The organism is Kitasatospora sp. NPDC088264, from assembly GCF_040685715.1.
Classification (GTDB): domain Bacteria; phylum Actinomycetota; class Actinomycetes; order Streptomycetales; family Streptomycetaceae; genus Kitasatospora.
In genome coordinates this window covers 57,672-282,882 of record NZ_JBFBIR010000001.1, presented here as the reverse complement: position 1 = coordinate 282,882, position 225,211 = coordinate 57,672, and the positions used below count along the sequence as shown (strand labels likewise).

Sequence of the window (225,211 nt, the reverse complement as noted above, 5' to 3'; positions counted from 1 at the left end):
ACTTGTACGGCAGTCCGCGCAGCGCGCAGCCGGTGAGGAAGGCGGCCAGCTCCTCCTCGTCCGGGAACGCCTCGGCCACCACCCCGCCGGTGCGGAACTTCGCCCGGTAGGGGCTGTCGACGAGCACGTCCAGCACTTCGCCCAGGCCGTCGCCGCGCAGGAGTTCGCGCGGCAGCTCGATGGCGGCCGGGACGTCCGGCGGCAGCAGCCGGTCCAGGGCGGCGACCGCCTCGGCGGCGTCCCGGACGGCGAGTTCGACGCCGGCCACCTCGAAGGGCGCGGCGGCGAGCGCCGGGCCGAGTTCGGCACTGCCCCCCGGCAGTACGAGCCCGACCCCGAGCGGCGCACCGCCCGCCACCGCCGCGGCCAACTCGCCCAGCCGGCCGGCCCCGCACAGGAGCGGGCCGACCGCCTCGGCGTACCAGGCCGCGCGGTGCCCGCGGTGCGCGGGCACCGCCTCGGCGACCGGCAGGTTCCCCGGGGGGAACACCGCGGCGTCGTCGAAGAGCCCGTGGAACAGCTCGGGGATCGCCCCGGTGGCCGGTGAGTCGGGCGCGGCGGACGAGGCGGCGCTCATCGCCCGGGCCCCCGCCCGGCCCAGGTCCAGGCGTAGTTGCCGTCCTCGCCGGCCCGGCCGCCCTCGCCGAGCTCCAGCGGGCGGAACGTGTCCACCATGACGGCGAGTTCGTCGAAGAACTCCACGCCGATGCTGCGCTCGTACGCGCCGGGCTGCGGCCCGTGGGTGTGCCCGCCGGGGTGCAGCGAGATCGAGCCCTGGCCGATGCCCGAGCCCTTGCGGGCCGCGTAGTCGCCGCCGCAGTAGAACATGACCTCGTCGCTGTCCACGTTGGCGTGGTAGTACGGCACCGGGATCGACAGTGGGTGGTAATCCACCTTGCGGGGAACGAAGTTGCAGATCACGAAGCCGTTGCCCTCGAACACCTGGTGGGCCGGCGGCGGCTGGTGGACCCGGCCGGTGATCGGTTCGAAGTCCCGGATGTTGAAGGCGTACGGGTACAGGCAGCCGTCCCAGCCGACCACGTCGAAGGGGTGGTGCGGCACGGTGTAGCGGGTGCCCGAGACGCCGTTCGGGCCGCGGTGCTTGACCAGCACGTCGACGTCTCCGGCGGCGTCCCCGGTGGCGTCGACGACCAGCGGGCCGACCGGGCCGCGGAAGTCCCGCTCGCAGTACGGCGCGTGCTCCAGCAGCTGCCCGTACTTGGAGAGGTAGCGCTTGACCGGGGTGATGTGGCTGTTCGCCTCGATGCAGTACGCGCGCAGCGGTTCGTCCCCGGTCGGCACCCAGCGGTGGGTGGTGGCGCGCGGGATGATCACGTAGTCGCCCTGGCCGACCTCGATCGAGCCGAAGACCGTCTCGACCGTGCCGGAGCCGGACTCCACGTACACGCACTCGTCACCGAGTCCGTTGCGGTACAGCTCGCTCGGGGCCCCGGCGGCGACGTACGAGATCCGCACGTCGCCGTTGCCGAGGACCAGTCGGCGGCTGCCGACGACGTCCGCGGACTTCCACTCCTGGTCCGCGAACAGCTCGTGCAGCTTGAGGTGGCGGGGGAGCAGGGGGTGGTTGGGCACCGTGGACTGGTCCGGCAGCTCCCACGGCACCGCGTTCACCACGGCCGAGGGGATGCCCCGGTGGTAGAGCAGCGAGGAGTCCGACGAGAACCCCTCCTCGCCCATCAACTCCTCGTAGTACAGCCCGCCTTCGGGTGTGCGGTGCTGGGTGTGCCGCTTGGGCGGGATGCTGCCCAGCTGCCGGTAGTACGCCATCTCCCTGCTCCTCCTCGACCGTGCTCAGCCGACCGTCCTCACGGTACGCCCGACCGTGCTCAGAGTTCCCCAGCACTCACAGGTTGCCGCGGGCGTCCTGCTCGCGCTCGATCGCCTCGAACAGCGCCTTGAAGTTGCCCTTGCCGAAGCCCAGCGAACCGTGCCGCTCGATGAACTCGTAGAAGACGGTGGGGCGGTCGCCGATCGGCTTGGTGAAGATCTGCAGCAGGTAGCCGTCCTCGTCGCGGTCGACCAGGATGCCGCGCGACTTCAGCTCGTTGATGTCCACCCGCACCTTGCCGATCCGGGCGCGCAGCTCCGGGTCGTCGTAGTACGAGTCGGGGGTGTCGAGGAACTCCACGCCGCGCGAGCGCAGCACGTCGACGGTGGTGAGGATGTCGTTGGTGGCGAGCGCCATGTGCTGGCAGCCGGGGCCGGTGTAGAACTCCAGGTACTCGTCGATCTGCGACCGCTTCTTGGCGATGGCCGGCTCGTTGAGCGGGAACTTCACCCGGTGGTTGCCGCTGGCGACGACCTTGGACATCAGGGCGGAGTAGTCGGTGGCGATGTCGTCGCCGACGAACTCGGCCATGTTCACGAAGCCCATGACCCGGTTGTAGAACGACACCCACTCGTCCATCCGGCCCAGCTCGACGTTGCCGACGGCGTGGTCGAGGGCCTGGAACAGGCGCTTGGGCGAGCCCTCCGGGTGCTGGACCTTGCTCTGCGCGGTGATGTACCCCGGCAGGTAGGGGCCGTGGTAGCGGGAGCGGTCGATCAGGGTGTGGCGGGTCTCGCCGTAGGTGGCGATGGCCGCGCGGCGCACGGTGCCGTTCTCGTCGGAGACGTCGTTCGGCTCCTCCAGGACGGTGGCGCCGGTCGCGCGGGCGTGCGCGATGCACTTGTCGACGTCCGGGACCTCCAGGGCCAGGTCGACGACGCCGTCGCCGTGGCGGCGGTGGTGGTCCAGCAGCGGGCTGTCCGGCAGCACCCCGCCCTTGATCACGAAGCGGCAGGAGCCGGAGCGGAGCACGAAGGCCTTGCGGTCACGACGGCCGGTCTCCGGGCCGGAGTAGGCGACCAGCTCCATGCCGAACACGGCCTGGTAGAACTGGGCCGTCTGGGTGGCGTTGCCGACCACGAAGACGACCGCGTCCTGCGCGGTGACGGGGAACGGGTCGGTGGCCGGGTCGTGCTCGACGAGGCCGACGAGGCGGCGCAGCTGGTCGGCGTCGAGGCCGGCCTCGCGCTCCTCGGGGGTCAGCTCAAGGGCGTGGGACTGCGGGGTCATCGGTCGTTCCTCCACTTTTGGCCTCGGCTCTGAGGCGTCCGCTTGAGGCGGCCGCGCCGCGAACGGGTGGGCGGTGCGGCTGGCGGAGAGCTTGCTCCTGTCCGGGTGGCTGGGCAACAGGTCGGGATTTCACTGTTCAATGTGTACAAGCTGATCAGGAAATCCCGCATTCGGCTGCGCAAAATGTGCTGCCGATCGGGACCGGTTCACGGGGCCCGCGACACCGGGTCCTGGGCGGTCCCGAGCGGGGGGAGGTGGCGCAGGAACCAGGCCCCGGCGAGCTCGGCGACCTGGTCCAACGTGCCCGGCTCCTCGAACAGATGGCCCGCACCCGGCACCACCGCCAGTTCGCTCACGCAGTGCAGCCGGGCCCGGGCCCGCCGGTTCAGGTCGATCACGGTGGTGTCCAGGCCGCCGACCACGAGCAGCGTCGGGGCGCTCACCCGGCCCAGGACGTCGGGACCGGCGAGGTCGGGGCGCCCGCCGCGGGAGACCACCGCGCCGACGGCGGGCCCGAGCGCGGCGGCGGTGTGCAGGGCGGCCGCGGCGCCGGTGCTGGCGCCGAACAGGCCGAGCGGCAGGCCGCGGGTCTCCTCCAGCCGGCTCAGCTCCTCGGCGACGGCGGTCAGCCGGTCACCGAGCAGAGCGACGTCGAACACCTTGCGGCGGTCCGGCTCCTCGGCCTCGGTGAGCAGGTCGAACAGCAGCGTGGCCAGCCCGGAGCGGTTCAGGTACCGGGCGACGTGACGGTTGCGCGGGCTGCGCCGGCCGCTGCCGCTGCCGTGCGCGAAGAGCACGATGCCGCTCGGTGCGGCGGGGACGGTCAACCGGCCGGCGAGGCGCACACCGGCGGCGCGCAGGACCAGCTCGCGGTCCACGTCCACCGGCCCCGGCGCGCGCCGCCCGCCCGCGGCCTCGGCGAGCAGCCGCAGGACCTCCTCGTCGCCGGTCTGCGCGAAGTCCCCGTAGAACTCGCCGATCGCGAAGAACGGCGACGGTGTGCCGACGCAGACCAGCTCGTCGGCGACCTCGGACAGGCGCTCCGTCCAGTCCGCCGGGGCCACCGGGACGGCGAGCACCACCCGGGCCGCGCCCCGGGCCCGGACGATCCGGCAGGCGGCCCGGGCGGTGGAGCCGGTGGCGACGCCGTCGTCCACCACGATCACCGTGCGGCCGCGCAGGTCGGTGGGCGGGCGGCCGCCCCGGTAGCGGCGGGCCCGGCGCTCCAACTCGGTGCGCTCGCGCCGCTCCACGGCGGCCAGCTGGTCGTCGCCGACCCCGGCCAGCCGGATGACCTGCTCGTTCAGCACCCGGACGCCGTCCTCGCCGATCGCCCCCATGCCCAGCTCGGGCTGGTAGGGCACGCCGAGCTTGCGGATCACGCAGATGTCCAGCGGCGCGCCGAGCGCGGCCGCCACCTCGGCGGCCACCGGAACCCCGCCCCTGGGCAGCGCCACCACCACGGTGTCGGCGCCGCCCAAGTGGCCCACGCGGGCGGCCAGCCGCCGGCCCGCGTCGGTCCGGTCGGTGAAGTGGGTCCCGGTGCCGTGCATGACGCGCCCTCCGTGTTCCACGGTACGTCCGGGCGGCGTCGGGCGGGGCACCGAGGGGGCGGGGCCCCGGGGGCGTGGGCCGGAGGTGCGGACCGGGGGTTCAGGCCCGTGCCCCCGGTCCGCGCCCCCGGGGTCGTTCCACGTTCCGCGCGGCGGCTACGGCCGCATCTCGTACGCGCCCGACAGCTCCTCGACCCGGGCCCACACGGCGGCGGCCCGCTCCGCGTTGGCGACCGGCCGGCGCACGTTCGCCAGCGCCCAGGCGGCCTGCTCCGGGGTCGTCGAGGCCTTGCCGTGCAGCTCGGTCGCGTGCGCGGAGAAGTCGCGGACCAGCGCGTCGAAGATCTGGTCCAGGACGTCCTCGTCCAGGCCGGTCAGCTCCGCCTGCTCCAGCACCAGCTGGCCGTAGACGATCAGTGCGAACAGCTGGCCGATCTCCAGCAGGAAGTCCAGGTCCGCCTGCTGCTCCTTGCTCGGCGCGTGGCTGAGCAGCAGCTCGCAGAAGCCGTCGGCCTGTTCGCGGAAGCGGGCGACGTTCGGCAGCTGCGTGTGGCGGTCGTACGCGGTGCGCCAGTCGTGGAAACGGATCGCGCCGAGGCCGCGGGCCGCGCCCTGGCGGAACAGGAAGGCGTCATCGGCGGCGTCCAGCCGGGTCGGCACCGGAGCGTAGTCGCTCGGGGCGAACAGGTAGTTGCCCATGAACTTGAGGATCAGCGCCAGGTTGACGTGGACGGTGCCCTCCAGCTTCGGCAGGCCGCGGATGTCCTTCGCCGCCTTGTCGAAGTAGGTGTCCGCCTCGAAGCCCTTGGCGGCGATGACGTCCCACATCAGGTCGATGACCTTCTCGCCCTCGGTGGTGACCTTCATCTTGGTCATCGGGTTGAACAGCAGGTAGCGGCGGTCCTCGGGGGAGGCGGTGCGGAAGTAGTCCACGGCCCGCGCGCTGAACATCTTCATCGCCACCAGACGGGCGTACGCGTCGGTCAACTCCCGTCGCACGTGAGGGAAGTCGGTGACCTTCCGGCCGTACAGCACCCGGTTGTGGGCATGCGTGACGGCCTCGTACATCGCGTGCTCGCAGATGCCGACCGAGGCCGTGCAGAGGTTGAACTTGCCGACGTTGACGGTGTTCAGCGCGGCGTCGAAGGCGGCCTGCCCGGTGTGCAGCACGTCCTCGGCGCGCACCGGGTAGCCCTCCAGCCGGAACTCGCTGACGTACATCTGGGCGTTCACCACGTTCTTGACCAGGTGGTACGCGTCGTGGCGGCTGTCGGCGGCGAAGAAGACGTAGCCCTCGGGGCCCTCGACGTCGGAGCGGCGGCCGAACACCGAAACCAGGCCGGCCACGTTGCCGTTGCCGATGTAGTACTTGGAGCCGGTCGCGGTGAAACCGCCCTCGCCGTCCGGGGTGAGGATCATGTCGGTGGAGTAGATGTCGGCGCCGTGGGTGCGCTCGGAGAGGCCGAACGCCATGACGTGACCCTCCGTCAGGAGCTTTGCGGCGCGGGCCCGGACGGCCTCGTTCTTGCTCTGCCAGACCGGCCCGAGGCCGAGGATGGTGACCTGCCAGGTGTACCAGTAGCCGAGGCCGTAGAAGCCGAGGATCTCGTTCAGCTCGGCGATCCGGGAGGTGTCCCAGCGCTTGCCCGGGTCGGCCGCGGACGGGGTCAGGAACTCCGCGAACAGGCCCTCCTTGGCGGCGAATTCGAGGAAGTCGGCGTACCAGGTGCGGTCGACGTAGGTGTCGATCAGTGCCTTCTTGCCGCGGGACTCGAACCAGTCCACGGTCGCGCGCAGCAGCCGGCGGGCCGGCTCGTCGAACTGCGCGGGGTCGTACGTACGCGGGTTGAAGAGCATCACGGGCTCCCGGGGGTCGAGGGTGAGGGGTCGAGGGTGAGGGGTGGCGGGTGAGGAGGCGGCGGGTGGTGGCCGGCGGGTGACGGCGAACAGTGAACAGATGACAACTGACAGATTTCAGATTTCAGCGTTCAGATTCTGTTATCTGTCACCCGTCATCTGTGACCTGTCATCCACGGCGAGGCGGTGCAGGGTGGCGAGCACGTCGTCGAGCCAGGCGAGGGTCATCCGCTCGTACTCGATGCCGCCGCGCAGCACCACGTGCTGGAGCTCCTGCTGGGTGTCGAGCGCGGTGAGGTCGGGGAAGTCGCGCTGCTCGCCGTGCAGGTAGCGGGCGAGCAGGGCGGCGTGGCTCTCGCGGTGCCGTTCGACCTCGGAGATCAGCGCGGCCGGGTCGTCGAAGGCGGCGGCGCGGATCTTGACCGCGAGCTCGTGTCGGACGGACTCCGGCTCGACCGGTTCGCGCAGCCAGCCGGCGAGCACGGCCCGTCCGGCGTCGGCCGCCGAGTAGACCTTCTTGTCCGGTCGGCCGTCCTGGGCGACCTCTTCGGCGGCGACCCAGCCGTCGGCCTCCATCCGCCGCAGCACCTTGTAGATCTGCTGGTGGGTGGCGGTCCAGAAGCGCCCGATGGAGCGGTCGAAGCGCCGGGCCAGTTCGTAGCCCGAGCCCGGCTGCTCCAGCAGTGAGACGAGGATCGCGTGCTCCAGTGCCATGTCCGGCATCCTGCTATGCAACGAATTGCATAGGCAATGGGGGGCCGGAGTGGTGAGACGCAGGTCACCGCCGTGATCGGATGGTTGTCGAGCATTTACGGCCAAAAGGCGCAAATCATCGGAGAAGCGCCAGAATGGGTACGGGGCAAGAGCCCTCCATGTTCCGAACCATAGGAGGTGGTATCGGTGTCTACCCAGATTCCGATGGGCATGGAGCATCACCCGGACATCGTCGAACTACGGGAGCACTACGAGCGGATCACCTCGACCCCGCGCGCCCAGGCCACGGAGGCCCTGGCCGTGCTGGCGGGCCTCTTCCTGGCGGCATCGCCATGGATCGTCGGCTTCACCGCCTTCAACACGCTGACCGTGACCTGCCTGATCGTCGGCCTGGCCTACTGCGTGCTGATGGCGGGATACGGGTCGGCCTACGAGCGCACCCACGCGAGGGCCTGGGCGGCCACCGTGCTCGGCGCGTGGACGATCGTCTCTCCCTGGCTCGTCTCCGGATCGGCCGCGCAGGGCAGGAACATCGTCACCTGCGTCATCGTCGGTGCCGTGATGTTCCTGCTCGGTCTCGCGGCGATCTCGATGGCCACGATCACGGCGAACGGAGCAGCGATGCGGCTCGGCCGCGCCGGCCGCGCCAAGGGCTGACGTCACTGACAGCCCGCGTCCGGGGCGTGGAGGGCCGAACCGTCCTCCGCGCCCCGGCGCACGTCGTCAGGGAGCCGCGGCCGTCACGGGCGGGTCGGTGGCCGTCACGGGCGGGTCATCCGCAGGACGTCGAGGGCTTCGTCGAGCTGCTCACGGGTGAGCTTGCCCTGTTCCACGTAGCCGTGCTCCAGCACGACCTGTCGGATCGTCTTCCGCTCGGCCAGCGCCCGCTTGGCGACCTTCGCCGCCTCCTCGTACCCGAGGTAGCGGTTCAGCGGGGTGACCACCGAGGGGGAGGACTCCGCGTACTCCCGGGCCCGTTCGACGTTGGCGGTGATGCCGTCCACCGTCCGGTCCGCCAGCAGGCGGGCGCTGTTGGCGAGCAGCCGCACCGACTCCAGCACGTTGCGGGCGAGTACCGGGAGCATCACGTTCAGCTCGAAGTTGCCGCTCGCGCCGGCCAGGGTGACCGTCGCGTCGTTGCCGACCACCTGGGCGGCGACCATCAGCACCACCTCGGGGAGCACCGGGTTCACCTTGCCCGGCATGATCGACGAACCGGGTTGCAGGTCCGGCAGGTTGATCTCGCCGAGGCCGGTGCGCGGGCCCGAGCCCATCCACCGCAGGTCATTCGCGATCTTCGTGAATCCGACGGCCACCGTGCGCAGTTGCCCGCTCAGCTCGACCAGGGAGTCGCGGGCGCCCTGCGCCTCGAAGTGGTCCCGCGCCTCGGTGAGCGGCAGGCCGGTGGTGCGGGCGACCTCCTCGATCACCGCCGCCGGGAAGCCCGGCGGGGTGTTGATCCCGGTGCCCACCGCCGTGCCGCCGAGGGGCAGTTCGGCGACCCTGGGGAGCGTCGCCAGCAGCCGCTCCCGCCCGTGCCGGACCTGGGCGGCGTAGCCGCCGAACTCCTGGCCGAGGGTGACCGGCGTGGCGTCCATCAGGTGCGTCCGGCCCGACTTGACCACCTGCGCGAACTCGGCGGCCTTGCGCTCCAGCGCCTCCGCCAGGTGCTCCAGCGCCGGGATCAGGTCGTGCGTGACGGCGGCGGTGGCGGCGATGTGGATCGAGGACGGGAAGACGTCGTTGGACGACTGGCTGGCGTTCACGTGGTCGTTCGGGTGGACCGGGCGGCCCAGCCGCTCGGCGGCCAGGGTGGCGATCACCTCGTTGGCGTTCATGTTGGACGAGGTGCCCGAACCGGTCTGGAACACGTCCACCGGGAACTCGTCGTCCCACCGCCCTTCGGCGACCTCCTCGGCCGCCGCCGCGATCGCCGCCGCCGTGTCCTCGTCCAGGACGCCGAGGCGGGCGTTCACCCGGGCCGCTGCGGCCTTGATCCCGGCCAGCGCGGCGATGTGCGCGCGCTCCAGCCGCTGGCCGGACACCGGGAAGTTCTCCACCGCCCGCTGCGTCTGCGCCTGCCACTTCGCGGCGGCCGGCACCCGGACCTCGCCCATCGAGTCGTGCTCGACGCGGTACTCCCGCTGGTTCTCCTGCTCGTCACCCATCACGCGCTGCACCTCCTGAACGGGCCGGTGGTCCGGCCCCGAGCGGTCTCCGATCACCACAGCCGCGCGTGGGCCCCGGGTATTTCCGCCCGGCCGCATCCGGTTGTCGCAGCCCGGCCACGCTCGCCGTTCCGGCCCGGTCGCGTCCACGGTGACGGTCGGGCCGCGTCCGCCGGGCCGCCTCCGTCGTTACCGCCGGGGCAGCTCGGCGCGGACGAGTTCGCCCGGCGCGGTGCCGGCCTGGGCGATCAGGGCGCCGCCCGGCGCCCAGAAGCCGGAGCCGCCCGAGGTCTGCGGCTGCTCGCCGCTCGCCCCGGCGGAAGTGGCCAGCACGGTCCACACCCCGTGGGCGGCGGCGCGGTCGCGGAGGTGCCCGTCGCGGCGGGCGGCCTGCGCGGGCCCCGCGCCGTACAGGGTGGAGGCGACATAGGCGTCGATGCCGAGCGCGGCGGTCTCCTCGGCGTGCGTGGGATCGGCGGCGTCGGCGCAGATCGCGAGGCCGAACCGCAGGCCGTCCAGCTCCAGGGCGGCGGGCCCGTCGCCGGGGGTGAACCGGTCGTTCTCGGCGCCGTGCAGCCGCGTCTTCCGGCACACGACGACGGCGCCTTCGCCGGTGACGGCCAGGGTGGCGATGGACTCGCCCCCGTCGGGCTCGGTGACCGGCGCGCCGACCAGGGCGGTCGTGCCGGTCGCGGCGCAGGCGGCGACCAGCGGGGCGAGGCGCGGATCGGCCGGGCCGAGCGCGGGCGCGGCCAGGTCGTACCCGGTCAGGGACAGCTCGGGGAACACCACCAGGCGCGCGGCGGCCTCCCGTACCGCCTGCGCGTGCCGTTCGACGTTCACGGCCACGGTGTCCGGGCGGCCGGCGTCGGCGCAGGCGGGCTGGGCGACGGCCACGGTGACGGTGGCGGCGGCGATCAGGGGTGCGGGCATGGCGGTGCCTCCGGGCGCGAGGTGGAAAAGATCAACGTATGCGCAGGTCCGGGCGGTGGACAAGGGTTTCGCGTGGCAGCCGGGAGGGAGGCGGCCGGGGCGGACGCACGTACCGCTCCGCGTTGTGCCGGGAGCGGGCGCCGGCCCGGGGCATGATCACCCGAATGGATGAATAGCTGCGTGGAGTGCTTCAAACTGCCGTACGCCACTTCGTACGCTCCTGCCTGGGCCGGATTCACACCGGCCCCACCCTGATCGCCGCTGCTCGGCATCATCGCCGTGCGGCATCACCGCCGCTCGGCGCGGGTGACCGGCTAGTGGGGGCGGACTCATGACGACGACAGGGCGGGGCATGGCCGGGGGCACGGAAGACCGCAGGGGGACCGACCCGGGGGTGGAGTCGAGGGCGGCCCCGGGCGCGGCTCCGCAGACGGGCCACGGGAAGCGCCGTGGAAACGCCAGGGGCGGCGGGCTCACCAGGCGGCAGATGCTCGGCGCCTCGGCCGCCCTGGGCGGCGCGGCCTGGCTGCTGCGCGGCACCATCGGCCCGGACAGCGCCGAGGCGGCCACCCCGGTGCCGCCCGGCCTGCCCGCCGGCACCGAGCTGTACCAGCGGGTCTTCCAGAACTGGTCCGGCGAGATCCGCACCGACCAGCTGTGGACCTGCGCGCCCCGCACACCGGAGGAGGTACCGGCGCTCGCCGACTGGGCGCACGCCAACGGCTGGCGCCTGCGCGCCACCGGCTACCGGCACACCTGGGCGCCGCTCACCGTCGCCAACGGGACCCCGGACAGCGCCCGCGTCCTGCTCGTGGACACCAGCCGCCACCTCACCGCGATGACCGCCGACTCGCCGACCACCGTCCGGGTCCAGACCGGCGCCACCATGGAGGACCTGCTCGCCCACCTGGCCGACCGGGGCCTCGGCCTGACCGCGTGCCCGGCACCCGGCGAACTGACCGTCGGCGGGGTGCTCGCCATCGGTGGCCACGGCACCGCCGTACCCGCCGCCCACGAACTCCGGCCGGAGGGGCACGGCTACGGCTCGGTCAGCAACCAGGTCGTCCGGCTCACCGCCGTCGTCCTCGACCCGGCCACCGGCCGCTACACGCTGCGCACCTTCGAGCGCGCCGAGGCCGACAGCGCCGCCTTCCTCGTGCACCTGGGCCGCGCCTTCCTCACCGAAGTCGTGCTGCGGGCCGGCGCGGACCGGCCGCTGCGCTGCGTCAGCCGTCTCGACATCCCGGCCGCCGAACTGTTCGCCCGCCCCGGCACCGGAGGCGGCGGCGGTGGGCTCCTGGGTGGCCTGCTCGGCGGTGGCGGCCCGCGCACCCTCGCCGACTTCGTCGAGCGCGACGGCCGGGTCGAGGCGATCTGGTTCGCCTACACCGAGTACCCCTGGCTGAAGACCTGGAGCGTCGCCCCGGCCAAACCGCTGGGCTCCCTGCCCGTCGACCAGCCCTACAACTACCCCTTCTCGGACAGCATTCCGGAACCGGTCGCCCGGCTCGCCGGCCAGATCGTCGCCGGCGCCTGGGGATCGGCCCCGCTGTTCGGCCAACTCCAGTACCTGATCGCCAAGGTGGCGCTCACCGGCGACCTCACGGACGTCCTCCTCTCCGGCGGGCTGCTCCGCGACCTGCTCAGCGGCGACCTGATCACCCACCTGCTCGCCGGCGGCCTGCGCTCCGACCTCTGGGGCCCGTCGCGCAGCCTGCTGCAGTACGTCCGGCCCACCACCCTGCGGGTCACCGCCAACGGCTACGCGGTCCTCGCCAAGCGTGCCGACCTCCAGTGGGTGGTCAGCGAATTCGCCGCCTACTACCGGAAGTTGCTCGCCGACTACCAGGCCCGAGGGGAGTTCCCGGTGAACGGCGCGGTGGAGATCCGGGTCACCGGCGTGGACGACCCGACCTCCTCCGGCGTCCCCGGCGCGCGGCCGCCGCTGCTGTCCGCGCTGCGTCCTCGGGCGGACCGTCCGGAGTGGGACACCGCGGTCTGGCTCGACGTCCTGGCCTTCCCCGGTACCCCGGGGCTGGAACGCTTCGCCCGCGACCTGGAGCAGTGGCTGCTGCGCACCTTCGACGGCACCCGGGCGGGCCTGCGGGTCGAGTGGTCCAAGGGTTGGGCGTACACCGCCGACGCGGCCTGGTCCGACCCGGACCTGATCGGTCGGGTCATCCCCGCGAGCCTGCGCGACGGCGGCGGGCCGGGCTGGGATGAGGCGGTCGCCGTCCTGGACCGGCACGACCCGCACCGGGTGTTCGGGAACCCCTTCCTGGACAGGTTGTTGAAGTAGCGGAGCGCATTCGACGGATCGTCAGATGTGCTCCATGACGATCACCGCGAGGGTGTCCGGCGCCAGCGCGCGGAAGACGTGCGGGGCGTCGCCCGGGTAGCTCACGTAGTCGCCCGGGCCCAGCTCGACCGGGGCCTCCGCCGGCCCGGCCAGCGCCCGGCCCGAGCCGACCAGCACGTGCTCGACGGTGCCGGGCATGTGCGGGTCGGAGGCCCGGGTCTCGCCCGGCTGCGCCTCGATCCGGTAGATGTCGCGCCGGGCGTTCGGCGGGCAGGAGGACAACACGGTCGCCGCGTAGTCGGCGCGCTCGGAGTGGGTCACCGGGCCCTCGCCGGCCCGGATCACCTTGACCGCCGGGCGCGGGGGGTCGACCAGGCGGCTGAACGGCACGTTCAGTGCGACGGCGAGGGCCCAGAGCGTCTCCACGCTCGGGTTGCCCGCGCCCGACTCCAGCTGGGAGAGCGTCGACTTGGCGATGCCCGCGCGCCGGGCCAGCTCCGCCATCGACAGCCCGCCGCGTTCGCGCTCGCGCCGGATGGAGACGGAGATCAGGCCGATCAGGTCCGCGCCGGAACCCGCGCTCGGGGTGGTCCGGTCACTCATGCTTGCCACTCACGCTCTCCTGGCTCCTTCTCCGGCTCCCGTGCGGCTGGTGCCGTTCATGCTGCCACTCGTGAGGGCGGCTGTCCGCATCCGCCCGCCGTTCGCCCTGCCGGTCCAATCGTTCGCCTTGACGAACGGCGGGCGATGGGTTCAGGCTGGTGGACATGCGTTCGATACTCCGAACACTGGAGCGTGCCACCCTTCGGGACATCGCTCTCGTCTGCCTCGCCGACGCGCTCGTCGGCGCCTCCTTCGGCGCGATCAGCGCCTCCGGCGGCCTGCCCCTGTGGGTGCCGGTCGCGCTCTCCGTCCTCGTCTTCGCGGGCGGCTCCCAGTTCGCGGCGGTCGGCGTGGTGCTGTCCGGCGGCGGTGCGCTCGCCGCCGTCGCCACCGGACTGGTGCTCAACGCCCGGCTGCTGCCCTTCGGCTTCGCCGTGGCCGACGTGCTCGACGGCCCGTGGTGGCGGCGGGTGTTCGGCGCGCAGCTGATCACCGACGAGACCGCCGCGTTCGTCCTGCGGCAGGACGACGGGCGACGGCGACGGGCCGCTTTCTGGCTCTGCGGACTGGCGTTGTTCGTGGTGTGGAACGTCTCGGTGGTCCTCGGGGCCCTGGCCGGCGGGCTGATCGGGGACACGGACGCGCTGGGCCTCGACGCGGCCTTCCCCGCCGTGCTGCTCGCGCTCGTGCTGCCCTCGCTCGCGGACCGCCGCGTCCGTACCGCCGCCGTGGCAGGCGCCGTCGTCGCGGTCGCGGCCACGCCGTTCGTCCCGGCGGGGCTGCCCGTCCTGCTCGCCCTCGTCGGGCTGTTGTTCGCCGGGCGGCCCGGAACGCGCGAGGGTCGCGAGGGCCGTGACGGTCGCGAGGGCCGTGACGGTCGTGAGGTGCGGGAGGGTCGTGAGGTGCGGGAGCCGCAGAACTCGCAGAACTCGCAGAACTCGCGGAACTCGCGGGAGTCGCGGGAGTCGCGGAAGGGGGCGTCGGTCGAGGAGCCGGGCGTCCCGGTGATCGAGCGGGAGGAAGCCCGATGATGCCGTTGTACGCCGTGCTGCTGCTGGCCGTCGGGACGTACGCCTTCCGCCTCGCCGGGCCGCTCCTCGGCCACCGGCTCGCCCTCTCGGAGCGCGTGCGGCACCTGCTCGCCGTCGCCGCGGCCGTCCTGCTGGTCGCCCTGGTCGCCACCGGCGCCCTCACTCAGGGCCAGGGCTTCGCCGGTTGGGCCCGCCCGGCGGGCGTCCTGGTCGCCGGTGTGCTCGCGCTGCGGCGGGCGCCGTTTCCGGCGGTGGTGGTCGCGGGCGCGGCGGCGACGGCGCTGCTGCGGCTGTGCGGGGTGGGGTGAAGGGCGGTCCGTCAGCCGCCCAGCGCCTTGAAGAAGATCGTCGTCGGGTGCGCGCGCCCCGAGGGGTCGGTCGCGTAGTCCGGCACCGAACCGACCCGCGTCCACCCGGCCGCCTCGTACAGCCGCTCGGCCGGGCTGTCCGTCTCGGTGTCCAGCACCAGCAGCCGAAGCCCCAGCTCGGCCGCCCGCTCCTCCAGCACCGCCAGCAGCCGCCCGGCCAGCCGCTGCCCCCGGTCCGCCGGGTGCACCATCAGCTTGGCGACCTCGCCCCGGTGCCGCCCGTTCGCGGGCACCGCCGGGCGCAGCTGGATCGTCCCGGCGAGCCGCCCGTCGGCCTCCGCCCGGACCGTCCACAGCAGCAGCCGCTCCGCCGCGACCTCCGGGGCGAGCGCCCGCCACCACGCGACGGCCTCGGCCCGCCCCAGCGGTGCGAGGAAGCCGAGCGACCCGCCACCGTGGACGGTGTCGACCAGCAGCCCGGCCAGTTCCTCCGCCGCGCCGTCCAACTCCTCCGCCGTCACCTGACCGACCGCGTACGCCTCGCCCGCCATGTCGTCTTCCTCACTCGCTCGCGCCCGCCCACCGTCCGGGCGGTTGCGCCATACTCGCCGGTACCGCGCCGAGACCGGGATCCCGTCGATATCCCGCCGACACTACAAGGAGCTTCGATGACGAAGCCGACCCGGATCGACCCGTCCGACCTGCTCGCCGTCGGCGACCTGCTCTCCGACGAGGAGCGGCTGATCCGTGACACCGTCCGGAGGTTCACCGAGGAGCGGATCCGCCCGCACATCGGCGACTGGTTCGAGCGCGGCGTCTTCCCGGCCCGCGAACTCGCCCCCGAACTCGGCGCCCTCGGCGTGCTCGGCATGCACCTCGACGGCTACGGCTGCGCGGGCGCCGGCGCGGTGGCGTACGGGGTCGCCTGCATGGAGCTGGAGGCGGCCGACTCCGGGCTGCGCAGCTTCGTCTCGGTGCAGGGCTCGCTCGCGATGCGCTCGATCCACGCCTTCGGTTCCGAGGAGCAGAAGCAGCGTTGGCTGCCCGGCATGGCCGCGGGTGAGCTGATCGGCTGCTTCGCCCTCACCGAGCCGGACTTCGGCTCCGACCCGGCGAACATGCGGACCCGCGCGGTGCGCAAGGGCGGCGACTGGGTGCTCTCCGGCAGCAAGATGTGGATCACCAACGGCAGCATCGCCGACGTCGCCGTCGTCTGGGCGCAGACCGAGGAGGGCGTGCGTGGCTTCCTGGTCGAGCGCGGAGCGCGCGGCCTGACCGCCACCGACGTGCACGGCAAGCTCTCCCTGCGCGCCTCCGTCACGAGCGAACTCGCCTTCGACGAGGTGGTCCTGCCCGCCGACGCCGTCCTGCCGGGCGTCACAGGCCTGCGCGGACCGCTCTCCTCCCTCAACGAGGCCCGCTACGGCATCCTCTGGGGCACCGTCGGCGCCGCCCGCGACTGTTACACCGCCGCCCTCGACTACGCGAAGAGCCGGATCCAGTTCGGCCGCCCGATCGCCGGATTCCAGCTCACCCAGCACAAGCTCGTCGAGATGATGCTGGAGGTGGAGAAGGCCTACCTGGTCGCCCTGCGGATCGGCCGGCTCAAGGAGGAGGGCGCGGCCCGCCCGCCGCACGTCAGCTTCGGCAAGCTCAACAACGTCCGCACGGCGCTGGAGATCGCCCGCAGCGCCCGGACCGTCCTCGGGGCCAACGGCATCACCACCGAGTACCCGGTGCTGCGGCACGCCAACAACCTGGAGTCGGTGCTCACCTACGAGGGCACCAGCGAGATCCACACCCTGATCCTGGGCGAGGCCATCACCGGCGAGTCCGCCTACCACTGACGGGCCGTCCACCTCGGGAATTCCGGTGGCCGGGGCCGTCGCGGCCCGGCTACCGTGCCCACCGTGAACAGCAAGCCCACCACGCCCGGCACCGCCCCGACCACCACCCTCTGGCGCCCCACCGGCCCCGAGGAACTGGCCCTGGTCGAGGCGTCCGGCCGGCGCGCCTGGCCGCCCCGGCTGCCCGAGCAGCCGATCTTCTACCCCGTCCTCAACGAGGACTACGCGATCCGCATCGCCCGCGACTGGAACGTCCCCGCCTCCGGCGTCGGCTACGTCACCCGCTTCGAGGTCGACACCGCCTTCCTCGCCCGCTATCCGGTGCAGCGGGCGGGCGGCCGTACGATCCTCGAACTCTGGGTCCCGGCCGAGGAGTTGCCGGAGTTCAACCGGAACATCGTCGGCCGCATCGAGGTCGTCCACGAGTTCCGCCCCCAGCCGTGACGCGCCCCGCCGCGCCGCGCCCGGGTGAGGTGCGCCCCGCCGCGCCGCGCCCGGCTGAGGCGTGCCAGGGCGGGGCGCCCGCAAGCGTGCCCCACTCGGCAGCGACGGCGCGCGAGGTGCGCTCGGACCACGTGCTGCTCAGCTCCGCCCAGCGGACCAGCACCACCGCGCTGCTCACCCAGGCCGCCGCCCGGCGCGGCCTCGACACCGCCGTCCTGGACGGCCCGGCCACGGTCGAGCGCCTCGCGGGGCGGCCCGTCCACTGGTACGGCGGCCCGCTCTCCGCGGCCCGGATCGCCGGACCGCTCGGCCTCGCCCTGCTCGAACCCGACGACGACTGGCTCACCCGCCTGCCCGAGGAGTTCACCCGGCGCCGGATCGAGCTCACCACCCTCGCCGAGGCGTGGACGCTGCGCCGCCCGGCGTTCGTCAAGCCACCCGCCGACAAGTCGCTCCCGCCCGCGGTCTACCCGGACGGCACCCGCCTGCCGCGCACCGGCGACCGGATCGGCCCCGACATGCCCGTCCTGGTCAGCGAGCCGGTGACCTTCGCCGCCGAGTACCGGCTGTTCGTCCGCGACGGCGAGGTGCTCACCGGTAGCCGCTACGCCCGCTTCGGCCGGCTCGACCCGGCGCCGCTGACCGCCGAGGCCGGCGCCTTCGCCCGGCGCCTGCTCGCGGCAGTCGGCGACACCCTGCCCAGCGCCGTCGCCCTGGACGTCGGCCCGATCGCGGACCCCTACGACCCGGTCGAGCACTGGGCCGTCGTCGAGGCGAACCTGCCGTGGTTCGCGCACTGCTACGCCGCCGACCCGGACCGCGTCCTGGACGTCGTGCTGCGCGCCGCCGGACCGGTCTCCCAACTCGCCCGGGCCGACCGCCGATTCGTCCGTACGGCCGCCTGACACCCGGCGGACACCCCGCGTTCGGCGGGCGGATGCCGGACGGTACGGCGGGCGGTGGAGCATGGCGCGGTCGGCGGCGCCCTCGGCGGGCGCGGCCGGGTGTGCACGACCGAAAGGAACCCCCGCCATGTCCGCTGCCCAGTGGCCCCGCCCCCGGGTGCTCGTCGTCGGGATCGACGGCGTCCGCCACGACTACCTGGAGCACGTGCCGATGCCGCGCCTCCAGGAGCTCGCCGAGGCCGGGTTCCTGGTGCCGGTGACCGTGGCGGACACCACGCCCACCATGTCCGGGCCGTGCTGGGCCACCATCGTCACCGGCGTCGAGCCCGCCAAGCACGGTGTCTGGGGCAACCACCTCGGCGGCAACCGGCTCGACGTGTTCCCCGACTTCGCCACCCGGCTCGCCCGCGGCGACCGCCGCCGCACCTTCGTCGCGGCCGGCTGGGACCCGCTGATGATCAACGAGTCCGGCGGCCCGCTGTTCCGCGCCCCCGGCCGGCTCTCGTACATCGCCCCGGCCGAGGACACCCCCGAAGCCTGGGAGGCCGTCGACGAGGAGGTCACCCGCGAGGCCGTCCACGTCCTGGGCACCGCCGACCCGGAGGCCTCCTTCGTCTACCTCGGCGCCGTCGACGAGACCGCCCACTTCCTCGGCTGCGGCGACGAGTACCGGGCGGCCATGCGCACCGCCGACGAACGGCTCGGCCGACTGCTCGACGCCGTCCGCGGCCGCGCCGACCGCGCCGACGAGCAGTGGACCGTCATCGTCGTCACCGACCACGGCCACGTCGACGCCGGCGGCCACGGCGGCCGCACCGTCGAGGAGCGCACGGCCTGGGTCGCCTGCGCCGGGCACGGCATCCCGGCCGGTCCGCCCACCGGGGAGATCCGCCACCCGGACGTCGCCGCCCAGGTGTACGCCTCGCTGCTGCGCCCCATCGACCCGCACTGGACCCTCGACGGCCGGCCCTTCCCGGTCGCCCGTCCGGTGCCGGAGACGGTGTCGGCGCCGATCTGACCGGTGCTCTGATCGGCGGTCCGGTCGGTGCTCTGACCAGCGATCCGACCAGCTATCCGACCGGGGCCGGCACCGTCGCCGACCCCGGGACCGACGACGCCTCAGGGGCGCGCTGATGCATCCGGGTGCAGCAGGCCGGGCTGCGCCGGAGGCCGGCTTGAGTGACGCTCGATCGAGGCCCGGGCGGCACTCGAAGACGGTGTGCCAGCCTGGGCGCCCCACCGTGTAACCCCGAGACCGGGTCGCTGGACATACCTCTGAAGGTGGAGACGGTACCCCGTGGGATGGAGACAAGATCGCGACCTCGTGGTGACGCTCCGGAGGGACGGCAAGGGCCACGATGGATACACCCGGACGGCAGACCTCGCCGACCGGACCGGAACCGGAGACGGAGAGGACAGGCGGGCATGAAGGGCATCGTGAGCAAGGTCGCACTGGGAGTCGCGGGCACCGGCATGGCCGTCGCCGTGGCGGCCGTGGCAATCGGCCCGAGGGTGTCCGAGTGGTACGACGGACGCCACCAGGAGCAGGCCACCTACGACACCGGCAGCCAGGCCAAGGCCGAGCGCCGTTCGATGCCGACCTGGCTGCCCGACAACGCCTCTTCGGTGAAGTACCTGATGTCCACCACCGGCGACGACCGCCTGCTGCGCGCCACCCTCCCGGAAGGCCGGCTGCCCGTCGGCTGCAGCACCGGCCTGCCCGGCAAGTCCGCGCACTCGGTGCCGCTGTCGCTCAAGGCCGGCTGGTTCCCCGAGGGCGTCGCGGCCAAGGCCAGTGGCACCTGCGGGCACTACAACGTGACGCTCACCGGCAACCAGCTCTACGCGTGGCAGGACGGCGCGGCGGTGCAGGCGGCCCTGCGCGCGGAGCGGCCCACCAAGCACTGAGCCGGGTTCCGTGCGCTGAGCCGGGCACCCTGCACTGAGCCGGGCACCAAGCGCTGCGCCGGGTTCCGTGTACCGCGCCGGGTGCCCGCACCGAGCAAGCCGTGAGGCTCCGAGAACGCCGTCGGGCTCCGACCGGCCCGCCGGGCACCGACAGGTGCGGGCGGGCCGTCGTCGTGCGCGGGTGCCGCCGGTGTGGCCGACGGTGGACCAGCGGGAGGACCCCCGCTGTCGGAAACGGCCGGGGCTGCGATAGGACGGAGCGTGGACAAACCCGTCCCGCCCCCGTCCCGTCCCGTTCCCCGTTCCGTGAGGAGCCCCATGCCCGGCCCGACCGTCGGCCCTGCCGGCGACACGTCGACCGCTCCCTCCGCCGCCCCCACCACCGGCCAGTCCCGCCCCGGCCGGGCCACCATCGCCGTCCTGGGCGGTCTCGTGGCGCTCGGCCCGCTCACCACCGACCTCTACCTGCCCGGGCTGCCCGAGATCGCCGACGACCTGGTCGCCGAACCGGCCGCCGTCCAGCTCACCCTCACCTTCTCCATGTTCGGGGTCGCGGCCGGGCAGTTGCTCTTCGGACCGCTCAGCGACCGCTACGGCCGCCGCCCGCCGCTGCTCGCGGGGCTCGTCCTCTACACCCTGGCCAGCGTCGTGTGCGTGATCGCGCCGAGCCTGACGGTGCTGATCATCGCCCGCTTCATCCAGGGCGCGGCCGGATCCGCCGGGCTGGTCATCGGCCGGGCCGTCGCCCGGGACCGCTTCCAGGGCGTCGCGATGCTGCGGTTCCTGGCCTCCATCGCGCTGATATCCGGGCTGGCGCCGATCCTCGCCCCGATCCTCGGCGCGCAACTGATGCGGTTCACCTCGTGGCGCGGCACCTTCGGCGCGCTGACCGCGCTCGGGCTGCTCCTGACCCTGGCCGCCTTCGGGGCGCTGCGCGAGACCCTGCCGACGCAGAACCGGGGCACCGGCGGGGTGGGCGCGGCGCTGCGCACGATGGGGCGGTTGCTGCGCAACCTGCCGTTCCTCGGGCTGGCGCTGACCAGCGCCTTCGCCTTCGGTGCGCTGTTCGGCTACATCAGCGGGTCGTCCACGGTGCTTCAGCACGTGTACCAGGTCTCGCCGCAGACCTACAGCCTGCTGTTCGGGGCGAACTCGCTGGCCATCGTCGTCATGACGCAGTTGAACGGACGGGTGCTCGCGCGCCGCTTCGCCCCGCGGGGGCTGATGCTGGCCGGGCTGGCGACGGCGGTGGTCGCCGGGGTGGCGCTGGTGCTGCTGACGGCGGTCTGGGACTTCGGGCTGGTCGGGTTCTGCCCGCCGTTGTTCGTGATGATGGGCAGCATGGGTGTGGTCCTGCCGAACACGGCCGCGCAGGCGCTCAGCCTGGTCGAGCCGCGGGCGGCCGGGACGGCGTCGGCACTGCTCGGCACCGGCAACTTCCTGTGCGGGGCGGTGGTCGCACCGCTGAGCAGCCTCGGCGGCCGGCCGTCGTCGGTGCTGCTGGCGGTGGTCGTCCTGGCGAGCGGGGTGCTGGCGATGGTGGCGTACGTGACGCTGTGTCGGCCCGGGCGGATGAGAACGGCGGAGGTCGAGGTGGTGGCCGGGAGCTGACGGCCGCCGACCGGCGACGAACAACAAACAGAAAACAGATAACAGCTGACAGATGATGAAATCTGTCAGCTGTTATCTGTCATTCGTTCCCTGTCGGCCGTCAGCCGTCAGCCGTCAGCCGTCGGGCGCAGCTCAGGCGATCGAGAAGTCGTCGCCGAAGACGTTGCCCTGGCCGTACCAGCCGTGCAGGTACACGGTGACGGTGCCGGAGGCGCCGGTGGTGAAGGGGACGGTCAGCTTGGTCCAGCCGGAGGCGTTGGTCCAGGAGCTGGCGGTGGCGTCACCGCTGACGCCGAGGTACGCGTAGTTGCCCTGCACCCAACCACTCAGCGTGTAGCTGGTGTTGGCCTTCAGCGTGACGGTCTGCGAGCACTCGCCGGTCTGGCCGGCGGTCGCCGCCGCCTGGAGCGCGTAGGAGCCGGAGTGGACCGGGGTGGAGACCACGGCGCCGCCGCTCTGGCAGGTCCACGGGGCGAGGCTGCCGGTCTCCAGACCGCCGTTGACCAGACCGGTCGGCGGCGGGGTCGTCCCGGTGATGGTCAGCGCGTACGTGGCGGTGTGGGTGCCGGACGGCCCGGTGGCGGTCACGGTGAGCGGGTAGCTGCCCGCCGTGGTGGCCGAGGTGGTGGCGATGTTGAGGGTGGCGCCGGTGCCGGCGGTGACGCTGCCGGGGGTGACGGTGGCGGTGACGCCGGCCGGGGCGCCGCTGACCGACAGGTTGAGGTTCTGAGCCGAGCCCGCCGTCACTGCCGTGGCGATGGCCGCGGACGTGGACGAACCAGCGGCCAGGGTGCCGGAGTTCGGGTTCACCGCGACCGAGAAGTCGTTGCCGGGCTGGGTGCCCGTGACGTTCAGGGTGAAGACGCCGGTGTGACTGCCGGAGGCCGCGCTGCCGGTGACCGTCAGCTGGTAACTCCCGGGCGCCACCGCCGAGGTGGTGGTGACGTTGAGGGTGGCGCCGGTGCCGGCGGTGACGCTGCCGGGGGTGACGGTGGCGGTGACGCCGGCCGGGGCGCCGCTGACCGACAGGTTGAGGCTCTGCGCCGAGCCCGCCGTCACTGCCGTGGCGATGGCCGCCGACGTGGACGAACCAGCGGTGACCGTCGCGGAGTTGGGGTTGACGGCCACGGAGAAGTCGTTGGTCACCGTCGAGCCGCTGGTGAACGGCGCGAAGATGTGGGTGAAGTCCCAGGTGTTCTGGCTGATGCCGGAGCAGGAGTCGTCCCCCGCCTTGCCCGGGCAGCCGCCGTTGTCGCGCTGGAGCGCCCAGAAGGACAGTGTGTTGATGCCCTTCGACACCGCCCAGTTGTAGACGGTGGTGGCGTTGGCCACGGTGAAGGTCTCGGCCGCGCCGTAGTCGTCGATGCCGGGCATCTCGGTGATCCCGATCGAACCCCACAGCTGGGCTGGGGTCTTGGACGGGTAGAGCTTGGCGAGCTGGTTGTAGAGGCCCTGCGCGGAGGTCTGGGTGTCGGCAGCCATGTCGTGGGTGGCGCCGTCGTAGTAGTCGAAGGTCATCATGTTGACGACGTCGATCCGGGCGTTGTTGCTGACCGCGTTCTTCAGCACGGCGAGACCGCTGGAGGCGAGCCCGGTGGTGGTGGTCGGCAGCGTGTAGGAGAACTGGACGTTCCGCCCGTTGGTGGCGGCCCAGTCCTGCACGATCTTGATCGCCTTGTTGCGACGGTCGATTCCGGCCGTGTTGGTCAGCGAGTTGTCCTCGATGTCGAGGTCGATCCGGCTGACGTCGTAGGTGGTGACGAGGTTCTCGAAGGCTGCTGCGATCTGGTTGACGTCGGTGCAGCTGTCGGCCAGTTCGGTGCCGGTGTTGTCGGCGGTGTAGCCGCCGAAGGAGGGGATCACGTCCCCGCCGTTGGCCCGGATGGTGGCGATGTCGGCGCCGAAGGTCGAGGAGGAGACCGGCTTGGAGGTGTCGCCGTTCCAGTACGGGGTGCAGGAGCCCTTGGTGGCGGCCTGGAGGAACGCCATCGTCAGGTGCTTGGCCCCGGACTGGGCGGCCAGGGCGGCGGGGCTCTGCCCGGTCCAGGACTCGAAGTAGGGGGCGAAGACCCGGCTGGGGAGCGGGGTCGCGGCCTGGGCGGAGCCCGTCCCGGCGGCGACCAGGCCGGCCGAGGCGGCCAGCGTGGCACAGGCTGTCAGGGCCGCCTGGATGGTTCTGCGTAGACGCATGGATTCTCCAACATACGTGGTGGGGCAGGACGTTGGGGATACGCGCATGATCGGGGCGCGACGGCCGTGTGGGGTCGGCTGCGCGGGCCCGGACGTGCGGACGTGTGGGTGTGCTGACGTGCGGGACTGCTGGGTGTCCGGATGTGCGGGCGCGCGGAAGCCCACCGACTCGCGCGGAGGCGGGTGGCGGGTACGCGTGTGCGCACGCCGTACGGAGCGGGGGTGGTGCGGGACAGGGCAGGGCAGGGCAGTGCCTCAGCCGCCGGTGGTCACACCCCCACAGTGCATCCCGGTCGGATCGACATGCTTATGGTTGGACTAGACCACTGGTCTGTCAAGAGACCTAACAGTTCGTCGACACACCGCCCTCGTGGCCGAAGGGCCGTCCGATCGGCCGGGTGTGCGCGGTGCGGCCGGGGCTGTGGAGGTGGGCGGTGCGGCGGAGGTGGCCGGTGGGGCGGGGTGGCCGCGCTGCCGAAGGGCGGATGCACCGAAGGATGGATCCGCCGAAGAGCGAAGGCGCCGAAGAGCGAAGGTGCCGTGGCCGCGCGCCCGTCGGCGGGAGCGCGGCCACGGCGGCCCGGTGCTCAGGACACCGGGCGGTTCGGGTGGACGCTCCGGGTCACGCCGGCGGCGGGCAGAGGGTGGTCCGCAGCGCGTCGTTGATCTTCGCGGCGGTGTCCGGTCCGAAGCCCTGCGGGTGGTCGGGCGAGGTGAAGCGCTGGTTGGCCAGCTCGACCAGCTTCGACTTGTCCTTGGGGAACTGGAACAGCGCCTGGCACTGGTTGCGGGCCCGGTCCACGGCCTGGTCCGGCTTGCCGCCGACGATTGCAGGGTCGATCGCGTCCAGCGCGGCGACCAGCTTGCCGGTCAGGTCGGTGCCCGGCTTTCCGGGCAGGCCGGCGTCGCTGGGGGGCGTGGGCTTGGCCGGGGCGGGGGCTCCGGAGGAACCGGAGTCCGGGGCGGGGGCTCCGGAGGAACCGGAGTCCGGGGCGGGGGCCGAGGGGCTGTCGGGCGCGGGCGCCGAGGGGGCCGCGGGCACCGAGGGGGAGGCGGCCGGGTCGGGCGCGGAGGCCGAGGGCGACTCGGGCGCCGACGGCGTCGAGGCGGTGCCGGGGGCGGGAGCCGAGGCGGCGGCCGGGGTGGTGGGGGAGCCGGCCGCGGCGGTGGCCGGGTGGGGGCCCGGTCCGGAGCTGGAGCAGGCAGCGAGGCTCACCGCGGCGAATGCCGTGAGGGTGGCGGCGAGGAGACGAGTGCGCATGGCGTCACACTGTCATGTCCGCGGCGTCGAAGGGAAGATCCTCCCGCGAGCGCGGACGGCCCGGGAGGGGGACCTCCCGGGCCGCCGACTCGCCGCGTTCGCAAGACACGGGCGAGGCGCCAGCAAGGCACGGCCAGGGCGCGGGCGAGGCGCCAGCAAGGAACGGCCGGGGCGCGACCGGGCACGGCCAAGGGGCCGGCCGAGGCGTGGTCAGCCGAGGCCGTTGGCCTTCAGCCAGTCCTTGGCCACCGCCGACGGGTCGTCCTTGTCGATCGCGACGCGCTTCATCAGCGCCGTCAGCCCCGCCGTGTCGAGCTTGGCCGACACCGCGTTGAGGGCCGCCGTCGCGGTGGGGTTCACGCTCGCCTTGTTGACCAGCGGGGTGACGTTCTGCGCGCCGAAGAGGTTCTTCGGGTCGGTCAGCGGGACGAGCTTCAGCTGGACGATCTTCGGGTCGGTGGTGAACACGTTGCCGACCTGGATGGTGCCGTCCTTGAGCGCGTTCGCGGTGGCGTCGCCGGTGGGCTTCCACTCCTTGAAGTTCAGCCCGTAGACGTCCTTGAGCTGCTGCTCGCGGCGGGACTTGAACTCCGGCGGACCGCCTATCGTGAACTCGCCCGCCTTGGCGGCCAGGTCGGCGATGCTCTTGAGGCCGTACTTGTCGGCGTTCTCCTGGGTGACGCTGAGCGAGTCCTTGTCCTCGGCGGGGGAGGAGTCGAGGATCCCCAGCGCGGCGGGCAGCGTCTTGGCCAGCGCCGCGTTCACCTCCTCGGTGGTGGCGGCGGTGGACTTGGCGTCCAGGTAGGCGAGCAGCGAGCCGTTGTACTCGGGCAGGACGCTCAGGCTGCCGCCTTGGAGCTGCCCGTAGAGCACCTCGCGGCTGCCGATGTTGAACTTCTCCTCGACCTTGACGCCCTTGGCCTTGAGGGCCTGCGAGTAGATCGAGCCGAGCAGCACGTTCTCCGGGAAGTTCGCCGAGCCGACGACCACCGTCGAGCCGGCGCCGGCGCCCGAGGCGGCGGGGGAGCCCGCCGCGGAGCCGCCGCCGAGCGGGTCGCCGCCGCCGGAGGAGCCGCAGGCGGTGGCGCCGAGGGCGAGTGCGGCGAGCGTGCCGAGGACGACGGCGCGCCTGCTTCCGTGGTTTGTCGACATGGTGACAGATGTCCTTCCGGAGAGGATGGGGAACGAGGTTCAGCGGGCCCGGCGCTGGGCGCGCATCCCGGGCGGGAGCGCGTACCGGGCGAGCAGGGCGAAGAACAGCTGGGCGCCGACCGCGAGCAGCACCACCAGCAGTGCGCCGCCGACGGTGACGGCGTACTTGCGGGTGGCCAGTCCGTCGATGACGTAGCGGCCGAGGCCGCCCAGCCCGACGTACGCGGCCACGGTGGCGGTCGCGATCACCTGGACGGTCGCGGTGCGAAAGCCCGCGAGCAGGGTCGGCGCCCCGGATGGCAGGCAGACCTGCCACAGCACCTGCGGGTGGGTCAGCCCGATGCCGCGCGCCGCGTCCCGGACGTCCGGGTCGGTGCCGCGCACCCCCTCGACGGCGGCCACCAGCAGCGGTGGCGCGGCGAGCGCGACCAGCGGGATCAGCACGGCCGTGTCCCCGACCCCGCCGAGCAGCACCGCCAGCGTCACCAGGCCGAGCGTCGGCAGGGCGCGGGTGGCACCGGCGAAGGCCGTCACGAGCGTGACGCCGCGCCCGGTGTAACCGATCAGCAGCCCGAGCGGCACGGCGAGCAGCGCTGCGAACAGCAGGGCCTCGCCGGAGAGCACCAGGTGCTCGGTGATCCGGTGCACGATCGAGTCCGGGCCGCTGCGGTGGTCGGGGGCGGAGAAGAAGTCGCCCAGCCAGTTCAGCCAGTTCACGAACCGGCTCCCTTCTCCCGGACGGCCCAGGGCGCGAGCAGCCGGCGGGCGCCCACCAGCAGCAGGTCGACGGCCAGCGCGAGGGCGGCGATCAGCGCGATGCCGGCCACGATCGGGGTCGGGAACGTGCGCTGGAAGCCGTCGATGAACAGGTAGCCGAGCCCGCCGCGCCCGATCAGCGCGCCGACGCTGGCCAGCGAGATGCTGGACACCGCCGCGACCCGCAGCCCGGCGATCAGGTACGGCACGGCGGCGGGCAGCTCGACGGAGGTCAGCCGGTGCCACGGCCCGTACCCCATCGCGGTGGCGGCCTGCCGGACCGGGTCCGGGACGGCGCGCAGGCCGTCCACGGTGGTCGGCAGCAGCACGGCGAGCGCGTAGAAGGTGAGCGGGATCATCACGGTGGCCTGGGTGGCGAGGCCGGTGTAGGGGATGAGCACCACGAACACGGCCAGCGAGGGCAGCGCGTAGACGATGTTGAAGACGGCGGACAGCGGTTGGTACAGCCGGGGGAAGCGGGTGCAGGCCAGGCCCAGCGGGACGGCCAGCAGCAGGCCGATGAGCACCGGAAGCAGGGAGATCACGGCGTGGTCGGCGAGTAGGTCGCCGAGGTAGCCGAGGTGGTCGCCGATCCAGTACCAGCGGACGATCGGTTCACCGTCCACCGGCCGCCCCGTCCGTGAGGTCACCGGCCGCCGCGCCGGCTGCCGCACCGCCCGCCGCGTCCACAGGGCCACCGGCTCCCGCACCGCCCGCCGTGCCCGCTGCGTCGGCCGCCGCGGCGGCCACAGGGGTGGACAGTGCGGCGAGGACGGCCTCGCGGCTCGCGGTGCCGGTGGCCCGGCCGTCGGCGTCCAGGGCCACGGCGGCCCCGGCGGGGGAGAGGACGGCGGCGTCCAGCGCGGTGCGCAGGGTGTCGGCGTCCGGCCGGTAGCCGGAGACCGGGTGCAGCTCGGCGGTGGCGGCGTCGCGGTCGATCCAGCCGATCGGGCGGCGCTCGTCGTCCAGCGCCAGTTCCCAGCCGCCGTAGCGCAGCCCGTCGGCCACCGGGCGGACGGCGACGGTGGTCGCGGGGCGCAGGGCGAGGCCGCGCAGGCCCCGGTCGCGGCCGAGGAAGGCGGCCACGCCGTCGTCCGCGGGGGTGGTGAGCAGGGTGTGCGGGTCGGCGAGCTGGGCGATCCGGCCGTGTTCGCGCAGGACCACCACCTGGTCGCCGAGCCGGACGGCCTCCTCGATGTCGTGGGTGACGAACAGCACCGTCTTGTGTAGCTCGGACTGGAGCCGCAGCAGTTCCTCCTGGAGCCCGGCGCGCACCACCGGGTCGACGGCGCTGAACGGCTCGTCCATCAGCAGCACCGGCGGGTCGGCCGCGAGGGCGCGGGCCACGCCCACCCGCTGCTGCTGGCCGCCGGACAGCTGGAACGGGTACCGCTTGCCGGTCTCGGGAGCGAGCCCGACCAGTTCGAGCAGTTCGGCGGCCCGGGCGCGGGCCTTCTTGCGGTCCCAGCCGAGCAGGTAGGGCACGGTGGCGACGTTGTCGATCACCTTGCGGTGCGGGAACAGGCCGGCCTGCTGGATCACGTAGCCGATGCCACGGCGCAGCTTGGCGGGCTCCAGTTCGGCGACGTCCGTGTCGTCCAGCAGCACCCGGCCCGAGGTCGGCTCGACCATCCGGTTGACCATGCGCAGCAGGGTGGTCTTGCCACACCCGGACGGTCCGACCAGGACGGTTATCCGACCGGTCGGGACGTCCAGGTCCAGGCCCTCGACGGCGATGGTGCCGTCGGGGTGGCGCTTGCCGGCGCCCTCGAATCTGATCACGGGGAGTTTCCTCGTCAGGGCGCCCCGGGGAGGCGGCGCCTGTTTCGGTCGTACGGTTGATGGCGGTTCGTCGACAAGCGGCGACGGCGTGGGCCGTACCGGCCGCTGCCGTGACGGCGTCTGTCGGATCGACCGCCCGGGCGTTCTTCCGCCCGCGTGGCTGCCCAGCTTCGGACCGGCGGAAACTCTGATCAGACTATGACCTGCATCATCTCCTGTCTCTCACTTACCACCCGGCACGGGGCCCGGACCCCGCCTCCGGACGGCCGGGGCCGACCGGACGCCCGACGTTCCGGCAGGTCAGAGGGGCGGGACACGGACACCCTGACGGCGGGTCGAGGGCTCGGGCCCCGGACGATCAGCCCGTCAGCCGCCGAGCGCCCCGGCCCTCCAGACTCTCAGCCGCCCCGGCGCGTCGGCAGCCCGGAGGCCGCCCAGCCGACGAAGCCGCCGTCCAGATCGGTCGCCCGGTGCAGCCCCAGCTCGCGCAGCGAGGCCGCCGCCAGGCTGGAGGCGTACCCCTCCGAGCAGACCACGATCACCTCGACGTCGTAATCCGACGCCTCGGGGATCCGGTGACTGCCCGTCGGGTCCAGCCGCCACTCCAGGACGTTGCGCTCGATGATCAGCGAGCCGGGGATCTCCCCCTCCGCCGCCCGCTGCGCCGCCGGACGGATGTCCACCAGCAGCGCGCCGTCCAGCTGCGACTGGTACGCCTCTCGGGCGCGCGGACGGTGGACGCCCTCGCGGGCCCGCTCCACCAGGTCGTCGATCGTGGTCACCATTGCTCCGGTCCTTCCTCCGAGGTACGGACGAGCCCGCCGGCCCGCAGGTCGTAGTGCGCCATCGAGCCCAGCGGGGGCGAGTAGGCGTGCAAAGTCACGGCCGGGCCGGACGCGGTGTTGCGCACGTCGTGCACGTACTCGGGGCCGAAGGCGCGGGCGGTGCCGGCCGGGACCCGGCGGATCAGCAGGCCCTGCTCCGGCCCGCCGAGGGACAGCTCCTCCAGCTCGCCGAGGGCGACGGTGAACGCGCCGCGCGAGCCGCCGTGGTCGTGGAAGCCGGTGGACTGGCCGGGCAGCCAGCTGATCAGCCACACCTCGTGGTCGTCGTCGGCCACCAGCCGCCGGTACCAGCGCTCCTCGGTGGAGAGCCGGACGAGGTGGATCCACTGGTCGGGCTGTTCGGCCAGTTCGCGGACGACGGTGCGCAGGGCGCTCGGGGTGAGCGGCGCGCGGGTCTCCGCGGTGGCGGTGGCGGTGGCGGTGGCGGTGGCGGTGGCCGTGGCCTTGGCTGTTCTGGCCGGTGCCGGTGCCGGGGTCGGGGCTTGGGCGGCAGCGGGTTCGTCGGGGGCGAGGTTCAGGCTCATGGGGGCGTCCTCGGGTGCAGCGGGAACGTCGGCGGGGTGCGCCCTGGTCCGGCGGCGGGCGAGGGCACGGGCCGACGGAGCGGCACGGCACGCGCGGATGCGCCGGGCGGGGCGGGAATCAGAACGCTGGGTGCGGGTGTGCGGCGCGGGCCCTGGCGGACGTCACAGGGCGGGGGCAGCGCGGAGAGCCAAGGTCAACAGGCACAGATGGAACTCGCCTGGCGTCGCAGATCGACGTGCAGGCGGCAGACCAGAGTGGTGCCGGTGTCCATGCGCCGGATCCTTCCCGAGCCAACCGGACGAAGTCAAGCCGGATGGGGCCGGATCGCCCGGCTCCGCCGCCGGTCGGCTCGCCGCCGGCTGCCCGTTACCCCTCGGCCGGCCGCCTTCGGCTGCGCCGCGCTAATCCACCCCCGGCCGACCGGCCGACCGGCCGTCGAGCCGTTCTGGACCGGAACCGCCGAACGGCACTCGCATGCGTAAGGACCCCACTCGCGGGGTAAATGATCGTTTCATCCCATCCAGGACCCTCTGCGTGTCCGCGTCACGAGATCGCCCCAGATGCGTTACCGCCAACGTATTGTCAGGCCACCGAGGCCCGGCCTACGGTCTACAGACCGCTTTCTACGCACGTAGACCCCTGCGGATCCCCGGCGGTCCGCAGACGAGACCCGCCCGCCCCGTCAACCCTCAGACCGCAGGCCCGACCCCATGGCCGGGCGGCGGAGTTGCGGAGGTATCCATGTCGCAGATCGTCCGTGCCGCGCTCGTCCAGACCCGCTGGACCGGCGACCAGGAGAGCATGATCGCCCTTCACGAGCGGTACGCCCGCGAGGCCGCCGCCCAGGGCGCGAAGATCATCGGTTTCCAGGAGGTCTTCAACGCCCCGTACTTCTGTCAGGTCCAGGAAGCCGAGCACTACCGCTGGGCCGAAGCCGTCCCCGACGGCCCCACCGTCTGCCGGATGCAGGACCTCGCCCGTGAACTCGGCCTGGTGATCGTCGTCCCGGTCTACGAGGAGGAACAGGCCGGGGTCTACTACAATACCGCCGCCGTCATCGACGCCGACGGCAGCTACCTCGGCAAGTACCGCAAGCACCACATCCCGCAGGTCAAGGGCTTCTGGGAGAAGTACTACTTCAAGCCCGGCAACCTCGGCTGGCCCGTCTTCGACACCGCCGTCGGCAAGGTCGGCGTCTACATCTGCTACGACCGCCACTTCCCCGAGGGCTGGCGCGCCCTGGGCCTGGCCGGAGCGCAGATCGTCTACAACCCCTCCGCCACCAGCAGAGGCCTCTCCGCCTACCTCTGGCAGCTGGAACAGCCCGCCGCCGCCGTCGCCAACGAGTACTTCGTCGCCGCCATCAACCGCGTCGGCACCGAGGAGTACGGCGACAACGACTTCTACGGGACCTCCTACTTCGTCGACCCGCGCGGCCAGTTCGTCGGCGACGTCGCCTCCGACAAGGAGGAGGAGCTCGTCGTCCGCGACCTCGACCTCGGCCTGATCGAACAGGTCCGCCAGCAGTGGGCGTTCTACCGGGACCGCCGCCCCGACGCCTACGGACCGCTCGCCGAGGCCTGAGGAGCAGCGCGATGACCACCCGCGACCCGCACCAGCGCACCATCGTCCGCGGCGGCCTCGTCATCACCGCCGCCGACGAACTCCACGCCGACGTCCTCATCGAGGGCGAACGCATCGCCGCCCTCGCCACCACCGGCAGCTCCACCGCCGAGGCCTGGAGCGCCGACACCGTCATCGACGCCACCGGCCACTACGTCATCCCGGGCGGCGTCGACGCCCACACCCACATGGAACTGCCCTTCGGCGGCACCTCGGCCTCCGACACCTTCGAGACCGGCACCCGGGCCGCTGCCTGGGGCGGCACCACCACCATCGTCGACTTCGCCGTGCAGTCCGTCGGCGGCTCGCTGCGCGAGGGCCTGGACACCTGGCACGCCAAGGCCGACGGCAACTGCGCCGTCGACTACGCCTTCCACACCATCGTCTCCGACGTCAACGAGGGCGTCCTCAAGGAGATGGACGCCCTCGTCGACTCCGGCGAGTCCACCTCCTTCAAGCTCTTCATGGCCTACCCCGGCGTCTTCTACAGCGACGACGGCCGCATCCTGCGCGCCATGCAGCGCGGCGCGGTCAACGGCGGGCTGATCATGATGCACGCCGAGAACGGCATCGCCATCGACGTCCTGGTCGAACAGGCCCTCGCCGCCGGGCACACCGCACCCCGCTACCACGGCGAGGTCCGCCGCGAACTCCTGGAGGCCGAGGCCACCCACCGGGCCATCAAGCTCGCCCAGGTCGCCGGCAGCCCGCTCTACGTCGTCCACGTCTCCGCGGCCGCCGCCCTCGCCGAGCTCGTCCAGGCCCGCGACGCCGGGCTCAACGTCTTCGGCGAGACCTGCCCGCAGTACCTGTTCCTCTCCACCGACAACCTCGCCGAGACCGGTGCCGACGGCTTCGAGGGCGCCAAGTACGTGTGCAGCACGCCGCTTCGGCCGCGCGAGCACCAGGAGACGCTCTGGCGCGGACTGCGCGCCAACGACCTCCAGGTGGTCTCCACCGACCACTGCCCGTTCTGCTTCACCGGGCAGAAGGAACTCGGCCGCGGCGACTTCTCGAAGATCCCCAACGGCCTGCCCGGCGTGGAGAACCGGATGGACCTGCTCCACCAGGCCGTCGTGGACGGGCACATCACCCGTCGGCGCTGGATCGAGATCGCCTGCACCACGCCCGCCCGGATGTTCGGGCTGCACCCGCGCAAGGGCACCATCGCGCCCGGCGCCGACGCCGACCTCGTCGTCTACGACCCCACCGCCGTGCAGACCGTCTCCGCCGCCACGCACCACATGAACGTCGACTACTCGGCGTACGAGGGCCGCCAACTCGCCGGCCGCGCCCGCACCGTGCTCTCGCGCGGCACCGTCGTGCTGGACGGCGAAACCTGGCTCGGCCGGGCCGGCCACGGCACGTTCCTGCGCCGCGACACCTGCCAGTACCTGACCTGACCACTCTCCCGCGCCGCCGCCCGGGCCTGTGCGCACGACCGCCCGGGCGGCGGAACCACCCTCCCCGGAGCCACCATGGACATCGGCCTCGTCCTGCAGACAGACCCGCCCGCCCGCCTGCTCATCGACCGGATGATCCGCGCCGAACAGGCCGGGTTCAGCCACGGCTGGACCTTCGACTCCTGCGTCCTGTGGCAGGAGCCGTTCGTCATCTACAGCCGGATCCTCGCCGAGACACGGCGGTTGACCGTCGGACCGATGGTCACCAACCCCTCCACCCGGACCTGGGAGGTCACCGCCTCCCTGTTCGCCACGCTCAACGACATGTACGGCAACCGCACCGTCTGCGGCATCGGCCGCGGCGACTCCGCCATGCGGGTCGCCGGACGCCACCCCGCCACCCTCGCCCGGCTCTCCCAGGCCATGCACGCCATCAAGGAGCTGGCCGAGGGGCGGACGGTCGAGGTGGACGGCACCGAGATGCACCTGCCGTGGGTCGGCCCAGGCGCCCAACTCCCCATCTGGATGGGCGCATACGGGCCGAAGGCGCTCGCACTGACCGGTCGTCAGGCCGACGGATTCATCCTCCAGCTGGCCGACCCGTACCTCACCGAGTACATGGTCAAAGCGGTGCGGTCCGCCGCGGCCGAGGCCGGCCGGGACCCGGACGCCGTCACCATCTGCGTCGCCGCCCCCGCCTACGTGACCGCCGACGACTCGCCCGCCGCGCTCGCCCACGCCCGGGAGCAGTGCCGCTGGTTCGGCGGGATGGTCGGCAACCACGTGGCCGACCTGGTCAGCCACTACGGCGCACACTCCGAGCTCGTCCCGGAGGCCCTCACCGACTACATCAAGGGCCGCCAGGGCTACAACTACAGCCACCACGGCCGGGCCGGGAACCCCGACACCGCCTTCGTGCCGGACGAGATCGTCGACCGCTTCTGCCTCATCGGCCCGCCGCAGGCCCATCTCGCCCGTCTGGAGCACCTCCGCTCCCTCGGCGTCGACCAGTTCGCCGTCTACGCCATGCACGACGCCGTCGAGGCCACCATCGACGCCTACGGGACCGACGTCATCCCGCACCTGTCCCGCCCACCCCAGACGTAACGCCATTCACGCGGAGGGGAGTTGACCATGGCCGACACCGCGACCAGCGGCGGCGGGCAGCGGCATCACTCCGACGGCCGGGTCGAACTCGAACCGGCCGCAGGAGAGTTGCCGTCCAACGGCTTCACCAACGACGACCTGCGGCCGGTCCCGGTGGCACGGCGCACCTGGACCACCTACAACTTCCTGGCGCTCTGGGTCGGCATGGCCCACAACATCCCGTCCTGGACGCTCGCCTCGGGGCTCGTCGCGCTCGGCATGGACTGGAAGCAGGCCGTGCTGACCATCGCGCTCGCCAACCTCGTGGTGCTCGTGCCGATGCTGCTCACCGGGCACGCCGGGACGAAGTACGGCATTCCGTTCCCGGTGTTCGCCCGGGCCGCGTTCGGACTGCGCGGCGCCAACCTGCCCGCGCTCATCCGGGCGGCGGTGGCCTGCGCCTGGTTCGGCATCCAGAGCTGGATCGGCGGCGAGGGGATCTTCCTGCTGGCCGGCAAGCTGCTGGGAGAATCCTGGCGCACGGCAGCGGAGTTCGGCGGCTATCCATGGACGCAGTGGGTGTCGTTCCTGCTGTTCTGGCTGATCGAGATGGCCATCATCGCCCGTGGGATGGAGACCCTCCGGCGGTTCGAGAACTGGGCCGCGCCGTTCGTGATCGTCGGCGCGCTGGCGCTGCTGGCATGGATCACCGTGAAGGCGGGCGGGTTCGGTCCGTTGCTCGACCAGCCGTCCGAACTGGGCTGGGGCGGCGGGTTCTGGAAGGTCTTCTTCCCAGCGCTGATGGGCATGATCGGGTTCTGGTCGACCCTGTCGCTCAACATCCCCGACTTCACCCGCTTCGGCGGCAGCCAGCGCGCCCAGATCCGCGGGCAGGCGCTCGGCCTGCCGACCACGATGACGCTCTTCGCGCTGCTGTCCGTCCTCGTCACCTCCGGCTCGCAGGCCGTCTACGGCGCACCGGTGTGGGATCCGATCGAACTCGCCGCGAAGATGGAGAACCCGGTCGGCATCCTGTTCGCGCTGCTGACCGTCCTGATCGCGACGCTGTCGGTGAACATCGCCGCCAACGTCGTCTCGCCGGCCTACGACCTCGCCAACCTGCTGCCCCGGCTGGTCGACTTCCGTACCGGGGCGCTGATCACCGGCGTCGTCGGGATCGCGATCTTCCCGTGGAGGCTGATCTCCGACCCGCACGTGTACATCTTCACCTGGCTGGGTGTGGTCGGCGGCCTGCTCGGGACGGTGGCCGGGGTCCTGATCGCCGACTACTGGGTGCTGCGTGGCACCCGGCTGCAACTCGCCGAGCTGTACCAGCCGGGCGGGGCCTACTGGTACGCGGGCGGGTGGAACTGGCGGGCGGTGACGGCACTGCTGGTCGGGGGCGTCCTGGCGATCGGTGGCTCGTACGGCGGGCCGTTCCCGGCGGACGGGCTGCTGCCCGTGTTCAAGCCGCTGGCCGACTACGGCTGGGCGGTCGGCTTCGGGTCGGCCTCGGTGCTGTACCTCGTGTTGGGCGCTGTCCCGGGTGCCCGGCGGGTGGGCGGGCGCCACGGGCGGACGGCGGCGGACGGCTGACAAGTGACAGCGGACGGATAGCAGCGAACAGATAACAGCGGACGGATGACAGCGAACAGATAACAGATTTCGAAATCTGTTATCTGTTCGCTGTTACTTGTTCACTGCCGTTTGCCCGCTGTCATTCGCCAGTCGCTGCCCGGTCGACGGCCGCCAGCACCTTCGCCGCACCGTCCTCGGCCGCGAGCCTGGCGGCCGCCGCCCGGGCCTGGTCGCGGTAGCGGGGGTCGTCGAGGGCCTGGCGGATGGCGGCGGCGAGGCGTGCGGCGGTGAGGGCGTGCAGCGGTACCGGCCCGGGGGAGGCGCCGAGGCGGGTGAGCCGGTCGGACCAGAACGGGGCGTCGAGCTGTGCGGGTACCGGTACGGCCGGCGTGCCGCAGCGCAGGGTGGCGGCGGTCGTGCCGGCGCCGGCGTGGTGGATCACGGCGGCCATGCGGGGGAACAGCCAGTCGTGCGGGGCGTCGCCGATGGTCAGGACGTCCTCCGCCTCGCCGGCTCCGAGGTCGCTCCAGCCCGACTGCAGGACGGCCCGGACCCGGGCGGCGCGGACCGCGGCGACCACCGTCGCGGTGAGCCGGCCGGGGTCGGGGACGACCAGACTGCCGAAGCCGACGAAGACCGGAGGCGGTCCGGCGGCGAGGAAGTCGAGCAGTCGGGCCGGGGGGTGCCAGCCCGGATCCCGTACCGGCCACCAGTAACCGGCCACGTCCAGCCCCGGGCGCCAGTCGGCGGGCCGCGGGACCACGGCGGGCGAAAACCCGTGCAGGACGGGGTACTTGCGCCTGGCGTGGGCGGCGCCGAGCGGCGGTAGGCCGAGGCGGCGCCGCAGCCCGCGTACGGCGGGGGCGAAGAGCTGGTCGGTCGCGACCTGGACGGCGTGCCCCGCGAGCAGGTTGCCCGGGCGGCCGAGTGAGCGGGCACCGGTGACAGCGGGCGCGAACTCCCTGGTGGGGGAGAGGGGTTGGAGGTGTAGGCCGATGCTGGGAATGCCCGCAGCCTCGGCGGCGACCTGGCCGAGCGGGCTGGTGGTGCTGGTGGTGAGCAGCAGGTCGGTGCCGAGTGCCGTGGCGTCGGCGATGCCGTCGGCGAGCTCCGGCATGAACTTCCGCCCCAGCTGTAGAAGTTGCAGGACGGCGCGAGGTCCGGTGCCGGCCTGGAGCAGGCGCCGCCCCTCGGCGGAGGCGAGTTCGGCGCGCGGGTCGACCGGCAGCGGGCGGAACTCCAGCCCTGCGGTCCGCACCGAGGCGGCGAAGGTGGCGTGGGTTGCGACGGCCACCTGATGGCCGGCCGCCTGGAGGCGGGCGCCGAGCCCGGTGAACGGGGCCACGTCGCCCCGGGATCCGGCGGTGGCGATCAGGATGCGCATGGCCGCAGTATCCCGGCGCGGGCGCCCCGCCGGAAAGGTGCCGTGCCCGGAGCGGCCCGGTCCGGGGTGGCCGGTTCGGGCCGGTGCTTCCGCGGCGCCGGAACCGGGCGGTGGTGGGCGGCGTCCTTCCTGGCAGAGCGGCGGAACGGGGCCGCCGCGCCGTGGACGGGAGGGACAGATGAGCATCGTCGCGTGGATCGTGCTTGGCCTGCTGGCGGGGGCACTGGCCAAGCTGCTGCTGCCGGGGAAGGACCCGGGCGGCCTGATCGTGACAACCCTGATCGGTATCGCCGGCTCCTTCGTGGGCGGTTGGATCGCCTCGCACTTCCTGCACAGGTCGGTGACGGCGCACTTCTTCGACATGGCGACCTGGGTGTCGGCGATCGGCGGGGCCCTGGTGCTGCTGATCATCTACCGGCTGGTGTTCGGCAGCTCCCGACGCTAGCCCGAGCGCCGGGAACCGGCCCCGCGCCGACGCGGACACGGTGTCGCACAGCCGAGCCGGCCAGGCCCACGGGGCGGCCGGCTCGGCTCAGCGCGTCGGTGCCGACGCCTCCGCGACCCACTCCGGCAGGTCCTCGCGGGCGGCCAGCCAGGCGGTCGGCACCTCGGCGAGGCCGGTGCGAGCGGCTACCGCCCCGGCGGCGATCGCGCAGGTGGTGTCCATGTCGCCCCAGCCCTCCAGGGTGTGCCAGATGACCTCGGGCAGTGAGTCCAGGTGCCCGGCGGCGGACCAGAGGGCGAACGGGACGGTGTCCGGGGCGGAGATCATGAACCCGGAGCCGAGTACGTTGGCGGCCTGCCGGACGCTCGTGTGTCCGGGCAGCCGGGCGGCGATCCGTAGACCGGAGCGCACTTCGCCGTCCGGCAGACGCCCGGCCACCTCTGCCAGCAACTCGGCACGGTCGGGCGGGTTTTGGCCCCGGCTGCGGACAGCGAGTGCCGTGGCGAGGGCGACTGCCACCGCGCCCGCGACCGCCTCCGGGTGGAAGTGCGTGGTGAGTGCCTGGAGTTCGGCCTGCCGGGCGACGGCGTCCAGGTCGTCCGCGAACCAGGCGCCCAGTGGGGCGACCCGCATCGCGGCGCCGTTCCCGTACGAGCCCTGACCCTCGAACTGAAGCGAGGTGATGGCGCGCCAGTCCCCGCCGGCGCCGATCTCACGCAGTACCCGGTGCATCGACGGGCCGTACTTGCGCCCGTACTCGCGGGCGTACTCCTCGGCGAACTCGCCGGCCAGCGCATCCTGTCGGACCTCGCCCCAGGAGGCCAGGTGGCGGACGAGGACCAGCGCCATCGCGGTGTCGTCGGTCCAGTGCCAGGGCGCCGGGCGGAGCCGGCGGGCGGCCAGCGCGGCGGGCGCCTCGTCGAGCGGGGCCGAGAACCAGCGGTCGCCGAAGGCGTCGCCGAGGGCGAGCCCCTGCAGACTGTCCAGGGTCGGACGGGCCGGAGGGGTCGGACGGGCCGGACGCATGTCGTCCTCCAAGTGAGATCAACCGTGCGCGGCAGTCTGCCGGACGGCCGGGCCCGTCGGCGACCGGGTTTCGCTCCGGTGCCGGCGAGCCCGGCCGTCGGTGTCCGGGTTCAGGGGCGCCCGGGGCTTCGGAGGGGCGTCACTTGGTGAGCAGGCCGCCGAGGATGAGCTTCCAGAGGGCCTCGAAACGGTCCTCGATGGTCGGCTCGGACCACGAGGACGCGTACGCCGGGTCGTGGAAGGGGCCGGTGGCGTCGAAGACGGCGCGGGCCGTGGAGAGGATGTGGGCGAGCTTGAACTCCTTGCTCTCCATGCCGTCCTGGACGATCTGGGCGATCTGGGTGACCAGGGTGTCGATGTGCGCCTCGACGATGCCGCTGTTCTCCTCGACCAGCACCATGTAGGTGGCGAACAGCTCCGGGTCGTCCAGCGCCTTCTTCCGCTTGGCCGCGAACAGCGTCACCAGCCAGCGGTGCAGCCGCTCGACGGCCGAGCCGGCCTCGGTCGAGATGAAGGCGAGCTGGTGGTGCGCCTGGTCGAGCCAGCGCTGGGTGACCGCCTCGCGCAGCGCGGCCTTGCTCGGGAAATGGCGGTAGACGCTGCTGTGGCTGACGCCGAGGATCCGGGCGACGTCCACGACGGTGGCCTTGGCCGGGCCGAACCGCCGGAGGACGTCCTCCGCCGCGATCAGGATCTGCTCGGCGGTGAGTGTGGTGTCCGTGGTCACGGGGAGGTCCGTCCTTAGGGTCGTGCGGTCGAGGGTGGTGCTGCCGTCCCCGGCCGTCGGGCCGGTTCCGGTGGGTCAGTGCTCGCTGTCCAGGTGCTCCATCTGGGCGGCAGCGTAGCGGTCGCCCGCTGCGGAGCCGGCGGGGACGGCCGCCTCGATGGCCGCGAGGTCGGCCGCGGTGAGCGTGACGTCCAGCGCGCCCAGCGCCTCGGTGAGGCGGTCGCGGCGGCGGGCGCCGACCAGCGGAACGACGTCCTCCCCGCGCGAGGCGACCCAGGCGATGGCGACCTGGGCGACGCTCGCCTCCTTCGCGGAGGCCACCGCGCGCAGTGCCTCGACGAGCGCGAGGTTGTGGGCCAGGTTGTTGCCCTGGAAGCGCGGACTGTGGCCACGGAAGTCGGTGCCGGCCAGGGCGCGGCCCTGGTCCCAGTGGCCGCTGAGCAGGCCGCGCGAGAGCACGCCGTAGGCGGTGATGCCGATGCCGAGCTCGCGGGCGGTGGGGAGGATGGCGTCCTCGATCGAGCGGGAGATCAGTGAGTACTCGATCTGCAGGTCGCTGATCGGGTGGACGGCGGCGGCGCGGCGCAGGGTGTCGGCGCCGACCTCCGACAGGCCGATGTGACGGACGTAGCCGGCCTTCACCAGGTCCGCGATGGCGCCGACGGTCTCCTCGACCGGGACGTTCGGGTCCAGGCGGGCGGGGCGGTAGACGTCGATGTGGTCGGTGCGCAGTCGGCCCAGCGTGTAGGCGAGGGCGGTCTTGGTGGCGGCGGGGCTCGCGTCGTAGCCGAGCCACTGGCCGTCCGGGCCGCGCTGGGCGCCGAACTTCACGCTGATCTGCACGCTCTCGCGGGCGCGGCCGCGCAGGGCCTCGTGGATCAGCAGCTCGTTGTGGCCCATGCCGTAGAAGTCGCCGGTGTCCAGCAGGGTGACCCCGGCGTCGATCGCGGCGTGGATGGTGGCGATGCTCTCGGCCTCGTCGGCCGGGCCGTACAGGTCGGACATGCCCATGCAGCCGAGGCCGAGGGCGGAGGTGACCGGTCCGGAGGTGCCGAGGGTGCGCTGCGTGGGGCGGGAGGTCGTGGCCACGGGGACTCCAGGGGTGGGTGCGGCGATGGGTGGGGTGACCCGGGGTCCACTATGACACGACAGCGAACAGATTTCAAAATCTGTTCGCTGTCGTCTGTTATCTGTTATCTGAAAGCTGTCACCTGTTATCTGTCACCCGCCGACTCGATCGGCCGCCCGGCTGCGGTTCTCGTACGCGAGTGCCTCGCCGGCCGCGGCCTCGCCGGCCGGGGGCTCTGGCGGCGAGGCCGGACCCCAGTCCTCCCGCCCGCCCAGTGACCGCAGCAGGTAGGCGCGGGCCGGCGGCAGGTTGCGCCACACCGTGCGCTCACCCAGCCCGTACGCCGCCTCGAACCGCCGCAGCAGTCGCACCACTGCCCGGTGGCGGGCGCTCTGCCGGGGCCCCGAGGACAGGGTGCGGGCCGTCGTCGTGCCGAGGTAGCCGAAGTACGTCAGCTCGCCCCCGGGCAGAAGCAGCCGCAGGTAGAGGTCGAGGAGGTGGCGTACCTGGGCCGGCTCGAAGTTGGTGAACGGCAGGCCCGACACGATCACGTCGTACCGCTCGTCCGTCTCGCCGGCTCGGCCCGTCACGTTCGTCTGGTCCTGGGGCAGTTCCTCCACCCGGCAGGCCGACAGCCGCAGGGCGACACCCGGGCGTCGTGCGGCCAGCACCGGGTCCTCGCGCAGCCGGTCGGCGAAGCGCGGGTTCGCCTCGACGACGTGCAGCCGGTCACCCGGGAGCAGTACTTGGGCCAGCCGGCGGGTCACCACGCCCGTCCCGGCGCCGACTTCCAGCACCGAGATCGGCCGATTCGGGCGGCTGGTGGCCGGAACCACCAGGGCGTTCACGAGGTCCTCACCGCTCGGGGCCAGCGCTCCGGTGTCGTGGAAGGTGCGCAGGGCCTCGGCGAGGAACAGCAGGTGGTCCCCGGCGGACCGTGAACTGCGCTGCGGGGTGAGGAAGTCGGGGCGCGGGCGGAGCTGTTCGGTGGTCATGCCTTCGACGCTAGGCAGCCCCGCCGCACCCCGAATCGGCCGACGAGCGACGCGTACCCCCGACGAAAGTCGAGGGTGCGGGTACCCGGGAGAAGGGGGCACCCGCCCGCCGCCCGCCCGTAACATCGAGCCGGACGGACGGACGGACAGGCGACGGACGGACGGAGCGAGCGCGGAGGGAGCCCGATGCGAGAGGACGGGAGCGGCCCGATGCGCGCAGGCCTGTTGGGCTGGTACGGCCCGGGCCGCCGGCTGTGGAGCGAAACCCTGCTGCTGCTCGGCATCCTCGCGCTCACCGCCGAGGAGGGCCTCTCCCAGTGGGTCCACGCCGATGAGCCGTTTCGGCTGCCCCGGACCGTCGTGGCCGTCCTCGCCTCGCTCTCCCTGCTGTTCGCCCGCCGCTACCCGATGGCCTCCGCCGTCCTGCCGGTGCTCACCGGCGGCCTGTTCAACCGCGCCTTTCCCGGGCTGTTCAGCGTCTACTACCTCGCCTCCCTCGGCCGGACCGGCCCGGCGGCGGCCGGCGGCGCCCTCATCGCGATGGTGGGCGCGACCCGAGCCGATTCGCTGGTCGGCTGGGCGGGCACCACCGGATCCCAACTCCTCGTTCAGGCGGCGACCTTGTCCTTCGGCCTGTGGCTGCACGGCCGCAGGGTGCTGATCCGCACCCTGCACGAGCAGGTGGACGCGCTGCGCCGGGAGCGCGAGTTGCGCGCCGAACGGGCCCAGGCCGCCGAACGGGCCCGGATCGCCCGGGAGATGCACGACGTGCTCGCCCACCGCCTCAGCCTGCTGGTGCTGCACGCCGGGGTGCTGCGCGACCAGGCCCTCGCCGGTACCGTCGCCGCCGACCCGGACCGGCTCACCCACCGCCTCGAACTGCTGCGCACCACCGCCGCCCACTCGCTCGACGACCTGCGTGACGTCCTCGGCGCCCTGCGGGCCGACCCGCCGACAGCACCGGCCGCCGAGGAGGTGCCGGCCGCACCGCCCCGGGTGGCGCGCGTCCCGGTGCCCGTCCCGGCGCGCGTCCCGGCGCCCGCGCTGCGCGACCTCACCGAACTCGTCGGTGAGGCCACTTCGGCCGGGCAAGAGGTCGAACTGGCCCTCTCCGGCGACCCGGAGACCGTCCCCACCACCCACCGGCTGGCCGTGCACCGCCTGGTCCAGGAGGCGCTGACCAACGCCCGCAAGTACGCGCACGCCGCGCCCGTCACCGTCCGGGTCCGCTACGGCGCCCCGGCAACCACCGTCGAGGTCCGCAACGGTCCGGGGGAGGCGTCGCCGAACGGGCCGGGCACCGGCGGCGGGTACGGTCTGGTGGGGCTCGCCGAACGGGTCGACGCGCTCGGCGGCTACCTCGACGCGGGACCGGACGGTGGTGGCGGCTTCCGGCTCGCAGCCCGCCTGCCCGCACCGGAGCGCCCGCCGCGGACCGTGCCAGGACCCGTGCCAGGACCGGGACACGGCCTCGGATCCGGGCCTTCTCCGGCCCTTGCCCCCTCCCCGACCCCGCAGCCGAAGGACGCCGCATGATCCGCACGATGGTGGTCGACGACGACGCGCTGGTGCGGCTCGGCCTCGTCGACCTGCTCGCCCAGGACCCGGCCCTCACCGTGGTCGCCGAGGCCACCGACGGACTGCAGGCCGTCGAACTCGCCCGCAGCCAGCGGATCGACGTGGCGCTCATGGACATCCGGATGCCCAGGCTCGACGGCATCGCCGCCACCAGGCGCCTGCGCGAACTGCCCGACGCCCCGCGCGTGATCGCGCTCACCACCTTCGACCTCGACGAGTACGTGTACCAGGCGCTCGCCGCCGGGGCCGACGGCTTCCTGCTCAAGGACACCCCGCCCGCCGAGATCGCCCGGGCCGTCCACGTCGTCGCCGGCGGTCAGGGGATGCTGCACCCTGCGGCCGCGCGGCGACTGATCGACCGCTACCACCGCACCGGTGCGCCCCGGTCGGTCGCCGCCCGCAACCGGGTCGCCGGGCTGACCCCGCGCGAGACCGACGTGCTGCGCGAACTCGCCGACGGGCTCTCCAACGCGGAGATCGCGGGCGTCCTCGGGATGCGCGAGAGCACCGTGAAGGCGCACGTCAGCCGGATCCTGACCGGGTTGGGCGTCGGCAACCGGGTCCAGGCCGCGCTGCTCGCGCGCGATTCCGGGCTGGTCGGGGACGGCGCCTGAGCCGGTACCGGGCGCTGTGGGGCGGTGCGGTGGTGCGATGCCGTCGTGGCTCGTGTGGTCGCTGGTCCTGCCGATGCGCGACGCCCGGTGGTGCGCGCGCGGTGGTGGGTGGGGTGTCATGTCGTCCGGTGTTCACGCGAGTGTTCCCGGGGCGTCGGACCGGGCTCCCCCTGAGCCGGTCGCGTGCTCCCGGTTCGTACCGCGCGCTGAGCCGTTGTCACCCATCCGGCGTGGAAATCCCGCGCCTTGGCGGTTTGCGCTGCCGAACCCGGGCGGCGGGTCCATGGTGGAGATGGGCGCGATCCGGCGACCGCGCCCGCGCGCCGATCCAGGCCCGCGCGCCGCGTGCCCGCCGCTGTTCTCCGACGGGTGTCCGAGGCTGAGGGCCCGGTCCCGGCACGCTGGGAGCAGGGCCACCTCGCAGGAAGCCGAACGGTTCTTCTAGGCTCACATCTCGGCTTCCCTGCGGCGGTCCGGCCCGTTGCGCCCGCCGTCAGGAAGCCGCCGTCCACGGGGCCCCGGGCGGACCGGGGCCACCGGATCGAGCGAGGAGGACGCAATGCCAAGCACGCCGCCCAGCCGTTCCACCGCACTTGGGCCAGACGGTCCGTTCCGAAGGGCCGGGCACCATCCCGGTCGATCGGCGCGGTCCGGCCGGGCCTGGCAGCCGGGTTGGGGTGGCCGGCCGGTCCGGCCGCTGAATACCGGCAGCGGCCGCGGAGGCGAACGTTGAGTCCCCAGATCGTCGGGTTGCCCGCCGCGCCGAGTGCCGCCGCCCCCGACGGTGACTCCGCCCCCGCGCCCGCCCCTGCCTCGGACCGCGCCCCCGTCGACCTCCCGGCCGCTGCTGACGGTGAGGCCCTCACCGCTACCGCGACCGCTCATGCCACGGCCACGGCCACGGCCACCGTCACAGCCTCGGCCACCGCTGCCGCGACCGCCGCACTCCCCGGCCTGCCGCAGGCCCTCAGCACCCGCGCCCGTACGCTGGCCGGGGCCGTCCGGCGCCGGTGCACGGACCTGGCCCGGATCGAGTCGCCCAGCGGAGACGTGCCCCGACTCGACGCTCTCGCCGAGGAGTTGAGCGCCGGGTTCAGCGCCACCGGTGCCACCGCGCGGCGCGAGCCCGGGCCGGCCGGTGACCACCTGGTCCTGGAGTGGGAGGGGCAGGACGAGACCCTGCCGCACCTGTTGATCGTCGGCCACCACGACACCGTCTGGCCGGTCGGCACCCTCGCCGACTGGCCGGTCACCGAGCAGGACGGTCTGCTCAGCGGCCCCGGCGTCGTCGACATGAAGGGCGGACTCGCCATCCTGGAAGGCGCGTTCGCCCTGCTCGCCGACCTCGGGCAGCGGCCGCACCGCGCCGTCCGGCTGGTCGTCGTCTCCGACGAGGAGGTCGGCAGTCCGGACGGACGGCGCCTGGTCGAGCGCCAGTTGCGCGGTGCGGCCGCGGTCCTCGGGCTCGAACCTCCGCACCCCGACGGCCGGTTGAAGACGGCTCGGCGCGGCAGCACCCGGGTCCGGCTCACCGTCACCGGGCGTGAGGCCCACGCGGGCAACGACGCCCACGACGGGGTGTCGGCAGTCGACGAACTCGTCGACCAGCTCGTCGTCGTCCGCGGCCTCGCGGGACAGCCGGGGACGGAGCTCAACGCCGGTCGGATCAGCGGGGGTTCGCGGGCCAACGTGGTCGCGGGCCGGGCCGAGGCCGAGCTCGGCCTGCGGTTCTCCACCGTCGAGGCGCAGCGCCGTACGCTCGACAACCTGGCTCGGCTCACCGCGCTGCGCCCGGGGGCCAGGGTCCGGACCGAGGTGCTGTCCAGCCGTCCGGCGTGGCCCGAGCGCACCGGCAACCCGCTGCTGCGGCACGTTCGTTCACTCGCCGCGGTGCTCGGGCAGCAGCTGGACGGCGGTCCGGCGGGCGGCGCGGGGGACACCAATCTGCCGGGCTCGCGCGGGCTGCCGACGCTGGACGGCTTCGGCGCGGTCGGTGCCGGTGCTCACGCCCGGCACGAGCACATCCGGCTCGACCAGCTGGCACCCCGGATCGCCCTGCTGGCCGCGCTCCTCGCCGTACCGCTGCCGAGGCTGCGCGACCGCACGGAGGGTTGAGCGGGCTGCCGGCGGCCGGGGGCTGTCGGCGAACAGGGAGCAGGGAGCAGGGAACAGAGAACAGAAGACGGATGACAAGTAACAGCTGACAGATAACAGCTAACAGATAATGAAATCTGTTAGCTGTTATCTGTTTGTTGCCCACCCGCTCGCGGCAGCCCGCCCGTCGACGACTGTCCGCCGCCCGAAACCCCGCCCCTCACCCGCGTCCCTTGCCATCCCTCCACCTTGCCGCGCAGAATGGTACCGACCGAACGGTCAGTCGGTTGGCGCCGCGGGCGCCGGCGCGGGACACGAGAGGTGATCGTGGTGACAGCAGAGGTGGCCGAGGCGGTCCCCGCGCAGGCGCTGGAGGACCGGTTCGAGGCGGTCGTCGCCGCCGAGCAGCGGATCGAGCCCAGGGACTGGATGCCCGACGCCTACCGGGCCACGTTGGTCCGCCAGATCGCCCAGCACGCCCACTCCGAGATCATCGGCATGCAGCCCGAGGGCAACTGGCTCACCCGCGCCCCCTCGCTGCGCCGCAAGGCGATCCTGCTCGCCAAGGCCCAGGACGAGGCCGGCCACGGCCTCTACCTCTACGCCGCCGCCGAGACCCTGGGTGTCGACCGCGCCGAGCTGACCGAGAAGCTGATCTCCGGCCGGCAGAAGTACTCCTCGATCTTCAACTACCCGACCCTCACCTTCGCCGACGTCGGCGTGATCGGCTGGCTGGTCGACGGCGCCGCGATCTGCAACCAGGTCCCGCTGTGCCGCTGCAGCTACGGCCCGTACGCCCGCGCGATGGTGCGGATCTGCAAGGAGGAGTCGTTCCACCAGCGGCAGGGCTACGAGCTGCTGCTGACACTGATGCGCGGCACCGAGGCGCAGCGCCGGATGGTCCAGGACGCGGTGGACCGCTGGTGGTGGCCGTCTCTGATGATGTTCGGGCCCCCGGACGCCGACTCGCCGAACACCGCCCGCTCGATGGCCTGGCGAATCAAGCGGCACACCAACGACGAGCTGCGCCAGCGCTTCGTCGACATGACCGTCCCGCAGGCCGAACACCTGGGCGTCACGCTCCCGGATCCCGAGCTGCGCCGGAACGAGGAGCGCGGCGGCTGGGACTTCGGCGAGCCGGACTGGTCCGAGCTGACCAGGGTCATCCACGGCCAGGGCCCGTGCAACGCCCAGCGGGTCGAACGCCGCCGGACGGCGCACGAGGACGGTGCCTGGGTCCGTGAGGCGGCCGTCGCCTACGCGGCCAAGCGCCGCGCCGAACAGTCCGCCGAACCCGGGCAGCCCACCGGATCCGAACCGCCCGTCGAAGCCGGGCAGCCCGGGCGTACGGGCGAGCCCACGGAACAGGAGAACGGAAAGTGACCGAGTCCAAGGCCGGCTGGCCGCTGTACGAGGTGTTCGTGCGCCCCCGACGCGGGCTGAACCACGTCCACGTCGGTTCGCTGCACGCGGCCGACGACCGGATGGCCCTGCTCGCCGCCCGCGACCTCTACACCCGCCGCAACGAGGGCGTCAGCCTCTGGGTGGTCCGCTCGGACGCGATCACCGCCTCCACCCCGGACGAGCGCGACCCGTTCTTCGAGCCCAGCGGGGACAAGGTCTACCGCCACCCGACCTTCTACGACATCCCCGAGGATGTCCCGCACATCTGACGGGGGAACCGCCATGCAGGACCACAGCACGCAGGCCGGCGCTGACGTCGACGCCGACGACCACGTCTACCTCGGCCTCGCCGAAGCCACGCCCGGCCCCGAGGGCGAGGGCCGCTGGGCGTACGGGACGGGCTTCGCCGACCCGCTGCTCGGCGTGGACACCGCCGTGCCCGCCGGAGTGGACGGCGCGGACCTCGCCGCCTACTGCCTGATGCTCGGAGACGACGCCCTGATCCTCTCCCAGCGCCTGATCGAGTGGTGCACCCGGGCGCCCGAACTGGAGGAGGAGGTCGCGCTCGCCAACCTGGGCCTCGACCTGCTCGGCCAGGCCCGGCTGCTGCTCACCCGGGCCGGCCAGGCGGACGGCTCCGGCCGCACCGAGGACGACCTGGCGTACTGGCGGGAGGACCACGAGTTCCGCAACGTCCGGCTGGTCGAGGCCCCGAACGGCGACTTCGCCCACTCGATCGCCCGGCTGCTGCTGTTCGCCACCGCGCGCTGCGCCCTGTACGAGGCGCTGAGCGCGCACCCGGACCCGGTGCTGGCGGCGGTCGCCGCCCGGGGCGTCAAGGAGCTGGCGTACCACCGCGAGTACGCCACCGCCTGGACGCTTCGGCTCGGTGACGGCACGCCGTACTCCTCGGCGCGGATGCAGGCCGGGCTGGACGCGCTCTGGCCGCTGCTGGAGGAACTGTTCACGGCCCACCCGGTGGAGCTGCGGACGGGCGCCGATCCGGCGGTGCTGCGCGAACCGGTGCTGCGCTCGCTCGGCGCCGTTCTCGCCGAGGCCGGGCTGACCGTACCGGACGTGCGGCCGCTGGCCACCGTGCTCGGCCGGGCCGGCCGGGACGGCGTGCACACCGAGGCGCTCGGCCCGCTGCTCGCCGAATTCCAGGTGCTGGCCCGCGCGCACCCGGGGGCGACGTGGTGAGCGCGGCGCTGACGGAGCGCGGGACGGCCTGGGAGGTCGCGGCGGCCGTGCCGGACCCGGAGCTGCCCATGCTGACCCTGGCCGACCTGGGCGTGCTGGCCGAGGTGGCGGTGGACGACGGCGCGGTGACCGCCTGGCTGACCCCGACCTACTCGGGTTGCCCCGCCGTGGCCGAGATGGCCGCCGACGTGGACCGCCGGTTGCGCGCGGCCGGGTACCGGGACGTCCGGGTCCGGCTGCGGCTGGATCCGCCGTGGTCGACCGATCTGATCACCGCCGAGGGCCGCCGCAAACTCGTCGAGGCGGGTATCGCCCCGCCGCGTCCGACCTCCGCCGCCGACGTGGCCGGACCGGTCCCGCTCGCGCTCGGTCCCACCCGCACCGCCGCTCCGGCCGGCACCTCCGCTGCCGCTTTCGCCTCCGCAGCCGCCCCCGTGTCCTGCCCGCGCTGCGGCGGCGCGGACACGGAGGAGCTGTCCCGCTTCGGTTCCACCGCCTGCAAGGCGCTCTGGCGCTGCCGCGCCTGCCGGGAGCCGTTCGAACGCGTCAAGGAGATCTGAATGCCCGCCGCTTCGCCCGCCGCGTCCCAGCCCGCCGCGTCCCAGGCCGACGCATCCCAGACCGAAGCCTCCGCCGCCGCGCACGCCGACACTCCCGCTGAGGCCGCGGTGTCCACGCTGCGCCCCGCCCGCCGCCCGACCTTCCACCGGCTGCGGATCGAGCGGGTCGAGCGGCTCTGCGACGACGCCGTGGCGGTGACCTTCGAGGTGCCGGACGGGCTCGCGGCGGACTTCGTATTCCGGCCGGGGCAGACCCTGACGCTGCGCAAGGTGGTGGACGGCGTCGACGAGCGCCGCTCGTACTCGATCTGCGCCCCCGCCGACGGGCCGCTGCGGATCGCCGTCCGGGAGGTGCCCGGCGGGCTGTTCTCCCGGTGGCTGGTCCGGGACGCGGGGCCGGGCGAGGAGGTGGACGTGCTGACGCCGTCGGGCCTGTTCACCCCCGACCTCGGCGTTCCGGCCGAGCACGTGCTGCTCGCGGCCGGTTCCGGCATCACCCCGATGCTGTCGATCGCCGCGTCCGTCCTGGCCGCCGACCGCAGCTCCACCGTCACCCTGCTGTACGGCAACCGGCGCAGCGACACCGTGATGTTCGCGGACGAGCTGGCCGACCTGAAGGACCGCTACCTCGGCCGCTTCCAGCTGGTCCACGTCCTGTCCCGGGAGACCCGTGACGCCGAACTGCTCAGCGGGCGGCTGGACCCGGAGCGGGTGGGGGCGCTGCTGGGGGCGCTGGTGGATGTCGGGAGCGTCGGGCACTGGTGGCTGTGCGGCCCGTTCGGGATGGTCGCGGGGGCGAAGGAACTGCTCGCCGGGCTGGGCGTGCCGGGCGAGCGCGTGCACCAGGAACTGTTCCACGCCGAGGACGAGCCGGTGTCCGAGCGACCGGAGGACCGGGACGGCGCGGCGGGAGCGGCCGACGGCCCGCACAGCGAGGTCACCGTCGTCCTGGACGGGCGCGGCAGCACGCTCTCCCTGCCGTGCGACCGCTCGATCCTGGACGGCGCCCAGCGCTCCCGCCCCGACCTGCCGTTCGCCTGCAAGGGCGGGGTCTGCGGCACCTGCCGTGCGCTGGTCACCGAGGGCGAGGTCGAGATGCGCCGCAACTTCGCGCTGGAGGAGAAGGAGCTGGCTGCCGGCTACGTCCTCACCTGCCAGGCCCGCCCGATCACCGACCGGGTGACGGTCGACTACGACCGCTGAGCGGCCGACCGCCCCGCCCTTCCCCTCCCGACTGCTTCAGACCACGGCCGGGGCGGGCAGCCTGGCCGGGTCGCCGAGCAGGTGGACGAGGTCGCTGACGGCGGCGCGACCGGCCCGGTTGGCGCCGATGGTGCTGGCGGACGGGCCGTAGCCGACCAGGTGGACGCGCGGGTCGGCGGTGGCACGGGTGCCGGTGAGCGCGATGCCGCCGCCGGGGGAGCGCAGCCCGAGCGGGGCCAGGTGGCCGACCTCCGGGCGGAAGCCGGTGGCCCACACGATCGCGTCCACCGCCAGCTCCTCCTCCCCCCAGGCGACGCCGTGCTCGGTGAGCCGGTCGAACATCGGGCGGCGGTGCAGGGCGCCCAGTTCCTCGGCACGCTGGTAGGCGACGGACGGGCCGAGCCCGGTGACGCTCACCACGCTGCGCACCGGCAGGCCCTGCCGGACCCGTTCCTCGACCTTGGCGACCACCGCGCGTCCGTACTCGGGGGTGAACGGCCCCTCGTGGTAGACGGGCGGGGTCCGGGTGACCCAGACCGTCTCGCCGACCGCAGCCACCTCGGACAGCACCTGGATCGCCGAAGCGCCCCCGCCCACCACCAGGACGCGTCGGCCGGCGAACTCCCCGGGGCCGCGGTAGTCGGCGTAGTGCAGTTGGCGACCGGCGAAGTGGCCCGGGTAGTGGGGCAGGAACGGGCGGGTCCAGGTGCCGGTGGCGTTGATCAGCGCCCGCGTGGACCAGGTGCCGTGGTCGGTCTCGACCAGCAGCCGGGAGTCCGGGCGGTCCGACTCGGCGCGCACCGCGCGAACGGCGACGGGGCGTACGACCGGGAGCGCGTGCCGGGCCTCGTACGCCGCGAAGTACCCCGGCACGACCTCGCGCGCCGGGGCCTCGGGGTCGGGCGCGGGGAGTTCGGCGTCCGGGAGGTCGTGGAAACCGTGCACGGTGGCCATCCGCAGGGACGGTGAGCGGTGCGCCCAGGCGCCGCCCGGCGCGGGGTTGGCGTCGAGCACGACGAAGCCGCCGTCGGCGTCCGCCCGGTAGGGGGCGAAGCCGCGGCGGCGGAGGTGGTAGGCGGCGGACAGTCCGGCCTGTCCGGCGCCCACCACCAGGACGCCCACCACCAGGACGTCCACCACCAGGACGTCCACCACGTGGACGTCCACCACGTGGACGTCCACTACCAGGACGTCCGCGTGCCGCTGCCCGCCATTGGTTGCACCGTAAACAGTCACGCCGGTGAAACATCGGGGGTGCGGCGGGTGTTCCCGCGTCCGCGGGTGCTTGCGGTCCCGCCGCGTGGCGCCCCGCGCGGGCGACGCGTCAGACGGCCGGGGAGATCACCGCGGCCGTGCCGTAGGCGCAGACCTCGGTGCCGACGTCCGCCGCCTCCGTCACGTCGAAGCGCATCATCAGCACCGCGTTCCCGCCGCGCGCCTTGGTCTGCTCGATCAGCCGCTGCATCGCCTCGTTGCGGCTCTCGACCAGGGTCTTCGTCAGGCCCCGCAGCTCGCCGCCGATCAGCGACTTCAGTCCGGCGCCGATCTGGCTGCCGAGGTGGCGGCTGCGCACGGTCAGCCCGAAGACCTCGCCGATCACATGATCGACCCGGAAGCCGGGGATGTCGTTGGTGGTCACGACCAGGACGTCGGCGTTCGGGCCCTGCCCGCCGCCGTACTCGTTGATGTCAGCCATGGGTCCATCCTGCCGTGTCGTACGTCCGAGTGATCGAGGCGGGGCCGGGCGATGGCCGAGAAGGGGTCCAGAAGCTGGTTCAGACCGGTGATCGGGCGGCCGAAAGGCCGTACCGTAGCCCCATGGGCGAGCGAAGCGATCATCCACAGGGGCCGGGCGCGGCGGAGGACTCCGGCGCGCAGGAGATCGAGGCGACGGTGGTGCTGGGCCTGCGGATCACCGACTGGCCGGCGCTGCGCGCCGCCGCGATCAGGGCCGTCGAGGAGCTGGTGTTCGAGGGCGTCGACCCGGCCGGCCAGCGCCGCGAGCTGCTGCGCGAGGTCTCCGAGGACGCCAACGCGGCGCTCGGCGCACTGCTGCACCCGGACCGGCTGGTGGCCGCGATCCCCGGGGTCGAGGCGATCGGCGGCACGCTGGAGATCAGCGTCACCGAGGACTTCGCGCCGGACTTCGCCGAGCTGTTCCCGCTGGAGGGCGACGAGGACGAGGACGGCGGCGCCGGCGCGGACTGGACCCTCACCCCGCGCACCGCCTGCCTCCTGCACGCCCAGCTGATCGGCCTGGCCGACGCCGCCTACGACGACTTCGACGAGCACGGTGACGACCCGGTCGTCGACGGCGAGGACGCCGACTGGGCGGTCTACGCCCGCCTGCCCCAGCGCACCTGGCGGCTGCACCGGAACTGGCGCCGCGCCATGGCCCGGGCCTTCGACGACCTGGCCGACGACCTCGCGCTCGGTGAATGGCCGCTGCCGCGATGTCTGGCCGAGGACATCGGGCTGCGGATGGCCCTGGTGGACGCCCGGGCCCTGCTCGGCGCGCAGCCCGAGTCGGTGGCCGACATGATGGGCGACCTGCCGGCCGACCTGTACGACTACGACTGGGACGGCTGTCACGACGAACTGTTCGGCGTCTACGGACCGGACGACGGCGACCCGGAGCTGGGCGCCGAGCAGCGCACCGAGGTGCTGCTGGCGGCCACGCACCCGGAGGGCTGGTTCCTGACGTACGAGGACGCGGAGGCGCGGGACCCGCAGCGCGGCTACCGGCGCTGACCGGCCGTCGGGCCGGGTCGGCCCTGGTCGGGATGGTGCGAAGTGCTCTTCGGGCGCTGCGACGGGTGGGCGACTAGGCTGCGGGCATGTCCGATACGTCTGATGTGCGTGCGGTACCCGGGGGACCGGACGGGGCGGACGGTCCGGCCCGGGCGGACAGTCCGGCGGGCCGGGACGACCAGGTGCTCACCCGGATCGCGCTCGGACTGGACGGCGTGCAGGCCGCCCAGCGCGGGCGGACGGCCGAGGCGCGGGCCAGCTTCGAGGCGCTCTGGGCGGCGCTCGGCGAGCGGGGCGACGTCTTCCACCGCTGCGTCCTCGCCCATTACCTGGCCGACCTACAGGACCATCCGCAGGACGAGCTGGAGTGGGACCGGCGGGCGCTGGCCGCCGCCGACTCGCTGACCGCCGAGCGTGCCCAGACCTACGAGTCCGCCCTCCAGGTGCGCGCGTTCTACCCCTCGCTGCACCTCAACCTGGCCTCGGACCACCTCAAGCTCGGCGAGCCCGACCTCGCGCGCGAGCAGCTGGAACGCGCCGTGCGCAGCCTGGACGCGCTCCCCGAGGACGCCTACAGCGCGGGCATCCGGTCGGCCGTCGACGAACTGCGGCAGCGGCTGCGCTGAGCGGCGGTGTGCGGGGGCGGGGGTGTGCAGGGGCAGGGGCGTGTAGGGACGGGGGTGGAGATGGCGGCGGCTCGGGTGGTTCGGGGCGGGTCGTACGGGCTCCCGGCACCGCGTGATCACCGGGGTGGCGGGGCTGGCATGCTGGACGGGTGACTTCTCCGTTCGACACCCCTGCTCCCGATGCCGCTTCCGATTCCGCTCCGGCGCCCGTTTCCGCTGCCGACGACGCCCCGGCCCCGGCGGACCGTGACGCGCGGCCGCAGTACGTGCTGCCGCTGCTCGTCCGGCTGGAGAAGGCCACGCCGCCCGGGCGGACCGACGCGCTGGAGACCTCGGCCCGGGCGGTGCTCACCCTGCTGTCCGACTCGCGGGTGACCGACACGGACGGCGAGTGGGCGGAGCGGGTCGAGGCCTGGGAGGACGCCCGGATCCGCAAGGTGGTCCGGCGGGCCCGGGGCGGGGAGTGGCGCCGGGCGGGCGAACTGCCGGGGATCACGGTGAGCGGACGGGAGGCCGAGGTGCGGGTGTTTCCGCCGGTGCCGTTGGATGGCTGGCCGAAGGACCTCGCCAAGCTCCAGGTCTCCGGGACGGACTTGGAGGAGACCACCGAGGTCGGCGCTCCTGAGCCCGGGTTGCCGGTGCTGTGGCTCAACCCGGAGCTGGAGATGAGCGCGGGTAAGACGATGGCGCAGACCGGCCACGCCGCCCAGCTGGCCTGGTGGCGGCTGGACGAGGCGCAGCGCAAGGAGTGGGCCGAGGCCGGATTCGCGCTCGCGGTGCGGACGGCCCCGGCGGAGGCGTGGGAGGGGCTGGTCACCAGCGGTCTGCCGCTGGTCCGGGATGCGGGCTTCACCGAGATCGCGCCGGGTAGCTGCACGGTGATCGCGGACCACCCGGCATTGCGGGGGACTGCTGAGGTCTGACAGCGAGCTCGGCCCTGCCTCGGCTCACCCGCCACTGGGCCGTGAACGGGCATGGTGGCGTCCCGACGGTTTGACGACGGAGAGCACGACGTTGGCGACGTACACCGACAGCGCGACGATCGGGATGATCACCAGGTTGTAGCGGGTGAATCCGAGGTGCATGTCCGCGATGGTGCCGGTGGGGTGCTGGTCCACCAGGTGGGCCGCTTCGTGCAGCCGGGCGGTGAGTTCGAAGATCGAGGCGGCGGTGGCGGCCAGGGTGAGCCAGAACTTGACGGCAACCCAGCGGTACCTGAACAGGCGCCAGGGGGTGCCGAGCGCGAGGAGCAGTCCGGTCAGCAGGGAGAGCAGGCTCAGCGGGAAGACCAGCGCGTCGCCGAGGACCGGCATCATCCGGTAGGCGCTGCGCAGGGTCTCCGCGCTGTCCGTCAGCAGCCCTGTCACGCCGAGTGTGAGCAGGCAGAGCATCAGGCCCAGCCAGCTGACCGAGCTGACGATGTGCACGACCACCGCGCTCTTGCGGGCAGTCGGTGAGAGGCGGAAGTTCTTGGGCTGCCGGGTGCCCGGACGGGGCGTTGCCGCGGAGGACGCGGCGGGGGTGGTCATACGGGGTCCTTCGGGAGACGACGGGGGAGGGGGCCTGCGTCAGGCTCTCGTGGCGAGCGCCGTGGTCGCCGGCCTGTGGCTGCGGCCGGCCACCGGCGTCAGAGCATGATGCGCCCGCCGGCCACGTCGATCGTCAGGCCGGTCAGCCAGGACGACGACTCGGACGCGAGGAAGAGCGCGGCGTGAGCGACATCGGCGGGCACTCCTGCGCGGCCCAGCGGGAACTGCCTGACGATCAGCGGGAGCTTTTCGGCGGGTATGCGCTCCTGCTGGCTCTCCGTCATGATCAAGGACGGAGCGAGGCAGTTGACCCGCACGCCGTACCGGCCCACCTCCTGTGCGACCTGGCGGGTGAACATCAGCACGCCTGCCTTGGCCGCCGCGTAGGAGGCGGCGGCACCGCCGGGAAGCCGCCCGGCGGTGGACGCCATGGTGATGATCGAACCGCCGCCGCGCTCGATCATGCCGGGCAGGAAGGTCTGCACGGCCAGGAAGGTGGTGGTCAGGTTCAGGTCGACCACCGAGCGCCAGTGCTCCAGGCTCATCTGCTCGATCGGCACCGGGTCGCCGCCTCCGCCGACGAACGCGCAGAGCACTTCGATCGGACCGACGGACTGCTCGGCCTGTGCACGCAGCCGCACGAGGTCGGCGGGATCGGTGCAGTCGGCCGTCATCGCGACCGCCGTTCCGCCTGCCGCGCGGATCTCGCCGACCGTCCGGTCGACGGCACTCCGGTCGCGGCCGACGACGGCTGCCTTGACACCGTTGGCGGCCAGGGCCTTTGCCGTCTCGGCTCCGATGCCCCGGGAACCTCCGGTGACGAGGGCCGCCTTGCCCGCGAGATCGGGATAGGTGGGCAGTGGCGTGGTCATCAGTGTGGCTCCGTGGATTCTCGGTTGACGGTGAATCGGCCGGCGGGCGGCGTGGTCTCGTCAGACATGGGAGGGGGCCGTGGCGTCATCGGCTTCGGCCGGGCGTCGCGCCGGGTTGAGGGCGCCGGCCTGGCGGCCGGCGCGTCGCCCCGGACTGATCCGCCGATGCGGGCACCTGCCGCCCGTGCCGACCCCAGGAATCCTCGTCGCCGCGCCTGCACGCCGTCGTCGTCCGAGCGGCGGCCGTCGGGATACTCCTGCTGACGTAGCGTCGCGTCCCGGTGGTACGACGTTGGGAGGAGGCCGAAGTGCCAGTCTCAGACCAGCTGCTGACACGACACAAGGACAATGCTCTCTTGGTGGCCGAGCCCTTGGTACGACCCGCGGCCGAAGCGCCAGGCCTGTGTGAGGGCGGCCGGTGATCCGGTACCTCCGCGGGCGTACGGCGGAAGCCTTCCTCCGGAGGACGCCCCGGCGCGGCCGGCGCGGTGAACTGAACCGCGCCGGACGTGGGCCTTCCAGCCGGCGCCGTCCCTTGCCTGGAGGCTGTCGACCTTGTCGTCCTTCACCTCGCCCCGCCGGTCGTCCGCGGGAGCGCTCAGCGGCATCCTGTACGTGCTCCTCTTCGTGGCCAGCCTCGTCATCAGCGGCATCACCGCGCCCTCCGGGCCGTTCGCCACCCCGTACTCCAGTGACGACGTGGTGCGGAAGTACCTGCTCGCCGATCCGGTGGTGCTGCACCGCTCGCTTCAGGTGGGAGCCCTGTTCCAACTGCTCTCGGCACTGGCGCTGCTGGCGTTCGTCCCCTGGCTCACAGAGTTCGTGGGCCGCTACGGCACCCCGGTGCGGGCGGGTGTGGTCCGGGCGGCGGGCAGTGCGTCCGGGGTCCTGCTGGTGCTGTCCGCGAGCGCGGGTTGGGTCCTGTCGCTGCTGGGCACCGCCGCGGACCTGTCGGTGTCCCGCGCCCTCATGGACCTCGCCTTCATCACCGGCGCTGCGCCCGCGATCGGTACGCTCGGCGTGGTCCTGTGGCAGGTGTCGCGCACCGCGCTGGTGAGCCGGGCGCTGCCCGCCTGGGTGGCCTGGTCCGGACTGGCCCTGTCCGCCGCGAGCACGTTGTCTCTGCTCTCGCTGGTCGCCGAGCCGGCCACGCTGCTGATCCCGGTCGGACGTTACGTCGGCTTCCTCTGGTTCGTCGCGGTGAGCCTGACGCTGTGGCGTCGGGACGGCGGCACCCCCTCCACGGGCCAGTCGCGTACTACGGCGGGAGTAGCTGCGCCCGCACCCGCGAGCTGATGCCTGGGTGTGGCGCGCCGCACTAGCCTTCCGGCATGAACGAGTTGCGCCCGTCGTGGAAGCCGCCGTGGAACCGGTCCGGCCGGGCGGGCCTGCCCGTGCTCTCGTCGCTGGCCGTCGCCTGCTTCCAGGTGGCGGGCACGGTCGGCGCAGGGCACCGGCAGCCCGACCGCGTCCAGCTCGACGCCCTCGGCTACGCGCTGCTCCTGCTCGGCCCCGCCGCGCTGCTGCTGCGCCGCCGCCACCCGGCGGCGGTCATGGTCGGCACCACAGCGGTCACCATCGGCTACCTGCTCGCCGGGTACCCGTACGGCCCGGTCTTCGTCAGTCTTGGTGTGGCGTTCTTCGTCGCGGTCCAGTGCGGGCGACGGCGGGCGGCCTGGGCCTGCGGCGGCGCCTTCTACGTCGGTCAGCTGCTGATGAGCTACGCGGTTCCGCACGACTGGCTGCGGGCCAAGAGCTGGCAGGCCAACGCCTGGCAGGAGTTGGGCGTCACGGCGGTGCTGCTGCTCATCGCGACCGGTGCGGAACTGGCCCGGACCCGCCGCGAGCAGTCCGCCGCCGCCAGAGCCGCCGCGGAGGAGGCGCAGCGGCGCCGCGTCGACGAGGAGCGGCTGCGGATGGCCCGCGAGCTGCACGACATCCTGGCGCACAGCATCTCGTTGATCCACGTCCAGGCCGGGGTGGCGCTGGAACTCATCGACACCCGCCCGGAACAGGCCAGAAGCGCCCTGGCGACGATCAAGGCCGCCAGCAAGGAGGCCCTGGGCGAGGTCCGGCAGGTCCTCGGCACGCTGCGCGGACCGGGGGCCACCGCGCCGCGCACTCCCGCCCCCGGCCTGGACCGGCTGGACGAACTGGTCGACCAGGCCGGCCGGGCAGGCCTGACCGTCAGCGTCCGTTCCGAGGGCATCCCCGGGGAGGTTTCGGCCGCCGTCCAGCGGGCCGCCTTCCGGATCGTCCAGGAAGCCCTGACCAATGTGATCCGCCACTCCGCCGCCCGGACGGCCACCGTGCTGCTCTCCCGGACGGCCGACGGCCTCACCGTGCGGATCGACGACCCGGGCCCGGTGGGCGGCGGCGACGCGGGTGGCTCGGGAGCCGGATTGATCGGGATGAGGGAGCGGGTCGCCGCCTTCGGGGGCACCCTGGAGGCGGGCCCGTACGACGCGGGATTCCGAGTCCGGGCCCGCTTGACGAGGGGTGACTGATGATCAGGGTGCTGCTGGTGGATGACCAGATGCTGGTCCGGGCCGGTTTCCGGGCGTTGCTCGACGCCCAGCTCGACGTCGAGGTGGTCGGCGAGGCCGACGACGGCGAGCAGGCCCTGCGTCTCGCCGTCGAGCTGCGTCCTGACGTGGTGCTGATGGACATCCGGATGCCCCGCCTCGACGGCCTGGAGGCCACCCGGCGGATCGGGGCCGACCCGGAGCTCGGCGGGGTGCGGGTGGTCGTACTGACCACCTTCGAGCTCGACGAGTACGTCTTCGAGGCGCTGCGGTCCGGCGCGGCAGGGTTCCTCGTCAAGGACGCCGAGCCGGCCGAATTGCTCCGGGCGGTCCGGGTCGCCGCCGCAGGTGACGCGCTGCTCTCGCCGGGCGTCACCCGGCGCCTGATCGGAGAGTTCGCCGCCCGCTCGAAGGAACCGCAGGCGGTCGGCCTTGAGATGCTCACCGAACGCGAACGCGAGGTGCTTGCCCTGGTCGGGCTCGGGCTCTCCAACGAGGACATCGCCCGCCGCCTGGTGGTCAGCCCGCTGACCGCCAAGACGCATGTCAGCCGCGCCATGGTCAAGCTCGGCGCCCGCGACCGCGCCCAACTGGTCGTCCTCGCCTACGAGTCTGGCCTGGTCCGCCCTGGCTGGCTCGGGTGACGAGTGACAGATGACAGCGAACAGATAACAGCAAACAGATAACAGATTTCGAAATCTGTTATCTGTTCGCTGTTTGTTGTCATCGGCCACCGGCCCACCGGCCCGCCGCCCGCCGTCGGGCGCTACTCGCCGGAAGCCTGGTGCCGCCGGATCGCCCGCAGCCCGCCGTAGGCGGCTGCGGCCGTCCAGAGGGCCATGATCAGCAGTCCGGTCCAGTGGCCGTAGTGGATGCCGGCCTCGGTCCGGGTGTGCATCGCGTACAGGCCGGCCCGGTCCGGCAGGAACTGGCCGACCTCGCGGACGCCGGGGATGGCCGCCAGCCAGGTGGTGCCGAGGAACACCATCGGGCCGAGCAGGCCGAGCGCGGCGCTGAAGTTGCCCAGCATCGTGGTCAGTCCGAGGCAGAGCAGTACCAGCAGCGGGTGGTAGAGCACGCCGGCCACGAAGCTGCGGGCCAGGCCGGGGGTTGACCAGTCCAATCCGACGGTGGCGTCGACGGCCAGGAACGAGCCCGCCGTCGACGCCAGCCCGAGCAGCAGGCCCAGCCCGGCTCCGAGCGTGAGCTTGGCGCCGTACAGCCGAGCGCGCCGGGGGACGGCGATGAACGAGGTGCTGATCATGCGGGTGTTGAACTCCTGGCCGATCAGCAGGATCCCGAGGCAGGCCACGGCCACGTGCCCGAAGAGCAGCCCGTAGTAGATCCCGTTGGCCGGGTCAGTGCCGGGGGCCACGGTCTTGGGGTCTGAGGCGGCGCTGACGGCCGCAGTGACCCCGACGGTCAGGACCAGGGCGACCAGCGGGGCCGCCCACTGGGAGGGCAGGGTGGTGAACTTGATCCGTTCGGCGCGCAGGGCGTGGGCCGCGCTCATGGTCATCTTCCCTTCGTTCGTGGTCACTTGGCGCGCCGCAGGGCGAGCAGGCCGCCGTAGGCCGCGGCGCCGGCCCACAGGGCCATGATCAGCAGTCCGGTCCAGTGCCCGTACGAGACCTGCGGGTCGTCGGCGTAGTGCATCGCGTACTGGCCGGCCCGGTCGGGCAGGAACTGGGCCACCTGCCGCACCCCGGCCACGCCGCCGAGCAGCGGCGAGAGCAGGAAGAAGACCGGGACCAGCAGTCCCATGGCGGCGGTGAGGTTGCCGAGCAGCGCGGTCGCGCCGAGGCAGAACACCACCAGCAGCACCGGGTAGAGCACGCCGGCGGTGGCGCTGCGGACGAAGGCGGGGCCGTCCCAGTCGCCGGGGACGGTGGCCGCGTACCCGGCGAAGGCGCCCGCCGTGCCCGCCGCGCCGACGCCGAGGCCGACCAGCGCGCCGAGCGTGAGCTTGGCGCCGTACAGCCGTCCGCGCCGGGGGACGGCGGTCAGCGAGACGTCGATCATGCGGGTGTTGAACTCCTGGCCGATCAGCAGGACCGCGAAGCAGACCAGCGCGGCCTGGCCGAAGTTGAGCCCGTAGAAGACGCCCACGCCGGGGTCGTCGGTGAGGTTGTGCTCCGAGCCGCCGAGGGCCGCACCGATCGCCGTGGTGGTGCCCACGGTGAGCGCGAAGGCGAGCAGCGGGGTGATCCAGAGCGAGTGGAGGGTGGTGAGCTTGATCCGCTCGGCGTCGAAGGCGCAGAGGTGGTGCCGGAGAGTTGAGTCGGGGCTCATGCGGTGGCCTCGGCGCGGTACTCGACGCTGTCGGCGGTCATCCGCATGAACGCCTCCTCCAGCGAGTCCTGTTGGACCGCGATCTCGTACAGGACCACGCCGTGTGCGGCGGCGAGCGCGGCGATCTGCTCGGGTTCGGCGCCGGTCACCTCCCAGGCGCCGTCGTCGACCTCGGTCGCGGTGAGGTTGCCGGCGGTGTCCGACTGCCGGAGCAGGTCGCCGCCGAACAGGGCGGCGAGCTTGGCCGAGTTGACGGCCCGGACGCGGATCCTGGTCCGGCCGTGCTGGTCGATGAACTCGGCGGTGGCGGCGTCCGCGAGCAGCCGACCACGGCCGATGACCACCAAGTGGTCGGCGGTGAGCGCCATTTCGGTCATCAGGTGGGACGACACCAGCACCGACCTGCCCTCGGCGGCCAGTTCGCGCAACAGGGTGCGGATCCAGCGGATGCCCTCCGGGTCGAGACCGTTGACCGGTTCGTCCAGCAGCAGCACCGGCGGGTCGCCGAGCAGCGCGGCGGCCACCCCGAGGCGCTGGCGCATACCGAGGGAGAAGCCGCGGATCCGCCGTCCGGCGGCGTCCGTCAGGCCGACCTGGGCGAGCACCTCGTCCACCCGGCGCGGCGCCAGGCCGTTGCTCGCCGCGAGCCAGCGCAGGTGGCCGGCGGCGGTGCGGCCGCCGTGCAGGGCGTGGGCGTCCAGCAGGGCGCCCACCTGCCGTAGCGGCTGGACGAGTTCGGCGTACCGGCGGCCGCCGACCAGGGCGCTACCGGCGGTGGGGCGGTCCAGGCCGAGGATCAGGCGCATGGTGGTGCTCTTACCGGCGCCGTTCGGGCCGAGGAAGCCCGTCACCAGGCCGGGCCGGACCTCGAAGGACAGGTCGTCGACGACGCGCCGACCGTCGTACTCCTTGGTGAGGCCCTGGATCTCGATCACGGCCGCGCTCCCCTCTCGGTGCTCCGGTGCCGGGTCGTCCGGCTGGTGGTCACATTCGACCGGAGCGGGCCGTACCGGCGGATCCCGCCGGGGTCGGGAGCCGTCTCCCTCCCGGGAGGGAGACGGCGGCAGGCCGGCGGGGGAGCCCGGGCCGACCGCTGAGCTGGCAGGATGGTGGAATGCCCAGGATCCTCGCGCCGCTGCTGGCCGGCGCCACGTACGCGCGCCTGCTGCATCTGCTGGTCGGGTGGATCTTCGTGGGCGTCGTCCTGATGATCTACCCGGGGACGTACCACAAGAGCCTGGGCGAGATCGTGGTCGCCGGCGCCGCGGTGGACACCGCCCTGCTCGCCCTGGTCGCCCTCGTCCCCGCGACGCGGCGCGCCGAGGGGGTGCAGGCGCGACTGCTGCTGCTGCCCGACCGCGAGGAGGACATCGCCGCCGAGTCCTCCCGCACCTGGGCGGACCGGCGGCGCACCGCCGGCTGGCTGATCGGGCGGGTCGTGCTCGGCTCGGTGGTCGGGTTCGCGACGGCCTTCGGCCTCACCAGCGGCTACGACCTGCTGACCGGACCGGACTCGTTCTGGTACCTCCCGCTCGCCCCGGTGCTGGTGATCGGCTACGGCTGGCTGGTGGTGTCCGCCGGGCGCCTCCAACTCGCCATGGCTGTAAGGCTTCTGGGGCCATCCCCGGCGGAGCGGCTGGCGGAGGCGGAGCTGCGCGCCGAACGGCTGCTGGAACGCAACAGGTTGGCCCGCGAGCTGCACGACTCCATCGGCCACGCACTGACGGTGACGGTCCTTCAGGCGGGTGCCGCGCGGGAAGTCGGGGACCAGGTGTTCACCGCCAAGGCGCTCGAAGTCATCGAGGAGACCGGCCGCCGGGCCATGGAGGACCTCGAACGCACCCTCGTCCTGCTCCGCGAGACGCCGGAGGGCGCGGCCGGCAACGGAACGGCCACCGAACAGCCCGGTGTCGACCAGTTGCCCGCACTGTTCGACACCGCCCGGTCGGCCGGGAGCCCGGTCGAGGCGCGGATCGAGGTGTCGGCGGGCGCGCTGCCCGGGGTGCTCTCCCGCGAGTCCTACCGGATCGTCCAGGAGGGTGTCACCAACGCGCTCAAGTACGCGCCCGGCGAGCCGGTCAGCGTCCGGATCGCCCTTCAGGGAGGGCAGTTGGAGCTGCGCTGCGCCAATCGCCCGGCGGTCGGCGGCGTTCCGGCGCGCCTCCCGGGCGGCGCGGCGGGCAAGGGCGGCAAGGGGCTGCGCGGCATCCGGGAGCGCGCCACGCTGCTCGGCGGGGAGGCCACCGCCGGGGTTTCGGGCGACGGGGGCGGGGAGTGGGTGCTCGCCGTCCGGTTGCCCCTACGCTTGGGCTCGTGACGAACGATCTTGTGGGCGACGGACCGTCGAGGGGCTCCGCCGGGATGATCGACATCCTGCTCGCCGACGACGAGGAACTGGTCCGGGCCGGGATGCGGGCCGTCCTGGAGGCACAGGGGGACCTACGGGTGGTCGGTGAGGCCGCCGACGGCGCCGACGCGGTGGCGCTGGCCCGCACGCTGCGCCCGCACGTCGTCCTGATGGACGTCCGGATGCCGGTGCTGGACGGCCTGGCGGCCACCCGCGAGCTCCTGCGCCCCGGCGCGCCGGGGGACCAGCCGCCGAAGATCCTGGTCGTCACCACCTTCGAGAACGACGACTACGTCTACCAGGCGCTGCGCGCGGGCGCCGACGGCTTCCTGCTGAAGCGCTCCCGAGCGGCCGAGATCGCGCACGCGGTACGGCTGGTGGCGGCGGGCGAGTCACTGCTGTTCCCGGCCACGATCCGCCGCCTCGCGGCCGGCCACGGCAATCCCGCCGCCCGCGCGACCATGGAGCGGGCGGCACTGACCGAGCGCGAGGCGGAGGTGCTGCGGCTGGTCGCGCGCGGCCTCAGCAACGGGGAGATCGCCGAGCTGCTGTTCCTCGGCGTGCAGACGGTGAAGACCCACGTCAGCAGTGTGCTGGCGAAGCTCGGGGCGCGGGACCGCACCCAGGCGGTGATCGCCGCGTACGAGTCGGGCTTCGTCGAGCCGTCGGAGTAGCGCACAGCGCACCGGCGGTAGCTCGGCGGGGACGCGGGGCGGCCCGGCGCGGTGTCGGGGTCAGGCCGGGTACGCATGGGTCTGGGTGGCTTTGACGGAGGCCCAGACCTCGGATCCGGGCGCCAGCCCCAGCTCGGCGACGGCGGCCGGGGTGAGATCGGCGGCCATCGGGAGTTCGCCCGCGAGGTCGGCGCGCACCTGGTCGCCGTGCAGGTCCAGGCCAGTGACCTCGGCCTTCCACACGTTGCGCGCGCTGGACTGGGGCCGTTCGCGGTGCAGGGTCACGGCGGACGGCGGGAAGGCGACGAAGGCCGGGCCGGACAGCTCCTCGGTGGTGGCCAGGACCGTGCCGGCCGTGAGCGTGACCTGGTGGCCGTCGGCCACGCCCTGGTACAGGTTCAGTCCGACCAGGCGCGCGATGTAGTCGGTGCGCGGCCGCCGGGCGACCTCCGCCGGGCTGCCGGACTGCACCTCGTGCCCGCCCTCGATCACCACCAGCCGATCGGCGAGTACCATCGCGTCCAGCGGGTCGTGCGTCACCAGCACCGCCACGGCCTCGAACTCGGCCAGATGGCGCCGCAGTTGGGCGCGTACGTCGAGCCGGGTGCGGGCGTCCAGAGCGGCCAGTGGCTCGTCCAGCAGCAGCAGCCGGGGGCGGACGGCCAGCGCCCGGGCCAGCGCCACCCGCTGGGCCTGGCCGCCGGAGAGGCTGCCGGGTCGTACGGAGGCGTGGTCGGCCAGGCCCATCCGCTCCAGCCAACCGGCCGCCTCGGCCCGGGCGGCACGCTTGGGGCGGCCCTGGCAGCGCGGGCCGAAGGCGACGTTGTCGAGCGCGCTGAGGTGCGGGAAGAGCAGGTAGTCCTGGAACACCACACCGACGGGACGCTCCTCGGCGGGGGTGTGCACGCGCTGCCCGGGCTCCTCCAACAGGCGTCCGTCCAGGCGCAGGTGGCCGCCGGTGAGCGGGAGCAGCCCGGCGAGGGCGCGCAGGGCGGTGGACTTGCCGGCGCCGTTCGGGCCGAGCAGCGCGATCACCTCGCCGGGTGCGGCGGTGAGGGCGAGGTCGAGGGTGAACGCGGCGCGCTCCACCCGCAGCCGGGCGTCGAGGGCGGGTGCAGGTGCAGCCGCGGCGGCCGTGGAGGCGGGGTCGGCCGAGTCGGTGGGGTCGGTGGGGTCGGTGGGGGAAGTGCTCATCGGGGCGGCGTCCAGGGGGTCGGGGCAGCGGTGGCCGGGCTCCGGCCCGGGGCTCGCGGGGCCGTCACGGGGTCGACATCCAGCGGTCGCGCAGGCCGACCAGGACCGCGACGGAGACCACCAGCAGGACCAGCGACAGCGCGATCGCCGCCTCGGGGTCCGATTCCATGGCGAGGTAGACGGCCAGTGGCATGGTCTGGGTGCGGCCCGGGAAGTTGCCCGCGAAGGTGATCGTGGCGCCGAACTCGCCGAGCGCCCGGGCCCAGGCGAGGACCGCCCCGGCGGCGATCCCCGGGGCGATCAGCGGCAGGGTCACCCGGCGGAACGCCGTCAGCCGGGAGGCGCCCAGGGTCGCGGCCGCCTCTTCGTAGCGGGGGTCGGCGGCGCGCAGCGCACCCTCCACGCTGATCACCAGGAACGGCATCGCCACGAACGCCTCGGCGATGACCACTCCGGTCGTGGTGAACGGCAGCGTGATGCCGAAGGCCGAGTCCAGCCAGGAACCGACGATGCCGCGCCGTCCGAGGACCAGCAGCAGTGCCACGCCGCCGACCACCGGCGGCAGCACCAGCGGCAGGGTGACCAGGGCCCGGATCACCCGTCGGCCCGGCAGCTCGGTGCGGGCGAGCAGCCAGGCCAGCGGGACGCCGAGGACCAGCGAGACCGCCGTGGCCGCTGTCGCGCAGATCAGCGACAGACGCAGGGCGTCCCAGACGGCGGCGCTGGTGAGCTGCTTGGACAGGCCGCTCCAGGGCGCCCGGACGAGCAGGCCGACCAGCGGCAGGATCAGGAACGCCAGCCCGAGCAGCGCCGGGAGCAGCAGCGTGACCGGGACGCGGTGGGTGCGCCGGCGCCGGCGTGGCAGGGCTTTCGCCGTTCCTGCCACGCCGGGCCCGGTGCCGGTGGCGCGCTCGGTGGTGCGCCCGGTGTCGGTGGTGCGCTTGGTGGTGCGGTCGCTCACGGCGCCTGGAAGCCCGCCGCGGTGAGCACCTGCTTGGCCTCGGGCGACTGGATGTACGCGACGAAGGCGGCGGCGCCGTCCTTGTTCGGGGCCTTGGCCAGGGCGGCGATCGGGTAGTCGTTCACGGCCTTGTCGGCCTCGGGGAAGTCCACGCTGTCGATCTTCCCAGCGTCCGCCTTCACGTCGGTCTTGTACACGAGCGAGGCGTCGACCTCGCCGAGCTCGACCTTGGTCAGCGCGCCCTTGACGTCCTGCTCCAGGGTGACCGGGGTGAGGTTGACGTTGGCGGCCTTGAGCGCGGTCAGGGCGGCGGCGCCGCACGGCACCTCCTTTGCGCACAGCGCGACCTTCACACCGGAGGCGGTGAGGTCGTTCAGGCCCGCGACGTGCTCGGGGTTGCCCTTGGGCACGGCGATGGTGAGCGTGTTCTTGACGAAGGTCTTCGGGTCGCCGCTCGCGCCGCCCGCGTCGGTCACGGTCTTCATGGTGGCCGGACTGGCGGCGGCGAACACGTCCGCCGGGGCGCCCGAGTTGATGCTGGTGGCGAGGCTGGAGCTGCCGCCGAAGTTGAACTTGACCTTGGCGCCCGGGTTCGCGGCCTCGAACTTCTTGCCGAGGTCGGTGAACGTCTCCTTGAGCGAGGCGGCGGCGAAGACGGTGATGTCGCCGGTGGCCTTCGGGACGCTGCCGCCACCGGCCGCCGACGAGGCCGAGGAACCCGCCGTCGAAGCGGCCGAGGAGCTGCCAGACTTGCCACCGCCGTCGCTGCCGCAGGCGGTGGCCCCGAGGCTGAGGACGAGGGCCGCCGCGGCGGCGACGGCGAGTCTGCGGGTGGTCGTACGGGTGCTCATCGGGGCTTCCCCTCCAGGGCGCGCGCCGGAAGGGGCGCGGAGTGAGGCCGCAGGTGCGGCCATTAAGGTGATCATAGTGCCGCAAATGCGAGTGATAAGTCCTCTGTCGCTTCGCACGGGCGGGGTGTGGCGGCGCTCTCCGCCCGGCTGTGCGAAGGCTCAAACGTGCACGGACGGCGCCGGAGCGGGAGTGCTGCGGGGGTCGGCGTGATGGCCTGTGTGAGGGCCGGCGTGAGCGTGGTGCCGGGGAAATTACGTCGCGCAGGGGGCGGCCGGGCGGACAGAGTGGGGGCGATTCGTACGGCAGTCCGTACACACCACCCGGGCCGAACGGCCCAGAAGAGGAGGGGGGGTCCGTCCATGTCCACGTTGCGCGTCACCGCGGAGAAGCTGGTCGTCCTGGAGCACCCGAACGCCGACGCACTGGAGCTCGCGCAGGTCGGCCTCTACCGGGCGGTGGTCGCCAAGGGCAGGTACCGGACCGGCGACTACGCCGTCTACATCCCCGAACAGTCGGTCCTCCCGGTGAAGTTGATCGAGGAGCTGGGCCTGACGGGCAAGCTTGCCGGCAGCAAGTCCGACCGGGTGAGGGCCGTCCGGCTGCGCGGTGAGCTGTCCCAGGGCATCGTCTGCCTGCCGGCCGCGCTCGCCGGCACCGACCTGGCGGACGCCGCCGGGCGCGGCGAGGACTTCGCCGAGCTGCTCGGAGTCGTCAAGTGGCAGCCCCCGGTACCGACCTCCATGAGCGGCGACGTGCTGAGCGCGCCCGACCTGCTGCCCTGGGTGGACATCGAGAACCTCAAGCGCTACCCCGACGTCTTCGAGCCCGGCGAGCCCGTGGTGCTGACCGAGAAGCTGCACGGCAGCTGCTGCCTGATGACGTACACCGCCGCCACCGGCGAGGTCCGGGTGTCGTCCAAGGGCATCGGGGCGCAGGGGCTCTCACTGGTCGAGGACGAGCGCAACCTGTACTGGCGGGCCGTGCGCGCGTACGACCTCCCCGCCGTGGCGGCCCGACTGGCCGAGCGGCTGGGCGCCGAGCGGGTCGGCGTCTTCGGCGAGGTCTTCGGCGCCGGTGTGCAGGACCTGACGTACGGAGCCTCCGGCCGTGCCGAACTGCCCGGCTACGCCGTGTTCGACGTGTCGGCCGTGGTGGACGGGCAGCTGAGGTGGTACTCCGCCGCCGAACTGCTCGCCGCCGAACTGCTCGACGGCGAACTGCCGCTGGTGCCCGAACTGTGGCGGGGGCCGTTCGACCCGGAGACCGTGCTGGCCTTCGCCCAGGGCAAGGAGACCGTCTCCGGGCGTGAACTCCACCTGCGCGAAGGCGTGGTGGTCCGGCCGGTGACCGAGCGCTGGAGCCCGGTGGTGGGCGGACGGGCGATCGCCAAGGTGGTCGGTGACGCCTACCTGACGCGCAGGGGCGGCACCGAGTACGAGTGATCCCCGCCCCGTCGCGCCCTCTCGCGCCCTCCCCCGCGCTTTCACGCCTTCCGCAGCTGATGGATCGTCAGCTAGGTTGGTGGGTCGCCTGCGGAGAATGGAGTGCCGATGACCGCCGCCACCGCCCTCATCCCCGGGCCGGCCGGAAACCCCCTGGTCGGGTCGCTGTTCGACCTCACCCGCCGCCCGCTGCGCACCTACCTCGCCGCCCGCCGCGACCACGGGGACGTGGTCCGGTTCCGGGTCGGGCCGCCCGGGCTGCGGGTCGAGTTCTACGGGGTGTTCTCCCCGGAGGGCGTCCAGCAGGTGCTGGGCGGTGAGGCGGCCAACTTCCGCAAGGAGAACGCCTTCTACGACGAGTTGCGGACCAGCGTCGGTAACGGCCTGCTGACCAGCCAGGACGGCGACTACCAGTGCCAGCGCCGGCTGGTCCAGCCGCTGTTCACCCGCCGCCGGGTGGACGGCTACGCGGGCGCCGTCGCCCGGGAGGCGCGGGCGCTCACCGAGCGGTGGAACGCGATCCCGGTCGGGGTCGTGGACGCGGCGGAGGAGATGTCCCGGTTCGCGCTGCGAGCCGTCGCCCGGATCCTGTTCGGCGCGGACGTCGAGGAGGCGGTGGCGGTGGTGGACCGCAGCTTCCCGGTGCTCGGTGAGTACGTCTGGGACCGGGGCTTCGCGGCGATCCGCATCCCGCGCACCTGGCCGACCCCCGCGAACCGGCGCGGCGCCGAGGCCCAGCGCGCCCTGTACGCGGTCTGCGACCGGATCATCGCCGAGCGGGCCGCGCGCGGCGACCTGGACGAGGACGCGGACGACCTGCTCACACTGCTCGGACGGGCCCGTGGCGAGGACGGGGAGCAACTCGACCCGGCCGAACTCCGGGACCAGGTGCTGGTGTTCCTGCTTGCCGGGCACGAGACCACGGCCACCTCGCTGGCCTTCGCGCTGCACCTGCTCGCCAAGCACCCCGAGCAGCGGAAGCTCGCCCAGCAGGAGGCGCAGACCGTGCTGGCCGGCCGGGAACCGACCGCGGCGGACCTGGAGTCGCTGCCGTACATCACCCGGGTGCTGAAGGAGGCGATGCGGCTCTACCCGGCGGCGGCCCTGGTCGGGCGGCGGGCGGTCGCCGAGACGGTCATCGACGGGTACGTGATCCCGGCGGGTGCCCAGGTCGTCGTCTCGCCACTGGTCACCCACCGGCACCCGGCGCACTGGCCGGACCCGGAACGCTTCGACCCCGACCGCTTCCTGCCCGAGCAGGAGAAGGACCGGCACCGCTACGCCTGGTACCCGTTCGGTGGTGGTCCGCGGGCGTGCATCGGGCAGCACTTCGCGATGCTGGAATCGGTGCTGAGCCTGGGCGTGCTGCTGCGGGACTTCGAGATGGAGGCGGTGGACGAGCGGGTGGCGCTCGCCCAGGGCATCACGCTCCGCGCGGCGAGCCCGATGCGGATCCGGGTGACGGCGCGGGGAGCCGCAGGGCTCGCCGGGTAACGGCTGACAGCGTTCAGATTTCAGATGACAGAGGATGAAATCTGTTATCTGTCATCTGTTTGTTGTTATCTGTTCGCTGCCTCTCCGGGTGTGTGGCCGGCCGGCGCCCACCGGGGGGTGCGGGTGCGCGGCGGGGGCGCCGCCCCGGCGGGACAGCGCCCCCGATCGGCTCTGCCGGTGCCTCAGCCCCGGCTCTGGAACACGATCCTGGTCCAGGTGGAGCCCGGGCAGTTGCCCCAGACGTCCCAGGCCTGGGATCGGGCGCCGATCCACAGGCCGGTGGTGCTCGTGCCGTTGGCACAGTAGGTGATGGTGCGCAACTCGCCCGAGTAGACGTTGCAGTAGCCCTCCCAGCGCCACCCGTAGTTCGCGGTGATGACGCAGTGGTAGGAGGCGGCGGCCACCTCGGGCGAGGCTCCGATGGCATTGGCGGTGATGGTCTGGTCGGCGACGGTGGGCGCGGCGGCGGCGGGCAGGGTGGTGGTCCCGAGCACGCCGAGGGTGGCCGCGGCGGCGGCCCCGAACGTGGCGATCTTCCTGGCGATGCGACCTCGCATGGCGGTTTCTCCTCGCTCAGCGGTACGGATCGGGCGGTGCGTCCCCGGCCGTCCAGATCCACGGGGTGGGTGAATTCCGGCTTCCCGTCCGGCCGATGACGTATTGCGCACGAATGACTGCGTACAGTGAGACGACGGCCTATGATGTGAGCTGTGTCACAACCTTTTCTTTGGGTTGTGACCTGCCCAACTGGGCTTTCGGAGTGCCGATTTCCGGGGAGAGCGGCATGGCGGAATGCGGCGGTAGGTGTGGTGGCGGACGCGGGGGCGGCGGTGGGAAGGACTTCGGTCCGAGGCCTGCCGATCGTCAATCGGACGATTTCAACCGGGTGTTCACGGAAATGCTGCCGAGGCTCCACCGGGCGGCCGCGTCGCTCACCGGCGGGCTCGCCGCCGGGGACGTGGTGCATGACGCGTATCTGCGGATCGCCCGCAGGCCGGAGCGGTTCCTGAGCCATCCGCAGCCCTACGCCTACGTGTTCACCACGATGGCGAACATCCTGCGCGACCAGTGGCGCCGGGATCGGCGGAGGGTCGTGCTGCCCGATCCGTGCGAGACGGCCGAGCGGGAGCGGGACCGGCCGCCGGTCGAGTCGCCGTCGGGCGGGATGGCTGAGCTGCAGGCGCGCTGGGAGGTGCTCCGACTGCTGGGCTGCCTGACGGCGAAGCAGGCCCGCGTGGTGGTGCTGGTGGACCTCGACGGCTACACCGTCGACGAGGCCGCCGAACTGCTGGGCCTGCATCGCAGCACGCTGGCCGTCACCCGTCGCCGCGCCCACGGGAGGCTGCGCGCGGTCCTCGCGCGGGAGCGGGAACATGAGCGGGAGGGCGAGCGGGACCATCGGCCGGGGCCCGCCCTCGAAGCGGCGCCCGGCGCGGGGTCCGCTGCGGGGTCCGCTGCGGGGTCCGCTGCGGGGCCCGGTGCAGGCCCTGGGGCGGCGCCCGAAGCGGCACCCGACGCACCGAGCTGACGCCAAGTCAGCTGATGCGCCGCCCCGGCCCGTACGCTGAAAATCGTGATCACGTACGAGGACCACCGCCTCCGCGCCCTGGCTGACGACGGCCGCTGGCCCGAACTGCTGACCGCCTACCGGCAGGGTCGGGCGGCAGCCGTGGAGCGCGCCGGGGAGGAGCCCGCGGCGGCGCTGACCGCGCCGCTCGGCCACCTGATCGCCTACTCGGCGCCGCCGGAGCTGGCCGTCCGGCTGTTCGACCGGGACGGCGGCCCGGGGACGGTCGCCGGGGTCGCCGACCATGACGCCGGTCCGCTCTGGGAGGTGCTGGCGACCCGGCATTCCTGGCTGCGGCTGGCCCCGCTGCTCGTCCCGGCCCCGGTGCGCCGACTGGTCGCGCAGACCCGGGTGCTGCTCGGCGAGGACCTCTCGTACGGGGCCGAACCCGACCCGGAGGGCGTGCCGCTGCTGCTGGCGCCGTGGGAGGCGGCCGGATGGGACGAGGGGGCGCGGGTGCGCCAGTACCTGCCCTGCGGGGGCGCGCGCAGTGCGCTGCTGACCCTGCCGGCCAGCCGGGAGGGTCTGGGTGACGTGACGCTGCCCGCATCGGGCGTACGGCTGGGCGGGCAGCGGGCGACCCGGGCACTGGCCGCACTGGCGGACTGGGCGGAGGTGGTCTGCGTCCGGGGCCCGGCGCCGCAGGCGGCCGCCCAACTGGCCCGTAGTTCCCGGGTCACCGGCGGGTACCTGCCGTTCGCGCTGGTCTATCCGGCGCTAGTACAGGCCGCCGTCGTGGACCGCGGACGGGGCTCGGCGCACGGACGGCTGGCGCTCTGGCGGGCGCTGGTCGAGATGGCCGGCGCGAAGGGTACGGACGGGTCGGACCGGGCGGAGGTCGACGCGCTGGTGGCCCGGATGCGCTGCTTCATCTGGCACGAGCCGACCGCCGGGCTGCGCCATCTGCACGTCGCGCTGGAGGACCCGGCCTGTGGCCTGGCCTGGGCGGTGAGCGGCTCCGAGGACCTGTGAGGACCTCCGAGGACCTGCGAGGACCTGTGGGGACCCGCGAGAACCGGTGAGGACCGGTGAGGGCCTGTGGCGAAGGCCCGTCGGACATGCGGAACCCCCGGTCCGGCGCCGTTTCCGGGGGAGGTGGTGGCGCCGGACCGGGGGCGTATGAGGGGGCCGCTCAGGCGGCCGCGGCCGCGCCGCTCTGGACGGGGACGGCTTCCGGAGTCGCCGGGACGGCCTCGGGGGCCTCGACCGGCCCGCCGTGCGCGTCGACCAGGGTCCGCTCGTCGAACGGCTCCTCGCCGGCCAGCACCCGCTGGGCGCGGTCCGCGTCGAGTTCGCCGGTCCAGTGCCCGATCAGGACGGTGGCGACGGCGTTGCCCGCGAAGTTGGTGAGCGCACGGGCCTCGGACATGAAGCGGTCGATGCCGACGATCAGGCCGACCCCGTCCACCAGCGCGGGCTTGTGCGACTGCAGTCCGCCGGCCAGGGTGGCCAGCCCGGCGCCGGTGACCCCGGCCGCACCCTTGCTCGCGATCACCATGAACACCAGCAGCGAGAGCTGCTCGCCGATCGACATCGGCTTGTCCATCGCCTCGGAGATGAAGATCGACGACATGGTGAGGTAGATCGCGGTGCCGTCGAGGTTGAAGCTGTAGCCGGTCGGCACGGTGATGCCGACGACCGGGCGGCTCACGCCGAGGTGCTCCATCTTGGCGATCAGGCGGGGCAGCGCGCTCTCGGAGGAGGAGGTGGAGAGGATCAGCAGGAACTCGCGGCCCAGGTAGCGCAGCAGGGCGAACACGTTGACCCCGGCGACCAGTCGCAGCAGCGCGCCCAGGACGACGACGACGAACAGCACGCAGGTCGCGTAGAAGCCGATCATGATGACCGCGAGGCTCTTCAGCGCGGCCGTGCCGGTCGCCCCGACGACGGCGGCCATCGCCCCGAAGGCGCCGATCGGCGCGACCCACATGATCATCGACATGACCCGGAAGACCAGCCGCTGCACGTGCTCGATCCCGCGCAGCACCGGGGCACCGGCCGGGCCCATCGCCTGGAGGGCGAAGCCGGCGAGCAGTGCGACCAGCAGGGTCTGCAGCACCTTGCCCTCGGTGAGGGCCGAGAACGTGGTGGTGGGGATCATCCCGAGCAGGAAGTCGGTCGTCGACTGGGCGCCGCCGGCGACGGCCTGGGCGTGGCCGGACTTCGCGAGCGCGGCGGTCAGGTGCAGGCCGCCGCCGGGCTCCAGCAGGTTGCCGATGGCCAGGCCGATGGCCAGCGCGACGGTCGACATGACGAGGAAGTAGCCGAGGGCGAGGCCGCCGACCTTGCCGACCTTGGCGGCCTTGGTCACCGAGCCGATGCCCAGCACGATGGTGCAGAAGATCACCGGGCTGATCATCATCTTGATCAGGTTGACGAAGCCGGTGCCGACCGGCTTCAACTCCACGGCGAAGCCGGGGGCGGCCAGCCCGACCGCGATGCCCGCGACCACGGCGGCGATGACGGCGAGGTAGAGGTAGTGGGTCCGGTCCCTGCGTCTGGATCCCCCCGCCGGTGCGGCTCCATCGATCGACATCTGCGGCTCCTTCGCCGTGCGGTCCTGGCGGCCCCGGGTGGTGGGCCGCTCTGACTATCGGTCCTGGGCGTGACGGAGGTCACGTTTGCGTTCATAGAGTTCACGGCCGGGTGCCGCTGGGACGTGGGGTGCGACGGGGCTGGGGGGCGTTCGTCGACAGGTCGTCGGCAGGCCGCCGACCTGTCGCGGGCCCCTGGGGGACCCCGGGAGTGTGGTGCACACTGGCAGGCATGTCCGTGCGCACCGCCCCCACGCCCTCGCGCCGACGGCTCCCGGCACCCCGCGGGCTGGTCCGCAGCCTGGCTGGGCAGCTCTTCGTCGTCCAGGTGGTCATCGTCGCCGCCGTGGTGGCGGGCGGTGCGGTGCTCGCATACCTCTTCACCGCGGACCGGGCCGAGGACGCGGCCCGCCGTCAGGTCACCACTGTCGCCCACGCCGTCGCCGACTCGCCCTCCGTGCGGGCCGCCGTCACCACGCCGGACCCGACCGCGGTGCTCCAGCCGTACGTCGAGCAGGTGCGGGTGGACACCGGCGTCTCCTTCATCACCGTCATGGACACCGAGGGCGTGCGCTGGACCCACCCGCTGCCCGAGCAGATCGGCAAGCGCTTCCTCGGACACATCGACTGGGCACTCGCGGGGGAGACCCGCAGCGAGACGTACACCGGCACGCTCGGGCCGTCCGTGCGGGTGGTGACGCCGGTGCTGGACGACCGGCACCAGGTGATCGCGCTGGTCAGCGCGGGCCTCACGGTGGAATCCATCTCCGCGCAGTTGAGCGGCCCGCTGCTCGCCCTGGTCGGGGTGGCGGTGGCCGCGCTCGGGGTCGGCGGCGTGGGCACCTACCTCGCCAACTCCCGGCTGCGGCGGCACACCCACGGCATGGGGCCGGCCGAACTCAGCCACCTCTACGAATACCACCAGGCGACCCTGCGCTCGGTGCGCGAGGGGCTGGTCCTGCTGGACCGCGCGCACCGGGTGGTGCTCTGCAACGACGCGGCCCGTGAACTGCTCGGACTGGGCGGCAACTTGGAGGGCCGCCTGATCGTGGAGCTGGGACTGCCGCAGGCGCTGGTCGCGGCCGTGCTCGGCGACGAGCCGGTCCGGGACGAGGTGCACCTGACCGCCGAGCGGGTGGTGGTGCTCAACACCTCCACCATCGGCACCGGCCTCGGCCGGGTCGTCACCCTGCGCGACCACACCGAACTCCAGTCGCTCAGTGGAGAGCTGGATTCCGTACGGGGCTTCACCGAGGCCCTCGGGGCGCAGGCGCACGAGGCGGCCAACCGGCTGCACGCCGTCGTCTCGCTGATCGAACTCGGCCGCCACGAACAGGCGGTGGAGTTCGCCACCGCCGAGCTCGCGCTCGCCCAGCAGCTCACCGACCGGGTGGTCGCGGCGGTCGGCGAACCAGTACTGGCCGCGCTGCTGCTCGGCAAGGCGGCCCAAGCGGCCGAACGGGGAGTGGAGTTGACCCTCACCGACGACAGTCGGATCGACGACGGGCTGCTGCCGCCCGGGCTCTCCGCACGGGACCTGATCACCGTCCTCGGCAACCTGATCGACAACGCCGTGGACGCCGCCATCGCCGGAGCCGCGCAGAGCGCGGTGCCGCCGGAGGTCACCGTCACCGTGCGGATCGATGGCGGTGGCGTGGGTGGCGTGGGGGGCGGCGACGCGGCTCCGGGTGGCGGCGATTGCCTGCTGCTGCGCGTCGCCGACACCGGGGCGGGGATCGACCCGACCGCCGTCGAGGACGTGTTCCGGCGCGGCTGGAGCACCAAGCAGGACGTGCGCGGGCACGGTCTCGGGCTGGCACTGGTGTCCCAGGCCGCCCGGCGCAACGGCGGCAGCGTCGAGGTCGGGCGCGACCGGGGTGCGGTGCTCACCGTCCGGCTGCCGCTCGCCGGGCTGCCGGCACGATCCGGTGAGCGGCAGCCGGGGCAACTCGGGAGCCCGGAGCAACTTGGCCAGCCAGGCCAGCCAGGCCAGCCAGGCCAGCCGGGGCAGCCGGGCCGACGGGAAGGGGTGTCGCGATGACCGAGGTGACCGCCGGGCCGGGGATCTCCGTGCTGGTCGTCGAGGACGACCCCGTGGCCGCCGCCGCGCACACCCTCTACGTCGAGCGCGAACCCGGCTTCCACGCCGCCGGGACGGTGCACAGCTGCGCCGACGCGCTGCGCTTCCTGGACCGCGCCCGCGCTGCCGGGAGGCCCGTCGACCTGACCCTGCTCGACCTCTACCTGCCGGACGGCCACGGCCTCCACCTATGCCGCTCGCTGCGTGCCGCCGGCCACACCACCGACGTCATCGCGGTGACCTCGGCCCGCGACCTGGCGATGGTGCGGCAGGCCGTGTCGGCGGGCGTGGTCCAGTACCTGCTGAAACCGTTCAGCGCCGCCGCCCTGCACGACCGCCTGGAACGCTACGCCCGCTACCGCGACAGCCTCGGGCGCACCGGCGAGGCGACCGGGCAGGACGAGGTCGACCAGGCGTTCGCCCTGCTCCGCACGCCCGAGCGCAGCAGCCTCCCCAAGGGGTTGAGCGCGCCCACCCTGGACACCGTCGCCGCCGTACTGCGCGAGACGGCGACGGGTCTGTCCGCCGCCGCCGCGGGCGTCGCCGCCGGGGTCTCCCGGATCACCGCGCGCCGCTACCTCGAACACCTCGTCGACACCGGGCGGGCGGTGCGGGAACCGCAGTACGGGAGCGTGGGGCGGCCGGAGCTCTGCTACCGGTGGAAGGGTGGCGGGGCGGCTCCGGGTCGGCGGGGGTGAGGGCCGTGACCTTTTCGCCGGTGGCTCGTTGGCAGGACCGGGGGCGGTTCACTCACTCGGGTGGTTCTGGGGGTCCCTGGGGTATCCCGCCAGGTCAGGGGCGGTAAAGTTAGGCTTACCTAACTTCTTCTGGGGGTTTGCCTTGTCGCTCGCCGCCGTTCCCGCCCAGGTTCCGGCCTCCTCCTCCGGAACTGTCGGAGCCGCCGGAGCCGTCGGAGGTGTCGAATCCGCCGGTGTCGCTGGAGCCGCCGGTGCCCCGGCCTCCGGCGAGGCCATCCTGCGCCGCCAGCGCGTACGCGAGTCCGCCGCCCGTACGTACGCCCGGTCCTTCCCGATCGTGCCGGTACGGGCCCACGGCATGACCGTCGAGGGCGCCGACGGGCGGCGCTACCTGGACTGCCTCTCCGGCGCCGGGACGCTCGCCCTCGGGCACAACCACCCGGTGGTGCTGGAGGCGATCCGCCGCACCCTCGACAGCGGCGCCCCGCTGCACCTGCTCGACCTCGCCACCGCCGAGAAGGACGACTTCACCAGCGCCCTCTTCGAGAGCCTGCCCGCCGACTTCGCCGCCGGCGCCCGGATCCACTTCTGCGGGCCGGCCGGCACCGACGCCGTCGAGGCCGCGCTCAAGCTGATGCAGACCGCCACCGGCCGGTCCGGCGCGCTCGCCTTCACCGGCGCCTACCACGGCATGACCGCCGGAGCCCTGGCGCTCACCGGAAACGTCGCCGTCAAGGAACCGCTGCCGAGCGGCGGCGAGGTCGTCCGGCTGCCCTACCCGTACGGCTACCGCTGCCCGTTCGGCGTCGGCGGCGAGGCCGGCGCCGACCTCGCCGCGACCTACGTCGAACGGCTGCTCGACGACCCCTCGGGCGGGGTCGTCCCGCCCGCCGCGATGATCCTGGAAGCCGTCCAGGGCGAGGGCGGCGTCGTCCCCGCGCCCGACGGCTGGCTGCGCGAGATGCGCCGGATCACGGCCGAGCGGGGCATCCCGCTGATCGTCGACGAGGTGCAGACCGGCGTCGGGCGCACCGGGGCGATGTGGGCCGTCGAGCACAGCGGCATCGTCCCGGACGCCATGGTGCTCTCCAAAGCCATCGGCGGCAGCCTGCCGCTCGCCGTCGTCGTCTACCGGGAGGACTACGACGGCTGGCGCCCCGGCGCCCACACCGGCACCTTCCGCGGCAACACCCTCGCCATGGCCGCCGGCGCCGCCACCCTGCGCCACGTCGCCGCCCACGGGCTGGCCGAGCGCGCCGCCGTCGTCGGCGAGCGGATGACCGCCCGGCTGCGCGGGCTCGCCGCCGAACTGCCGGTGATCGGCGACGTGCGCGGGCGCGGCCTGATGCTCGGCGTCGAACTCGTCGACCCCGCCGCCGAACCGGACGCCTGCGGGGCCAGGCCGGCCGACCCGGCGCTCGCCCGCCGGGTGCGGGAGGCCTGCCTGGCACGCGGGCTGATCGTCGAACTCGGCGGGCGCCACGACGCGGTGCTGCGACTGCTGCCGCCGCTGACCATCACCGACGAGCAGGTCGCCGCGGTGCTCGACCGGCTGGCCGACGCGATCGCGGCCGCTGCGGCCGTCGATCCCGTCTCTGCGGCGAGCGCCGCGGCTCCCGCGGCCCGGGGCGCCGAATGAGCGCGCGGCGAGGGGGCGATGGCGGTTCAGGGGAAGGCTCGGGAGGAGGCTCGGGCGCCCGAGCCGGGGCCGGTGGTGACTCCGGTGCCGAGGGCGGTTCCGGGGCCGGAGTCGGGGCCGGTTCTGGAGTCGGGGGCGGTTCGAGGGTCGGAGGCGGTTCGAGGGCCGGCCGTGGTTCCGATGCGGGTTCCGGCTCGGGTTCCGGCGCCGCAGCCGGACTGCCCGGCGGGCCCGCCCCGTTGGACGCCCTCGCGGGCGGCGTCGGCGGGCCCGGCGCGCTCGGACCGCTGCTGGCCACCGTCCTCGACGCGCTCGACCACGGCATCGCCCTGCGCGGCGGGCCGCTGCCCGCAGGCAGTCCGGCCGAGCTCGGTGCGCTGGTCGCCGACGGTCTGGCCGGCGCCCACGGGCCCGGCGCGCTCGCCCGCCTCACCGAACTCCTCGCCTACGGCGCCGCCGACCCCGCCGACCCGGCCTGCGCCGCCCACCTGCACTGCCCGCCGCTCGCCGTGGCCGCCGCCGCCGACCTCGTGGTCAGCGCCCTCAACCCCTCCCTGGACTCCTGGGACCAGGCCCCCGCCGCCACCGCCCTGGAGACCGCCCTCCTCGCCGAACTCGCCGCCCTCGTCGGCTACGACCCGGCCCGCGCTGCCGGCGTCCTCACCTCCGGCGGCACCGAGTCCAACCTCATGGGACTGATGCTGGCACGGGACCAGAAGCTGGACGGCATCGTCGAATTGGACGGCATCCCGGCCGGAGTCCGGCCGTGCGTCGTCGCCTCCGAGGCCGCGCACTTCTCCGTCCAGCGCGCCGCCGCCCTGCTCGGGCTCGGCGAGCGCGCCGTCACCACCGTCCCCGTCGACCGGCAACTCCGGATGGAACCAAAGGAGTTGGAGCGGACCCTGGCCGAGGCCAGCTGGGCCGGACGCACCCCGATCGCCATCGTCGCCACCGCCGGCACCACCGACACCGGCGGCATCGATCCGCTGCACGTCGCCGCCGACCTGGCCGGCCGCTACGGCGCCTGGCTGCACGTCGACGCCGCGTACGGCGGCGGCGCGCTGCTCTCCGACCGGCTCGCCCCGCTCCTCGACGGCATCGATCGTGCCGACTCCGTCTCCCTCGACTGGCACAAACTGGGCTGGCAGCCCTCCGCCGCCGGCGTCTTCCTGGTCCGCCGCACCGAGACCTACGTCTCGCTCGCCCGCCGCGCCGAGTACCTCAACCCCGTGGACGACGAGCAGGCCGGCTACCCCAGCCTGCTCGGCCGCTCGCTGCGCACCACCCGGCGGGCCGACGCCTTCAAACTCGCCGTCACCTTGCGCACCCTCGGCCGCGACGGGCTCGGCCGACTCGTCGACGCCTGCCACGAACTCGCCCGGTCGGCCGCCGAGGCCGTCCGCGCCGAACCGTCGCTCGAACTCCACGCCGAACCCGCGCTGACCGTCGTGCTGTTCCGCTACCGGCCGCCGGGCCTGACCGACGAGGCTGCCGTCGACGAACTCAACGGCAGCCTGCGCCGGTTGCTGCTGCACACCGGGCGGGCGGTGGTCGGGCGGACCGAACTCCCGGGCGAGGGGCCGGGCCGGGTACGGCTCAAGCTCACCCTGCTCAACCCGCACGCCACGGCGGGGGAGGTCCGTGTACTGCTGCGCGAGGTGGTGGGCGCCGGGCGGAAGGCCGAGGGGGACCGGGCCGGCTAGGCGCGCGCTGCGGGGAGTCGGTCATCGCCGGTCATCGCCGGCCGACCGGCGCCCGGGCAGGCCCCGTTCGGGACCGAGGACCAGGGCGCCGAATCATGACCGCGACCGGATGACCACGGTTGCCGCGGTGGCGGTGGCGGTGGCGGTGGCGGTGGCGGTGGCGGTGGCGGTGGCGGCGTGGCTGTGGTTGCGGTCGGTCAGTCGCTCAGGAGTGTGGTGCGGGTGAGCTCCCAGGTCTCCGGGTCGGCGGCGACCAGCAGGCCGTTCTCGCAGCCGGGGGCCTCGGGGCGGTAGGGGGTGCCGTCCAGCCGGGCGGACACGCCGCCGGCCTCGGTGACGAGCAGGGAGCCGGGGGCGTGGTCCCAGGGGAGGGTGCGCCAGTAGAGGAGGAAGTCGAAGCGGCCCTCGACGACGTCCGGGTACTCGATTCCGGCGGCGTGCCGACCGGGGGAGACCTCGCCGAAGGCCGACTCGTTGGCCTGCAAACGCCGGCGGTGTTCCAGGTCGAGGTAGCGGCTCTTCACGGATCCGCGCAGCTTCGCGGCGTCGCGCGGTGCCGGCGGCCGGGTCAGGCGCACGCCGTCGCGCCAGGCCCCGGAGCCCAGTTCGGCACAGTAGGCGGTGGCGGTGGCGGGCTGCCAGATCCAGGAGGCGACGGTCTCTCCGCCGCGGACGAGCGAGCACATCACGGCGTACTCGGGGCGGCCTGCGACGAAGTTGGCGGTGCCGTCGACCGGGTCGACCAGCCAGGCGGCGGGCTCGTCGTGGAGGGCCTGGGCGAGTTCGGGGTCGGCGGAGACCGCCTCCTCGCCGACCACGGGGACGGGCAGCAGCTCGCGCAGGCGGCGGGCGATGATCACCTCGGCCTCGCGGTCGGCGACCGTCACGATCTCGCCGGGCGCCTTCTCCATCACCTCGCCGGCGGCCAGCGCCCGGAAGCGTGGCTCCACCACCTCGGCCGACGCCTCGGCGAGTATCTCCGCCACCTTGTCCATCAGCACGTTCGCGCTCCCTTCGCTGCCTACCACTGTCGCACGAGTGTGCGGAGGCGACCTGCGGCGACCCCTGGGGCGGGCGGGGCCCGCGGGTGGGGTCCGGCGCGCGGACGGGCGGGCGGCGGGGCTCGAACAGGGAACGGCGAACAGATAACAGCTGACAGATTTCGAAATCTGTTATCTGTCAGCTGTTATCTGTTACCTGCTGCCCGCCCTCCCGGGGGTGCCCTCAGTCGCCCAGGTAGTGGAACCCCGGGCGCGGGTGCATCAGGAACTCGTGGTGCGAGATGTTCCAGGCGTACGCGCCCGCCATCGCGAACAGCACCCGGTCGGCTGCCCGCAGGCCGTCGGCGTCGGCGGCGGCCCGGGCGAGGACGTCCTTCGGGGTGCAGAGCTGGCCGGCCAGGGTGGCGCGGCCGGTGGCGACGGCGGGGCGCGGCCACGGGTGCGGCCAGGCGTCGACCGGGAGCACCTCGAAAGGCTGGGAGTGCCCCCGGGTGGCGGGGGTGCGCAGGTGGTGGGTGCCGCCACGGACCACCGCGAAGTCCTCGCCGTGGCTCTGCTTCACGTCCAGCACCTCGGTCGCGTACCAGCCGCAGTGGGCGGTCAGGGCCCGGCCGGGTTCGATCCGCAGGGTCAGACCGGGGTGGGCGTCCAGCAGCTTGGCCAGCCCTTCGCCGAAGGCCGTCCAGTCGAAGTGGTTCGCCGGGTCGTCGTAGTCCACGGCCATTCCGCCGCCGACGTTGACCTCCGCCAGCGGGAAGCCGTGCCGCTCGGCCAGCGCGGCCGACCAGGCCACGATCTGCTCGGCGACGGCCAGTTGCTCAGCCGCCGCGAGCCCGCTGGCCAGATGGGCGTGCACGCCGCGCAGACGCAGCCGCCGTCCGAGCGGGCCGGTGCCGTCGCCGGTGAGCTGGCGCACGCACTCCTCGGCGCGGTCCGGGTCGAGCCCGAAGGGCGTCGGTCGCCCACCCATCGCGAGTGCCACCGCGTCGAGCGCACCGGTGGCGACCGGCAGGTTGACCCGTAGCAGCACGTCGACCACCGTGCCCGGCCGGTCCGCGAGGACGGCGTCGAGCCGGTGCAGTTCCTGCTCGCTCTCGATGTGCCAGCGGTGCACCCCGGCGTCCACGGCGGCGGCGATCTCGGCGGGCGTCTTGCCAGGGCCGCCGAAGGCCAGCGGCGCGTCCGGAACGGCCGCCCGCACGTGCGCCAACTCACCTCCGCTGGAGACCTCGTAGCCGTCGACCGCGTCGCGCAGCGCGGCCAGCAGCGGCGCCTCCGGATTGGCCTTGGCGGCGTAGTACAGCTCGACCCGCGCGGGCAGCGCGGCCCGGACGGCGGCGGCGTGCGCGCGCAGCGCCGCCAGGTCGTAGACGTAGGCGGGCAGGGCGTCGGGCGCGAGGGCGGCGACGTGCCGGCGGACGATCTCGGTCATCGGGCGGCGCTCCCGAGGGAGAGGGGGGTAGCGGTGCGGGCGGCCTGGGCGAGGACGGATCCGGCGAGCGGCGAGGGCAGGCGGACGTAGCCGGCCTGTCGGTCGGCCTTGCGCTCCCAGCGGGTGAGCAGGTTGGCCTTGGCCGGCAGCGGCACGCCCGCGAGCAGCGCCCGCAGCCGGGGCGGGCGGCCGTGGCCTGCCGCGTACTGCTCCAGGGTGTCCCGGACCGCCTGCCACAGGGCGCCCTCCAGCTCGGGGTGGCGGTCGGCGAGGGCGGCCAGCAGTTCGGCGACGTGGTTGACCAGCAGGCAGTAGACCACCCGGTCCCAGCCGCGTTCGGCGTCGTACGTCATCGGCCCGGCGACCTCGGGCGGGAGGGCGGCCAGGAGGTCGGCGTTGTGCTCGGGGACGAGCTTGGTGCCCTCCAGGTCGCGGAAGAGCACCTGGGTGGGGTGCCCGGTGGCGTCGACGCCGATGAGCACGTTCTGCAGGTGCGGCTCCAGCACCACGCCGTGGTCGAAGTAGGCGGCGAGCACGGGCGGGATGAGCAGCCCCAGATAGGCCCGCCACCAGTCCAGGGCCCGGGAGGCGTCCGAACTCCCCGCCAGTAGACGGGAGATGTGGGCGGAGCTGGTCGGGTGCTCGTCGGCGACGGCGGCGGCCAGCAGCGGGGTGACGCCGGGCCGCAGCACGCCGCCGAAGCCCTCGCGGACGATCAGGCCGAAGCCCTCGTACAGCGCCTGGTCGGGTCGGCCGTCGGCGCCGGGCAGGGCGAGGGTGCGGAACGCGGGCTCGCGCAGCATCGCCGCGTCGGGGAAGCGCCGGGCGAGGTCGGAGAGGGCGGGGGCGAGCAGCCGGGTGAGTTCGACGGCGCCGGTGAGCTCGTAAGCGGCGTTCTTGCGCAGGCAGTTGGTGATGCGCACGTTGAGGCTGAACTTGAGGAAGGCGTCCGCGCCGTGGAGGGTGCGCACCGAGGCGGTGGCGGCGAACTCCTCGCCGCGCGGCCCGAGGTCGAGGACGTCCCCGCGGTCCAGGGCGTCGCGCAACAGCGGGTGATCGCCGATGAGTTGGTACTGCCAGGGGTGGGCGGGCAGCAGGCGGTATCCGTCCGGGACGTCGCCGAGGCCGTCCAGCAGGGCGCTCGCGCTGTCGTCCAGGGACTGCTCGGTGAGCAGTTCGGCGCGGACGGCGAGGTGGCGCAGCGGGAACGCCGCGCGGGACTCCGGGGCGTACCCGCGCCAGTCCCCCCGAGCGGCGGAGCGGGACTTGGGCGCCGGGTGGAAGCGGTGGCCGAACAGCAGGGCCTGCTCGGACTCCAGGTAGCGATCCGGTCCGGAGACCGGGCGGTCGGCCAGGCTCTGCCGGAGCCCGTCGTGGCTGGAGGTGACCTGGCCGAGGAACTCCTCGTTCACCGTGCCGGTGCGCAGCTCCAGTTCGTCCTGCACGTGTTCCGCCAGCTCTCGCCAGTTCAACTCCGCCCAGATGCCGCCTCGTTCGATCTCGACCGGGCCGGTGAAGCGGTGCGCGCCGAGCAGCGAGGTGCGGCGCAGGGCGATCCGCAGCAGGGCGCCGCGCCGGGGCAGGCGCAGCAGCAGGCGGCCGTCGGCCACGGCAGTCTGGTGCTCGGGGGCGGAGACCTCGCGCAGCAGGCAGTTCAGCAGGGTGTGGGCCACCGCGTCGTCGGCGGTGGGCAGTTCGTGGCTGATCGGCTCGTGGGTGATCGACTTGGGGGCGATCGGCTCGGGGGTCATCGGCGACTCCAGCGCTGGCGGAGGGACGGGAGGGAGAATGCGGTGGCCGCGACGGCGGCCAGCAGGGCGGCGGCGGTGCCGGCCACCACGGGCGCGGCGGCGCCGAACTGCCCGTTGGCCAGCGCTGCGACGGCGCCGGCGGCGACGGCGCCGCCCTTGGAGACGAGTTCGAGCGTGCCGAACATCCGCCCGGGCGCGCGCCCTTGGGCCGCTCCGGCGGCGAGCACGGCGAGGCAGACCAGGCCGAGCGTGAGCCCGGCGCCGAGCAGCAGCCGGACGGCGACGAAGACCGGGAGCGAGTACGCGACGGCGTGCCCGGCCAGGCCGAGCGCGACGAGGCCGAAGCCGAGTGCGATGCCGGTGTGCGGGCGGGCGTGGAACAGCGTGTGGACGCGTGCGGCGAACACCAGGTAGCACAGGTGCGGCAGGGCGAACAGCACGCCGGTGGTGGTGCCGGAGACGCCGGGAAGCCGTTGCTCGGCGAGCGAGATGAGATAGGGGAAGGAGATGACGGTGGCGAAGACGAAGACGAACTCGAAGACGTAGAGCGGGAGGAGCGGGGCGGCGGGTGCCCGCTCGGCGCGGCCCTCCGACGCGGGGGTGGCCGCCGGATGGTCCGGCTCGGGCAGCAGGGACAGCAGCAGCGAGGCGGCGAGCGGGAGGACGGCCATCACCAGGTACTGGCGGTGCGGGTCGATCCACGGGGACAGTGCGCCGACCAGGATCGGTGCGGCCACCAGGGCCGCCCGGGCGCTGCCTTGCATCAGGGTGAGTGCGCGGGACAGCCGCGGTCCGTCGAGGGCGGCGGCGAGGTAGCCGTTGGTGGCGGCGAAGGTGCCGCCGAGGAAGCCCTGAAGGACCAGCGCGAGGGTGAACGCGGGCAGGCTGCCGGCGGCCCCGGCCAGCAGGAAGGAGACGGTGAGCCCGAGTTGGGCGCGCAGCAGCAGCCGCTTGCGGCCGAAGCGGTCGGCGAGCCGGCCCCACAGCGGTGCGCCGAGCGCGCTGAAGACCGTCGGGACGATGTAGAGCACGCCGGCCCACCGGGCCTGCGGATCGCCGAGCGTGGGCAGGATCGCGGTCAGGTACGGCGGCAGGCCCAGCGCGGCGAAGGAGGCGACGAAGTAGCAGGCGGCGACGGCGTGCACCTGGCGGCGGCCGAGTCCGCCGGAGTGGTCGGTCCCGTGGCCGGACCGCTGCGAAACGGTCTCCACACTCACCGGGTGATCCCGTCCGCCAGCAGGTAGTTGGGGCCGCTGGTGTAGTGCTTGTTGATGTCGGCGGCGCCCGAGCGCTGCTTGCTGAGCAGGGTCCCGGCGCTGACCATGGCCTTGACCGGCAGGCGTTCGGCCTCCAGCAGGTCCGTCCGCAGCGGCTCACCGGCCGGTCCGATCCGGTCCACCGCTTCGGCCAGGCGCTTTCGCAACAGTGCGAGCACGTCGGTGAGTTCGGCGCGACGGTGCTCGGCGAGGCCGAACGCGAGCGCGCCGGTGCACAGGTGGCCGGTGATGGTGGTGAACAGGTCGGTGAGCGCCCGGTCGTCGTCGCCGAAGATCCGGGCGTCGTCGAAGTCGGCCCGGGTCGGGGCGAGTTCGCCGAGGCGGGCGGTCATCCGGGCGGTGTGCACGCGCGGGCCGTCGTCGTCCTTGTAGAGCAGGCGCAGTCCGTCGCCGTCGAGCACCAGGGAGGTGTTCTGCTGGTGCGACTCCAGTGCTATGCCGTAGTCGAACAGCGTGGTCTGCCAGTCCAGCAGCAGTTCCAGCAGGGAGTCGTAGAAGGCGAGTTGGTCGCCGTCGTGGAAGCGGTCGGCGAGGTGGTCGAGCACCAGGCGGCCCCCGGGCGCGGGGGCCAGCAGGGCGGCCAGCGGGACGGTGACGGCCTGCTCCAGCCCGGCGGGGTAGCGGCGCAGCAGGACGGCCAGCAGTTCGTGACCGGCGTGCGCCCAGGTCTGCTCGTCGGCGTGCAGGACGCGGCCGGCGAAGCGCGGCTCGCGGGCCAGCACGGCCTCGATCAGGCGCTGGCCGGCGGCGCCGTCGAGCAGTGTGCCGGGCTTGATGGTGCGGCGGTTGAGCCGGCCCAGCGTGGCGGTGGCGAGCGGGAGTTTGAGGTGGCAGGCGGGGTCGTCGGCGACGGCGACGGTGCGCATGGAGAGCGTCGGCACGACGGTCAGGTAGGGCCGTTCGGCGAGCACCGCGCGGTCGGCCAGGCCGACCGCCTCCAGTGCCTCGTCCAGCGGGGCGCCGACGGTGAGGGGGTGGACCGGCAGGGTGGTCCAGCCGTCGCCGGGGCAGGCGTCCGCAAGGCCCAGCCAGGCCGGAGTGGGCCACCAGCTCGGGAGCGGGCGCCGGCCGTGGGTGGTGAGGGCGTCGGTCGGGACGGCCAGCCAGCGCAGCTCGAACGCGGGGTGGAACTCCGGTGCGTAGGATTTCAGTTGGTGTTCGGTGAGGCCGGACCGGCCGCGTGCGGTCGGGTAGACGGGGTGGTCGAGGTAGGCGGCCAGGGTGTCGTGGCCGAGGGCGGCGGCCAGACCGGTCCAGTCGGCCGGGTCCTCGCCGTACAGGTCGGTGAGCCGGGCGTGCACCTCGGGCCGCGCGCGCTCGTGCAGTTCCATGGTGGCGAGGGTCTGGCGGCACTCCTCGGCGAAAGCGTCCCAGCCGGGCCGGTCCTCGGCCTCGGCCAGGCCGGCCAGGGCTGCCACGATGGCGTCCAGGCCGGTGAGCCGGCGCCCGGCCAGCTCCAGTAGGGGCAGCCGGGCGGCGTACTCGCACTGGAAGCCCTCGACGGCGACGGGCAGGGCGAGTTCGGCGTTCGCGACGGTGAACCAGGCGCCGTCCGCGCGGTCCTCCACGGCGCCGCGGGTGCGCAGGCCGAGGACGTCCTCGCGCAGCAGGGCGGAGATCACCCGCAGGGTGAGCTGCTCGTCGGCGGTCACGGGGTGATCTCCCAGCGGTTGGCGGCGCGGAACCGGGCGACGGCGGCGTCCACGGCTTCCTGGTCGGCGCCGATGGCCCACATCACGCCCAGGTAGTCGCGGTTGGTGCGGTAGTGCTCGTGCCGCTCGCCGAGCGGGCGCAGCGGGCGGTAGGCGAGCCGGATGCCGTCGCGCTCCTCGTCGTACGGCCCGGGGGCGGCGGTGAGGAGGCCGGCGCGGTCGGCGCAGACCACCTCGTTGCGGGCCCGGCGCGGGGTCGCGGCGCACTGCGCGCCGAGGTCCGCGGGGAGTTCCCGGCCGAGGTGGGCGGCGAGGATGTGCTCGAAGAGCGGGACGCCGAGGACCTCGGCGAGCATCAGGTCGCACTGGTCGCCGATGGCACGGTAGTTGACCTCGATGATCCGGGCACGGCCGTCGGGCTGCACGACGAACTCGGTGTGGCAGGCGCCGAGTCCGATCCCGAGCGCGTCGAGTTGGGCGAGCACCTGCGCGACCACCTCACCGGGGTGCGCGGGGACGAACTCCAGCACCTCCTCGATGAAGTCCGGCGGCGGGGAGAGCTGGGTGCGGAAGCCGCCGAGGACGTGCCGGCGGCGGCCGTCGCCGAGCGTCTCCAGGGTGCACAGCCGGCCGTCCAGGAACTCCTCGACGACCAGCGTCGCGCCGGCCCGGCGGTGCTGGATCTCCCGGCAGCGGAGGGCGAGTTCGGCGGCGTCGGCGACCAGTGTGACGTCCTCGCTGGCCACTCCCTCACGAGGTTTGACCACGCACGGGAACGGCGGCTCCAGCTCGGCCGGGTCCTGCCCGGGGGCCAACTCGGCGGACCAGACGGCGTCCTGGCCGGTCAGGGCGAGGTGGCGGCGCAGCTGGCCCTTGTCCTTGGCCCGCAGTGCGGCCTTCCAGTCCTTGGCGGGGAGGCCGAAGTACTCGGCGGCCAGGGCGGTCTGGGTCTGCAGGTGGTCGCTGTTGCTGAACACCGCGTCGGGCGCGTGGTGGCGGGAGACCAGGCTGATCACGGCGCGGAAGTCCCGGACGTCGCACTCCAGCACCGCGGGTGCGGTGAACGGGAGGTCGGCGTAGGCCTTCTGGTGGGGTTCGGCGTGGTCGGTCAGGACGGTGACGTCGAGCCCGAGCCGGGCGGCGGCGGGCAGGAAGCCGGCGGTGACCGAGTCGGTGGGGTTGAGGGCGAGCAGGTAGAGCCGCATGGGGTGGTGGTCCTTGAGGGTGGTGGCGGACGGGAGTGACGGCGGGCGGTGGCGGGGGCGGCCACAGCGGCAGCCGCCTCCGCCCGCCGTCGTCCGTCGGCGGTTACTTGGGTGCGTCCACGCCCGCGGCCTTGGCGATGTCGCCGAGCATGGCGTCGGCGGCCTGGACGCCGATGCCGGACATCCAGGTCTCGTCCGGGACGTTGAAGACCTTGCTGTTCTTGACGGCGTTCAGGCCCTGCCAGACCGGGGTCTGCTGGACCTCGCTCTCCTTGGTCTTGGACGGGTCGTCGGCGGTGGTGACGAACACCAGGTCGGCGTCGGCCTGGTTGATCTGCTCGGCGCTCACCTCGACGATGTTCTTGTCGACGTCCTGGGCGGCCGGGCGGGCCAGGCCGACGTCCTTGAGCACCACGCCGCTGTAGGAGGCCTTGGCGTAGAGGCGGGTCGGTCCGGCCACGAAGCGGACCACCGAGGCGGTCGGCATGGCGCCGCCGTTCTTCGCCTTGATCGCCTCACCGAGCTTGGCGGCCCGCGCCTCGTAGTCGGCGAGCGCCTTCTTGGCCTCGTCCTCCTTGCCGAGCGCCTGCGCGTAGAGGGCGAGGTTCTCCTTCCACGGGAACCCGGTGGTCTCGGCGAGCACGGTAGGCGCGATCGCGTTCAGCTGGTCGTAGACCTTGGCGTGGCGGACCTTGGAGGAGAGGATCAGGTCGGGCTTCAGGGAGGCGATCAGTTCCAGGTTCGGCTCGTTCATCGGGCCGACGTCCTTGGTGTCCTTGATCTTGTCCTTGAGGTAGTTCGGGAACCCGCCCTCGGTCTTCATGTGCGGCGACACCGCGCCGACCGGCGTGATGCCGAGCAGCGTGACGTCGTCCAGCTCGCCGCTGTCCAGCACCACGACGCGCTTGGGCTGGGCCTTGATCTGGGCCGTTCCGGCGGCGTGGGTGACGGTGCGCGGGAAGCCGGCGGAGGCGCCGGCGCTCGCGGAGGAGGCGTCCCCGCTCTGCTTGGTCCCGCCGTCGCTGCCGCAGGCGGCGAGCAGCGTGGTGGACAGGGCGACGGCGAGGACGGCGACGGGGAGGCGGCGGTTCATGGGGGTCCTTGGATCGGGTCGAGCGGGCGTCGGGTTGCGGAGCGTCGAGGGTGAGGAGCGTCGGGGGTGACGAACGGGGGCAGTGGTCAGCGGTCGGCGGCGCGCGGCCGGGTCCGCGCCCGGGGGACGACCAGCGGCGTGCCGGTCTCCGGGTCGGGCACCACCCGGCACGGCACCTGGAACACGGCCTCGACCAGGTCGGCGGTGAGGACCTCGGCGGGCGGTCCGGCGGCGGCGAGCCGCCCGTCCTTGAGCACCACCAGGTGGTCGGCGTACCGGGCGGCCTGCCCGAGGTCGTGCAGCACCATGACGACGGTGCGTCCGGCCTCGGCGTGCAGGTCGGCGACCAGGTCGAGGACGTCGAGCTGGTGGCGCAGGTCGAGGAAGGTGGTCGGCTCGTCGAGCAGCAGCAGCTCGGTGTCCTGGGCGAGTGCGAGCGCGATCCAGGCGCGTTGGCGCTGCCCGCCGGAGAGCCGGTCGACCTGCTGCTCGCGCAGTTCGGCGGTGCCGGTCCGGGCGAGGGCGTCCTCGACGGCGGCCTGGTCGGTCTTGGACCACGGGCTGAGCATCCGCTGGTGCGGGTACCGGCCGAGCCGTACCAGTGCCTCGACGGTGATCGCCTCGGGGGTGACGGGCTGCTGCGGCAGCAGGCCCATCCGCTTGGCGAGGGCCCGGGCGGACATCCGGTGGATGTCGGAGCCGTCCAGGGTGACGGTGCCGGCGGCGGGGTCGAGCAGCCGGACCAGTCCGCGCAGCAGGGTCGACTTGCCGCAGGCGTTGGGCCCGACGATGGCGGTGACGGCGCCGCCGGGCAGTTCGAGGTCGAGCCCGTCGACGATCGTGCGGTCGCCGTAGCGCAGGTCGAGGCCGTGCGCGGCGAGCCGGTTGGCGGTGGTGGTGACGGACTCGACGGTCGTCGTGGGCGTCATCAGTTGCTCCTCTGGGGAGGCCGGCCCTGGCGGATCATCAGCGCCAGGAGCCAGGGCGCGCCGAGCGTGGCGGTGACGGCACCGACCGGCAGGCCGTGGACGGGGATCACGTGGAGCACGAGGAGGTCGGCGGACAGCAGCAGGACGGCGCCGGTGAGCGCGGTGAGTCCGAGCGTGCCGAGGGTGGGCGGCCCGGCGAGCAGCCGGACCAGGTGCGGTACGGCGAGCGCGACGAACGCGACCGGGCCGGTGAGGGCGGCGGCCAGCGAGGCGAGGGTGATGCCGAGCAGCAGCAGCCAGAGCCGGTCCCGGCCGGGGTTGAGGCCGAGGCCGCCGGCCGAGTCGTCGCCGAGGTCGAGGACCGCGATCCGCCGCTGGCAGAGCAGCACGGCCAGGGCGGTCAGCGCGATGGCGGTGCCGCCGATCCACACCTCGGTCCAGTTGCGGCCGTAGAGCGAGCCGGTGGTCCACTGCATCGCGGAGGAGGCCAGCTCGGCCGGGAACCGTACGATCATCAGGTTCACGGCGGCGGCGAGGCCCTGCTGCACCGCCAGGCCGACCAGCACCAGCCGGGTGACGGCCATCTTCGACCGCCAGGCGAGGCCGCCGAGCAGCAGCGCCGCCAGCAGTCCGCCGCCGAGCGCGGCCAGCGGGATCAGCTGCTGGGAGGCGCCGGTGGCGAGCATCAGCACCGCGCCGAAGGACGCGCCGCCGGTGACACCGATGGTGTCGGGGGAGGCCAGCGGGTTGCGGAAGAGCCGCTGGAGCATCGAGCCGGCCATCGCCAGCCCGGCCCCGGCGATCAGCGCCGACACCACCCTGGGCGCCCGGAACTGCTGCACCACCAGGACGTTTCCGGGTTCGCCCTGCCCGACCAGGGCGCGCAGCGCGTCCCATCCGGACAGGCTCACCTGTCCGGTGCCGAGCGCGACGCCCGTCAGCACCACCAGGACGACGGCGGCCAGCGCCGACCACACGGCGGTGCGGGCCCGGCGGCGGGCGAGCGTGCCGACGGGTACGGCGAGCGCGGTCACCGGGCCACCTTCCGGGCCAGTACGGCGAGAAGCGGCGCGCCGAGGAAGGCGGTCACGATGCCGACCTCGATCTCGGAGGGGCGCACCACGAGCCGTCCGAGCACGTCGGCGGCGAGCAGCAGCAGCGGACCGGCGATCAGGCAGCCCGGCAGCAGCCAGCGGTGGTCGTTGCCGAGCAGCGGGCGGACCAGGTGCGGCGCGGCCAGTCCGATGAACGCCACCGGCCCGGCGACGGCCACCGCACTGCCCGCGAGCAGGACGACGGCCAGCCCTCCGGCCAGTCGGATCCGGGCCACCGGCACGCCGAGCGACTGGGCGGTCTCGTCGCCGAGGGCCAGCGCGTTGAGGGCGGGCGAGATCGCGAACGCGCCCAGCAGGCCGAGCACCAGGAACGGCAGCACGGGGGTGAGGGTGTCCAACTGCCGCCCGCCGATCGAGCCGGCCAACCAGAACCGAGCCTCGTCCAGGGTGCGGTGACTGGCCAGCATCAGCGCGGAGGTCCAGGAGGTGAGCACCACGGTGAGCACGGTGCCGCCGAGCGCGAGCCGGACCGGGTCGAGGTCGCCGCCGCGCCGGGACATCGCGTACGCGGCGACCGCGGCGACGGCCGCCCCGGCGAAGGCGAACCAGACGTACTCGACGGGCCGGGTGAGGTCCAGCGCGTAGATCGCGGCGACCACGGCGAGACTCGCGCCGGCGTTGACGCCGAGGGTGACCGGGGAGGCGAGCGGGTTGCGGGTGACGCCCTGGGCGACCGCCCCGGCGACGCCGAGCGCGGCCCCGACGGCCAGTCCGATCACCGTTCGCGGCAGGCGAAGGCCCGTCACCACATCGGCGTCGCCGCCGTGGGCGGCCCCGGTGAGCGCGTCGGCCACGGTGGACAGCGGGATGGATCGGGAGCCGAGCGCGAGGCTCAGCGCGGCACACAGCACGAGCGCGCCCACACCGGCGACCAGCAGCAGGGGCCGCTGGACCGCAGACGATCGAGGCGTCGCCGGGGCCGTGGTGGCCGGCGGGTCGGTTCTCAACACGAGTCGACATCTTAGGTTAGGTTTGCCTAAGTTCGTCAATCTCGGGTCGCCTGGTCCGATGTCGGGCCGTTCGCCGCGGCGTCACCCCGCCCAGGTGTCGCGGGTGTCGCGCCGCCCAGCCCGGCCCCGGGTGGTGCACTCCCTGGGGCATTGTAAGGTGAGCCTCACCTTATTCGATCATGCGGAGTCGATCCACGGAGCGCCGATGATCCCCGGAACACCCCTGCCCGTCGCGCCGACGTCCACCCTGCCCGGCGACTACCGGCGCCTGCGCGAACTCTGCCCGGTGCTGGAGCTGCGCCTGCTCGGCGCCGACGAACCCGACCCCCGTGCCGCCGACGGCTGGTACTCGGGGGCCGAACTCGCCGCCGACGAACGGGCCCTGGCCGCCGTTCTGGCCGGCGAGGAGGAGCGCATCGCCGCCGAACACGGCCGCGCCCCCCGCCCGCACGTCACCGCCTCCAGGCTGCTGCACCACTACGTCTGGTCCGCGTGCCTGCTCATCGCGGGCCCCTGGCACCTCGCCCGGAAAGTACCCCTCGTCGACCCCGCCGACCTCTGGCTGCACGCCCCCACCGGGGACCTCGCGCTGCGCCCGCGCGGCCACGTCACCCTCCCCGGCGACGACGAACTCCGCGCCGAACTGCGGGCCGCCGTGGTCGCCCACGTGGAGCCGGTGCTCGCTGCCTTCGCCGCCCCCAGCCGGCGCCGCGACCGCGCGCTCTGGGGCATGGTGACGGACGACCTCGCCTCCGCCGTCTGGTACCTCGGCCGGATGCTCGGCGAGGAGGACGCCGCCGTCGTCGCCGCCGGGGCGGTGCTGCCCGGCGGCACCCTCCCGCTGCCCGGCGCCGCCGACTTCCGCCGCCTGCACACCCCCGACGGGCGCGGCCACCACACCCGTACCCGGCTCGGCTGCTGCCTCTACTACGCGGTCAAGCCCGAGGCCGCCGCCTGCCTGACCTGCCCGCGCACCGGCGACGAGGAACGGCTGCGCCGGTTCTGAGGGGTCCGTCCGCGGATCGCCGTCGGGGATCCGCGGACGGGATTGTGTGGGGGAACCGTCGGGGACGGTTCGTTGTCAGTGGTATCGGCTAGGGTCGCGGCCATGATCGATTCGACGACGCGGGTTCGCATCGCCCGGCCCTCGCGCGACCTCGCGGCGGCCGAGCGCTTCTACGTCGGCGGCCTCGGCCTCGACGTGCTGTGGCGCACCACCGAGCGGGTGTCCGGCGAGCACGACCTGCTGATGGTCGGTCCGCCCGGCGGAGCCTGGCACTTCGAACTCACCCACGACCCGGAGAACCCGCTGGAGCCCACCCCGACGGTCGACGACCTGTTCGTCGTCTACCTCGGTGCGCCGGTGGACGACGCCCTGGTCGCCCGGCTGGAGGCCGCCGGCGGCACCCCGGTCCGGGCCCACAACCCCTACTGGGAGGAGTTCGGCGTGACGATATCCGACCCGGACGGCTACCGGCTGGTGCTCTGCTCCCGTGGCTGGGGAGCCTGACCGCCTGTCCGACCCCGTTCGGTCTCGCCGCCCGCCCCGTCCCTGCCGCGCAGCACCGCCACGCCCCGGTCCAGGTCCACGCCGAAGTGCGGCGGCGCTCCGACCTGGGCGTCGTCCCGCAGCGTCAGCTGTTCCCGCCGTTGTTCGACCTGCACCCGCTTGCCCGGGCTGAACAGCGCCTGCAACTCCTCCAGCCCGCCGCCCAGGCCAACCCCGGTGCTCCCGCCGCCGCGCCGCCAACGCCCCGACGACTCGCCCCGGATCTGCCACGCGATCAGGAGCATCAGCCCGATCACCGCCGCCGCCACGCACGCCACGTCTACGATCACACCCATGTACGCCCAACGCCGGTCGGCAGCACCCGTGTTCCCCGAGGGCGCCGCGCCGGTGGCGGCGTCCACCCGCTACCCTGCCGCGCGAACCGAAGGAGACCCCTCACCATGACCGTGCGCGGAACCACCGTGGACATCCCGACGGCGGACGGCACCGCCGATGCCTACCTCGCCCGTCCCGACGACGGGCGGGCCCACCCCGGCGTCATCCTCTATATGGATGCCTTCGGGCTCCGACCCCAGCTGAAGGACATGGCCGACCGGCTCGCCCGGGCCGGGTACGCCGTGCTGGTCCCCAACGCCTACTACCGGAACGGCCGCGCGCCGGTCGTCGAACTGCCGCCGCTGATCGACCTGGAGAAGGACCCGGCGATCTTCAAGCAGATCGGCCCGCTGCTCGCCACCCTCACCCCCGAGGTGACCGCCCGCGACGCGGACGCCTACCTGCGCTGGCTCGCCGATTCCCCGCTCGTCGAGGACGGCCCGGTCGGCCTCACCGGCTACTGCCGCGGCGCGGTGCTCGCCCTGCGGACGGCCGCCAGCCACCCCGACCGGATCGCGGCCATGGCCGGTTTCCACGGCGGCAGCCTCGCCACCGAGGCGCCGGACAGTCCGCACCTGGGCGCCTCCCGGATCACCGCCGAGGTGTACTTCGGCCACGCCGACGAGGATCCGTCCATGCCCGCCGAGCAGATCGAACGGCTCGCCGGGGCCCTCGCCGCCGCCGGTGTCCGCCACCGGGAGGAGGTCTACCAGGGTGCCCCGCACGGCTACACCCAGGCCGACACCACCCGCTACGACGCCGTCGCCGACGCGCGCCACTGGGAGGCGCTGCTCGACCTGTTCAAGCGGACCCTGTCGGCCTGAGCCGCCGGAGGGCCGGGGCGGCCAGCGACGCCGCCCCGGCCTGGGCCGTGCGGGCGCGGGCCGGTGACGGCCTCACGCCACAGCGCCTCCTCTTCGTCCTCCGGTCACACAACGGACGCGAGGTGTTCGGGTTTGCGTGGAGCCGGGCCGTCATGGTCTGGTGCCTGACAGCGAGTCCGGGCCCGGCCGGGGGCCGACCCGCCGGGCGTCGGGGAGGCACCCGGGACTCGTGGCAGTGGTGAGCAACGAACCCGCGTCACCCGGTACCACAGGCCGGGACCGGGCGGACGGATCCAGGGGGGAACCGAACGTGCAGAAGACGGAGAACAGGCAGAACGCGCAGGAACCGTGGGGCACGCGGGACACGCAGGGCGCACGGGGCATGGGGGGCGTACAGGTAGTACGGGGCACGCGGGCCATGCGGGATGTGCAGGACGCCATCGCGCAGGCGCTGGCCGAGAGCGTCCCCGGCGGGGTCCGGCAGGGCGAACTCGACCGTGACGGGCGGGCATTGCGCTGGGTGGAGGCGGGGCGCGGCGGCCCGCCGGTGGTCCTGCTCGCGGGCTGCGGCACCTCGTCGCTGACCTGGGCGCCGGTGCTGTCCGAACTGGCCGCGCACAGCCGGGTCGTGGCGTACGACCGGGCCGGGCTCGGTGCCAGTGACCCCGCTCGCGTCTCCGGTCCTTCGCTGGAGTCCCCGACCGGGGACCTGGCTGCCCTGGTGGAGCACCTCGGCGCCGGCCCGGCCATCCTGGTCGGGCACAGCTGGGGCGGCCAGCTGGCCCAACTCCTCGCCTGGCGGCACCCGGAACTGGTGGCCGGCCTGGTCCTGGTGGATCCGGCGCACGAGGAGTTCCAGCCACCGGCCATCCGCGCGGCCGAGGCCGTCCTGTTGCGGGTGGGGCTGCTCCGGGCGGCCATGACGCCCGCCGCACGCCGTGCCGGGGGAGCCGTCGCGAGGGCCGAGGCGGCCGTCGAGGCGCATCGCCACCAGCGGCGGACCGTCCTCGACGAGAACCGGCTGACGGTCCTCGCGGTCTCCGAGCTCCGGCGGCGGCGCGCGGCCGCGCGGCTGCCCGACGTGCCGGTGACGGTGCTGAGCGCGACCGACGGCCTGCCGGGGGCGATGCGCGCCCGCTGGACCGTCCTCCAGTCACACGTCGTCGCCGGCGCGGCCAAGGGGTCGCACATCGTGGTGCGCGGCGCCGGCCACCACGTCCACGCCGACCACCCGCAGGCCGTCGCCGCCGCCGTCCTGGAGGTGGTCGAGCACGCCCGGCAGGGCCGGGACAGCTGACGGCGGCGGCCCTCAACCGCTGGCCGGACAGCGCCTGCTGACCGTTCGACCCCCTCTGGCACACTGGGGGCCGAACGGCCCGCTGGGGAGGGTCATGACACATGGGGGCGGGAGTATGAGGGGTCCGGGCGCCGTGCTCGGCGGGCGGTACACGCTGGTCGAGCGGATCGGCGGCGGGGGGATGGGTACGGTCTGGCGGGCCGACGACACGGTGCTGGCGCGGCCGGTGGCCGTCAAGATCCTGCACTCGGCGCTGTTCGAGGACGACACTTTCATCCAGCGCTTCCGCCGGGAGGCCCAGCTGGTCGCCGCGATCGACCACCCGGCCGTCGTGGACGTCCACGACTACGGTGAGAGCGGCGGCGGTGCCGAGGGCCGGGAGGGCGGCGAGGGCGGTGACGCCGGGGACCGCTGCGCCTACATCGTCATGGAGCTGGTCGACGGCCGGCCGTTGGACCGGGTGCTCGCCGAGGAGGGCCCGATGCCTCCCGAGCGCGCCCTCGGTCTGGTCGCCGCCGCGCTGGACGGCCTGCACGCCGCCCACCGCCGGGAGATCGTGCACCGGGACATCAAGCCGTCCAACCTGATGGTGCGCACGGACGGCCGGGTGACCATCACCGACTTCGGCATCGCCCGGGCGATCGCCAGTACCAAGATCACCGCCTCGCACGCGATCGTCGGCACCGCCCTCTACATGGCCCCCGAACAGGCCGAGGGTACGGGCACCGGGCCGGCCTCCGACCTCTACTCGATCGGCGTGGTCTGCTTCGAACTGCTCACCGGGAAGCCGCCGTTCGTCGGCGAGAGCGTGTTGGAGGTCGCGCTCAAGCACGTCCGCCAGCCGGCGCCGGAGCTGCCGGGGGCCTTCCCGGCGGCGGTCCGCGAGCTGGTCGCGAAGGCACTGGAGAAGAAGCCGGAGGACCGGTTCGCCGACGCCGCCGAGATGGCGGCCGCGGCCCGGGCGGCGATCGGCGCGAAGGACGCGGGCGCTGCGGCGGGTGCGGCCGGCGCCCCGGCCGACACCGGGACGGTCGACCTCAGGGCGGCGGCCGGGGGAGCGGCTGCGGGTGAAGGGGCCGGGGGTGGGGTGGCCGGGGGCGCCGGTGCGGCGAAGGCCGGTGCCCTGGTGCCGGTCGCGGACGGCGCCGACCAGCCCGCGTCAGGCGAGCGCCCGGCGTCGGGTGGCCCCGTGCCGGACGAGGACGAGGTCGCCAAGGTGGGGCCGCAGCCGGTGACCGAGCCGGGCAAGCGCCGGTCGCGGCGCGCACTGCTGGTGCCGGTGATCGTCCCCGTGGTCATCTCGATGGGCACGGCGACCGTCCTGCTGGTGGACCGCGGCCCCGGCCGGTCGGACGCGGCCGAGCCGCCCGCCGCCCAGCCGACCGTCGTCGTGACGGCCCCGGTGACCCCGGGCGCGGGCACCCCGGCGGCCCCGGCCGTGACGCCGCCCGCCACGCCGACACCCTCCGACACCCCGGTCGCGGCCCCGGCCGCCGACCAGCAGCCGAGCACCCCGAACCAGCCGGGCGCGCCCGTCCCGGCCCCCGCGCCGGGCGGCAACGGAGGCGCGGCGGGCCGAGGCGCCGGCGCGGGCGCGGCGGGCGGCGGAAACGCGGCCGGTGGCGGCGGCGCTTCGGGCGGCCAATCCAACCAGTCCGGCGGCGGGGGCGGCACCGCCAACCAGCCCGCCAACCCCAATCCCAATCCCAACCCGCAGCCCCCGGCCCAGAACGCGGCCGGTGGCTCCCCCGCCGGGGGCGGCTCCCCGTCCGGCGGCGGTTCGCCCTCGGGCGGCGGCAACCCGCCGGCTCCGCAGACCCCCACCCGGCCGCCGTCGTGCGGCGGCACCTCCTGGACCACCATCGTCAACGTGAAGGACGGCCGCCCGATCGGGATGGCCCGCGACGAACTGAGCGGCGACAACCCGATCGTGGTCGGCGGCGCGTCCCAGTACGGCTGGGTGCGGGCGACCGACCCCGGCTCCTGGATCAGTTTCAACGCCTGCAACAGCGGCGGGCCGCTGCTCGTCCAGACCATGGACGGCAAGGTCACCCTGAGCGGAGGCTTCAGCTTCCTGACCAACTGGACGGTGCGCAGCGGATCCGCCCAGGGCTCCTACACGCTGGCCGACTACCAGAACCAGCGCTGCATGACCGACAACGGCCCGGGGAACGCGGTCACCATGGTGACCTGCACCCCCGGCAACACGGCCCAGGAATGGCGGTTCCAGTGACAGCGACCGGCGGAGCCGACGACGGTGTGGTCCTCTACTGGCGGCCGCTGTGCACGTTCTGCATGAACCTGCGCCTGGCGCTGCTCTTCACCCGCCTGCGCTACAGCCGGCGGTTCACCATGGTGAACATCTGGAAGGACCCGGACGCCGCCGCCTTCGTCCGCTCGGTCGCGGACGGCAACGAGACCGTGCCGACCGTCACCGTGGCCGGGCGGCCGATGGTGAACCCGTCGATCCGCCAACTGCTCGCCGCAGTGCGGGAGTACGCGCCGGAGGTGCTCCCGGGGAGGCCTCGCTGACCGGTCCGGGCGAGGAGTGGTACCCCTTCGCTCTCCCGGTCCAGATCCCGATCCCGCCGTTGCCGTTGCCGCTGCCGCTGCCGCTGCCGCTGCCGCTGCCGCTGCCGCTGCCGCTTCTGCGACCGGACGGGCCCGGCGCGGGCGGCGGTTGAGCGCGTGTGCCGACCCGGCCCGGGTGTCCGTACGGGCGGGTCGCCCGGGAGCCGGGGGCGGGCGAGCGGGGCGCCGCGGGAACCGGGCGTCATCGCAGATGCCGGTGGAGGAGGGGCCGTTGTGGGACACGGGGTCTCCCCGGCTCCGGTGCGCCCTCAGGTGTCGAGCCCAACTCGCCGACTGCGCTGAGGAGTCGGGCGAACACGAGGCCCGGTGGCGCTAGCAGATGACCCGGCGGCGGGCAAGGGTGGCAGGTGGCGGGACCTCGCCAAGCGGATGTCAAGATTCCGTATTGGAAGTTCTACAGGGATGTAAAAGTCGATTCCGGCCCGCTCGGCTCCGCGCGCCGAATCGGCGTTCGACGGTCGATCGGACATCGGTGCAGGCGGTCGGGCGTGGTTCGGGTGGGAACCTACTGCAAGGCGCGGTGAATTGCCCCGTTTTGCCCACCACTTGAGGGCCTTGGCGAGCTGGCGGGACCTGGCCAATCGCTGAAGTAGACCTGTCAATTCACCTGCTGGATTGTCATGCTTCTGGACAGCCCCGGCGGTAGCCCCCACCCCCACCCCTTGGTGGCTCGCCGCTCGACCGCTCGGGGTTTCAGCACGTCAGCGCCCATTTCCGCCCCACAGGTGCCGACCCCGGCCCCCGGAACGCGGCGCGACCGCGTCCACACGCGGTTTCCCGGAAGGACTCGCACGTGAAGCGAAAGCTCGCAGCTGTCGCCGTACTGTCGGCCACCGCCCTGCTGACCGGTGTGATCCAGGTGAGCACCGCCGCCCAGGCCAGCCCCGTCGCCGGCCTCCAGGCCCAGGCCGACCACCAGCACGCGGCCGTGCTCGCGCTGGCCGGCGGCCAGTCCGGCCCGCTCGCCAAGGCCCTCGCCCTCGGCGAGAAGGAGCGGCTCGTCGCCAAGGACGCCGTGGTGGACAAGGACGGCACCCGGCACCTGCGCTTCGAGCGCACCTACGCCGGCCTGCCGGTGCTCGGCGGCGACCTGGTCGTCCACCAGAAGGCCAACGGCTCGGTCAAGTCGGTCGACAAGGCGGTCTCCGCCAAGCTCGCGCTGCCGAGCCTGACCCCGCAGATCCCGGCCGACCAGGCCGCCACGCAGGCCACCGGCGCGGTCAAGGCCACCGTCGGGGTCACCCTCGACGCCGACGAGTCCCCGCTGGCCGACGTGCACCAGACCGGCAAGGCCGAACTGGTGGTCTGGGCGACCGACGGCAACCCGCGCCTGGCGTACCGGACCACCGTCGAGGGCGTGCGCGCCGACGGCACCCCGAGCAACCAGGTGCTCGTCACCGACGCCGCCACCGGCAAGGTGCTGTCCACCCACGAGAAGATCCAGACCGCCGCCGGCACCGGCAAGGGCGTCTTCGTCGGCCAGGTGCCGCTCACCACCGCGCAGAGCGGCTCCAGCTACTCGCTGAAGGACGACAGCCGCGGCGGCCAGTCCACCAGCGACATGAGCAACGGAACCGCCGGCAACGGCTCGCTGTTCGCCAACACCTCCAACAACTTCGGCGACGGCACCGCCTCCAACCGCGAATCCGCCGCCGTGGACGCCCAGTTCGGCGCGGCCACCACGTGGGACTTCTACAAGAGCACCTTCGGCCGCAACGGCATCCGCAACGACGGTGTCGGCGCCGCGAGCCGCGTCCACTACGGCTCCAACTACGTCAACGCCTTCTGGGACGACAGCTGCTTCTGCATGTCCTACGGCGACGGCAACGGCGACGCCGCCCCGCTCACCGAGATCGACGTGGCCGGCCACGAGATGAGCCACGGCGTCACCGCCGCCACGGCGAACCTCAACTACTCAGGTGAGTCCGGTGGCCTCAACGAGGCCACCTCCGACATCATGGGCACGATGGTCGAGTGGTACGCCAACCTGCCCTCCAACCCGCCGAACTACTGGATCGGCGAGCTGATCAACCTGAACGGCAACGGCACCCCGCTGCGCTACATGGACCAGCCCAGCAAGGACGGCCAGTCCGCCGACTCCTGGTCCGCCGGCGTGGGCAACCTCGACGTGCACTACTCGTCGGGCGTGGCCAACCACTTCTTCTACCTGCTGTCGGAGGGCAGCGGCGCGAAGAGCATCAACGGGTTCGACTACAACAGCCCGACGGCCGACGGCTCCTCGCTCGCGGGCATCGGCCGGGACAAGGCCGCGCAGATCTGGTACCGCGCGCTGACCGTCTACTTCACCTCCACCACCGACTACGCGGGCGCCCGGGCGGGCACCCTCAGCGCGGCGGCGGACCTGTACGGCAACGGCAGCGCCGAGTACAACGCGGTCGCGGCCACCTGGACGGCGGTCAACGTCAACTGACGACCGCCTGAGTGGGCCCTGCCGAACCGTGGGTGCCGGCGGGCGGGGCCGCACGGCGGGGGCGACGGTGTGCGGACCACCGTCGCCCCCGCCGTCATGTGCGCGGGGCGCGGCGCGCGGGCGCAGCGATGCGGGGTTGGACGCCGGAACCGTCAGTCCCACCGTCAGTCCCACCGTCGGTCGGAGCGGTCGGAGCGGTCGGAGTGCGGCGGCGGTAGCGCTGTTCGGTCGCGGTGCACGCGGCGAGCAGCAAGGCCGCCGCCGCCGTGGCCGCGGTGATCGCGAACGGCGCGGCGGGCGCGAAGTGCGTGGTCGCCCAGCCGCCCAGGAAGGTGCCGGCCGATTGCGCCAGGATCAGCGCGCTGACCAGCGCAGCCATCGCCTCGCCCAGCCGGACGGCCGGCACCGTCCGCTCGGCCAGGCCGAACATCGTGATCATCTGTGGTGCGACCGCCACCCCGAGGAGGCCCACGGCAACGGTCAGGCTCCACAGGCTCCCGGTGGAGACGAGCAGGACGCAGGAGGCGGCGAACAGCAGCGCCATCCCGGCCAGCAGCAGGACGTAGGGCACGGTGAGCAGTCGCTCAGGGCGCGAGGTGCTTCCGGATCTGGTCCAGGATCAGGCCGGCCCCGGTGTAGCCGATCCCGAGCATCCACAGGCTGTCGTCGACCCGGAACACCCGGCCGGTGCGGACGGCGTCCAGGCTCTTCCACAGCGCGCCATCGGTGATCCTGCCCTGGTCGGATTTGGCCGCGTCCCCGTAGACCGAGTAGAAGATGACGTCGGCCGCCGCCTGGTCCACCTGCTCGGGGCTGATCTCGACCGAGAACCCGGGCTTGTCCTGGTTGGCGGGCCGGCCGAGCCCGAGGTCCTTGAACAGCGAGCCGACGAAGGTGTCGTTGAGGTACAGCCTGGTCGGTGCGCCCGCGAGGAAACGAGCCATCTCGACCCGGGTGGCGGCGGCCTTGGCCGGGCCGCCGAGTGCGGTGACGAGGTCCCGCGCCTTCGTCCGGTACGCCGCGTCGGCCGCTTCGGCTTCGGCCTGCCGGCCCATCGCCTCGGCGTGCAGCCGGACGTTCTCCTTCCAGGTGGGCCCGGTGGTCTTGGACAGCACGGTCGGCGCGATCTTCGTCAGTTCGTCGTACCGCTTGTCGTCGCGCACCTGGTTGCTCAGGATGAGGTCCGGCCGCAGCGCCGCGATCGCCTCCAGGTTGGGCTGCCCGATGGCGCCGACGGCCTTTGTCGTGGCCAGCCGTTCGGCGGGCAGGTAGGCCGGGAAGGGAGCGCCCTCGGTGACGGTGGTCGCGCCGACCGGCGTGAGCCCGAGGGTGACCACCGAGTCCAGCGCGTCGGTGTCCAGCGCCACCACCCGGGTGGCCCGGGCCGGTACGGTGCTCTCGCCGCGAGCGTGCCGGACGGTCCGGGGGCCGGCCCCGCTGGACCCGCTGGACCCGCTGGACCCGCCGGAACCGCCCGGCGCGCCGGGCTCACCGGTCGCGCCGGTCGAACCGGCGGACGGTGCCGGGGAGTTCGGTCCGCAGGCGGCGAGCGCGAGGCCCGGGGTGAGCCCGGCGGCGAGGCCGAGCGCGGCGCGGCGACTGAGGGGTCTGGGCATCGGCGGTTCCTCCAACGGGTGGGCAGGGCGCGGGAATCCCTGCCCTCCCGTCGGAGGGGTTACGCCTCGGTGTCGTTCTCCCGTCGCTGGCGCAGCAGTTCGTCGTACTCGGCGGGCACCCGCCGGTCCATCGCGAGGGCGAACTGCGCGTCGACGACCGTACGGGCCAGCGGCCGCACCCGCAGGATGCGTTCGGTGAGCCGGGCTGCCTCGCCGGGCGGCAGCGGGGCGTCGGCGGCGAGGGCGCCGAGCAGGTGCTCGCCGACCACGTCGATGAAGATCTCGGCGATGGCTTCCACGTGCTCCTGGGTGCGCCGGCTGGCGTCCAGCACCACGGAGAGCGGTACGCCCTCGGCGACGAGTGCGGTGGTGGCGTCCATCAGGCGGCGGCTGATGTGGGTGATCCCGTCGTCGTCGATCGTGATGTAGCCCTGGGCGATCGACTCGGCGGTGTTCTCCTCGGTGAGCTGGTCGTTGAAGACGGTCCTGAGTTCGTCCCAGTCCAGGCGCACCGGGGTCTCGTCCGACCAGGGGGCGACGATCGCGGCCTCCAGCCCGATCAGCTCGGCGACGTCCCGCCCGCTCTCGCCGGCGCCGATCAGTTCGGCGATGCCGCCCAGGGTGTGGCCGCGGTCCAGCAGTTCGCCGATCATCCGCAGCCGGGCCAGGTGCTCCTCGCCGTACCAGGCGATCCGGCCCTCCTTGCGGGGCGGCTGGAGCAGTTTGCGCTCGCGGTAGAAGCGCAGCGTCCGGCTGGTGATGCCGGCCGCCTCGGCCAGTTCCTCCACCCGGTACTCGCGTTTTCCGTCACCCGCAGCAGCTCTGACCTTGTCCACGGCGATCAGCATAGGTCCGGCACCTCCGAAGGCTCCCGGAATCCGGGTGGCCGCGCTTCTTCCATCCGGTGTCAGCAAGGGCTACCCTGCCAATCATGCCAGTAATTACTGGCGCGATTAGCGGGGCTCCGACGCCGGTCGTCGGGGAGCCCAAGGCAGTGCGCACAGCACCATGCGGAGCAGCACCAGAGCGACACCGCGGCTTCACCCGGGCGCATCAGGGCAACATCAGAGCAGCGCCAGGGCGGTACGAGAGCAGTCGAGCACAGCACGAGCACGGCGTCGTCGGCGCGCCAGGACGCGCGGCACGAGCGGGCGCCACGGTACGGCAGCGCGAAGATCATCGCCCCACCCTCAGGAGGAGGCCGCATGGCATCCAGCAGCAAGCGCCCCCGCTCCGGCACGTCCGGTGCCCCCGCGGCGGACGAGGCCGTCCCGCACGTGCGGGTGGCGGTGATCGGCTCCGGCTTCGGCGGTCTCGGCGCCGCCGTCCGGCTGCGCCGCGCCGGGATCACCGACTTCGTCGTCCTGGAGCGCGCGGACTCGGTCGGCGGCACCTGGCGCGACAACAGCTACCCCGGCTGCGCCTGCGACGTGCCCTCGCACCTCTACTCCTTCTCCTTCGCGCCCAACCCCGCGTGGCCGCGCAGCTTCTCCGGCCAGCCGGACATCCGCGCCTACCTGGAGAAGGTCGCCACCGTCTTCGGCCTCCGCCCGCACCTTCGGTTCAACACCGAAGTGCTGGAGGCGCGTTGGGAGGCCGAGCAGGTCCGCTGGCGGATCACCACCTCGGCCGGTCAGTGGACCGCGGACGCGGTGGTCTCCGCCGCCGGACCACTGGCGGACCCGCAGATCCCCGACCTGCCGGGGCTCGGCGCCTTCCCCGGCAAGGTGTTCCACTCCTCCCGCTGGGACCACGACTACGACCTGACCGGCAAGCGGGTCGCGATCGTCGGCACCGGAGCCTCCGCCGCCCAGATCATCCCGTCGATCCAGCCGAAGGTCGGCAGGTTGACGGTCTTCCAGCGCACGCCCGCCTGGGTCCTGCCGCGCCGGGACCGCGAGATCAGCCAGCTGGAGAAGTGGCTGCACGACCGCGTGCCGGTCACCGGGAAGATCCGCCGCGGCACCCTGTTCGCCCTCCGAGAGCTCCAGGTGGACGCCTTCGTGCGCCGCCCGGGAATGCTGCGCGTGGTCCAGCAACTCGCCGAACGCCACCTCGCCCAGGGCGTTCCCGACCCGGCCCTGCGCGCCAAGCTGACCCCGGACTACCGGATCGGCTGCAAGCGCATCCTGCTCAGCAACACCTACTACCCGGCGCTCGCCGCGGCCAACACCGAGGTCGTCGCCTCCGGCCTGCGCGAACTGCGCGGCTCCACCCTGGTCGCCGCCGACGGCAGCGAGCACGAGGTCGACGCCATCGTCTTCGGCACCGGCTTCCACGTCACCGACATGCCCATCGGGGCCCGGGTGTTCGGCGCCAACGGCACCAGCCTGGCGGAGGAGTGGAAGGACGGCATGGAGGCGCTGCGCGGCTCGGCCGTGCACGGCTTCCCGAACCTGTTCTTCGTGATCGGTCCCAACACCGGCCTCGGCAACAGCTCGATGATCCTGATGATCGAGTCCCAACTGAACTACCTGATCGACGCGTTGACCACGCTCAAGTCGATCGGTGCCACCGCGATGCAGCCCACCGTCCGGGCCCAGCGGCAGTGGAACCTAGAACTCCAGCACCGGATGGACCGCACCGTCTGGACCACCGGCGGCTGCCGCAGCTGGTACCTGGATCCGAACGGCAAGAACACCGTGCTCTGGCCCGGCTCCACCACCGCGTTCCGCCGCGCCACCCGCAAGGTCGACCTCGGCGAGTACGAACTGATCATGCGCGCCGGCCAGGACGCCGCCCGTACCGCGCAGGAGGTGTCCGCATGAGCGCCGCCGAGCTGCCCGCCGAGTACGTCCCGCCCGTGCCCGTCGAGGAGTTGAGCATCCGATCGGCGGACGGGATCCGGCTGCACGTCGAGGTCCACGGCCAACCCGGGGCGCCGACCGTCGTGCTCGCCCACGGCTGGACCTGCTCAACCGCCTTCTGGGCTCCGGTGATTCGCCAACTCACCGACCGCTACCGAGTGGTGGCCTACGACCAGCGCGGCCACGGGCACAGCGAGATCCCGCCGAGCCGGGTCCGCTACTCCACCCGGGCACTGGCCGAGGACCTCTCCGCCGTCCTCGCCCGGACCGTCCCGGCGGGGGAGAAGGCCGTGCTCGCCGGGCACAGCATGGGCGGGATGACCATCATGGCCGCCGGTGGCCGCCCCGAGATCGCCGACCGGACCGCCGCCGCCGTCCTGGTCTCCACCGGGCCGGGGGAGCTGGTGGCCGAACTCGCCGTGCTGCCCGAGGCGGTGCGTTCCCCGGGGCTGCGCCGCTTCCTGAACCGCCTGCTGCTGCGCTCCCGGCTGCCGCTCGGGCCGGTCTCGCCGGTCACCCGTGTCGCGCTCAAGTACGCGACCATGGGTCCGGGTTCGTCCGCCGGGCAGGTGGAGGCGACGGCCCGGATCGTGCACGCCTGCCCGACCGCCGTCCGTGCCAACTGGGCGGGCGTCCTCGACCGTCTGGACGTCCACGCCGGACTCGCCCGGCTCGCCGTACCGACCGCGGTCGTGGTCGGCACCGCGGACCGGTTGACCCCGCCGGTGCACGCGCACCGGATCGTCGCCGAACTCGCCGACCCACAGGGGCTGTTGCTGCTTCCGGGGGTCGGGCACATGGCGCCGCTGGAGCGGCCGGTGGAGGTCGCGGCCGAGATCCACCGCTTGGCCGCCGCGTACCTGTCCGCCGCGCCCGCTTCCGCCGCGCCCGCTTCCGTCTCCGCTCCTGCCCCCTCCGCCTCCTCCGCCTCTGCGCCCGTCTCCGAGAGGACCGCCGCCGCATGAACGCCATCCCGCCGTTGTCCGCGCAGGTCGTCGTCGTCACCGGGGCCGCCCGCGGGGTCGGGGCTTCGCTCGCCCGCACGCTCGCCCGGCGCGGGGCCAAGGTCGCCCTCCTGGGGCTGGAGCCGGACGAGCTCAAGGCCGTCGCGGCGCAGTGCGGCGCGGCCGCGACCAGTTGGGAGGTGGACGTCACCGACCTCGACGCGCTCGGCGACGCCGCCCGTCGGATCAAGGAGCACTACGGCCGGATCGACACCGTGGTCGCCAACGCCGGCATCGCCATCGGCGGGCCGGTGGTGGACAGCGATCACCGGGCGTTCAGCCGGGTGATCGAGGTCAACCTGCTCGGCAGCGTCGCCACGGCCAGGGCCTTCCTGCCCGCCCTCGCCGAGAGCCGGGGCTACCTGCTGCAGATCGCCTCGCTCGCCGCGCTCACTCCCGCGCCGCTGATGAGCGCGTACTGCGCCAGCAAGTCCGGGGTGGAGGCCTTCGCCCACTCGCTCCGCGCCGAGGTCGCCTACCAGGGGGTCAAGGTCGGCGTGGGATACCTGAGTTGGACCGACACCGACATGGTGCGCGGCGCCGACGAGGACGCCGTGCTCAAGCAGATGCGCACCAGGCTGCCGTGGCCGGCCAACAAGACCTACCCGCTGGAGCCCGCAGTGGAGCGGATCGTCGCCGGCATCGCCCGGAGGTCCGCCCACGTCTACGCGCAGGCCTGGCTGCGCGGCATGCAGCCGGTCCGCTGGCTGCTGCCGAGCCTGATCGCGGCGGTCGGCTCCCGCGACGTCGCCCGGATCGCGCCCCAGCTCGCCGCCACCGCCGCCTCCCGGTTGCGCGCCGTCGGTGCCGGCGGAGCTGCGGACACGGCGGTGCGGGGCGGCCGGAGCGGCGCCGTCGACTGACGGCCGTCGACTGACAACTGACAATTGACAGATTTCAACTGACGGATAACAGATAACAGATTTCAACAGCTGTTATCTGTTATCTGCCAGTTGTCCGTCCGTCCGTCCGTCTGGCTGCCCATCACTCCATCCACTCCTCCGCCGTCCCCCGCGCGATCCGCGCCAGCGTCTCCAGCGCTCGCGTCAGCACGGGCAGCGGCGGCGAGGCCAGGGCGACTCGGACGGCGGACGGGGAACGCCGGGGGTCGGCGGCGAACGCCGCCGCGGGTGTGACGGCGATGCCCGCCCGCGCCGCCGCCGCGACGAACGTCTCCGCCCGCCAGGCCGTCGGCAGCTCCCACCACAGGTAGTACGAGCAGGGGTCGGCCCGGACGTGCTGCCCCGCCAGCACCTCGCGCGCCAGCAGCTGACGCGCGACGGCGTCGGCGCGCTTGGCTGCCGCGACCTCGGCCACGGTGCCCTCCCCGATCCAGCGCACGGCCGCCTCCAGGGCGAACCCGCTGGGCGTCCAGCCACCCGAGCGCAGTGCGCCCGCGATCCGCTCGCGCAGCGCGGCGGGGACGACCGCGAACCCGGTGGTCAGCCCGGGCGCGAGCCGCTTGGAGAGGCTGTCGACGAGGACGGTGCGTTCCGGTGCGAGGCTGGCGAGGGCGGTCAGCTCCGGGCGGAGGAAGGACCAGATCGCGTCCTCGACGACCGGCAGGTCGAGGCGGCGCAGTTCCTCGGCGAGGGCGGCCGTCCGCTCGTACGGCAGGCTCCCGCCGAGCGGGTTCTGCAGCCTCGGTTGGACGTAGACGGCGCGCAGCGGCGCGGCCCGGTGGGCGGTGGCCACGGCGTCGGGCAGCAGCCCGTGCTCGTCGACGGCCAGTGGTACGAGTGTGATGCCCAGCCGCTGGGCGACGGCCTTGACCACCGGGTAGGTCAGCGCCTCCACCCCCAGCCGGTGGCCGGGCGGCACCAGCGCGGACAGTGCCGCGGCGATGGCCTGCCGGCCGTTGCCCGCGAACAGCAACTCCTCCCCGGCGATCTCCGGGTTGACCTCCTGATCCCCGCCCGAAAGGTCCCCGCCCGACCGGTCGCCGTCCATCCGATCCCCGCCCGTCCGGCGTTCGTCCGACAGCAGTGCCGCGAACGCCTGCCGGGCCGCGCCCGTCCCGGCCGCGCCCACCGGTGCGAGCGCGGCACCCAGCGCGTCGGCCCGGAGCAGCGGCGCCAGTCCGGTGGCCAGCAGTCCGGCCTGCTCGGGGACGGCGGGGTAGTTGAGTTCCAGGTCCACCGGCGCGCCGGCCGGTTCGGCGAGTGCCACCTGCCCGCCGGTTGCCCCGCCGCCGGCCCCCTGCCCGGCCCGGACGAAGGTGCCGCGCCCGACCTCCCCGGTGGTCAGTCCGCGCCGGGTCAGTTCCCGGTAGACGCGCCCGGCCGTGGAGTTGGCGATGCCCCGGCTGCGGGCGAAGGCGCGCTGGGTGGGCAGTTGCCGGCCCGGTCGCAGCCGCCCGTCGGTGATGGCGCCGGCGATCTCGTCGGCGATCAGGCGGTAGTCGTCCATCGGGGGGACCCCTCCACACGAGTTGACGGCATTGCACAGCATCGCACCGATATTGCACCGAGTGCAAAGTCATCATTGCATTGAGATCGACGCCGGGCCTAGCCTCCTCGCATGGAAGCACTGACCCCCACCGCTCCCGCCGCATCCGCCCTGTCCGCTGTGGGCGGGCACGCCGTACTCGGGATCGCCGCCGTGGCGCTCGGGATGGTGCTGACACCGGGGCCCAACATGATCTACCTGGTCTCCCGGTCGATCGCCCAGGGCCGCCGCGCCGGGCTGCTGTCGCTGATCGGGGTCGCGGCCGGCTTCCTGGTCTACCTGGCCGCGGTGACGGCGGGCGTGGCCGCCGTGTTCTCGGTGGTGCCCGCCCTCTACACCGCGATCAAGCTGGCCGGCGCCGGCTACCTGCTGTGGTTGGCCTGGAAGGCCGTCCGTCCGGGCGGTACGGCGGTGTTCGCCCCGCAGCAGCTGCCGCCGGATCCGCCGCGCCGGCTGTTCGCGATGGGCTTTCTGACCTGTCTGCTCAACCCCAAGATCGCCATCATGTACATCTCGCTGCTGCCCCAGTTCGTGGCGCCCGAGCGCGGTCACGTCGCGGTGCAGAGCCTGGTGCTGGGGCTGGCCCAGATCGTGGTGGCGGTCACCGTCAACGGGCTGATCGCGGTGAGCGCGGGAGGCATCGCGTCCTTCCTCAACCGCCGTCCCGCCTGGCTGCGGATCCAGCGCTACGCGATGGGGACGGTCCTCGGCGGCCTCGCCGTCCACATCGCCGCCGACCGCGCCAAAGCCGTGGCAGCCTAGGCCCGTCGCCTCGGCCCGCAGTGCCGCGATGCCGCAGCGCCGCAGTGCCGCACCCCCCAGGGTCCTAAGCCGCCCGCAGCACCTCGTACGCCGCCTGTAGGAAACGCCCGTCCAGCGACGGCCCGGTGTTGGCCAGGGCCGCCACCGCGGCCGACGCCTGGGGCGAGAACCCGACGAAGGCGGTGAACCCCCGGGTCGCCCCGGCGTGGAAGTACAGGTCGCGCCCGCCCGGGCGGCGGTGGTTCCACACCAGGCACAGCTCGTCCGTCGAGCGCGGCAGCCGCAGCCGCGGTCGCTGGACCTCGCGCAGCGCGGCCGCCAACTCGCCGTGGCCACCGCCGAGATGCGCCCTCAGGTAGCGCAACAGGTCGGCCCCGCTCGCCCGGAGCGCGCCGGCCCCCGGCAGTCCGGGGATGTGCCAGGGTGGCAGTTCCTGCCCGCGCCGGTACCCGACCGCCCGCCCCGGCGGGTCCGCCGTACAGGTGGTGGCACCGAGGCCCAGCGGTCGGAGGACCCGTTCGGCGAGCAGTTCCCCATAGGGCGACCCGCCCGTCTCGGAGAGCACCCGACCGAGCAGTGCGACGCCGTAGTTGGAGTACCGGTACCGGCTGCCGGGCCTGCACCGTACGGTGGTTCGGGCCACCCCTGCCCTCAACTGCTCGTCCCCGAACGCGACGTACGGATTGGTGAACCAGGTCGGTACGGCGCGCGCGGCCAGTCCGGGCGGCAGCCGGGGCAGGCCCGAGGTGTGGGTGGCCAGGTGCAGCAGCCGGATCGGCTCGGGGGAGCGGACGGTCACCGGGCGCCAGCAGTCCGGCAGGCGGCGTTCCACCGTGTCGTCCAGGGAGACGTCTCCGCGCGCGGCCATCTGTGCCAGCAGCAGCGCGGTGAAGGTCTTGCTGACCGAACCGAGTTCGAAGACGGTGTCCGGCGAGCACGCGGCCGTCCGCCCGTGCCCGAGCCGCCCGTGGCAGCGCACCTCCTCCGCGTCCCCGCGCGCGACGGCGACCGTGACGGCGCTGGCGTACGGCCCGGCCGCGCGCACCACCTCCGCGACCGCCGGACCCAGCCCGTTCACGCGACCGCCGTGGTGGCCCCGAGCGCCCGGGCGAGCGTGATGCCACCGGCCACCACCGCGACGACGGCGGTGTGCTGGTGGTCCTGGAACGCCTGCGCGCGGTCCTCGTCGACCGGGTCGGCGTCGCGCGGCAGCAGGCCGTCCTCGTGCTGGACGGCGGCCAGCGCGTCCCAGCCCTGCCGCCCGGTGGCCGGCTCACCGATGCACGCGTCGACCACGAGGAGTTCGGCGGCGAGGTCCCACTGGCCGATCTCCAGCCAGATGTCGAGCCAGGCCGGCAGCCAGTCGCGCACGTGGTCGCGCATCGGCTCCGGCAGGCCGTCCGGGCGGGCGCCCCAGTCCGTGAGGTGGAAGACGGTGTGGGTGATGTCGTAGCCGGTCATCCAGTTGACGGCCCACGGCTCGGGCGTGGCGCCCAGCCAGGTGCCGGCGGCGAGTGCGGCCCAGTCCGGCTGGTGGGCGAGCCCGATGACCCGTCGGGCGTTGGCGACCCCCAGGCGCCGGTTGGGGTGGATCTCCTCGGCGTGCGCGGCCCGCAACCGGCTGAGCGAATCGAGCAGTTCCTCCAGCGCCGGGTGGCGGTAGCCGGCCCGGGCGAAGTGGGCGTAGGTCTCCAGCGGGTCGGTCATGGTGAAGTGGCGCAGCTGCCGCTCGTACAGCAGGTCGCCCTCGCGCAGTTGCGCCCAGGCGTGGTCGAGCAGCTCGCGTGCGGTGCGGGCCTCGGTGGGCCCGGTGACGCCGTCGCGCAGGATCAGCGAAGCGGCCAGCGCGATCTCGCCGAGCGGCTTGTAGGCGTCGTCGGGGTCGGAGAGGTCGACCACGGTGTTGTCCGGGATCCGGCCGAGGCCGTCGGCGTGGGAGGCGTGCAGCCAGGCCAGCGCGCGGGAGGCGAGCCGCTGCGCGGTGGCGAGGACGTGGGTGTCGGTCATCGGACCCGGCTCCGTCGGTCGGTCGGCGGACGGGAGGAGCGGTCGAGCAGTCGACGGGCGACGGCCAGCTCGAGTCCGGTGCGGGCGCTACCGTTGCCGGCCAGCCGGATGCGTTCCAGGACGGGCTCGACCTCCAGCCGCAGCGGCCGGCCCTCGGCACCGGCCCAGGCGAGCCAGCGGGCGAGCCGGGCGGCGGTGGGGAGGCCGCGGCGCAGCATGGAGCGGACGGTGCCGCGGGCAAGGGCCAGGGTGTGCGCGCGGGCGGTGTCGTGCACCGGGCCGTCGAGCCCGGGCAGTGCCAGGACGGACAGCTGGGCCATCCGTACCGACCAGGTCTGCCAGCCGACGGCCTCCGGGCCCGGAGGCGGCACGGGCGGCGGGGCACCGGTTCCGTACGGCGTGCGGGCGAGCACCTGCCCGGCCGCCCAGTCCTGCCATGCGATCACCAGCGCGGCGTCGGCCGAGGCCGCTGCCGAGTCCGGTGCCGGAAAGGCCTGCCGCGCCTCGGCCAGCAGTACGGAGGTGGGCCCGTCGGGCGCGGCCCCGGAGAGTAGTTGCGGGGCGAAGAGGTCCGCGCCGAGCACCCGCAGCGCGGCCAGTGTCGGGCGCGGCACGGCGCTGTCCGGGTCCGCGATCGCGGCTGTGCCTCCGTCGCCCCGGAGGGCGTCGAGGGTCCGGCGCGCCACCCGTTCGACGGCTGCGGCGTACTCGTCGCGCAGTGGCGTCTCGGCGAAGGGCATCGGTGGTGTTCCTCCTGGTCGGGGAGCCCCCGGCGGGCGGCCTCGCGGGCGTGGGTTCGCGCGGACGGGCTCACGGGCGCGAGTTCACGCGGACGGACTCACGAGCGTGGGCTCACGAGCGTGGGTTCGCGCGGACGGTTCACGAACTCGGGCTCACGAGCCCTCGTCAGGCCCGCCGAGGAGCCGGGGAAGGGGTGGGCCGGTCCACGTCGGTGGACCGGCCCCGCGATCGGGCCGCCCGGCTACCGGGTCGGTGATCGGGTCGCCCGGCTGCTAGCGGGTCGACTTCTCCTTCGGCGGCTTCGGCGACAGCAACAGCGCCAGCAGCAGGAGTCCGAGGGCTTCGGGCGAGTACGTGGGCGCGTCGGACACGACGGCCTCGTCCTCCACCATCAGGCTCGCGAGTGTGTCCGTCTCGGCGCGCGTCGCGGTCGCCGCGGTCGGCGTGGTCGTGGCGGTCGGCGTGGTCGTGGCCTTGTGGGTCCGGCAGTGAGTAAGCATCAGAAGTGCCTCCTCAGTTGAGCGTCACCGCCCGGTCGGGCGATGCCCCCGTCCGAACGGTACGGGCGCGGTCCGGTACCTGCATCCGCAGATGGCCGGCAGGGATAGTCCGTTCGGAGTGGGCGCGGCTGCGGTGAGTCGGTACCGTCGGGGGCATGACCACAGCCTTGATCACCGGCGCGACCGCCGGCATCGGAGCCGCGTTCGCCCGCCGGCTCGCCCGCAGCGGCTACCAGCTCGTCCTGGTGGCCCGGGACACCGGGCGCCTGGAGCGTGCGAGCGCCGACCTGCACGCCGAGCACGGAATCGAGGTGGAGGTGCTGACCGCCGACCTCGCCACCGACGAGGGCATCGCGGCCGTCGAGGCCCGGCTCGCCGACTCCGCCCGCCCGGTGGACCTGCTCGTCAACAACGCCGGTTTCGGCAACAAGGGCGCGTTCGGGACCGTCCCGCTCCAGGACGAGCTGGACATGCTGAAGGTGCACATCGAGGCGATCCTGCGGCTGACCACGGCGGCCCTGCCGGGGATGCGCGAGCGCGGTCGCGGCGCGGTCGTGAACGTCGCCTCGGTGGCGGCGTTCCTGCCGCGCGGCACGTACGGGGCGAGCAAGGCGTGGGTGGTGAGTTTCACCCAGGGCGTGCTGCGCGACCTCGGTGGCACCGGAGTGCGGATGATGGCGCTCTGCCCGGGCTTCACCCGCACCGAGTTCCACCAGCGGGCCGGCATGGGCACCGGCAACATCCCGGCCTGGTCCTGGCTCTCGGCCGAGCGGGTGGTGGCGGAGGCGATGCGCGACCTGGCCCGGGGCCGCTCGTTGTCCGTGCCGGGCAAGCGCTACAAGGCGGTGGTGGCCCTCGCCCGCCTGTTGCCCTCCGGTCGGCTGGGCGGCCTGTCCTCGAAGGCGGCGCGCAGCTACCGGACGAACTGACGCGGTCGGGGCGGCCGGAGCATTCGGGGCGGCCGGACGGTAGGCCGGGCGGTCGCGGCGCCGTGGGAATAGATCCAGCCTCACTATTAGCTAGTCTAACTATGAGCTATTCTCGCTATGCTGGCGGCCGTCCGACCGCCCCACCCACGGAGGTTTGCCCTTGAGACCCACCACCATCAACTGGACCCCGCCCGAACGCGCCCAGGGCGAGCCCCGCCCGCCGGCCCAGTGGCGGCGCATCCTCGCCCTCTTCCGCCCGTACACGGGCCGCCTCACCGTCGTCGGGCTGCTGGTGGCCGCCTCCGCCGTGGTGTCGGTGGTCTCGCCGTTCCTGCTCAAGGCGGTCCTGGACACCGCGATCCCGCAGGGCCGCACCGGGCTGCTCAGCCTGCTCGCGCTCGGCATGGTTCTCGCGGCCGTGGTGAACAGCATCTTCAACGTCCTGCAGACGCTGATCTCCACCACCGTCGGCCAGCGCGTCATGCACGACCTGCGCACCGCCGTCTACAGCCACCTGCAACGGCAGTCGCTGGCGTTCTTCACCCGCACCCGCACCGGCGAGGTGCAGTCCCGGATCGCCAACGACATCGGCGGCATGCAGTCCACCGTGACGTCCACCGCGACCAGCCTGGTCTCCAACTTCACCGCGGTGATCGCCTCCGTGGTCGCCATGGTCGCGCTCGACTGGCGGCTCACCGTCGTCTCGCTGCTGCTGCTCCCGCTGTTCGTCTGGATCAGCCGGCGGGTCGGCAACGAGCGCAAGAAGATCACCACCGAGCGGCAGAAGCAGCTGGCCGCGATGAGTTCGGCGGTCCAGGAGTCGCTGTCGGTCAGCGGCATCCTGCTCGGCCGCACGATGGGCCGTTCCGACTCGCTCGCCCGTGAGTTCACCGGGCAGTCCGACCAGTTGGCCGACCTCGAAGTGCGGGCCAGCATGGCCGGGCGCTGGCGGATGAACACCATCCAGATCGTCATGGCCGCGATGCCCGCGGTCATCTACTGGGCGGCGGGGCTGTCCGCGGCGGGCGGCGCGCCGATCGTCTCGGTCGGCACCCTGGTCGCCTTCGTCACCCTCCAGCAGGGCCTGTTCCGCCCGACCGTCAGCCTGCTCTCCACCGGCGTGGACGTGCAGACCTCGCTCGCGCTCTTCCAGCGCATCTTCGAGTACCTCGACCTGCCGGTGGAGATCGCCGAGCCGCCGAAGCCGCGGAACCTGACCGACATCCGCGGCGAGGTCCGCTTCGAGGACGTCGACTTCCGCTACGACCCCGCGCAGGAGCGGCCGACGCTCTCCGGGGTCGAACTCAAGGTCCCGGCCGGGAGCTCGCTGGCCGTGGTCGGTGAGACGGGCTCCGGCAAGACCACGCTCAGCTACCTCGTCCCGCGTCTGTACGACGTCACCGGCGGCCGGGTCACCATCGACGGCGTGGACGTGCGCGAACTGTCCTTCGACACGCTGGCCCGCGCGGTCGGCGTGGTCTCCCAGGAGACCTACCTCTTCCACGCCTCGGTCGCCGAGAACCTGCGCTTCGCCAAGCCGGAGGCCACCGACGCCGAACTGGTCGAAGCCGCCCGGGCCGCGCAGGTCCACGAGACCATCGCCGCCCTGCCGGACGGCTACGACACCCTGGTCGGCGAGCGCGGCTACCGCTTCTCCGGCGGCGAGAAGCAGCGCCTCGCGCTCGCCCGGACGATCCTGCGCAACCCGCCGGTGCTGATCCTCGACGAGGCCACCAGCGCGCTCGACAACCGCACCGAACAGGCCGTCCAGCAGGCCGTGGACACCCTGGCCGCCGGCCGCACCACCATCACCATCGCGCACCGGCTCTCCACCGTCCGGGGCGCCGACCAGATCGCCGTCCTCGACCACGGTGAGGTGGTCGAACTCGGCACCCATGAGGAACTGGTGGAGCTGGACGGCCGCTACGCGGCGCTGCTGCGCCGGGAGGCGCCGGAGCCGGCCGTCGTCGTACCGGAGCCGGCCGCGCTCGGACACGTGTGAGCGCCCGAGCGGGTGCGGCGAGGCGTGATGTGGCGGGGTGTGACGTAGCGAGGTGTGGCGGGGTGTGATGCGGTGCGGCGCGCGGCCGGGGCCTACGCGGCCTTCGGCGCCTCGTTGTAGCTCTCCGCGACCTCCTGGCCGGAGAGCCGCTGGATCGCCGCCATCACCTCGTCGGTCACCTGTCGACGGGCCTTCAGCGAGCGGGCCTGCCCGTGCAGCTCGTCGAAGTGCAGCGGCTCGCCGAACCGGACGGTCACCTTCTTGATCCGCGGCACCCGCTTGCCGACCGGCAGGATCTGCTCAGGCCCCTCCAGCGCCACCGGCACCACCGGTACGCCCGCGGTCAGCGCCAGCCAGGCGACGCCCGTCTTGCCCCGGTAGAGCCGGCCGTCCAGCGACCGGGTGCCCTCGGGGTAGATGCCGAAGGCCTTGCCGTCCTCCAGGATCTCCAGCGCCGACTCCAGCGAGGCCTGAGCGGAACGGTAGGTGCCGCGCTCGACCGGCACCGCGCCGATCGCCTCGAAGAAGTCCTTGGAGAGCCGGCCCTTGAGCCCCGTTCCGGTGAAGTACTCGGCCTTGGCGAGGAAGTGGACCCGGCGCGGGGCGGTGAGCGGGATCACCACGCTGTCGATGAAGGACAGGTGGTTGCTGGCCAGGATGACCCCGCCCTTGCGCGGCACGTTCTCGATGCCCTCGATGGTCGGCCGCCAGATGCCGCGTGAGACGGGTTTCAGCACCAGCCTGGTGGCGAGATCGAGCATGGTCCCTCCCTGGACGAACGATCGCCCGGGAGGAGCCCGGGCCTGCAATCAGATCCGCAGACTACGACAACCACCCCCGCGGCCGTCCACTCCCGGCGACCGTGGCGCGCACCACGGCCGGGTAGGGTACGCCCGTCCGAACAGAGCACAACCCCGCAGTACCAGGAGGGCACGATGGAGACCACCGAGGCGATCAAGGCCATGTTCGACCGTTTCGACAAGAACGGCGACGGCAAGATCACTCCGGCCGAATACGCGCTGGTCGCGAACGAGATGGGCGACCACGACGTGACGCTGTCGATGGCCGAGGCCCTGATCCACGCCATGGACACCCACCACCAGGGCTTCCTGACCTTCGACGAGTTCCTGGCCGCCCGCCAGCGCTGAGCGTGCCGACGGGTCCGGTCGCCGTACCGGCGGCGCCGGGCCCGGTGCTACCCGGCTCCTCAGGGCTCCGGGAGCGCCGCGCGACGCCTCAGGACTCCACCGGGAACACCCGGCGCACCACCCGCTCCGCCGCCCCGCCGTCGTCCCACGGGCAGAACCGCGCCCGGAAGCGCGCCCGCGCGGCCGGCTCCGGATCGCCCGCCAGCAGCGCCTTCGCCAGCCCGTCCGGGTCCACCGTGACGGCCCCCGGCGGCTGCTCGAACAGGTCGAAGTAGACGCCGCGCACCCGCTGGTACTCCTCCCAGTCCGGCGCGAAGATCACGACCGGCCGGTCCAGCACCGCGTAGTCGAACATCATCGACGAGTAGTCCGTCACCAGCGCGTCCGCCGCGAGGTAGAGGTCCTCCACGGTCGGGTGGGCCGAGACGTCGACGATCGCGGCCGAACCCTCGCCCGCCGCCAGGTCGCCCGGGCCGCCGGTGTGGAAGTAGTGCGTGCGCACCAGCAGGGTGAAGTCCGGGCCCAGCCGCCGGGCCAGCTCCCGGACGTCCAGCAGCGGCACGTAGCCGCCCTGGTCGCCGCGGTGGGTCGGGGCGTACAGCACGGCCGTGGTGTCCGGCCGCAGCCCGAACCGCTCGCGCACGGCCCGCACTTCGTCCGGTGTGGTGTTGGCCAGCCGGTCGTTGCGCGGGTAGCCGGTGTCCAGCATCTCGTACCGGCCGGGGAAGGCTCGGGTGAAGTGCTCGCTGGTGTGCGGGTTGGAGGAGACCAGGAAGTCCCAGCGGTCGACGGCCTCCTGGAGCCGGTCGAAGTCCATCCCCTCGGCGGCTTCGGGGCGTTCGCGCAGGTCCATGCCCATCGCCTTGAGCGGGGTGCCGTGTTGGGTCTGCACGTGCACGGTGCCCGCCCGCTTCGCCATCGTGCGCGGGAAGTTGACGTTGTTGACGAAGTACTTGGCGGTCGCCATCGCCTTGAGGTAGGCCGGGGTGTTGACGATCACGTACCGCACGCCGGGCGGCATGGCCGCGGCCTGCTTGCGGTTCTCCACCACCCACACGCCCCGGATCTGCGGCGCCAGCTCCCTGGCCTTCTCGTAGATCGCCGCCGGGCTGCACGCGTAACCCCGGTGCCAGTACGCCGCGTAGACCGCCAGGTGCTCGTCCAGCGGCAGCCGGCGGAAGGCGTTGTACGCGGTGAACCGGGCGCCGCTGCGCACGCCCTTCTTCACGGCCGGGGCCACCGCCCGTGCCCCGCGCTTGAGTTCGCGCGGCAGCTGCCCGGTGCGGCGCAGCTCCGCGTACGCGATCCGGGCGCCGCGCGCGGCCAGCCGGTACTGCACGCCGCGCACGCCGCCGGGGTAGCGGTAGCCGGTCGGGCGGTGCCGGGCGAAGTGCCGGGCGATCTGGCGGAAGAAGTCCTTGCGCCGGTCGACGGGGACCAGCCCGGGGGTGTCGTAGACGTTCAGCGCCTGTCGGACGGTCCGGTCGAAGACCAGGGTGCGCAGCGCGTCGGGGACGGGCCGACCGGGGCGGTCCGGGCGGTCCAGGAAGGCGAAGATCGCGTCGTACTGGGCGAACACGTCGGCGTGCTTGGGGGAGGCGGTGGCGGTGATCGCGCCGTCCCGGCCGCGCCGGTAGAAGTAGCAGGGGCGGTCGAGGTAGCGCAGCCGCTCGGCGGCCAGCAGCGCGGGGTAGGTGACCGAGATGTCCTCGTAGTAGCCGCGGCCGAAGGAGACGCCGAGGCCCTCCAGGAAGGCGCGGCGGAACACCTTGTTCCAGACCGACATCACGGTCTGGAACAGCGCCGGGTGCTCGGCCAGCGTGCACCCCTCGACCAGCGGGGAGTCGGCCAGCACGTGGCGCCAGGGGTTCGGCTCGGTCCCGCCGTCCGGGTAGACGTGGGTGAAGCCGGTGAGCAGGACGTCGGCGGGCGCCTCGGTACCGCGCTGCCGCTCCTGCTCCCGCTCCAGTTCGTCCAGGATCGCGCCCACCGTCCGCTCGGGCAGCCAGTCGTCGCTGTCCACGAACCAGACGTACTCGCCGCGCACCTGCGCCAAGGCGGCGGTGCGGGCGCCGCCGAGGCCCTGGTTCTCGGTGAGGTGCAGGACCCGAAGTCGGGGATCGCGGGCCGCGTAGGCGTCCAGGATCGCGCCGGAGCCGTCGGGGGAGAGGTCGTCGACCGCGATCACCTCGAAACGGGACTCCGTGGCGGGGGTGTCGCCGAGGATCGAGTCGAGGCAGCGCGGCAGGAACCGCTCCACGCCGTGGACCGGGAGCACGATGCTGAGGAGGAGGGGCACGCTGGCCGAGTCTACCGATCCACCGGGTGCGACCTGCGGGGACGTCCGGCCGGAGTGATCGGTCGAGGTGACCGGCCGGGCTGACCGGTTGCCGTGGAGCCGTGGCCACGGTCGCCCCTGAGCCCGGAACCGCCGGTGCCGGGCCCTGAACGGGGCGGCACCGGCAGCCTGGCGGCGGCCCGGCCGACCCTCTACGGCCGGCCGCCTTTCCGGGCAGCTCGCGAGCCTGGCCACCGCAGCGTCGAGGCGGCCGGGCAGTGGCTCGCGGGAGCCGGAGTTCTTCATCACTCGAACACGCACCCGGGTGCGATGCGGGCGCGCACGTGTTCTCACAGATATTGCTTGGAGGATTGCCGGGAGTCAATCCCTCGAATGTGTTCACTTCATGAAGCCTGGAGGTGTCGACCGGTCGCTTTGTCGATGGCCCCGGCTGTCCCCTATATCCACCGCGGCATCCGCGTCGTGTCCACCGCCGCATCCCTCATGGCTCTCGGGCGGACCGGCGGGCCGCCCGCGGGACCACCGGCAGGACCGTCCGCAGGGACGCGTGCGGGGTCGCGTGCGCCCGGCGCGCGCCGCGTGGCCGGGCGCCGTGCCCGTGCCCCGGGTACTGCTGACAGATGGCCGGTCGTGCACCATCATTGATGCCTAGTCGTGATCGGCCTGGTGGCCCCTGGTGCATCGTCAGTTGACGCCGCACGATACGGTGGCACAACACCAAGGACGGTTGCGCGAAGGCCGTCCATCGCGGATAGTCTTCGCCTCACGGCCCTGGCGCCTCGTAGGGGTGGGAAAACTGATGGAACACATGCAAGTGCGGACTCGGCCCCGCGTGCCGGCGATCCAGTGCGGTGTCGGCACGACCGGCCGTCGGATCGACCGACACCTGGCCGTGCTCGGCGCGCCCGCGCTCCCGGCGGTGGACACCGCCGAGGCGCTCGGGTTGATAAGGGAGCTGACGCCGCGCGGCGCGGACGCCCCGACGGCCAAGCGTCGTCACGCGCGGATCTCGCTGCTGACGCCACTGCGCCGGCTGCGGCGAAGCCTCTTCGGCGGGCGCGGCTAGCGCCCGTCGGCTCGGGGCCCACGGCTCCGCGGCCCGGGGCCTCCCGGGCCACCCGATGCGGATCGGGACCCCGACCCGGCGGACCACACGGACCGTCGGGTCTTCGGCGTACCCGGCTCCGGGGCCGCCCCGGCTGGACCGATGTGGTCTAAACCTTTCACCCTAGTGCACCTCGCCGCCCCCACAGGCGGAGTCGGCGAGGTGCTGCGCGAGGCCCGCCGAGGTGGGTCAGGATGGCGCCATGGCGGACAACATCCACTCCACCCACCAGGGCCTCTTCCAGACCACCACCTTCGAGATCACCACCGGCAGCCGAGAGGTCGCGCTCGACATCACCGACCGCTGTGCCGCGTTCCTCACCGAACGGGCCGCCGGCCGCGACGGCCTGCTCAACGTCTTCGTCCCGCACGCCACCGCGGGAATCGCCGTCCTGGAGACCGGATCCGGCAGCGACGACGACTTCCTCGCCACCCTGCGCGAACTGCTCCCCGCCGACGACCGCTGGCGCCACCGGCACGGCAGCCCCGGCCACGGCCGGGACCACGTGGTGCCCGGCCTGGTCGCCCCGCACGCCACCCTGCCGGTGATCGGCGGCCAGCTGGCGCTCGGCATCTGGCAGTCCGTGGTGCTGATCGACACCAACGGTGACAATCCACGCCGGACCGTGCGGCTCTCCTTCTTCGGCTGATCCGGCTCCCTCGGCCGAGGCTCCTTCGGCCGACACTCCTTCGGCCAGGACTTCTTCGGCCGACACTCCTTCGGCTGACTCGACGCTCTACTCGACGGCGGGACCGGCCGGGCCCGCGGGCCCGGCCGGCTCGGCCACGGCGACGGCGGCGGCCACCGCGGCCAGGTAGCGCTCGATCGCCAGGTACTGGCAGAGCAGCGCGACCGGCCGGCCCAGCCGCGCGTACCAGGCGGTCAGCCGAGAGAACGCCGACACCTCGAACCACACCTCGCCGGCGGCGTCCATGGACACCAGGAACGCCTCTTCGCCGCACTCCGGGTGCCCGGGGAGCGTGCCGTACGCGAAGCCGATCCGGTCCGGCTCCTCGACCGTCCACACCACCCGGCACGGGATCACCAGCCGGGGCCACCGGCCGCCCGGCAGGCTCAGCCGCAGCAGCACCGTCGACCCCGGCTCGGCCGGCGCGTGCGGGTACACGGCGAAGCCGGTGCCCAGCTGGCTTCCCCAGCCGAGCACGTACCGCCCGGCCCGGGCCAGCACCTGCGGCCCGCGGCCCAGGTGCACCCGCCGCCGCAGGTGCGCGTAGCCGTCCGGCAGCGGGCCGCCGCGGGTGGCGCCGACCTCGGGGTAGGAGGGCGCGGTGGCGCGGGCGGCGAGCAGGCGCCGCTGGAGGTCGGTGGCCATGCGGTCACCGTAGCCGGGCGTCGCGGGCCCGCCGCCGGCGGGTCGCCCGGGGCGGAGGGGGGCGGGGCGTGGGGCGGGGCGGTCCGGCGCTCGGGTCGGGCTCGGGCCGGCGGCGCCTTGCGGCGGGGGCCGGGGGCGGAGTAGGAAGGCGGCATGAGCGACAGCGCGAGGAACGAGGACACGGCGGTCTGCGAGTTCGCCCCCGACGGCGGGGCGCAGGCGGCGCTGGTGCGCGATCCGGCGTCGACCGGGCCGCGGGCCGACTGCGTCCTGTGCGGGGAGCCGACCGAACTGCCCGCCGACCACCCGGGCAGCACGCTCTGCCCGGTCTGCACCTGGCAACAGGCCCAGCGGGTGGCCTGTTCGGGCTGATGCGACGCAGTGTGCCCTAGCCGCAATGCCACCGGCTTGACAGTGCCCGCAAGCCGTTGACCTGCGGCGATGCAGGGCCCAGAAGGCACCGGAAGGCCGCCTCAAGACCGCTGGCAGTGCCCCTGAGCGGTCCCTAGGCGTCCTCCCGCCCGGCCAGGGCCAGGGTCGAGCCGCGTCGCCCCTTGCGGACCAGGAGCTGGGCGGGGATGCGGGTGCGCAGGTCGGCGACGTGGCTGACGATGCCGACCGCCCGGTCGCGTTCGCGCAGGCCGTCGAGGACGTCCATCACCTCCTCCAGGGACTGCTCGTCGAGCGTGCCGAAGCCCTCGTCGATGAACAGGGTGTCCAGCGGCATGCCGCCGGCCTCGTCGGTGACCACGTCGGCCAGGCCCAGGGCCAGGGCGAGGGAGGCGAAGAAGCTCTCGCCCCCGGAGAGCGTCGCGGTGTCCCGCTCGGTGCCCGTCCAGGCGTCGACCACCCGCAGGGCCAGGCCCGAGCGCTTGTTGCCGGTGCCCCGGTCGTCGCTGTGCACCAGGGTGTAGCGGCCGCCGGACATCCGGACCAGCCGGTCGCTGGCCGCCGCCGCGACCTGCTCCAGACGGGCCGCCAGGACGTAGGACTCCAGGCGCATCCGGAGCCGGTTCTCGGTGGAGGTGCCGGCGGCCAGCGCCGCGAGCCGGTTGATCCGCCCGTACCGGGCCAGCGCCGGGGCCAACTCGGCCGCGAGGTCCGCCAGTTGCCGACCGATCGAGGCCAGTGCCGCGCACCGTTCGTCGGCCGCCGAACGGGCGGCGTGGGCCCGGCCCAGCCGGTCGGTGGCGGCGCCGAGCGCGGCCGCGGCGGCGGACAGGTCGACCGGCGGACGGGCCGCGGCCTCGGCCAGATCGGGCAGCGCGAGTTCGTGCCGGACGGCGGCGGACTCGGTTCGGTGCCGCTCCAGGCGGGCCGCCAGCCGCTCGCGCTCCGCGCGGGGGAGCAGTACGGCCAGGGCCTCCTCGGGGCTCGGGAAGCCCGCTGCGGCGGCGGCCTCGGCGAGCTCGCCCTCGGCGTCCCTGAGCCGGGCCAGCGTCTGCGCGCAGGCCCGCGAGGCCTCGGCCACGGCGGCGACCCGCTCGACCAGCCGCTCCAGCGCGGCCGCCCGCGCGGCGACGGAGGCCGCCTCGCCCCGGGCCGCGGCCACCCGCGCGGCGAGTTCGTGCTGTTCGTGCTGGAGCGCCTGGAGCCGGTCGGTACGGACGGCGGCGCGCTCCCGGGCCTCGCGCAGCTCGGCGAGCCGGCGGTCCTGGTCGGCCGACAAGCGGGCGATCTCCTGCTCGACCCGGCCGAGCGCCTCCGCCGAGTGCAGCGCCTCGCGGTGCTCGCGGTCCAGCTCGGCGAGGGCCTGCGCGAGCGCGTCGGCACCCTCCGGCCCGGCCGCGCCGGTGGCGGTCGCCTCGCGGACCCGCAGCGCGGTGAGGGCCTGGTCCGCTGCCGTCCAGGCCTGTTCGGCGACGGCCTGGGCCCGGCGGGCACGCTCCTCGTCGTCGGCGCCGACCCGGCCGTCGGCGGTCTCGGCGGGTGCCGGGTGTTCGGGCGAGCCGCAGACCCGGCACGCCTCGCCCGCGCGCAGTTGCTCGGCCAGCTCGGCGGCCATGCCCGCCAGCCGCCGCTCGCGCAGGCCGAGGCCGTACTCGCGGGCGTCCAGCGCGGCGGTGCGCAGGGCGGCAGCGCGCGGCTCGGCGGCGGCGATCTCGGCCCGCAGGCCGTCGCGCTCCCGGGCGGCGTCCAGGCGGGTGCTCAACTCGACCCGTCGGCCGTCGAGTTGCTCGACCAGCGCGCCCGCCGACCGGGCCCGGTTCTGCTCCTCCTGGAGGCCTCCGAGCCGCTCGTCATACTCGGCCAGCCAGTCCTCGGCCTCCTCGGCGAACTCGTCGGCCCGCTGGCGCTCCTCGTCCAGGCTCCGCTGCTCGCGGGCGAGTTCGGCGCAGCGCCGCTCCTCCGCCCCGGCGGCCTCCAGCCGGACGAGCCCGGCCCGCAGGCCCCGTTCGGCCTCGGCCAGCTCGGCGGCCCCCGCCTCGGCCAGCGCCGGGCCCCCGGCGGCCGCGCTGCCCGCGCCGCCGTCGCCGGCCAGCACCTCGCGGTGCCGGCGCTCGGCCTCCCGGGCCCGCCGGTGCGCCTCGGCCGCGCCCTCGTGCAGCCGCAGCGCGGACTCCACCCCGACGGCCGCCTGCGCCGCCGCCAGCCGCCGGCCGTCCCGGGCCGCCTCGGGCTCGAACGCGGCCAGCCGGTCGGCCTGGAGCAGCGCCTGCCGGTGGCGGTGCTGCCGCCCGGCCAGCTCCTCGGCGGCCGCTCGCTCGCCCTGGGCGGCGCGTTGCGCCTCCTCGGCGCCCGCCAGCGCCTCCCCGGCGACGGTGAACTGTTCGGCTGCGCCGCTGCGCAGGATCGCCGCCCAGCCGAGCACCCCGGCGGTCAGGTCGGCGGCGTCCTCCTCGGCCGGCACCCAGCCCTCTGCGGGCTCGGCGCCGGGGCCGGACGCCTGCTCGGCCTTGCTGGCGAGATCCCGCAGGCGGCGCCGGCCGGCCTGGACGGCGGCCTCCTGGACGCGCCGCTGCTCCGCGAGCCACCCCTCGACGTGCTGGAACCGCTCGGTGTCGAACAGGCGCCGCAGCAGCTTGCCGCGCTCCTCCGAGTCGCCCTTGAGGAAGCGGGCGAAGTCGCCCTGCGGCAGCAGCACCACCTGGCAGAACTGCTCCCGGTTCATGCCGATCAGCCGGTGGATCTCCTCCCCGGCCTCCTGGTGCGACTTGCTCACCGCCCGCCAGCCGGGCGTGCCGTCCCCCGCGTCGGCGGCCCACTCGCGCAGCAGGGTCTGCGGCCGCTCGACGGTGGTGCCGGTGCCGACCTTCTTCGGCCGCCGCTGCTCCGGCAGCCGGGTGATCTGCAGCCGCCGCCCGCCGAGCGTCAGCTCCAGCCGGACCTCGGTCAGCCTGCGCGCCTCGGCGTGGTCGCTGCGCAGCCGGTTGGCCCGCCGGGTGCCGGGGACGTCGCCGTAGAGGGCGAAGCAGACCGCGTCCAGCACGCTGCTCTTGCCCGCGCCGGTGGCGCCGCGCAGCAGGAACAGGCCGCCGGCGGCGAGCGCGTCGAAGTCGACGCTCTCGCTGCCCGCGAACGGGCCGAACGCGCTGACGGTGAGCCGGTGCAGCCTCATCGGGGCAGGTCCGCCTTCCGGTCGGTGGTCTCCCGGACGCTCTCGAACCCGGCGCGCAGCCAGCCCAGCTCGTCCGGTTCCGGCTCGGCACCCGGGCGCACGTGCCGCAGGAAGCCCTCCGCGATCTCCAGGTCGGCCCGGCCGCTGACCCGGGCCGCGTACGACCGGGAGGGCTCGGCCTCGCTCTCCTCGGGGTCGAAGAGCAGCTGGAGGGTGTGCGGGAAGCGGCGGCGCAGCTTCTCCATCGGCTCGCTCGGGCGGGCCGCGTCGGTGAGCGTCGCCTGTACCCAGGCCTGCTCGTACGGCGCGTACTCGTCCTTGGTGAGCAGCGCGTCGAGGCTGTCGCGCAGGGTGGCGAGCGGGCGCGGGCGCGGGCAGTCGACGCGCTCGGCGGCGACCGAGCCGTCGGCCGCGAGGTCGACCAGCCACATGGTCTTGCGCTGGTCCACCTCGGAGAAGGAGTAGGCGAGCGGCGAGCCGCTGTAGCGCAGGTGCGGGGCCAGGGTCTGGCAGCCGTGCAGGTGGCCGAGCGCGGCGTAGTGCACGCCGTCGAAGACGGAGGCGGGCACCGAGGCGACGCCGCCGACCGCGATGTCCCGCTCGCTGTCGCTCGCCGTCCCGCCGGTGACGAAGGCGTGCGCCAGCACCACCGCGCGGGTGCCGGCCGGGCGGGCCGCGAGATCGGCCCGGACCTGGTCCATCGCCGCGCCGAGCACCGCCGCGTGCCCGCCGCGCTCCAGCCCGAACCGCTCGCGCACCAGCGTCGGCTCCAGGTACGGCAGCCCGTAGACCGCCACCGGCCCGTGCTCGTCCGCCAGCAGCACCGGGGCGGCGCACTCGCCCGGGTCGGTGCGCAGGTGGATGCCGGCCCGGCCGATCAGCCCGGCGCCGACGCCGAGGCGGCGGGCCGAGTCGTGGTTGCCGCTGATGAACACCGTCGGCACGCCCAGCCCGGCCAGCCGGTGCAGCACGTCGTCGAACAGGGCGACCGCGTCCAGGCCCGGCAGCGCCCGGTCGTACACGTCCCCGGAGACGAGCACGGCGTCCACGCGCTCGGCCCGGACCACGTCCACCAGGTGGTCCAGGAACGCGCGCTGGGCGTCGTGCAGGCTCTCCCGGTGGAAGGAGCGGCCCAGATGCCAGTCGGAGGTATGCAGCAGTCGCATGGTTCCCGACCTTAACGTCCGGTACTGACAGTCCCGTCCGGATCAGGAGACCCGAGGGTCTCGGGACATGCGCGTTCGATTACTCGGGGTGGATTGTCAGTGGCTCTGTGTATGTTCCTCGACGTCGGCGGTTCCGGGGTCGGGGCCGTCGGCGGTGTCCGGTGCTGGGCTAGTCGGTGGGAGGAACCATGCGGGTGTGGTCGTCGGGTCGTGAGGGCTCCGGGGTTGCGGAGCGTTGTGCGGGGCGTTGTGGGGGCCCCGGGGGTTCCGAGTGTTCCGGGGCCGTGGATGTCTTCGGGCGGTCGCGGGTCCGCCGGCGGGTGCTGCTGCGCGCCGGGCGGCGGGCCGGGGCGGACGGTGGGCCGGGCGCTCCCGGTGGGGCCCGGCCGTCCGGTGGTGACCGGCCGCCGGGAGGGCGTGCGGGCGGGGCGGGTGCACGGGGGCGCCGCGGCGGGCGGGCCCGGGGTGCTCCGCCGCCGCAGCCGGTGGCGGTCGCGCTGGCGGCGGCTGCGGCCGACTTCGCCGGCCTCGCGCGGTACGGGTTGTTCGGCCGGCTCGCCCACCAGGAGTACCTGCGGCGCTCGGAGGAGCAGCTGAGGGCCCTGCACGCGCAGGGCCTGGAGGTGCACTTGCGGGTCTTGGAGGCGGGTGACTACGAGGACTACTGCACGGCGCTCGGCCTCGACCCCCGGACGCCCGCCGCCCGGGTCGCGTACGCGGGCGATCCGGAGCTGGCCGGGGAGCCCTTCGTCTACGCGGGGGAGCGGCTGGCCGAACTGCTCCCGGTCCTGCTGGACGACCACCGGGCGCGGGTGCGGATGTCCGTCGCGGGCGTGGCCCTGCTGGAGGCGGTCGGCGACGACCCGGACGGGCAGCGGCGGCTGGCGGCGGTGATGGGGTACGTGACGTCGGTCTACCTCGCGCTGGCCGAGGGCGCGGGGGAGGGTTGCCACCTGCTGACGCTGCGCTGCCACGGCCCGGAGGACGGCGAGCAGCTCAGCTCGGCGGTGGAGGTCTGTGTGGAGGCGGGCGGCCTCTACCCCGCCGGGCGGGACACCGAGGCGTTCTGCGTCACGCTGGCGGCGGGGGTCGCCGGTGGTGGGGCGGGGGCGTTGCTGCTGCACGGCGATCCGGGCGTCCCGGCGCCCGGGGCCCCGGCCTCGGACGGGCCGTGGGTGCGCGGTTGGGCGCTGGCCGGCGGGCGGTTGCGGCCGATGACGGTGCACGAGGTGTTCGACGAGCTGGCCGACGACGCGGCGCGCGGGCTGCCGTTCCCGCCCGGGGTGGTCCCGCGACCGGGCTTCCCGCTGCCGGGCTTCCCGGAGCCCGGCTCGGCTGGGCCGGGGGAGGGGGGTGGGCCGCTGGGGTGATCAGGGGGTTTCCACCCCTGTCATCCACCATGCGGCGCTGGGGACTGTTCATCGACCGCCTGTTCGGGGAAGATTCGGAGAAGATCAACAGCAGGAGCGCGCGGTGCCCCATGCCGCCGCTCCGGCCGCTCCGCTCCGTACCGTGCTCCGCAGGTCCGTCCCGCGCACTGCCGGTCCGGCGAGCCCGACAGCGAGAGGGGGACGCATGAGCCGGATCGAGTACAGCGCGGAGATCGCCGAGCTGCTCGGCAGGGTGCGCCGGCGTCCCACGGCGGGGTGGCCGTGGCGGCCGGGCGAGCAGGTGCCCGAGGGGCTGCCGGTGAAGCAGTCCTGGGGGTGGCTGTTCGCTCCCGACGGGCGGGTGCTGACCCTGGTCAACCCCAGGGACGGGATCTGCTCGCTCCCCGGCGGATCGCTGGAGCCGGAGGACGCCGGGGATCCGGCCTCCGCGCTGGCTCGGGAGGCGGCCGAGGAGGCCCAGGCCGTGATCGGCCGACCGTACTACCTCGGTTACCTCTACGACCGGGTCGGCTCGGCCAACGGCGGGCACGAGTGCGCGCGGGTCCGGATGGCGGCGGCGCTGCGCGCGGTCGGCCCGAGCGCGGCCGACCCGGCCTCCGGCCGGCACTACCGGCGGCTGCTGGTCGCGCCCGGACTCGCCGTCGAGCTGCTCGGCTGGGGCGCGCCCGGGCTGCGCCAGGCCCGGGTGGCGGTCGCCACCGCCGCCCGCCGGCTCGGCGTGCCGGTCGCCGCGAACGAGGCGATCGAGGAGCTGCCGGTGGAGGGCTGCGTGGTCTTCCCCGGCGCCGTCTATCCGGATGCGGTGTGCTCGGACGCCGGTTGCTCGGATGCCGTCCACCCGGATGCGGTGTGCCCGAGCGAGCCTCACCCGGGCCTCGCGTAGCCCGAGGAGGGGCTGCCGGGTGCCGGCGCCGTCCGTCTGATCCGTGGTCAGGGTTTCGAGCCGGAGTCGCGTGCGTCGGAGTCCGCGTGCGCTGACGCCCTTGCGCCCGGGGTCGGTTCGTGCGGGGTCGGTTCGTGTCGCGCTGGTTCGCGCCGGTTCTCGGCGCGCTGTGCCATGGCGAGCCCCGGCACCCCGCGACGCGTCGTACGGCGGGTGGCCCGGCGGTGGCCGGGCCGTAACGGTGTCCTGGCCGTGCCCTGACTACCAACTGACCACTCGCTGACTTTTTCACCGACCACTGTCTACGCGCGATGACCGACGCCGGTCGGCGTACACCGGCGCTGACCAGCGCCAACTCACGCCCTGTGGACGGTGGTTCACTTCTGCGTTGTCGGACAGCCCGTCAATGTCCTTGGCATGAGCGCTTCCCGGTTCACCTACTGCCTGGTATCACTTCTGTGACCCATACCACACCAGGAGGTGCCATGCTCCGTCCAGCTCGCGCCATGTCCGTTGCCGCGATAGCGGCTCTGCTCACTCTGACCACGTTGTTCACCGCGTCATCCGCGAATGCGGCGAGCGTCAACTACGTCGCTCTCGGGGACTCCTACTCCGCCGGTGTCGGTGCCGGCAGCTACCTGAGCGACAGCGGCAACTGCAAGCGAAGCACCAACGCCTACCCGTACCTGTGGAAGAACGCGCACTCGCCGTCGTCCTTCTCGTTCGTCGCGTGTTCCGGCGCCAGAACCGGAGACGTCCTCAGCAACCAGCTCTCCGCGCTGAGCTCCAGCACCACGCTGGTCAGCCTGTCGGTCGGCGGCAACGACGCCGGCTTCGCCGACACCATGAAGACCTGCGTGCTGGAGTCGGACAGCACCTGCCTCAGCGCCGTCAGCACGGCCCAGAACTACGCCCGCAACACCCTGCCCGCCCAGCTGGACAAGGTGTACTCGACGATCCACGCCAAGGCGCCGAACGCCCACGTGGTGGTGCTGGGTTACCCGCACCTCTACAAGATCGGCGGCAGCTGCATTCTCGGCATCAGTGACACCAAGCGCGCCGCGATCAACGGTGCCGCCGACACGCTGGACGAGGTCATCGCCAAGCGGGTCGCCAACGCCGGCTTCAGCTTCGGCGACGTGCGCAGCATCTTCACCGAGCACGAGATCTGCGGCTCGCAGACCACCTGGCTGAACAGCGCCACCCTGCCGGTCGACGAGAGCTACCACCCGAAGGCCGCCGGCCAATCCGGTGGCTACCTCCCGGTCTTCACCCAGTCGTAACGGCTTCGCGCCGGTAGGCCGTCGCTTCAGGGCGCCGCCGAACCGGCACACGGGCCGTCGGTCCCTCTCCCCGAGCGCGGGGAGAGGGACCGACGGCATTCGTGCGTCTCAGTCCCGGGCCGGACCGGGCCGCAGCGGCGGGAACGGGATCCCGGCGAGCGTCGGCAGCAGTTCCGCTTCCTCGTAGTCGAGGTGCGCCTCCAGCTCGGCCGACATCCGGTCCAACTCGGCCCGGAGTCGGTCCGGTTCGGTGACCTCGATCCCGGCCAGCAGCGCCACCAGCTCCTCCCTGATCCGCCCGATCACCAGGTGCTGTTCGCCCAGCTGTTCCAGCACCCCGACCAGTTCCGGGTGGTTGCGCGCGAGCGCGGGGAAGATCGCGGCGTCCTCGCCGGCGTGGTGGTGCGTCAGCCCCTCGCAGAAGGCGAGGCAGTGCTGGCGCAGTTGGAGCCCGAGGCCGGCCGGTCGGCCCGCGACGTGCGAGCGCGCCTCCTCCCGGACGTGGCGCAGCTGCGCGCGCAGCCAGGTGTGCGCCTCCAACAGCTTGTCGGCGAGGCTGCGCACCTCGCGCGCGGGTGTCTCGGGCCGCTCCAGGACGACCACCGGTAGTTCCCGGTCGGTGCTCGCCTGGTAGTCGCCGTACCCGGGCGCCTGCCGGACGACAGCCGCGAACAGCCGCTCCCGGCGGGCGCCTTCGGCGGGTACGGCGATCACGTCGAACGCCTCGGAGCCGAGTTCGACCCGGACCACCGGTCGGGCGAGCAGGTTGCGGTACCACTGCGGGTGGTCCGGCGCCCCGGCGGCGGAGGCGACGACCAGGAGCAGCCCCTCGGCCCGGACGTACCCGAGCGGCACGGTGTGCGCCTTGCCCGAGCCGGCCCCGGCCGTGGTGAGCAGCAGCAGGTCGCCGCCCTCGAACGGGCCGCCCACCCGCCCGCCGTTGGCGCGGAACTCCTCGATGACGCTCTGGTTGAACTGGTTGACATGGTTCGTGGACATGGGTGTGGACATGAGTGTGGGTGAAGTCTCCTACAGGGATTGGGAGTCACGGCCACACGCGGTGCATGGGCGCGCACGCGGACACCGCGGTGACCGCCTACGTCAGATCAGGGCAGCGGAGAAAGTACTCATCGCGCATCGTCCCTCGGATAAAAGGTGCTCGCCCGGCGGCCGGCCGGCCCACTACTCTGTGGCCGGCGCCACGCTGCACGCCCCCATTAGAGCCACGCCGCGGACGCCCTGTCAACGAGCAAGATCGCCGACGAAAGTTCCCTGACCGGGATCGTCGACGAAAGGGGAGTGAACGCCGTCGTGGAGCGCATCGTCGACCTCGACCACGCCGCCGAGCGGATCGCCGCCCGGGCCGTACGCTGGCGGGCCGCCGGCCTGACGGTCGGCGCGCTCACCTGGCGCGACGCCCTGGCCCCGTGGCCGCAGCCGCTGGAGACGGACCGCGCCCGCGTCGCGGACCCGGACTCCGTCGGCGTCGAGGTCGTGGACCCGCTGTCCGGCGGCGAGCTGCACGTGGTGCTGTTCCGGGGCGGCTGGGCCGACGTCGAGTACCTCGCCGCCGGCTGGGAGGAGCAGGAAGACGCCGAGGGCGGAGTGATCCCGGCCAACGACTTCACCGGCGCCGCCGACTTCGACGAGCGCCTGCGCGGCTGGATGGCGCACGTCTTCGGCTGATCCCGGCCGCCGGTGGACGGGAGCCCGGTGAGTGGGTGCCCCCGTCGGTGGGCTCCCTGGGGAGCCCGCCGACGGCGACGCGTCAGCGCAGGTAGTCGACCAGGCCGGCCGGCTTGAGCCCGGCCGCGTCAGCGGCGGCGAGGGCGCGCTGGAGGTCGGCGGCGAGGGTGTCGGTCCAGTGCATCAGGACGACGTCGCCCGGCTGCAACAGGCCCGGGTGCCAGATGTTGGACGCGCCCCAGCTGAAGTCCGCGTCGGCGGTGAGCACGGTGCGGATGCCGCAGTTGGCGGCGGCCTGGAGGGTGTCGGCGTTCCAGGCGAAGTACGGCGGGCGGAAGGCCACCGGCGTGGTGCCGAACTGGCGGGTCATGGCGTCGCGGGCGTCGCAGATCTCGATCTGCTGCTGCTCCAGTGGCAGTTTGCTGAGGTCGGAGTGGGAGACGCTGTGGTCCTGGATGGAGGAGCCGGGCACGGCCGTGACGCGTCGGAAGAAGTCGGGGTCGGTGCCGGCCGGCATCGGCAGCGGGAAGGCGGTGATCGGTAGCCGGTGGTCGGCGATGAACTTCTCCGCCTCGGGGGTGCGCTGCCAGCCGTCGTCGACAGTGAAGAAGACGACCTTGTCGCTGGTGGGCACGGATCCGGCGGCCACGGCCGGGGCGGGCGCGGGGCCGTCCACCCGGACGTCGTCGACCGAGAACGGGCCCTGCTGGTACCAGCCGTGGACGTAGAGCCGGACGCTGTGCGCGTTCGGGCCGGTGGTGAACCGGGTGGTGAGCTGCTGCCAGCCGCCGCCGGTGGTCTCGGTCCAGGCCGGGGCGACATCCCTGCCGGTGCCGGTGGCGCCCAGGTAGACGAAGGCGCCGCGGACCCAGGCCGAGGCGGTGTAGGTGGTGTTGGGCTGGACGGCCACGGTCTGCGCGCACTCGCCGGTGGAGTCGGCGGTGGCCGGCGTGACGGTGAGTGCGGAGGCGCCGGAGTGCGCGGCGATGGTGGTGACGGCGGCCTCGGCCGGGCCGCCGGTGCACTTCCAGCCGGGGACGGCGCCCCAGTCGGAGAGGTCGGGGACGGGCAGTTCGAAGCCGGGGTTGGTGGCCAGGTTGACGGTCGGGCCGCTCGGGGTGCTCGGACCGCTCGGGGCGCCGGCCGGGGCGGGCCCGGGGGCGGCGGAGGCCGCCGGGGCGGCGAAGGCGGTGAGCAGCGCGACGGAGGCGGCCAGCGCGGACAGGCGCGTGAACTGGCGCGTGGACTGGCGCGCGGACAGGCGCGTGAACTGGCGCGTGGACAGGCGCGCGGACGGGCGCGTGGACATCGACACGAGAGGACTCCTGCATGTGGGGGACACGCCCGTGGGGAGGGCGTGGCGGAATCGGAACCCTGGAACCGGGGCCTTGGGTCGGGCCCCTGGAACCGGGCTCGCGGGACCTGGGTGTTCCCGGAGGGGCGGGAGCGGATGGTGCGCCGCACTCGGACCGAGGAGAAACAATGGACTGGACCAATCGGCCCGTCAAGGGAACGGCCGGTGAACCGAAGCCCACCGCACCCGCCGCAAAAGGGACAAGACGATCCGTCAGGGGACGTACAACTCCGCGATGTCATCGGCGTAGTACTCGGCGATCGCCGCCCGGCGCAGCTTCAGGGAGGGCGTCAGCAGCCCCTGGTCCTGGCTGAACTCGCGGGGCAGCAGCCGGAACGCGCGGATCGACTCGGCCCGCGACACCGCCGTGTTCGCCGCCGCCACCGCGCGCTGGACCTCGGTGTGCAACTGCTCGTCCGCGAGCACCGCCCACGGGTCCAGCTGCTCCAGCCCGTGCGTCTTCAACCAGTGCGCCAGCGCCGCCGGGTCGAGCGTGATCAGCGCGGCCACGTACGGGCGGTCGTCGCCCACCACCAGGCACTGGGAGACCAGCGGATGCGCGGCCACCCGCTCCTCCAGCGCCGACGGGGCCAGGTTCTTGCCGCTGCTGGTGACGATCAGGTCCTTCTTGCGGCCGGTGATGGTCAGGTAGCCGTCCTCGTCCAGCCGGCCCAGGTCGCCCGTCCCGAACCAGCCGTCGATCAGGGACTCCGCCGTGCACTGCGGGTGGTTGAGGTAGCCGCCGAAGACCGAGCCGCCGCGCACCCAGACCTCGCCGTCGTCGGCGAGGGCCACCGACGAGCCCGGCAGCGGATGCCCGACCGTGCCCAGCTTCTGCCGCCCGATCGGGTTGGCGGTGATCGCGGCGGACGTCTCGGTCAGCCCGTAGCCCTCGTACAGGTGCAGGCCGGCGCCGGTGAAGAAGAGGCCGAGCTCGCGGCGCAGCGCGGAGCCGCCGCACATCACGCTGCGCACCCGGCCGCCGAGTACGGCCCGCAGCCGCTGGTAGACGGTCCGCTCGTAGGCGAGGTGGCGCAGCCGCAGCTTGGGGCTGGGCCCGGGTCCGCGCCCGAACGCCTTCTGCTCCCGGGCGGCGGCCCAGTCGACGGCCACCTGTCGGGCCTGTTCGAAGAGTTCGCCGCGCCCGGCGTCCTCGGCGGCCCGCCGGGCCTGCTGGAAGATCTTCTCGAAGACGTACGGGACGACGTGCAGGAAGGTCGGCCGGAAGGACTCCATCGCGGGCAGCAGGGCGTCGGTGGAGACCTCGGGGACGTGTCCGATCCGGAAGCCGCCGCGGATCGCCGCGACCTGCACGGCCCGCCCGTAGACGTGTGCCAGCGGCAGGAACAGCAGGGTGGACGGCTGTCCGCCGCCGGTGTCGTGGAAGGCCTCCCGCCAGCCGCCGAGCAGTGCGTCGGCCTCGGCGGCCAGGTTGGCGTGGGTGATCAGGCAGCCCTTGGGGCGGCCGGTGGTGCCCGAGGTGTAGACGACGGTGGCGACGTTCCCGGCCGTGACGCCGAGCCGCTGGCGGTGGACGAGCGAGTCGGGCACGTCACGGCCGTCCTCGGTGATCGCGGCGACGCAGTCGCGGTCCAGTTGCCAGATGCCGGTGAGGTCGGGCAGCGCGTCGCAGACCGCGCCGACCGTCATCGCGGCGTCCTCGTCCTCGACCAGGCAGGCCACCGCCTGGGTCTCGGCGAGGATCCAGCGCACCTGCTCGGCCGCCGCGGTGGGGTAGACCGGGACGGTGATCGCGCCGATCGACCAGAGCGCGTAGTCGAACAGCGTCCACTCGTAGCGGGTGCGGGACATCAGGGCGACCCGGTCGCCGTAGCGCACGCCCCGGGTGAGCAGGCCCTTGGCGAGGGCGAGCACCTCGTCACGGAACTCCCGCGCGGTGACGCCCCGCCACTCGCCCCGGTGCCCGAACCGGTGCCCGTCCCGGTGCTCGGCGGGGCCGCCGGGTCCGGCGGAGTCAGCGGGGCCCGGCGGGCCGACGCGGCGGGCCAGCTGCACCAGGTCCGGTGTGCGTTCGGCGGTGTCGTACAGCGAGTCGGCGAGTCCTCCGGTGGCCTCGGGCCCGGCCACGGCGGGGGTGGTGAACTCGCGCACATTCCCCCCGTTGGCGTCTCGCGGCGGCACTGCCCGCGCCGGAACCGGTGTCGGCGCCGGAGGCCGTGGCGGCGGTGCCGGGCCGCGCAGGTGGAGCGAAACTATCGGATCGGCCTGTCACTGCCCAGGGTTGTGACCGTGACGCGACGAGATCGGCACCGGTCCCTGCGGAAGGTGTCGCCGCCGGGGAGGAACCGCGTGCGTTCGGTGATCGGGCAAACCGGGCGGCGGCGGATGATCCGGACGCGAGCCCGCAGTGACCGGGACCCGATCCTGACGTGTGCGGGGCAAGCCGGGGAAGTGGACTGGTTCGACCCTCGAACGAGTGGTCAGGGCGTAGTAGGCTCTCGCAGACCTGCGACCGGGGGCCTCCCGGCCAGGCCCGATCCGACGACACACCGTCCACGCCGACCAGCCCCGAAGCCGATTTCCGAAGCCCGCACCCGAAGTCCTTTCCGAAGCCCTTTCCCAAGCCTTTTCCGGCCGAGCCCCGCGGCTCCTCCGAACCGCTCCCCGTCCGCGCCTGGCACTTCCCGACCGAGGACTCCATGCGTCTGCGCAGCAGCTCGATCCGCGCGAAGATCATCGCGCTGCTCCTGGTGCCCATCGTCGCGCTCACCGCGCTGTGGGTGTACGCGACCTTCGCCACCACCGGAGACGTCTGGGGCCAGCTGGAGATCAGCCGTACGTACAAGGAGTTCGGGACCCCGGTCGACCAGTACGCCGACGATCTGCAGAACGAGCGCCGCGCGGCCGTCCAGCGACTGGCCGTCCCGAACTCGCAGGTCGCCACGGACGCCTACGAACACGCCAAGGCCGCCACCGATCGTAGCCTCGACGTCCTGCGGCAGAAGAAGGACCACGTGGGCGGCAAGCTCTCCAGCTCCCAGCGCGGCCGCTTCCTGCAGATCATCGCCGCCGCCGACCAGATCGGACCGCTGCGCGCGCAGGTCGGCCGCTCCGCGCTCAACTGGGAGTTCGCGCTGGGGCAGTACAGCGACCTGGTCAAGCCGGTGTTCGGCTTCCGGTCCGCCTACGTCGCCCGACAGACCGGCCAACTCCCGCGCCAGGGAACCATCCTGATCGAGCTGGTGCGCGCCCGCGAATACCTCGCGCAGGAGGACGCGGCGATGGAGGGCCTGCGCGGCGGCGCCGCCAAGCCCACCGCCGAGCAGTACCAGGTCGCCCTGGACGCCCTGCACAACCAGCAGGCCCTGTTCACCGTCTACATCGCCGAACTCGAACCCGCCGACCAGTCCGACTACATCGCCCTGCGCGGGGGCGAGGCCTGGGCCGCGCTGGCCCGCGCCGAAGCGGACTTCGTCGGCGCCGGCGGCCCCGAGCGGGTCGCCCAGGCGATCAACGGCGACTCCTGGCGGGAGACCGCCGACCGGGCGCTCGGTGACCTCACCTCGATCAACACCCGGATCGCCAACGGGATCGGCGAGCGCGAACGGTCCGCCGCGATCGGGCTGCTCTGGCGGGGCGGCATCGCCGGCGCGATCGGCCTGGTCGCGGTCGTCCTGTCGGTGCTGATCTCCTTCCGGATCGGGCGCGGCCTCGCCCGCGAACTGATCGGACTGCGCAACGCGGCCAACGAACTGGCCGGCGCCCGGCTGCCCTCCGTCATGCTGCGGCTGCGCCGGGGCGAGGCGGTGGACGTCGCGGCCGAGGCGCCCGAACTACGCTTCGGGGCAGCCGAGATAGGCCAGGTCGGCCAGGCCTTCAACGCCGTCCAGCGGGCCGCCGTCGAGGCGGCGGTCGAACAGGCCGAACTGCGGCGCGGCGTCTCGGCGGTGTTCGTCAACCTGGCCCGGCGCAGTCAGGTGCTGCTGCACCGCCAGCTCACCCTGCTCGACACCATGGAGCGCCGCACCGAGAACCCGACCGAGCTGGCCGACCTCTTCAAGGTCGACCACCTCACCACGCGCATGCGGCGGCACGCCGAGGGCCTGATCATCCTCGCCGGCGGCTCGCCCGGGCGCGCCTGGCGCAAGCCGGTCCGGATGGTGGACGTGGTCCGCGCGGCGGTCGGCGAGGTCGAGGACTACGCCCGGGTGATCGTCCGGCCGTTCCCCGGCACCGGCCTGCTGGGCAGCGCCGTCGCGGACGTCACCCACCTGATCGCCGAACTCGTCGAGAACGCCGCGGTGTTCTCCCCGCCGATCACCCAAGTCACCGTCCAGGGTGAGGTGGTGCCACACGGATTCGCGCTGGAGATCGACGACCGCGGGCTCGGGCTGAGCGATCAACTCCTCGCCGACATCAACGAACGCCTCGCTGTGGAGCAGGAGTTCGACCTCGCCGACACCGACCGGCTGGGCCTGTTCGTGGTCAGCCGGCTGGCCCGGCGGCACGGCATCCGGGTCCACCTGCGCCCGTCCCCGTACGGCGGGACGACGGCGGTCGTGCTGATCCCGCGCGAACTGCTCGCCGAGGCGCCGGACGGCCTGCCCGAGCCGCCGCCCACCGGACAGCGCTCCGCCCCGGTCCGGCGCGGACAGCGCGACCTGATCGCCGTGCCCGCGCTCGGTGGTGGCGGTGGCGGTGGCGGTGGCGGTGGCGGTACGGCGGAGGGCTCGGCTCGGGCCGCTGCCGGTGCCGGGTCCGGGGCCGGTTCCGTTGCGGGGGAGGACGAGCGGCACCGGGGCAGCGGCGGTCCCCGGCCGTCCACGTCCGAGCCTGCCCGGACGCCGGGCGGGCTGCCGCGACGGGCCTCGCGGACCAAGGGCGGGCCGGTGCTGGTGCCCGCGCCGCCCAGGGACACCGAGGACGGTGCGGCGACGGGGCGCCACCGTCGGGACGAGCCGACCACGGCCGCTCCCGTCCTCGACGGGCCCGCGGACCCGCCGTTGGTCGCAGGCCCGCGGACCGAGGGCGGGCTGCCCCGGCGGGTCCGGCAGGCGAACCTCGCGCCGCAGCTCAAGGAACAGCTGAAGGAGCGCCTCCGGGACCGGACCGACCACGGGCCCGAGGACGAGGCCGCGCTCGCCGCCCGCCGGGCCCGGGAGGCCCAGGAGGCCGAGCGGGCGCGTGAGCGCTCGCCCGAGGAGGCGCGGGCCACCTTCGCCTCGTTCCAGCGCGGCTTCACCCGGGGGCGCGGTGCCGCCACGTCCGGGTCGGCCCCGGCGAGTGCCCGACCCGCCGCCGTACCCGTCTGGCAGCCGCCGGACCCCGCCCGGCGGGCGATCAGTCCGGCACCCGCCCCGGCGGCGCTGTCCGCGCCGTCGGACGGTGCCCGGGCGCCGCTCGCCCGTCGGGTGCCGCCCGGCCCGCCCGTCCGGCGGAACCCGGCGCCCGCACCCACGGCACGACCCGTGCCACCTGCATCAAGGGCAATACCTGAACCATGGGCAACACCTGCACCATCGGCAGCACCTGTACCAACAGCACCACCTGCACCACCCGCTCCATCGGAAGGAACTGATTCATGACCACTTCGACGCAGCCGTCCGGGGACCTCAACTGGCTCCTGGACGACCTGGTGGGGCGCGTCGCGGCCCTGCGGCACGCCGTGATCCTCTCCAGCGACGGCCTGGCCACCGGCGCCTCCCGCGACCTCGACCGCGAGGACGCCGAGCACCTGGCGGCCGTCGCGGCCGGGTTCCACAGCCTGGCCAAGGGCGCCGGCGGGCACTTCAAGGTCGGCGGGGTCCGCCAGACGATGGTGGAACTGGACGAGGCGTTCCTGTTCATCACGGCGGCCGGTGACGGCAGCTGCCTGGCCGTGCTGAGCGAGGCCGAGGCCGACATCGGCCAGATCGCCTACGAGATGGCGCTGCTGGTCAAGCGGGTCGGCGAGCACCTGGCCGCCGAGCCGCGCACCGAAGCCGCGCCGCCGGGGAGATGAGTGGTCCGATGGCGGATCCGAAGGCTGAGGCGGCGGGGCGGCCCGAGCCGGGCGGCTCGGCCGCGTCGGCCGCGTCGGCCGGGACGGCAGGTACGGCAGGGGAGGTGGCGGAGCAGATGGGCCAGGACGGGGCCGAGTCCGACCTGCTCCACCCGCGTGCCCCTGCCGACGACCGCTGGTTCGACGACGAGGCCGGCCCGGTCGTGCGGCTCTACTCGATGACCCGCGGCCGCACCCGGCCGGTCGAGGACGGCCTGTTCGACCTGATCTCGCTGATCACCGCCGCCGAGCCCGGGCCGAACGCGGGGGCCGTGCCGGCGCACGTCCTCGACCCGGAGCACCAGACCCTCCTGGCCTGGTGCCGCCGCGAGCCGCTGTCCGTCGCCGAACTCGGCTCCTACACCGACCTGCCGGTCAGCGTCGTCCGGGTGCTGCTCGGCGACCTCTACGACGCCGAGCTGATCAGCGTCACCCGACCCGTTCCGCTCGCCGAGCTGCCGGACGAGCGCCTGCTGCGAGACGTGATCAATGGACTCCGTGCGCTCTGACCACGACGGCCGCGCCGCCGCCGGCGGTACCTCTGGTGGCGGCACTCCCGGCACTCCCGGCACTCCCGGCACTCCCGGCACTCCCGGCACTCCCGGCACTCCCGGCACCCCCGTCGGCCACGGCTCCGGCGGTCGCGCCAACGACCCGCGCTGGCGCGGCGGCCCGGCCGTCGCGGTGAAGATCCTCGTCGCGGGCGGCTTCGGCGCGGGCAAGACCACGCTGGTCGGCTCGGTGAGCGAGATCCGACCGCTGCGCACCGAGGAGGAGCTCAGCGAGCTGGGCCGCCCGGTGGACGACACCTCGGGCGTGGAGGCGAAGCGCACCACCACCGTGGCGATGGACTTCGGCCGGATCGACTTGCGGCCCGGACTCGCGCTGTACCTGTTCGGCACGCCCGGGCAGGACCGGTTCTGGTTCGTCTGGGACGAGTTGGCCCGCGGCGCGCTCGGCGCACTGGTGCTCGCGGACACCCGGCGGCTGGCCGACTGCTTCCCCTCGGTCGACTTCTTCGAGCAGCGCGGCATCCCGTTCGTGGTCGCGGTGAACTGCTTCGACGGCACCGAGCGGTTCTCCCCGGACGAGGTCCGCGACGCGCTCGACCTCGACCCGGACATTCCCGTGCTGCTGTGTGACGCACGCCTGCGGGAGGACGGGAAGGAACTCCTGGTCGCGCTCGTCGAGCACGCCGCCGCCCGTCGCCACCGCGCCCCGGCCCGGACCTGACGCCGCCGCACCCCGGTCCTGGCGCCGCCGCGACCCGGTCTGACGACACCGCGCCCCCGGTTCGGCACTGCACCCGCACAGAGGCTTCACAGAGCCTCCGAGCCACTCGACGTCTCATTCGGTTGTCCGCATCCCGGACGTTCGGTGTGCCGAAGGTTGCCTAGACCGGCCCGGCGTGGAAGGCTCTGGGCACGAAAGCCGCCCGGCCATGCCGTCGGGAGGGCCGGAAACGTTCCGTTCACGAAGGCGCGCATCGACGACGACGCGCCATTGTGCAGAGCAAGGGGGAGGGCAGCAGGATGACCGTCGGCCAGCAACGTGCCACGACCGATCCCGCCCCCGTCACGCCGGTGCTCACCGTTCGCCGCTACATCGACCAGGCGCTGATCTGCAGCGCCTGTTGTCGGTGACCGGCCGGCCCCTTCCCGGTACGTCCCCGACGATCCCGGCCCACCCGGCCGCCGTCTGACGCACCGCCAATCCCGTCGACCAGGCCGTAGCGGACCCGCCCCATCCGGCGTGCCCGCGACCGCCGATCCGGACCCGCCTCGCGGAGAGACCACCAGTGAACATCGCCTGCACCAGCCCCGCCCCCGGCATCGCCGGCCGTCCCCGCTCGACCGGGGCGGCCTCCGCGCTGTGCGACGGTGGACCGGCCAGGCGGTGGAACGGGCGCGCGAACCGCGCCGGGGACAGCCACCAGGGTCACCTCGACCTTGAGCCGTTCTGGCCGTCCCGGCAGCCGCACCTGTTCGATCAGACGTGTCCGGGCTCGCCCAGCGCGTCCCGGCCCTCCGCAGGCTGATTTCGGATCAGCCCGGCAGTACGCCCGGTCGACGCGCAGACGACTCCACCCCGTCCGTCACGCGCGAAATGAGCGGCACACCATGTCTTCTTCATCCACGGCCACCCTGCCCCTGCCTTCCCCGACCCCGCACCTGCGCGCGGTCCGTTCCGTCCCCGGCGTCCTCCCGGCCGGGTCCGGCCTCTCCGGCGCGCCGGGCTCCTCCGCCTCCCCGCTGTCGCACGGCTCGCCGGCCGCCGAGCGATGGCCCGGGGGAGCGGTCCGGTCCTCCCATGCGGCCCCGTCCCGTCCGGCGGGCGCGGGCGTCGCACCCCAGCCGGGCGCGGTCCTCCCGGCCGCGCCGGCTGCCCTGCTCGCCGCGCTGCCCGAGGGCGCGACCGTCGTCGCCGCCCTGCCGCAGGGCGCACTGCCGCAGGGTCTGCTCGCCCAGTACGGCACACAGTTCGGCGCCGGTACCGGGAACCCGATGGTCGGGTACCTGGTGCTCGTGCCGGCCGACAGCCCGGTGGCGGCGGTTCCCGGTGCGTCCCTCGGCGGGCCCTCGGCTGCGCAGCACGTCGGTGCGCACGCCGGTGCGCCCGTGAGTGTGCCCGCACAGGGCGGTGTCCGTCCGGTCCGACCGGCCGGGCGCGGCATCGCCGTCGATGCGGAGCGGCGCAACGCCTACGTCGACGGGCGGCTGCTCGACCTCACCTACCTGGAGTTCGAGCTGCTCGCCCACCTCACCGAGCACCCGCAGCGGGTGCACACCCGGGACCACCTGGTCTCGGCGGTCTGGGGTTACGGCCACGTCGGCGACGGCCGCACGGTCGACGTGCACGTCGCCCGGTTGCGCCGCAAGCTCGGACCGGTCTACCGCGACACGATCGTGACGGTCCGTCGGGTCGGCTACAAGTACACCCCGGCCGGCTGATCGGCCACTGAACCTCCTGCCGCGGCGGGTTGCCCGTGACCTCGTGGAACGGGCAGCCCGCTGCGGCATTGTGACGTGACGTCAGGCACGCTGGTCGGGCGGCAGCAGCAGGACGGCGAGTGCGTCGGCGCAGGTGCGGGCGTGGCCCAGGAACCAGTCCAGGCGGTCGTCGGTCAGGTGCGCCGGGGTCGAGCGGACGGCCAGCGCGAACCGGGCCTGCCCGGTGCCGTCCAGGACGGGCACGGCCACCGTCCGCACTCCGGCAGCCGACTCGCCGTCGTTGAGTGCGTACCCGGAGCTCCGGACCTTCGCCAACTCCTCGTCGAGCAGCGCCGGTTCGGTGATCGTCCGGTCGGTGAACGACGGCAGCGGGCCGAGCGCCGACACCGCCGGCTCACCCGGGCGCGGCCAGGCCAGCAGCACCTTGCCGAGCGCCGTGGAGTGCAGTGGCCGGCGCAGCCCGAGGCCGGTGTCCGGGCGGACGGAGGCCCCCACCAGGATGACCGCGTGCGGACCGCTGCGGATCGCGAGGTCTGCGGTCGCACCGGTGCGTCGGGACAGCCTGTCCAACTCGGGTGCGGCCAGGTGCAGTCCGCGCTGGTGGAAGGTGAGTTGGCCGAGTTCGGCGACCGCCGGGCCGAGCCGGTAGCGCGCGGTCTGCTCGTCCTGCTCCAGGAAGCCGGCGCTCACCAGCGTCCGGGCCAGCCGGTGCGCGGTGGAGACCGAGAGGTCCATCCGGCGGGCCAGGTCGGAGGCGCTCAGGTCGGGGCCGTTGTCGTGGAAGCAGTGCAGCAGCCCCAGCGCACGCTGGACGGCCTGCGCACCGGCCGGCGGGCCCTGGACGGCGGTGGCGGCCTCGGCCATGGCACCTCGCGTTTCGGTTCGGGAATCCGGCTGGATCACCGGGAGGAGTCTCAGCGTAGGGCAGCGAGTGCTGCGGGATTGTGTCGACGACGTTGCAATGGAATGGCGTTGATGAACAAGTGATCCCACCATGTGGCAAAACCTTGCCTCCGGCTCGATCGTCGTGGAACGCTCCTCACATCGCGCCGGACGCCCGCCGCCCGGCGCACCACCCGCAACCCCGACCCGCAGGAAGGAGCGACGCCGTGACGATCCACCGGTGCCCCGCCTCCTGCGCGTGTTGTCGCTGACGCTCCCCTCGCGCCGCACCGTCCGGCGTTCCCCGCCTCGCGCGACTCACGGCCTCGCCCGTCTCGCCCGTCTCGCCCGTCTCGCCCGACACGCCCGACCCGCCCGACCCGCCCGCCTCGCCATCTCGTGCAACTCCCCGACGCCGTGGGCCCCGTGACCCGCGCGGCGTGCCCAGACCCGTAGCCTTCCGGCGCCCGCCGAACCCGCCCCCTCCGCAGAGGACCACACCCCGTGCCCAGCCCTTCCCCCAGTGCCCCCGACACCCTCTGGTTCACCCGCTGCCCGGTGCCCACCGCCACCGGGATCGCCGCCGACCAGGGTTGGCTCGCCCGCGAGTTCGCAGCCGACGGTATCGCCGTCCGCTCGCTCCAGGACGCCCCGCCGGAGGTGGCCGCAGACCACCACTACACCCACGCGCTCACCGGACTGTTCCGCGAGGGCGGCAACGTCCCGGCGCTGTGGGCCCGTTCGCACGGCGAGCGGACCCGGCTGGTCGGCCTCACCTGGATCGAGGAGCGCCAGGTGGTCCTGGTCCGGGCCGGCAGCGGCATCACCGGCCCCGGCGACCTGCGCGGGTTGCGGCTGGCGGTCCCACATCATGACATCGGCATCGACTTCTGGCGGGCGATGGCCCTGGCCGGCTTCCGTGGCGCCCTCGGCCTCACCGGGCTCACGCTGGACGACGCCGAGCTGGTCGACGTCCCGGGCCTACCCGGCGGCGGGCAGTGGGCCGGCGAGCTGGCCGCGCTGCGGGACGGGGTGGTGGACGCCGTGTACGTGAAGGGGGCGCTCGCCGTCGAGGCGGCCCGCCGGGTCGGGGCGGAGGTGGCTGTGGAGCTGGACGCGGTGCCGGACCGCCGGGCCCGGGTCAACAACGGGACGCCCCGGCCGGTCACCGTCCACCAGCAACTGCTGGACGAGCAGCCGGAGCTGGTCGCCCGTTTCCTCGCCGTTCTGCTGGAGGCCGCCGACTGGGCGGCCGAGCACCCGGCGGAGGTGGTGCGGATCCTGCGGGCCGAGACCGGCGCGGGCGCCGAGGGCGTGGCCGGGGCGTACGCGCCGGGTAGCCACCGCACCCTGCACCTGGACCTCTCGGCGGACCGCCTGGAGCTGCTGGCGCAGCAGGAACGATTCCTCGGGGAGCGGGGATTCCTCGCCGCCCCGGTCGACATCCCCGGCTGGGCCGACCCGGAACCACTGCGCGCCGCCCGCGAGCTGCTGCGTGAACGGCGCCGCGCCGCGATGGGCGGCTGAGCGCCGTCGACCGCCGGCTGACAGATCACAACTAACAGATTTCAGCAGACAGATTTCAGATAACAGATTTCGAAAGTTGTCACTTGTCAGCTGTCCTTCGTTTGGAGACCCCGTGAAGACCCCCCGCTTCGCCCTCGCCGCCACCGCGCTGCTCGCCTCCACCGCACTGGCCGCCTGCGGCTCGTCCGCCGACGGGGCCAAGGCCTCCGCCGACGGCGGGGCCGGCGGCAAGGCCGACGTGGTGCTCCGCCTGCCCGACCCCGGAAACAACGGGTTCCTCGCCCGCGGCAAGAAGGACGGCTCGCTGGACAAGGCTCTGGCCGCCGTCCACGCGAAGGTCGCCTGGACCGGCAGCGCGGGCCCGTTCGCCCCGGCCGCACAGGCCCTGTCCGCCGACCAACTGGACGTCGCCCAGGGCTCGATCACCTCGGCCGTCGCCGCGCTCGCCCAGAAGCCCGGCTTCAAGCTGTTCGCCCAGACCGCGCCCGACGGCGTCGGCGAAGGGATCCTGGTGAAGAACGACTCGCCCATCAAGTCCGTCCAGGACCTGGTCGGCCGCAAGGTCGCCGTCTCCCAGGGCGGCACCAGCGAGTACCTGCTGCTCAAGGCGCTGGAGAAGAACGGCGTCCCGGCCGACAAGGTCGAACGGGTCTACCTGCGCGCCGACCAGACGGCAGGTGTCTTCAACTCCGGCCAGGTGGACGCCTGGGCGACCTGGAACACCTTCTCCACGCCCACCATCGCCAACGCCGGGGCGCACTTCCTGGCCAACGGCAAGGAGGTCGGCTCCGACAACTACGCCGTCTGGGCCGTCCGCAACGGCTTCGCCGACAAGCACCCCGAGGTGGTCAAGACCTTCTACACCTACCTGCGCGAGAACGGCCTCAAGGAGAAGGCGGACCCGGCCGCCTACCTCAACGTCTTCACCGACTCCGGCCCGACCGCCGTCACCCCCGCCGAGAAGGACATCGCGGTGAACGTCAGCGGGCAGGGCGCCGCCGCGGAGGCCATCTCCGACGCCGACACCGCCCGCTTCGGCACCGTCGCCCGGTTCTTCGCCGACCAGAAGGTCACCAAGCAACTCGTGGACGTCAAGCCGTACCTGATCGACATCAACAAGCTCGGGGACGGTGCCAAGTGACCACCGCCGCCCCCGAACGCGCCACCGACGAGACCCGAACCGCCCTCGACGCCGGACTCGTCACCCCGCACACCAGGCGGCAGCGACCCCGCCCGCGCGCCCTCGCCGTGATCCTGCGCACCCTGGGCCCGCTCGCCCTGCTCGGCGGCTGGGCGCTCGCCTCCGCCACCGGCGCCCTCACCCAGGACGTCCTCGCCTCACCCGCCCAGGTCGCCGAAGCCGTCGGCGAGTTGTGGGGCAACGGCCAGCTCGCCGATGCCCTCGGGGTCTCCCTCACCCGGGCCGGCCTCGGCCTGTTCTTCGGCGCGACCACCGGTCTGGTGCTCGGCGTGGTCACCGGCTTCACCCGGCTCGGCGAGGAACTGCTCGACTCCGCGATCCAGGTGCTGCGCACCGTCCCGTTCCTGGCGCTGGTCCCGCTGTTCATGGTGTGGTTCGGCATCACCGAGACCGCGAAGGTCGCCCTGATCGGCGTCGCCACCAGCTTCCCGATGTACGTGTCCGCTTCCGGCGGCGTCCGCAACACCGACCGCAAGCTGGTAGAGGCGATGCGCAGCTTCGGGCTCGGCCGCTGGGCCATCGTGCGCACCGTCGTCCTGCCCGGCGCGCTGCCCGCCCTGCTGTCCGGCCTGCGGCTGTCGATGACGCTCAGCGTGATCGCCCTGATCGCCGCCGAGGAGATCAACTCCACCGAGGGGATCGGATACTTGATGGCCCAGGCGCAGAACTACTCGCGCACCGACATCCTCGCCGTCTGCATCCTGATCTACGGGTTGCTCGGCCTTACCGCCGACGCGGTCGTCCGGGTCCTGGAACGCCTCCTGATGCCGTGGCGCCAGGCCGTCCAGGGGGCAGCCCGATGAGCACCGCTACCTCCGCGACCTCTGCCGCCTCCGCGCCTGCGACCTCCGCGCCCGCGACCGCGGCTCCGGCCGTCCACCTGCGGGGCCTGCGACGGGTGTTCGGCACCCGGGCCGTCCTCGACGGCGTCGATCTCTCCATCGCCCGGGGCGAGTTCGTCGCGCTGCTGGGCGCCAGCGGCACCGGCAAGACCACCCTGCTGCGCATCCTCGGCGCGCTCGACCGGGCCGACGAGGGCACCGTACTCGTCCCGCCGGTGCGAACGGTGGTCTTCCAGGAGCCCCGACTCGTGCCGTCCAAGCGGGTGTTGGCCAACGTCACGGTCGGCCTGCCGCGCGGCGCCGCCACCCGGGAGACCGGACTCAAGGCGCTCGCCGAGGTCGGCCTCGACAAGCACGCCGACGCCTGGCCGGCCACCCTCTCGGGCGGCGAGGCGCAGCGCGTCGCCCTCGCCAGGGCCCTCGTCCGCGAACCCCAACTGCTGCTGCTCGACGAGCCGTTCGCCGCACTGGACGCGCTCACCCGACTGCGCATGCAGGACCTGGTCGGTGACCTCGTCCGCCGCCACCGCCCCGCCGTGCTGCTGGTCACCCACGACGTGGAGGAGGCCGTCCGGCTCGCCGACCGCGTCGCCGTCCTGCGCGACGGCCTGCTCGTGCGCGACGAGCCGGTCGCCGTCGACCACCCCCGCGACCCCGCAGACCCGGCCTTCGCCGACCTGCGCCGCCGACTGCTGGCCGACCTCGGCGTCCACTGACCCGTAATCGGCCCCACCGAACCGTCCTCGATAACGCCAGCCCGCACCACCGGAGTTGAACAGATGACCGTGACCCTCGGCGTCCACGCCAGCAACCCCTCGCTCTACTACCTCGCCCGACTGCCCTACCTGGACGAGGAACTGGCCCCGCTCGGCGAGACCGGCGCCTTCCACCACTACGCCGACGGCACCCGCACCGGTGCGCTGCTCGCCGACGGCACCATCGACTTCGGCGGGACGGGCTCGACCCCGCCGGTCACCGCCCAGGCGGCCGGCCACGACCTGGTGTACGCGGCGGTCTCCGCACCCCGGCCCGACCACGGCGCTCTGCTGGTGCTGGACGGCGGCCCGGTCCAGGCGGTGGCGGACCTCAAGGGCGGCACCGTCGTGCTGGGCATCGGATCCTGGCAGACCCATCTGCTCGCCAAGGCCCTGCACGCGCAGGGACTTTCGTACGCCGAAGACGTCACCCCGGTGCGCCCGGCGGCCGGCCAGGACCAGGCCCAGCGGCTGCGCGACGGCGAGATCGCGGGGTGGATCGCCCAGGGCGCCGAACTGGCCGCCGCCCGCCGGAGCGGGGGCTTCCGGGAGCTGATCCGCACCGGCGACGTCATCACCGACCGCTCGGTGTTCTTCACCCGCCGGGACTTCGCGACCGAGCGCCCCGAGGTGGTCGCCGCGATCGCCGCCGCGCTGCGCCGGGCCGACGCCTGGGTGGCCGCCCACCCGGCCGAGGCGGCTGCGATCGCGGCGGAGCAGCTGGGCGGCTCGGCCGTCGACTGGCAGGCGGCGCTGGCCGCACTGCCGTGGCAACTGGAGCCCGCCACCGCCGGGTTCATCGCCGAGCAGCAGGAGGCCGCGGACATCTTCCACGGGGTCGGGTTCATCGACCGGGCGCTGACCGTCGCCGACGCCCATCTGCCCGAGCTGGAGGCCCCGGTGGCCGCCGCGCTCGCCAAGGCGGTCTGAACCATGGCCTCCGAAGTCCTCTGGTACATCATCCCGCGCGAGGGCCGCTACCCGTGGGAGCCGGCCGGACGCCGCCCGGTGGATCTCCGCTACTTGCAGCAACTGGCGGGGAGCGTCGAGCGGTTGGGCTACACCGGCGCCCTGCTCGCGACCGACCTCTACGATGTGTGGACGCTCGGCAGCGCGCTCGCGGCCGCCACCACCCCGGCGTTCAAGCCGCTGCTGGCCGTCCACCCGGGGCTGGTCTCGCCCACCCTGCTGGCCAAGATGGCGCTCAGCTTCGACCGGATGCACGGCGGCCGACTGCGGTTCAACGTGGTCAACGGCTCGACCGCGCAACTGCGCGAGTACGGACTGGACGTCGAGCACGACGACCGCTACCGGCTCAGCGCCGAGTACTGGTCGATCGTCAAGCGCCTGACCGCCGGCGAAGTCTTCGACCACAAGGGCGAGTTCTACGATCTGAAGAACGCGGGCGCGAGCCTGAGGGAGCTGGCGCCGGTCCAGCCCGGCGGCATCCCGCTCTGGTTCGGCGGCAGTTCGGCGGCCGGCATCGAGATGGCGGCCGAGCACGTGGACGTCTACCTGACCTGGGGCGAGCCGCCGCACCTGCTCAAGGAGAAGCTGGACCTGGTCCGGGCGCGGGCCGCCGCCCACGGCCGGACCCTGCGGATCGGGCTGCGGCTGCACCTGATCGTCCGCGACACCGAGGATGAGGCCTGGGCGGCCGCCGACCGCCTGCTCGACGTCACCAGCGAGGCCACGTACGCCCGTCAACTGGGCGGCGCCAAGGGGGAGGACGGGGTCGGCTGGCAGCGGCAGTTCCGCCAGCACGGCGGCAAGGTGCCCGCACGGGCCCGGGAGCTGGAGGCCTACCCGAACCTCTGGCCAGGAATGAGCCTGTTCCGCCCCGGCCCCGGTACGGCGGTGGTCGGCTCGACTGCCCAGGTGGTCGAGCGGTTGCAGGAGTTCGAGTCGTTGGGCGTCGACACCTTCATCCTCTCCGGCAACCCCCTGCTGGAGGAGGCCCACCGGGTTGCAGAAACGGTATTGCCCGCCTTGGGCATCCGCCGCTGACAGATGACAACTGACAGCTGACAGCCGACAACTGACAGCTGACAGATGATGAAATCTGTCAGCTGTCAGTTGTTTGCCCGTTCCGCCGGCAAGCCCCGCCCGCCCCCCTCCCCGCTCAGAGGCTGAGTCGGTCGATCTCCGCCAGCTCCTCCGCGGTCAGCGGACCGCCCGCGAGCGCGTCGATGTTCTGGTCCAGCTGGGCGACGCTGCTCGCCCCGATGATCACCGAGACCACCCGCGGGTCCCGCAGGACCCAGCACAGCGCGAGCTGCGCCAGCGTCTGCCCGCGCCGCTCGGCGACCTTGTTGAGTGCCCGCAGCTGCTCCAGCTTCGGCCCGCTGAGTGCCTCCTCGGTCAGGAACCGCCCGACCGACATCCGCGAACCGGCCGGCACCTCACCTGACAGGTAGCGATCCGTCAGCAGGCCCTGGGCGAGCGGCGAGTAGGCGATGAGGCTGGTCCGGGTCTCGCCCACCGCGTCCAGCACGCCCTCCTCCACGTACCGGTTGAGGATCGAGTACGCCGACTGGTTCAGCAGCACCGGCGTGCCCAGCTCGCGCAGGATCGCCACCGCCTCCCGGTGCTGCTCCGCCGGGTAGTTCGAGATCGCCGCGTACAGCGCCTTGCCCGAGCGCACCGCGCTGTCCAGCGCGCCCATCGTCTCCTCGAGCGGGGTGTCCGGGTCGTAGCGGTGGGAGTAGAAGACGTCGACGTAGTCCAGCCCCATCCGGCCCAGCGACTGGTCCAGGCTGGCCAGCAGGTACTTGCGGCTGCCGCCGTTGCCGTACGGGCCGGGCCACATGTCCCAGCCGGCCTTGCTGGCGATGAACAGCTCGTCGCGGTACGGGCGGAAGTCCTGGGCGAACAGGTAGCCGAAGTTGCGTTCGGCGCTGCCGTACGGCGGACCGTAGTTGTTCGCGAGGTCGAAGTGGGTGATCCCCCGGTCGAAGGCGCGGCGCAGTACCGCCCGCTGGACCTCCAGCGGCTGGGCGTCACCGAAGTTGTGCCAGAGGCCGAGGGAGACGGCCGGCAGCTGAACGCCGCTGCGGCCGGCCTTGCGGTAGGTCATTGAGGCATAGCGGTCATCCGCGGCGAGGTAGCTCATGCCGGACATCTTGCCAGTCGCCGCGGGCGGATCAAGCCCTTGCCCCGTTTCTGACCGGTGCTTATGCTCGCGGAGGATCGTACGCGTGCGAGGCGAAGGGGGAGTCACGATGACCGTCCAGGCTGTGACCGCGCCCGCGACCCCAACCGCGACCGCACCCGCGACCGCCGCGCCCCGCTGTTGTCGTCGCCGCCGCACCTCGCGCTGACGCCGCCCCAGAGCCGCTCCGCCGCGATCCCCTCCCGGTGCCGCCCGCGTGAGCGCAGCCCGTACCGGGGCGTTCCGCGCGGGCCGCCGCCACCCCTCCTCGGCAGCCCTGCCCGCGCCTCGGGTCAGGGCGTCGCGCCGAGGCCCCATCGAGCGCCCCCAAGGAGACCGCCGTGCGGTTCACCGTCTCGTCCCTCGTCGCCAACGGACCCGATCCCGTGACCGGCGTCCAGCGCACCCCGCAGGAGAAGCTGTGGAACGTCATCGACCAGGCGGTCGTGGCCGAGCAACTCGGTTACGACGGCTACGGCGTGGGGGAGCGGCACGGTGAACCGTTCCTCTCTCCGGCGCCGCCGGTGCTGCTCAGCGCGATAGCGGCCCGCACCTCCACCATCCGGCTGTTCACCACGGTGACGGTGCTGAGCATCCTGGATCCGGTCCGGGTCGCCGAGGACTACGCCCTGCTCGACCAGCTCTCCGGAGGCAGGGTCGAGTTGATCATCGGCAAGGGCAACGACCCGCGGCACTTCGACCTGTTCGGTCTGCCCGAGGAACGCCAGTGGGACGCGCTCGCCGAGAACTACGGCCTGTTGCGCCGGCTCTGGCGCGAGGAGAGGGTGACCTGGGAGGGTTCGACCCGCCCGCCGCTCAAGGACGCGGCCGTCGTGCCGCGCCCGTTGCAGGACCCGATCCCGGTGTGGCACGGCAGCGCGACCAGCACCCAGTCCACCGACCTGGCCGCCCGCTACGGTGATCCGCTCTTCTCCGCCAACTCCTTCCACCCGCTGGCCAAGTACCGCTCCCTGGTGGAGCACTACCGCGAGCGCTGGGCGCACTACGGGCGCGATCCGAGGGGGGCCAGGGTGGGCGCGAGCTTCGGCGGGCTGTACGTCGCCAAGCGCTCGCAGGACGCGGTCGAGGGCTTCCGTCCGTACTGGGACGCGATGTTCGGTTCGGCGGCCGGCCGGCACAACAAGTCGCCGTTCACCTCGCTGGAGGACGCGCTGGAGCACGGTTCGGCCCTGGTCGGAAGCCCGCAGCAGGTGATCGAGAAGATCCACCGCTATCACGAGGCCTTCGGCAACGAGGTGGTCGGGATCGGAGTCGACGCTCTGACGGAAGGGGCGCAGCGGGAGCAGTTGGAGCTGTTCGCGGCGGAGGTAGCCCCGGTGGTCAGGCGCGAGCTTCCGTGAGCGCCCGCCCGACGTGACGCGCGCCACCGGCCGCGGTGGAGTGCCGCCGGTCGGGGAGGGGGAGACGAGCGGGCGAGGGGCCGTGGCCGCCGGGGGGCGGCGCACGGCCCTCAGTCGTCCCCGGCGCGTACCCGTCCGCCCGCCTTGTCCACGGCGCGGACCGCGTCGGCCCGCCTCGCGTCCGCGTCGAGCCGGGCAATCCCTGGCCTTCTGTACCTACTGGTATGTACAGTGGTTCGCATGACCACCCAGGACCGCCTCATCGAGAGCACCCAGGCACTCCTCTGGGAGCGTGGCTACGTCGGCACCAGCCCCAAGGCCATCCAGCAGCACGCCGGCGTCGGCCAGGGCAGCATGTACCACCACTTCGCCGGCAAGCCCGACCTCGCCGCCGCCGCGCTGCGCCGCAGTGCCGAGCAGCTGCGGGGAGTCGCCGCCGCCGACCTGTCCGCTCCCGGCAGCGCGTACGACCGCATCGCCGCCTACCTGCGCCGCGACCGCGACGTGCTGCGCGGCTGCCGGATCGGCCGGATGGCCCAGGACCCGGACGTCATCGCCGACCCCGAACTGCGCGCCCCCGTCGAGGAGACCTTCGACTGGCTGCGCGCCCGGATCGCCGAGTTGGTGGCCGAGGGCCAGGCGGCGGGCGAGCTCGCCCCCGGTGTCGACCCGGCCGACACCGCCGCTGCCGTGGTCGCCGTCGTCCAGGGCGGCTACGTTCTGGCCCGCGCGGCCGGCCGGGCCGAGCCCTTTGATCAGGCCGTACGCGGTGCCCTCGGCCTGCTCGCCGCCCAACGCACCGCCTGACCCGCGCCGCGCACGGCTGAGCGGCCGCGTGACCGACTGACCGAGTGACCGAGTGACCGCGTGACCGCGTGACCGAGCGCGTGACCGACTGGCCGAGCGACGCCCGCTCGACGATCCGACCGAGGAGACCCGCCGTGCACGCCATGCAGTACGAGATCACCCTCCCCGCCGACTACGACCTGGGGATCATCCGCAAGCGCGTCGCCGACAAGGGCCATCTGCTCGATACACACCCGGGCCTCGGGCTCAAGGCGTACCTGGTCCGTGAGCGGGGCCGCGACGGGTCGCCCGTCAACCAGTACGCGCCGTTCTACCTCTGGCGCACCGTCGAGGGCATGAACAGCTTCCTCTGGGGACCGGGCTTCCGCGGCCTGAGCGCCGACTTCGGCCGCCCGGTCGTCCGTCACTGGCTCGGCGCCGGTCTGGCCCACGGCGCCGTGCCGGACGCTCCGGCGACTTCGACTTCGACCTCGATCGTGACCACGACCGCGACCACGGCTACCCGCCACACCGTCAGGCTCCCCGAGTCCGACGATCCCGCCGAGGCGGTCGAACGGGCCCTCGCCGAGTTCCCCGCGCACCCCGCTCTGCACACCGCCGCCGTCGCGGTGGACCCGAGCCGCTGGGAACTGGTCCGCTTCGCCCTCTGGCACGGCCCGGCCCCGGACGACGTGCCGGGCAGCCGCTACCAGGTGCTGCACCTGTCCCGTCCCGAACTCGACCGGCTGCCTGGCGGCCGGCACTGGTGAAAGGTTTCGCCACTCCCATGACCAGCCCCACGCCCGCCTCCGCGACCGCCCCCGTCACCCCCGCGACCCTCGGCGGCCTGGACGGTCTCGCACCCGGTTTCCCCGACTGGATCGTCACCAGTCTCTTCGGCGGCACCTACCAGCGCCCCGGTCTCGCCCTGCGCGACCGGCAGGTGGCCAACCTGGCCGCGCTCACCGCCCTCGGCGGCGTGGAGCCGCAGCTCGCCGATCACGTCCGCAACAGTCTGCGGATCGGCCTGACCAGGGAGGAGATCACCGAGGTCATCGTCCACCTCGCCCCCTACGTCGGCGTCCCCAAGGCTCTGGCCGGCCTGCGGGTCGCCACCGCCACCTTCGCCGAGGTACCCCCGACCGAGGTACCCCCGACCGAGACGTCCCCGACCCCCGCATCCCCGACCCCCGCATCCCCGACCCCCGCATCCCCGGCCGAGGCGGACCGGGCATGACCCCCACGATCCGTACCGTTCTCGGCGACCTCGACCCCGCGGAACTCGGTGCCACCGACTCCCACGACCACCTCTTCATCCGCAGCCCCCTGCTCCCCGGCGAGGAACTGGACGACCCGGCCGCCGCCGAGGGTGTCCTGCGCGCCTTCGCGGCGGCCGGCGGACGGTCGTTCGTCCAGTGGACCCCGTACGGCATGGGTCGCGGAGCGGACTCCCTCGCGAAGCTCTCCCGTGCGACCGGAGTCCACGTCGTCGCCGCCACCGGCCTGCACCAGGCGGCCCACTACGACCCGGACACCCTCCCTGCCGTGTACGACGGGCTGGCCGAACGCTTCACCGCCGAACTCACCACCGGGCTGACGGCCGAACCGGCCACCGAGTTGCCTGGACCGCCCGTAGCAGCCGAGGCCCCCGTAGCCGCCGAGGTCCCCGAAGCACCCGCGTCGCCCGAGGCCGTCCGGGCGGGCCTGATCAAGATCGCCTGCGACCCCGGGGCCATCACGGCGCACACCCGCCGGGTGATGGCCGCGGCCGCCGACGCGCACCACGCCACCGGTGCCCCGATCGCCGTCCACCTCGAACCCCGAGCCGACCCGCACCTCGTCCTGAACCGGCTGCACGTTCGACACGGCGTCCCGCCCCACCGGATCATCCTCGGTCACCTCACCCGGCTGCCGGATGTGCGGGTGCACCGCGAACTCGCCGCGGAAGGCGTCTACTTCGCGCTGGACAGCCCCTCCCGGGCCGGCCACCCGGCCGACCACCAGGCCTTCGACGTCATCGCCGACCTCGTCGAGGCCGGCCACGCCTCCCGACTCCTCCTCGGCGCCGACACCACCACCCGCACCGCCCGTCGGGCCGACGGCCCGACCGCACTGCTCGACGACCTCGCCCCACGGCTCGCCCGCACCTTCGGCCCCGAACTGCCCGGCCTCCTCCTCACCGCCAACCCGGCCGCCGCCTTCGCCACCGAGTGGCGCACGCCCTGAACCGTTCCCGCTCGGCCCGCCCCGGTCTCGACCGGCCGCAGGCCGAACCCGGGTCCTCGGTGAAGGCCCGCCGCCCACGCCCTACCGTGACGGCCATGGTGACCCTGCGCATCCTCACGACCGACGACTGGCCGCTCTGGCGCGACCTGCGCCTCGCCGCCCTCTCCGACGCGCCGCACGCCTTCAAGGCCCGCCTGGCGGACTGGCACCACGGCGGCGAGGAACGGTGGCGCGCCCGGTTGCACCTTCCGGGCGCCCACCACGTTGCGGCGCTGCTGGACGGTCCGGACGGTCCGGACGCCACGCCCGTCGGCCTGGCGGACGGTCTCCCCGGAGCCGGCGGCGTACGGGAGTTGCGCTCGGTGTGGGTCGGACCGAAGGCGCGCGGCAGGGGCGTCGCCGACCGCCTGCTGGAGGAGGTCGAGCGCTGGGCCCGCGCATCCGGCGGCAGCACGCTGCGCCTCGCGGTGCTCCCCGGCAACGAACCCGCGATCACGCTCTACCGCCGGCACGGCTTCACCGAGCTCACCGAGCTCACCGAGCCCGGCGGGCCCGGCAGGCCGCTCGCCGGCGGGGTCGCCCGGGAGCTCGTGATGGCGAAGCCGCTGCGCTGACGGTTGCAGCTGACGGCCGGGCGGGCCGGTCACCCGCCGATCCACCCCGCCACCCGCTCGACGGCCGCGAACGCGCCGAAGGCGAGCAGCTGCCACCCGGCACCGACCCGGCCGAGGTCATCAAGAACCTCGCCGCGCCGTTGTACTTCCGGGTCCTGATCACGGCCGAGCGGGTGGACGGCGACACCGCCGACCGAGCCGCCGCCGCCGTTCTCGCCGCGGCCCGCAACGGTGGCCTCGGCTGACCCGGGCGGCCGTCACGAGCCCGGCTGCCGTCACGAGCCCGGCCCCGCCGTCCGCGACGCGACGGCGGGGCCCGTGTCACCGGGGGGGGGGAGTGGCCGGGGCCCCGCCGTCGCGCGGCCGTCCGGCGGCTCACATGTGAGTGCCGCCGTCGATGCGGAGCTCGGTGCCGGTGACGAACGCGCCGTCGTCGGAGGCCAGCATCGCGATCACCCCGGCCACCGTCTCCGGACCCGCGAAGCCCTGGCCGAGGGCCGGGGCGAGCTTGGCGAGCAGGCTGAAATCGGCGTCGGCGGGCAGCCCGGGGTTGTGGGTCATGCCGCTGTCGATGCTGCCCGGCGCGACGCAGACCGCACGCAGGCCCTGCTTCGCGTACTCGGAGGCGATGGCGTGGGTGAAGGACTGGATGCCGCCCTTGGTCGCGGCGTACGCGGCCATGTAGGGGTGGGCGAAGCTCGCCGAGGTGGAGCTGAAGTTGACCACCACGCCCCTGCCACCCGCGAGCAGCGAGGGGAGCGCCTCGCGGGTCATCAGGAAGGTGCCGGTCAGGTTGACCGCGAGGAGCTTGTTCCAGAACTCCAGGCTGGTCTCGTGGGTGTGCGAGGAGCGGAGGATGCCGGCCGCGTTGACCAGGGCGTCCAGCCCGCCGAGGTCCGTGATCGCCGCCGCGACGCCGGTGACGACGGCCGCCTCGTCCGAGATGTCCAGGACCTGGATGGCCAGGCGGTCCGCGGTGCCGTCGGCGGTCGCGCGGTCCAGGGTCGCCTTCAGGCCGTCCTCGTCGACGTCGACGGCGACGACCTTCCCTCCCTCGGCGAGGATCCGGTGCACGGTGGCCTGGCCGATGCCAGAGCCGCCGCCGGTGATCAGGACGTTCCGTCCGCTGAAGCGCTCCATGGTGGTACTCCGTTCGTTCGTTCGTGGCCTCTCGACCTCAAGAGGCACGGTACGCCTTTATGGCATAACGTGCCAATAAGTCCTCCGGGTGTCACTTCGGCGCAACGCGCCACAGTGACACCGGCCCGCGTACGCTGACCCTGTGACCGGACGCCCCACCCTGAATCAGCGCCGCCGCGACGCCACCCGGCTGGACATCGCCCGTACCGCCGCCGCACTCTTCGCCGAGCGCGGGGCCGAGGCGACCACCGCCGAGGAGATCGCCCTCGCGGCCGGCATCTCGCTGCGCACCTTCTACCGGTACTTCTCCGTCAAGGAGGACGCCGTCGCGCCGCTGCTGGCGGCCGGTGGGCGTCGCTGGGTCGACCAGCTCGCCGAGACCCCGGCCGATCTGCCGCTGCGCGAGGCTCTGGAGCGCTCGGCGGTCGCCTCGCTGACCCCGCCCGACGAGGAGGCGGTCGAGGCGATGGAGTGGACGCGAAGCCTGCTGCGCGACCCGCGCCTCGACGGCACGTGGCAGCGCGTCCACGCCGACTCCGAGGAGCGGCTGCGGGCGGTCCTCGCGGCGCGTTGCCCGGGCGGCACCGACCCGCTGGAGATCCGACTGGCCGCCGCTGCGGCGACGGCCGCGATCCGGGTCGCGCTGGAGGAATGGGCCGCCTCGGACGCGCCCACGACCGGCCCGGGCTCCCCGCGGGAGCTCGGTGCGCGCTGCATGCGCGAACTCACGGCGGGGCTGCGGCTCTACGGGCGGGAGGGCTGGGCCCGCCCGGCCGCGAACAGGTGACAGATAACAGCTGACAGATTTCGTTATCTGTTATCTGTTATCTGTTATCTGTCGGCTGTCATCTGTCATCTGTTCCTCCTCCCCGGCCCCGTTAGGGTGGGTGATCGCGCGCCCCGGTGGGGGAACCGGGGTGACCACCTCGGATGTCCTGGACGGAGGGGGCGGGGAGTTCGAGGCGTGGGAGCAAGTAGGACATGGGTCTGACGAGCCACAAGGTGTTGGCGCTGGCCGTATTGATCGCCGTCGTGATGACGGCCGGCACGGTCTGGCTGTGGCCAAGACTCGCCAAGCAGACCTGGCAGGCGGTGCTCGGCCGGATCGGCTCCCTGCTCGCCACCCAGCTCGCGGTGCTGGCCGCGCTCGGCCTGGTGGCGAACAACTACTTCGCCTTCTACAGCAGTTGGGACGACCTGCTGGGCACCGGTGACACCGGCCCGGTGGTGATCCACAACAAGGCGGACGCGTCCGGCCGGCTGCTCGTGGAGACGATCGGCCACGCCTCCGTCAAGGGCGGCGGCGCGATGGGCCGCGAGCCCAGCCAGTCCGGTGAGATCCGCAAGGTGCGGATCGACGGCGCGGCCAGCCGGCTGTCCACCGAGGGGTACGTCTTCCTGCCGCCGCAGTACTTCCAACCGGAGTACGCGCAGCGGCAGTTCCCGGCGGTGATCGTCAGCACCGGCTTCCCCGGGATCGCCGAGAACCTGATCACCCGGTTCAACTACCCGGGCGCAGCGCTCAAGTTGCTCCAGGACGGCAACATGCAGCCGACCGTCATGGTGCTGATGCGCCCCTCGCCGGCCCTGCCGCAGGACACCGAGTGCGAGGACATTCCGGGCGGCGCGCAGTCCGACACGTACTTCACCAAGGACGTCCCTTCAGCGATCCAGGCGAGCTTCCGGGTCTCCTCCGACCCGCAGGCCTGGGCCTTCATGGGCAACTCGACCGGCGGCTACTGCGCCCTCAAGCTGGCCATGCGCCACCCGGACGTCTTTCCGACCGCCGTCGCGCTCTCCGCCTACTACGACGCCGCCGACGACCCGACCACGGGCGACCTGTTCGGCGGCAGCAAGCAGCGTCGTGACGAGGCCAACCTGATGTGGCGGTTGAAGAACCTGCCGCAGCCCAAGGTGTCCGTGCTGCTGGCCGGCACCAAGAAGGGCGACGGCGACTACCGGCGCGACACCGAGGCCTTCGTCGACGCCGTGCAGTCCCCGATGAAGGTCTCCTACAGCATGTTGGAGAACGGCGGCCACAACTTCGAGACCTGGAGCGCGCTGCTGCCGTCCTCGCTGGAGTGGCTGTCCCAGCACCTCAAGGTCCCGAACCAGGCCGCCTGAGCAGACCGTCTGAGCAGACCGTCTGAGCAGGCAGTCTGCCCAGACGGCCTGAGTAAGCCGACGGACAGCGAGGGGGCGCGGGGGCGGTGAGGCTCAGGCCACCCGCTCCAGCGTCCCGGTGTGCAGCTCGCCGACCCGGCCGCCCTCGCCCTCGTACGTCCAGAAGGCGCGTACCGTCAGCCGGCCGAGGTCCATCACGTGGCTGACGGTGATCCCGCTCTCCTCGGTCCAGCTGATGAAGTAGATCTCCGGCGCCACCTCGGCGACGTGCAGCCGCACGTCCTCCCACTGGCCCGCCGACTCGCCGAGGCCCTCCCAGCGCAGCCGCCTGCCGTCGGCCGAGTAGGTGTTGCGGAAGGCCGCGCCGTTGTCGGCCCGGAAGAGGTAGGTGCGGCCGGCGAAGGCGGGCAGGGGCGCGGTCATGGTGGGGCGGTACCTCGTTCCTGTGGGGCCGTGCACGGCGGTCTTGTGCACTGCGGAAGATGTCGGACCTCCAATTTATCCGACCCGGTGAGCCGGGTGGGCGCACCCGTGGACGGTGCGCCACGGCACCGGCCGCCACCGCGCAGGCCGGCGCGGTGTGCGGCGGGCACCTGGGCGCCCGCCGGCGGCCGGTCCTACCGTCCACCCCCATGAGACGCACCCCCACTCCCGTGCGGCACACCCCCACCGCCGTCAGACGCACCCCCACCGCGTTGTCCGCCCTCCTGCTCACCCTCGCCGCGCTGCTCCTCGGCACCCCCACTCCCGCCCAGGCCACCGTCGCCCAGACCGCCACTGCCCAGACCGCCGCCCAGGCGGCCACCGCCCCGCTCGCCCTCGAAGCCGCCTTCCCCGCCCCCGGCAACGGCTGGGCCAAGGTCGAGCGCTACCTCGACACCACCCCCGGCTTCCGTACCGAGCAGTACCCGGCCGACGGCCGCGGCGACCAGGACGGCGCCCGCCGGACGTACTTCGGCGGCACCGGCCAGCCCTCCTCCAGCCGCTTCCTGCTGTACTCGGCGACCGGCTGGGACACCGGTAGCCGTCCGACCCCCGTGCTGCTGGTCCACGGCGCCAACGACAACGCCGACCGCGCCTGGGCGAACCCGGGGGAGAGCGGCACCTGCGGTGCCTCCGCCTGCCCGTCCACCGGCCTCGCCCAGTACCTCGCCGGCACCGGCCACCGGGTGTTCGCCATCGGCTTCGCCCACAAACAGGGCGACAACCTGCTCCAGGCGCAGGCCGTCGGCGACGCCGTCGCGCTGATCCGGGCCCGCCTCGGCGTCCCCCAGGTGGACGTGGTGGCCTGGAGCAAGGGCGAGGTCGCCGCCCGGGCGTACGTGTCCTCGGTGCGCCCGTCCTGGGGGCGGGCCTACGCGGGCGACGTGCGCCGCCTGATCACCCTCGGGGGCCCGAACGGCGGGCTCGACTACGTGTACGCGCACGGCTGGTCGTTCGACCTCGCGAGCTGGCCGGCCTGCGGCGGCACCGCCAACGCGCCGTCCCCGCACCTCTACATGACCTGCTACGGCACCTACACGGCGCAGCCCTGCCTCGGCGTGCTGCCCACCGGCGGCTACGACTGCTACCCGGGCCAGCGCCAGCTGCTCGCCCGCTGGGACGGCCGGTACGGGGTGGACGGCACCGCCCAGGACTGGTGGACCACCTACTACGGCGGCCAGGGCTTCTACACCTCCGGCCAGGGCATCCAGGCGGCGATCGACGCCGGTTCGCTGATCGCGCCGCTGCAACAGGCGGGCGTCCCCGCGTCGGTGCGCACCTATCTGCTCGCGGGCGGGTCCGCCGACATCCCGGGCGTGCTCAACGAGAACCGGGGGCCCAGCGACGGCATCGTGTTCACCGCGAGCGCCCTGGACACCACCGGCATCGCGACGATCGGCGGCACCCGGCTGCTCACCGGCCTCAACCACCTGGAACTCGCCTGGGCACCGGAGGCCGAGAGCCAGGTCGACAACTGGCTCGCTTGACCCGTGGACCGCCGATTCGCCGATTCGCCGATTCGTCGTTCGGCAGCTCGACGGCTCCGCTGATCCGTCCCAACTGATCCACCACGCAGCGTCGTTGATCGACACCACTGTGACCTGTGCGACAACCGGCCCGAGCAGGTTGTCCGTTCACGGACGGCCTGCCTAGCCTGCAACCGTCGTCCGCCCTCGCGGACCCCCGCCGCCGGGACGCCGAGTCCTGTCCACCCGCCGGCCGGCAACCGAGCACCACAGCGGACGGGAGCGGGGGAACCAAGGTCAGCGCCCGGCCCGTACGCTCCCGCGTGCGGGCCGTGGCTAGGGGTGAAGCCGCTTCCACCGGCGGCCGGGCTGCCTCAGCCCGAATCCGACAGCTCACCTCGCAGGCGTCGCAGAGGACACTGCCATGCACCAGCCTGCCCGGCGCCGCGCGCCGCGCCACGCCCGCCCCTCCCACCGGGGCCGCAACGCCGCCCTCGCCGTCACCGGAGCGCTCGCCGTCACCGGCGCCGGACTGCTCGGCCTGCCGGCCGTCTCCGGCGCCCAGGCCGCCACCGCCCCGACCGTCACCCAGGACCGGCTCGCCCCGGCGACCATGGTCGCCAACCAGGCCGCCACCGCCTCGCTGACCCTCCACTCCTCGGCCTGCTTCACCGCGAAGACCGTCGGCGTGGGCGTCCGGAACGCGGCCGGTGCGAACCTCGACTTCCCGGGCAACGCCTCCAATGTGCAGATCTGCCCGAGCGGCCTGTCCTTCACCAGCGGCGCACGCGCCCTGCCGGCCGGGACGTACACCCAGTTCGGCTTCTGGCAGGACCTCGGCGGGGCCTGGCACAACCTGGCCTCGCAGCAGCTGGTGGTCTCCAGCACCCCGGCGCCGACTCCGCCCCCGACCCCGACGCCCACCACGAAGCCGACTCCCGCCCCGACCCCGACTCCCGCCCCGACCCCGACGGCGACCCCCACCGCGAAGCCGACCCCGACGAGCAGCCCGAGCCCGAGCAGCCCGAGCGCCACCGCCAGCCCGTCGGCCGGCACCCCCGCATCCCCGGTCGCCGGCAAGTCGCTGACCTGGTCCGACGAGTTCAACGGCCCGATCAGCTGGGGCTCGCGCTGGGTCGGCGACAAGAGCACCGCGTACAAGTACGGCAACCACAACCCGGACGACAACAAGCTCGACCTGCTGAACAAGAACAACGTCAGCGTCGCGAACGGGGTCGCCACCTTCACCGCCGCGCCCGGCACCACCACGCTGGAGAACGGCAAGCAGGCCTGGAACACCGGCTTCCTGACCACCGAGGGCTCCAGCGAGGGCTTCCAGGTCAGGACCGGCGACTACGCCGAGACCCGGGTCAAGCTGCCGTCCGGCTCCGGCGCCTGGCCGGCCTTCTGGACCTGGAAGAACGGCAACGGGGAGGTCGACTCCTTCGAGTACCACCCCGACAACCCGAACCTGCTGGAGCTGACCAACCACGTCAACCCCGGCAACCCCAAGTACTACACCGACGCCGGCGCCGTCGCGAAGGACCAGTGGGTGACCATCGGCACCTATTACGGCGCCACCTCGGTGGACTGGTACGTCAACGGCGCCAAGGTGTTCTCGGACGGCAAGGGCGTCGGCGCCAACTGGTCGGCGTACCTGATCCTCAACCTGTCGGTCGGCGCGGGGAAGTACCACCCGGCGCCGCAGGGCACCGCCCCGATCACCTTCGCCGCCGACTACGTCCGCGTGTACCGGTAGGGCCTTCGGGGCTTCCGGGTCAGGAACCGGGAGCCGTCTCGACCACCGTGATGTCGAACGGCTGCCGGTTGTTCCCCTCGTCCGGGTCGTCCACGCCGCGCACCGAGACCGAGCCGCCGGTGAGCTTGCCGATCCGCAGGTCCGGGGAGAGGCGCACCGGTACCAGCGCGGTCGCGCTGCGCAGCGGGGGCAGTCCGGCCGGGAAGACACAGCGCACCTGCCGGCCGTTGAGCCGCACCTCGCAGTCCTCGGGGAAGTACGGGCCCACTGGGGAGACCCCGGGAGGCAGCGTCACCAGCACGGTGAACGGTGCGGCGGTGGTGTCCGGGCCGCGGTTGGCGATGAAGGCGTGGACGGTGGTGGTGCCGCCGGGCGGGGCGGCGTCCGGGTCGAGCCGGACCACCTCCAGATCGGAGCGGGACGCCGTGGGGGCTGCCGTGTCCACCGCCGGCCGGGGCTCGGGCCGCCGCAGCGCCCAGGACGGGCCGGCGGTCAGCGTCGCCACCGAACAGCCGGCCGCCATCGCGGCGACGAGCGAGGCCGCGCGGAATCCGCGGAGCCTGCTGGCCTGCCCGGACCCGCCCCGCCTGGACCCGCCCTGCCCGGACCCGCCTCGCATTGTCGAACGCCTGTACGTCATCGTCGTCCACCCTGTCCCGGGGCCCCGGCCGCCCGCGCCGCTGCGGGCCGCGTCCGCACCAGGGTGGCGGAGCCTGCGCCGGGGGCCGGTGCAACCCGCTCGGCGTCCGCCCGAACGGGGGAGCGTACGTACGGGAAGTCGACCGGATCGACTTCCCGTGCGTGAAGCGGGCGGTGGCGACGGGTCAGGGTGCGAGGACCTGCCCCAGCCGGGTCGCGATGTGATGCATCACCGGCACCAGCGAGGACGTGCCGGCCTGCTCCTCCAGGGCCCGGATGCGGGCCTCCGGGCCGGACACCGACAGGGCGGTGGGCGTCGGCGCGCCCGGTACGGCGAGCGCGATGCAGCGGACGCCGATCTCCTGCTCCTGGTCGTCGACCACGTAGCCGCGCTCGCGAGCCTCGGCGAGCTGGTGCAGCAGCTCCTGCGGGTCGGTGACGGTGTACTCGGTGTGCGCGGGCAGCGGGTTGGGGCCCAGGACGGCGCGCGCCTCGTCCTCGGGGAGCTGGGCCAGCAGCGCCTTGCCGACGCCCGTGCAGTGCGGCTGCACCCGTCGGCCGACCTCGGTGAACATCCGCATCGAGCGCCGCGACTGCACCTGCCCGACGTACACCACCTCGCCGCCCTCCAGTACCGCCAGGTTGGCGGTCTCGCCGGTGGCCTCCATGAGTTCGGCCAGGTAGGGGCGGGCCCAGCTGCCGAGCAGCCGGCCGGCCGTCTCGCCGAGGCGGATCAGCCGGGGGCCGAGGGTGTAGCGACGCGCGGTGTCCTGGCGTACATAGCCCTGCTGGACGAGGGTACGAACCAGGCGGTGGATGGTCGGCATCGGCAGGCCGGAGCTGGCGGAGAGCTCGCTGAGGGTGGCCACGCCGCCGGAGTCGGCCAGCGCCTCCAGGAGTTGGAAGGCGCGCTCGACGGACTGCACGCCGCCGGTCGCGCGGTCCGGGCTGGTCGTCGATGCTGTGTCGGGGGTCGAAACCACCGGCGTTCCCTTCGCTGTCGGGGAGGAGTAGAGTCCCGGCGATCACATCAACAAACCGTTGAAATTCTGTATCGCGGAAACTAGTCTCCACCTTACAGAATCGAACCCGCCGACAGGTGGGTTCCGATCAAGGAAGTTCCCACCGGAGCTCCCTTCGCCAGGCTCAACCGCTTAGGAGTGTCCTGCCCATGGCTACAGAACAGGGACCCGTCGGCGCCTCCCCCGCTGCTCCGGTCGTCACTGTCGCCGGTCCGCGCGTTCACCGGGCGGAGGAGGTGCTCACTCCGGAGGCGGTCGCCTTCGTCGTCGGCCTCCATCGCGCTTTCGAAGGGCGCCGACAGGAGCTCCTGGCCGGGCGGAAGGCCCGCCGGGCGGAGATCGCCAGAGCCGGCACGCTGGACTTCCTCCCCGACACCGCCGACGTCCGGGCCGCCGACTGGAAGGTCGCCGAGGCGCCCCGCGCGCTCCAGGACCGCCGGGTCGAGATCACCGGTCCCACCGACCGCAAGATGGTCATCAACGCCCTCAACTCCGGCGCGCGGATCTGGCTCGCCGACTTCGAGGACGCCACCTCCCCGACCTGGGAGAACGTGGTCAGCGGCCAGATCAACCTGATCGACGCCTTCGAGGGCCGGATCGACTTCACCACCTCCGCCGGAAAGGCGTACGCCCTCAAGCCCGCCGCCGAACTCGCCACCGTCGTGGTCCGCCCGCGCGGCTGGCACCTGGACGAGAACCACCTGCTCGTCGACGGCGCCCCGGTCGCCGGAGCCTTCCTCGACTTCGGCCTGTACTTCTTCCACAACGCCGCCCGGCTGCTCGCCAAGGGCGCCGAGGACCCCAACTCCGGCCCGTACTTCTACCTGCCGAAGACCGAGAGCCACCTCGAAGCCCGGCTCTGGAACGACGTGTTCACCCACGCCCAGGCCGCGCTCGGCATCCCGCACGGCACCGTCCGCGCCACCGTGCTGATCGAGACCATCACCGCCGCGTTCGAGATGGACGAGATCCTCTACGAGCTGCGCGACCACGCGGCCGGCCTCAACGCCGGGCGCTGGGACTACCTGTTCTCGATCGTCAAGAACTTCCGCGACGCCGGCGAGCAGTACGTCCTGCCGGACCGCAACAGCGTCACCATGGCCTCGCCGTTCATGGCCGCCTACACCCGCCTGCTGGTGCAGACCTGCCACAAACGCGGCGCTCACGCGATCGGCGGCATGGCCGCGTTCATCCCCAGCCGCAGGGACCCGGAGGTCAACGCCGCCGCCCTGGAGAAGGTCAAGGCGGACAAGGACCGCGAGGCCGGCAACGGCTTCGACGGCTCCTGGGTCGCCCACCCGGACCTGGTGCCGGTCGCCCGCGCCTCCTTCGACGCGGTGCTCGGCGAGCGCCCCCACCAGAAGGACCACCCCGGGCCCTCCGAGCCGGTCACCGCGACCCAGCTGCTCGACATCGCCGGCGCCGACGGCAGCTGCACCCACGCGGGGCTGCACAACGCCGTCCAGGTCGGCATTCGCTACATCGAGGCCTGGCTGCGCGGCCTCGGTGCGGTCGGCATCTTCAACATGATGGAGGACGCCGCCACCGCGGAGATCTCCCGCTCGCAGATCTGGCAGTGGATCCACAACGGCGTCGTCCTGTCCGACACCGGTGAGAAGGCCACCGCGGACCTCGTCCGCGCCCTGGTCGCCGCGGAGTTGGCCGAACTCCTGGCCGAGCTGGGTGCGGACGCGTACGCCGGCGGCCGCTGGCGCGAGGCCGCCCAGCTCTTCGAACAGGTCGCCCTGGCCGAGGAGTTCGCGGACTTCCTGACCCTCCCCGCGCTTCCCCTGCTGGGCTGAGTCCCAATCCATCCGCCGGCGCCGCCGCTGCCGCCTGCCAGGCTGTAGCGGTCCCGCCGGCCCATTGCTCCGTTCCGTACGGCGACGATTCCACCTGTCCTCTCGTCGCCGTGCGGAACGGCTTTTTCCCGGTACCCGGTAAGGAGTTCAACCGTGCCCCGCATCTTCTTCAACGGCCAGGCCATGGTCGGCGGACCGTTCCACGCCAAGGTCGCCGACTCGCTGGTCGGCCCGGCCCGGACGGCCCCCGGCTACCGCTTCTTCTCGATCGACGACGTCTGCCCGGGCCTGCTCGCCGATCCGGCGGTCGACACCGCCATCGAGGGCGAGCTCTACGAGATCACCCTGGAGCACCTGCGCGACGTCATCCTCCCCGGCGAGCCGCGGGAGTTGGAGCTCGGCGTCATCAAGCTCGACGACGGCTCCGCCTGCCTGTCGATGCTGCTCGCCCGCGGCGAGGTGGAGCGGGGGGTGCACCGCGAGATCACCCACCACGGGGGCTGGCGCGCCTACCTCGGCTCGCTCGGGCGCACCGCCTGAGACCGGGCGCGTAGCGGCGGACGCACCACGGCGAACGGATCACAGCAAGCGAATCACGGCGAACAGATTTCAGCGAACAGATAACAGATGACAACTTTCGTCAGCTGTCATCTGTTCGCTGTTATCCGTCACTCGTCACCCGCCCCCGGGCACGCCGCAGCCCCGGACCCTCGCCGTGGGTCCGGGGCTGCGGTCCGCGCGCCGGCCGGGAAGGCCGGGTTGCGGAGTCCGGGTCACGCACCGTCCCTGGGCAGCCCGGAGTTCAGGGGTGGAGGAGGAGCGGGGCGTCAGAGCGGCCGGGCGGCGAGCTCCTTGGCGGCGCGGGCGCAGGCGCGGGCGATCCGGTCCTCGTCGACGGTGGTCAGCTGGCCCTTCTCGACGACGGCGTTGCCGTTGACGAACAGCACGGCCAGCGGCGGCAGGGCGCCGAAGGTGAGGGCGGCGACCGGGTCGGCGATGGAGGAGTGCAGGACACCGTCGATCTTCCACAGCGCGAGGTCGGCGAGCTTGCCGACCTCGATCGAGCCGATCTCGTCCTGGCGGCCGAGCACCCGGGCGCCGCCCATGGTGCCCAGCCGCAGCGCCTGGCGGCCGGTGAGGGCGGCCGGGGACCCGTGCAGACGGTTGATCAGCAGGGCGTTGCGCAGCTCGGTGCCGAGTTCGCCGGACTCGTTGGAGGCGGTGCCGTCGACGCCGAGGCCGACCGGGACGCCGGCCCTGAGCATGTCGGGGACGCGGGCGATCCCGGCGGCCAGCCGGGCGTTGGAGGAGGGGCAGTGGGCCACGCCGGTGCCGGTCTCGGCGAACTTGGCGATGTCGGAGTCGTTCATGTGGACGCAGTGCGCCATCCAGACGTCCTCGCCGAGCCAGCCGACGGACTCGAAGTAGTCGGTCGGGCCCATGCCGAACAGTTCCTTGCAGAACTGCTCCTCCTCGGCGGTCTCCGAGCCGTGGGTGTGCAGCCGGACGCCCTTGCGGCGGGCGAGTTCGGCGGACTGGCGGAGCAGGTCGGTGGAGACCGAGAACGGCGAGCAGGGCGCGATGGCGATGTGCAGCATCGAGCCGAAGGAGGAGTCGTGGTAGGTGTCCACGGCGGCCTCGGAGGCGGTGAGGATGTCGTCGAGCTCCTCGACCGCGTGGTCCGGCGGGAGGCCGCCGTCCTTCTTGCCGCGGTCCATGGAGCCGCGCAGCGCCGTGAACCGCAGGCCGAGCTCCCGGACGGCCTCGATGGAGGCGCCGAGGACGTCGCCGCCGTCCTTGGGGAAGACGTAGTGGTGGTCGGAGGCGGTGGTGCAGCCGGAGTTGAGGAGGGCGGCGGCGGAGCCCTGGCTGGCGGCGTGGACGAGCTTCTCGTCGATCCGGGCCCAGGTCGGGTAGAGGGCGACGAGCCAGTCGAAGAGGATGTCGTCCTGGGCGAGGCCGCGGGTGATCCACTGGTAGAAGTGGTGGTGGGTGTTGACCAGGCCGGGGGTGATCAGGTGGCCCTCGCCGTTGATCCGGCGCACCACGTTGTCCAGCCACTGCGGGGCGGGTCCGTCGCCGACCGACTCGATCGTGTTGCCGAGGACGACCACGTGGCCGCGGGCGTACTCGGTGTCGTCGGCGTCGACGGTGGCGATCGCGACGTTCTCGATGACGATCCGCTGGTCGGCGGGTGGGGGCTGGACTGCCATGGTGTCACTCCTATGGGGGAGGGCCGGGAGGGGCGTGCGCCGCGCGGCGTGTGCCCCTCCCGGGCCGGTCAGGACGGTGTCGCCGTCGGCACCGTCGCGCCGGAGGTCTTGCCGGACCTGGTCCGGCGGGCGGCTCCGGCGTGGTGGAAGAGCAGGTTGAGCAGGACGGCCATCACGCAGCCGACCGAGATCCCGGAGTGCATCAGGGTCCGGACGGCCTCCGGGAAGGAGTCGTAGAAGGTCGGCACCGCGATGGGGATGATGCCGACGCCGAGCGACACGGACACCAGGATGGTGTTCGAGCTGGACTCCATCCCAGCCTCCGCGAGGGTGCGGATGCCACTCGCCGCGACGGTGCCGAAGAGCACGATCCCGGCGCCGCCCAGGACGGGCTGCGGTACCAGGGAGACGAGCGACCCGAGCACGGGGAAGAGCCCGAGCAGGATCAGGATGCCGCCGCCGGCCGCGACCACGAAGCGGCTGCGGATCTTGGTCAGCGCCACCAGCCCGATGTTCTGGGCGAAGGCGCTGGCGGCGAAGCCGTTGAAGACGGGGCTGAGCGCGGTGGCCAGTCCGTCGGCCCGCAGGCCGGCGGCGAGCGTGGGTTCGTCGGCCTCGCGCTCGACGATCTTGCCCAGGGCGAGCATGTCGGCGGTGGACTCGGTCATGGCGACCACCATGACGATGCACATCGAGACGATCGCGGCGGCGTCGAAGACGGGCGCGCCGAAGTGGAACGGGGAGGGGAGCGCGAAGACCTTCGCGTCCTTGACCGCGCCGAAGTCGGCCAGGCCCAGCGGGAAGGCGATCAGGGTGCCGAGCGCCAGGCCGATGAGCAACGAGAGCTGCTGCCAGAAGCCGCGCAGCAGCCGGTTGCAGAGCACCACCGCGACGAGGGTGATCGCGGCGAGCCCGACGGCCCGCATGGAGCCGTATCCGGGGGCGCCCGGCGAGCCGCCGCGCGCCCAGTTGACCGCCACCGGAAGCAGGGACACCCCGATGAGGGTGATCACGGTGCCCTGGACGACCGGGGGGAAGAACCGGATGAGCTTGCAGAAGTACGGTGCCGCGAGGAAGCACAGGATCCCCGCGACGATCACCGCTCCGAAGATCACCGGGAGGGCGTCCTTCGGGCCGTGCTCCTTGGCTATGGCGATCATGGGCGCGACTCCCGCGAAGGAGACGCCGTTGACGAACGGCAGTCGCGCGCCGATCTTCCAGATGCCGAGGGTCTGGAGCAGGGTGGCCAGTCCGGCGGTGAACAGGCTGGCCGAGATGAGCAGGGCGAGTTCGGCGGGGGAGAGCCCGACGCCGGCGCCGACGATGAGCGGGGGTGCGACGACCCCCGCGTACATCGCGGCGACGTGCTGGAGTCCGGTGGAGAAGAGCTTCACCGGGGGCAGCAACTCGTCCACGGGGTGGGTTCCGGGCCCGGACGGCTCACCGGGGAGGTGCGCCGACGTGCCGTCCGGGCCAGAGGTTCTTTCCGGGGTGGAACCGCCGTCTTTACTGCTGGTGTCGCTGGGTGCCATGTCGAGCCCCTCTTGTGCCCGTGACTCCCGGCGCGCCCGCGGCGCTGGAGGTGCCCCGAGGGCGGGACGGCGGTGCAGGAGTCCCTCGGGGCGCTTCTCCAGTGCCCCGGGCCGGCCGCCGCGAGGCAGACACGAACTCCGGTGGGTGGGGGTGGAGAAACTGGTGGAACGGGTGGTTCTGGTGGTGCGGGTACTGCTGTCCGCCCGGACGCGGCCGGCGTTCGGGGGCCGGCGGGTGCGGCGACTCCGGGTGGTGCCCATTGGGGTGGGGCGGTCAGGCGACGGGGATGACCGGGACGACGCCCTCGCGGTGCACGGTGCCCTCGATGAGGCCGTACATCCGGTCGGCGGCGTAGTAGACCTCGTTGTCGTTCTTGAGGCCGAAGGGCTCCAGGTCGACGAGGAAGTGGTGCTTGTTGGGTAGCTCCAGGCGGACTTCGTCCACCTCGGCGCGGTTGTTGAGGACCCGGGTGCCCATTGAGTGCAGGGTCTGCTGCAGCGAGTAGGAGTAGGTCTCGGCGAAGGCCTCCAGCAGGTGCCGCCGCACGTGGGTGTAGGAGCGGTTCCAGTTGGGCTGGGCCTCGCCGTCCCGGCCGTCGTAGCCGTACTTCCAGCGGGCGGTGACCTGGGTGGCGAGGATGCGGTCGTACGCCTCTTGCAGGGTGGTGTACTTGTCCTTGATGTAGCCCCAGAACTCCGAGTTGGTGGAGTTCATGACGACGAGGTCCTTGAGGCCGGAGATGACCTGGACGGTCTCGCCGTCGTAGACGATCTCGGTGGTGCGGGTCTCCTGGCCGTTGCGGACGAAGGAGTGGCCGACCTCCTCCGAGCCGATGAAGCGGGCCGAGTTGTCCGGCGTCTTGATCCGGTCCCAGGCGTACTCCTCGATCCGGATCCGGGCGCTGTGCACGACGCCGCGCTCGGTGTCGTCGACGAAGTGGCGGGCCAGGATGATGCCGAAGGCCTCGGCCGACTCGATCCCGTGCTCCTTGGCGAAGGCGTACACGGTGTTCTTGGTGGTGTCGGTGGGGAGGCAGTTGGCGTTCGACCCGGTGAGGTGGACGTCCTCGAACTCGCCCCGGAGGGAGACCGAGACGTTCAGGTCCTTGATCTCGTGCCGGGTGGAGTCGCGGTAGACCCGCACGATGCGGTTCTCCGCCTTGCCGTACTGGTTCTGACCGAGCACGTGGGCCATGACGTGGCTCCTAGGGCTTCCAGGTCGGTCTACTAGCTTCCGCGGTAGACCGAGTATCCGAACGGGTTGAGCAGCAGCGGCACGTGGTAGTGGTGCTGCGCGGGCGCGACCGTGAAGACGATCGAGACCTCGGGGAAGAACGGCGGCTCCGCGGACTTGAGCGCGTGGTAGGCGCGGGTGTCGAAGAGCAGCCGGACGACCGAGCCCGCCTCCACGGCCGGCAGGTCCTTGACCCGGCCGTCGGAGTCCGTGGCGGAGGTGCCGAGCACCTGCCAGCCACCCTCGGTGTGCAGTGCGAGCTCGACCGGGACGCCCTCGGCCGGGCGGCCGAGGCTGGTGTCGAGCACGTGGGTGGAGATGCCAGTCATGGGTGAAGTGACCTTACTGATGGCAGAAGTGATCATTCGTCAACGCATGCTAACGATCCGTCAGGATCTGCCCGTCGGGGCCCGCCAGGACCCGCCAGGGCCTGTCAGGACGCGTCGAGCAGGCGATTGAGCCGAATGTCGTTGATCTTGCGCAGTTCGCCCCGGACGATCTCCGCCTCGGTGGCGGCGTCGTTGGGGTGGCGCTCGCGCAGGGCGGCGAGCATGGTGGCCGCGGTGCGGCCGGTCGCGCAGATCAGGAACACGTGGCCGAACTTGGCCTCGTAGGCGGCGTTGGCCTCGTGCAGTTCGTCGAGGAGGGCTTGGTCCACGCCCTGGATGCCGGCCTGCTCCCGCTGCGAGGTGGCGTCGCCGGTCCTGGGCTTGCCGATCCGGGCGTGGCCGGCCATCGCGTCGTGCAGGTCGGCGACCGTCAGCCCGACCACGGCCGCCGCGTTGGCGGCGAGCAGGGACTCCCGGTCGGGCCAGGGCCTGGCCCGCGCGACGTCGGCGGCCCAGTGGGGGCTGGAGCAGACCTCCAGCAGAACGGCTTCCAGGTCCGCGGTGTCGGCCGCGGCCAGGGCGTCAAGGGTGTGGGGGTGGTTGGTCACGGGTGGACCTCCTGAAGAGTGGTGCCACCCGCACAAGCTAGATCCACCCCACCCGGCCGTCAACACTTTGTTGAACGGTTGGTGGTTACGTTTTGAACCGGCCGCCGTTGCCGGCGCGATTCGTGTGCGATTCGCCAAGTGCGCCCCGCCGGGGGCTGGTTCGGACTGGCCGCGCCGGCGGGGTTCGCCTGTCCGGAAGGTTTCCGCCGGGAGGAGGTCCTGGAGGAGTCGACCGGGGGATCGACCGGGGTCAGGAGGGCTTCGAGCCGTCCTGGCGGTTGAGGTAGTTGTACACCGTGAACCGGCTGACGCCGAGCGCCGAGGCGACCGTCTCGACCCCGTGGCGGACGGTGAAGGCGCCGCGCTCCTCCAGGAGGGCGACGACCCGCTGCTTCTCCCCGCGGTCCAGCTCGGCCAGCGGGCGGCCGTCGAACTGGCGGGCCATCTCGGCCAGCAGGCGGTCCAGGGCGCTGCTCAGGTGCGGCAGCCGGACGGCGAGCGCCGGGGTGCCCTCCCACTCCAGGACGACGTCCTCGGACTTTGCCTCGTCCAGTCGGACGGGCGTCGCGCCGACGGCGTCCAGCAGCGGCTTGATCGCCAGGGCGAGCGGGTGTTCCACGTGCTCGGTCACGGCGTGCCGCCCTCCTCGCCGAGCACGCTGACCTGGACCGAGATCCGGGTCGCACCCGCGGTCAGGGTTTCCCGGAGCAGCTTGGTCACCGCGGCGAGCACCTGGTCGGCCTCGCCCTCGGCGCCGGTCCCGAAGGGGCCGACCGAGACGGCCAGGCCGGCCTCGTCGACGACCTGGCGGGCCGCCGCGGCGTGCTCGGGGAACGTGTCCAGTTCGAACGGTTCTGTCGTGAACTCCACCATCAATCGCACGTGCTCACTGTAGCGAGCGCCGGTGCGGGCGGGCGGGGGTCGGTCGATCCGGCGCCCGCGGTGCCGGCGAGAGGGGGTTCCGGGTTCACGTCCGGACTTCTTCAACAAAACGTTGCGGCGGTCTTGACACCTGCTCGCCGAGCCGGAGATGCTTCCACCAAGCAGAATCCCTCTTCCGGATCGTGGAAGTAGCGGATCTCGGAAGAGAGTGAGAGGTGAGTGACGTGACGGCCGCTTCCCGGCACAGCTTCACGGTCAACCTGTCGATCCTGTTCGGCGAACTGCCGCTGCTGGAGCGTCCCGCCGCGGCCGCGGCCGCTGGTTTCACCGCCGCCGAGCTGTGGTGGCCCTTCGGCGCCGAGCCCACCCCGTCCGAGGCCGAGCTGGACACCCTCCGCAAGGCCTTCGGCGACGCGGGCGTACGGCTCACCGGCCTCAACTTCCTGGACGACCTCACCCTCGGGGCCCGCGGCACCGTCTCGGTGCCCTCCGAGCAGGACCGCTTCCGGGCCAACGTCCCGGTCGCCGCGGGGCTCGCCGCCTCGCTCGGTGCCAAGGCGCTCAACGCGCTGTACGGCAACCGGATCGAAGGCGTCGAGGCCGCCGAGCAGGACGCCCTCGCGCTGGAGAACCTGGTGCTCGCCGCCGGGGCCGCGCACGAGATCGGCGCGATCCTGCTGATCGAGGCCCTCAACGCGGCGGAGTCCCCGGACTACCCGCTGGTCTCCGCGGCCGCCGCGGTCGAGGTGGTCGACAAGGTCAACGCGGCCACCGGCCTGGGCAACGCGAAGTTCCTCTGCGACCTGTACCACCTGGCCAGGAACGGCGAGGACCTGCCGGCCGTCATCGACGCCTACGCCGACCGGTTCGGCCACGTGCAGATCGCCGACAACCCGGGCCGCAACGAGCCCGGCACCGGTGGACTGGACTTCGAGGACCTCTTCGCCCGGCTCACCGCCGCCGGCTACACCGGCCCGATCGGCCTGGAGTACCGCCCCTCCACCGGCGTCAGCGCCGACAGCTTCGGGTGGCTGCCGCGCGAGCACCGCGCCGCTGAGTAGCCGCTGAGTAGGCGCTGAGTAGGCGCCGAGCAGGCGGGCCCTGCGCTGCCGCCGAGCAGGCGGGCCGCACGCCGCCGAGCAAGCCCGGCCCACCCTCCCCACCCCACGAACGACGTAAGGAACGACGCGATGAGCCGCAAGATCGCCTTCATCGGCCTCGGCATCATGGGCAGCCCGATGGCCGCCAACCTGGTCAAGGCCGGCCACCACGTCACCGGCTACAACCTCACCCAGCCGCCGATCGACGCCCTGGTCGCGGTCGGCGGTCACGGCGCCACCAGCATCGCGGACGCGGTGAAGGACGCCGAGGTCGTCATCACCATGGTCCCGGCCGACCCGCACGTCGAGCAGGCCATCCTGGGCGAGGGCGGCGTGCTGGAGAACGCCAGGCCCGGCACCCTCGTGATCGACATGTCCTCGATCACCCCGCAGACCTCCCAGAAGGTCGAGGCGGCCGCCAAGGAGAAGGGCGTGCGCACCCTGGACGCCCCGGTCTCCGGTGGCGAGGCCGGCGCCGTCGAGGCGGTGCTGTCGATCATGGTCGGTGGTGCCGCCGAGGACTTCGCCGAGGCCAAGCCGCTGTTCGACGTCCTGGGCACCACGGTCATCCACGTCGGGCCGTCCGGCGCCGGCCAGACCGTCAAGGCCGCCAACCAGCTGATCGTCGCCGTCAACATCCAGGTGCTCGCCGAGGCCGTGGTGTTCCTGGAGAACGCCGGCGTCGACCTGCCCGCCGCGCTGGACGTGCTCGGCGGCGGCCTGGCCGGTTCGACCGTGCTGAACCGCAAGAAGGCGAACATGGTCGACCGCGAGTTCGCCCCCGGCTTCCGGATCGACCTGCACCACAAGGACATGGGCATCGTCACCGATGCCGCCCGCGCCGTGGGCGCCGCGCTGCCGGTCGGCGCCGTGGTGGCCCAGCTGGTCGCCTCCGCCCGCGCCAACGGCGACGGCTCGCTCGACCACTCGGCGCTGCTGCGCGGCGTCGAGCGCCTCTCGGGCCGCGAGGTCAAGTAGGCCCCGGGGCTCCTCGGGCCCCCGTGAACTCCTCCTGGTGGCGTGTACCTCATCCGGTCGTGCCCGCGCCACCAGGAGGCCAGACCCGACCGGCGGGCGGGCCGGGGCTCATCCGCCCGCCCGCCGGTCGATCCAGCCGGTGATGCGTACTCCCCTGTCGGGGGCACTTCGGTCGTGCCGGTACGCCTCGCCTGGCCCCCTCCCCGCCGAGGGGAGCCTCTCGTACGTCGGAAGCGGGACGAGGGGAACGGCGGGGAGGGGGTCGCACCTCCCGGCGGGAGTCGCACCCTCCCGGCGGGAGGCGCATCTCCCGGCCGGGGGCGTTTCTCCTGACGGGGGGTCGCACCCCAGGTGCACCCGGGCCCATGCTTGGCACAGGCTGTCGAAACATCGCCAGACCCCGTACGGAAGTGAGGACCGCACCATGCCCGTCACCCCCCACCAGGGCCATGTGGTCGTAGCTCCCGACAAGTTCAAGGGCACCCTGGAGGGTGCCGAGGTCGCCGCCCGGATCGCCGCCGGCGTCCGGCGCGCCGCGCCCGGCGTCGAGGTGCGCGAACTGCCCGTCGCCGACGGCGGCGAGGGCACCCTGGCCGCCGCGCTCGCGGCCGGCTTCACCCGCGTCCCGGCCAAGGTGGCCGGCCCGACCGGCCTGCCGGTGGACGCCGCGCTGGCCGTGCGGGGCGACACCGCCGTGGTCGAGCTGGCGCAGTCCTCCGGTCTCGCCCGGCTCCCCGGCGGACGCACCGCCCCGCTCGCGGCCGGCTCCTACGGCGTCGGCCAGCTGATCGGCCGGGCCGTGGCGCTCGGCGCCAAGCGGATCGTGCTCGGCCTCGGCGGCAGCGCCTGCACCGACGGCGGCGCGGGCATGGTCCAGGCTCTCGGGGCCCGCCTGCTCGACGCGGATGGCGCCGAACTGCCCCCCGGCGGAGCCGCGTTGCGCAGGCTCGACCGGATCGAGCCCGGCCCGCTGACCGACGTACTGGCCGGCGTCGAGATCGTCGTGGCCTGCGACGTGGACAATCCGCTGCTCGGCCCGCGCGGCGCCACCGCCGTCTACGGCCCGCAGAAGGGCGCCGACGGCGCCGACCTGGTGATCCTGGAGGAGGGCCTGACCCGCTTCGCCGACCAGGTCGCCCTGGCCACCGGACGGGACGTGCGCGACGCCCCCGGTGCCGGGGCCGCCGGCGGGGTGGGCTTCGCCGCCCTCGCGTTGCTCGGCGCCACCATGCGACCCGGTATCGAGCTGCTGCTCGAACTGCTGGGTTTCGACGAGGCCGTGCGTGGGGCACGCCTCGTCGTGACCGGTGAGGGCTGTCTGGACGCGCAGACGCTCCACGGCAAGGCCCCCGCCGGCGTTGCCTCGGCGGCCACCCGGGCGGGGGTTCGGGTGGCCGCCGTGGCGGGGCGGCTGGAGCTGTCCGAGCCCGAGTGGCGGGCCGCCGGGTTCGCCGCCGCGATCGCCCTCACCGACCTCGCGGAGCAGCCGGGGGACAGCATGACCAAGGCCGGCGAGCTGGCCGAGGTCGCGGGGGAGCGGCTGGCGGGCGAGCTGCTGTCCGGCTGATCTTCGGGCCGATCCCCCGTGCCGACGGGGCGCGCGGATCCCCCGTGCGTTTCCCTCGCACGTTCCTCCATTGACGTTTTGTTGAAGGCGGGCCTAGGCTCCCGGCAATCCTTCGCTTCCCCGCCCGGTTCCCGCCCGCTTCCCCGCCCGGTTCCCGCCCGGTTCCCCTCCCGGTCCCTGCCCGGCGCCCACCCCCAACTTCCAGGTTTCGGAGGTCTCCCATGCCTTTCAGCCAGCCAGCGGTGATCCGCTCCCGACGGGTGGTCCTGCCCGACGGTGAGCGCCCCGCCGACGTGCTGATCCGGGACGGGAAGATCGAGCAGGTCGCCGCGTACGGCTCGCTCCTCGCGGGCGACCGGCCCGACGGCGACGGCGGCCTCGCCGACCTCGGCGAAACCGCCCTGCTGCCCGGCCTGGTCGACACCCACGTGCACGTCAACGAGCCCGGCCGCACCGAGTGGGAGGGCTTCGCCACCGCCACCCGGGCCGCCGCGGCCGGCGGCGTCACCACGATCATCGACATGCCGCTCAACTCCGTCCCGCCCACCACCACGCTGGAGGGCCTGGCCGCCAAGCGGAAGACCGCGGACGGCCAGGCCTGGGTCGACCTCGGTTTCTGGGGCGGCGCCGTCCCCGGCAACGTCCCGGACCTCGCGCCGCTGCACGAGGCCGGCGTGTTCGGCTTCAAGAGCTTCCTCGCCCCCTCCGGCGTCGACGAGTTCCCGCACGTCGAGGCCGCGGACCTGGAGGCCGCGCTGGCCGAGCAGGCCCGGCTCGGGGCGCTGGCGATCATCCACGCCGAGGACCCGGCCGTGCTGGCCGCCGCCCCGCAGCAACCCGGCGTCCACTACCGCGACTTCCTCGCCTCCCGCCCCGCCGACGCGGAGACCGTCGCCGTCGCCGTCCTGCTCGACACCGCCCGGCGCACCGGCGCCCGCGTCCACATCCTGCACGTCTCCTCCGCCGCCGTGCTGCCGCTGCTGCGCCAGGCCCGCGAGGACGGCGTCCAGGTCACCGCCGAGACCTGCCCGCACTACCTGACCCTGGCGGCCGAGCAGGTGCCGGACGGCGGCACCGCCTTCAAGTGCTGCCCGCCGATCCGCGACGAGACCAACCGCGACCTGCTCTGGCAGGCCCTGGCGGACGGCGAGTTCATCGCCGTGGTCTCCGACCACTCGCCCTCCACCCCCGACCTCAAGCTGCTGCCCGAGTACGGCGGCAGCGGTGACTTCGCGGCCGCCTGGGGCGGCATCGCCTCCCTGCAGCTGGGCCTGCCGGCGATCTGGACCGAAGCCCGCCGCCGCGGCCACGGCCTCGCCGACGTGGTCCGCTGGATGTCCGCCGGACCGGCCGAACTCGTCGGCCTCACCGGGGTCAAGGGCGCCATCGCGGCGGGCTGCGACGCCGACCTGGTCGCCTTCGACCCCGACGGCGAATTCGCCGTCCACCCCCGCGAGTTGCACCACCGCAACCCCGTGACCCCGTACGCGGGCCGGACGCTGACCGGCGCGGTCCGCACCACCTGGCTGCGCGGCCGCGCGGTGGACGTCTCGGCCGAGCCCTTCGGCCGCCGGCTTACCCGGCCCGCCGCCGCCCCCACCACCCCGTCCGATCGCCCGTCCTGAGGAGACTTCGTGACCACTGCCGACACCCCGAGCGCTCCCTTCACCGAGCTGGTCAACCTGGCCTCGCGGCTGCTCGGCGCGGGCGTCGTCGCCACCAACGAGGACACCTTCGCCGACGCCGAGAACCTCCTGGTCGCCAAGCCCGCCGAGTTCCGCCCGCACACCTTCGGCCACAAGGGCCAGATCATGGACGGCTGGGAGTCCAAGCGCCGCCGCGGCGTCTCCGCCGACCAGCCCCACCCCACCGACCAGGACCACGACTGGGCGATCGTCCGGCTCGGTGCCGCCGGTGTGGTCCGCGGCCTGGTGGTGGACACCGCCCACTTCACCGGCAACTACCCGGAGAGCGCCTCCGTCGAGGCCGCCTCCGTGCCCGGCCACCCCTCGCCCGAGGAAGTGGCGGACGCCGAGTGGACCACGCTGGTGCCGCGCACCCCGCTCCAGGGCGACACCGCCCACGAGTTCGCCGTCGACGACGCCAACCGCTACACCCACATCCGCCTCAACATCTTCCCGGACGGCGGCGTCGCCCGGCTGCGCGTCCACGGCGAGGTGCTGCCCGACCCGCGCGAACTGGACGGCCTCACCTTCGACCTGGCCGCCCAGGAGTACGGCGGCGTGGCCGAGGCGGCGTCCGACCGCTATTTCTCCTCCCCGCACAACCTGAACGCTCCCGGTCGCGCCTCCGTCATGGGCGAGGGCTGGGAGACCCGGCGTCGGCGCGACAAGGCCAACGACTGGGTGCAGATCGCCCTGGCCGGGGGCGGTGAGGCCCTGGCCGCCGAGGTGGACACCACCCACTTCGTCGCCAATGCCCCCGGCTGGGCCGACCTCGTCGGCTTCGACGCCTCGACCGGGGCGGACCCGGCCGACGGCGAGTGGTTCGAGATCCTGCCCCGCACCCGCCTGCAGCCCGACACCCGGCACCGCTTCCGGCTCGACGCGGGCCGCCCGGTGACCCACGTGCGCATCAACGTCCACCCGGACGGCGGCCTCGCCCGCCTCCGGCTCACCGGCCGCCTCACCGAGGCGGGCCGCGCGGCCCTCGCGCTGCGTTGGTTCAACGCCGTCCCGGCCGCCGAGGCCGCCGCGGCCCTCACCGAGGCCGGCCTGACCGCCGACGAGGCCGCCGCGCTGACCGCCGCCCGCCCGCTGGCGGACCAGGCCGCGGCCGCCGGCGCCGTCGCCGCGCTCCGGCCCGCCGACGGCCCCGACGGCGAGCACTCCTCCCGCCGCCGCTCGGCGGTCCGGCGCCTGCTGGGCGTCTGACGCCCGTTCGGTGATTCGGCGGAGCCCGCGCCCGCCGAGAACTGATGCCACGTCACATCACTCTCCACGCAACGCTTTTATCGACACCTGAAGGACCCTCCATGTCCAAGATCCTGACCACGGAGTCCGGCGCCCCGGTCGCCGACAACCAGAACTCGGCCTCGGCCGGCGAGTACGGCCCGCTGCTGATCCAGGACCAGCAGCTGCTGGAGAAGCTGGCCCGCTTCAACCGCGAGCGCATCCCGGAGCGCGTCGTGCACGCCCGCGGCTCCGGCGCGTACGGCTACTTCGAGGTCACCGACGAGGTGTCGCAGTACACCCGCGCGGACTTCCTCGCCGAGGTCGGCAAGCGCACCGAGGTCTTCCTGCGGTTCTCCACCGTGGCCGGCAACCTGGGCTCCAGCGACGCGGTGCGCGACCCGCGCGGCTTCGCGCTGAAGTTCTACACCGGGCAGGGCAATTACGACCTGGTCGGCAACAACACCCCGGTGTTCTTCATCAAGGACCCGCTCAAGTTCCCCGACTTCATCCACTCGCAGAAGCGCGACCCGTACACCGGCGTGCAGGAGGCGGACAACGTCTGGGACTTCTGGGCCCACTCGCCCGCCTCGACCCACCAGATCACCTGGCTGTTCGGCGACCGCGGCATCCCGGCCTCCTACCGCCACATGAACGGCTACGGCTCGCACACCTACCAGTGGGTCAGCGCCGACGGCGACGCCTACTGGGTCAAGTACCACTTCAAGACCAACCAGGGCATCCGCTCGCTGGACGGTGACCAGTCCGCCGAGGTGCTCGGCGCCGACGCCGACTCGCACCAGCGCGACCTGCACCAGGCCATCGAGCGCGGCGTGTTCCCGTCCTGGACCCTCTACGTCCAGCTGATGCCGGTGGCCGAGGCCGTGGACTACCGCTTCAACCCGTTCGACCTCACCAAGGTGTGGCCGCACGCCGACTACCCGCTGGTCAAGGTCGGCCGCCTGGTGCTCAACAGGAACCCGGAGAACGTCTTCGCCGACGTCGAGCAGTCCGCGTTCTCGCCGAACAACTTCGTGCCCGGCATCGGCCCCTCCCCGGACAAGATGCTCCAGGGCCGCCTGTTCGCCTACGCCGACGCCCAGCGCTACCGCCTCGGCGTCAACCATACCCAGCTGCCGGTGAACGCCCCGCGCGCCACCGAGGCGGACAACTACGGCCGCGACGGCCTCCACGCCGTCAACAAGTCCGGCCGCGGCAAGAACTACGAGCCCAACTCGTACGACGGCCCCGCCCAGACCGACACCGCGCTCGCCGCGCCGGTCCGGCTGGACGGCTACACCGGCACCTACACCACGCCGGCCCACACCAAGGACGACGACTTCTTCCAGGCAGGCGAGCTGTACCGGCTGATGTCCGCGGGCGAGAAGACCCGGCTGATCGACAACATCGCGGGCTTCCTCGCCCAGGTGAGCCGCGACGACGTGGTCGAGAAGAACCTCGCCCACTTCCACGCCGCGGACGAGGAGTACGGCGCCCGCCTTGAGGCGGCCGTCGCCAAGCTGCGGGCGGGCGACGAGGGCTGAGTCGCTCCGCCATGACGCGCCACGCGCAACGAGGGCCGAGCCACCCCGCCGTGGCGCGCCGCGCGTGACGCCCCGCTGACCGACTGACCCGCCCTCACCGGCCGCCGGGGCCCCGCAACCCGGCGGCCGCGGGACGGTCCCCTCCCCCCGGGGCAGTGGGGGAGGGGACCGTCGCGTTGTCCTCCACTACCGTTCCTCCAGGCGATCGGTGGGTGCTCCACGGAATGTTCACGGATATTCACGGACGGCAGTCGCCGGGCCCGCCGGGTCGATAGGCTGGAAGGCGCCCGCGGTCGCTCCGTGGGGGGACATCGGAAGGGGACGACATGTCGACACCAGCCCCGGGTCGCCACGCCGCGCTGGACCAGGGCCTCGCCGGCCCGTTCACCTCCCTGCAGCACGCCCTCAGACTGCTGGAGGCCGTCGACCGGCACCCTGACGGCGCCACCCTGGTCGCCCTCGCGCGGGAGACCTCGCTCGGCCTGCCGACCGTCCGGCAGCTCGCCGAGATCCTTGAGATCGAGGGCTACCTCCAGTGCCAGGACGGCGGTTGGGTGCTCGGCGGCACCTTCGCCCTGCTCGGCCAGCACAACCGGGAGCAGCTGGTGAAGGCCCGGCTGAACCGCAAACTCGCCGAGCTGCGGGACGAGTTGGGCGCGGCAGTGTACTTCACCCGCTACCACGACGGCGAGTTGTCGGTGGAGGCGGTGTCCGCGGCCGAGTACGCGCCGGCCGTGCAGGAGTGGGTGGACTTCCGGGCCACCGCGCACGCCAGCGCGATCGGCAAGTGCCTGCTCGGCCAGCTCGACGCGGACGCCCGCTGGGACCACCTCTCCCGCCACCCGGTGGCCCGGCTCACCTCCCGGACCGTCACCGACGCCGACCAGCTGATGCACCGGCTGGAGCGGCAGCCGGCCACCGTGCCGGTTCTGGACATCCAGGAGTACGCGCTCGGCACGGTGTGCGCGGCCGTCCCGATCACGGCGGGCAGCACGGTCGGCTGCCTGGCCACGTCGATGCCGGTGGACAACGTGCACAAGCTGAAGGCCGCCGCCGAGCTGCTGGCGGCCCGGGCGGCGCCGCTGATGCTGGCGATGGCGGTCTGACGGCCGGTCGTTCCCGTGGGCCCCGCCGGATCCGAGTGATCCGGCGGGGCTCGCCTGTTTGTTCGTGGGCGTGTCGGCTCGCATCGGTTCGCGGGCGTGTTCGTTCACGGGCGCGTCCGTTCGCAAGTGTTTCCGGTGACGGTCCCGGAGGGTGTCACTTATTAGACTCGATGTCGATAAGAGTCGCCGAACCCCTTGTCCCAGCCGCTACCCGCGAGTACGTTTCCCTGAGTCGAGCCGCCGCCCCGAGGTCAGGAGGGCCTGCCGTGCCCCGCTCCACCCCCGTACCCGCCCTTGCCGTCCCCGCCGCGCGCGTCCACGACAGCCTCGTCCTCGAACCCCGGGACGTCCGCTTCGACTGGGACCGGCTGCCGCTGCACTGGATCCCCGACGAGCCGATGGCCACCCACGTCATCAACGTGCTGCACCTGCTGCTGCCCGAGGGCGAGCGCTGGTTCGTCAAGGTCTTCAAGGAGGCGCTGCCGCTCATCCGCGACGAGCAACTGCGCGAGGAGGTCCTCGGGTTCATCGGCCAGGAGGCCATCCACGCCGAGGCGCACCAGGAGGTCCTCGACCACCTGCTCGGCCAGGGGCTCGACCCGCGTCCGTACGTCCGGCAGATTGCCTGGCTGTTCCAGCGCGTCCTCGGCGACAAGCCCGGGCTCAGCCCCGCGCGGCGACGCGAGAACATCATCGAGCGGGTCGCCTTCGTGGCGGCGATCGAGCACTTCACCGCCTTCCTCGGCAACTGGGCGCTCAACTCCCCGGGCCTGGACCGCGCCAAGGCCGACCCGACGATGCTCGACCTGCTGCGCTGGCACGGCGCCGAGGAGGTCGAACACCGCAGCGTCGCCTTCGACCTGATGGTCCACCTCGACCCCGGCTACCTGCGCCGGGTCCGCGGCATGGCGGTCTCCGGGCCGCTGCTGGTCCACCTCTGGGTGCGCGGCGCCCGCTTCCTGCTCGCCGCCGACCCCACCCTCGACGGACGGCTCAAGCCCACCTGGCGCGAGGCCGGCAGGATCGCCAGGCGCGGACTGCTGCCCGACCCGGTCCGGTCGATCCGCTCCGGCCTACGCTACCTGCGGCCCGGCTACCACCCCACCCAGGAGGGCTCCTCCAGTCAGGCCCTCGGCTACCTCGCCGCCTCCCCGGCCGCCCGCGCGGCAGCAGTGGGCCACTGGCAAGGGGTCAAGTAACGGAGTTCAGATAACAGATAACAGAAGACGTTATCTGTTATCTGTTATCTGAACTTTGAAATCCGAAACTTGTCACCTGTCGCTCGCGCCCCCTCCCAGACGCCAAGGACCGCCGGATGGACCTGCTCAACCCGCCCCCCGACCTCTACGGCCGCCCCCGCGCCGACGCGTTCATGCGCCGGCTCACCGCCTTCGGCGACCGCTACACCCCGGCCCTCGGCAGCCCCCTGCTGCGCCGCAACCCCCGCCGCCCGCTCAGCCGCCCCACCCCGCCGCTCCAGCTGGTCGTCGCCGCCCGCCTCCAACTCACCCCCGACGTCGTCGAATTGCGGCTCGCCGACCCCTCCGGCGGCCCGCTCCCCGGCTGGCAGCCCGGCGCCCACCTGCGCCTCGCCCTGCCCTCCGGCCGCGAACGCCACTACTCGCTCTGCGGCGACCCCGTCGACCGCGCCGCCTACCGGATCGCCATTCGGCGACTGCCCGAGGGCGGCGGCGGCTCCGTCGAGATCCACGACACCCTGCACCCCGGCAGCCGCCTCACCGCCCGCCGCCCGCGCAACGGCTTCGCCTTCTGCGCCGAGCCCGCCGTCCTGCTGCTCGCCGGCGGCATCGGCATCACCCCACTGCTCCCGATGGCCCGCGAGGCGCAGCGGCACGGCCTGGACTGGCGCCTGGTGCACGTCGGCCGCAGCGCCGACACCCTCCCGTACGCGGACGAGCTGCGCGCCCTGGACCCGAGCCGGGTGGTGCTGCGCACCGACGACGAGCACGGCGTGCCGACCGGCGCCGACCTGCTCGCGCACGCCCCGCGCGGCGCCGCCGTCTACTGCTGCGGCCCGGCCCCGATGCTCACCGCCGTGCAGCGCTCCCTGGGCGAATCCCCCTCCACCGCGCTGCACTTCGAGCGCTTCGGCGCCGCCCCGATCATCGGTGGCGCGCCCTTCGCCCTGCGCCTGGGCGCCGACGGCCCGGCGCTGGACGTCCCCGCCGACCGCTCCGCCCTGGACGTGTTGCGCGAAGCCCGTCCCGACCTCCCGTACTCCTGCCACCAGGGTTTCTGCGGCACCTGCGAGGTCCGCCTGCTGGCCGGCACGCCCGAGCACCGGGACCGCCGGCTCACCCCCGAGCAGCGTGCCGCCGGCGCCGTGCTGCCCTGCGTCTCCCGGGCCGCCGAGGGCGAGACCCTGGTGCTCGACCTGTAGCGTGCTCGACCTGTAGAAGGAGCCCCGATGGCGAACCCCCCGACCTTCCCCTACGACGAGCGCGACCTCGCCCGCTTCCGCGAGACCCAGCAACTCGCCTACCACTGCGCCGAACAGGTCGCCGCCTGGATCGAACCGGGCGTCACCGAGCGCCAGGCCACGGCCGAGCTGCGCCGCCGCCTGGTCGCCGCCGGGGTGCAGGACTTCTTCCACGTCCCGTTCGCCTGGTTCGGCGACCGCACGGCCTTCCGGCACTTCCACACCCCGCTCCAGTTCTTCGCCGGCAACCGCCGCCTGGAGGAGGGCATGCCGTACGTCCTGGACTGCGCGCCCATCGTCGACGGCTACACCGCCGACATCGGCTACGGCGGCAAGGTCGGCGAGAACCGGGTCTGGGACCGTCTGGCCGCCGACCTCCAGGTGTACCGCGAGCTGATCCTCGCCGAGGTGCGCGCCCGCCGTCCGCTCAACGAGGTGTACGCGGCCGTGGACGCGCAGATCGCCGCGCACGGCTACGACAACCGCCACCAGGTCTACCCGGGCCGGGTGATCGGCCATCAGGTCACCCGTACCACCATGCGCGGCCCGGCCGGGGTCAACGTCTTCGGCTTCGGCGTGCGCACCCTGCAGACCCTCGGGCGCGAACTGATCTCCGAGCGCCTGCACGGCCGTTCACCGCTCTGGGCGGACGGCCGGTCGTCCCGGCACGCGCCCACCCCGGGCCTGTGGGCGGTCGAGCCGCACATCGGCTTCCGTGGCGTGGGCATCAAGTTCGAGGAACTGCTGGTGGTCACCGAGGACGACGCCCACTGGCTCGACGACGACCTGCCGCACGTCCGCCGCTGGACGGCGGGCGCCGCCCACGACGTTGCCCTGGAGGCCGCCCGATGACCACCCCCGCCCCGGACGCCCCGGACGCCTCGGCTGTCTCGCAGGCCCCGGACGCCGCAGCTGCCCCGAAGGCGCTGGCCGCCCCGCCCGTGCGCCGCCGCACCGTGCACTCCGACGGCCTCCCGCTCGCCGTCTTCGAACAGGGCGACCCGGCCGCACCCACCGTGCTCCTGGTGCACGGCTACCCGGACACCCACGCGGTCTGGGACGACGTCGCCGCCGACCTCGCCCGCGATCACCACGTGGTCCGCTACGACGTGCGCGGCGCCGGCCGGTCCGGAGTGCCCGCCACCCGGGACGGCTACCGGCTGGAGCGCCTGGCCGCCGACCTGTTCGCGGTCGCCGACGCCGTCAGCCCCGACCGCCCGGTGCACGTGGTCGCCCACGACTGGGGCTCGCTGCAGTCCTGGGAGGCCGTCACCGCGCCCGGCTCCGAGCGGCGGATCGCCTCGTACACCACCATGTCCGGCCCCTGCCTGGACCACGTGGGGTACTGGCTGCGCCACCGGATGCGCCGGCCCACCCCGCGCCACCTGCGCCAACTCCTCCACCAGGGCCTGCACTCCTGGTACATCACCGCCTTCCACCTGCCCTTCCTCGCCCCCGGCGTGTGGCGCCTGGGCCTGGCCCGGGCCTGGCCGCGGGTACTGCGCGACCTGGAGCAGGTCACCCCGCGGCCCGACCACCCGCAGCCCGGCCTGCGCCGCGATGCCGTCCGCGGCATCGAGCTGTACCGGGCCAACTTCCGCCCCACGCTGCGCAGTCCGCGCGAGCGGCCGACGCAGGTGCCGGTCCAGCTGATCACCCTCACCCGGGACCGCTACGTCGCCCCGTTCCTCTCCGAGGGGCTGGAACGCTGGGTGCCCGAGCTGACCCGACGGACGCTGCACGCCGGCCACTGGTCGGCGTTGCTGGAGAAGGGAGCCACCGTGGCCGAGATGGTCCGCGAGTTCACCACCCGCATCGAAGGCGGAAGCGCCGAGCCGACCCGGGAGCAGGGCGACGGCCGGCTGGTCGTCGTCACCGGCGGCGGCAGCGGCATCGGCCGGGCCACCGCGCTCGCCTTCGCCGAGGACGGCGCCCGCGTCGTGGTCTGCGACCTCGACCTCGCCGCCGCCGAGCGCACCGCCGAACTCGCCTCGCTGATCGGCCCGCAGGCGCACGCCTACCGGGTGGACGTCGCCGACGGCGCGGCGGTGGACGCCTTCGCACAGGCGGTCGCGGAGGAGCACGGGGTGCCCGACGTGGTGGTCAACAACGCCGGCATCGGCCACTCCGGGACGTTCCTGCAGACCACCGAGAAGGAGTGGCAGCGCGTCCTGGACGTCAACCTCTGGGGCGTCATCCACGGCTGCCGCGCCTTCGGCACGCTGATGGCCGACCGCGGCCAGGGCGGTCACCTGGTCAACGTCTCCTCGGCCGCCGCCTACCTGCCGTCCAAGGCGCTCACCGCGTACGCGACCAGCAAGGCCGCGGTGTTCATGCTCTCGGACTGCCTGCGCGCCGAACTCGCCGGGCGCGGCATCGGCGTCTCCACCATCTGCCCGGGCATCGTCAACACCAACATCACCCGCACCTCCACCTTCTCCGCGACCACCGCCGACCAGCAGGCCGCCAAGCGGGCCCGCGCCGCCAGGCTCTACGCCCGCCGCGGCTTCCCCCCGGAGAAGGTCGCCACCGCCATCCTCACCGCCGTCCGCACCGGCAAGCCGGTCGTCCCCGTCACCCCCGAGGCCAAGGCCGCCCGCTTCCTCTCCCGCCTCAGCCCCGGCCTCCTGCGCCTGGCCGCCCGCCTCAACGTCACCTGAGCGGCCCCTGCGGGTCTGCGATATCGGACAGCCTTTGATACTCCAAGTCGGCGGTTCAGGCCGAGATCGACCGGTTGTTCAACGAGGGGCGGCTCGCGCTCTGTGGAGCCGTCGAGCTGGAGATCATGCACAGCGCCCGGTCCAAGGCCGACGCCGATCGCATCCGGGAGGGCTTGCGTGGCTTCGACTGGCTGACTACGCCCGATGAGGTGTGGGACCGCGCCATCGAAGTGCAGGCACTCCTCACCGCCGCCGGAAACTGGCGGGTGCTGTCCGTGGCGGACCTCGTCATCGCCGCCACCGCCGAGCGCCACAGCGTCACCGTCCTGCACTACGACGGGGACTACGACATGATCGCCGCCGTCACCGGCCAGCCGACCGAGTGGGTCGTCCCGCCCGGGACGGCGGACTGAGGGCCCCATCGGGCCTGTGAGAGCATCGAGGCCCATGGAGATGACAACGGCTCTGTGGTCCTTCGCCCTCGTCGTGGGGCTGCTCACGCTCACACCCGGGCTCGACACCGCGCTGGTGCTGCGCACGTCCGCGCTCGGGCGGCGGCGCCAGGCGTGGGGGGTGGTGCTGGGGATCCAGACCGGGACGCTGGTCTGGGGGACGCTGACCTCGGCCGGGGTGACGGCGCTGCTGACCGCCTCGCAGGTGGCGTACGAGGTGCTGCGCTGGGGCGGGGCCGCGTACCTGGTGTGGATGGGCGTCGGCATGCTGCGCAGCCGGGGCGGGGAGGTGGCGGTCGAGGAGGAGCCGGCCGAGGGCGGCTTCGGGTACGGCTGGCGGCGCGGCACGCTGACCAATCTGCTGAACCCCAAGGTCGGGGTGTTCTACGTGGCCGTGCTGCCGCAGTTCATCCCCGCCGGGGCCCCGCACTTCGCCGCCGGAGTGGCGCTCACCTGCGTCCACGTGGTGGAGGGCGTGCTGTGGTCGACCGTCCTGGTCGGCTTCGCCCGGGCGCTGCGCGGCTGGCTGCGCCGCCCGGCCGCCCGGAGGCTGATGGACCGGGTGACCGGCGCGGTGGTGGTGGGCTTCGGCGTGAAGCTGGCGCTGAGCGACTGACCGTCGGCCTCAGGCGGCGTGCGTCCGTCGCGTGCGTCGTGCCCGGGGCTCCTCGGGGGTGGCCGGTGCCTCGTGGTGGATCGGGCCGTCCCCGGCGTTGAGCGGCAGGCAGCTGCCGCCGCGCCGGTGGGCGATGATCTCGGCGGCGACGGAGACCGCCGTCTCCTCGGGGGTGCGGGCGCCGAGGTCGAGGCCGATGGGGGAGCGCAGCCGGCCGATCTCGGCCTCGGTGAGCCCGACCTCGCGCAGCCGCGCCTCGCGGTCGCGGTGGGTGCGGCGCGAGCCCATCGCGCCGACGTAGCCGACCGGCAGCCGCAGTGCGCGTTCCAGCAGCGGGATGTCGAACTTGGCGTCGTGGGTGAGCACGCAGAGCACGGTGCGCCCGTCGATCCGGTCGAGCTGGGAGTCGAGGTAGCGGTGCGGCCAGTCGACGACGACCTCGTCGGCCTCGGGGAAGCGCCGCTTCGTGGCGAAGACGGGCCGGGCGTCGCAGACGGTGACGCGGTAGCCGAGGAAGCGGCCGATCCGGACGACGGCGGCGGCGAAGTCGATGGCGCCGAAGACGAGCATCCGCGGTGCGGGCACGTAGGACTCGACGAAGCAGGTGACGGTGCCCTGGTCGCGGTCGTCGCAGGGGCGTCCGTCGAGGCCGAGCACGATCCGGCCGGTGCGTCCGGCGTCGAGCATGGCCCGGGCCTCGGTGACGACCGCCCGTTCCAGCGCGGTCAGGAGGTGTCGCGGGGGGCGCGTCGCCGGAAGGGGGGCGGCGGGCGACGGCTGGGCCGTCGAGGGGGCGGGGGGGAGGGCGCCGTGGTGGGTGTCGGCGGTGACGGCGACGGTGGCGCCGACGAGCCCGCCGGGCCCGGCGATCACCCGGGCGAGCGCGACCGGGGTGCCGGAGGCGATGTAGGCGATGCCGGCGTCGAGTCCGTCGTCGGCCCCGGGCCGGATCGGCTGGACGAACACGTCGAGGACGCCGCCGCAGGTCAGGCCGACGGCGAAGGCGTCCTCGTCGCTGTAGCCGAACCGTTCCAGCACGGGTTCGCCGGACTCGATGGCAGCCTGGCACAGCTCGTAGACCGCGCCCTCGACGCAGCCCCCGGAGACGCTGCCGATCGCCTCGCCGGCCGCGTCGACGGCCAGGGCCGCCCCCGGGTCGCGGGGCGCGCTGCCGGAGACGCCGACGACGGTGGCCACGGCGAAGGAGCGCCCGGCCGCGTGCCAGGCCTGCAACTGCTCGGCGATGTCCTGCATGTCGGGGAGCTCCTTACACAAGCGAGGGTAGACGGGAGGTGCCGCCGTACGGGAAACGATTCCCGCACGGCGGCGGTGCGGCCAGGTCCTCTCCGGCCGAGAGGGTCAGACACGTCCTAGTGCACGCCCAGCCAGGACTTGATCGGGGTGAGCGCGAAGTAGACCACGAAGACCCCGGTGAGGATCCACATCAGCGGGCCGGGCTCGCGCCACTTGCCGGTGCCCGCCTTGATGACCGTGTACGAGATGACGCCCGCGGCGACACCGGCGGTGATGCTGTAGGTGAACGGCATCAGGGTGCAGGTGAGGAAGGCCGGGATGGCGACCTCGCGGTCGGACCAGTCGATGTGCCGGGCCTGGCTCATCATCATCGAGCCGATCACGACGAGGGCGGCGGAGGCCACCTCGGTCGGGACGATCGCGGCGAGCGGCGAGAAGAACAGCATCAGCGCGAACACGCCGCCGGTGACGGTCGAGGCGAGGCCGGTGCGGGCGCCGTCGCCGACACCGGTGGCGGACTCGACGAACACGGTCTGGCCGGAGGCGCCGGACAGGCCGCCGACGGCGCCGCCGGCCCCGTCGATGAACAGGGCCTTGGAGAGGCCGGGCATCCGGCCCTGCTTGTCGGCCAGCCCGGCCTCGGTGCCGACGCCGATGATGGTGGCCATCGCGTCGAAGAAGCCGGCCAGCACCAGGGTGAAGACGGCGACCGAGGCGCTGATGGCGCCCAGGCCGTGGCTGCCGAAGGCACCGAAGAGGTCGACGTGGCCGAAGAGGCCGAAGTCGGGCGCGGAGACCGGGCTGCCCGGCCACACCGGGGCGGAGCTGACCCAGGTCTTCGCGGGGAGGTCGGCGACCGCGTTGATGACGAAGGCCACCACGGTGCCGCCGGCGATGCCGATCAGGATCGCGCCGCGGACGTTGCGGGCCAGCAGCACGAAGATCGTCAGCACGGTGAGGCAGAAGACCAGGACGGGCCAGCCGGCCAGCTCGCCGAAGGGGCCGAGCGCGAGCGGCGTGGGGCCGCCGGTGTGCACGAAGCCGGCCTTGACCAGGCCGATCAGCGAGACGAAGAGGCCGATGCCGATGGTGATGGCGTGCTTGAGCGGCAGCGGGATGCCGTTCATGATCTTCTCGCGGAGCCCGGACACGACCAGCAGGACGATCAGCAGGCCGTAGATCACGCACAGCCCCATGGCCTGGGGCCAGGTGGTGTGCGGCACCACCAGTGCGGAGATCACGCCGGAGACGGAGAGCCCGGCGGCGACCGCCAGGGGGACGTTGCCGACCACGCCCATCAGGATCGTGGTGACGGCGGCGGCGAGCGCGGTCGCGGTGGTGAGCTGCGCGTGGTCCAGCTTGAGGCCGTTGACGTCGGCGCCGCTCAGGATGATCGGGTTGAGCAGCACGATGTAGGCCATCGCCATGAAGGTGGTGAGGCCGCCGCGGATCTCATTGCCGAAGGTCGATCCCCGGGCCGTGATCTTGAAGTACGCGTCCAGTGCGTTCTTCGGTGCGGGGGCCGGGGCCGGGGCCGGCGTGGCGGTGTCGTCCTCGGCGGGTCTTTCTTCCGTGGGGCCGGGTTCCGTGGGGCTGTGTTCCGTGGGGATCCGGGTCATGTCCACTCCCAAGTGTCAAAGGGGGTTGGGGTGGGCGAGTCGACCTGACTGCCAGTCAACGAGGTTGGCGCAGGGGGACTGCTCGACTCACTGGGCGCACTGTGGCGGTGCCTGCGGTGCGTGGGTGGTGCGCACCGCTGCAGAACCCCGGCGTGGGAGAGGCAGCGGGATGGTGCGGTCGCGTGCCGTTGGGTGGTGCACGCGAGTGGGGGGGGGCGCGGTGGAGCGGCCCCGGGGCGGCGGGGAAGACGGTCGCCGCCCCGGGGAGGTTCTCCTGCTCCCCGGGGCCTGAAGCCCGGGGAGCTCGCGGGCTCCGGGGGCGTCAGGCCCCGGGGGCCTCCGTGGTCAGGTGCTCGGGCCGGACCGGGATCCGGTTGAGGGCCAGGCCGGTGGCGTTGCGGATGGCGGCCACGATCGACGGCGTCGCCGAGACGGTCGGGGCCTCGCCGACGCCGCGCAGCCCGTACGGGGCGTGCGGGTCGGGCAGTTCGAGGATCTCCACCGGGATCGGCGGGGTGTCGAGGATGGTGGGGATCAGGTAGTCGGTGAAGGAGGCGTTGCGGACCTTCCCGTCCCGCACGATGATCTCCTCCATCACGGCGAGGCCGAGCGCCTGGGTGCAGCCGCCCTGGATCTGGCCGACGACGGAGAGCGGGTTGAGCGCCTTGCCGACGTCCTGGACGGCGGTGAGCTCGACGACCTTGACCAGGCCCAGTTCGACGTCCACGTCGACCACCGCGCGGTTGGCGCAGAAGGTGTACTGGACGTGGCCGAAGCCCTGCCCGGTCTCCTTGTCGAAGGGGACGGTCGGGCGGTGGTGGTGTTCGCGGGTGAGGTCGATGGCCTCGTCACCGAGCAGGTCGACCATGGGGACCAGCACGCCGGCGCTCTCCGAGACGACCTTCCCGGCGATCAGCGTGATGTCGCCGTGGGTCCAGCCGTAGCGTCGGCGGCCCTTCTCGATCAGCGCCCGCCTGACCGCCTCGGCGGCCAGCTTCACGGCGCCGCCGGTCATGTACGTCTGGCGCGAGGCGGAGGTCGAACCGGCCGAGCCGACCTCGGTGTTGGCCGGGTGGATGGTGACCAGCTCGACGCCCAGCTCGGTGCGGGCGATCTGGGCGTGCACGGTGACGCCGCCCTGGCCGACCTCCGCCATCGCGGTGTGGACCATGGCGACGGGCTCGCCGCCGATCACCTCCAGGCGCACCCGGGCGGTGGAGTAGTCGTCGAAGCCCTCGGAGAAGCCGACGTTCTTGATGCCGACCGAGTAGCCGACGCCGCGCACGATGCCCTCGCCGTGCGAGGTGTTGGACAGCGCCCCGGGGAGCTGGCGCACGTCCGGGTGTTCGGTGTCCAGCGGCGGCGGCAGCGGCATCTCCTTGGCGCGCCGCAGCAGTTCGGCGACCGGGGCGGGCGAGTCGATCTGCTGGCCGGTGGGCATGCGGTCGCCCTCCGACATGGCGTTGAGCTGCCTCAACTCGACCGGGTCCATGCCGAGTTCGGCGGCCAGCTTGTCCATCTGCGACTCGTAGCCGAACGCGGCCTGGACGGCGCCGAAGCCGCGCATGGCGCCGCAGGAGGGGTTGTTGCTGTAGAGCGCGATGGCGTGCATCCGCACGTTCGGGATCACGTACGGGCCGTGCCCGAGCGAGGCCGCGTTGCCGACCACGGCGGGCGAGGCGGAGGCGTACGCGCCGCCGTCGAGCACGATCCGGCAGTCGGCGAAGACCAGTTTGCCGTCGCGGGTGGCGCCGTGCTCGTAGTGCATCCTGGCGGGGTGGCGGTGCACGTGGCCGAAGAAGGACTCGTCGCGGGCGTAGACGATCTTGACCGGCTTGCCGGTGTGCTGGGCCAGCAGGCAGGCGTGGATCTGCATCGACAGGTCCTCGCGGCCGCCGAAGGCGCCGCCGACGCCGGCCAGGGTGAGCCGGACCTTCTCCTCGGGCAGGTCGAGGACCGGGGCCATCTGCTGGCGGTCGACGTGCAGCCACTGGGTGGCGATGTAGAGGTCGATGCCGCCGTCCTCGGCGGGCACCGCGAGGCCGGACTCGGGGCCGAGGAAGGCCTGGTCCTGCATGCCGACCTCGTAGTCGCCGCTGACGATGACGTCCGCGAGCGCGCGGACCTCGTCGGTGACGCCGAGGCCGGAGACCAGCCGCTGCTCGTGGCAGATGTTGCCGTACCCGTGCGACTTGTACTCGTGCGGCTCGTGCACGTAGCCGTGGGTGGCGGGGTCGAGGCACTGCTCCTCGGTGACGATCGGGGTGAGCACCTCGTACTCGACCTTGATCCTCTTCACCGCGCGGCGGGCGGTCTCCGGGTGGTCGGCCGCGACCAGGGCGATCGCCTCGCCGTGGTAGCGGACCTTGTCGATGGCCAGGGCCGGCTGGTCCTGGATCTCCAGCCCGTAGTACTTCGCGCCGGGGATGTCCTGGTGGGTGAGGACGGCGTAGACGCCGGGCACCTTGAGCGCCTCGGAGATGTCCACCGACAGGATGGTGGCGCGCGGGTGCGGCGAGCGCAGCGCCATGCCCCAGAGCATGTCCTCGTGCCACATGTCGGAGGAGTACGCGAACTCGCCCTTGACCTTGAGGTGGCCGTCCGGGCGCAGCGGCGAGCCGCCGATGCCGTCCTTGCTGGCCTGCCGGATGTCCTGGAGGTTCTTCTGACCCTGGATGGTGCGGGTGGTCATTGCGAAACGGCCTTTCCGGCGCACGTGCGGGCGGACGCCAGCCGCACCGCGTCCATGATCTTCTCGTAGCCGGTGCAGCGGCAGAGGTTGCCCGACAGCGCCTCGCGGATGTCGTTGTCGCTCGGCTGGGCGTCCCGCTCCAGCAGCGCGTCGGTCTGCACCAGCAGGCCGGGGGTGCAGAAGCCGCACTGGACGGCGCCGGCATCGATGAACGCCTGCTGGACGAGGCCCAGTTCGCCGTTCTCCCCGGTCAGGCCCTCGACCGTGCGCACCTCGCGGTCCTGCACCTGGCCGGCCGCGACCAGACAGCTGCAGACCGGCACGCCGTCCAGGTAGACCGTGCAGGAGCCGCACTCGCCCTGCTCGCAGGCGTTCTTCGAGCCCGGCAGGCCGACCCGCTCGCGCAGCACGTACAGGAGGCTCTCGCCCTCCCAGACGTCGTCCGCCTCGACCGGCTTGCCGTTGGCGGTGAAAGTCACCCTCATGCCGCGCTCCTGATCTGCTTGCTGTAGTCGTTCCAGGTCCAGGTGAGGGTGCGGCGGGCCATCACGGCCAGCGCGTGCCGGCGGTAGTCGGCGGTGCCCCGGACGTCGTCGATCGGCGAGGCGGCGGCCTTGACCAGCTCGCCGAAGCGCTGGACCACCTCGGCGCCCAGCAGGTCGCCGGACGCCCAGAGGCCGCGCTCGGCGAGCACGCCCGCCAGGTACTCCTCGGCCTCGACGGCGCGGCGCGGCGTGGGGGCGGCCGAGCCGATGCCGGTGCCGACGGTGCCGTTCTTCGGGTGGAGGGCGAAACCGAAGGCGCAGACCGCGATCACCATGGCGTTGCGGGTGCCGATCTTCGAGAACTGCTGCGGGCCGTCCGCCACCGGGATGTGCACGGCCCGGATCAGCTCGTCGGCCTCCAGGCTGTTGCGCTTCACGCCGACGTAGAAGTCGTCGATCGGGATCAGCCGGGTGCCGCGCACGGAGGCGGTCTCGACCAGGACGTCCCGGCCGGCCGCCAGCAGCGCCGGGTGGGAGTCGCCGGCCGGGGAGGCCGCGCCGAGGTTGCCGCCGACGCCGCCGCGGTTGCGGATCTGCGGGGAGCCGACGGTGTGGGCCGCCAGCGCGAGCCCGGGTAGCGGCCCGGACAGCTCGTCGATGATCCGGGAGTAGGGGACGGAGGCGCCGAGCCTGACGACGCCGCCGTCGTTCGACCACTGGGTGAGCTCGGTGATGCGGTTCAGATCGAGAATCGCGGATGGCCGGTGCACGTCGAAGTTCAGCTCGACCATGACGTCCGTACCGCCCGCGATGGGCAGCGCGGTCGGGTACTCGGCCTTCGCCGCGAGTGCCTCGTCCCAGGTAGCGGGCCGAAGGAACTCCATGCGGGTGTCTCCTCAAGTCGTCGCCTGCCGGACGGGTGGGCACAGTGCCCGGAACTCGGTGTTCGGACCTCTCAACCGACCGCTTCGTCGCCTCCGCGTCGGGCCCCGGTCACCGGGCTGCGTCCGGCGGCGTGTCGCCCAGTGAACCGCCGGGACGGGGCCCACTGGCAGTCACCGATGGCATGAAGCCCCGGCTGTGCTCCCGCCCGGCATCCTGTACGTTCCTCTAAGGAGAGGAATGCGCAGCCCAGGTGTTCACCAGGTGCTACCTACGACCGTAATCCGGCCGTGATTCGCAAGCGACGGGCCCGTGATCCGGTCGCCCGCCCGGACGTGACGACAAGTACGGATGTTCGGGCACACTGTGACCCCCGACCGAACGCCCGGGCTCCCCCGTTCGGCCCACCCCCAGCCCCATCCCACCCTCAGCCCCCGTTAGGAGTCCGCGGATGCGTGTCCGTGACCTGCTCGCCCCCGGCGCCCCGCGACTGCGCCTGCTCGCGGCCGAGGACGAGCTGGACCGGCAGGTCAGCGGCGTCATGACCACGGACCTGCACGACCCCGGCCGCTACCTGCACGGCGGCGAGCTGGTGCTCACCGGCATGCTGTGGCGCACCGCCCCGGCCGACTCCGAGCGGTTCGTGCGGACCATCGTGGCCGGCGGCGCGGTCGCCCTGGCGGCCGGCGAGGCCGAGGTCGGTCCGGTGCCCGAGGACCTGGTGGAGGCCTGCCGACGGCACCGGATGCCGCTGCTGGCCGTCCCCGACGACATCGCCTTCGGCACCGTCACCGAGTTCATCGGCCGCCAGGTCTCCGCCGACCGCGCCGCCGACCTCGCCGCCCTCGTCGACCGGCACCGCCTGCTGGTCTCGGCGGCCGGCGGCGGCGGCCTGGACGCGGTGCTGGACCTGCTCGGCGGCGACCTCGACCTCGACTGCTGGGTGCTCACCCCCACCGGGGCGGTGATCGCCGGCCCCGCCGACCGCCTCCCGGCCGAGGACCGCGACCAGCTGGTCCGCGCCCACCTCGGCGCCCAGCGCCAGCGCCGCCGTCCCCCGCACCGGGCCCGCCTGGCCGGCGGCTCCTACTCGCTGCTGCCCGCCCCGGCCTCGGCCGACCACCAGGCGCCGCTGGCCGACTGGGTGCTCGCGGTGGCCGGCGACGTCACCGAGTGGACCACCAAGCGCCAGCAGCTCGCCGAGAACCTGGCCCGGCTGGTCGCCGCCGAGCGCCACCGCCGCGACGAGGGCCGCCGGCTGCGCCGTCGCCTCGCTGACGAGGTGCTGGCCCTGCTCCAGCGCGACGCCGATCCGGCCGAGATCAGCCGCACCCTGTACGCCTCCTCGGCGATGGCCGCCCGCTACGAGAGCGTCGAGCCCAAACCCCAGGCCCAGGACGGGTCCTGGCTGGTGCTCAGCGCCGAGGGCACCGGCCTGCCCGAGGGTGTGGTGCGCGCCGTCCTGGAGGAGGCGCTGGGCGGCACCACCGACCGCGCGCTGGTCGCCGGGGCCGGCGCCGGCGCCGTCGTGGTGCTGCCCGCCCTGGACGGCCCGGTGCCCGCCGAGACCCTGCGCGACCTGCTCGCCCCGCTGGAGGCGGGCCTCGGCTCGGAGGGCCGGATCACCCTCGGCGTCTCCGCCCCCGCCTCCGAGGCCGGCGGCCTGCGCGGCGCCCTGGAGGAGGCCCGGCACGCCCGCCGGATCGCCGCCGCCCGGGTCGGCCGGGTCTGCGTGGCGGGCCCCGAGGAGCTGGCCTCGCACGTGCTGCTGCTGGCGGCCGTCCCGGACGAGGTCCGCCGCGCCTTCCGCGGCCGGCTGCTGGACAAGGTGATCGCGTACGACATCGAGCACCAGGCGGACCTGGTCCGCACCCTGGAGGCGTTCCTGCGCTCGGACGGCTCCTGGACGCGCTGCGCCGCGCAGCTGCACGTCCACGTCAACACCCTGCGCTACCGGATCGGCCGGATCGAGGAGCTGACCGGCCGTGACCTCTCCCGGCTGGAGGACCGGGTGGACTTCTACCTGGCGCTCGAACTGGCCTGACGGCCGGGCCTGAGAGCCGTGCCCCACGCAGGAGGGGCCCGCCGCGAGCACTCGCGGCGGGCCCCTCCTGCATGATCGTTACTGCGTGGGACTACTGCGGCGGGATGACCGAGGTCATCCACTCGAAGATGCTCGGCACCATGGTCTTCCACAGCTCGGTGGTGTGCGGGCCGTTGCTCTCCTGGACCTGGACCTTGGTCGGCTCCTTGGCCGCCGCCGCGATCGCCTGGCCGTCCTCCAGGCCGTCGCCCTTCTTGCCGCTGATGTAGAGGCTGACCTTCGGCGGCTGCTGGGCGCTCTTGAGGATGTTGACCGGGTTGTTGGCCTCGCGCAGCTTCGGGTCCTTGCCGACCAGGGAGTCGCTCTCGGACGCCGGGTCGTTGTAGCCGGACATCGAGATCGCGGCCCGGTACCGGTTGGGGTGCGCCAGGGACAGCTTGGCCGCGCAGTGGGCGCCGGCCGAGTAGCCGGCGATGCCCCAGCGGTCCGGGGACGGGTCGGCACGGAAGTTGTCCATGATCATCTGCGGGACGTCCCGGGTGAGCCAGGCGTCGGCGTTGATCTTGCCGGGGATGTCGGTGCAGCCGGCGTCCTGGTGGTTGCCGAGGAGCAGGGTGCGCGGCGAGACCAGGATGAACGGGGAGACCTTGCCCTGCTGCATCAGCGGCTTGAGCTGCTCGGAGACCTTGAGGGTGCCGTACCAGGTGGAGGAGGAGCCCGGGTAGCCCGGGATCAGCTCGACCACCGGGAACTTCTTGTCCTTGAACGCCGGGTCGTTGTACTGCGGCGGCAGCCAGACCAGCACCTCGCCGTCGACCCCGGACACCTGGCCCTTGAGCTCGGTCTTCTGGACGTCGCCGGGCACCGCCGGGTCGCCCACGCCGGCGAACTTCTGGAGCGCCTTCGGCGGCTGCTTGGCCGCGTCGCCGCCGCCCTGGCCGGCGCCCTCCTTGCCCGAAGCGCCCTGGTCGGCCGGCGCCACCTGCGGCACGGCCCGGACGTGGTCACCGGTGCCGAGCAGGTCGTCCCAGTTGCCGTAGATCAGATTGGCGTTGTTGACCATCACGAAGACCATCAGCACGGCCGTGATCTGGCAGAACATGATCATGACGAGCCTGGACAGGATCCGCACCGGGTTCGGCCCGCGGACCTTGCTCCAGTACAGGAGCGCCACCGCGATGGACACCGGCACCAGGATGACGGTGAGGATGAAGAATGGCGTACCTGTCAGTTGCATCGAGTTCTCGTATCCGGGTTGCTGGCCGCCCGGGCCCCACTCGCCCGAACGCACTCCAATGGCATTGGACGGCGCGGAACCGATGATCGGTTGCCATCCGAATCTGTGCGGAACCTGAGAGGAACATCACGTTTCCTGTGATGTTCCTGTTTCGGGTCGGCGCTAAGTCTGCCACCCGGACGGCCGTCGTCCGGACGAGATGTCCAGCGAACTTCCAGGAAGGTCCCCCGGGGCACCTTACCTCCCGCGTCGCGGGCGCCGCCGGGCGAGGCGGTGTCATCCACGTGCCGCCCGGCCAGAGAGACTATGGGGATGAGCACAACCCGCTTTCGCCCGTCCCGCCGTTTCTGGCCCGTCTGCGCCCTCCTGGCACTCGCGGTCACCGCGGCCGGTTGCAGCAGTACCGGAGGCCGCCGCGCAGAGGAGGCCCGCGCCAAGGCGTCGGCCGCCGGCGGCAGCGCCGTCACCACCCCGCGCTGGAAGGTCGCCATGGTGACCCACGCCGGGGCCGGCGACGCCTTCTGGGACAGCGTGCGCAAGGGTGCCGAGCAGGCCGCCGCCAAGGACAACATCACCTTCCTGTACTCCAACGACGCGCAGACCCAGAACCAGGTCCAGCTCGTCCAGGCCGCCATCGACCAGAAGGTCGACGGCCTGCTGGTCACCCTCGCCAAGGGCGACGCCATGGCCGACGTCCTCGGCAAGGCCAAGGCCGCCGGCATCCCCGTGATCACCGTCAACTCCGGCCAGGAGTACTCCGCCAAGTTCGGCGCGCTCACCCACATCGGCCAGGACGAGTCCACCGCCGGCCAGGCGGCCGGCACCGAGCTGGCCGGCCGCGGCCGCAAGAACGTGCTCTGCGTCATCCACGAGCAGGGCAACATCGGCCAGGAGCAGCGCTGCTCCGGCGCCCAGTCCAAGGCCGGCGGCGCCTTCCAGGTGCTGTACGTGGACGGCGTTAACATGCCCGACGCCCGCGCCGCGATCTCCGCCAAGCTCCAGGCCGACCCGGCCATCGACACCGTGCTCACCCTCTCCGGCCCGGTGGCCGCCACCGGCCTCCAGGCCGTCCAGGACGTCCACCGCGCCGTCGAGCTCGACACCTTCGACCTGGGGCCGCAGGTGGTGGCCGGACTCAAGTCCGGCTCCGTGGGCTTCGCCGTCGACCAGCAGCCCTACCTCCAGGGCTACGAGGGCGTCGACCTGCTCTGGCTGTACAAGTCCAACCTGGACATGCTCGGCGGCGGCAAGCCCGTCGCGACCGGCCCGCAGATCCTGACCAAGGACGACGCCGACGCGCTCGCCGAGTACGTCGCGAGGGGGACCAGGTGAGCACCACCGACGTCCTCGCCCAGGACCGCCCGGCCGCGCTGCGCCGCCTCCTCGCCCGCCCCGAGCTCGGCTCGCTGATCGCCGCCGTCGCGGTGTTCACCGTCTTCGCGGTGGCCGCCGAACCCTTCCTGCGGGTCTCCTCGCTGGGCACCGTGCTCTACGCGGCGTCCACCATCGGGATCATGGCCGTCCCGGTCTCGCTGCTGATGATCGGCGGCGAGTTCGACCTGTCGGCGGGCGTGCTGGTCACCACCGCCGCGCTGACCTCCTCAATGGTCTCCTACCAGTTCACCGCGGTGACCTGGGTCGGCGTGCTGGTCTCGCTCGCCGTCACCCTGGCCGTCGGCGCCTTCAACGGCTGGATGCTCGGCCGCACCCGGCTGCCCAGCTTCATCGTCACCCTCGGCACCTTCCTGATGCTGACCGGTGCCAACCTCGGCGTCACCAAGCTGGTCTCCGGCACCGTCTCCACCAGGCCGATCTCCGACATGGAGGGCTTCGCCTCCTGCCGCTGGCTGTTCGCCTCCGAGGTCACCGTCGGCGGACTGACGATCAAGGCCACCGTCTGGTGGTGGCTCGGCCTGCTCGCGGTCGGCAGCTGGGTGCTGCTGCGCACCCGCTTCGGCAACTGGATCTTCGCCGTCGGCGGCGACGCGGACGCCGCCCGCGCGGTCGGCGTGCCGGTCGCCCGCACCAAGACCCTGCTCTACCTCGGTGTCGGCTTCGGCGCCTGGGTGCTCGGCCAGCACCTGCTGTTCTCCTTCGACACCGTGCAGTCCGGCGAGGGCGTCGGCAACGAGCTGATCTACATCGTCGCGGCCGTCATCGGCGGCTGCCTGATCACCGGCGGCTACGGCTCGGTGGTCGGCTCCGCGCTCGGCGCGCTGATCTTCGGCATGGCCAGCAAGGGGATCATCTACGCCCAGTGGAACCCGGACTGGTTCAAGTTCTTCCTCGGCGCGATGCTGCTGCTCGCCGCCCTGCTGAACGCGTACGTCAAGCGCCAGGCCGAACGGGGGCCCCGATGAAGACCGAACTGCTCGCCCTGGAGCGCGTCGGCAAGAGCTACGGCACCGTCCGCGCCCTCCAGGACGTCTCGCTCACCCTGCACGCCGGCGAGATCAGCTGCGTGCTCGGCGACAACGGCGCCGGCAAGTCCACCCTGATCAAGATCATCTCCGGGCTGCACCAGCACGACGAGGGCACCTACACCGTCGGCGGCGAGGAGGTCCGGCTCGACTCCCCGCGCCAGGCCCTGGACCGCGGCATCGCCACCGTCTACCAGGACCTCGCCGTCGTCCCGCTGATGCCGGTCTGGCGCAACTTCTTCCTCGGCTCCGAGCAGGGCCACCGCCGCTGGGGCGGCCTGCGCCTGGACGCCGAGGCGATGCGCGCCACCACCCGCGAGGCGCTCGCCCGGATGGGCATCGACCTGCACGACGTGGACCGCCCGATCGGCACCCTCTCTGGCGGCCAGCGCCAGTGCGTGGCGATCGCCCGGGCCGTGCACTTCGGCGCCAAGGTGCTCATCCTGGACGAGCCGACCGCGGCGCTCGGCGTCAAGCAGTCCGGAGTGGTGCTCAAGTACGTCACCGCCGCCCGCGACGCCGGGCTCGGGGTCGTCCTGATCACCCACAACCCGCACCACGCGTACCTGGTCGGCGACCACTTCACCCTGCTCAAGCGGGGCCGGATGGCCGGCAGCCACCCGCGCGCCGAGATCGGCCTCGAACAGCTCACCACCGAGATGGCCGGTGGCTCCGACCTCGCCGAGCTCTCGCACGAGCTGGCCCGGCCCACCGAACCCCAGCCCCGCACCGAACCCCAGCCCCGCACCGACCCCCAGCCCCGCACCGACCCCCAGCCCCGTCCTGACCCCGAGCCCCGTGAGGAGCGTCCGCAGCCGTGACCAGCCCCCAAGGCAGCACCCGGCCGGCCGTCCTGCCCACCCTGCTCGGCCTCGGCCCCCGCGCCGAGCGCCGCCGCCGTGCCCTGCCCGCCGGGATACTGCGACTGCCCACCATCGGCGTCGACATCGGCGGCACCAAGGTGGTCGCCGGAGTGGTGGACGGCGAGGGCAAGGTGCTGGAGAAGCTGCGCACCGACACCCCCGACAAGAGCAAGAGCGCCAAGGTCGTCGAGAACGTCATCGTCGACCTGGTGCTGGAGCTCGCCGACCGGCACGACGTCCACGCCGTCGGCATCGGCGCGGCCGGCTGGGTCGACGCCGACCGCTCCACGGTGCTGTTCGCCCCGCACCTGAACTGGCGCGGCGAGCCGCTCCAGCAGGCGCTCAGCGAGCGGCTGCGCTTCCCGGTGATCGTCGAGAACGACGCCAACGCCGCTGCCTGGGCCGAATGGCGCTTCGGCGCCGGGCGCGGCGAGGACCACATGGTGATGCTCACCCTGGGCACCGGCATCGGCGGCGCCGTCGTCCGCGACGGCTACGTCGACCGCGGCAAGTACGGCCTGGCGGGCGAGTTCGGCCACATGCAGGTGCTGCCCGGCGGCCACCGCTGCCCGTGCGGCAACCGCGGCTGCTGGGAGCAGTACTCCTCCGGCAACGCGCTGGTGCGCGACGCCCGCGAACTCGTCGCCGAGGAGTCCCCGGTGGTGCAGACGCTGCTCGCCCGGGCCGGCGGCACCGTCGAGGGCATCACCGGACCGCTGGTCACCGAGGCCGCCCGGGCCGGCGACCCGACCGCCACCGAACTGCTCTACGAGGTCGGCACCTGGCTCGGCGTCGGCATCGCCAACCTCGCCGCCGCGCTCGACCCGGGCCGCTTCGTCATCGGCGGCGGCGTCTCCGAGGCCGGCGACCTGCTGCTCGGCCCGGCCCGGGACACCTTCCGCCGTACCCTCACCGGGCGCGGCTTCCGGCCCGAGGCCAGCATCGTGCACGCCGCACTCGGCAACGAGGCCGGCCTGGTCGGCGCCGCCGACCTCGCCCGGCAGGTCGCCCGCCGGTTCCGCACCATCAAGCGGCGCCGGGTCGAGCGCAGCGGCGTCTGAGCCCTTTCGCCTGATTCGGTTCCGTCAACTACCGGTTGGTAGCGGTGCGGTGTGATTGTCGGGATCATGCCTCCTGTGAGACAACGGAGTTGACGTCGACTCAGGAGGACTCGGATGAGGGCTCTGGCCCGTATCGCACCACCGCTGCTGCTCGCCACCGCCCTGGTCTGGTCCTGCGCCGGGCCGGCCGGGGCGGCGGGGGCGGCCCCGCCGCCGAAGGCCCCCGAGGCGGTGGGCCGGGGCGGAGCGGTGGCCAGCGTCGACGCCGACGCCACCGCGGCCGGCATCGAGGTGCTGCGCAAGGGCGGCAACGCGGTCGACGCGGCGGTCGCGACCGCCGCCGCCCTCGGCGTCACCGAGCCCTACTCCTCCGGCATCGGCGGCGGCGGGTACTTCGTCTACTACGACCACACCAGCGGCCGGGTGCACACCATCGACGGCCGCGAGGTGGCCGGCCGCACCGCCGACAGCGGGCTGTTCCTGGAGGACGGCAAGCCGCTGCCCTTCGCCGACGCCGTCACCAGCGGCCTGTCCGTCGGCGTCCCCGGCACCGCCGCCACCTGGGACACCGCCCTGCGCCAGTGGGGCACCCGCACGCTCGCCGACGCCCTCGAACCCGCCGAGCGGATCGCCGACAACGGCTTCGTCGTCGACCAGACCTTCCGCGGCCAGACCGCCGACAACTACGACCGGTTCAAGGACTTTCCGGACACCGCCAAGCTCTACCTGCCCGGCGGCAAGCCCCCCGAGGTCGGCACCGTCCTGCGCAACCCCGACCTCGCCGCCACCTACCGGCTGCTCGCCGAGGACGGCGTCAAGGCCTTCTACCAGGGCGACCTCGGCAAGGACGTGGCCAACACCGTCCAGCACCCGCCGGTCGACCCGGCCTCCGGCCGCAAGGCCCGCCCCGGCAAGATCGACACCGCCGACCTCGCCGCCTACCAGGTCCGCCGCCAGGCGCCCACCCACGTCCCGTACCGCGACTACGACGTCTACTCCATCGCCCCCTCCAGCTCCGGCGGCACCACCGTCGGCGAGGCGCTCGGCATCCTGGAGGACGGCGACCTCGGCGCGTACAGCGACACGCAGTACTACCACCACTTCCTGGACGCCTCCCGGATCGCCTTCGCCGACCGCAACCGCTGGGTCGGCGACCCGGCCTTCGGCGACGTCCCCACCAAGGAACTGCTCTCCGCGCGCTACGCCGCCTCCCGGGCCTGCCTGATCAGCCCCGACCGCGCCCTCACCAGCCCGCTCGCCCCAGGCGACCCGCGCCACCCCGCCGACTGCGCCGAGGCCGGCCCCGCCGTCGCCGAGCCCTACGAGGGCCCCAACACCACCCACCTCAGCGTGGCCGACCGCTGGGGCAACGTCGTTTCCTACACCCTCACCATCGAGCAGACCGGCGGCAGTGGCATCACCGTCCCCGGCCGCGGCTTCCTGCTCAACAACGAGCTCACCGACTTCGACTTCACCCCGCTCACCCCGGGCGTCCCCGACCCCAACCTGCCCGGCCCGGGCAAGCGGCCGCGCTCCTCGATCTCCCCGACCATCGTGCTGCGCGACGGCGAACCGCTGCTGGCCACCGGCAGCCCCGGCGGCGCGACCATCATCACCACCACCCTCCAGGTGCTGCTCGGGCGGCTCGACCGGGGCCTGAGCCTGGAACAGGCCATCGCCGCACCGCGCGCCAGCCAGCGCAACACCGTCGCCACCCAGGCCGAGCCCGGCTTCCTGGCGCTGCCCGAACGGGCCGCGCTGGAGGCGCTCGGGCACAGCTTCACGTCCGTCGCCGAGATCGGCGCCGCCACCGGCGTCGAACGGCTGCCGGACGGGCGGTGGGTGGCCGCGGCCGAACCGGTCCGGCGCGGGGGCGGCTCCGCGGCGGTGGTCCGGCCCACGGGCTGACCGGGCCGCAGGCCGGCCGGGCCGTACTGTCGGTGCCGGGCGGTATGTTCGGGGTGGGCGTCCCCTCGGGGGGTGCCCATCCCTCGTCTCGACCGAAGCACCCGTCCGTACCGAACCACCGGGAAGGCCGCCCGCCGTGACCGTCCGCATCGCCACCTGGAACATCAACTCCGTCACCGCGCGGCTGCCCAAGCTCCTGGAGTGGCTGGAGAGCGCCAAGCCCGACGTGCTCTGCCTCCAGGAGCTCAAGTGCGCGGCCGACGCCTTCCCGTACGAGGCGGTGCGCGCCCTCGGGTACGAGACCGCGGCCCACGGCACCGGCCGGTGGAACGGCGTCGCGATCGTCTCCCGGATCGGCCTGGACGACGTCGTGCGCGACCTGCCCGGCCAGCCCGGCTACCTCGCCGACGGCGCCCTGCTGCCCGACGTCGAGCCGCGCGCCGTCGCCGCCACCTGCGGCCCGGTCCGGGTCTGGTCGGTCTACGTGCCCAACGGCCGCGAGGTCGACCACGCCCACTACCGCTACAAGCTGGAGTGGCTGCAGGCGCTGCGCACGGCCGCCACCGAGGACGCCGCCGGGCCCCGCCCGTTCGCCGTCCTCGGGGACTTCAACATCGCTCCCGCCGACGAGGACGTCTACGACGTCGCCGCCTTCGAGGGCCTCACCCACGTCACCCCCGCCGAGCGGGCCGCGCTGGAGGCCCTCGGCGAGGTGGGCCTGCACGACGTGGTGCCGCGCCCGCTCAAGTACGACCGCCCCTACACCTACTGGGACTACCGCCAGCTGGCCTTCCCCAAGAACCGGGGCATGCGGATCGACCTCACCTACGCCAACAAGCCGTTCGTGGACGCCGTCACCGACAGCTACGTGGACCGCGAGGCCCGCAAGGGCAAGGGCACCTCGGACCACGCGCCGGTCGTGGTGGACCTCGACCTGTGAATCACCCTGGGTGAGGGGCGGTAACCCGAACGGTCCCGACCGGTGGCCGGGGCCGGGCGGGCTGCCTACTGTCGGGCATAACCGGGTGCAGTTGTTCGACCACGTGGACATCGGAGTCCCCCCGGCTGCGCCCGAGAATCCCGGAGGTTCCGGCATGCGCCCCATGCGTACGGCCGCCGCCGCCCTGATCGGCGCGACGGTGCTGACCGGCCTGACGGCCCCCCTCGCATCCGCCAGGGACGGCTCGGCCTCGGTCAGCCCGCCCCAGGCCGCACCGGGCCAGACCGTGAAGCTCACGGTCTCCTGTGAGAAGTCGGACAAGCCCGACGCCAAGACCATCACCGCCCACTCCGCCGCGTTCGAGGGCGGTCCGGCCACTCTCACCCTGGGCTCCGACGGCAAGCACAGCGGCTCGGCCCGGCTGGCCGGCCAGCACTCCGGGGACAACAGGATCGACGGCACCTGCCCGGACGGCGGGGCGTTCTCCACCAACGTCGCGGTCGCCGGCGTCCCGGTCGCCGGCTCCGACAGGGGCTCCGACAAGGGCTCCGAGAAAGGGCCTGAGAAAGGGCCTGAGAAAGGCGCCGAGAAGGGTCCCGAGAAGGGTCCCGAGAAAGGCCTCGGCGACTGGGGCAAGGCGGCCGGCGAGTGGGCGGGCTCGCTCGGCCAGTCCGGCGCCGGCGGCCAGCAGGTTGCCCCGCACGGCGCCGTGAACACCGGCCTCGGCGGTTCGGTCGCGGCCGATCCGGCGGAGCTGGCCGGGGGCCTGGCCCTGGTGGCGGGCGGCGTCGGAGGCTTCTGGCTGCTGCGGCGGCGCGGTGCCTGATGGGCACCGCCGCCGTTTTGTTTTCCCCGCGCGCCGTCGGACCCTGACCGGGCCGACGGCGCACAGGCGTGTCAGCCGGCCTGCGGCGCGGGCTTCCGCTGCTGCTGAGGCCCGTGCCCGGTTTCCTGCCCGTGCTTGTTCTCGTGCCCGAGTTCGAGCTCACGGTGCTCGTGCCCGTGCTCGTGCTCGTGCCGGAGGGTGCCGCTGGCCAGCAGGTACTGGGCCAGGACGTACGTCGCCATGATCCAGAACTGGTGCCCCGGCAGCTCCCGCCACTTCGCCAGCTGGGTGGCGATCAGTGTGTCGGACAGCAGGAACAGCGCCCCGCCCAGCCCGGTCCGCCAGCCCAGCCCGGCCGAGGTGACGGCCGTGGAGGCGAGCAGCAGGCTGTAGCCGGCCACCGGGATCCGCAGGTCCCCGAGGTCCGGCCAGAGCTGCCCGACCATGGCCACCCAGGCGGTCGCGTACGCGGCCGCCACCACCAGGGCCCGCCGACGGTCGGTCAGCGCCCCGCGCCGGACGAACATCGTCACGTAGCAGACGTGCGCCGCCGCGAACGAGCCCATCCCGGCCAGGAACGCGGTGTCGTTCTTCAGCTGGAGCAGCACGTCCCCGCCCGCGCTCAGCAGCAGTGCCGGGGCCAGCGGCTTCGGCGCCCGCCGCCCGGCGGTGGCGGCCGCGGCGACGCTGTGCGCGGCCAGCAGCGGCATCAGGGCCGGCTTGGTGGCGTTCTGCAGCACGGACGCGCCGGAGGCGATCGCGCCCAGGTGCGTCGCCGAGGCGGCCGCGAAGCCGCCGAGCAGGCCGGCGGCCGAGCGCAGGCGGCCGCCGAGGACGGCACGGGTGGTCGTACGGATGCTCATGCGGCTGCTGACCTCCGGGGTCGGGCGGTGGGGGGAGTGGGACGAACCCTAGGCGACCCGCCGGTGCGGCGGAAGAGCGGGTTACCGGCGCGTAACCCGGGTGGTGCGGGGCGGGTGACGGCGCGGCGGCGGGTGCGGGCCGGCGGGTGGCGTAGCGGAGGGCGGCCGGTCACTTCGGCGCACGGCCGGTTGCTGCCGCCGGGTGACCCGGCCACCGTCTAGTCTGGTCCCCGACATGGAGCAGCAGGAGTACGCGGTCGGCGCCACCCGGGTGGCCACCGGCAGGCCGGACGGGCGCACGGGCGGGACGGGGCGGAGGACCACCGACGCCCTCCTCGCCGTACGCGAACCCGCGGCCGGGCCGGCGCCCGAAGCCGTGTCCGGCCCCCGTGCTGACGCCGCGCCGACCAGGCCCGCGCCGGAGCCGGGCGCCGCCTCCGCGCTCTCGCCCGACCCGGGCCTGCTCCGGCTCGCCCACTGGTTCGCCGCCGCCACCCCCGGCACCGCCGACGACCTGTGCGCCGCCTCCTTCGGCCTCTACCCGGCCCGCCATCTCGGCGCCCCCGCCGAAGCGGCGCCCGACGCCGACGTCAGCTGGTGGCACGGCCCCACCGCGCACGCCACCGCCGCCCTGCGCTCCCGGGAGCCCCGCCCCGTCGGCGGTCTGCGCCGCGCCCGGCGGGACGCCTCCGCGCTGCCCGTCGTCCGGTCAGGTGCCAAGCCGGGCAGGCCCGGCAGGCACCGCAAGCCCGAGCGCACCCGCCCGGTGCCGGGCGCGCAGGATCGTTCCGGCCAGGACCTTCCGATACCGGCCCCGGCCCTGCCCGTCGCGGACGTTTGCGCCCCGGCCCTTCCCGCCGTCGACCTGCCCGCCGCCGAACGCCGGATCGCCGCCCGGCTGCTGCTCGCCCACCCGCTGGTCACCGCCTCCGGCCCGCACGCCGACGGCTTCCCGCTGATCCGCCGTCACCGCGACTGGCTCGTCGAACGCTTCGACGCCCTGCTCGGCTACCGGCTCGTCGTCGGCCCCTGGCACGCCCGGCTCTGCAAGGCCGGCCTCGGCCCCGGCGCCGCCCGCCGCCTCGAACACCCCGCGACCGGCGCCCCGTTCACCCCCGCCGGTTACGCCCAACTCGCTCTCGCCCTCGCCCTGTTGGTCGACGCCCCCGAGCAACTGCCGTACGGGCGGCTGCTCGACGCCATGCGCGCCGCGGCGCCGGGCCTCGCCGCCGGCCCGGCCGACCGCGCGATGGCCCTCGCGGCGCTCGCCGACTGGCAGGTCCTCGGCGACCTGCCGGCCGACCCGGCCGACCCTGCCGTCCGGGCCGCCGTACTGACCGTCGACCGCGAACTCGCCCGCGCCGTCCCGGCCGGCCCGCCCGCCCTCGCCGCCGACGCCGCCGACCTGATCCGCCGCGCCGCCGACGCCGAACCCGCCACCGCCGTGCGCCGTCTGCTCGCCGAGACCCCCGCCGTCCTCGACGCCGACCTCCCCGAGGACCGGAGCGCCTGGCTGCACGAGCACCGGCTGAGCGGCCCGGCCGCGCTCGCCGACTTCCTCGGCCTGGAGACCGAGCTGCGGACCGAGGGCGTCGCCCTGCTCGACCCGGCCGACGAGCTCACCGACCTCGTCTTCCCCGGCGCCGGCCCCCTGCCGCAGGCCGCCCTGATGCTGCTCGAACGCCTGGTGGAGGAAGTCCGCCCGCTGCCCGGAGAGAGCACCACCGGCGGCGACGTCCCGATCCCCGACGCGCTGATAGACGGCCTCCTCGGCGACATCGCCGACGAGTACGGCCTCCCGGCCCGCTGGCGCCGCGACTACCTCGCCGACCGTACCGCGCTGCGCCGCGACGCCCTCGACCTGCTCCACAACCTCGGCCTGATCACCCCCACCCCCCGCGGCAGCCGCCCCCCGGGCTGGCTCCTGCGCCCGCCCGCCGCCCGCTACGCCCCCGCCCCGGACTTCCACCCCGTCCCCGGCACCGGCCGCCACTCCCGCCCCGCGCCGGCCGGGGCCCGGGAGCAGCGGCGCGCCTGAGGCCGGTTCGCCGCCCAGCTCCGCTGTCGCGCCTCGCCGCTCCGCCGTCGCCGGAAAGGCGGAAGCACCGCGTCCGGGGGCGGACGGCGGTGCTGAAGGGGTGGATCGGACGGTCAGTCGGTCTCTTTCTCTCCGCTCGCTTTCTCGCGGGTCGCTTTCTTGCGGGTCACTTTCTCGCGGTGGCCGTGGTGGCGGCGAGGGTGCCGTGCTGGACGGTCTCGACGGTGGCGCCGACGCCGAAGGTGCCGAGGGCGATGGAGGCGAGGACGGCGGTGGCGGCGAGGAGTCGGCGGTGGCGCCGGGGGAGCGGGAAGCGCGGTTCCTGGTAGGGCGCCTGAGGGCTGGCGTTCATGACAGGGAGGGTTCCAGGGTGGTGTGAACGGTCGGTACGCGCGGGTGAAGTCCGGGCGGGGGTTGGGCGTCGGTTGGCCGCGTACGCCCCACCCGCGCGGGTGAGGCGTACGCGCTGGTCAGCGGCGTGGTGTGCGTTCGGCGAGGGCCTCGCCGACGGCGACCCGGACGGCGTCGCGCAGGCCGTGCACGGGGTGCAGGCGGGACGGGCCGGCGGCCGGGTCCTCGCGGAGCTCCTTCACCAGGGACACGCAGAGCAGCAGCATCACGACCACGAACGGCAGCGCGACCAGGATCGTCGCGTTCTGCAGCGCGGTGAGCCCGCCGGCCAGCAGCAGGGCGGCGGCGACCCCGCCCATCAGCACGCCCCAGACGACCACGAGCCAGGTGCGCGGGTGCAGCGAGCCGCGGCTGGAGAGCGAGCCGAGGACGAGGGAGGCGGAGTCGGCGCTGGTGATGAAGAAGGTCATCACCAGCAGCACGGCGACGACGCTGGTGGCGGAGCCGAGCGGCAGCGAGCGCAGCATCTCGAACAGCGAGGCCTCCGCGCCCTTCGGGATGGTCGCGACCAGGTCGGCCGTGCCTGTGGTGACCAGCCGGATCGCGGTGCCGCCCATCACGCAGAACCAGATCACGGTGGCCCCGCTGGGCACCAGCAGGACGCCGAGCAGGAACTGCCGGATGGTGCGGCCGCGGGAGATGCGGGCGATGAAGGTGCCGACGAAGGGGGCCCAGGAGAGCCACCAGGCCCAGTAGAAGATCGTCCAGGAGCCGAGCCAGCTCTCGTCGGTGAAGGCCCCGGTCTGGGTGGACATGCCGAGCAGGTCGGAGAGGTAGCCGCCGACGGTGGAGGGGATCGCGTCCAGCGTGAACACCGTCGGGCCGAACACGAAGACGAAGAGCATGATCAGCGAGGCCAGGACGACGTTCGCGGTGGAGAGCCACTTGACGCCCTTGTGGACGCCGGAGAAGGCGGAGAGCACGAAGGCGGCGGTCAGCGAGCCGATGATGATCAGCTGGGCGTTCTGGGTGTTGCGCACGGAGGTGATGTAGCCGAGGCCGTCGGCGACCTGGAGCGCGCCGAGGCCGAGGCTGGTGGCGGAGCCGAAGACGGTGGCGAAGACGGCCAGCAGGTCGATCGCGCGCCCGGCCCAGCCGTCGGCGCCGCGCTGGCCGATGAGCGGGACGAAGGCGGCGGAGATGCGGTTGCCGCGGCCCTTGCGGAAGGTGGTGTAGGCGAGGGCGAGGCCGCCGACGGCGTAGATCGCCCACGGGTGCAGCGTCCAGTGGAACAGCGAGAACTCCAGGGCCTGCTGGGCGGCGGCCGCGCTCTGCGGTTCCAGGCCGGAGCCGGGCTGCGGGGTGGCGAACAGCTGGAGCGGCTCGCCGACGCCGTAGAACATCAGGCCGATGCCCATGCCGGCGCTGAACATCATGGCGACCCAGGCGAGGGTGGAGAACTCGGGTTCGTCGTCGTCGCGGCCGAGCCGGATGCGGCCGAAGCGGCTGAAGGCGAGCAGCACGGTGAGGACGAGGAAGACGTCGGCGGCCACCACGAACAGCCAGCCGAAGTTGTGCAGGACCCAGCCGAGCGCGCTGCTGGAGGTCCGGCCGAGCGAGTCCTCGGCGAAGACTCCCCAGGCGACCACGGCCAGCACCAGGGCGGCGCTGATCCCGAACACCGCCCGGTCGGCGGGCAGGGTCGCGGCGGGTTCGTCGGGTTCCTCCGCGCGTTGGTCGGGCTGCGGCGGCTGGCTGCTCATCGGGTGGACTCTCCTGCCTCGGGGCGGACGTGGGCTTCGGCGACATCGGCGGATTAAAGCTGCATGTCGCACTATGTCCAGTTCGTGCCGCGAGGGGCGGGAGGGCGCGCCGGGGAGGCGGAGGGTGGGGACTTACGTCCCGTCAGGCCGGGTGCTCATGGGCCGGGGCGCGCGCGGCGAGCCGGAACCACGGGCGGAAGCCGTCCGGCACCGGGGAGTTGAGCCGGCTGTCGCGTCGGACGGGTCAGGGCTGGTGGGCGCCGGACGGGACCTCGTACGGCGCCGGGTACGGCGTCTCGTACGGGTTCAGCACCAGCCGCACCACGTCCTCCAGCCGCCGCCGGGCGTCGCCGAGGGTGGTGCGCCCGGTCACCCAGGCGGTCAGCTCGCCCTGCCAGGCGTGGGCGACGATGTGCCGCACCAGGTCGCTGGCGGCGGCCGGCACCTCGGTCGTCACCGCCTGGAGGGCGGTGCTGTCGGCCCGGGCCATGCCCTGCAAGGTCTCGCTGGCGAACGGATCGGTGGAGGCGGCGACGGCCACCCGCAGCCGGGCCAGCTCGGGCTGGCGCTGGTAGGCCCGCATCCCGCCGCGGACGAAGCGGACCGCCCGGTCGGTGGCCCCCCGCCCGGCGCGCGGGCCGCGCAGCTCCGCCACCAGGTCGGCCAGCAGCAGGCGGTGCCACTCGGCGATCGCCGCGGCCAGGAGGTGGTCCTTGGAGGAGAAGTAGCGGTACGCCGTCCCCAGGGCGACTCCGGACCGCTCGCAGACCTGTTTCATCTGCAGCCGTTCGACGCCGATCTCGTTCACCAGGGCGAGCGCGGCCGCGATCAGGCTTCCGCGGCGTTCGAGCTGGCGCGGAGACATCGCCTCCACCGGCCGTGGTGACAGGTCAACCTTGGTCACCCGCACCATGATACGGGCCGGGGCCGCTCAGGAGTATGACGCCGACCGGCCCCCTTGCGTTCGCCGTGCGGTCACCGTCGCCGGGGTCCGGGCCGCCGGCCCGTTCCGCCGGGGCCCGCGCTGCCCCGTCCCGCGTCGCCCCATGCCGTCCCGTCCCGCGCCGGGTCAGCGCAGCCGGCGGATCAGCGATTCCTGCACGGCGGAGGCGACCAGCCGCCCGTCCCGGTCGTAGAACTCGCCGAGCGACAGCCCCCGGCCGTCCGAGGAGGACGGGCTGCGCTGGGCGAACAGCAGCCACTCGTCGGCCCGGAACGGGCGGTGGAACCACATCGCGTGGTCGAGCGAGGCGATCAGCAGCCGGGGCGGCTCGGTGCGCTGGAAGAAGTTCGGCTGCTCGTGCAGCCCGGCGGTGGAGGCCAGCGTGAGGTCGGAGAGGTAGGTGAGCGCGCAGACGTGCAGGAGCGGGTCGCCCTCGGGCAGCGGGGAGGCGATGCGCAGCCAGACGAACTGCTGCGGCATCCCCGGCACGGCCGCTGGCACGCCCGGCGCGTCCGGCGGGACGAAGCGCAGTTCGAGGTCGCGGAAGCCGCCGGTGCCGGTGATCGCCGCGCGCAGGGCCGGGTCCCAGAGCGAGAAGGCGTCCGGCAGGGTCTCCGGCCCGGGCAGCGGCGGCATCGTGCGGTGGCGGTCGGTCGCGGTCTCGGGGCGCTTGAAGGAGGCGGAGAGGGTGAAGATCGCGTTCTGGTTCTGCACCGCCGTCACCCGGCGGGTGGTGTAGGAGACGCCCTCGCGGACCCGTTCGACCTCGTAGCGGATCGGCTGGGACGGGTCGCCGGGCAGCAGGAAGTAGCCGTGCAGCGAGTGCACCGCGCGCGGGCCCCCGCAGGTGCGGCCGGCGGCGGTGAGCGCCTGCGCGGCGACCTGTCCGCCGAAGGCGCGCATCGGCGCCCCGGCGTGGCAGCGGCCCCGGAACGTGTTCTCGTCCAGTCGTTCCAGCTCCAGCAGTCCGGCGAACGAGCCGGCCGGGCGGTCGGCCCGGATTTCCTGTTCGGTCAGGTCGGTCACGGGCCCATAGTGGCAGAATTCCGCCGCACCGCGATGTGACCTGGGTAACGCCCGGGGGCTCCGGCGTCCGGTAGAACCTGTTCCAGTGCGGTCGCGGCCCGACGGATTGTCAGTGCCCTCACCTAGCGTGTTCGACATGACGCAATCCGCACACGCGTACGCCTATCTGCGCCCGTCCGCCGTCCTCGACGGCGCCGACGGCCGGCGCCTCGACCTGGCCACCTCCGGCGGCGCCACCCCGCTCGGGGAGGCGGCCAACCCGCGCTTCTTCGCGGGCTTCCTGGCCGATCCGGCGCCGGCCGCCGCCGCGCTGCTCGCGGTCGCGGACGTCGCCGCCGCGCGGTACTACCAGCCGCAGCTGCGCGCCTCGCTCGACCCGGTGGTCACCGCCAACGGGGACCGGCTGCGCTTCGAGTCGTTCTCCGGCTGCTGCGGCGTCTACGCCCGGCTCGACGTGCTCCAGGCCGGCCTCGACGGCGACGAGATCGGCCACGGCACCACCAACGTGGACGTCAACAACCCGCTGCGGGAGGCCCTGAGCAGGATCGGCCCGACCGACCCGCTGCACCTCGCGGTCGGGCCGGACGCGCTGGAGGTCACCAGCTTCGACGGGCCGCTGGTCGAGAAGAAGGTGCCGTTGCCGCAGCGCTGGCTGCGCGGCTTCGCCGAGACCCAGGTCGTCGCCGCCGGCTTCGACCTGCGCGCCGAACTGCCCGCCGCCGAGGCGGTCCGCTTCCTGCGCTCGCTGCCGCGCGGCGGCCGCTCCAGCACCGCCTGGGTCGTCCCGGCCGGGCGGACGCTGCGGCCCACCACCCGGCCGGTGCCCGGCGCCGTCTGCCTGCCCGGGCCCGACCGGCTGGTGGCGCTCCAGCGGGTGCTGCGGCACGCGCTCGCCCTGCGGGTGTACGGCCCGGTCGCCGCCACCGGCCCGGCCGCCTCGGCGTGGGAAGTGGTCCTGCCCGGCATGCGGCTCACCCTGACCCTCTCGCCCGACGCCTCCCGGGGCTTCTCCGGCGAGGGCGGAGTGCTCGGCGCGCTCGCCACCGGCACCGCCGAGCAGGACGCCGACCTCGTCGCGGTACTGCTCGCCTGGGAGCCGCGGATCGAGGTCGCCGACCTCGCCGAGCAGTCCGGGCTCAGCCACGAGCGGGTCCGCGCCGCGCTCACCCGGCTCGGCACCGCCGGGCAGATCGGCTACGACACCGCCGAGGCCGCCTACTTCCACCGCCAGCTCCCGTACGACGCCGGGCGGGCCGAGGCCGCCAACCCGCGGCTGCGTGCCGCCCAGGCCTTGGTCGCGGCGGGCGCGGTGCGGCTGGAGCCGGGCGGCACGACGGCCGTCGTCATGGTGGACGACCACATCCAGCGGGTGCGTACGGACGAGGCGGGGCGCCTCGGCTGCACCTGCCTCTGGTGGGCCAAGTACCGTGGCGGGCGCGGTCCGTGCAAGCACGCGCTGGCGGTCGCGATGGTGCGGGAGGCGGCCCAACGGGCGGCCGGGGAACAGGTTCCGGCGGTCCCGGCGGTCCCGGCGGTTCCGACGACGGATAAGGGGGTCCAGGCATGAGCGCGGCGGCAGGGGGGTCGGAGGCGGTGCGGGGCGCGACGGCGGTGGCGCCGATGCCGGAGGCGGTGCGGGGCGAGGCGGCGGTCGAGGACCTGCTCGCCGCCGTCCGGGGCGGACGGATGCCGCAGATACCGGCGCTGGTCGCCGCGCTGGACCAGGCGCAGCGCCGGGACTGCCTGCTCGCATTGAAGGCGCTGCGCAAGGAACTGCGTGACGAGTGGTCGAAGGAGGCGCTCGCCACCAGGGGCGCCCTGCTGCTGGCCGGCGCCGGCTGCCACCCCGGCCCGGCCGGGGCCGCCACCTGGCTCGGCGCCCGCGACTTCACCTCGCTCGGCTGGGCCCGCCACCCGGCGGTGGGCCAACTCGTCGCGGCGCAGCCGGTGGAGTGGCAGATCGAGGTGGCCACCCGGCTCGCCGCCCGGCCGGCGCCGAGCTGGGGCTGGGCGCTGTACCCGGTGATCGAGGCCGTGGTGCGCCGCACCGGCTGCGCGGTGCCGCAGAGCGAGCCCTTCGTCCGCGAGTGGATGGAACGCCAGCGCCGGGGCAGCGGCGCACGGCCCACCCTGGTCGAGCTGCTGCGGGCCGACGCGTTCACCCCGCTGCTGCTGCCCCGGGTGTTCGAACTCGCCGACATCGGTGGCGCGGTGTCCTTGCGGTTCAGCCCCCGCCCCGGGGACGCCTTTACGGAGGCGATCGCCGAACTCGCCGCCGCCGGCGACCTCGACCGGGCCGACCTGATCGACCGCTGCCTGGCCCGGCTGCTGCGCGGCGGCAAGCCGGCCGACCAGCGCTTCTTCCTCGACGTGCTGAGGGCCCTCGCCCCGACCCCGCAGGAGTACGCCGCCCGGGTACGGGACGTGCTGCCGCTGCTGGACGGGCTGTCGGTGGTCGCCGGGCACGCCCAGGAGGTGCTCGCCGGGCTGGACGAGGCCGGGCTGATCGAACCCGAGGTGCTGGTCGAGTCCTCCGCGGTGGTGCTGTTCCGGGCCGAGAAGAAGCTCGTCCGCGCCCAACTCGGCTGGCTGGAGCGGGCGGCCCGGCGCGAGCCCGGGCGGTCCGGGCCGGTAGTGCTCGCGGCCGCCGAGGCGTTCGGGCACCCGGACCAGGCCGTCCAGGAGCGGGCGCTGAACGTGGTGGCCCGCCACCTGCGCGCGGCCGGGGAGGCCGTCCTGCCCGAACTGCGGCTCGCCGCCGAGGCGCTGAACCCCGCCCACCACCGGCGCGCCGGCGAACTGTTCGGCGCACCGGTCGGTGGCGACGGCGACGACGACCCGGACACCGGGTGGAACGAACTCCTCCCGCCCGCCCCCCAGCTCCTCCCGATCGGCCCGCCGATCGCCTCGGCGGCCGAACTCGCGCAGGAGCTGTCCGCCCTGCTCGCCGCCGACGAGCCGGAGCCGGCGGTCTTCGAGCGCGTGCTGGACGGCCTGGTCCGCCAGGCCCACCAGAACCGGGCGGCGCTCGCCGAGGCGCTGGAGCCGGTCCGGCGGGTCCACCCGTGGAGCGGCGTCGGCCGCTGGCACGACTGCTCGCCCCGGGACGTCCTCTACGTCGCGGCCGCGGTGGCCGGCGAGACGCCGCCGCACCGGGTCTGGGACTTCCTCGGCGGCAAGAAGAAGCGCTCCCCGCTGCGCGGCCAGAACGACACCGCGCAGGGCACCGCCCTCGCCGCCCGGCTGGAGGAGGCCGCCTGGCAGGTGACCGCCGACCGGCCGCCCTACCTGCTGGCCATCCCGACCGACACCACCGGGGCGCTCGACCCCGGCACGCTGGTCGAACGCCTCGCCGGGTACCAGGCGGCGGGCATCACCCCCGGCCGGGCCGACCTGTGCGCGGCCCTGCTGCGGGTCGGCCCCCGCGCCGACGCCGGGGTGTTGCGTGCCGCCGAGGCGCTCACCTCGCCGTCCGGGCGGTGGGTCGCCCAGTGGCTGCGCACCGGCGGCCTGCCCGACCAGCCGTCCGAGCGGGTGCTGTTCGCCCCCGGCCGGGGCTCGAAGCACGGCCACCAGTACGCGGACCGCTGGTGGGAGGACGTCCGGCGGGTGGCCGTCGCCCAGCCCGGCATCGGGGCCGGCCCGAAGGGCCCGGACGGCGAGCGGCTCGCCCCCGAGTTCAGGGCGCTGCTGGAGGGCACCGAGCCGAGCGTGGCCCGGGCCCGCAAGGTGGGCGGCTGGACGTGGCGGCCCACGGCGCACTGGGCCGCGATGCTCCCCTGGCACCGGGAGGAACTGGCGGCCCGGTGGCTCGACCACTTCGCCGCGGGCGCCGACCGGGACGAGCGCGACACGGGCCGGCTGCTGCCCGCTCTCGCCGAGGCCGGCGGCCCGGCCGGGCTCGCCCTGCACCTGGCGCTGGCCTACGGCCTGGGCGCCCGGCACACCGAGGACCGGACGGCGGCCGTCGACGCCCTGCTGGTGCTCGCCGCCCGCGGCGACCTGGACGGCGCGCAGCTCGGCCGCGAACTCGGCGCGCTGGTCGACTGCGGCGCGGTGAAGCTCAACCGGCTCGCGGCGGCGCTCGCCCTGGCCGCCGGGACGGGCGCCTACGGCACGGTCTGGTCGGTGCTCGAGCCCGCGCTGCCGGCCCTGCTGGGCGGCGAGGGCACGCCCGCCCGGGGCCTCGGCGACCTGCTCGCCCTCGCGGCGGACTGCGCCCGGCGCACCCGCACCCGGGGACCGGTGGCCGAGGTGACGGCGACGGCGGAGCAGGGCGGATCGAGCCGCCTGGTCAAGGAGGCCCGCGCCCTGCGGGACGTCCTGGCGGGGTGACACCGCGGCCGCCAGCAGGGCGAGGAGCACCACCGGGTGACGGCGGGTCGCTGGCGGCGTCGGGTCACGGCCTAGGGTGGGCGGGACTTTCGCCCGCCCCGTCCCACCGGAGTGCTCGTGTTGCACCTGCGCCTGATCGTCCCGCCCGACCTGCGGGAGCCCGTGCTCAGCAGCCTGGACGCCGCGGTCGGGGTGACGCACGTCGTGGTGCTGCCGGGTGCGGCCGTACGGCCTGCCGGGGACGTGGTGCTCTGCGACGTCGCCCGCGAGTCGGCGGACGAGATCCTGGGGGTGCTGCGCGGGACCGGCCTGCCCGAGCGCGGGGCGATCGACGTCTCCGGCATCGAGCTGACCCTCTCGGCGGCCGCCGACGAGGCCGAGCGGCTGGCCCCGGGGGAGGGGGCCGACGCGCTGGTCTGGGAGTCGGTCTCCGAGATCACGCACGAGGAGTCCACCCTCACCTGGGTGTTCCTGGCCTTCCTCACCGTGGCGACCATGCTGGCCGCGTGCGGCGCGGTGCTGGACAGCGCGATCCTGGTCGTCGGGGCGATGGCGGTCGGGCCGGAGTTCGGGCCGTTGGCCGGGCTGTGCGTGGCGCTGGTCCAGCGGCGGCTGCGCCCGGCGCTGCGGTCGCTGAACGCGCTGGTCACCGGCTTCGCGGTGGCGATGGCGCTGACCGTCGGGTTCTCTCTGCTGATGGACGGGCTCGGGCTGTTCAGCGAGGCCAAGTTCGCCGCCGCGCGGCCGAACACCTCGTTCATCTGGCAGCCCGACGCGACGTCCTTCGTGGTCGCCTTCCTGGCGGGCATCGCGGGCGTGCTCTCGCTGACCTCCTCGAAGGCCGGGATGCTGGTCGGAGTGGCGATCTCGGTGACCACGGTGCCCGCCGCCGCCAACGCCACCGTCGCGCTCGGGTACGGGGAATTCCGCCAGTTCTCGGGCTCCAGCGTGCAGTTGCTGCTGAACCTGCTGGGGATCGTACTGGCCGGGGTGCTGACCCTGCTGGTGCAGCAGCGGGCCTGGGCGCTGATCCGCCGCCGGCGGCCGGAGGCGGACAAGTGACGGCGGGCAGGTAACAGCGAGCAGATGACGGATTTCAGCGAGCAGATCTTGAGATCTGCTCGCTGAAATCCGTCGCCCGTTCCCGGTCCGGCACCGCGCTGCGGTCCCGGACCAGCGGCTCGATGCCGCGAGGCGTGGCCGCGACCGCGCGCCACCACAGCCGCAGCGCGGGCGGGTCGACCGGTTCGAAGGGCTTGCCGGGCCGGGGCACCGCCAGCCGGGCGCCGAGCGCCTGGGCAGCCGTGACCACCCGTTCGGCGGGCTCCTCCCAGGGGTGCGTCGCCAGGTTGAAGGTGCACCAGTGGATCGGCAGCAGCAGATCGCCGCCGAGGTCCAGGTGCGCCCGGACGCCCTCCTCGGGCGTCATGTGCACCTCGGGCCAGAAGTCGCTGTACGCGCCGACCTGCATCAGCGTCGCGTCGAACGGCCCGAGCCGGCGGCCGATCTCGGCGAAGCCCGGGAAGTAGCCGGTGTCCCCGCTGTGGAAGATCCGGTGCCCGCCGCCGGCCACCACCCAGGACGCCCAGAGGAACAGCGCGCTGGTGCGCGGGCCGCGGCTGCAGTAGTGCCGGGCCGGGGTGGCGGTGAGGGTGAGCCCGGCGACCTCGACCGACTCCCACCAGTCGAGTTCGGCGATCCGCCGGGCCGGTACTCCCCAGTGCTCCAGGTGCGCGCCGACGCCGAGCGGGACGGCGAACACCGCGTCCGTTCCGATCAGCTCGCGGATGGTGGCCATGTCGAGGTGGTCGTAGTGGTCGTGGGAGATCACCACCACGTCCACCGGCCCGAGTTCGGACAGCGGCAGCGGCATCGGGTGCAGCCGTTTGGGCCCCGTCCAGGCGAACGGGGAGCAGCGCTCGCCCCACACCGGGTCGATCAGGACCCGCCGCCCGCCGATCTCGGCGAGCACGGTGGCGTGGCCGAGCCAGGTGAGCCGCAGTCCGGAATCCGGCGGCAGGGCGAGGTCGACCGGGAGCAGCCGGTGCACGGGTACGGCGGCGGTCGGCGCCCGGCGGGTCTTGTCCCCGGTCAGCTGGGCGCGGGTGATCTCCAGCGGGCTGCGCTCGTAGACCAGGCGGCGGGTGGGCAGCGGGTTGCGGAAGGCGCCGTCGGCGAACTGCGGGGAGCGGTGGATCCGGGCCAGCCGTTCGCCCCGGGGCTCGGCCCCGAAGGCCTCGGCCCGGACCCGGTGCCAGGCCGCGCGGGGCAGTCGGGCCAGGTCCGACCCGGTGCGGTTCGCCGTCGGGCCGAGGGCCGGGCTGGTGGTCGGGCTGCTGGTCGGCGGGGTGGTGAACTGCGAGGACAGACCGGCGAGGCGGGAGAACCAGGGGGCGGGGCGGGGCAAGGCTCCTCCAAGGACGGTCACGGCTACCGGGCGTGCCGGGGCGCGTATCCGGGCGGCTGGTGAGGCCGCTGCGATACGACAACCATCTCGTCGGAGATTACTCGTTATGGGCCGTCCGGACCTGGTGAGCGGCCCCGCGCGGGCCAATCGGCGTACCCCGCCCCGGCCGCGCGCCCAGGGCCACCGCCCGGTGCCGCTACGCGGAGAACCGTCCGGTACCGCTACGCGTAGAAGCGGGTGATCGTCTCCGCGACGCAGTGCGGCTTGGCGCTCTCCGCGCTGGTGATCGTGAACCGCACCACCGCCTGGACCCCGCCCGGCACCTCGGTGGCCGAGAGCAGTTCGGCGGTGGCCCGGATCGCGGTGCCCACCGGCACCGGCGCCGGGAAGCGCACCTTCTCCGAGCCGTAGTTCAGCGCCATGCGCACGCCCTCGACGCCGTAGCACTCCTTCGCCAGCACCGGGATCATCGACTGGGTCAGGTAGCCGTGCGCGATGGTCGAGCCGAACTGGCTCTCCTTGGCCCGCTCCGGGTCCACGTGGATCCACTGGTGGTCGCCGGTCGCCTCGGCGAACAGGTCGATCTGCCGCTGTCCGATGGTGTGCCACTCGCTGGTGCCCAGTTCGGTGCCGACGGCGGCGGTCAGATCGGCGAGGGAGGCGAAGCTCGTCACGGTGCGCTCCTGGGGGAGGGGTCAGGACGCCGGAAGCGTATGCGTACCCGCCGGTATCTGTCAGCGGTGCGGAACGCGGGAACCCGGGAACACAGGAACGCGGGAACCCGGGCGCGGCGGCCTGCGGGTGTTTCAGGACCGCAGCGCCCCGCGCCCCAGCGCGTCCTGCCCGGTCGGGAACAGCCGCCGGCCGCTGACCAGTTCCGGCACCAGCGCGACGAACAGCGGCTCCGGGTCCCCCACCCACGGCCGCAGGCCGGACCGCAGCACCCGCCGCACCTGCTCGGGCTCGCGCACCACGTCCGCCCGGCCGTGGACCAGCACGCTCCAGCCCGTCCGGGTGACCGGGTCCAGCAGGTCCGCCTGGAAGGCCACCACCGTGCCGTCAAGCCCGCGCGCGGTGGCACTTCCCCGGCGCACGGCGAGCACCAACCGCCCGTCCAGGACCTCGAAGGAGACCGGTAGCACGGCCGGCAGCGCGTGCTCGGTGTACACCACGCGCCCGACGGGCACGGTGCTGAGCAGTCGCAGGCACTCGGCCTCGCTCAGGGTCTCCACACGGTCCTCACGCTCCATGCGTCCGATCGTCCTCCGGTCGGCGCGCGTGCCGATAGGGCCCATGGTCCCTGAGCGGACGGGCCGGGAGCCCCGTCGGTGGCCGCCCGGAGCGGTAGCCTGCCCGGCGGCGGTACGGTACGCGCCCCTGCTCACCACGGCAGCGGCGGGCGCGGCGGGCGGCCCCGGGTGCGCCGGGGCCGGCATGGGAGGGGGCGTGCGGATGGCGGGCGGGGTCGACCTGGTGGTGATCGGGGCGAACGGCGGGCCCGATCGGGGCTTCGGGGGCTCGGCGCTGGCGCCGGACGGAGCCCGGCTGCTCGCGCGGGTGCTGCCCGGGATGTGCTTCGACGTCGGCGCGGCCGGCTGCCGGGTCACCGAGGTGGCGCCGGACGCGGACGCCAACGCGATGCTCACCGCCGTCCGGGAGGCCGCCCAGCACCCGGGCCGGTGGCTGGTGGTCTGCCTGGTCGGCCAGTTGGCGGTCGATCCGCGCGGGCGCCGGCTCGCCCTGGTGACCGGCGGCAGCACCGCCGACAACGCCTACCGGCGCGGCCTGGCCTGGGACTGGGTGGTCAGTGCGATGGTGCACGGCGACCACGAGGAGGCCCTGCTGCTGGTCGACGCGGTGGCCGACCGGGACACCTGGGCGGCGCTGGAGCGCGGCGGCGGCGAGGACGGTGCGGGGGAACTGCTGGCCTACCCGCGCGTCCCGCTGTGGGGCCGGGTCGGCCGGTACACCCCGGGCAGACGCGGCCGGGACGCCGTACTGCCAGGTGGTGAGGGCTCGTTCAGCCACGCCCTGACCACCGTGCTGCGGCAGGGCGTCCCGGGTGCCCCGGCCGCCGTCGCCCCGCTGGACCTCCAGCCGTCCGTCGCCGCGCTGCTCGACGGGGGCGAAGCGCCGGGTAGTTCGGGTGCGCCGGGCGCGCGCCTGCTCGTTCCGCCGCAGGGCGGGCGCCTGTTGATGCGCAATCGGGCCGCGGTTCGGGGCGCATTGGCCGGATTGTCGCTTTCCGAAGAACTGTTGGCCGTTCTGTGGCGGGAAAGTGCCCCGACGGAACCGCCTTCCGCGTAAGGTCAGGTGGCCTGAGGTGTTGCCGTGATGGGGTGGGTTGGCGAAGAATCGATCCCCAGCGGAAACACCTGCGGGACGACGGAATTCTTCCGGCGGCCACGGATCATGAATCGGTCGGTCGCGACGAGGTGGGGCGATGCGGCAGCGCGGAAATGTGTTGCGCCCTGGGGCGGTTGGGGTCGGTGGGGTGGTTCTGGTGTTGCTCCTCGGTGCCTGTGCGAGCGGCGGTGCCGATGGTTCCGTCGATCGGCTCGGAACGGCTGCGCCCAGTGTCGCGGGAGTGGATCCGGTACCTCCTTCGGGTGGTTCGGTAAACACCTCGATCGCGCCGACGGACGGGCCGGAAGGTGCCATGGGGCGACTCGCCCTGAAGACGTATCAGGACTGGTGGCAGGCCCAGGCCGAGGCATTCGGGCGGTCGGATTCGGACGGATTCGCTCTGGAGACGTACTCTTCCGGGCGGGCCCTTACCGACACCCTGGTCAGTCTCCGCCAACTTCGCGACGCCAAACTGGTGATGACCGGAACGCCGCGCAATTCGGCGGTGGTCAAGGCCATTGACCTGAAAGCCGATCCGCAGACCGCCGTGATCGAGGACTGCGTCGACGTATCGGGATGGCACCGCGTCGACGCCGTCACCCAGGTGGCAAAGGATCCGGGCGACCGACTGAACCGCTACGTCGCGACCGCGTCCCTGCGCTGGTTCCAAGCACGTTGGCTGATCTACGACTTCAAGCGGGAGGTGGACCGGGCATGCTGAACACGCGTAAACCGGCCCGGCGATTCGCGATCCTCGCGCCGTTGTCCGCCGGGTTGCTGTTGGCCTCGGCGGTGTCGGCGGCGGCGGACGAACCGCCGGGCGGAGGTGCCGAACAGTGCTACCCGGACGTGATCTGCTCCGGGGTCAACTCCGGGGGCACGAAACCGAAGCCCGGACCGTCGCAGCCCGGCGGTGGCGGTGGCGGTGGCGGAAGTACGGGCGACGGGCCGCTGCTGTGCAGCTACCACGACCAGCAGTGGCCCTGCCACGACCCGGAGCGCGGCTGGTTCAACAGCGGCGTCGGGTGCTACTTCCGCCCGCTGGACAACCCGCCCCCCGAGGGCGACCCGGAGTGGCAGGGCCACAAGCCGTCCGAGGGCGCGCTCTACTCGAAGGTCTGCCCGCAGACGGGCGGCGGCCAGGACGGCGCCGAGATCGTGTTCGAGGCCACCTCGCCGGCCGGGCCGCCGGCGCTGAACCTGGTGGACGTCGGCTTCGGCTTCGCCCACGAGATGCGCTTCCCGAAGCCGACGGCGGGCGTCGCGCCCAAGGGCACGGCGGTGGTGAAGGCGCCGGTCTGGCTCTGGCTGGACGGCGTGGCGGCGCCCGCGCCCAAGACGCTGTCCGTCCCGGGGGCCTCCGTCACCGTCACACCGGTGCTGAGGGGCGTGACCTGGGTCTTCGACAGCGGCGTCTCCGTGACCTGCGACAAGGCCGGGACGCCGTACGACCCCAAGTACGGCGCCGCCAAGTCGCCGGACTGCGGCTACGAGTTCGCCGTGGGCTCGGGCACCAGGAAGAGCGGCGTCTTCAACGGCACGGTGACGGCGAACTGGGTGGGTGAGGTCGTGGTCACGGGGCCGAACGCGAAGACCTTCGACGTCAAGATGCCGCAGTCCTCGAACTTCACGCTCAAGGTCGCCGAGGTGCAGGTCCTCAACTGACCTGGCGGCGGCGGACGTCCGATGCCCCGCGGCCCGGCTGCGGGGCGCCGGCGGCCCGGCCGCACGCGACCACGGCGCCGAAGTCCATGTGTCGAAGCCCGGCACCGGCGGCCTGAGCAGCGGTGACCCGAGCACCGAGAAACCAGTACTGACGATCCGGAACGAGCACGAGGGAAGGGCGGAACCCGGTGGAGAACCGTACATTCGCGACGCCGGGATCCGGCACACCCGCAGGGGCCGCGGTGTCCGTGGCGGTCCCGGACCAGGGGCAGGGGCCGGGCGAGGCCCCGGGCGGCGGCGCGGGCAAGGGCAAGGGGCGCGCCGCCCCGCACGTCCCCGGCCGGACGCTGCGGGCCCGGCGACGGCGCCCGGCGGTGCTGGCGATGGCCGTCGCGCTGATCGCCGCCGGCGGCCTGGGCGGTGCGGTGCTCTACAACAGCACCGGCCAGCGGGTCGCCGTGCTGGCGCTGGCCCGGGACATCCCGTGGGGGCAGGTGATCACCGACGACGACCTGGTGGTGGCCCGGATCGCCGGGGATCCGGCGCTGCGGCCGCTGTCCGCCACCGAACGGGACAAGGCGGTCGGCATGCGGGCCGCCACCGACCTCAAGCGCGGCGCGATGCTCACCAGGGGCGACGTCGCGCAGACCCTGGCGGTGCAGCCCGGCCAGATCGTGGTCGGCGTCTCGGCCAAGCGCAGCCAGCTGCCCGCCAGCCGGCTCCAGCCGGGGCTGCAGATCGTCGTGGTCTACACCCCGGACAACACCAAGGCCGACTCGATGCCCGCGACGGTCATCACGGTCGGCCGGGTGGACACCGACGGCAGCCAGGTGATCGACGTGGCCGTCGGCGCGGCGGACGGCCCCCGGCTGGCGCAGTGGGTGGCCGGCGGCCGGATCCAGGTCCTGCTGGCCCCGCGCGCCGCCGCGGCCGGCAGCGCGACCGGGACCGCCGGTGCGGGCACCGGCGGCAGTACCGTGCCGACGGCCCCGGCGACCGGGACCACCCCCGGCGCTGCCACGGCCCCCGTGCCCCCGACCGGGGCGGGTGGCGCCTGATGGCGGTGATCGCGGTGGCCGGCGGCCCGGGCGCGCCCGGCGCGACCACGGCGGCCCTGGCCCTGCTGCTGGCCTGGCCGCTGGAGTCCGGACGGCGGGTCCTGCTGGTGGAGGCCGACCCGGACGGCGGCGCGGTGCTCGCGGGCGCCCTGGAGGGCCGGGTCGACGCGGTGTACGGGCTGCGCAACCTGGCCGTCGCGGACCGGCGCGGACTGCTCGCCGAGACCATCTGGGAGCAGCTGATCGACCTCTCGCCCGAGGGCACCGCCGAGCGGCTGCTGCT

203 protein-coding genes and 1 riboswitch (2 of these 204 only partly in view) are annotated in these 225,211 nt (G+C 73.5%); of the genes, 113 read left to right on the top strand and 90 right to left on the bottom strand.

The window, feature by feature from the left end; genetic code table 11:
• The 6 genes from AB0O82_RS01225 to AB0O82_RS01200 all read right to left on the bottom strand — a co-directional run.
• On the bottom strand, positions 1–577 hold the 5' portion of the coding sequence (locus AB0O82_RS01225) for a hypothetical protein (protein WP_363579506.1). The gene continues 302 nt to the left of window position 1, outside the view; only the first 577 of its 879 coding nucleotides appear in the window; the start codon lies at positions 575–577; the stop codon falls past the left edge of the window.
• The gene (locus tag AB0O82_RS01220) at positions 574–1,788 is read right to left on the bottom strand and encodes a cupin domain-containing protein (protein WP_363579504.1); all 1,215 of its coding nucleotides are present in this window, start codon (positions 1,786–1,788) and stop codon (positions 574–576) included. The genes AB0O82_RS01225 and AB0O82_RS01220 overlap by 4 nt, the downstream gene beginning before the upstream one ends.
• 76 nt (positions 1,789–1,864) lie before the next feature.
• Entirely contained in the window at positions 1,865–3,079 is a 1,215-nt protein-coding gene (gene hppD, locus AB0O82_RS01215; RefSeq protein ID WP_363579502.1) for a 4-hydroxyphenylpyruvate dioxygenase, read from the bottom strand.
• Positions 3,080–3,285: 206 nt separating this feature from the next.
• A complete protein-coding gene (locus AB0O82_RS01210) occupies positions 3,286–4,632 on the bottom strand; it encodes a phosphoribosyltransferase family protein (protein WP_363579500.1) in 1,347 nt (448 codons plus the stop codon).
• A 156-nt stretch (positions 4,633–4,788) separates the two neighbouring features.
• A complete protein-coding gene (locus AB0O82_RS01205) occupies positions 4,789–6,489 on the bottom strand; it encodes an acyl-CoA dehydrogenase family protein (RefSeq protein WP_363579498.1) in 1,701 nt (566 codons plus the stop codon).
• A gap of 141 nt (positions 6,490–6,630) precedes the next feature.
• A complete protein-coding gene (locus AB0O82_RS01200) occupies positions 6,631–7,203 on the bottom strand; it encodes a PadR family transcriptional regulator (RefSeq protein WP_363579496.1) in 573 nt (190 codons plus the stop codon).
• A gap of 186 nt (positions 7,204–7,389) precedes the next feature.
• On the opposite strand from AB0O82_RS01200, the gene AB0O82_RS01195 reads away from it, so the two are divergent.
• Complete coding sequence (locus AB0O82_RS01195) at positions 7,390–7,860, top strand: SPW repeat protein (protein ID WP_063349890.1); 471 nt, start codon at positions 7,390–7,392, stop codon at positions 7,858–7,860.
• A 104-nt stretch (positions 7,861–7,964) separates the two neighbouring features.
• On the opposite strand, the gene AB0O82_RS01190 is transcribed toward AB0O82_RS01195, so the two are convergent.
• Both AB0O82_RS01190 and AB0O82_RS01185 read right to left on the bottom strand, forming a co-directional pair.
• Positions 7,965–9,371 (bottom strand): class II fumarate hydratase, encoded by a 1,407-nt coding sequence (locus tag AB0O82_RS01190; RefSeq protein WP_363579494.1) that lies wholly within the window; start codon positions 9,369–9,371, stop codon positions 7,965–7,967.
• Positions 9,372–9,560: 189 nt separating this feature from the next.
• Positions 9,561–10,304, bottom strand: a complete 744-nt coding sequence (locus tag AB0O82_RS01185) for a carbon-nitrogen hydrolase family protein (protein WP_363579492.1) — start codon at positions 10,302–10,304, stop codon at positions 9,561–9,563.
• A 487-nt stretch (positions 10,305–10,791) separates the two neighbouring features.
• Between AB0O82_RS01185 and AB0O82_RS01180 the strand changes: the two genes are divergently transcribed.
• Complete coding sequence (locus AB0O82_RS01180) at positions 10,792–12,603, top strand: cholesterol oxidase substrate-binding domain-containing protein (RefSeq protein ID WP_363579490.1); 1,812 nt, start codon at positions 10,792–10,794, stop codon at positions 12,601–12,603.
• Between the two features lie 21 nt (positions 12,604–12,624).
• Here AB0O82_RS01180 and AB0O82_RS01175 read toward each other — a convergent pair whose 3' ends face one another.
• Entirely contained in the window at positions 12,625–13,206 is a 582-nt protein-coding gene (locus AB0O82_RS01175; RefSeq protein ID WP_363579666.1) for a helix-turn-helix domain-containing protein, read from the bottom strand.
• Between the two features lie 164 nt (positions 13,207–13,370).
• On the opposite strand from AB0O82_RS01175, the gene AB0O82_RS01170 reads away from it, so the two are divergent.
• Positions 13,371–14,237: an AzlC family ABC transporter permease gene (locus AB0O82_RS01170; RefSeq protein ID WP_363579488.1), complete on the top strand. Its 867-nt coding sequence runs from the start codon at positions 13,371–13,373 to the stop codon at positions 14,235–14,237.
• The gene (locus tag AB0O82_RS01165; protein WP_363579486.1) at positions 14,234–14,545 is read left to right on the top strand and encodes an AzlD domain-containing protein; all 312 of its coding nucleotides are present in this window, start codon (positions 14,234–14,236) and stop codon (positions 14,543–14,545) included. The genes AB0O82_RS01170 and AB0O82_RS01165 overlap by 4 nt, the downstream gene beginning before the upstream one ends.
• Before the next feature lie 11 nt (positions 14,546–14,556).
• On the opposite strand, the gene AB0O82_RS01160 is transcribed toward AB0O82_RS01165, so the two are convergent.
• Positions 14,557–15,096, bottom strand: coding sequence for a GNAT family N-acetyltransferase (locus tag AB0O82_RS01160; protein WP_363579484.1), 540 nt, complete (start codon positions 15,094–15,096; stop codon positions 14,557–14,559).
• Between the two features lie 117 nt (positions 15,097–15,213).
• Between AB0O82_RS01160 and AB0O82_RS01155 the strand changes: the two genes are divergently transcribed.
• The 6 genes from AB0O82_RS01155 to AB0O82_RS01130 all read left to right on the top strand — a co-directional run bounded on the left by AB0O82_RS01155 (position 15,214) and on the right by AB0O82_RS01130 (position 21,260).
• Entirely contained in the window at positions 15,214–16,392 is a 1,179-nt protein-coding gene (locus AB0O82_RS01155; RefSeq protein ID WP_363579482.1) for an acyl-CoA dehydrogenase family protein, read from the top strand.
• Between the two features lie 63 nt (positions 16,393–16,455).
• Positions 16,456–16,836 carry an ADP-ribosylation/crystallin J1 gene (locus AB0O82_RS01150; RefSeq protein ID WP_363579480.1) on the top strand — a complete coding sequence of 127 codons (381 nt, stop codon included), beginning with the start codon at positions 16,456–16,458 and terminating at the stop codon, positions 16,834–16,836.
• Between the two features lie 86 nt (positions 16,837–16,922).
• The gene (locus tag AB0O82_RS01145; RefSeq protein ID WP_363579478.1) at positions 16,923–17,741 is read left to right on the top strand and encodes an ATP-grasp domain-containing protein; all 819 of its coding nucleotides are present in this window, start codon (positions 16,923–16,925) and stop codon (positions 17,739–17,741) included.
• A gap of 127 nt (positions 17,742–17,868) precedes the next feature.
• A complete protein-coding gene (locus tag AB0O82_RS01140) occupies positions 17,869–18,759 on the top strand; it encodes an alkaline phosphatase family protein (RefSeq protein WP_363579476.1) in 891 nt (296 codons plus the stop codon).
• A 407-nt stretch (positions 18,760–19,166) separates the two neighbouring features.
• On the top strand, positions 19,167–19,649 hold the full coding sequence (locus tag AB0O82_RS01135) for a hypothetical protein (RefSeq protein WP_363579474.1): 483 nt from the start codon (positions 19,167–19,169) through the stop codon (positions 19,647–19,649).
• A gap of 318 nt (positions 19,650–19,967) precedes the next feature.
• Positions 19,968–21,260 (top strand): multidrug effflux MFS transporter, encoded by a 1,293-nt coding sequence (locus AB0O82_RS01130; protein WP_363579473.1) that lies wholly within the window; start codon positions 19,968–19,970, stop codon positions 21,258–21,260.
• A gap of 132 nt (positions 21,261–21,392) precedes the next feature.
• Here AB0O82_RS01130 and AB0O82_RS01125 read toward each other — a convergent pair whose 3' ends face one another.
• The 9 genes from AB0O82_RS01125 to AB0O82_RS01085 form a co-directional block, all read right to left on the bottom strand.
• Positions 21,393–23,450, bottom strand: coding sequence for a glycosyl hydrolase family 18 protein (locus AB0O82_RS01125; RefSeq protein WP_363579471.1), 2,058 nt, complete (start codon positions 23,448–23,450; stop codon positions 21,393–21,395).
• 622 nt (positions 23,451–24,072) lie between these two features.
• Complete coding sequence (locus tag AB0O82_RS01120; RefSeq protein ID WP_363579469.1) at positions 24,073–24,711, bottom strand: hypothetical protein; 639 nt, start codon at positions 24,709–24,711, stop codon at positions 24,073–24,075.
• A gap of 210 nt (positions 24,712–24,921) precedes the next feature.
• Positions 24,922–25,863, bottom strand: a complete 942-nt coding sequence (locus tag AB0O82_RS01115; RefSeq protein WP_363579467.1) for an ABC transporter substrate-binding protein — start codon at positions 25,861–25,863, stop codon at positions 24,922–24,924.
• Between the two features lie 39 nt (positions 25,864–25,902).
• On the bottom strand, positions 25,903–26,580 hold the full coding sequence (locus tag AB0O82_RS01110) for an ABC transporter permease (protein WP_363579465.1): 678 nt from the start codon (positions 26,578–26,580) through the stop codon (positions 25,903–25,905).
• A complete protein-coding gene (locus tag AB0O82_RS01105; protein ID WP_363579463.1) occupies positions 26,577–27,245 on the bottom strand; it encodes an ABC transporter permease in 669 nt (222 codons plus the stop codon). The genes AB0O82_RS01110 and AB0O82_RS01105 overlap by 4 nt, the downstream gene beginning before the upstream one ends.
• Complete coding sequence (locus tag AB0O82_RS01100) at positions 27,235–28,401, bottom strand: ATP-binding cassette domain-containing protein (RefSeq protein WP_363579461.1); 1,167 nt, start codon at positions 28,399–28,401, stop codon at positions 27,235–27,237. The genes AB0O82_RS01105 and AB0O82_RS01100 overlap by 11 nt, the downstream gene beginning before the upstream one ends.
• Positions 28,402–28,799: 398 nt before the next feature.
• Entirely contained in the window at positions 28,800–29,186 is a 387-nt protein-coding gene (locus AB0O82_RS01095; protein ID WP_363579460.1) for a rhodanese-like domain-containing protein, read from the bottom strand.
• Positions 29,180–29,770, bottom strand: coding sequence for a cysteine dioxygenase family protein (locus AB0O82_RS01090; protein WP_363579458.1), 591 nt, complete (start codon positions 29,768–29,770; stop codon positions 29,180–29,182). The genes AB0O82_RS01095 and AB0O82_RS01090 overlap by 7 nt, the downstream gene beginning before the upstream one ends.
• Before the next feature lie 194 nt (positions 29,771–29,964).
• The gene (locus AB0O82_RS01085) at positions 29,965–30,042 is read right to left on the bottom strand and encodes a putative leader peptide (RefSeq protein ID WP_106981192.1); all 78 of its coding nucleotides are present in this window, start codon (positions 30,040–30,042) and stop codon (positions 29,965–29,967) included.
• A 470-nt stretch (positions 30,043–30,512) separates the two neighbouring features.
• Here AB0O82_RS01085 and AB0O82_RS01080 point away from each other — a divergent pair, with 470 nt between their 5' ends.
• From AB0O82_RS01080 to AB0O82_RS01065, 4 genes are all read left to right on the top strand, one after another.
• A complete protein-coding gene (locus AB0O82_RS01080; RefSeq protein WP_363579456.1) occupies positions 30,513–31,355 on the top strand; it encodes a nitrilase-related carbon-nitrogen hydrolase in 843 nt (280 codons plus the stop codon).
• Positions 31,356–31,366: 11 nt separating this feature from the next.
• Positions 31,367–32,797: a dihydropyrimidinase gene (hydA, locus tag AB0O82_RS01075; RefSeq protein WP_363579454.1), complete on the top strand. Its 1,431-nt coding sequence runs from the start codon at positions 31,367–31,369 to the stop codon at positions 32,795–32,797.
• A 75-nt stretch (positions 32,798–32,872) separates the two neighbouring features.
• The gene (locus AB0O82_RS01070; protein WP_363579452.1) at positions 32,873–33,904 is read left to right on the top strand and encodes a TIGR03842 family LLM class F420-dependent oxidoreductase; all 1,032 of its coding nucleotides are present in this window, start codon (positions 32,873–32,875) and stop codon (positions 33,902–33,904) included.
• A 27-nt stretch (positions 33,905–33,931) separates the two neighbouring features.
• On the top strand, positions 33,932–35,479 hold the full coding sequence (locus tag AB0O82_RS01065) for an NCS1 family nucleobase:cation symporter-1 (RefSeq protein WP_363579450.1): 1,548 nt from the start codon (positions 33,932–33,934) through the stop codon (positions 35,477–35,479).
• 121 nt (positions 35,480–35,600) lie between these two features.
• On the opposite strand, the gene AB0O82_RS01060 is transcribed toward AB0O82_RS01065, so the two are convergent.
• Complete coding sequence (locus AB0O82_RS01060) at positions 35,601–36,845, bottom strand: glycosyltransferase (RefSeq protein WP_363579448.1); 1,245 nt, start codon at positions 36,843–36,845, stop codon at positions 35,601–35,603.
• A gap of 178 nt (positions 36,846–37,023) precedes the next feature.
• Here AB0O82_RS01060 and AB0O82_RS01055 point away from each other — a divergent pair, with 178 nt between their 5' ends.
• Complete coding sequence (locus tag AB0O82_RS01055; RefSeq protein WP_350875097.1) at positions 37,024–37,290, top strand: GlsB/YeaQ/YmgE family stress response membrane protein; 267 nt, start codon at positions 37,024–37,026, stop codon at positions 37,288–37,290.
• An 87-nt stretch (positions 37,291–37,377) separates the two neighbouring features.
• Here the strand turns inward: AB0O82_RS01055 and AB0O82_RS01050 are convergent, their stop codons facing one another.
• The 4 genes from AB0O82_RS01050 to AB0O82_RS01035 all read right to left on the bottom strand — a co-directional run bounded on the left by AB0O82_RS01050 (position 37,378) and on the right by AB0O82_RS01035 (position 41,107).
• Positions 37,378–38,316, bottom strand: a complete 939-nt coding sequence (locus AB0O82_RS01050; protein ID WP_363579446.1) for an ADP-ribosylglycohydrolase family protein — start codon at positions 38,314–38,316, stop codon at positions 37,378–37,380.
• A 139-nt stretch (positions 38,317–38,455) separates the two neighbouring features.
• Entirely contained in the window at positions 38,456–39,043 is a 588-nt protein-coding gene (locus AB0O82_RS01045; RefSeq protein ID WP_363579444.1) for a TetR family transcriptional regulator, read from the bottom strand.
• Positions 39,044–39,118: 75 nt separating this feature from the next.
• A complete protein-coding gene (locus AB0O82_RS01040) occupies positions 39,119–40,132 on the bottom strand; it encodes an aldo/keto reductase (protein WP_363579442.1) in 1,014 nt (337 codons plus the stop codon).
• A gap of 132 nt (positions 40,133–40,264) precedes the next feature.
• Positions 40,265–41,107, bottom strand: a complete 843-nt coding sequence (locus tag AB0O82_RS01035) for a methyltransferase domain-containing protein (RefSeq protein ID WP_363579440.1) — start codon at positions 41,105–41,107, stop codon at positions 40,265–40,267.
• Between the two features lie 210 nt (positions 41,108–41,317).
• On the opposite strand from AB0O82_RS01035, the gene AB0O82_RS01030 reads away from it, so the two are divergent.
• The 8 genes from AB0O82_RS01030 (at position 41,318) to paaE (ending at position 49,760) form a co-directional block, all read left to right on the top strand.
• Positions 41,318–42,643: a histidine kinase gene (locus AB0O82_RS01030; protein WP_363579438.1), complete on the top strand. Its 1,326-nt coding sequence runs from the start codon at positions 41,318–41,320 to the stop codon at positions 42,641–42,643.
• On the top strand, positions 42,640–43,299 hold the full coding sequence (locus AB0O82_RS01025; protein WP_363579436.1) for a response regulator transcription factor: 660 nt from the start codon (positions 42,640–42,642) through the stop codon (positions 43,297–43,299). The genes AB0O82_RS01030 and AB0O82_RS01025 overlap by 4 nt, the downstream gene beginning before the upstream one ends.
• Positions 43,300–44,028: 729 nt before the next feature.
• Positions 44,029–45,414, top strand: coding sequence for a M20/M25/M40 family metallo-hydrolase (locus tag AB0O82_RS01020; protein WP_363579434.1), 1,386 nt, complete (start codon positions 44,029–44,031; stop codon positions 45,412–45,414).
• Between the two features lie 306 nt (positions 45,415–45,720).
• Complete coding sequence (paaA, locus tag AB0O82_RS01015; RefSeq protein ID WP_363579432.1) at positions 45,721–46,776, top strand: 1,2-phenylacetyl-CoA epoxidase subunit PaaA; 1,056 nt, start codon at positions 45,721–45,723, stop codon at positions 46,774–46,776.
• Positions 46,773–47,066, top strand: a complete 294-nt coding sequence (gene paaB / locus AB0O82_RS01010) for a 1,2-phenylacetyl-CoA epoxidase subunit PaaB (protein WP_030056311.1) — start codon at positions 46,773–46,775, stop codon at positions 47,064–47,066. The genes paaA and paaB overlap by 4 nt, the downstream gene beginning before the upstream one ends.
• A 13-nt stretch (positions 47,067–47,079) precedes the next feature.
• Complete coding sequence (gene paaC / locus AB0O82_RS01005; protein ID WP_363579430.1) at positions 47,080–47,997, top strand: 1,2-phenylacetyl-CoA epoxidase subunit PaaC; 918 nt, start codon at positions 47,080–47,082, stop codon at positions 47,995–47,997.
• Positions 47,991–48,557: a 1,2-phenylacetyl-CoA epoxidase subunit PaaD gene (gene paaD, locus AB0O82_RS01000; protein ID WP_363579428.1), complete on the top strand. Its 567-nt coding sequence runs from the start codon at positions 47,991–47,993 to the stop codon at positions 48,555–48,557. Before paaC ends, paaD begins: the two co-directional genes overlap by 7 nt.
• Positions 48,558–49,760: a 1,2-phenylacetyl-CoA epoxidase subunit PaaE gene (gene paaE, locus AB0O82_RS00995; RefSeq protein ID WP_363579426.1), complete on the top strand. Its 1,203-nt coding sequence runs from the start codon at positions 48,558–48,560 to the stop codon at positions 49,758–49,760.
• A gap of 36 nt (positions 49,761–49,796) precedes the next feature.
• Here the strand turns inward: paaE and AB0O82_RS00990 are convergent, their stop codons facing one another.
• Entirely contained in the window at positions 49,797–50,900 is a 1,104-nt protein-coding gene (locus AB0O82_RS00990; protein WP_363579665.1) for an NAD(P)-binding domain-containing protein, read from the bottom strand.
• 184 nt (positions 50,901–51,084) lie between these two features.
• Positions 51,085–51,456 carry a YbjQ family protein gene (locus tag AB0O82_RS00985; RefSeq protein ID WP_363579424.1) on the bottom strand — a complete coding sequence of 124 codons (372 nt, stop codon included), beginning with the start codon at positions 51,454–51,456 and terminating at the stop codon, positions 51,085–51,087.
• 122 nt (positions 51,457–51,578) lie between these two features.
• On the opposite strand from AB0O82_RS00985, the gene AB0O82_RS00980 reads away from it, so the two are divergent.
• The 3 genes from AB0O82_RS00980 to AB0O82_RS00970 all read left to right on the top strand — a co-directional run bounded on the left by AB0O82_RS00980 (position 51,579) and on the right by AB0O82_RS00970 (position 54,060).
• Positions 51,579–52,511, top strand: coding sequence for a hypothetical protein (locus tag AB0O82_RS00980; RefSeq protein WP_350875123.1), 933 nt, complete (start codon positions 51,579–51,581; stop codon positions 52,509–52,511).
• 86 nt (positions 52,512–52,597) lie between these two features.
• Positions 52,598–53,137: a hypothetical protein gene (locus AB0O82_RS00975; RefSeq protein ID WP_363579422.1), complete on the top strand. Its 540-nt coding sequence runs from the start codon at positions 52,598–52,600 to the stop codon at positions 53,135–53,137.
• Positions 53,138–53,286: 149 nt separating this feature from the next.
• Positions 53,287–54,060 (top strand): peptidyl-tRNA hydrolase, encoded by a 774-nt coding sequence (locus tag AB0O82_RS00970; RefSeq protein WP_363579420.1) that lies wholly within the window; start codon positions 53,287–53,289, stop codon positions 54,058–54,060.
• A 24-nt stretch (positions 54,061–54,084) separates the two neighbouring features.
• On the opposite strand, the gene AB0O82_RS00965 is transcribed toward AB0O82_RS00970, so the two are convergent.
• Together AB0O82_RS00965 and AB0O82_RS00960 are read right to left on the bottom strand one after the other, a co-directional pair.
• Positions 54,085–54,666 (bottom strand): DUF2269 domain-containing protein, encoded by a 582-nt coding sequence (locus tag AB0O82_RS00965; RefSeq protein ID WP_363579418.1) that lies wholly within the window; start codon positions 54,664–54,666, stop codon positions 54,085–54,087.
• Between the two features lie 98 nt (positions 54,667–54,764).
• A complete protein-coding gene (locus tag AB0O82_RS00960; protein WP_363579416.1) occupies positions 54,765–55,538 on the bottom strand; it encodes an SDR family NAD(P)-dependent oxidoreductase in 774 nt (257 codons plus the stop codon).
• 555 nt (positions 55,539–56,093) lie between these two features.
• Between AB0O82_RS00960 and AB0O82_RS00955 the strand changes: the two genes are divergently transcribed.
• The 3 genes from AB0O82_RS00955 to AB0O82_RS00945 are packed head-to-tail and all read left to right on the top strand — an operon-like array spanning position 56,094 to position 58,707.
• Complete coding sequence (locus tag AB0O82_RS00955) at positions 56,094–56,834, top strand: hypothetical protein (RefSeq protein WP_363579414.1); 741 nt, start codon at positions 56,094–56,096, stop codon at positions 56,832–56,834.
• A 35-nt stretch (positions 56,835–56,869) separates the two neighbouring features.
• Positions 56,870–58,045 carry a sensor histidine kinase gene (locus tag AB0O82_RS00950; protein WP_363579412.1) on the top strand — a complete coding sequence of 392 codons (1,176 nt, stop codon included), beginning with the start codon at positions 56,870–56,872 and terminating at the stop codon, positions 58,043–58,045.
• Positions 58,045–58,707 (top strand): response regulator transcription factor, encoded by a 663-nt coding sequence (locus tag AB0O82_RS00945; RefSeq protein WP_363579411.1) that lies wholly within the window; start codon positions 58,045–58,047, stop codon positions 58,705–58,707. Before AB0O82_RS00950 ends, AB0O82_RS00945 begins: the two co-directional genes overlap by 1 nt.
• Before the next feature lie 122 nt (positions 58,708–58,829).
• Here AB0O82_RS00945 and AB0O82_RS00940 read toward each other — a convergent pair whose 3' ends face one another.
• Genes AB0O82_RS00940 through AB0O82_RS00930 form a run of 3 tightly spaced genes read right to left on the bottom strand, consistent with a single transcriptional unit; the run spans position 58,830 to position 61,290 of the window.
• Complete coding sequence (locus tag AB0O82_RS00940) at positions 58,830–59,576, bottom strand: hypothetical protein (protein ID WP_363579410.1); 747 nt, start codon at positions 59,574–59,576, stop codon at positions 58,830–58,832.
• A gap of 23 nt (positions 59,577–59,599) precedes the next feature.
• Entirely contained in the window at positions 59,600–60,355 is a 756-nt protein-coding gene (locus AB0O82_RS00935; RefSeq protein ID WP_363579409.1) for a hypothetical protein, read from the bottom strand.
• A complete protein-coding gene (locus tag AB0O82_RS00930) occupies positions 60,352–61,290 on the bottom strand; it encodes an ATP-binding cassette domain-containing protein (RefSeq protein ID WP_363579408.1) in 939 nt (312 codons plus the stop codon). The genes AB0O82_RS00935 and AB0O82_RS00930 overlap by 4 nt, the downstream gene beginning before the upstream one ends.
• 179 nt (positions 61,291–61,469) lie before the next feature.
• Between AB0O82_RS00930 and AB0O82_RS00925 the strand changes: the two genes are divergently transcribed.
• Together AB0O82_RS00925 and AB0O82_RS00920 are read left to right on the top strand one after the other, a co-directional pair.
• Entirely contained in the window at positions 61,470–62,672 is a 1,203-nt protein-coding gene (locus AB0O82_RS00925) for a histidine kinase (RefSeq protein ID WP_363579406.1), read from the top strand.
• 44 nt (positions 62,673–62,716) lie between these two features.
• Complete coding sequence (locus AB0O82_RS00920) at positions 62,717–63,376, top strand: response regulator transcription factor (protein WP_363579664.1); 660 nt, start codon at positions 62,717–62,719, stop codon at positions 63,374–63,376.
• A gap of 60 nt (positions 63,377–63,436) precedes the next feature.
• Here AB0O82_RS00920 and AB0O82_RS00915 read toward each other — a convergent pair whose 3' ends face one another.
• The 3 genes from AB0O82_RS00915 to modA form a co-directional block, all read right to left on the bottom strand.
• Entirely contained in the window at positions 63,437–64,570 is a 1,134-nt protein-coding gene (locus AB0O82_RS00915; RefSeq protein ID WP_363579404.1) for an ABC transporter ATP-binding protein, read from the bottom strand.
• A 64-nt stretch (positions 64,571–64,634) separates the two neighbouring features.
• The gene (locus AB0O82_RS00910) at positions 64,635–65,456 is read right to left on the bottom strand and encodes an ABC transporter permease (protein ID WP_363579663.1); all 822 of its coding nucleotides are present in this window, start codon (positions 65,454–65,456) and stop codon (positions 64,635–64,637) included.
• 71 nt (positions 65,457–65,527) lie between these two features.
• The gene (gene modA / locus AB0O82_RS00905) at positions 65,528–66,382 is read right to left on the bottom strand and encodes a molybdate ABC transporter substrate-binding protein (RefSeq protein WP_363579402.1); all 855 of its coding nucleotides are present in this window, start codon (positions 66,380–66,382) and stop codon (positions 65,528–65,530) included.
• Between the two features lie 360 nt (positions 66,383–66,742).
• Between modA and AB0O82_RS00900 the strand changes: the two genes are divergently transcribed.
• Both AB0O82_RS00900 and AB0O82_RS00895 read left to right on the top strand, forming a co-directional pair.
• Positions 66,743–67,825 (top strand): RNA ligase (ATP), encoded by a 1,083-nt coding sequence (locus AB0O82_RS00900; protein ID WP_363579401.1) that lies wholly within the window; start codon positions 66,743–66,745, stop codon positions 67,823–67,825.
• Between the two features lie 108 nt (positions 67,826–67,933).
• Complete coding sequence (locus AB0O82_RS00895; RefSeq protein WP_363579399.1) at positions 67,934–69,319, top strand: cytochrome P450; 1,386 nt, start codon at positions 67,934–67,936, stop codon at positions 69,317–69,319.
• 182 nt (positions 69,320–69,501) lie between these two features.
• Here AB0O82_RS00895 and AB0O82_RS00890 read toward each other — a convergent pair whose 3' ends face one another.
• Entirely contained in the window at positions 69,502–69,876 is a 375-nt protein-coding gene (locus AB0O82_RS00890; RefSeq protein WP_363579397.1) for a hypothetical protein, read from the bottom strand.
• A 113-nt stretch (positions 69,877–69,989) separates the two neighbouring features.
• On the opposite strand from AB0O82_RS00890, the gene AB0O82_RS00885 reads away from it, so the two are divergent.
• Entirely contained in the window at positions 69,990–70,847 is an 858-nt protein-coding gene (locus AB0O82_RS00885) for an RNA polymerase sigma factor (RefSeq protein WP_363579395.1), read from the top strand.
• 45 nt (positions 70,848–70,892) lie between these two features.
• Complete coding sequence (locus tag AB0O82_RS00880) at positions 70,893–71,858, top strand: hypothetical protein (RefSeq protein ID WP_363579393.1); 966 nt, start codon at positions 70,893–70,895, stop codon at positions 71,856–71,858.
• Positions 71,859–72,018: 160 nt separating this feature from the next.
• On the opposite strand, the gene AB0O82_RS00875 is transcribed toward AB0O82_RS00880, so the two are convergent.
• Entirely contained in the window at positions 72,019–73,422 is a 1,404-nt protein-coding gene (locus AB0O82_RS00875) for a cation:dicarboxylase symporter family transporter (RefSeq protein ID WP_363579391.1), read from the bottom strand.
• Positions 73,423–73,652: 230 nt separating this feature from the next.
• On the opposite strand from AB0O82_RS00875, the gene AB0O82_RS00870 reads away from it, so the two are divergent.
• The 4 genes from AB0O82_RS00870 (at position 73,653) to AB0O82_RS00855 (ending at position 79,540) form a co-directional block, all read left to right on the top strand.
• Entirely contained in the window at positions 73,653–75,461 is a 1,809-nt protein-coding gene (locus AB0O82_RS00870) for an ATP-binding protein (RefSeq protein WP_363579389.1), read from the top strand.
• Entirely contained in the window at positions 75,458–76,198 is a 741-nt protein-coding gene (locus tag AB0O82_RS00865; protein ID WP_363579387.1) for a response regulator, read from the top strand. Before AB0O82_RS00870 ends, AB0O82_RS00865 begins: the two co-directional genes overlap by 4 nt.
• 274 nt (positions 76,199–76,472) lie before the next feature.
• Positions 76,473–77,837, top strand: coding sequence for a diaminobutyrate--2-oxoglutarate transaminase (locus tag AB0O82_RS00860; protein ID WP_363579662.1), 1,365 nt, complete (start codon positions 76,473–76,475; stop codon positions 77,835–77,837).
• A gap of 239 nt (positions 77,838–78,076) precedes the next feature.
• The gene (locus AB0O82_RS00855; RefSeq protein ID WP_363579385.1) at positions 78,077–79,540 is read left to right on the top strand and encodes a pyridoxal-dependent decarboxylase; all 1,464 of its coding nucleotides are present in this window, start codon (positions 78,077–78,079) and stop codon (positions 79,538–79,540) included.
• Between the two features lie 197 nt (positions 79,541–79,737).
• Here the strand turns inward: AB0O82_RS00855 and AB0O82_RS00850 are convergent, their stop codons facing one another.
• The 10 genes from AB0O82_RS00850 to AB0O82_RS00805 all read right to left on the bottom strand — a co-directional run bounded on the left by AB0O82_RS00850 (position 79,738) and on the right by AB0O82_RS00805 (position 91,876).
• Positions 79,738–80,535, bottom strand: a complete 798-nt coding sequence (locus tag AB0O82_RS00850) for an inositol monophosphatase family protein (protein ID WP_363579661.1) — start codon at positions 80,533–80,535, stop codon at positions 79,738–79,740.
• Positions 80,536–80,764: 229 nt separating this feature from the next.
• Positions 80,765–81,973 carry a type III PLP-dependent enzyme gene (locus AB0O82_RS00845; protein ID WP_363579383.1) on the bottom strand — a complete coding sequence of 403 codons (1,209 nt, stop codon included), beginning with the start codon at positions 81,971–81,973 and terminating at the stop codon, positions 80,765–80,767.
• The gene (locus AB0O82_RS00840; protein ID WP_363579382.1) at positions 81,970–83,724 is read right to left on the bottom strand and encodes an IucA/IucC family protein; all 1,755 of its coding nucleotides are present in this window, start codon (positions 83,722–83,724) and stop codon (positions 81,970–81,972) included. The genes AB0O82_RS00845 and AB0O82_RS00840 overlap by 4 nt, the downstream gene beginning before the upstream one ends.
• Positions 83,721–84,935 carry an MFS transporter gene (locus AB0O82_RS00835; protein ID WP_363579660.1) on the bottom strand — a complete coding sequence of 405 codons (1,215 nt, stop codon included), beginning with the start codon at positions 84,933–84,935 and terminating at the stop codon, positions 83,721–83,723. The genes AB0O82_RS00840 and AB0O82_RS00835 overlap by 4 nt, the downstream gene beginning before the upstream one ends.
• A gap of 2 nt (positions 84,936–84,937) precedes the next feature.
• The gene (locus AB0O82_RS00830; protein WP_363579380.1) at positions 84,938–86,653 is read right to left on the bottom strand and encodes an IucA/IucC family protein; all 1,716 of its coding nucleotides are present in this window, start codon (positions 86,651–86,653) and stop codon (positions 84,938–84,940) included.
• Positions 86,650–87,858 (bottom strand): ATP-grasp domain-containing protein, encoded by a 1,209-nt coding sequence (locus tag AB0O82_RS00825; protein WP_363579378.1) that lies wholly within the window; start codon positions 87,856–87,858, stop codon positions 86,650–86,652. Before AB0O82_RS00825 ends, AB0O82_RS00830 begins: the two co-directional genes overlap by 4 nt.
• A gap of 103 nt (positions 87,859–87,961) precedes the next feature.
• The gene (locus AB0O82_RS00820) at positions 87,962–88,951 is read right to left on the bottom strand and encodes an iron-siderophore ABC transporter substrate-binding protein (protein WP_363579376.1); all 990 of its coding nucleotides are present in this window, start codon (positions 88,949–88,951) and stop codon (positions 87,962–87,964) included.
• 86 nt (positions 88,952–89,037) lie between these two features.
• Positions 89,038–89,880, bottom strand: a complete 843-nt coding sequence (locus tag AB0O82_RS00815; protein WP_363579374.1) for an ABC transporter ATP-binding protein — start codon at positions 89,878–89,880, stop codon at positions 89,038–89,040.
• Entirely contained in the window at positions 89,880–90,857 is a 978-nt protein-coding gene (locus AB0O82_RS00810; protein WP_363579659.1) for an iron ABC transporter permease, read from the bottom strand. Before AB0O82_RS00810 ends, AB0O82_RS00815 begins: the two co-directional genes overlap by 1 nt.
• A gap of 53 nt (positions 90,858–90,910) precedes the next feature.
• Entirely contained in the window at positions 90,911–91,876 is a 966-nt protein-coding gene (locus tag AB0O82_RS00805) for an iron ABC transporter permease (protein ID WP_363579658.1), read from the bottom strand.
• 274 nt (positions 91,877–92,150) lie between these two features.
• On the opposite strand from AB0O82_RS00805, the gene AB0O82_RS00800 reads away from it, so the two are divergent.
• Positions 92,151–92,951 (top strand): (2Fe-2S)-binding protein, encoded by an 801-nt coding sequence (locus AB0O82_RS00800; RefSeq protein ID WP_363579372.1) that lies wholly within the window; start codon positions 92,151–92,153, stop codon positions 92,949–92,951.
• 102 nt (positions 92,952–93,053) lie between these two features.
• Entirely contained in the window at positions 93,054–93,455 is a 402-nt protein-coding gene (locus AB0O82_RS00795) for a VOC family protein (protein WP_363579370.1), read from the top strand.
• On the opposite strand, the gene AB0O82_RS00790 is transcribed toward AB0O82_RS00795, so the two are convergent.
• On the bottom strand, positions 93,416–93,790 hold the full coding sequence (locus AB0O82_RS00790; protein ID WP_363579368.1) for a DUF6191 domain-containing protein: 375 nt from the start codon (positions 93,788–93,790) through the stop codon (positions 93,416–93,418). The two genes, AB0O82_RS00795 and AB0O82_RS00790, sit on opposite strands and share 40 nt — an antisense overlap.
• Positions 93,791–93,895: 105 nt before the next feature.
• Between AB0O82_RS00790 and AB0O82_RS00785 the strand changes: the two genes are divergently transcribed.
• The 5 genes from AB0O82_RS00785 (at position 93,896) to AB0O82_RS00765 (ending at position 100,974) form a co-directional block, all read left to right on the top strand.
• On the top strand, positions 93,896–94,654 hold the full coding sequence (locus AB0O82_RS00785; protein ID WP_363579366.1) for a dienelactone hydrolase family protein: 759 nt from the start codon (positions 93,896–93,898) through the stop codon (positions 94,652–94,654).
• A gap of 418 nt (positions 94,655–95,072) precedes the next feature.
• The gene (locus AB0O82_RS00780) at positions 95,073–95,951 is read left to right on the top strand and encodes an alpha/beta hydrolase (RefSeq protein ID WP_363579364.1); all 879 of its coding nucleotides are present in this window, start codon (positions 95,073–95,075) and stop codon (positions 95,949–95,951) included.
• A gap of 115 nt (positions 95,952–96,066) precedes the next feature.
• The gene (locus tag AB0O82_RS00775; RefSeq protein ID WP_363579362.1) at positions 96,067–98,184 is read left to right on the top strand and encodes a serine/threonine-protein kinase; all 2,118 of its coding nucleotides are present in this window, start codon (positions 96,067–96,069) and stop codon (positions 98,182–98,184) included.
• Positions 98,181–98,483 (top strand): glutaredoxin domain-containing protein, encoded by a 303-nt coding sequence (locus AB0O82_RS00770; protein WP_363579360.1) that lies wholly within the window; start codon positions 98,181–98,183, stop codon positions 98,481–98,483. Before AB0O82_RS00775 ends, AB0O82_RS00770 begins: the two co-directional genes overlap by 4 nt.
• An 853-nt stretch (positions 98,484–99,336) precedes the next feature.
• The gene (locus AB0O82_RS00765; protein WP_363579358.1) at positions 99,337–100,974 is read left to right on the top strand and encodes a M4 family metallopeptidase; all 1,638 of its coding nucleotides are present in this window, start codon (positions 99,337–99,339) and stop codon (positions 100,972–100,974) included.
• 94 nt (positions 100,975–101,068) lie between these two features.
• On the opposite strand, the gene AB0O82_RS00760 is transcribed toward AB0O82_RS00765, so the two are convergent.
• From AB0O82_RS00760 to AB0O82_RS00750, 3 genes are read right to left on the bottom strand one after another with little or no spacing between them, the layout of a single operon-like run.
• The gene (locus AB0O82_RS00760) at positions 101,069–101,545 is read right to left on the bottom strand and encodes an MFS transporter (RefSeq protein WP_363579356.1); all 477 of its coding nucleotides are present in this window, start codon (positions 101,543–101,545) and stop codon (positions 101,069–101,071) included.
• Positions 101,546–101,558: 13 nt separating this feature from the next.
• Positions 101,559–102,590: an iron-siderophore ABC transporter substrate-binding protein gene (locus tag AB0O82_RS00755; RefSeq protein WP_363579354.1), complete on the bottom strand. Its 1,032-nt coding sequence runs from the start codon at positions 102,588–102,590 to the stop codon at positions 101,559–101,561.
• A gap of 59 nt (positions 102,591–102,649) precedes the next feature.
• Positions 102,650–103,438, bottom strand: a complete 789-nt coding sequence (locus AB0O82_RS00750) for a MerR family transcriptional regulator (RefSeq protein ID WP_363579352.1) — start codon at positions 103,436–103,438, stop codon at positions 102,650–102,652.
• A gap of 357 nt (positions 103,439–103,795) precedes the next feature.
• Between AB0O82_RS00750 and AB0O82_RS00745 the strand changes: the two genes are divergently transcribed.
• The 3 genes from AB0O82_RS00745 to AB0O82_RS00735 are packed head-to-tail and all read left to right on the top strand — an operon-like array spanning position 103,796 to position 107,264.
• On the top strand, positions 103,796–105,358 hold the full coding sequence (locus AB0O82_RS00745; RefSeq protein WP_363579350.1) for an NAD(P)/FAD-dependent oxidoreductase: 1,563 nt from the start codon (positions 103,796–103,798) through the stop codon (positions 105,356–105,358).
• Positions 105,355–106,362 (top strand): alpha/beta hydrolase, encoded by a 1,008-nt coding sequence (locus AB0O82_RS00740; RefSeq protein ID WP_363579348.1) that lies wholly within the window; start codon positions 105,355–105,357, stop codon positions 106,360–106,362. Before AB0O82_RS00745 ends, AB0O82_RS00740 begins: the two co-directional genes overlap by 4 nt.
• Positions 106,359–107,264, top strand: a complete 906-nt coding sequence (locus AB0O82_RS00735; protein ID WP_363579346.1) for an SDR family oxidoreductase — start codon at positions 106,359–106,361, stop codon at positions 107,262–107,264. The genes AB0O82_RS00740 and AB0O82_RS00735 overlap by 4 nt, the downstream gene beginning before the upstream one ends.
• Positions 107,265–107,385: 121 nt before the next feature.
• Here the strand turns inward: AB0O82_RS00735 and AB0O82_RS00730 are convergent, their stop codons facing one another.
• A complete protein-coding gene (locus AB0O82_RS00730; RefSeq protein WP_363579345.1) occupies positions 107,386–108,810 on the bottom strand; it encodes a PLP-dependent aminotransferase family protein in 1,425 nt (474 codons plus the stop codon).
• 204 nt (positions 108,811–109,014) lie between these two features.
• Here AB0O82_RS00730 and AB0O82_RS00725 point away from each other — a divergent pair, with 204 nt between their 5' ends.
• Complete coding sequence (locus AB0O82_RS00725) at positions 109,015–109,611, top strand: LysE family translocator (RefSeq protein ID WP_363579657.1); 597 nt, start codon at positions 109,015–109,017, stop codon at positions 109,609–109,611.
• A gap of 64 nt (positions 109,612–109,675) precedes the next feature.
• On the opposite strand, the gene AB0O82_RS00720 is transcribed toward AB0O82_RS00725, so the two are convergent.
• From AB0O82_RS00720 to AB0O82_RS00705, 4 genes are all read right to left on the bottom strand, one after another.
• The gene (locus AB0O82_RS00720) at positions 109,676–110,689 is read right to left on the bottom strand and encodes a serine hydrolase domain-containing protein (RefSeq protein WP_363579343.1); all 1,014 of its coding nucleotides are present in this window, start codon (positions 110,687–110,689) and stop codon (positions 109,676–109,678) included.
• Complete coding sequence (locus AB0O82_RS00715) at positions 110,686–111,618, bottom strand: hypothetical protein (protein ID WP_363579341.1); 933 nt, start codon at positions 111,616–111,618, stop codon at positions 110,686–110,688. The genes AB0O82_RS00720 and AB0O82_RS00715 overlap by 4 nt, the downstream gene beginning before the upstream one ends.
• Positions 111,615–112,358, bottom strand: a complete 744-nt coding sequence (locus AB0O82_RS00710; protein WP_363579339.1) for a hypothetical protein — start codon at positions 112,356–112,358, stop codon at positions 111,615–111,617. Before AB0O82_RS00710 ends, AB0O82_RS00715 begins: the two co-directional genes overlap by 4 nt.
• A 273-nt stretch (positions 112,359–112,631) precedes the next feature.
• On the bottom strand, positions 112,632–112,859 hold the full coding sequence (locus AB0O82_RS00705; protein WP_363579337.1) for a hypothetical protein: 228 nt from the start codon (positions 112,857–112,859) through the stop codon (positions 112,632–112,634).
• A 155-nt stretch (positions 112,860–113,014) separates the two neighbouring features.
• Between AB0O82_RS00705 and AB0O82_RS00700 the strand changes: the two genes are divergently transcribed.
• Complete coding sequence (locus tag AB0O82_RS00700; RefSeq protein ID WP_363579335.1) at positions 113,015–113,788, top strand: SDR family oxidoreductase; 774 nt, start codon at positions 113,015–113,017, stop codon at positions 113,786–113,788.
• Positions 113,789–113,948: 160 nt separating this feature from the next.
• Positions 113,949–115,790, top strand: a complete 1,842-nt coding sequence (locus AB0O82_RS00695) for an ABC transporter ATP-binding protein (protein ID WP_363579333.1) — start codon at positions 113,949–113,951, stop codon at positions 115,788–115,790.
• A gap of 92 nt (positions 115,791–115,882) precedes the next feature.
• On the opposite strand, the gene AB0O82_RS00690 is transcribed toward AB0O82_RS00695, so the two are convergent.
• Positions 115,883–116,551 (bottom strand): lysophospholipid acyltransferase family protein, encoded by a 669-nt coding sequence (locus AB0O82_RS00690; protein ID WP_363579331.1) that lies wholly within the window; start codon positions 116,549–116,551, stop codon positions 115,883–115,885.
• Between the two features lie 174 nt (positions 116,552–116,725).
• Here AB0O82_RS00690 and AB0O82_RS00685 point away from each other — a divergent pair, with 174 nt between their 5' ends.
• Positions 116,726–116,938, top strand: coding sequence for an EF-hand domain-containing protein (locus tag AB0O82_RS00685; RefSeq protein WP_363579329.1), 213 nt, complete (start codon positions 116,726–116,728; stop codon positions 116,936–116,938).
• 88 nt (positions 116,939–117,026) lie between these two features.
• On the opposite strand, the gene AB0O82_RS00680 is transcribed toward AB0O82_RS00685, so the two are convergent.
• Entirely contained in the window at positions 117,027–119,237 is a 2,211-nt protein-coding gene (locus AB0O82_RS00680; protein WP_363579327.1) for a bifunctional glycosyltransferase family 2 protein/CDP-glycerol:glycerophosphate glycerophosphotransferase, read from the bottom strand.
• Positions 119,238–120,036: 799 nt separating this feature from the next.
• Between AB0O82_RS00680 and AB0O82_RS00675 the strand changes: the two genes are divergently transcribed.
• Together AB0O82_RS00675 and AB0O82_RS00670 are read left to right on the top strand one after the other, a co-directional pair.
• Positions 120,037–120,303 (top strand): hypothetical protein, encoded by a 267-nt coding sequence (locus AB0O82_RS00675; RefSeq protein WP_063349971.1) that lies wholly within the window; start codon positions 120,037–120,039, stop codon positions 120,301–120,303.
• A gap of 241 nt (positions 120,304–120,544) precedes the next feature.
• Entirely contained in the window at positions 120,545–120,991 is a 447-nt protein-coding gene (locus AB0O82_RS00670; protein WP_350875241.1) for a YjbQ family protein, read from the top strand.
• A gap of 87 nt (positions 120,992–121,078) precedes the next feature.
• Here the strand turns inward: AB0O82_RS00670 and AB0O82_RS00665 are convergent, their stop codons facing one another.
• The gene (locus AB0O82_RS00665) at positions 121,079–121,675 is read right to left on the bottom strand and encodes a DUF1990 domain-containing protein (protein WP_363579325.1); all 597 of its coding nucleotides are present in this window, start codon (positions 121,673–121,675) and stop codon (positions 121,079–121,081) included.
• Between the two features lie 153 nt (positions 121,676–121,828).
• On the opposite strand from AB0O82_RS00665, the gene AB0O82_RS00660 reads away from it, so the two are divergent.
• Positions 121,829–122,047, top strand: coding sequence for a hypothetical protein (locus AB0O82_RS00660; RefSeq protein WP_363579323.1), 219 nt, complete (start codon positions 121,829–121,831; stop codon positions 122,045–122,047).
• Positions 122,048–122,180: 133 nt separating this feature from the next.
• Here the strand turns inward: AB0O82_RS00660 and AB0O82_RS00655 are convergent, their stop codons facing one another.
• The gene (locus AB0O82_RS00655; protein WP_363579321.1) at positions 122,181–125,234 is read right to left on the bottom strand and encodes an SMC family ATPase; all 3,054 of its coding nucleotides are present in this window, start codon (positions 125,232–125,234) and stop codon (positions 122,181–122,183) included.
• Complete coding sequence (locus tag AB0O82_RS00650) at positions 125,231–126,400, bottom strand: exonuclease SbcCD subunit D (RefSeq protein ID WP_363579319.1); 1,170 nt, start codon at positions 126,398–126,400, stop codon at positions 125,231–125,233. The genes AB0O82_RS00655 and AB0O82_RS00650 overlap by 4 nt, the downstream gene beginning before the upstream one ends.
• A 485-nt stretch (positions 126,401–126,885) precedes the next feature.
• Here AB0O82_RS00650 and AB0O82_RS00645 point away from each other — a divergent pair, with 485 nt between their 5' ends.
• The 3 genes from AB0O82_RS00645 (at position 126,886) to AB0O82_RS00635 (ending at position 129,957) form a co-directional block, all read left to right on the top strand.
• Positions 126,886–127,770, top strand: a complete 885-nt coding sequence (locus tag AB0O82_RS00645; RefSeq protein ID WP_363579317.1) for a hypothetical protein — start codon at positions 126,886–126,888, stop codon at positions 127,768–127,770.
• Positions 127,771–127,975: 205 nt separating this feature from the next.
• Positions 127,976–128,674: a hypothetical protein gene (locus AB0O82_RS00640; protein ID WP_363579315.1), complete on the top strand. Its 699-nt coding sequence runs from the start codon at positions 127,976–127,978 to the stop codon at positions 128,672–128,674.
• Positions 128,675–129,180: 506 nt separating this feature from the next.
• Positions 129,181–129,957 carry an SGNH/GDSL hydrolase family protein gene (locus tag AB0O82_RS00635; RefSeq protein WP_363579656.1) on the top strand — a complete coding sequence of 259 codons (777 nt, stop codon included), beginning with the start codon at positions 129,181–129,183 and terminating at the stop codon, positions 129,955–129,957.
• 108 nt (positions 129,958–130,065) lie between these two features.
• On the opposite strand, the gene AB0O82_RS00630 is transcribed toward AB0O82_RS00635, so the two are convergent.
• Entirely contained in the window at positions 130,066–130,956 is an 891-nt protein-coding gene (locus AB0O82_RS00630) for a nitroreductase/quinone reductase family protein (RefSeq protein ID WP_363579313.1), read from the bottom strand.
• A gap of 300 nt (positions 130,957–131,256) precedes the next feature.
• Between AB0O82_RS00630 and AB0O82_RS00625 the strand changes: the two genes are divergently transcribed.
• Complete coding sequence (locus AB0O82_RS00625; protein WP_363579311.1) at positions 131,257–131,643, top strand: hypothetical protein; 387 nt, start codon at positions 131,257–131,259, stop codon at positions 131,641–131,643.
• An 82-nt stretch (positions 131,644–131,725) separates the two neighbouring features.
• On the opposite strand, the gene AB0O82_RS00620 is transcribed toward AB0O82_RS00625, so the two are convergent.
• Both AB0O82_RS00620 and AB0O82_RS00615 read right to left on the bottom strand, forming a co-directional pair.
• Positions 131,726–132,952 carry a polysaccharide deacetylase family protein gene (locus AB0O82_RS00620; protein ID WP_363579655.1) on the bottom strand — a complete coding sequence of 409 codons (1,227 nt, stop codon included), beginning with the start codon at positions 132,950–132,952 and terminating at the stop codon, positions 131,726–131,728.
• A gap of 258 nt (positions 132,953–133,210) precedes the next feature.
• On the bottom strand, positions 133,211–135,109 hold the full coding sequence (locus AB0O82_RS00615; RefSeq protein WP_363579309.1) for an AMP-dependent synthetase/ligase: 1,899 nt from the start codon (positions 135,107–135,109) through the stop codon (positions 133,211–133,213).
• A 548-nt stretch (positions 135,110–135,657) separates the two neighbouring features.
• Between AB0O82_RS00615 and AB0O82_RS00610 the strand changes: the two genes are divergently transcribed.
• The 5 genes from AB0O82_RS00610 (at position 135,658) to AB0O82_RS00590 (ending at position 141,949) form a co-directional block, all read left to right on the top strand.
• A complete protein-coding gene (locus AB0O82_RS00610; protein ID WP_363579307.1) occupies positions 135,658–138,543 on the top strand; it encodes a nitrate- and nitrite sensing domain-containing protein in 2,886 nt (961 codons plus the stop codon).
• Positions 138,540–138,959 carry a roadblock/LC7 domain-containing protein gene (locus tag AB0O82_RS00605; protein WP_063349983.1) on the top strand — a complete coding sequence of 140 codons (420 nt, stop codon included), beginning with the start codon at positions 138,540–138,542 and terminating at the stop codon, positions 138,957–138,959. Before AB0O82_RS00610 ends, AB0O82_RS00605 begins: the two co-directional genes overlap by 4 nt.
• Positions 138,960–138,967: 8 nt before the next feature.
• A complete protein-coding gene (locus AB0O82_RS00600; RefSeq protein WP_363579305.1) occupies positions 138,968–139,507 on the top strand; it encodes a DUF742 domain-containing protein in 540 nt (179 codons plus the stop codon).
• A gap of 175 nt (positions 139,508–139,682) precedes the next feature.
• Positions 139,683–140,231, top strand: a complete 549-nt coding sequence (locus tag AB0O82_RS00595) for an ATP/GTP-binding protein (RefSeq protein ID WP_350875683.1) — start codon at positions 139,683–139,685, stop codon at positions 140,229–140,231.
• A 1,019-nt stretch (positions 140,232–141,250) separates the two neighbouring features.
• The gene (locus tag AB0O82_RS00590; protein ID WP_363579654.1) at positions 141,251–141,949 is read left to right on the top strand and encodes a winged helix-turn-helix domain-containing protein; all 699 of its coding nucleotides are present in this window, start codon (positions 141,251–141,253) and stop codon (positions 141,947–141,949) included.
• Between the two features lie 81 nt (positions 141,950–142,030).
• On the opposite strand, the gene AB0O82_RS00585 is transcribed toward AB0O82_RS00590, so the two are convergent.
• Positions 142,031–142,813, bottom strand: coding sequence for an IclR family transcriptional regulator (locus AB0O82_RS00585; protein WP_363579304.1), 783 nt, complete (start codon positions 142,811–142,813; stop codon positions 142,031–142,033).
• Positions 142,814–143,335: 522 nt separating this feature from the next.
• Here AB0O82_RS00585 and AB0O82_RS00580 point away from each other — a divergent pair.
• From AB0O82_RS00580 to AB0O82_RS00555, 6 genes are all read left to right on the top strand, one after another.
• Positions 143,336–144,358, top strand: a complete 1,023-nt coding sequence (locus tag AB0O82_RS00580) for an ABC transporter substrate-binding protein (protein WP_363579302.1) — start codon at positions 143,336–143,338, stop codon at positions 144,356–144,358.
• Positions 144,359–144,470: 112 nt separating this feature from the next.
• Positions 144,471–145,499 (top strand): NrtA/SsuA/CpmA family ABC transporter substrate-binding protein, encoded by a 1,029-nt coding sequence (locus AB0O82_RS00575; RefSeq protein WP_363579300.1) that lies wholly within the window; start codon positions 144,471–144,473, stop codon positions 145,497–145,499.
• A complete protein-coding gene (locus AB0O82_RS00570) occupies positions 145,496–146,362 on the top strand; it encodes an ABC transporter permease (protein ID WP_363579298.1) in 867 nt (288 codons plus the stop codon). Before AB0O82_RS00575 ends, AB0O82_RS00570 begins: the two co-directional genes overlap by 4 nt.
• Complete coding sequence (locus tag AB0O82_RS00565; protein WP_363579296.1) at positions 146,359–147,117, top strand: ABC transporter ATP-binding protein; 759 nt, start codon at positions 146,359–146,361, stop codon at positions 147,115–147,117. The genes AB0O82_RS00570 and AB0O82_RS00565 overlap by 4 nt, the downstream gene beginning before the upstream one ends.
• 63 nt (positions 147,118–147,180) lie before the next feature.
• The gene (locus tag AB0O82_RS00560) at positions 147,181–148,086 is read left to right on the top strand and encodes an ABC transporter substrate-binding protein (protein ID WP_363579294.1); all 906 of its coding nucleotides are present in this window, start codon (positions 147,181–147,183) and stop codon (positions 148,084–148,086) included.
• A gap of 3 nt (positions 148,087–148,089) precedes the next feature.
• Entirely contained in the window at positions 148,090–149,163 is a 1,074-nt protein-coding gene (locus AB0O82_RS00555) for an LLM class flavin-dependent oxidoreductase (RefSeq protein WP_363579292.1), read from the top strand.
• Between the two features lie 115 nt (positions 149,164–149,278).
• On the opposite strand, the gene AB0O82_RS00550 is transcribed toward AB0O82_RS00555, so the two are convergent.
• The gene (locus tag AB0O82_RS00550; RefSeq protein WP_363579290.1) at positions 149,279–150,268 is read right to left on the bottom strand and encodes an aldo/keto reductase; all 990 of its coding nucleotides are present in this window, start codon (positions 150,266–150,268) and stop codon (positions 149,279–149,281) included.
• A gap of 380 nt (positions 150,269–150,648) precedes the next feature.
• Here AB0O82_RS00550 and AB0O82_RS00545 point away from each other — a divergent pair, with 380 nt between their 5' ends.
• From AB0O82_RS00545 to AB0O82_RS00520, 6 genes are all read left to right on the top strand, one after another.
• The gene (locus tag AB0O82_RS00545; protein WP_363579288.1) at positions 150,649–151,668 is read left to right on the top strand and encodes an LLM class flavin-dependent oxidoreductase; all 1,020 of its coding nucleotides are present in this window, start codon (positions 150,649–150,651) and stop codon (positions 151,666–151,668) included.
• A 240-nt stretch (positions 151,669–151,908) separates the two neighbouring features.
• Positions 151,909–152,475 carry a TetR/AcrR family transcriptional regulator gene (locus AB0O82_RS00540; protein WP_363579286.1) on the top strand — a complete coding sequence of 189 codons (567 nt, stop codon included), beginning with the start codon at positions 151,909–151,911 and terminating at the stop codon, positions 152,473–152,475.
• Positions 152,476–152,609: 134 nt separating this feature from the next.
• Complete coding sequence (locus AB0O82_RS00535; RefSeq protein WP_363579653.1) at positions 152,610–153,224, top strand: DUF4865 family protein; 615 nt, start codon at positions 152,610–152,612, stop codon at positions 153,222–153,224.
• A 17-nt stretch (positions 153,225–153,241) separates the two neighbouring features.
• Positions 153,242–153,691 (top strand): carboxymuconolactone decarboxylase family protein, encoded by a 450-nt coding sequence (locus AB0O82_RS00530; RefSeq protein ID WP_363579285.1) that lies wholly within the window; start codon positions 153,242–153,244, stop codon positions 153,689–153,691.
• A complete protein-coding gene (locus tag AB0O82_RS00525; protein WP_363579283.1) occupies positions 153,688–154,680 on the top strand; it encodes a phosphotriesterase in 993 nt (330 codons plus the stop codon). The genes AB0O82_RS00530 and AB0O82_RS00525 overlap by 4 nt, the downstream gene beginning before the upstream one ends.
• A 95-nt stretch (positions 154,681–154,775) precedes the next feature.
• Entirely contained in the window at positions 154,776–155,294 is a 519-nt protein-coding gene (locus AB0O82_RS00520; protein WP_363579281.1) for a GNAT family N-acetyltransferase, read from the top strand.
• 375 nt (positions 155,295–155,669) lie between these two features.
• On the opposite strand, the gene AB0O82_RS00515 is transcribed toward AB0O82_RS00520, so the two are convergent.
• Positions 155,670–156,434 carry an SDR family oxidoreductase gene (locus tag AB0O82_RS00515; RefSeq protein ID WP_363579279.1) on the bottom strand — a complete coding sequence of 255 codons (765 nt, stop codon included), beginning with the start codon at positions 156,432–156,434 and terminating at the stop codon, positions 155,670–155,672.
• 142 nt (positions 156,435–156,576) lie between these two features.
• On the opposite strand from AB0O82_RS00515, the gene AB0O82_RS00510 reads away from it, so the two are divergent.
• Both AB0O82_RS00510 and AB0O82_RS00505 read left to right on the top strand, forming a co-directional pair.
• Complete coding sequence (locus AB0O82_RS00510; RefSeq protein WP_363579277.1) at positions 156,577–157,221, top strand: TetR family transcriptional regulator; 645 nt, start codon at positions 156,577–156,579, stop codon at positions 157,219–157,221.
• A 194-nt stretch (positions 157,222–157,415) separates the two neighbouring features.
• On the top strand, positions 157,416–158,558 hold the full coding sequence (locus tag AB0O82_RS00505) for an alpha/beta hydrolase-fold protein (protein WP_363579275.1): 1,143 nt from the start codon (positions 157,416–157,418) through the stop codon (positions 158,556–158,558).
• Positions 158,559–158,651: 93 nt separating this feature from the next.
• On the opposite strand, the gene AB0O82_RS00500 is transcribed toward AB0O82_RS00505, so the two are convergent.
• Complete coding sequence (locus tag AB0O82_RS00500; protein ID WP_063349998.1) at positions 158,652–158,981, bottom strand: MoaF N-terminal domain-containing protein; 330 nt, start codon at positions 158,979–158,981, stop codon at positions 158,652–158,654.
• Between the two features lie 209 nt (positions 158,982–159,190).
• On the opposite strand from AB0O82_RS00500, the gene AB0O82_RS00495 reads away from it, so the two are divergent.
• Both AB0O82_RS00495 and AB0O82_RS00490 read left to right on the top strand, forming a co-directional pair.
• Positions 159,191–160,528, top strand: coding sequence for a lipase (locus AB0O82_RS00495; RefSeq protein WP_363579273.1), 1,338 nt, complete (start codon positions 159,191–159,193; stop codon positions 160,526–160,528).
• A gap of 234 nt (positions 160,529–160,762) precedes the next feature.
• Positions 160,763–160,929, top strand: a riboswitch (cyclic di-AMP (ydaO/yuaA leader).
• A gap of 2 nt (positions 160,930–160,931) precedes the next feature.
• Complete coding sequence (locus AB0O82_RS00490; protein ID WP_363579271.1) at positions 160,932–162,266, top strand: glycoside hydrolase family 16 protein; 1,335 nt, start codon at positions 160,932–160,934, stop codon at positions 162,264–162,266.
• 19 nt (positions 162,267–162,285) lie between these two features.
• Here the strand turns inward: AB0O82_RS00490 and AB0O82_RS00485 are convergent, their stop codons facing one another.
• Positions 162,286–162,771 (bottom strand): hypothetical protein, encoded by a 486-nt coding sequence (locus AB0O82_RS00485; RefSeq protein ID WP_363579270.1) that lies wholly within the window; start codon positions 162,769–162,771, stop codon positions 162,286–162,288.
• A 319-nt stretch (positions 162,772–163,090) separates the two neighbouring features.
• A complete protein-coding gene (locus AB0O82_RS00480; protein WP_363579268.1) occupies positions 163,091–163,888 on the bottom strand; it encodes an IclR family transcriptional regulator in 798 nt (265 codons plus the stop codon).
• Positions 163,889–164,076: 188 nt separating this feature from the next.
• Here AB0O82_RS00480 and aceB point away from each other — a divergent pair, with 188 nt between their 5' ends.
• Positions 164,077–165,729: a malate synthase A gene (gene aceB / locus AB0O82_RS00475; RefSeq protein WP_363579266.1), complete on the top strand. Its 1,653-nt coding sequence runs from the start codon at positions 164,077–164,079 to the stop codon at positions 165,727–165,729.
• A 153-nt stretch (positions 165,730–165,882) separates the two neighbouring features.
• A complete protein-coding gene (locus AB0O82_RS00470; protein WP_363579264.1) occupies positions 165,883–166,269 on the top strand; it encodes a gamma-glutamylcyclotransferase in 387 nt (128 codons plus the stop codon).
• 287 nt (positions 166,270–166,556) lie between these two features.
• On the opposite strand, the gene AB0O82_RS00465 is transcribed toward AB0O82_RS00470, so the two are convergent.
• The 7 genes from AB0O82_RS00465 to AB0O82_RS00435 form a co-directional block, all read right to left on the bottom strand.
• Positions 166,557–167,942: an 8-oxoguanine deaminase gene (locus AB0O82_RS00465; RefSeq protein WP_363579262.1), complete on the bottom strand. Its 1,386-nt coding sequence runs from the start codon at positions 167,940–167,942 to the stop codon at positions 166,557–166,559.
• Between the two features lie 68 nt (positions 167,943–168,010).
• The gene (locus AB0O82_RS00460; RefSeq protein WP_363579260.1) at positions 168,011–169,474 is read right to left on the bottom strand and encodes a nucleobase:cation symporter-2 family protein; all 1,464 of its coding nucleotides are present in this window, start codon (positions 169,472–169,474) and stop codon (positions 168,011–168,013) included.
• A 274-nt stretch (positions 169,475–169,748) separates the two neighbouring features.
• Complete coding sequence (pucL, locus tag AB0O82_RS00455) at positions 169,749–170,669, bottom strand: factor-independent urate hydroxylase (RefSeq protein WP_350875324.1); 921 nt, start codon at positions 170,667–170,669, stop codon at positions 169,749–169,751.
• A 32-nt stretch (positions 170,670–170,701) separates the two neighbouring features.
• Positions 170,702–171,037 (bottom strand): hydroxyisourate hydrolase, encoded by a 336-nt coding sequence (gene uraH, locus AB0O82_RS00450; protein ID WP_363579258.1) that lies wholly within the window; start codon positions 171,035–171,037, stop codon positions 170,702–170,704.
• Between the two features lie 104 nt (positions 171,038–171,141).
• Positions 171,142–171,645: a 2-oxo-4-hydroxy-4-carboxy-5-ureidoimidazoline decarboxylase gene (gene uraD / locus AB0O82_RS00445; protein ID WP_363579256.1), complete on the bottom strand. Its 504-nt coding sequence runs from the start codon at positions 171,643–171,645 to the stop codon at positions 171,142–171,144.
• A 250-nt stretch (positions 171,646–171,895) separates the two neighbouring features.
• Positions 171,896–172,276 (bottom strand): helix-turn-helix domain-containing protein, encoded by a 381-nt coding sequence (locus tag AB0O82_RS00440; protein ID WP_363579254.1) that lies wholly within the window; start codon positions 172,274–172,276, stop codon positions 171,896–171,898.
• Entirely contained in the window at positions 172,273–172,518 is a 246-nt protein-coding gene (locus tag AB0O82_RS00435) for a thiamine-binding protein (RefSeq protein ID WP_079136014.1), read from the bottom strand. The genes AB0O82_RS00440 and AB0O82_RS00435 overlap by 4 nt, the downstream gene beginning before the upstream one ends.
• A 224-nt stretch (positions 172,519–172,742) precedes the next feature.
• On the opposite strand from AB0O82_RS00435, the gene AB0O82_RS00430 reads away from it, so the two are divergent.
• The 13 genes from AB0O82_RS00430 to AB0O82_RS00370 all read left to right on the top strand — a co-directional run bounded on the left by AB0O82_RS00430 (position 172,743) and on the right by AB0O82_RS00370 (position 187,902).
• Entirely contained in the window at positions 172,743–173,588 is an 846-nt protein-coding gene (locus AB0O82_RS00430; protein WP_363579252.1) for a TIM barrel protein, read from the top strand.
• 129 nt (positions 173,589–173,717) lie between these two features.
• Positions 173,718–174,605, top strand: a complete 888-nt coding sequence (locus AB0O82_RS00425; RefSeq protein ID WP_363579251.1) for a 2-hydroxy-3-oxopropionate reductase — start codon at positions 173,718–173,720, stop codon at positions 174,603–174,605.
• 424 nt (positions 174,606–175,029) lie between these two features.
• On the top strand, positions 175,030–176,172 hold the full coding sequence (locus AB0O82_RS00420; protein ID WP_363579249.1) for a glycerate kinase: 1,143 nt from the start codon (positions 175,030–175,032) through the stop codon (positions 176,170–176,172).
• Positions 176,173–176,393: 221 nt separating this feature from the next.
• The gene (gene allB, locus AB0O82_RS00415; RefSeq protein ID WP_363579247.1) at positions 176,394–177,797 is read left to right on the top strand and encodes an allantoinase AllB; all 1,404 of its coding nucleotides are present in this window, start codon (positions 176,394–176,396) and stop codon (positions 177,795–177,797) included.
• 9 nt (positions 177,798–177,806) lie between these two features.
• Entirely contained in the window at positions 177,807–179,066 is a 1,260-nt protein-coding gene (gene alc, locus AB0O82_RS00410; RefSeq protein ID WP_363579246.1) for an allantoicase, read from the top strand.
• A 101-nt stretch (positions 179,067–179,167) separates the two neighbouring features.
• Complete coding sequence (locus AB0O82_RS00405; RefSeq protein WP_363579244.1) at positions 179,168–180,628, top strand: catalase; 1,461 nt, start codon at positions 179,168–179,170, stop codon at positions 180,626–180,628.
• A gap of 326 nt (positions 180,629–180,954) precedes the next feature.
• Positions 180,955–181,734 (top strand): IclR family transcriptional regulator C-terminal domain-containing protein, encoded by a 780-nt coding sequence (locus tag AB0O82_RS00400; RefSeq protein ID WP_063350013.1) that lies wholly within the window; start codon positions 180,955–180,957, stop codon positions 181,732–181,734.
• A 266-nt stretch (positions 181,735–182,000) separates the two neighbouring features.
• Positions 182,001–182,933, top strand: a complete 933-nt coding sequence (locus AB0O82_RS00395) for a metal-dependent hydrolase (protein WP_363579243.1) — start codon at positions 182,001–182,003, stop codon at positions 182,931–182,933.
• Positions 182,934–183,049: 116 nt separating this feature from the next.
• Positions 183,050–184,135 (top strand): PDR/VanB family oxidoreductase, encoded by a 1,086-nt coding sequence (locus AB0O82_RS00390; protein WP_363579241.1) that lies wholly within the window; start codon positions 183,050–183,052, stop codon positions 184,133–184,135.
• Between the two features lie 27 nt (positions 184,136–184,162).
• Positions 184,163–185,026, top strand: coding sequence for a M24 family metallopeptidase (locus tag AB0O82_RS00385; protein WP_363579239.1), 864 nt, complete (start codon positions 184,163–184,165; stop codon positions 185,024–185,026).
• Positions 185,023–186,834: an SDR family oxidoreductase gene (locus AB0O82_RS00380; protein ID WP_363579237.1), complete on the top strand. Its 1,812-nt coding sequence runs from the start codon at positions 185,023–185,025 to the stop codon at positions 186,832–186,834. Before AB0O82_RS00385 ends, AB0O82_RS00380 begins: the two co-directional genes overlap by 4 nt.
• A 74-nt stretch (positions 186,835–186,908) precedes the next feature.
• Positions 186,909–187,247: a PIN domain nuclease gene (locus AB0O82_RS00375; protein ID WP_363579235.1), complete on the top strand. Its 339-nt coding sequence runs from the start codon at positions 186,909–186,911 to the stop codon at positions 187,245–187,247.
• A gap of 34 nt (positions 187,248–187,281) precedes the next feature.
• Positions 187,282–187,902: a LysE family translocator gene (locus AB0O82_RS00370; protein ID WP_363579233.1), complete on the top strand. Its 621-nt coding sequence runs from the start codon at positions 187,282–187,284 to the stop codon at positions 187,900–187,902.
• Between the two features lie 9 nt (positions 187,903–187,911).
• Here the strand turns inward: AB0O82_RS00370 and AB0O82_RS00365 are convergent, their stop codons facing one another.
• The 5 genes from AB0O82_RS00365 to AB0O82_RS00345 all read right to left on the bottom strand — a co-directional run bounded on the left by AB0O82_RS00365 (position 187,912) and on the right by AB0O82_RS00345 (position 194,836).
• Positions 187,912–189,156, bottom strand: coding sequence for an XdhC/CoxI family protein (locus AB0O82_RS00365; RefSeq protein WP_363579231.1), 1,245 nt, complete (start codon positions 189,154–189,156; stop codon positions 187,912–187,914).
• A 116-nt stretch (positions 189,157–189,272) separates the two neighbouring features.
• Complete coding sequence (locus tag AB0O82_RS00360; protein WP_363579227.1) at positions 189,273–190,775, bottom strand: NCS2 family permease; 1,503 nt, start codon at positions 190,773–190,775, stop codon at positions 189,273–189,275.
• A gap of 322 nt (positions 190,776–191,097) precedes the next feature.
• Positions 191,098–193,467: a xanthine dehydrogenase subunit D gene (pucD, locus tag AB0O82_RS00355; protein WP_363579225.1), complete on the bottom strand. Its 2,370-nt coding sequence runs from the start codon at positions 193,465–193,467 to the stop codon at positions 191,098–191,100.
• The gene (locus AB0O82_RS00350; protein ID WP_350875362.1) at positions 193,464–193,952 is read right to left on the bottom strand and encodes a (2Fe-2S)-binding protein; all 489 of its coding nucleotides are present in this window, start codon (positions 193,950–193,952) and stop codon (positions 193,464–193,466) included. Before AB0O82_RS00350 ends, pucD begins: the two co-directional genes overlap by 4 nt.
• On the bottom strand, positions 193,949–194,836 hold the full coding sequence (locus AB0O82_RS00345) for an FAD binding domain-containing protein (protein ID WP_363579223.1): 888 nt from the start codon (positions 194,834–194,836) through the stop codon (positions 193,949–193,951). The genes AB0O82_RS00350 and AB0O82_RS00345 overlap by 4 nt, the downstream gene beginning before the upstream one ends.
• A gap of 449 nt (positions 194,837–195,285) precedes the next feature.
• Here AB0O82_RS00345 and AB0O82_RS00340 point away from each other — a divergent pair, with 449 nt between their 5' ends.
• Entirely contained in the window at positions 195,286–196,878 is a 1,593-nt protein-coding gene (locus AB0O82_RS00340; RefSeq protein ID WP_363579221.1) for a PucR family transcriptional regulator, read from the top strand.
• A 91-nt stretch (positions 196,879–196,969) separates the two neighbouring features.
• Here the strand turns inward: AB0O82_RS00340 and AB0O82_RS00335 are convergent, their stop codons facing one another.
• Complete coding sequence (locus AB0O82_RS00335; protein WP_363579219.1) at positions 196,970–198,115, bottom strand: alpha/beta hydrolase-fold protein; 1,146 nt, start codon at positions 198,113–198,115, stop codon at positions 196,970–196,972.
• Positions 198,116–198,427: 312 nt separating this feature from the next.
• Between AB0O82_RS00335 and AB0O82_RS00330 the strand changes: the two genes are divergently transcribed.
• The 7 genes from AB0O82_RS00330 (at position 198,428) to AB0O82_RS00300 (ending at position 206,133) form a co-directional block, all read left to right on the top strand.
• The gene (locus AB0O82_RS00330) at positions 198,428–199,447 is read left to right on the top strand and encodes a sugar ABC transporter substrate-binding protein (RefSeq protein ID WP_363579217.1); all 1,020 of its coding nucleotides are present in this window, start codon (positions 198,428–198,430) and stop codon (positions 199,445–199,447) included.
• Complete coding sequence (locus AB0O82_RS00325; protein ID WP_363579215.1) at positions 199,444–200,475, top strand: ABC transporter permease; 1,032 nt, start codon at positions 199,444–199,446, stop codon at positions 200,473–200,475. Before AB0O82_RS00330 ends, AB0O82_RS00325 begins: the two co-directional genes overlap by 4 nt.
• Complete coding sequence (locus AB0O82_RS00320; RefSeq protein WP_363579213.1) at positions 200,472–201,356, top strand: ATP-binding cassette domain-containing protein; 885 nt, start codon at positions 200,472–200,474, stop codon at positions 201,354–201,356. The genes AB0O82_RS00325 and AB0O82_RS00320 overlap by 4 nt, the downstream gene beginning before the upstream one ends.
• Positions 201,357–201,397: 41 nt before the next feature.
• Entirely contained in the window at positions 201,398–202,459 is a 1,062-nt protein-coding gene (locus tag AB0O82_RS00315) for an ROK family glucokinase (protein WP_363579652.1), read from the top strand.
• Between the two features lie 114 nt (positions 202,460–202,573).
• Positions 202,574–204,367, top strand: a complete 1,794-nt coding sequence (gene ggt, locus AB0O82_RS00310; protein ID WP_363579211.1) for a gamma-glutamyltransferase — start codon at positions 202,574–202,576, stop codon at positions 204,365–204,367.
• A 136-nt stretch (positions 204,368–204,503) separates the two neighbouring features.
• Positions 204,504–205,307: an exodeoxyribonuclease III gene (locus tag AB0O82_RS00305; protein WP_363579210.1), complete on the top strand. Its 804-nt coding sequence runs from the start codon at positions 204,504–204,506 to the stop codon at positions 205,305–205,307.
• A 154-nt stretch (positions 205,308–205,461) separates the two neighbouring features.
• Positions 205,462–206,133, top strand: a complete 672-nt coding sequence (locus tag AB0O82_RS00300) for a hypothetical protein (protein ID WP_363579208.1) — start codon at positions 205,462–205,464, stop codon at positions 206,131–206,133.
• A 71-nt stretch (positions 206,134–206,204) separates the two neighbouring features.
• On the opposite strand, the gene AB0O82_RS00295 is transcribed toward AB0O82_RS00300, so the two are convergent.
• A complete protein-coding gene (locus AB0O82_RS00295; RefSeq protein WP_363579206.1) occupies positions 206,205–206,996 on the bottom strand; it encodes a lysoplasmalogenase in 792 nt (263 codons plus the stop codon).
• A 235-nt stretch (positions 206,997–207,231) separates the two neighbouring features.
• Here AB0O82_RS00295 and AB0O82_RS00290 point away from each other — a divergent pair, with 235 nt between their 5' ends.
• Positions 207,232–209,034: a DUF2398 family protein gene (locus AB0O82_RS00290; RefSeq protein WP_363579204.1), complete on the top strand. Its 1,803-nt coding sequence runs from the start codon at positions 207,232–207,234 to the stop codon at positions 209,032–209,034.
• 166 nt (positions 209,035–209,200) lie between these two features.
• Here AB0O82_RS00290 and AB0O82_RS00285 read toward each other — a convergent pair whose 3' ends face one another.
• From AB0O82_RS00285 to AB0O82_RS00270, 4 genes are all read right to left on the bottom strand, one after another.
• Positions 209,201–209,386 (bottom strand): hypothetical protein, encoded by a 186-nt coding sequence (locus AB0O82_RS00285; protein ID WP_350875387.1) that lies wholly within the window; start codon positions 209,384–209,386, stop codon positions 209,201–209,203.
• 118 nt (positions 209,387–209,504) lie between these two features.
• A complete protein-coding gene (locus AB0O82_RS00280; protein ID WP_363579201.1) occupies positions 209,505–211,148 on the bottom strand; it encodes a BCCT family transporter in 1,644 nt (547 codons plus the stop codon).
• Positions 211,149–211,392: 244 nt separating this feature from the next.
• Entirely contained in the window at positions 211,393–212,052 is a 660-nt protein-coding gene (locus AB0O82_RS00275) for a TetR/AcrR family transcriptional regulator (RefSeq protein WP_363579200.1), read from the bottom strand.
• Between the two features lie 165 nt (positions 212,053–212,217).
• Positions 212,218–213,117, bottom strand: coding sequence for an acyl-CoA thioesterase II (locus tag AB0O82_RS00270; RefSeq protein WP_363579198.1), 900 nt, complete (start codon positions 213,115–213,117; stop codon positions 212,218–212,220).
• Positions 213,118–213,253: 136 nt separating this feature from the next.
• Between AB0O82_RS00270 and AB0O82_RS00265 the strand changes: the two genes are divergently transcribed.
• The 3 genes from AB0O82_RS00265 (at position 213,254) to AB0O82_RS00255 (ending at position 218,514) form a co-directional block, all read left to right on the top strand.
• Positions 213,254–214,684: an SWIM zinc finger family protein gene (locus AB0O82_RS00265; RefSeq protein ID WP_363579197.1), complete on the top strand. Its 1,431-nt coding sequence runs from the start codon at positions 213,254–213,256 to the stop codon at positions 214,682–214,684.
• A complete protein-coding gene (locus tag AB0O82_RS00260) occupies positions 214,681–217,452 on the top strand; it encodes a DUF6493 family protein (protein WP_363579195.1) in 2,772 nt (923 codons plus the stop codon). The genes AB0O82_RS00265 and AB0O82_RS00260 overlap by 4 nt, the downstream gene beginning before the upstream one ends.
• Before the next feature lie 117 nt (positions 217,453–217,569).
• Positions 217,570–218,514 carry a DUF389 domain-containing protein gene (locus AB0O82_RS00255; protein ID WP_363579193.1) on the top strand — a complete coding sequence of 315 codons (945 nt, stop codon included), beginning with the start codon at positions 217,570–217,572 and terminating at the stop codon, positions 218,512–218,514.
• Between the two features lie 34 nt (positions 218,515–218,548).
• Here the strand turns inward: AB0O82_RS00255 and AB0O82_RS00250 are convergent, their stop codons facing one another.
• The 3 genes from AB0O82_RS00250 to AB0O82_RS00240 all read right to left on the bottom strand — a co-directional run bounded on the left by AB0O82_RS00250 (position 218,549) and on the right by AB0O82_RS00240 (position 221,109).
• On the bottom strand, positions 218,549–219,733 hold the full coding sequence (locus tag AB0O82_RS00250; RefSeq protein ID WP_363579651.1) for an MBL fold metallo-hydrolase: 1,185 nt from the start codon (positions 219,731–219,733) through the stop codon (positions 218,549–218,551).
• Between the two features lie 347 nt (positions 219,734–220,080).
• On the bottom strand, positions 220,081–220,533 hold the full coding sequence (locus AB0O82_RS00245; protein WP_363579191.1) for a MaoC family dehydratase: 453 nt from the start codon (positions 220,531–220,533) through the stop codon (positions 220,081–220,083).
• 132 nt (positions 220,534–220,665) lie between these two features.
• Complete coding sequence (locus AB0O82_RS00240; RefSeq protein ID WP_063350036.1) at positions 220,666–221,109, bottom strand: pyridoxamine 5'-phosphate oxidase family protein; 444 nt, start codon at positions 221,107–221,109, stop codon at positions 220,666–220,668.
• A gap of 202 nt (positions 221,110–221,311) precedes the next feature.
• Here AB0O82_RS00240 and AB0O82_RS00235 point away from each other — a divergent pair, with 202 nt between their 5' ends.
• The 5 genes from AB0O82_RS00235 to AB0O82_RS00215 all read left to right on the top strand — a co-directional run.
• Complete coding sequence (locus AB0O82_RS00235) at positions 221,312–222,166, top strand: hypothetical protein (protein ID WP_363579189.1); 855 nt, start codon at positions 221,312–221,314, stop codon at positions 222,164–222,166.
• A gap of 280 nt (positions 222,167–222,446) precedes the next feature.
• Positions 222,447–222,926 carry a hypothetical protein gene (locus AB0O82_RS00230; RefSeq protein ID WP_363579187.1) on the top strand — a complete coding sequence of 160 codons (480 nt, stop codon included), beginning with the start codon at positions 222,447–222,449 and terminating at the stop codon, positions 222,924–222,926.
• The gene (locus tag AB0O82_RS00225) at positions 222,920–223,870 is read left to right on the top strand and encodes a hypothetical protein (RefSeq protein ID WP_363579185.1); all 951 of its coding nucleotides are present in this window, start codon (positions 222,920–222,922) and stop codon (positions 223,868–223,870) included. The genes AB0O82_RS00230 and AB0O82_RS00225 overlap by 7 nt, the downstream gene beginning before the upstream one ends.
• A gap of 242 nt (positions 223,871–224,112) precedes the next feature.
• Positions 224,113–224,928 (top strand): SAF domain-containing protein, encoded by an 816-nt coding sequence (locus tag AB0O82_RS00220; RefSeq protein WP_363579183.1) that lies wholly within the window; start codon positions 224,113–224,115, stop codon positions 224,926–224,928.
• Positions 224,928–225,211 carry the beginning of a hypothetical protein gene (locus AB0O82_RS00215; RefSeq protein ID WP_363579181.1) on the top strand. 1,009 nt of this gene lie beyond the right edge of the window, so the window shows 284 of its 1,293 coding nt (coding positions 1–284); the start codon lies at positions 224,928–224,930; the stop codon falls past the right edge of the window. The genes AB0O82_RS00220 and AB0O82_RS00215 overlap by 1 nt, the downstream gene beginning before the upstream one ends.

Coding starts and splice junctions, on each gene's coding strand:
- AB0O82_RS00745 (WP_363579350.1), top strand. CDS start 103,796: ATGGCATCCAGCAGCAAGCGCCCCCGCTCCGGCACGTCCGGTGCCCCC.
- AB0O82_RS00950 (WP_363579412.1), top strand. CDS start 56,870: ATGAACGAGTTGCGCCCGTCGTGGAAGCCGCCGTGGAACCGGTCCGGC.
- AB0O82_RS00655 (WP_363579321.1), bottom strand. CDS start 125,234: ATGAGGCTGCACCGGCTCACCGTCAGCGCGTTCGGCCCGTTCGCGGGC.
- AB0O82_RS01035 (WP_363579440.1), bottom strand. CDS start 41,107: ATGACCACCGAACAGCTCCGCCCGCGCCCCGACTTCCTCACCCCGCAG.
- AB0O82_RS00670 (WP_350875241.1), top strand. CDS start 120,545: ATGGCGGACAACATCCACTCCACCCACCAGGGCCTCTTCCAGACCACC.
- AB0O82_RS00735 (WP_363579346.1), top strand. CDS start 106,359: ATGAACGCCATCCCGCCGTTGTCCGCGCAGGTCGTCGTCGTCACCGGG.
- AB0O82_RS00620 (WP_363579655.1), bottom strand. CDS start 132,952: ATGTCCACGCGCCCGTCCGCGCGCCTGTCCACGCGCCAGTTCACGCGC.
- AB0O82_RS00465 (WP_363579262.1), bottom strand. CDS start 167,942: ATGGCAGTCCAGCCCCCACCCGCCGACCAGCGGATCGTCATCGAGAAC.
- AB0O82_RS00600 (WP_363579305.1), top strand. CDS start 138,968: ATGGCGGATCCGAAGGCTGAGGCGGCGGGGCGGCCCGAGCCGGGCGGC.
- pucL (WP_350875324.1), bottom strand. CDS start 170,669: ATGGCCCACGTGCTCGGTCAGAACCAGTACGGCAAGGCGGAGAACCGC.
- modA (WP_363579402.1), bottom strand. CDS start 66,382: ATGAGCACCCGTACGACCACCCGCAGACTCGCCGTCGCCGCCGCGGCG.
- hydA (WP_363579454.1), top strand. CDS start 31,367: ATGACCACCCGCGACCCGCACCAGCGCACCATCGTCCGCGGCGGCCTC.
- AB0O82_RS01155 (WP_363579482.1), top strand. CDS start 15,214: ATGACGAAGCCGACCCGGATCGACCCGTCCGACCTGCTCGCCGTCGGC.
- AB0O82_RS00265 (WP_363579197.1), top strand. CDS start 213,254: ATGACGCAATCCGCACACGCGTACGCCTATCTGCGCCCGTCCGCCGTC.
- paaE (WP_363579426.1), top strand. CDS start 48,558: ATGCCCGCCGCTTCGCCCGCCGCGTCCCAGCCCGCCGCGTCCCAGGCC.
- AB0O82_RS00550 (WP_363579290.1), bottom strand. CDS start 150,268: ATGAGCTACCTCGCCGCGGATGACCGCTATGCCTCAATGACCTACCGC.
- AB0O82_RS00665 (WP_363579325.1), bottom strand. CDS start 121,675: ATGGCCACCGACCTCCAGCGGCGCCTGCTCGCCGCCCGCGCCACCGCG.
- AB0O82_RS01065 (WP_363579450.1), top strand. CDS start 33,932: ATGGCCGACACCGCGACCAGCGGCGGCGGGCAGCGGCATCACTCCGAC.
- AB0O82_RS01210 (WP_363579500.1), bottom strand. CDS start 4,632: ATGCACGGCACCGGGACCCACTTCACCGACCGGACCGACGCGGGCCGG.
- AB0O82_RS00895 (WP_363579399.1), top strand. CDS start 67,934: ATGACCGCCGCCACCGCCCTCATCCCCGGGCCGGCCGGAAACCCCCTG.
- AB0O82_RS00885 (WP_363579395.1), top strand. CDS start 69,990: ATGACTGCGTACAGTGAGACGACGGCCTATGATGTGAGCTGTGTCACA.
- AB0O82_RS00730 (WP_363579345.1), bottom strand. CDS start 108,810: ATGGACGACTACCGCCTGATCGCCGACGAGATCGCCGGCGCCATCACC.
- AB0O82_RS00335 (WP_363579219.1), bottom strand. CDS start 198,115: ATGCAACTGACAGGTACGCCATTCTTCATCCTCACCGTCATCCTGGTG.
- AB0O82_RS00975 (WP_363579422.1), top strand. CDS start 52,598: ATGTCCGATACGTCTGATGTGCGTGCGGTACCCGGGGGACCGGACGGG.
- AB0O82_RS00660 (WP_363579323.1), top strand. CDS start 121,829: ATGAGCGACAGCGCGAGGAACGAGGACACGGCGGTCTGCGAGTTCGCC.
- AB0O82_RS01090 (WP_363579458.1), bottom strand. CDS start 29,770: ATGAGCCTGAACCTCGCCCCCGACGAACCCGCTGCCGCCCAAGCCCCG.
- AB0O82_RS01175 (WP_363579666.1), bottom strand. CDS start 13,206: ATGAGTGACCGGACCACCCCGAGCGCGGGTTCCGGCGCGGACCTGATC.
- AB0O82_RS00965 (WP_363579418.1), bottom strand. CDS start 54,666: ATGACCACCCCCGCCGCGTCCTCCGCGGCAACGCCCCGTCCGGGCACC.
- AB0O82_RS00555 (WP_363579292.1), top strand. CDS start 148,090: ATGGCCTCCGAAGTCCTCTGGTACATCATCCCGCGCGAGGGCCGCTAC.
- AB0O82_RS00945 (WP_363579411.1), top strand. CDS start 58,045: ATGATCAGGGTGCTGCTGGTGGATGACCAGATGCTGGTCCGGGCCGGT.
- AB0O82_RS00585 (WP_363579304.1), bottom strand. CDS start 142,813: ATGGCCGAGGCCGCCACCGCCGTCCAGGGCCCGCCGGCCGGTGCGCAG.
- AB0O82_RS00540 (WP_363579286.1), top strand. CDS start 151,909: ATGACCACCCAGGACCGCCTCATCGAGAGCACCCAGGCACTCCTCTGG.
- AB0O82_RS00780 (WP_363579364.1), top strand. CDS start 95,073: ATGCGGGATGTGCAGGACGCCATCGCGCAGGCGCTGGCCGAGAGCGTC.
- AB0O82_RS01180 (WP_363579490.1), top strand. CDS start 10,792: ATGCTCGGCGCCTCGGCCGCCCTGGGCGGCGCGGCCTGGCTGCTGCGC.
- AB0O82_RS00850 (WP_363579661.1), bottom strand. CDS start 80,535: ATGGACAAGGTGGCGGAGATACTCGCCGAGGCGTCGGCCGAGGTGGTG.
- AB0O82_RS01070 (WP_363579452.1), top strand. CDS start 32,873: ATGGACATCGGCCTCGTCCTGCAGACAGACCCGCCCGCCCGCCTGCTC.
- AB0O82_RS00700 (WP_363579335.1), top strand. CDS start 113,015: ATGACCACAGCCTTGATCACCGGCGCGACCGCCGGCATCGGAGCCGCG.
- AB0O82_RS01135 (WP_363579474.1), top strand. CDS start 19,167: ATGAAGGGCATCGTGAGCAAGGTCGCACTGGGAGTCGCGGGCACCGGC.
- AB0O82_RS01060 (WP_363579448.1), bottom strand. CDS start 36,845: ATGCGCATCCTGATCGCCACCGCCGGATCCCGGGGCGACGTGGCCCCG.
- AB0O82_RS00775 (WP_363579362.1), top strand. CDS start 96,067: ATGAGGGGTCCGGGCGCCGTGCTCGGCGGGCGGTACACGCTGGTCGAG.
- uraH (WP_363579258.1), bottom strand. CDS start 171,037: ATGACTGGCATCTCCACCCACGTGCTCGACACCAGCCTCGGCCGCCCG.
- AB0O82_RS00690 (WP_363579331.1), bottom strand. CDS start 116,551: ATGCTCGATCTCGCCACCAGGCTGGTGCTGAAACCCGTCTCACGCGGC.
- AB0O82_RS01085 (WP_106981192.1), bottom strand. CDS start 30,042: ATGGACACCGGCACCACTCTGGTCTGCCGCCTGCACGTCGATCTGCGA.
- AB0O82_RS01125 (WP_363579471.1), bottom strand. CDS start 23,450: ATGCGTCTACGCAGAACCATCCAGGCGGCCCTGACAGCCTGTGCCACG.
- AB0O82_RS01205 (WP_363579498.1), bottom strand. CDS start 6,489: ATGCTCTTCAACCCGCGTACGTACGACCCCGCGCAGTTCGACGAGCCG.
- AB0O82_RS00710 (WP_363579339.1), bottom strand. CDS start 112,358: ATGCCCTTCGCCGAGACGCCACTGCGCGACGAGTACGCCGCAGCCGTC.
- AB0O82_RS00825 (WP_363579378.1), bottom strand. CDS start 87,858: ATGCGGCTCTACCTGCTCGCCCTCAACCCCACCGACTCGGTCACCGCC.
- AB0O82_RS00820 (WP_363579376.1), bottom strand. CDS start 88,951: ATGAACCGCCGCCTCCCCGTCGCCGTCCTCGCCGTCGCCCTGTCCACC.
- AB0O82_RS00705 (WP_363579337.1), bottom strand. CDS start 112,859: ATGCTTACTCACTGCCGGACCCACAAGGCCACGACCACGCCGACCGCC.
- AB0O82_RS00790 (WP_363579368.1), bottom strand. CDS start 93,790: ATGGGTGTGATCGTAGACGTGGCGTGCGTGGCGGCGGCGGTGATCGGG.
- paaC (WP_363579430.1), top strand. CDS start 47,080: ATGCAGGACCACAGCACGCAGGCCGGCGCTGACGTCGACGCCGACGAC.
- AB0O82_RS00685 (WP_363579329.1), top strand. CDS start 116,726: ATGGAGACCACCGAGGCGATCAAGGCCATGTTCGACCGTTTCGACAAG.
- AB0O82_RS00985 (WP_363579424.1), bottom strand. CDS start 51,456: ATGGCTGACATCAACGAGTACGGCGGCGGGCAGGGCCCGAACGCCGAC.
- AB0O82_RS00425 (WP_363579251.1), top strand. CDS start 173,718: ATGAGCCGCAAGATCGCCTTCATCGGCCTCGGCATCATGGGCAGCCCG.
- AB0O82_RS00390 (WP_363579241.1), top strand. CDS start 183,050: ATGGACCTGCTCAACCCGCCCCCCGACCTCTACGGCCGCCCCCGCGCC.
- AB0O82_RS01095 (WP_363579460.1), bottom strand. CDS start 29,186: ATGGTGACCACGATCGACGACCTGGTGGAGCGGGCCCGCGAGGGCGTC.
- AB0O82_RS00650 (WP_363579319.1), bottom strand. CDS start 126,400: ATGCGACTGCTGCATACCTCCGACTGGCATCTGGGCCGCTCCTTCCAC.
- AB0O82_RS00460 (WP_363579260.1), bottom strand. CDS start 169,474: ATGGCACCCAGCGACACCAGCAGTAAAGACGGCGGTTCCACCCCGGAA.
- AB0O82_RS00865 (WP_363579387.1), top strand. CDS start 75,458: ATGACCGAGGTGACCGCCGGGCCGGGGATCTCCGTGCTGGTCGTCGAG.
- hppD (WP_363579502.1), bottom strand. CDS start 3,079: ATGACCCCGCAGTCCCACGCCCTTGAGCTGACCCCCGAGGAGCGCGAG.
- AB0O82_RS00610 (WP_363579307.1), top strand. CDS start 135,658: ATGCGTCTGCGCAGCAGCTCGATCCGCGCGAAGATCATCGCGCTGCTC.
- AB0O82_RS00845 (WP_363579383.1), bottom strand. CDS start 81,973: ATGACCGAGATCGTCCGCCGGCACGTCGCCGCCCTCGCGCCCGACGCC.
- AB0O82_RS01120 (WP_363579469.1), bottom strand. CDS start 24,711: ATGCGCACTCGTCTCCTCGCCGCCACCCTCACGGCATTCGCCGCGGTG.
- AB0O82_RS00370 (WP_363579233.1), top strand. CDS start 187,282: ATGGAGATGACAACGGCTCTGTGGTCCTTCGCCCTCGTCGTGGGGCTG.
- AB0O82_RS00385 (WP_363579239.1), top strand. CDS start 184,163: ATGGCGAACCCCCCGACCTTCCCCTACGACGAGCGCGACCTCGCCCGC.
- AB0O82_RS01140 (WP_363579476.1), top strand. CDS start 17,869: ATGTCCGCTGCCCAGTGGCCCCGCCCCCGGGTGCTCGTCGTCGGGATC.
- AB0O82_RS00920 (WP_363579664.1), top strand. CDS start 62,717: ATGATCGACATCCTGCTCGCCGACGACGAGGAACTGGTCCGGGCCGGG.
- AB0O82_RS00560 (WP_363579294.1), top strand. CDS start 147,181: ATGACCGTGACCCTCGGCGTCCACGCCAGCAACCCCTCGCTCTACTAC.
- AB0O82_RS00725 (WP_363579657.1), top strand. CDS start 109,015: ATGGTGCTGACACCGGGGCCCAACATGATCTACCTGGTCTCCCGGTCG.
- AB0O82_RS00405 (WP_363579244.1), top strand. CDS start 179,168: ATGTCCAAGATCCTGACCACGGAGTCCGGCGCCCCGGTCGCCGACAAC.
- allB (WP_363579247.1), top strand. CDS start 176,394: ATGCCTTTCAGCCAGCCAGCGGTGATCCGCTCCCGACGGGTGGTCCTG.
- aceB (WP_363579266.1), top strand. CDS start 164,077: ATGGCTACAGAACAGGGACCCGTCGGCGCCTCCCCCGCTGCTCCGGTC.
- AB0O82_RS00785 (WP_363579366.1), top strand. CDS start 93,896: ATGACCGTGCGCGGAACCACCGTGGACATCCCGACGGCGGACGGCACC.
- AB0O82_RS00400 (WP_063350013.1), top strand. CDS start 180,955: ATGTCGACACCAGCCCCGGGTCGCCACGCCGCGCTGGACCAGGGCCTC.
- AB0O82_RS00980 (WP_350875123.1), top strand. CDS start 51,579: ATGGGCGAGCGAAGCGATCATCCACAGGGGCCGGGCGCGGCGGAGGAC.
- AB0O82_RS01165 (WP_363579486.1), top strand. CDS start 14,234: ATGATGCCGTTGTACGCCGTGCTGCTGCTGGCCGTCGGGACGTACGCC.
- AB0O82_RS01050 (WP_363579446.1), bottom strand. CDS start 38,316: ATGCGTCCGGCCCGTCCGACCCCTCCGGCCCGTCCGACCCTGGACAGT.
- AB0O82_RS00350 (WP_350875362.1), bottom strand. CDS start 193,952: ATGAGGGTGACTTTCACCGCCAACGGCAAGCCGGTCGAGGCGGACGAC.
- AB0O82_RS01185 (WP_363579492.1), bottom strand. CDS start 10,304: ATGCCCGCACCCCTGATCGCCGCCGCCACCGTCACCGTGGCCGTCGCC.
- AB0O82_RS00940 (WP_363579410.1), bottom strand. CDS start 59,576: ATGAGCGCGGCCCACGCCCTGCGCGCCGAACGGATCAAGTTCACCACC.
- AB0O82_RS00870 (WP_363579389.1), top strand. CDS start 73,653: ATGTCCGTGCGCACCGCCCCCACGCCCTCGCGCCGACGGCTCCCGGCA.
- AB0O82_RS01130 (WP_363579473.1), top strand. CDS start 19,968: ATGCCCGGCCCGACCGTCGGCCCTGCCGGCGACACGTCGACCGCTCCC.
- AB0O82_RS00605 (WP_063349983.1), top strand. CDS start 138,540: ATGACCACTTCGACGCAGCCGTCCGGGGACCTCAACTGGCTCCTGGAC.
- AB0O82_RS00755 (WP_363579354.1), bottom strand. CDS start 102,590: ATGCCCAGACCCCTCAGTCGCCGCGCCGCGCTCGGCCTCGCCGCCGGG.
- AB0O82_RS01080 (WP_363579456.1), top strand. CDS start 30,513: ATGTCGCAGATCGTCCGTGCCGCGCTCGTCCAGACCCGCTGGACCGGC.
- AB0O82_RS00520 (WP_363579281.1), top strand. CDS start 154,776: ATGGTGACCCTGCGCATCCTCACGACCGACGACTGGCCGCTCTGGCGC.
- AB0O82_RS00840 (WP_363579382.1), bottom strand. CDS start 83,724: ATGACCCCCGAGCCGATCGCCCCCAAGTCGATCACCCACGAGCCGATC.
- ggt (WP_363579211.1), top strand. CDS start 202,574: ATGAGGGCTCTGGCCCGTATCGCACCACCGCTGCTGCTCGCCACCGCC.
- AB0O82_RS01160 (WP_363579484.1), bottom strand. CDS start 15,096: ATGGCGGGCGAGGCGTACGCGGTCGGTCAGGTGACGGCGGAGGAGTTG.
- pucD (WP_363579225.1), bottom strand. CDS start 193,467: ATGACCACCCGCACCATCCAGGGTCAGAAGAACCTCCAGGACATCCGG.
- AB0O82_RS00505 (WP_363579275.1), top strand. CDS start 157,416: ATGGGTCTGACGAGCCACAAGGTGTTGGCGCTGGCCGTATTGATCGCC.
- AB0O82_RS00495 (WP_363579273.1), top strand. CDS start 159,191: ATGAGACGCACCCCCACTCCCGTGCGGCACACCCCCACCGCCGTCAGA.
- AB0O82_RS00715 (WP_363579341.1), bottom strand. CDS start 111,618: ATGACCGACACCCACGTCCTCGCCACCGCGCAGCGGCTCGCCTCCCGC.
- AB0O82_RS00295 (WP_363579206.1), bottom strand. CDS start 206,996: ATGAGCATCCGTACGACCACCCGTGCCGTCCTCGGCGGCCGCCTGCGC.
- AB0O82_RS00240 (WP_063350036.1), bottom strand. CDS start 221,109: ATGGAGCGTGAGGACCGTGTGGAGACCCTGAGCGAGGCCGAGTGCCTG.
- AB0O82_RS00330 (WP_363579217.1), top strand. CDS start 198,428: ATGAGCACAACCCGCTTTCGCCCGTCCCGCCGTTTCTGGCCCGTCTGC.
- AB0O82_RS00340 (WP_363579221.1), top strand. CDS start 195,286: ATGCGTGTCCGTGACCTGCTCGCCCCCGGCGCCCCGCGACTGCGCCTG.
- AB0O82_RS00500 (WP_063349998.1), bottom strand. CDS start 158,981: ATGACCGCGCCCCTGCCCGCCTTCGCCGGCCGCACCTACCTCTTCCGG.
- AB0O82_RS00420 (WP_363579249.1), top strand. CDS start 175,030: ATGCCCGTCACCCCCCACCAGGGCCATGTGGTCGTAGCTCCCGACAAG.
- AB0O82_RS00225 (WP_363579185.1), top strand. CDS start 222,920: ATGCTGAACACGCGTAAACCGGCCCGGCGATTCGCGATCCTCGCGCCG.
- AB0O82_RS01055 (WP_350875097.1), top strand. CDS start 37,024: ATGAGCATCGTCGCGTGGATCGTGCTTGGCCTGCTGGCGGGGGCACTG.
- AB0O82_RS00635 (WP_363579656.1), top strand. CDS start 129,181: ATGTCCGTTGCCGCGATAGCGGCTCTGCTCACTCTGACCACGTTGTTC.
- AB0O82_RS01025 (WP_363579436.1), top strand. CDS start 42,640: ATGATCCGCACGATGGTGGTCGACGACGACGCGCTGGTGCGGCTCGGC.
- AB0O82_RS00565 (WP_363579296.1), top strand. CDS start 146,359: ATGAGCACCGCTACCTCCGCGACCTCTGCCGCCTCCGCGCCTGCGACC.
- AB0O82_RS00285 (WP_350875387.1), bottom strand. CDS start 209,386: ATGAACGCCAGCCCTCAGGCGCCCTACCAGGAACCGCGCTTCCCGCTC.
- AB0O82_RS00365 (WP_363579231.1), bottom strand. CDS start 189,156: ATGCAGGACATCGCCGAGCAGTTGCAGGCCTGGCACGCGGCCGGGCGC.
- AB0O82_RS00900 (WP_363579401.1), top strand. CDS start 66,743: ATGTCCACGTTGCGCGTCACCGCGGAGAAGCTGGTCGTCCTGGAGCAC.
- AB0O82_RS00280 (WP_363579201.1), bottom strand. CDS start 211,148: ATGAGCAGCCAGCCGCCGCAGCCCGACCAACGCGCGGAGGAACCCGAC.
- AB0O82_RS00935 (WP_363579409.1), bottom strand. CDS start 60,355: ATGAGCCCCGACTCAACTCTCCGGCACCACCTCTGCGCCTTCGACGCC.
- AB0O82_RS01030 (WP_363579438.1), top strand. CDS start 41,318: ATGCGCGCAGGCCTGTTGGGCTGGTACGGCCCGGGCCGCCGGCTGTGG.
- AB0O82_RS00960 (WP_363579416.1), bottom strand. CDS start 55,538: ATGACCACGCCACTGCCCACCTATCCCGATCTCGCGGGCAAGGCGGCC.
- AB0O82_RS00915 (WP_363579404.1), bottom strand. CDS start 64,570: ATGAGCACTTCCCCCACCGACCCCACCGACCCCACCGACTCGGCCGAC.
- AB0O82_RS00320 (WP_363579213.1), top strand. CDS start 200,472: ATGAAGACCGAACTGCTCGCCCTGGAGCGCGTCGGCAAGAGCTACGGC.
- AB0O82_RS00675 (WP_063349971.1), top strand. CDS start 120,037: ATGGAACACATGCAAGTGCGGACTCGGCCCCGCGTGCCGGCGATCCAG.
- AB0O82_RS00890 (WP_363579397.1), bottom strand. CDS start 69,876: ATGCGAGGTCGCATCGCCAGGAAGATCGCCACGTTCGGGGCCGCCGCC.
- AB0O82_RS01170 (WP_363579488.1), top strand. CDS start 13,371: ATGCGTTCGATACTCCGAACACTGGAGCGTGCCACCCTTCGGGACATC.
- AB0O82_RS00380 (WP_363579237.1), top strand. CDS start 185,023: ATGACCACCCCCGCCCCGGACGCCCCGGACGCCTCGGCTGTCTCGCAG.
- AB0O82_RS00815 (WP_363579374.1), bottom strand. CDS start 89,880: ATGACGCCCACGACGACCGTCGAGTCCGTCACCACCACCGCCAACCGG.
- AB0O82_RS00640 (WP_363579315.1), top strand. CDS start 127,976: ATGAGCCGGATCGAGTACAGCGCGGAGATCGCCGAGCTGCTCGGCAGG.
- AB0O82_RS01200 (WP_363579496.1), bottom strand. CDS start 7,203: ATGGCACTGGAGCACGCGATCCTCGTCTCACTGCTGGAGCAGCCGGGC.
- AB0O82_RS00235 (WP_363579189.1), top strand. CDS start 221,312: ATGGCGGGCGGGGTCGACCTGGTGGTGATCGGGGCGAACGGCGGGCCC.
- AB0O82_RS00530 (WP_363579285.1), top strand. CDS start 153,242: ATGACCAGCCCCACGCCCGCCTCCGCGACCGCCCCCGTCACCCCCGCG.
- AB0O82_RS00360 (WP_363579227.1), bottom strand. CDS start 190,775: ATGACCCGGATCCCCACGGAACACAGCCCCACGGAACCCGGCCCCACG.
- AB0O82_RS00490 (WP_363579271.1), top strand. CDS start 160,932: ATGCACCAGCCTGCCCGGCGCCGCGCGCCGCGCCACGCCCGCCCCTCC.
- AB0O82_RS00300 (WP_363579208.1), top strand. CDS start 205,462: ATGCGCCCCATGCGTACGGCCGCCGCCGCCCTGATCGGCGCGACGGTG.
- AB0O82_RS00800 (WP_363579372.1), top strand. CDS start 92,151: ATGATCCCCGGAACACCCCTGCCCGTCGCGCCGACGTCCACCCTGCCC.
- AB0O82_RS00875 (WP_363579391.1), bottom strand. CDS start 73,422: ATGTCGATCGATGGAGCCGCACCGGCGGGGGGATCCAGACGCAGGGAC.
- AB0O82_RS01190 (WP_363579494.1), bottom strand. CDS start 9,371: ATGGGTGACGAGCAGGAGAACCAGCGGGAGTACCGCGTCGAGCACGAC.
- AB0O82_RS00750 (WP_363579352.1), bottom strand. CDS start 103,438: ATGCTGATCGCCGTGGACAAGGTCAGAGCTGCTGCGGGTGACGGAAAA.
- AB0O82_RS00525 (WP_363579283.1), top strand. CDS start 153,688: ATGACCCCCACGATCCGTACCGTTCTCGGCGACCTCGACCCCGCGGAA.
- AB0O82_RS00290 (WP_363579204.1), top strand. CDS start 207,232: ATGGAGCAGCAGGAGTACGCGGTCGGCGCCACCCGGGTGGCCACCGGC.
- AB0O82_RS00515 (WP_363579279.1), bottom strand. CDS start 156,434: ATGGAGCGCTTCAGCGGACGGAACGTCCTGATCACCGGCGGCGGCTCT.
- AB0O82_RS00435 (WP_079136014.1), bottom strand. CDS start 172,518: ATGGTGGAGTTCACGACAGAACCGTTCGAACTGGACACGTTCCCCGAG.
- AB0O82_RS00630 (WP_363579313.1), bottom strand. CDS start 130,956: ATGTCCACGAACCATGTCAACCAGTTCAACCAGAGCGTCATCGAGGAG.
- AB0O82_RS01115 (WP_363579467.1), bottom strand. CDS start 25,863: ATGTCGACAAACCACGGAAGCAGGCGCGCCGTCGTCCTCGGCACGCTC.
- AB0O82_RS01220 (WP_363579504.1), bottom strand. CDS start 1,788: ATGGCGTACTACCGGCAGCTGGGCAGCATCCCGCCCAAGCGGCACACC.
- AB0O82_RS00345 (WP_363579223.1), bottom strand. CDS start 194,836: ATGGAGTTCCTTCGGCCCGCTACCTGGGACGAGGCACTCGCGGCGAAG.
- AB0O82_RS00795 (WP_363579370.1), top strand. CDS start 93,054: ATGATCGATTCGACGACGCGGGTTCGCATCGCCCGGCCCTCGCGCGAC.
- AB0O82_RS00925 (WP_363579406.1), top strand. CDS start 61,470: ATGCCCAGGATCCTCGCGCCGCTGCTGGCCGGCGCCACGTACGCGCGC.
- AB0O82_RS00260 (WP_363579195.1), top strand. CDS start 214,681: ATGAGCGCGGCGGCAGGGGGGTCGGAGGCGGTGCGGGGCGCGACGGCG.
- AB0O82_RS00740 (WP_363579348.1), top strand. CDS start 105,355: ATGAGCGCCGCCGAGCTGCCCGCCGAGTACGTCCCGCCCGTGCCCGTC.